The 206859-nt window shown below is 32.1% G+C and carries 173 protein-coding genes, 4 tRNA genes and 1 pseudogene (1 of these 178 cut by a window edge); 98 read left to right on the forward strand and 80 right to left on the reverse strand.

What is annotated here, in order from left to right:
• Positions 1-309 carry the start of a helicase HerA-like domain-containing protein gene (locus AAFP94_RS07340; RefSeq protein ID WP_316661893.1) on the reverse strand. Its footprint begins 1230 nt before the window's first position, so 309 of the gene's 1539 nt are visible here — the first part of the coding sequence; the start codon lies at positions 307-309; its stop codon lies off the left edge, out of view.
• Between the two features lie 105 nt (positions 310-414).
• Between AAFP94_RS07340 and AAFP94_RS07345 the strand changes: the two genes are divergently transcribed.
• Positions 415-1044 (forward strand): 7-carboxy-7-deazaguanine synthase QueE, encoded by a 630-nt coding sequence (locus AAFP94_RS07345; protein WP_316661894.1) that lies wholly within the window; start codon positions 415-417, stop codon positions 1042-1044.
• Positions 1045-1093: 49 nt separating this feature from the next.
• Here the strand turns inward: AAFP94_RS07345 and AAFP94_RS07350 are convergent, their stop codons facing one another.
• The gene (locus AAFP94_RS07350; protein WP_316661895.1) at positions 1094-1624 is read right to left on the reverse strand and encodes a DUF2911 domain-containing protein; all 531 of its coding nucleotides are present in this window, start codon (positions 1622-1624) and stop codon (positions 1094-1096) included.
• A gap of 235 nt (positions 1625-1859) precedes the next feature.
• Between AAFP94_RS07350 and asnB (AAFP94_RS07355) the strand changes: the two genes are divergently transcribed.
• Entirely contained in the window at positions 1860-3521 is a 1662-nt protein-coding gene (asnB, locus tag AAFP94_RS07355) for an asparagine synthase B (protein WP_316661896.1), read from the forward strand.
• Positions 3522-3572: 51 nt separating this feature from the next.
• On the opposite strand, the gene AAFP94_RS07360 is transcribed toward asnB (AAFP94_RS07355), so the two are convergent.
• The gene (locus tag AAFP94_RS07360; RefSeq protein ID WP_316661897.1) at positions 3573-4328 is read right to left on the reverse strand and encodes a hypothetical protein; all 756 of its coding nucleotides are present in this window, start codon (positions 4326-4328) and stop codon (positions 3573-3575) included.
• 149 nt (positions 4329-4477) lie between these two features.
• Between AAFP94_RS07360 and asnB (AAFP94_RS07365) the strand changes: the two are divergent.
• A pseudogene (gene asnB / locus AAFP94_RS07365) lies at positions 4478-4756 on the forward strand (asparagine synthase B); the annotation flags it as partial.
• A gap of 173 nt (positions 4757-4929) precedes the next feature.
• Here the strand turns inward: asnB (AAFP94_RS07365) and AAFP94_RS07370 are convergent.
• The 4 genes from AAFP94_RS07370 to AAFP94_RS07385 all read right to left on the reverse strand — a co-directional run bounded on the left by AAFP94_RS07370 (position 4930) and on the right by AAFP94_RS07385 (position 11122).
• Complete coding sequence (locus tag AAFP94_RS07370) at positions 4930-7128, reverse strand: T9SS type A sorting domain-containing protein (RefSeq protein ID WP_316661898.1); 2199 nt, start codon at positions 7126-7128, stop codon at positions 4930-4932.
• Between the two features lie 14 nt (positions 7129-7142).
• Positions 7143-8228 (reverse strand): right-handed parallel beta-helix repeat-containing protein, encoded by a 1086-nt coding sequence (locus tag AAFP94_RS07375; protein WP_316661899.1) that lies wholly within the window; start codon positions 8226-8228, stop codon positions 7143-7145.
• A 188-nt stretch (positions 8229-8416) separates the two neighbouring features.
• Complete coding sequence (locus AAFP94_RS07380; RefSeq protein WP_316661900.1) at positions 8417-9571, reverse strand: helix-turn-helix domain-containing protein; 1155 nt, start codon at positions 9569-9571, stop codon at positions 8417-8419.
• A gap of 93 nt (positions 9572-9664) precedes the next feature.
• Complete coding sequence (locus tag AAFP94_RS07385; RefSeq protein WP_316661901.1) at positions 9665-11122, reverse strand: SLC13 family permease; 1458 nt, start codon at positions 11120-11122, stop codon at positions 9665-9667.
• Positions 11123-11404: 282 nt separating this feature from the next.
• Here AAFP94_RS07385 and gyrB point away from each other — a divergent pair, with 282 nt between their 5' ends.
• The 5 genes from gyrB to secDF all read left to right on the forward strand — a co-directional run bounded on the left by gyrB (position 11405) and on the right by secDF (position 19497).
• A complete protein-coding gene (gene gyrB / locus AAFP94_RS07390) occupies positions 11405-13354 on the forward strand; it encodes a DNA topoisomerase (ATP-hydrolyzing) subunit B (RefSeq protein ID WP_316661902.1) in 1950 nt (649 codons plus the stop codon).
• A gap of 153 nt (positions 13355-13507) precedes the next feature.
• On the forward strand, positions 13508-14521 hold the full coding sequence (locus AAFP94_RS07395) for a DUF6588 family protein (protein WP_316661903.1): 1014 nt from the start codon (positions 13508-13510) through the stop codon (positions 14519-14521).
• 91 nt (positions 14522-14612) lie between these two features.
• Positions 14613-15539: a malate dehydrogenase gene (locus AAFP94_RS07400; RefSeq protein ID WP_316661904.1), complete on the forward strand. Its 927-nt coding sequence runs from the start codon at positions 14613-14615 to the stop codon at positions 15537-15539.
• Positions 15540-15694: 155 nt separating this feature from the next.
• On the forward strand, positions 15695-16318 hold the full coding sequence (locus tag AAFP94_RS07405) for a hypothetical protein (RefSeq protein ID WP_316661905.1): 624 nt from the start codon (positions 15695-15697) through the stop codon (positions 16316-16318).
• 200 nt (positions 16319-16518) lie between these two features.
• Positions 16519-19497 carry a protein translocase subunit SecDF gene (gene secDF / locus AAFP94_RS07410; protein ID WP_316661906.1) on the forward strand — a complete coding sequence of 993 codons (2979 nt, stop codon included), beginning with the start codon at positions 16519-16521 and terminating at the stop codon, positions 19495-19497.
• Between the two features lie 53 nt (positions 19498-19550).
• Here the strand turns inward: secDF and AAFP94_RS07415 are convergent, their stop codons facing one another.
• The 5 genes from AAFP94_RS07415 to folE all read right to left on the reverse strand — a co-directional run bounded on the left by AAFP94_RS07415 (position 19551) and on the right by folE (position 23580).
• A complete protein-coding gene (locus AAFP94_RS07415; protein WP_316661907.1) occupies positions 19551-20039 on the reverse strand; it encodes a DUF192 domain-containing protein in 489 nt (162 codons plus the stop codon).
• A gap of 6 nt (positions 20040-20045) precedes the next feature.
• Positions 20046-20975, reverse strand: a complete 930-nt coding sequence (gene lgt / locus AAFP94_RS07420; RefSeq protein ID WP_316661908.1) for a prolipoprotein diacylglyceryl transferase — start codon at positions 20973-20975, stop codon at positions 20046-20048.
• Between the two features lie 194 nt (positions 20976-21169).
• Positions 21170-21406, reverse strand: a complete 237-nt coding sequence (yidD, locus tag AAFP94_RS07425) for a membrane protein insertion efficiency factor YidD (protein WP_316661909.1) — start codon at positions 21404-21406, stop codon at positions 21170-21172.
• A gap of 3 nt (positions 21407-21409) precedes the next feature.
• Positions 21410-22891, reverse strand: coding sequence for a cysteine--tRNA ligase (cysS, locus tag AAFP94_RS07430; protein WP_316661910.1), 1482 nt, complete (start codon positions 22889-22891; stop codon positions 21410-21412).
• 11 nt (positions 22892-22902) lie between these two features.
• The gene (gene folE, locus AAFP94_RS07435) at positions 22903-23580 is read right to left on the reverse strand and encodes a GTP cyclohydrolase I FolE (RefSeq protein WP_316661911.1); all 678 of its coding nucleotides are present in this window, start codon (positions 23578-23580) and stop codon (positions 22903-22905) included.
• A 245-nt stretch (positions 23581-23825) separates the two neighbouring features.
• Between folE and AAFP94_RS07440 the strand changes: the two genes are divergently transcribed.
• Complete coding sequence (locus AAFP94_RS07440; RefSeq protein WP_316661912.1) at positions 23826-27443, forward strand: T9SS type B sorting domain-containing protein; 3618 nt, start codon at positions 23826-23828, stop codon at positions 27441-27443.
• A 42-nt stretch (positions 27444-27485) separates the two neighbouring features.
• Here AAFP94_RS07440 and AAFP94_RS07445 read toward each other — a convergent pair whose 3' ends face one another.
• Together AAFP94_RS07445 and AAFP94_RS07450 are read right to left on the reverse strand one after the other, a co-directional pair.
• On the reverse strand, positions 27486-28994 hold the full coding sequence (locus tag AAFP94_RS07445; RefSeq protein WP_316661913.1) for an OmpP1/FadL family transporter: 1509 nt from the start codon (positions 28992-28994) through the stop codon (positions 27486-27488).
• Between the two features lie 37 nt (positions 28995-29031).
• A complete protein-coding gene (locus tag AAFP94_RS07450; RefSeq protein ID WP_316661914.1) occupies positions 29032-30141 on the reverse strand; it encodes a hypothetical protein in 1110 nt (369 codons plus the stop codon).
• Positions 30142-30241: 100 nt separating this feature from the next.
• Between AAFP94_RS07450 and proS the strand changes: the two genes are divergently transcribed.
• The 3 genes from proS (at position 30242) to rpsT (ending at position 32213) form a co-directional block, all read left to right on the forward strand.
• Complete coding sequence (gene proS, locus AAFP94_RS07455) at positions 30242-31720, forward strand: proline--tRNA ligase (RefSeq protein WP_316661915.1); 1479 nt, start codon at positions 30242-30244, stop codon at positions 31718-31720.
• A gap of 142 nt (positions 31721-31862) precedes the next feature.
• Positions 31863-31934: transfer RNA gene (locus AAFP94_RS07460), tRNA-Glu, on the forward strand.
• A 27-nt stretch (positions 31935-31961) separates the two neighbouring features.
• Entirely contained in the window at positions 31962-32213 is a 252-nt protein-coding gene (rpsT, locus tag AAFP94_RS07465; RefSeq protein WP_316661916.1) for a 30S ribosomal protein S20, read from the forward strand.
• 67 nt (positions 32214-32280) lie between these two features.
• Here the strand turns inward: rpsT and rho are convergent, their stop codons facing one another.
• Positions 32281-33828: a transcription termination factor Rho gene (rho, locus tag AAFP94_RS07470; RefSeq protein ID WP_316661917.1), complete on the reverse strand. Its 1548-nt coding sequence runs from the start codon at positions 33826-33828 to the stop codon at positions 32281-32283.
• A 194-nt stretch (positions 33829-34022) separates the two neighbouring features.
• On the opposite strand from rho, the gene AAFP94_RS07475 reads away from it, so the two are divergent.
• Positions 34023-34433, forward strand: a complete 411-nt coding sequence (locus tag AAFP94_RS07475; protein WP_316661918.1) for a DUF4293 domain-containing protein — start codon at positions 34023-34025, stop codon at positions 34431-34433.
• 55 nt (positions 34434-34488) lie between these two features.
• On the opposite strand, the gene AAFP94_RS07480 is transcribed toward AAFP94_RS07475, so the two are convergent.
• Positions 34489-34983, reverse strand: a complete 495-nt coding sequence (locus AAFP94_RS07480) for a metallophosphoesterase family protein (RefSeq protein WP_316661919.1) — start codon at positions 34981-34983, stop codon at positions 34489-34491.
• Positions 34984-35057: 74 nt separating this feature from the next.
• On the opposite strand from AAFP94_RS07480, the gene truA reads away from it, so the two are divergent.
• Both truA and AAFP94_RS07490 read left to right on the forward strand, forming a co-directional pair.
• On the forward strand, positions 35058-35807 hold the full coding sequence (gene truA / locus AAFP94_RS07485) for a tRNA pseudouridine(38-40) synthase TruA (RefSeq protein ID WP_316661920.1): 750 nt from the start codon (positions 35058-35060) through the stop codon (positions 35805-35807).
• Positions 35800-37566: an ABC transporter ATP-binding protein gene (locus tag AAFP94_RS07490; protein ID WP_316661921.1), complete on the forward strand. Its 1767-nt coding sequence runs from the start codon at positions 35800-35802 to the stop codon at positions 37564-37566. The genes truA and AAFP94_RS07490 overlap by 8 nt, the downstream gene beginning before the upstream one ends.
• Here the strand turns inward: AAFP94_RS07490 and AAFP94_RS07495 are convergent.
• From AAFP94_RS07495 to folP, 5 genes are read right to left on the reverse strand one after another with little or no spacing between them, the layout of a single operon-like run.
• On the reverse strand, positions 37563-37808 hold the full coding sequence (locus AAFP94_RS07495; protein ID WP_316661922.1) for a hypothetical protein: 246 nt from the start codon (positions 37806-37808) through the stop codon (positions 37563-37565). The two genes, AAFP94_RS07490 and AAFP94_RS07495, sit on opposite strands and share 4 nt — an antisense overlap.
• Positions 37809-37847: 39 nt before the next feature.
• Complete coding sequence (locus AAFP94_RS07500; RefSeq protein WP_316662088.1) at positions 37848-38354, reverse strand: DUF3667 domain-containing protein; 507 nt, start codon at positions 38352-38354, stop codon at positions 37848-37850.
• Positions 38354-39139 carry a diadenylate cyclase gene (locus AAFP94_RS07505; protein ID WP_316661923.1) on the reverse strand — a complete coding sequence of 262 codons (786 nt, stop codon included), beginning with the start codon at positions 39137-39139 and terminating at the stop codon, positions 38354-38356. Before AAFP94_RS07505 ends, AAFP94_RS07500 begins: the two co-directional genes overlap by 1 nt.
• Positions 39140-39177: 38 nt before the next feature.
• Complete coding sequence (locus AAFP94_RS07510) at positions 39178-39798, reverse strand: hypothetical protein (protein WP_316661924.1); 621 nt, start codon at positions 39796-39798, stop codon at positions 39178-39180.
• Positions 39795-40613: a dihydropteroate synthase gene (gene folP / locus AAFP94_RS07515; protein WP_316661925.1), complete on the reverse strand. Its 819-nt coding sequence runs from the start codon at positions 40611-40613 to the stop codon at positions 39795-39797. Before folP ends, AAFP94_RS07510 begins: the two co-directional genes overlap by 4 nt.
• A 105-nt stretch (positions 40614-40718) precedes the next feature.
• Here folP and AAFP94_RS07520 point away from each other — a divergent pair, with 105 nt between their 5' ends.
• The 6 genes from AAFP94_RS07520 to AAFP94_RS07545 are packed head-to-tail and all read left to right on the forward strand — an operon-like array spanning position 40719 to position 45544.
• A complete protein-coding gene (locus tag AAFP94_RS07520) occupies positions 40719-41264 on the forward strand; it encodes a DUF1599 domain-containing protein (RefSeq protein WP_316661926.1) in 546 nt (181 codons plus the stop codon).
• 1 nt (position 41265) lies between these two features.
• The gene (locus tag AAFP94_RS07525) at positions 41266-42582 is read left to right on the forward strand and encodes a BT_3928 family protein (RefSeq protein WP_316661927.1); all 1317 of its coding nucleotides are present in this window, start codon (positions 41266-41268) and stop codon (positions 42580-42582) included.
• On the forward strand, positions 42579-43655 hold the full coding sequence (locus AAFP94_RS07530; protein ID WP_316662089.1) for an ABC transporter permease: 1077 nt from the start codon (positions 42579-42581) through the stop codon (positions 43653-43655). Before AAFP94_RS07525 ends, AAFP94_RS07530 begins: the two co-directional genes overlap by 4 nt.
• A 3-nt stretch (positions 43656-43658) precedes the next feature.
• Positions 43659-44408: a triose-phosphate isomerase gene (tpiA, locus tag AAFP94_RS07535; RefSeq protein ID WP_316661928.1), complete on the forward strand. Its 750-nt coding sequence runs from the start codon at positions 43659-43661 to the stop codon at positions 44406-44408.
• A 3-nt stretch (positions 44409-44411) separates the two neighbouring features.
• Positions 44412-45248 (forward strand): 50S ribosomal protein L11 methyltransferase, encoded by an 837-nt coding sequence (prmA, locus tag AAFP94_RS07540; RefSeq protein WP_316661929.1) that lies wholly within the window; start codon positions 44412-44414, stop codon positions 45246-45248.
• A gap of 20 nt (positions 45249-45268) precedes the next feature.
• Positions 45269-45544, forward strand: coding sequence for an ATP-dependent Clp protease adaptor ClpS (locus AAFP94_RS07545; RefSeq protein ID WP_316661930.1), 276 nt, complete (start codon positions 45269-45271; stop codon positions 45542-45544).
• A gap of 1 nt (position 45545) precedes the next feature.
• Here the strand turns inward: AAFP94_RS07545 and AAFP94_RS07550 are convergent, their stop codons facing one another.
• The 6 genes from AAFP94_RS07550 to AAFP94_RS07575 all read right to left on the reverse strand — a co-directional run bounded on the left by AAFP94_RS07550 (position 45546) and on the right by AAFP94_RS07575 (position 49768).
• Positions 45546-45812, reverse strand: a complete 267-nt coding sequence (locus tag AAFP94_RS07550) for a heavy-metal-associated domain-containing protein (RefSeq protein WP_316661931.1) — start codon at positions 45810-45812, stop codon at positions 45546-45548.
• Position 45813: 1 nt separating this feature from the next.
• The gene (locus AAFP94_RS07555) at positions 45814-47220 is read right to left on the reverse strand and encodes an MBL fold metallo-hydrolase (protein WP_316661932.1); all 1407 of its coding nucleotides are present in this window, start codon (positions 47218-47220) and stop codon (positions 45814-45816) included.
• An 81-nt stretch (positions 47221-47301) separates the two neighbouring features.
• Positions 47302-48099 carry a sulfite exporter TauE/SafE family protein gene (locus AAFP94_RS07560; RefSeq protein ID WP_316661933.1) on the reverse strand — a complete coding sequence of 266 codons (798 nt, stop codon included), beginning with the start codon at positions 48097-48099 and terminating at the stop codon, positions 47302-47304.
• Position 48100: 1 nt separating this feature from the next.
• Positions 48101-48514 carry a DUF6691 family protein gene (locus tag AAFP94_RS07565; protein WP_316661934.1) on the reverse strand — a complete coding sequence of 138 codons (414 nt, stop codon included), beginning with the start codon at positions 48512-48514 and terminating at the stop codon, positions 48101-48103.
• A 2-nt stretch (positions 48515-48516) separates the two neighbouring features.
• Positions 48517-49074 carry a YeeE/YedE family protein gene (locus AAFP94_RS07570; RefSeq protein ID WP_316661935.1) on the reverse strand — a complete coding sequence of 186 codons (558 nt, stop codon included), beginning with the start codon at positions 49072-49074 and terminating at the stop codon, positions 48517-48519.
• Positions 49075-49132: 58 nt separating this feature from the next.
• Entirely contained in the window at positions 49133-49768 is a 636-nt protein-coding gene (locus AAFP94_RS07575) for a Crp/Fnr family transcriptional regulator (protein ID WP_316661936.1), read from the reverse strand.
• Between the two features lie 85 nt (positions 49769-49853).
• Between AAFP94_RS07575 and AAFP94_RS07580 the strand changes: the two genes are divergently transcribed.
• Positions 49854-49927: transfer RNA gene (locus AAFP94_RS07580), tRNA-Arg, on the forward strand.
• A gap of 127 nt (positions 49928-50054) precedes the next feature.
• On the opposite strand, the gene AAFP94_RS07585 is transcribed toward AAFP94_RS07580, so the two are convergent.
• The 3 genes from AAFP94_RS07585 to AAFP94_RS07595 form a co-directional block, all read right to left on the reverse strand.
• Positions 50055-51470: a hypothetical protein gene (locus AAFP94_RS07585; RefSeq protein WP_316661937.1), complete on the reverse strand. Its 1416-nt coding sequence runs from the start codon at positions 51468-51470 to the stop codon at positions 50055-50057.
• A 233-nt stretch (positions 51471-51703) separates the two neighbouring features.
• Positions 51704-52417: a LytR/AlgR family response regulator transcription factor gene (locus AAFP94_RS07590; RefSeq protein WP_316661938.1), complete on the reverse strand. Its 714-nt coding sequence runs from the start codon at positions 52415-52417 to the stop codon at positions 51704-51706.
• A complete protein-coding gene (locus AAFP94_RS07595) occupies positions 52417-53493 on the reverse strand; it encodes a sensor histidine kinase (RefSeq protein ID WP_316661939.1) in 1077 nt (358 codons plus the stop codon). The genes AAFP94_RS07590 and AAFP94_RS07595 overlap by 1 nt, the downstream gene beginning before the upstream one ends.
• Positions 53494-53808: 315 nt before the next feature.
• Between AAFP94_RS07595 and AAFP94_RS07600 the strand changes: the two genes are divergently transcribed.
• The 27 genes from AAFP94_RS07600 (at position 53809) to AAFP94_RS07730 (ending at position 100988) form a co-directional block, all read left to right on the forward strand.
• Positions 53809-55647, forward strand: coding sequence for a sodium:solute symporter family protein (locus AAFP94_RS07600; protein ID WP_316661940.1), 1839 nt, complete (start codon positions 53809-53811; stop codon positions 55645-55647).
• 3 nt (positions 55648-55650) lie between these two features.
• A complete protein-coding gene (locus tag AAFP94_RS07605; protein WP_316661941.1) occupies positions 55651-56622 on the forward strand; it encodes a glycoside hydrolase family 130 protein in 972 nt (323 codons plus the stop codon).
• Positions 56623-56627: 5 nt separating this feature from the next.
• Positions 56628-57707 carry a carbohydrate-binding family 9-like protein gene (locus tag AAFP94_RS07610; protein WP_316661942.1) on the forward strand — a complete coding sequence of 360 codons (1080 nt, stop codon included), beginning with the start codon at positions 56628-56630 and terminating at the stop codon, positions 57705-57707.
• 45 nt (positions 57708-57752) lie between these two features.
• The gene (locus AAFP94_RS07615) at positions 57753-58739 is read left to right on the forward strand and encodes a N(4)-(beta-N-acetylglucosaminyl)-L-asparaginase (RefSeq protein ID WP_316661943.1); all 987 of its coding nucleotides are present in this window, start codon (positions 57753-57755) and stop codon (positions 58737-58739) included.
• The gene (locus AAFP94_RS07620; RefSeq protein WP_316661944.1) at positions 58740-61055 is read left to right on the forward strand and encodes a beta-N-acetylhexosaminidase; all 2316 of its coding nucleotides are present in this window, start codon (positions 58740-58742) and stop codon (positions 61053-61055) included.
• Between the two features lie 101 nt (positions 61056-61156).
• Positions 61157-63538, forward strand: coding sequence for a PSD1 and planctomycete cytochrome C domain-containing protein (locus AAFP94_RS07625; protein WP_316661945.1), 2382 nt, complete (start codon positions 61157-61159; stop codon positions 63536-63538).
• A 4-nt stretch (positions 63539-63542) separates the two neighbouring features.
• The gene (locus tag AAFP94_RS07630; RefSeq protein WP_316661946.1) at positions 63543-65000 is read left to right on the forward strand and encodes a DUF1501 domain-containing protein; all 1458 of its coding nucleotides are present in this window, start codon (positions 63543-63545) and stop codon (positions 64998-65000) included.
• A gap of 7 nt (positions 65001-65007) precedes the next feature.
• Complete coding sequence (locus tag AAFP94_RS07635) at positions 65008-66051, forward strand: NHL repeat-containing protein (protein WP_316661947.1); 1044 nt, start codon at positions 65008-65010, stop codon at positions 66049-66051.
• Positions 66052-66116: 65 nt separating this feature from the next.
• Positions 66117-66848, forward strand: coding sequence for a chitobiase/beta-hexosaminidase C-terminal domain-containing protein (locus tag AAFP94_RS07640; protein ID WP_316661948.1), 732 nt, complete (start codon positions 66117-66119; stop codon positions 66846-66848).
• On the forward strand, positions 66848-68980 hold the full coding sequence (locus AAFP94_RS07645; protein ID WP_316661949.1) for an FN3 associated domain-containing protein: 2133 nt from the start codon (positions 66848-66850) through the stop codon (positions 68978-68980). Before AAFP94_RS07640 ends, AAFP94_RS07645 begins: the two co-directional genes overlap by 1 nt.
• Complete coding sequence (locus AAFP94_RS07650; protein ID WP_316661950.1) at positions 68974-70314, forward strand: alpha-L-fucosidase; 1341 nt, start codon at positions 68974-68976, stop codon at positions 70312-70314. The genes AAFP94_RS07645 and AAFP94_RS07650 overlap by 7 nt, the downstream gene beginning before the upstream one ends.
• 19 nt (positions 70315-70333) lie before the next feature.
• Complete coding sequence (locus AAFP94_RS07655; RefSeq protein WP_316661951.1) at positions 70334-72664, forward strand: GH92 family glycosyl hydrolase; 2331 nt, start codon at positions 70334-70336, stop codon at positions 72662-72664.
• Positions 72654-74918, forward strand: coding sequence for a GH92 family glycosyl hydrolase (locus AAFP94_RS07660; protein WP_316661952.1), 2265 nt, complete (start codon positions 72654-72656; stop codon positions 74916-74918). The genes AAFP94_RS07655 and AAFP94_RS07660 overlap by 11 nt, the downstream gene beginning before the upstream one ends.
• Entirely contained in the window at positions 74915-76129 is a 1215-nt protein-coding gene (locus tag AAFP94_RS07665) for a PNGase F N-terminal domain-containing protein (protein WP_316661953.1), read from the forward strand. Before AAFP94_RS07660 ends, AAFP94_RS07665 begins: the two co-directional genes overlap by 4 nt.
• On the forward strand, positions 76119-78791 hold the full coding sequence (locus AAFP94_RS07670; RefSeq protein WP_316661954.1) for a glycoside hydrolase family 3 protein: 2673 nt from the start codon (positions 76119-76121) through the stop codon (positions 78789-78791). Before AAFP94_RS07665 ends, AAFP94_RS07670 begins: the two co-directional genes overlap by 11 nt.
• A 5-nt stretch (positions 78792-78796) precedes the next feature.
• The gene (locus tag AAFP94_RS07675; protein ID WP_316661955.1) at positions 78797-81010 is read left to right on the forward strand and encodes a DUF4838 domain-containing protein; all 2214 of its coding nucleotides are present in this window, start codon (positions 78797-78799) and stop codon (positions 81008-81010) included.
• Between the two features lie 256 nt (positions 81011-81266).
• A complete protein-coding gene (locus AAFP94_RS07680; protein WP_316661956.1) occupies positions 81267-84407 on the forward strand; it encodes a SusC/RagA family TonB-linked outer membrane protein in 3141 nt (1046 codons plus the stop codon).
• A 12-nt stretch (positions 84408-84419) separates the two neighbouring features.
• On the forward strand, positions 84420-86090 hold the full coding sequence (locus AAFP94_RS07685; RefSeq protein WP_316661957.1) for a SusD/RagB family nutrient-binding outer membrane lipoprotein: 1671 nt from the start codon (positions 84420-84422) through the stop codon (positions 86088-86090).
• 146 nt (positions 86091-86236) lie between these two features.
• Positions 86237-89563, forward strand: a complete 3327-nt coding sequence (locus AAFP94_RS07690; protein ID WP_316661958.1) for a VCBS repeat-containing protein — start codon at positions 86237-86239, stop codon at positions 89561-89563.
• A gap of 137 nt (positions 89564-89700) precedes the next feature.
• On the forward strand, positions 89701-91635 hold the full coding sequence (gene nagB / locus AAFP94_RS07695; protein WP_316661959.1) for a glucosamine-6-phosphate deaminase: 1935 nt from the start codon (positions 89701-89703) through the stop codon (positions 91633-91635).
• Positions 91636-91724: 89 nt separating this feature from the next.
• Positions 91725-92921: a glycoside hydrolase family 18 protein gene (locus AAFP94_RS07700; RefSeq protein WP_316661960.1), complete on the forward strand. Its 1197-nt coding sequence runs from the start codon at positions 91725-91727 to the stop codon at positions 92919-92921.
• Between the two features lie 31 nt (positions 92922-92952).
• Positions 92953-93597, forward strand: coding sequence for a copper homeostasis protein CutC (locus tag AAFP94_RS07705; protein ID WP_316661961.1), 645 nt, complete (start codon positions 92953-92955; stop codon positions 93595-93597).
• Positions 93598-93608: 11 nt separating this feature from the next.
• Entirely contained in the window at positions 93609-94673 is a 1065-nt protein-coding gene (locus AAFP94_RS07710) for a lactonase family protein (RefSeq protein ID WP_316661962.1), read from the forward strand.
• Positions 94674-94788: 115 nt separating this feature from the next.
• Complete coding sequence (locus tag AAFP94_RS07715) at positions 94789-96324, forward strand: beta-N-acetylhexosaminidase (protein WP_316661963.1); 1536 nt, start codon at positions 94789-94791, stop codon at positions 96322-96324.
• A gap of 155 nt (positions 96325-96479) precedes the next feature.
• Positions 96480-97964, forward strand: a complete 1485-nt coding sequence (locus tag AAFP94_RS07720) for a xylulokinase (RefSeq protein ID WP_316661964.1) — start codon at positions 96480-96482, stop codon at positions 97962-97964.
• A 10-nt stretch (positions 97965-97974) separates the two neighbouring features.
• Positions 97975-99300, forward strand: coding sequence for a xylose isomerase (gene xylA, locus AAFP94_RS07725; RefSeq protein ID WP_316661965.1), 1326 nt, complete (start codon positions 97975-97977; stop codon positions 99298-99300).
• A gap of 35 nt (positions 99301-99335) precedes the next feature.
• On the forward strand, positions 99336-100988 hold the full coding sequence (locus AAFP94_RS07730) for a sodium:solute symporter (RefSeq protein ID WP_316661966.1): 1653 nt from the start codon (positions 99336-99338) through the stop codon (positions 100986-100988).
• Between the two features lie 27 nt (positions 100989-101015).
• Here the strand turns inward: AAFP94_RS07730 and AAFP94_RS07735 are convergent, their stop codons facing one another.
• On the reverse strand, positions 101016-101168 hold the full coding sequence (locus tag AAFP94_RS07735; protein ID WP_316661967.1) for an SsrA-binding protein: 153 nt from the start codon (positions 101166-101168) through the stop codon (positions 101016-101018).
• 541 nt (positions 101169-101709) lie between these two features.
• Between AAFP94_RS07735 and AAFP94_RS07740 the strand changes: the two genes are divergently transcribed.
• Entirely contained in the window at positions 101710-103671 is a 1962-nt protein-coding gene (locus tag AAFP94_RS07740) for an endonuclease (RefSeq protein WP_316661968.1), read from the forward strand.
• A 55-nt stretch (positions 103672-103726) separates the two neighbouring features.
• Here the strand turns inward: AAFP94_RS07740 and AAFP94_RS07745 are convergent, their stop codons facing one another.
• Entirely contained in the window at positions 103727-105508 is a 1782-nt protein-coding gene (locus AAFP94_RS07745; RefSeq protein WP_316661969.1) for a M56 family metallopeptidase, read from the reverse strand.
• A 2-nt stretch (positions 105509-105510) separates the two neighbouring features.
• Entirely contained in the window at positions 105511-105870 is a 360-nt protein-coding gene (locus tag AAFP94_RS07750; RefSeq protein ID WP_316661970.1) for a BlaI/MecI/CopY family transcriptional regulator, read from the reverse strand.
• Between the two features lie 128 nt (positions 105871-105998).
• On the opposite strand from AAFP94_RS07750, the gene AAFP94_RS07755 reads away from it, so the two are divergent.
• Complete coding sequence (locus AAFP94_RS07755) at positions 105999-106949, forward strand: calcium/sodium antiporter (protein ID WP_316661971.1); 951 nt, start codon at positions 105999-106001, stop codon at positions 106947-106949.
• Between the two features lie 57 nt (positions 106950-107006).
• On the opposite strand, the gene AAFP94_RS07760 is transcribed toward AAFP94_RS07755, so the two are convergent.
• Positions 107007-107543 (reverse strand): thioesterase family protein, encoded by a 537-nt coding sequence (locus AAFP94_RS07760; RefSeq protein WP_316661972.1) that lies wholly within the window; start codon positions 107541-107543, stop codon positions 107007-107009.
• A 238-nt stretch (positions 107544-107781) separates the two neighbouring features.
• Positions 107782-108792 carry a glutamine synthetase beta-grasp domain-containing protein gene (locus AAFP94_RS07765; protein WP_316661973.1) on the reverse strand — a complete coding sequence of 337 codons (1011 nt, stop codon included), beginning with the start codon at positions 108790-108792 and terminating at the stop codon, positions 107782-107784.
• A 267-nt stretch (positions 108793-109059) separates the two neighbouring features.
• Between AAFP94_RS07765 and AAFP94_RS07770 the strand changes: the two genes are divergently transcribed.
• From AAFP94_RS07770 to pyrF, 6 genes are all read left to right on the forward strand, one after another.
• Complete coding sequence (locus AAFP94_RS07770) at positions 109060-111246, forward strand: glutamine synthetase III family protein (protein WP_316661974.1); 2187 nt, start codon at positions 109060-109062, stop codon at positions 111244-111246.
• Between the two features lie 175 nt (positions 111247-111421).
• A complete protein-coding gene (locus AAFP94_RS07775; protein ID WP_316661975.1) occupies positions 111422-111568 on the forward strand; it encodes a hypothetical protein in 147 nt (48 codons plus the stop codon).
• A gap of 156 nt (positions 111569-111724) precedes the next feature.
• Positions 111725-112903, forward strand: a complete 1179-nt coding sequence (locus AAFP94_RS07780; RefSeq protein ID WP_316661976.1) for an AIR synthase related protein — start codon at positions 111725-111727, stop codon at positions 112901-112903.
• 245 nt (positions 112904-113148) lie between these two features.
• The gene (locus AAFP94_RS07785; RefSeq protein WP_316661977.1) at positions 113149-115707 is read left to right on the forward strand and encodes an adenosylcobalamin-dependent ribonucleoside-diphosphate reductase; all 2559 of its coding nucleotides are present in this window, start codon (positions 113149-113151) and stop codon (positions 115705-115707) included.
• 406 nt (positions 115708-116113) lie between these two features.
• Complete coding sequence (prfA, locus tag AAFP94_RS07790) at positions 116114-117190, forward strand: peptide chain release factor 1 (RefSeq protein WP_316661978.1); 1077 nt, start codon at positions 116114-116116, stop codon at positions 117188-117190.
• Positions 117191-117223: 33 nt separating this feature from the next.
• Positions 117224-118039, forward strand: a complete 816-nt coding sequence (gene pyrF, locus AAFP94_RS07795) for an orotidine-5'-phosphate decarboxylase (RefSeq protein ID WP_316661979.1) — start codon at positions 117224-117226, stop codon at positions 118037-118039.
• A 204-nt stretch (positions 118040-118243) separates the two neighbouring features.
• Here the strand turns inward: pyrF and AAFP94_RS07800 are convergent, their stop codons facing one another.
• Positions 118244-118441: a Lacal_2735 family protein gene (locus tag AAFP94_RS07800; protein WP_316661980.1), complete on the reverse strand. Its 198-nt coding sequence runs from the start codon at positions 118439-118441 to the stop codon at positions 118244-118246.
• A 246-nt stretch (positions 118442-118687) separates the two neighbouring features.
• On the opposite strand from AAFP94_RS07800, the gene AAFP94_RS07805 reads away from it, so the two are divergent.
• A complete protein-coding gene (locus AAFP94_RS07805; RefSeq protein WP_316661981.1) occupies positions 118688-119188 on the forward strand; it encodes a hypothetical protein in 501 nt (166 codons plus the stop codon).
• On the opposite strand, the gene AAFP94_RS07810 is transcribed toward AAFP94_RS07805, so the two are convergent.
• Entirely contained in the window at positions 119185-120153 is a 969-nt protein-coding gene (locus AAFP94_RS07810; RefSeq protein WP_316661982.1) for a carbohydrate kinase family protein, read from the reverse strand. The two genes, AAFP94_RS07805 and AAFP94_RS07810, sit on opposite strands and share 4 nt — an antisense overlap.
• Positions 120153-120860: a DUF4197 domain-containing protein gene (locus AAFP94_RS07815; RefSeq protein ID WP_316661983.1), complete on the reverse strand. Its 708-nt coding sequence runs from the start codon at positions 120858-120860 to the stop codon at positions 120153-120155. Before AAFP94_RS07815 ends, AAFP94_RS07810 begins: the two co-directional genes overlap by 1 nt.
• Before the next feature lie 39 nt (positions 120861-120899).
• Between AAFP94_RS07815 and AAFP94_RS07820 the strand changes: the two genes are divergently transcribed.
• Positions 120900-121847, forward strand: a complete 948-nt coding sequence (locus tag AAFP94_RS07820; protein WP_316661984.1) for an MBL fold metallo-hydrolase — start codon at positions 120900-120902, stop codon at positions 121845-121847.
• On the opposite strand, the gene purU is transcribed toward AAFP94_RS07820, so the two are convergent.
• Positions 121842-122696 (reverse strand): formyltetrahydrofolate deformylase, encoded by an 855-nt coding sequence (gene purU, locus AAFP94_RS07825; protein ID WP_316662091.1) that lies wholly within the window; start codon positions 122694-122696, stop codon positions 121842-121844. The two genes, AAFP94_RS07820 and purU, sit on opposite strands and share 6 nt — an antisense overlap.
• A gap of 143 nt (positions 122697-122839) precedes the next feature.
• Between purU and AAFP94_RS07830 the strand changes: the two genes are divergently transcribed.
• Positions 122840-126250 (forward strand): methylmalonyl-CoA mutase family protein, encoded by a 3411-nt coding sequence (locus AAFP94_RS07830; protein ID WP_316661985.1) that lies wholly within the window; start codon positions 122840-122842, stop codon positions 126248-126250.
• Between the two features lie 23 nt (positions 126251-126273).
• Here the strand turns inward: AAFP94_RS07830 and AAFP94_RS07835 are convergent, their stop codons facing one another.
• A complete protein-coding gene (locus tag AAFP94_RS07835) occupies positions 126274-126669 on the reverse strand; it encodes a hypothetical protein (RefSeq protein ID WP_316661986.1) in 396 nt (131 codons plus the stop codon).
• Between the two features lie 113 nt (positions 126670-126782).
• Between AAFP94_RS07835 and AAFP94_RS07840 the strand changes: the two genes are divergently transcribed.
• Positions 126783-127226, forward strand: a complete 444-nt coding sequence (locus AAFP94_RS07840) for an Lrp/AsnC family transcriptional regulator (RefSeq protein ID WP_316661987.1) — start codon at positions 126783-126785, stop codon at positions 127224-127226.
• A gap of 3 nt (positions 127227-127229) precedes the next feature.
• Here AAFP94_RS07840 and AAFP94_RS07845 read toward each other — a convergent pair whose 3' ends face one another.
• Positions 127230-128441 (reverse strand): MDR family MFS transporter, encoded by a 1212-nt coding sequence (locus AAFP94_RS07845; RefSeq protein ID WP_316661988.1) that lies wholly within the window; start codon positions 128439-128441, stop codon positions 127230-127232.
• Positions 128442-128669: 228 nt separating this feature from the next.
• Between AAFP94_RS07845 and AAFP94_RS07850 the strand changes: the two genes are divergently transcribed.
• Positions 128670-129275 (forward strand): DUF1684 domain-containing protein, encoded by a 606-nt coding sequence (locus AAFP94_RS07850; protein WP_316661989.1) that lies wholly within the window; start codon positions 128670-128672, stop codon positions 129273-129275.
• Between the two features lie 107 nt (positions 129276-129382).
• On the opposite strand, the gene crcB is transcribed toward AAFP94_RS07850, so the two are convergent.
• Positions 129383-129748, reverse strand: a complete 366-nt coding sequence (crcB, locus tag AAFP94_RS07855) for a fluoride efflux transporter CrcB (protein WP_316661990.1) — start codon at positions 129746-129748, stop codon at positions 129383-129385.
• Positions 129749-130771 carry an SRPBCC family protein gene (locus AAFP94_RS07860; RefSeq protein ID WP_316661992.1) on the reverse strand — a complete coding sequence of 341 codons (1023 nt, stop codon included), beginning with the start codon at positions 130769-130771 and terminating at the stop codon, positions 129749-129751.
• Positions 130772-131098: 327 nt separating this feature from the next.
• Here AAFP94_RS07860 and AAFP94_RS07865 point away from each other — a divergent pair, with 327 nt between their 5' ends.
• Positions 131099-131485, forward strand: coding sequence for a nucleoside triphosphate pyrophosphohydrolase family protein (locus AAFP94_RS07865; protein WP_316661993.1), 387 nt, complete (start codon positions 131099-131101; stop codon positions 131483-131485).
• 47 nt (positions 131486-131532) lie between these two features.
• Here the strand turns inward: AAFP94_RS07865 and AAFP94_RS07870 are convergent, their stop codons facing one another.
• The gene (locus AAFP94_RS07870; RefSeq protein ID WP_316661995.1) at positions 131533-132597 is read right to left on the reverse strand and encodes a branched-chain amino acid aminotransferase; all 1065 of its coding nucleotides are present in this window, start codon (positions 132595-132597) and stop codon (positions 131533-131535) included.
• A 111-nt stretch (positions 132598-132708) separates the two neighbouring features.
• Between AAFP94_RS07870 and AAFP94_RS07875 the strand changes: the two genes are divergently transcribed.
• From AAFP94_RS07875 to AAFP94_RS07885, 3 genes are all read left to right on the forward strand, one after another.
• A complete protein-coding gene (locus AAFP94_RS07875) occupies positions 132709-133176 on the forward strand; it encodes a DUF4920 domain-containing protein (protein WP_316661998.1) in 468 nt (155 codons plus the stop codon).
• A gap of 1 nt (position 133177) precedes the next feature.
• On the forward strand, positions 133178-133852 hold the full coding sequence (mnmD, locus tag AAFP94_RS07880) for a tRNA (5-methylaminomethyl-2-thiouridine)(34)-methyltransferase MnmD (RefSeq protein ID WP_316662000.1): 675 nt from the start codon (positions 133178-133180) through the stop codon (positions 133850-133852).
• 98 nt (positions 133853-133950) lie between these two features.
• Positions 133951-134859: a TIGR01777 family oxidoreductase gene (locus AAFP94_RS07885; protein WP_316662002.1), complete on the forward strand. Its 909-nt coding sequence runs from the start codon at positions 133951-133953 to the stop codon at positions 134857-134859.
• 198 nt (positions 134860-135057) lie between these two features.
• Here the strand turns inward: AAFP94_RS07885 and AAFP94_RS07890 are convergent, their stop codons facing one another.
• A complete protein-coding gene (locus AAFP94_RS07890; RefSeq protein ID WP_316662004.1) occupies positions 135058-135732 on the reverse strand; it encodes a YceI family protein in 675 nt (224 codons plus the stop codon).
• Between the two features lie 155 nt (positions 135733-135887).
• Between AAFP94_RS07890 and AAFP94_RS07895 the strand changes: the two genes are divergently transcribed.
• The 6 genes from AAFP94_RS07895 to AAFP94_RS07920 all read left to right on the forward strand — a co-directional run bounded on the left by AAFP94_RS07895 (position 135888) and on the right by AAFP94_RS07920 (position 142100).
• The gene (locus tag AAFP94_RS07895) at positions 135888-136424 is read left to right on the forward strand and encodes a nucleotide exchange factor GrpE (RefSeq protein WP_316662005.1); all 537 of its coding nucleotides are present in this window, start codon (positions 135888-135890) and stop codon (positions 136422-136424) included.
• Between the two features lie 2 nt (positions 136425-136426).
• Positions 136427-137551: a molecular chaperone DnaJ gene (gene dnaJ / locus AAFP94_RS07900; protein ID WP_316662006.1), complete on the forward strand. Its 1125-nt coding sequence runs from the start codon at positions 136427-136429 to the stop codon at positions 137549-137551.
• 256 nt (positions 137552-137807) lie between these two features.
• The gene (locus tag AAFP94_RS07905) at positions 137808-138734 is read left to right on the forward strand and encodes an ABC transporter ATP-binding protein (RefSeq protein WP_316662007.1); all 927 of its coding nucleotides are present in this window, start codon (positions 137808-137810) and stop codon (positions 138732-138734) included.
• Between the two features lie 2 nt (positions 138735-138736).
• On the forward strand, positions 138737-140044 hold the full coding sequence (locus AAFP94_RS07910; RefSeq protein ID WP_316662008.1) for an ABC transporter permease: 1308 nt from the start codon (positions 138737-138739) through the stop codon (positions 140042-140044).
• 1 nt (position 140045) lies between these two features.
• Positions 140046-140933: a mechanosensitive ion channel family protein gene (locus AAFP94_RS07915; protein ID WP_316662010.1), complete on the forward strand. Its 888-nt coding sequence runs from the start codon at positions 140046-140048 to the stop codon at positions 140931-140933.
• Between the two features lie 3 nt (positions 140934-140936).
• Positions 140937-142100: a sigma-54-dependent transcriptional regulator gene (locus tag AAFP94_RS07920; protein ID WP_316662013.1), complete on the forward strand. Its 1164-nt coding sequence runs from the start codon at positions 140937-140939 to the stop codon at positions 142098-142100.
• Here the strand turns inward: AAFP94_RS07920 and AAFP94_RS07925 are convergent, their stop codons facing one another.
• On the reverse strand, positions 142101-143315 hold the full coding sequence (locus AAFP94_RS07925) for a hypothetical protein (protein ID WP_316662016.1): 1215 nt from the start codon (positions 143313-143315) through the stop codon (positions 142101-142103). It abuts the gene before it with no gap.
• A gap of 90 nt (positions 143316-143405) precedes the next feature.
• On the reverse strand, positions 143406-143810 hold the full coding sequence (locus AAFP94_RS07930) for a hypothetical protein (protein ID WP_316662017.1): 405 nt from the start codon (positions 143808-143810) through the stop codon (positions 143406-143408).
• 123 nt (positions 143811-143933) lie between these two features.
• Here AAFP94_RS07930 and AAFP94_RS07935 point away from each other — a divergent pair, with 123 nt between their 5' ends.
• The 4 genes from AAFP94_RS07935 (at position 143934) to AAFP94_RS07950 (ending at position 147263) form a co-directional block, all read left to right on the forward strand.
• Entirely contained in the window at positions 143934-144815 is an 882-nt protein-coding gene (locus tag AAFP94_RS07935; protein ID WP_316662019.1) for a PPK2 family polyphosphate kinase, read from the forward strand.
• A gap of 78 nt (positions 144816-144893) precedes the next feature.
• Complete coding sequence (locus tag AAFP94_RS07940) at positions 144894-146297, forward strand: M20/M25/M40 family metallo-hydrolase (protein WP_316662021.1); 1404 nt, start codon at positions 144894-144896, stop codon at positions 146295-146297.
• A 4-nt stretch (positions 146298-146301) separates the two neighbouring features.
• Positions 146302-146886 (forward strand): hypothetical protein, encoded by a 585-nt coding sequence (locus AAFP94_RS07945; RefSeq protein ID WP_316662023.1) that lies wholly within the window; start codon positions 146302-146304, stop codon positions 146884-146886.
• Positions 146886-147263 carry a VOC family protein gene (locus AAFP94_RS07950; RefSeq protein WP_316662025.1) on the forward strand — a complete coding sequence of 126 codons (378 nt, stop codon included), beginning with the start codon at positions 146886-146888 and terminating at the stop codon, positions 147261-147263. The genes AAFP94_RS07945 and AAFP94_RS07950 overlap by 1 nt, the downstream gene beginning before the upstream one ends.
• Positions 147264-147271: 8 nt before the next feature.
• Here AAFP94_RS07950 and AAFP94_RS07955 read toward each other — a convergent pair whose 3' ends face one another.
• The 4 genes from AAFP94_RS07955 to lysA all read right to left on the reverse strand — a co-directional run bounded on the left by AAFP94_RS07955 (position 147272) and on the right by lysA (position 151873).
• Positions 147272-148174 carry a hypothetical protein gene (locus tag AAFP94_RS07955; RefSeq protein ID WP_316662026.1) on the reverse strand — a complete coding sequence of 301 codons (903 nt, stop codon included), beginning with the start codon at positions 148172-148174 and terminating at the stop codon, positions 147272-147274.
• Positions 148175-148477: 303 nt separating this feature from the next.
• Positions 148478-149359 carry an ester cyclase gene (locus tag AAFP94_RS07960; RefSeq protein WP_316662028.1) on the reverse strand — a complete coding sequence of 294 codons (882 nt, stop codon included), beginning with the start codon at positions 149357-149359 and terminating at the stop codon, positions 148478-148480.
• 139 nt (positions 149360-149498) lie between these two features.
• Positions 149499-150584, reverse strand: a complete 1086-nt coding sequence (locus AAFP94_RS07965) for an SRPBCC family protein (protein ID WP_316662030.1) — start codon at positions 150582-150584, stop codon at positions 149499-149501.
• 83 nt (positions 150585-150667) lie between these two features.
• Complete coding sequence (gene lysA / locus AAFP94_RS07970; RefSeq protein ID WP_316662031.1) at positions 150668-151873, reverse strand: diaminopimelate decarboxylase; 1206 nt, start codon at positions 151871-151873, stop codon at positions 150668-150670.
• Between the two features lie 213 nt (positions 151874-152086).
• Here lysA and sucC point away from each other — a divergent pair, with 213 nt between their 5' ends.
• Together sucC and AAFP94_RS07980 are read left to right on the forward strand one after the other, a co-directional pair.
• Entirely contained in the window at positions 152087-153277 is a 1191-nt protein-coding gene (gene sucC, locus AAFP94_RS07975) for an ADP-forming succinate--CoA ligase subunit beta (RefSeq protein ID WP_316662032.1), read from the forward strand.
• A 184-nt stretch (positions 153278-153461) separates the two neighbouring features.
• Entirely contained in the window at positions 153462-153806 is a 345-nt protein-coding gene (locus tag AAFP94_RS07980) for a hypothetical protein (RefSeq protein WP_316662034.1), read from the forward strand.
• Between the two features lie 60 nt (positions 153807-153866).
• On the opposite strand, the gene AAFP94_RS07985 is transcribed toward AAFP94_RS07980, so the two are convergent.
• A complete protein-coding gene (locus tag AAFP94_RS07985; RefSeq protein WP_316662036.1) occupies positions 153867-154109 on the reverse strand; it encodes a DUF1456 family protein in 243 nt (80 codons plus the stop codon).
• A gap of 483 nt (positions 154110-154592) precedes the next feature.
• Between AAFP94_RS07985 and AAFP94_RS07990 the strand changes: the two genes are divergently transcribed.
• The gene (locus tag AAFP94_RS07990) at positions 154593-154994 is read left to right on the forward strand and encodes a TerB family tellurite resistance protein (protein WP_316662038.1); all 402 of its coding nucleotides are present in this window, start codon (positions 154593-154595) and stop codon (positions 154992-154994) included.
• On the opposite strand, the gene uvrB is transcribed toward AAFP94_RS07990, so the two are convergent.
• From uvrB to AAFP94_RS08025, 7 genes are all read right to left on the reverse strand, one after another.
• Positions 154991-156994, reverse strand: a complete 2004-nt coding sequence (uvrB, locus tag AAFP94_RS07995; RefSeq protein WP_316662040.1) for an excinuclease ABC subunit UvrB — start codon at positions 156992-156994, stop codon at positions 154991-154993. The two genes, AAFP94_RS07990 and uvrB, sit on opposite strands and share 4 nt — an antisense overlap.
• A 3-nt stretch (positions 156995-156997) precedes the next feature.
• On the reverse strand, positions 156998-159328 hold the full coding sequence (locus AAFP94_RS08000; protein ID WP_316662042.1) for a choice-of-anchor L domain-containing protein: 2331 nt from the start codon (positions 159326-159328) through the stop codon (positions 156998-157000).
• Positions 159329-159390: 62 nt separating this feature from the next.
• Positions 159391-164226: a choice-of-anchor L domain-containing protein gene (locus AAFP94_RS08005; RefSeq protein ID WP_316662043.1), complete on the reverse strand. Its 4836-nt coding sequence runs from the start codon at positions 164224-164226 to the stop codon at positions 159391-159393.
• 151 nt (positions 164227-164377) lie between these two features.
• Positions 164378-167110: a T9SS type B sorting domain-containing protein gene (locus AAFP94_RS08010; RefSeq protein WP_316662044.1), complete on the reverse strand. Its 2733-nt coding sequence runs from the start codon at positions 167108-167110 to the stop codon at positions 164378-164380.
• A 170-nt stretch (positions 167111-167280) separates the two neighbouring features.
• Positions 167281-170022, reverse strand: a complete 2742-nt coding sequence (locus AAFP94_RS08015) for a T9SS type B sorting domain-containing protein (RefSeq protein ID WP_316662045.1) — start codon at positions 170020-170022, stop codon at positions 167281-167283.
• Positions 170023-170052: 30 nt separating this feature from the next.
• The gene (locus AAFP94_RS08020; protein WP_316662046.1) at positions 170053-170877 is read right to left on the reverse strand and encodes an ABC transporter permease; all 825 of its coding nucleotides are present in this window, start codon (positions 170875-170877) and stop codon (positions 170053-170055) included.
• Between the two features lie 19 nt (positions 170878-170896).
• Positions 170897-171793 (reverse strand): ABC transporter ATP-binding protein, encoded by an 897-nt coding sequence (locus AAFP94_RS08025; RefSeq protein ID WP_316662047.1) that lies wholly within the window; start codon positions 171791-171793, stop codon positions 170897-170899.
• Between the two features lie 115 nt (positions 171794-171908).
• Between AAFP94_RS08025 and AAFP94_RS08030 the strand changes: the two genes are divergently transcribed.
• A complete protein-coding gene (locus AAFP94_RS08030) occupies positions 171909-172967 on the forward strand; it encodes a hypothetical protein (RefSeq protein WP_316662048.1) in 1059 nt (352 codons plus the stop codon).
• Between the two features lie 7 nt (positions 172968-172974).
• Here AAFP94_RS08030 and AAFP94_RS08035 read toward each other — a convergent pair whose 3' ends face one another.
• From AAFP94_RS08035 to AAFP94_RS08050, 4 genes are read right to left on the reverse strand one after another with little or no spacing between them, the layout of a single operon-like run.
• A complete protein-coding gene (locus AAFP94_RS08035; protein ID WP_316662049.1) occupies positions 172975-173490 on the reverse strand; it encodes an IS1096 element passenger TnpR family protein in 516 nt (171 codons plus the stop codon).
• Positions 173491-173529: 39 nt separating this feature from the next.
• Positions 173530-174546: a COX15/CtaA family protein gene (locus AAFP94_RS08040; protein WP_316662050.1), complete on the reverse strand. Its 1017-nt coding sequence runs from the start codon at positions 174544-174546 to the stop codon at positions 173530-173532.
• Positions 174533-175960 carry a CCA tRNA nucleotidyltransferase gene (locus AAFP94_RS08045; protein ID WP_316662051.1) on the reverse strand — a complete coding sequence of 476 codons (1428 nt, stop codon included), beginning with the start codon at positions 175958-175960 and terminating at the stop codon, positions 174533-174535. Before AAFP94_RS08045 ends, AAFP94_RS08040 begins: the two co-directional genes overlap by 14 nt.
• Before the next feature lie 48 nt (positions 175961-176008).
• Positions 176009-176569: an L-threonylcarbamoyladenylate synthase gene (locus tag AAFP94_RS08050; RefSeq protein WP_316662052.1), complete on the reverse strand. Its 561-nt coding sequence runs from the start codon at positions 176567-176569 to the stop codon at positions 176009-176011.
• Positions 176570-176624: 55 nt separating this feature from the next.
• On the opposite strand from AAFP94_RS08050, the gene AAFP94_RS08055 reads away from it, so the two are divergent.
• Positions 176625-177389 carry a lipopolysaccharide kinase InaA family protein gene (locus tag AAFP94_RS08055; RefSeq protein ID WP_316662053.1) on the forward strand — a complete coding sequence of 255 codons (765 nt, stop codon included), beginning with the start codon at positions 176625-176627 and terminating at the stop codon, positions 177387-177389.
• Here AAFP94_RS08055 and AAFP94_RS08060 read toward each other — a convergent pair.
• Positions 177363-178133 carry a glycosyltransferase family 2 protein gene (locus AAFP94_RS08060; protein WP_316662054.1) on the reverse strand — a complete coding sequence of 257 codons (771 nt, stop codon included), beginning with the start codon at positions 178131-178133 and terminating at the stop codon, positions 177363-177365. The two genes, AAFP94_RS08055 and AAFP94_RS08060, sit on opposite strands and share 27 nt — an antisense overlap.
• A gap of 53 nt (positions 178134-178186) precedes the next feature.
• Between AAFP94_RS08060 and AAFP94_RS08065 the strand changes: the two genes are divergently transcribed.
• Complete coding sequence (locus AAFP94_RS08065) at positions 178187-179005, forward strand: glycosyltransferase family 2 protein (protein ID WP_316662055.1); 819 nt, start codon at positions 178187-178189, stop codon at positions 179003-179005.
• On the opposite strand, the gene AAFP94_RS08070 is transcribed toward AAFP94_RS08065, so the two are convergent.
• Genes AAFP94_RS08070 through AAFP94_RS08080 form a run of 3 tightly spaced genes read right to left on the reverse strand, consistent with a single transcriptional unit; the run spans position 179006 to position 181550 of the window.
• Positions 179006-180085, reverse strand: a complete 1080-nt coding sequence (locus AAFP94_RS08070; RefSeq protein WP_316662057.1) for a CDP-glycerol glycerophosphotransferase — start codon at positions 180083-180085, stop codon at positions 179006-179008.
• Positions 180086-180092: 7 nt separating this feature from the next.
• Positions 180093-180722 (reverse strand): sulfotransferase family 2 domain-containing protein, encoded by a 630-nt coding sequence (locus AAFP94_RS08075; protein WP_316662058.1) that lies wholly within the window; start codon positions 180720-180722, stop codon positions 180093-180095.
• Between the two features lie 12 nt (positions 180723-180734).
• Positions 180735-181550 (reverse strand): 2,3,4,5-tetrahydropyridine-2,6-dicarboxylate N-succinyltransferase, encoded by an 816-nt coding sequence (locus tag AAFP94_RS08080; RefSeq protein WP_316662059.1) that lies wholly within the window; start codon positions 181548-181550, stop codon positions 180735-180737.
• Positions 181551-181660: 110 nt separating this feature from the next.
• Here AAFP94_RS08080 and ruvX point away from each other — a divergent pair, with 110 nt between their 5' ends.
• The 6 genes from ruvX (at position 181661) to AAFP94_RS08110 (ending at position 185395) form a co-directional block, all read left to right on the forward strand.
• Positions 181661-182083 carry a Holliday junction resolvase RuvX gene (gene ruvX, locus AAFP94_RS08085; protein WP_316662060.1) on the forward strand — a complete coding sequence of 141 codons (423 nt, stop codon included), beginning with the start codon at positions 181661-181663 and terminating at the stop codon, positions 182081-182083.
• Between the two features lie 126 nt (positions 182084-182209).
• Positions 182210-182809 carry a T9SS type A sorting domain-containing protein gene (locus tag AAFP94_RS08090; RefSeq protein WP_316662061.1) on the forward strand — a complete coding sequence of 200 codons (600 nt, stop codon included), beginning with the start codon at positions 182210-182212 and terminating at the stop codon, positions 182807-182809.
• Positions 182810-182925: 116 nt separating this feature from the next.
• The gene (def, locus tag AAFP94_RS08095; protein WP_316662062.1) at positions 182926-183516 is read left to right on the forward strand and encodes a peptide deformylase; all 591 of its coding nucleotides are present in this window, start codon (positions 182926-182928) and stop codon (positions 183514-183516) included.
• Positions 183517-183569: 53 nt separating this feature from the next.
• Positions 183570-183983: a DUF5606 family protein gene (locus tag AAFP94_RS08100; RefSeq protein WP_316662063.1), complete on the forward strand. Its 414-nt coding sequence runs from the start codon at positions 183570-183572 to the stop codon at positions 183981-183983.
• 112 nt (positions 183984-184095) lie between these two features.
• Complete coding sequence (locus AAFP94_RS08105) at positions 184096-184767, forward strand: Crp/Fnr family transcriptional regulator (RefSeq protein ID WP_316662065.1); 672 nt, start codon at positions 184096-184098, stop codon at positions 184765-184767.
• Between the two features lie 67 nt (positions 184768-184834).
• Positions 184835-185395 (forward strand): TlpA family protein disulfide reductase, encoded by a 561-nt coding sequence (locus AAFP94_RS08110; RefSeq protein ID WP_316662067.1) that lies wholly within the window; start codon positions 184835-184837, stop codon positions 185393-185395.
• 14 nt (positions 185396-185409) lie between these two features.
• On the opposite strand, the gene AAFP94_RS08115 is transcribed toward AAFP94_RS08110, so the two are convergent.
• Positions 185410-185495: transfer RNA gene (locus tag AAFP94_RS08115), tRNA-Leu, on the reverse strand.
• Between the two features lie 50 nt (positions 185496-185545).
• Positions 185546-185621: transfer RNA gene (locus tag AAFP94_RS08120), tRNA-Lys, on the reverse strand.
• A 129-nt stretch (positions 185622-185750) separates the two neighbouring features.
• Between AAFP94_RS08120 and AAFP94_RS08125 the strand changes: the two genes are divergently transcribed.
• Positions 185751-186272 carry a shikimate kinase gene (locus AAFP94_RS08125; protein WP_316662068.1) on the forward strand — a complete coding sequence of 174 codons (522 nt, stop codon included), beginning with the start codon at positions 185751-185753 and terminating at the stop codon, positions 186270-186272.
• Here the strand turns inward: AAFP94_RS08125 and AAFP94_RS08130 are convergent.
• Both AAFP94_RS08130 and AAFP94_RS08135 read right to left on the reverse strand, forming a co-directional pair.
• A complete protein-coding gene (locus AAFP94_RS08130) occupies positions 186264-186767 on the reverse strand; it encodes a phosphoribosyltransferase domain-containing protein (RefSeq protein ID WP_316662069.1) in 504 nt (167 codons plus the stop codon). The genes AAFP94_RS08125 and AAFP94_RS08130 overlap by 9 nt on opposite strands.
• Positions 186768-186820: 53 nt before the next feature.
• A complete protein-coding gene (locus AAFP94_RS08135) occupies positions 186821-187195 on the reverse strand; it encodes an RNA-binding S4 domain-containing protein (RefSeq protein ID WP_316662070.1) in 375 nt (124 codons plus the stop codon).
• Between the two features lie 81 nt (positions 187196-187276).
• On the opposite strand from AAFP94_RS08135, the gene AAFP94_RS08140 reads away from it, so the two are divergent.
• Positions 187277-188227 carry an FKBP-type peptidyl-prolyl cis-trans isomerase gene (locus AAFP94_RS08140; RefSeq protein ID WP_316662071.1) on the forward strand — a complete coding sequence of 317 codons (951 nt, stop codon included), beginning with the start codon at positions 187277-187279 and terminating at the stop codon, positions 188225-188227.
• 30 nt (positions 188228-188257) lie between these two features.
• Here the strand turns inward: AAFP94_RS08140 and AAFP94_RS08145 are convergent, their stop codons facing one another.
• The 3 genes from AAFP94_RS08145 to AAFP94_RS08155 are packed head-to-tail and all read right to left on the reverse strand — an operon-like array spanning position 188258 to position 190710.
• Positions 188258-188845, reverse strand: coding sequence for an outer membrane beta-barrel protein (locus tag AAFP94_RS08145; protein ID WP_316662072.1), 588 nt, complete (start codon positions 188843-188845; stop codon positions 188258-188260).
• A 49-nt stretch (positions 188846-188894) separates the two neighbouring features.
• Entirely contained in the window at positions 188895-189848 is a 954-nt protein-coding gene (locus tag AAFP94_RS08150; protein ID WP_316662073.1) for a transketolase family protein, read from the reverse strand.
• A gap of 16 nt (positions 189849-189864) precedes the next feature.
• Positions 189865-190710, reverse strand: a complete 846-nt coding sequence (locus AAFP94_RS08155; RefSeq protein WP_316662074.1) for a transketolase — start codon at positions 190708-190710, stop codon at positions 189865-189867.
• A 174-nt stretch (positions 190711-190884) separates the two neighbouring features.
• On the opposite strand from AAFP94_RS08155, the gene tgt reads away from it, so the two are divergent.
• From tgt to AAFP94_RS08195, 8 genes are all read left to right on the forward strand, one after another.
• Entirely contained in the window at positions 190885-192015 is a 1131-nt protein-coding gene (gene tgt / locus AAFP94_RS08160; protein ID WP_316662075.1) for a tRNA guanosine(34) transglycosylase Tgt, read from the forward strand.
• 2 nt (positions 192016-192017) lie between these two features.
• Complete coding sequence (locus AAFP94_RS08165; protein ID WP_316662076.1) at positions 192018-193094, forward strand: LptF/LptG family permease; 1077 nt, start codon at positions 192018-192020, stop codon at positions 193092-193094.
• Complete coding sequence (locus AAFP94_RS08170) at positions 193081-193992, forward strand: DMT family transporter (protein WP_316662077.1); 912 nt, start codon at positions 193081-193083, stop codon at positions 193990-193992. The genes AAFP94_RS08165 and AAFP94_RS08170 overlap by 14 nt, the downstream gene beginning before the upstream one ends.
• A 51-nt stretch (positions 193993-194043) precedes the next feature.
• Positions 194044-194997 carry an acetyl-CoA carboxylase carboxyltransferase subunit alpha gene (locus tag AAFP94_RS08175; RefSeq protein ID WP_316662078.1) on the forward strand — a complete coding sequence of 318 codons (954 nt, stop codon included), beginning with the start codon at positions 194044-194046 and terminating at the stop codon, positions 194995-194997.
• A gap of 168 nt (positions 194998-195165) precedes the next feature.
• Complete coding sequence (gene dnaB / locus AAFP94_RS08180) at positions 195166-196698, forward strand: replicative DNA helicase (RefSeq protein WP_316662079.1); 1533 nt, start codon at positions 195166-195168, stop codon at positions 196696-196698.
• Between the two features lie 21 nt (positions 196699-196719).
• On the forward strand, positions 196720-197739 hold the full coding sequence (locus AAFP94_RS08185; RefSeq protein ID WP_316662080.1) for an AI-2E family transporter: 1020 nt from the start codon (positions 196720-196722) through the stop codon (positions 197737-197739).
• A 140-nt stretch (positions 197740-197879) separates the two neighbouring features.
• The gene (locus AAFP94_RS08190) at positions 197880-199064 is read left to right on the forward strand and encodes an asparagine synthetase B (protein ID WP_409628382.1); all 1185 of its coding nucleotides are present in this window, start codon (positions 197880-197882) and stop codon (positions 199062-199064) included.
• Positions 199064-199486 carry a secondary thiamine-phosphate synthase enzyme YjbQ gene (locus AAFP94_RS08195; protein WP_316662082.1) on the forward strand — a complete coding sequence of 141 codons (423 nt, stop codon included), beginning with the start codon at positions 199064-199066 and terminating at the stop codon, positions 199484-199486. Before AAFP94_RS08190 ends, AAFP94_RS08195 begins: the two co-directional genes overlap by 1 nt.
• Here AAFP94_RS08195 and AAFP94_RS08200 read toward each other — a convergent pair whose 3' ends face one another.
• The 6 genes from AAFP94_RS08200 to thrS form a co-directional block, all read right to left on the reverse strand.
• On the reverse strand, positions 199487-199885 hold the full coding sequence (locus tag AAFP94_RS08200) for a hypothetical protein (protein ID WP_316662083.1): 399 nt from the start codon (positions 199883-199885) through the stop codon (positions 199487-199489).
• 57 nt (positions 199886-199942) lie between these two features.
• Positions 199943-203242: an amidohydrolase family protein gene (locus AAFP94_RS08205; RefSeq protein WP_316662084.1), complete on the reverse strand. Its 3300-nt coding sequence runs from the start codon at positions 203240-203242 to the stop codon at positions 199943-199945.
• 157 nt (positions 203243-203399) lie between these two features.
• A complete protein-coding gene (gene rplT / locus AAFP94_RS08210; protein WP_316662085.1) occupies positions 203400-203744 on the reverse strand; it encodes a 50S ribosomal protein L20 in 345 nt (114 codons plus the stop codon).
• 92 nt (positions 203745-203836) lie between these two features.
• Positions 203837-204034 (reverse strand): 50S ribosomal protein L35, encoded by a 198-nt coding sequence (gene rpmI / locus AAFP94_RS08215; protein ID WP_316662086.1) that lies wholly within the window; start codon positions 204032-204034, stop codon positions 203837-203839.
• Positions 204035-204095: 61 nt separating this feature from the next.
• Positions 204096-204605, reverse strand: coding sequence for a translation initiation factor IF-3 (gene infC / locus AAFP94_RS08220; protein WP_316662092.1), 510 nt, complete (start codon positions 204603-204605; stop codon positions 204096-204098).
• A gap of 67 nt (positions 204606-204672) precedes the next feature.
• The gene (gene thrS, locus AAFP94_RS08225) at positions 204673-206610 is read right to left on the reverse strand and encodes a threonine--tRNA ligase (RefSeq protein ID WP_316662087.1); all 1938 of its coding nucleotides are present in this window, start codon (positions 206608-206610) and stop codon (positions 204673-204675) included.
• Positions 206611-206859 lie beyond the last annotated feature (249 nt).

Below are 206859 nucleotides of genomic sequence, written 5' to 3' on the forward strand. Positions count from 1 at the left end.
ACGTTCATCTATTTTAGGATGTCCTGGACTTGGTTGAGCCAAACCACTTAAATCTCCTTTAATGTCCATTAAAATAACAGGAATACCTTTTTCGCTCAAATTTTCTGCCAGTACTTGAAGTGTTTTGGTTTTGCCAGTTCCTGTAGCACCTGCAATTAATCCATGCCTATTCATAGTTTTTAAAGGCACATTTACGTAAGCATTTTTTACTGTTATTCCATCCAACATGGCAGAGCCAAGAGTAATGAATTCTCCTTTGTTGGTATTTCCTTCTATGATATGATTGAAAAATTCTTCGTTTCTACTCATTCTCAATAAAATTTTTATAAAAATACTAATCTTGAAGTTAATCAGAGAGAAATCTTTTCAACATTTTAATAAGAAACTTCAAAGAGAGACTTATCTTTGCAGCCTATGAAACAAGAGCTTCAACAATTGGTAGATAGAGGTGAGTTTTTGCCTTTAATGGAAGAGTTTTACACGATACAAGGTGAAGGTTACTATAAAGGAACAGCTGCTTATTTTATTAGAATTGGTGGTTGCGATGTTGGTTGTCATTGGTGTGATGTAAAAGAAAGCTGGAATGCAGATCTTCATCCTCCAACCAAAATATCAAAAATAGTTGGAAATGCCGTAAAGTATAGTGATACAATTGTAGTGACGGGCGGAGAGCCTTTGACATGGGATATGACACTTCTAACATCACAATTAAAAGCAAATGGTTTAAAAGTGCACATTGAAACTTCAGGCGCTTATAAATTAACAGGCACTTGGGATTGGATTTGCTTATCTCCCAAAAAATTAAAATCGCCTACAAATGAGATTTATTTAAAGGCTGATGAACTTAAAATTATAGTGTATAATATGAACGATTTTAAATTTGCTGAAGAGCAAGCTTCAAAAGTTTCTGACAAGTGTATACTGTATTTGCAACCAGAATGGAGTAATCGTGATAAAATGATTCCTGAAATTGTAGATTATGTTATGAAAAACCCAAAATGGAAAGTATCATTACAAACACACAAATATTTGAATATCCCTTGAATAAAAAAGCCTTAAAGAATTAAGGCTTTTTTTATATTGTGATTACATTTTATTTTATTGGAACAGAAACCCGAACAGTTCCCCATCCTAAATGCATTGCACCATCTTTGTCAAAGGCAATTGAGAAAACTTCTAAACTTTTATTTCCTTCGGTCACAGTTCCAGTTGCTCTCGCTACATCATTATTTTTGTTATAACTATAAGCACCCCATACATCAACATCAGAATTAATTATAAAAGTCCATTCTTTTTCTCCAGGAATTGTAAAAAGTGAATACGTTCCTGCTTTTACTGGAGTACTACCAAAAGTTACATCTTTGTAGAAAGTAATTGATGTAGCTTCGTTTGCTCCAGTTCTCCATACTTTACCATGAGGCGTTAAAGATTCAACCATTCTTCCTTTAAGTTGAGGTCGGCTATAAATAACTTTCACCACTTTTTCAGTGACTCTGTTACTGGTTGGAAAAGAAGCCGCGTCCATAGGGCTTTTATCTAAATCCTTAAAATCTTGAGCATTCACATTAAATGTGATTAGAGCAAAACATAAAAAGGCTAAAGAGGTAAATGTTTGTTTTATCATAACTTGATTTTTTTTTTAAGATTTTAAATTTAACATCTTTTATTTAAAAAGATGTATCGAAAAAGTTAAATGATGTTAAAATTAAATTTCTTCATCATTTATTAAAATTATTAATTACAAATAAATATTAATAATATAAAATTAATTATAAATTGAAAGTAAATTTTAGATATATGTTTTAATAATAGAATCATATAGCAATATTTGCTTCACAAATTATAAATAAGAAAAGATTATGTGTGGAATTGTATGTGCATTCGACTTAAAACAAAAAACAGAAGATTTAAGACCACAAATATTAGAAATGTCCAAAACTATACGTCATCGTGGACCAGATTGGAGTGGTATTTTTGATAATGATAAGGCTATTTTGGCGCATGAACGTTTGGCTATTGTTGACCCAGCTTCAGGAAAACAACCTTTATTCTCTGAAGATAAAACATTAGTATTGGCTGCAAATGGCGAAATATATAACCATAGAGAATTAAGAAAACAGTTTCCAGATTATAATTTCCAAACGGAAAGTGACTGTGAAATTATATTAGCTCTCTATGAAGAGAAAGGAGTTGATTTTGTTGATGAAATGAATGGTATTTTCGGATTTGCCATTTATGATGTTGAAAAAGATGAATATTTTGTAGCTAGAGATCATATGGGTATAATCCCATTATACATTGGTTGGGATCAGAACGGAACATTCTATGTAGCTTCAGAGCTTAAAGCTTTAGAAGGCGTTTGTACAAAGATCGAATTGTTTCCTCCAGGACATTACTTAAGTAGTAAAGATGGTGAATTTGTAAAATGGTACAAAAGAGATTGGACAGAATATGAAGCAGTAAAAGAAAATGAAACTGGTATTCAAGAAATCAAAAAAGCTTTAGAGGCTGCAGTACACAGGCAATTAATGAGTGATGTGCCTTATGGCGTTTTACTTTCAGGAGGTTTAGATTCTTCAGTAACTTCAGCCATTGCGAAAAAATATGCCGAAAAGCGTATAGAAAGTGATGATACACAAGCAGCATGGTGGCCACAATTACATTCATTTTCAGTTGGACTTGAAGGTTCTCCAGATTTGGCTGCAGCACAAAAAGTTGCAGATCATATTGGGACAGTTCATCATGAAATAAAGTTTACAATTCAAGAAGGTCTTGATGCCATTCGTGATGTAATTTATAATCTTGAAACCTACGATATTACAACTATTAGAGCAAGTACGCCAATGTACTTAATGGCAAGAGTTATTAAGTCTATGGGAATAAAAATGGTACTGTCTGGAGAAGGAGCTGACGAAATATTTGGAGGTTATTTATATTTTCACAAGGCACCAAATGCACAAGAATTTCATGAAGAGACAGTTAGAAAATTAAGTAAGCTTCACATGTATGATTGTTTGAGAGCTAACAAAAGTTTAGCAGCTTGGGGCATTGAAGGTCGTGTACCATTTTTGGATAAAGAATTTATGGATGTAGCCATGAGAATCAATCCTCAAGATAAAATGATTAATGGTGAGCGTATGGAAAAATGGGTAGTTCGAAAAGCATTTGAGGACATGTTGCCAGAAAGTGTAGCTTGGCGACAAAAAGAACAGTTTAGTGACGGTGTTGGTTATAGTTGGATAGACACTTTAAAAGAAGTTGTAAACGAAGCAGTAACAGATGAGCAATTGGCAAATGCTAAATATAAGTTCCCGTTACAAACACCAACAAACAAAGAAGAGTTTTACTATCGCTCAATTTTTACTGAACATTTCCCAAGCGATGCAGCTGCTCTATGTGTTCCTCAAGAAGCTAGTGTAGCTTGTAGTACAAAAATAGCTTTAGAATGGGATGAGGCCTTTAAAAATATGAATGACCCAAGTGGTAGAGCAGTAGCCAATGTGCATAGTGATGCCTATTAAAAATAAAAAAGCCTGAATATTAATTCAGGCTTTTTAATTAAATAAGTTTTTCTATTCAACAGACATTATACGCTCGTATATGATGCGATAATTAAATCCGTCAGGTAAAAGTTCATTCATTTTAGATTTTGAAATAATATCTGCAAAAGGTCCAGCTTCTCCATCTGAAGAATAGTCTTGATATCTCAAGTAGTCCAAGGCATCTGAAAGTTTATTAAACCCATCATAAGTAAAAACAGAAAAACGGTTTTGATTACCACTAGGATAAACCACTGAAGCCATTCCCCAAGCAGTCATTCTATTACCATTTTTAATATTATTTTCATGAAATGGTTTCCATAGAGTTTTGTTTTCTTGTATAAAATCACCTACGCTGGTTGGCAATCCATAATTAACGATAGCATATTTGTAATCACCTGCAATATTATCTTCAAATTGAACAAAATAGTCGAAAGGGACTTCAGTAAATGACATGGTTTCAACATCTTGAGGTTTTACATCGCCTAGAGCATCCATATTGTCTCCCCAAAAATTCTGATCAAGTTGATCAAGACTGACATAGGAATTAACAAATACATAATTGGGAGCATCTGTTTTGGTTACCCCAACTTTTTTCCATAATGACCATCCAGCCAATTGGCCTTTATCAATAGCTGATTTAGCTACTTTGGACCAATATTTAGTTTCTCTTTCAACGAATTTAGCCTCTTGATCGGCTGGTACTTTGCGATATTGCAGATAAGCAATTTGCCCAAATGCTGTACTAGTAAAAACTAGTGTTAGTACAAATAATAAAATTTTTTTCATATGAATTGTGAATTAATTAGTTTCTATAAAGTTAAGCTTTATTGGGAAATAATCTTAAAAAAATTCACTAATTGATTTTGTAATTAATTAGAAATAAATAATCTGTAATTAATATTTACTACATGTAAATAAAAAAAATCCAAGAATGCGATACATTAAAAGAAGTTGTAAACGAAGCAGTAACAGATGAGTAATTGGCAAATGCCAAATATAAGTTCCCGTTAAAAACACCAACAAGCAAAGAAGAATTTTACTATCGCTCAATTTTTGCAGAGCACTTCCCGAGTGATACAGCAGCTCTATGTGTACCGCAAGAAGCAAGTGTAGCTTGTAGTACAAAAATAGCTTTAGAATGGGATGAGGCCTTTAAAAATATGAATGACCCAAGTGGTAGAGCAGTAGCCAATGTGCATAGTGATGCTTATTAAAAAAGAGCCATTCCAAAGAAAACAGTTCCAGAACTTGGAAATCATTAATTAAAACACTTGTAAAATAATTATGTTTTCCTGCTTTCAGAGAAATGGCAATTTGTGATAATTGGCCAATACATTTGAAGTATTGGCCGAATTAATTAAACTAGATATTTAGCATAAAGTGTTTTTTAAATTTTAACAATTCGTTTTATTAAAGATTGATTCTCTACCTTAAAGTTTAGAAAGTATAATCCAGTAGATAACTCACCAATATTTATGATATTGTGAGGTTCAATTATTTTTTTGACTTTCTTACCAGATAAGTCATAAATAGTAATTTCATCAATAATTAATTTAGTTGAAATATTCAAAATGTCATCCGTTGGAACTGGATAAAGTTTGATATTTTCAGTTGAAATTTTAAAATCTTCAATGCCAAGTGAAGAGTCTTCAACAGTAACCATTACAGTTACACTATGCATATTTCCCGAACCATCTGTAGCGGTAAGCTGTACTGGGTAAATACCCTCTGTAGTAAATGTATCAACATCTATACTTAAAGAAAATCCACAATTGTCTGACGAACCATTATCAACATCGTTGGCTGTAATGGTTACAGAAGGATTTCCGTCAAGGTCTACAGTTATGTCTTGTCCAATAGCTACTGGATCAATCATATCTTCAACAGTTACTGTTGCCGTATCATTGGCAGAATTACCACTTTGATCAGTTACTGTCAATGTTACAACATTAGCTCCCAAATTAGCACAAGTAAAGGATGTTATATCTAAACTTCTAATGTTGATTGTACAATTATCTGAAGACCCATTGTCAACATCATCTGCCACGATGGAAGCATTTCCAGAAGCATCTAATTGAACATTAATATTTTGAGTAATTACAGTAGGGTTAATATTATCCTGAATTGTAACTGTAGCTGTTGGCGCATCGGTACTATTGTTTCCACTTTGGTCAATAGCTGTCAGTGTAACAATATTTGCCCCAAGATCATTGCAATCAAAACTAGAAACATCTAAAGAAAAATTTGTAACAGAACAATTATCTGTTGAACCGTTGTCAATTTGAGCACCTGTTATCGTAGCTTCTCCATTCGTGTCAAGTTGTACAGTTATGTTTTTAGCTACAGCTACAGGATTTATTAGGTCAACAACCGTAATGTCCACATTTTGATTGCTTACTTTAGCTTCAGCGTCTGTTGCTGTAATAGTTACCGATTTAACACCTAAATCGGTACATGTATAATCAAATTGAGCTTGATTTAGAACTACTGAAACTAACTCACAATCATCATATGTGCCATTGTCTACATCTGCTAGAGTAATTGAAGCTTGACCACTTGCATCCAATTCGGCAGTGATGTTTGGAAATACTACAATGGTAGGAGGTTCATTATCAAAGATATCCAAATCGAAGCTATAATCATACAAAGACCAAGTACCATCTGAATTTTGCAATCTTATATAGAAGTCATGTAAGTCACATATTTCATTTGATGTTCCAAGATCTATTGTAAATTCATCTGGATTTCCTGTTGGCGTTATAGAACCTGCATATCCATTTCCAAAACCAGGATCAGTATCATAGAAATATTCGGCTCCTATGATGCTTGGTATTGTCAAATCTGCTGTATCTTCTACATAAAAAATACGCTTTTCGTATAAACTCCACACACCAAAATCGTCTAGAACCCTTATATACAAATTGTTGAAACCTACCGGTAAGTTCGTTGGAATATCAATGACTTGTGTAAGGTTGCCTGAATTAGGATCAATGGCAATATCGGTACCATTATCGAATCCTGGGTCGGTATTGAAAAAATATTCAGCTCTTGTGATTTCTGATGCAATAACTGTTGGAGTAAAATCAGTAACATAAAAAATGCGTTTTTCATAGATGCTCCAAACATCAAATTCATCTTTTGTACGAATATATAAGCTATTGAAACCTGTTAATGATCCTACTGGTATTACATAGGACTGTGTTAGATCTCCAGTGTTAGGGTCTATAGGTAGAGCTGTTCCGCCTCCAAAACCTGGGTCAGTATTAAAGAAATATTCGGCAGCCGTAATTTCGCCAGCTATTGTCTGTAACATAAAATCTGTCACATAGAATATTCGCTTTTCGTACATGGTCCATGTACCTGTATTATCCATGGTTCTGATATAAAGACTATTAAAGCCTGTTAGTGAACCAATATTAATGCTTGCTGTTTGTGTTAAATCACCCGAATTTGCGTTTGGTGTAATATCTGTACCATTATCAAAACCAGGATCAGTGTTAAAAAAGTATTCTATTTTATCAATAGATTGTCCAAACCCAAGAATAACAGAAAAACAGCATAACCATGTTATGAATAGTATTTTCATGATTTCTGTATTTTCTAGTTAGTTTTTGCTTCTATAGTAACACTTAAATTTCCGTTTTTAGCAATAGTTGGATCATGAGATAGTATTTTCACACTTGGGTAACCAGTAGGAAGTCCTAAATTGATAAAATTATAACCTTCATATAATCCTTCGCTACCAAATAAACCAGCACCATCTTGAAGAGTTAAATCGTCGTTGAGAGGATCGTAATTTGAACCGGTACCAGCTATGGATTGAGAATTTCCGGTGTCAACACTGGTAAAATTAGGATTAGTGTTTTCTTGAACATTACCATTTATTGTAATATATGTATCGGTTTCAAAAACATGCGACCCAGATCCGTAATTGTAGGTTACACAGTTATCTACCTGAACAATATTGGTGTTATTTGCATTTAAGATTATAGTTCTATCAGCTGCACTATTTGATACAAAAATACAGTTGGAGATGTTTAATTGCTGTGAATTATCGGTATCATAATTACTTAAAGTGAAGTTTCCATTAAAGCCTATTACATTGTAACTATAAAATACAGTATCAACTTCATAAAAAGTATTTGAACCACCCAAAAAAATGTTATTTGTTATGGTCACATTACTCATCACAGACCTTATTGTAAGATTATTTGTGAATATATTTCCTTTAATGGTAGTATTGGTAAAATCATGATTATTGTTTAAATCAAAAGAACCAATACTATTATCGTAAAAAGAAAGGCCATCAATTGTTGAACCACTTCCTACGGCACTAATACTATTTATTCTACAACCTTTTACAGTTGAGCCATCTGCTCCTCCTGTTACTCTTAAAGTACCAATTGTAGTTGTGTATCCTACATCAGCGTGTGAGCGTCCTATAATGGTTAGACTTTTACTTAAATCTATGTTGCCACCATAACTGGTTGGCGAATGTTGTACATATAAAATATCTCCATTCATTACGGAAACATCATTGATGGCAGCCTGTAAATCTGTGAAATCTGCCGAAACATTGGGGTTATTGTTTACAGTCCATGTGGTTTGCGCTGAAATCAAAGCAACAGAAAATAATAATGAACTAAAGATTAGGGCTCTTTTTGAAAATGACATAAAATTTTTCATGATACAAGTGTTTAAAAAGGTTAATTAAATTTTTATAACACAAGAGAAGAAAAGTGATGAAATAACTTGAAGCACTTTAAAATTATTATTCAAGCATTTTTTTTTCTCCCAATTTTTGTAAATGACAAAAATCTGGACTTATTTAAAACTTCTTAATATATTAATAATGAATTATGTAGGGCTTTGTGTTAAGCTACAGCTCTGTCTTTTTGGTATGCTAAAGGAGTCTTGCCTGTAGCCTTTTTGAAGACATTATAAAATGAAGATTTAGAATTAAACCCGGCTTCAAGACCTATAGAAACAATAGTGTATTTAGCAAAATCCGGGTTTTTTAAATATTGCTTTGCTTCTTCAATTCTAAATGAATTTAGATAATCAGGAAAGCTTGTATTTAACTCGTTGTGGATTATTCTTGATAAATAACTTGGACTTAAATTAAGATGTGAAGCTACACTATCAAGAGTTAAATTAGAATCTAAATATATCTTGTCATGCAACAACAGTTTTTCTAGTGCTTCAATATATTCATTGGTATGTTTAGAAGATGAATAACTAGAATTATTATTATTTTCCTCTTGAAAATTTGAACCTGTATCATTTAGGTATTTTCTTATTTTTTTTCGGTCAGTAACAATTCCATATTTGTAAATGCCTATATGTCCTAGCCAATATATAAGATAAGCTACACCTATCCAAAGTACGTAGAAGTTAGCTTCGCCTTGCTTTAAAAATATATTTTGAATAGTTAAATAAGCCCAAACAAAAGTGAAAAAGAATATAAAATATAGAGTATTTTTTAACCATTTTACATCTAGTCTAATAATTTTTTTATCAAAAACTTTACTTTGTTTTTCGTATTTATTGATTTTTATAAAGACAATACTTAATAACGCAATACTGTATAATACAGAAAATACCTCATTGGTAAGGACTACAAGCTTAAAACGTGGATTTACTGGACTAATCTCTATGTGGCCTAAAATTATTTTTAACCTATAAAACAAAGTAAGTGCTAAAAAAATAGTAAAAGGAACAAAAAGAAGTTTTTCAATAAACGTGATTTTTTTTGAAGGATATAAAAAAAAGATCACATAAAAATAGATAATTACAGGAATAATAGAAGCAAGTGGTAAAAAATAATATGCATACATTGTAAGCAATGGCATAACACCAATGTCTGGAAGAATGTACATTAAATTACCAATTGAATATACAAATATCAATGCTACCAAAAAGTATGTACTTTTTGCATGATATTTTTTATTAAATAATACAACTCCAGTAAAAATAAATCCCTGAATAATTCCCGCGATTATAAGAATGTTATAAACATTAAAATCCATTCATTTTAATCTTATTGTATAAAAATATGAGTTTTATTGTTATCACTAATCAAGATAAGGCTAAAATCTTAATTTATACCGAGCTATGTTTACCTAAATTGGGTTTATATATTTCAATATGATAAGAACTGTAGCAATAATTACTACAGGACCAATAATTCCCATTAAAAAACCACCGTATCTAAAGTCCTTTTGTTCAAGCTTGCCAGTACTGTAAGCAATGGCGTTAGGAGGAGTAGAAATTGGTAAAAATAATGCCGTGGAGGCACAAAGTCCAATGACAAGTGGTAAAATAATTGGGTTGTCATAAGTAAGAATTATTCCTATTGGAATCAATATGGTCGCAGTTGCCGTATTACTCATCACATTTGATAGGATAACAGTCAAAAAAGCAAAAAACAAGACTATTAAATAAAAGTTTAATTCATAACCACTTAATTTTTCAATATAATGTTGAGCTAATCCAGTCTCTTTAATTGCCATACCCAATGCCAAACCTCCTGCTACAAGCATTAAAGTATCCCAAGGTAAGCTTCTCACATCTTCTGCTTTAATGATCCCAGACATTGTAAGTAAAATAATAGGAAGAAGAGATACTACAGATGCAGGAATACCATGTAGCTTTTCGGTTAACCAAAGCAATAGAGTTAGTATTAATACAAAGAGAACAACGTTCTTTTTAATTTTATATAGCTTAAGATCTTCATCATTAATATTTTCAGAGGTTATTTTGCTGAAATCAACCTCAAAGCTTTTAATTTTTGGCACAAATTTCTTGATTAAAAAGAACCAAAGTAATAAAGTGAGTATAATTGAAACAGGAAAACCAACAACCATCCACTCAAGAAAACCAATATCATGACCTTGATTAATGAGAGCCTCAACTGCAATTGCATTTGGAGGAGAACCAATGAGAGTTCCCATGCCACCAATAGAAGCAGCTCCAGGAATACCAAGTAGAATTGCTTTGGTAAAAGGAGAATCGTCACCTAATTGGATTAAAAAAGGCAATACAGATGCAATCATCATTGCTGTTGTAGCAGTATTGGACATTAGCATCGAAAAAATAGCAGTTGTAAGCATAAGACCTAACAAAATAAACTTTGGAGTTGTGCCAAATTTTGAGATCGATATTTTAAATACAACTCTATCCAGTTCTGTTTTTTTCATACTTTCTGCCATAAAGAAACCACCTAGCATTAACCAGATAACACTGTTGGACCAAGAGTTCACATATTTCTGATAATATTGTGAAACATTTTCTGGATCAATATGAGAATAATAATTACTCATAGAAAAAACCAAAAATCCAAAAACTAAAAGTCCAACTGCAAAAGGAGGAATAGCTTCTGTCACCCATAATCCTATAGCAAGAAACAGTAAAAACAGGACATAAATTTGTGCTTGGTTTAATTCTGAATCGTATAGTAAATATGACAAGACAAAGGCCGCTATAATACTCAACAGAAAATAGATTATTTTACTTTGAATATCAACAATTCTTTGAATGTGTGACATCAATTTTAAAGAAACACCGCGTGAATCACTCATGATTTTTTAATTAAAAATGAAAGTCAAAATTAGGCACAAAAAAACTTTTAAAAACTAATAATTGTCATGTCTTCTAAATTAATTCCAAATAATAAATTAACATCTCTAAATTGTTGTTAAATTGTTAATAACTTGTAAGCTTAAAACAGGTTAAAATTAGCAATAAATAGTGGAGTTGTTTATCTTTGTATGTATTGTTAAACAATGCCGAAATCCGGCATTTTTTTATGATAAAAAAATAATAATCAAAGACAAAATTTAACATATAGATTTTAGGATAATATGAGTCAAGAAAAGGAAGAATTTAACAAACACAATTATTCTGCAGATAGCATTCAAGCACTTGAGGGTATGGAGCATGTGCGTATGCGACCATCGATGTATATAGGTGATGTTGGTACAAGAGGATTGCATCATTTGGTTTATGAAGTAGTAGATAACTCAATAGATGAAGCTCTCGCAGGACATTGTAATAATATAACGGTTACTATCAATGAAGATAATTCTATAACAACAGAAGATGATGGTCGTGGAATTCCTGTAGACATTCATAAAAAAGAAGGTGTTTCTGCTCTTGAAGTTGTTATGACGAAAATTGGAGCAGGTGGAAAATTTGATAAAGATTCTTATAAAGTTTCAGGAGGTTTACATGGTGTTGGTGTAAGTTGTGTTAATGCCTTATCAGAACACCTTAAAGCAACTGTTTATAGAAATGGTAAAATTTGGGAACAAGAATATGAGAGAGGAAAAGCATTATATCCTGTTAAGCCTGTTGGAGATACAGATAAACGTGGGACTATGGTCACGTTTAAACCAGACTCAACAATATTCACGCAAGTTTTAGAATATAATTACGATACGCTAGCCAGTAGGTTACGTGAATTGTCTTTTTTAAACAAAGGAATAACGATTCATTTAATAGATAAACGTACAAAAAAGGATAATGGTGAGTTTGAAGGAGAAACATTCCATTCAGATGAAGGTTTAAAAGAATTCATCAAGTTTTTAGATGGAAATAGAGAACCTTTAATGAAAGATGTTATAGCGTTTGAAGGTGAAAAAAATGGAATCCCTGTTGAGGTCGCTATGATTTATAATACTTCCTATGCTGAAAATTTACATTCTTATGTAAACAATATTAATACGCACGAAGGAGGTACTCATTTGTCTGGTTTTAGAAGAGGTTTAACAATGACCTTAAAGAAATATGCAGATAATTCTGGATTAACAGACAAACTAAAATTTGAAATAGCTGGAGATGATTTTAGAGAAGGATTAACGGCTATTATTTCAGTAAAAGTTCAAGAGCCACAATTCGAAGGACAAACTAAAACCAAATTAGGAAACAGAGAAGTTTCTGCGTCAGTAAGTCAAGCAGTTTCAGAAATGCTTACCGATTATTTGGAAGAACATCCAGATGATGCAAAGATTATTGTTCAGAAAGTTATTCTGGCAGCTCAAGCCAGACATGCTGCGCAGAAGGCGCGTGAAATGGTCCAACGTAAGACCGTAATGAGCATTGGTGGTTTGCCAGGTAAATTATCAGATTGTTCAGAACAAGATCCGGCTAAATGTGAAGTGTTTTTGGTTGAGGGAGATTCCGCAGGTGGAACAGCAAAACAAGGTCGCGATAGAGCTTTTCAGGCTATTTTACCATTAAGAGGTAAAATCTTAAATGTTGAAAAAGCAATGACCCATAAAGTGTTTGAAAATGAAGAAATAAAAAACATTTTTACAGCTTTAGGTGTGACAATTGGAACTGAAGAAGATAGTAAAGCTTTAAACTTATCCAAACTTCGGTATCATAAAGTAGTGATTATGTGTGATGCTGATATTGATGGTAGTCATATCGCCACTCTTATTTTAACCTTCTTCTTTAGGTACATGAAGGAACTTATTGAAAATGGTCACATCTATATTGCAACACCTCCATTATATTTAATTAAAAAAGGAGCAAAGAAACAATATGCATGGAGTGATAAAGAGCGCGATGAGATTGTTGCAGATTTTGGGGATGGTTCAAAAATACAACGTTACAAAGGTCTTGGTGAGATGAATGCTGAACAACTTTGGGATACAACCATGAATCCTGAATTTAGAACCATGCGTTTAGTACAGATAGATAATGGTGGAGAAGCAGATAGAATATTTTCAATGCTTATGGGAGATGAAGTACCGCCAAGAAGAGAGTTTATAGAGAAGAATGCAATTTATGCAAATATAGATGCTTAAATAATTCAAACGCTTATTTAGAATAGGGGTGCCAAAGGTATCCCTTTTTTATTTTCAATAAATTCGGGATATTCGGCTAAAAGCAATATTTTTTCGATGAAAGGCGTTGTTTTAAATGACTTTAATACTTTTACAAACCAAATCTAAAAATCCATGAAAAAATATATTGTTTTTTCCCTTTCAATTTTATTGACATTATCAATTAACTGTCAAGAAAATATTGACGAACTTTTAGCAGCTGGTGTAGAAGATGCTAAACAGTTTAGTACAGATTATTTGGCTCCAGCTACAGAAGGAACAATTTACAGCATAAACAACGGTTGGTTTAACAATGCTAAATCTCCACATAAATTTGGAGTTGAGATTTCTTTAATTGGAAATATTTCTTTTATACAAGATGAAAAGAAATCATTTGTTATGAATGTTGCAGATTATCAAAATATCAGATTTCCAGATGATGCTAGTTCAAAAAGTGTTGCTACAGCTTTAGGACATAATGATCCAGATGCTGTAGTAATGGTAACTTATGAAGATCCTGTTTTTGGAGATCAGGAAGTTGCATTAACATTACCTACAGGTATAGGTTCGGAGAATATCAACTTAATTCCATCGGCTTTTTTTCAAGCAAGTTTTTCTCCTTTTAAAGGAACACAAATTAAGGGACGATTTTTTCCAATTACAAAAGCAGAAGATGTAGAAATTGGCATGTATGGATTTGGTTTGCAGCAGGAATTTACATCATGGTTACCAGCAGATAAAGTCCTGCCTATATCAATTTCAGGACTTGTTGCTTATACACATTTGGATGGTAAGTATAGTTTTGAAGAAACAAGTGTTGTGCAGGGAGAAAATCAGAGGACAGATACAGATATAAATACAATACTTGCGCAGCTAATTGTAGCTACAAATTTAAAAATCATAAATTTTTATGGAGCATTGGGTTATTTAAGTGGAGAATCTAAAACGGATTTATTGGGAACATATATTGTAACAGATGGTGCTTTATTTTCAGAAGAGCTTATTGATCCATATTCTGTTGAACAAAAGGTTTCAGGTGTTAGGGCATCTTTAGGAGCTCATTTAAAACTTGGGTTTTTCGGCTTAAATTTAGATTATACCGTTGCAGAATTTAACAGTGCTTCATTAGGAATTAATTTTTCTATTTAAAAACAAGAATTCCTTACTAGTTACTTTATTTAGACTTTAATTATTTGTAATTTTGCCATCTCAAAAATTATACAATTAAAATTTTACAGATATGAAAGTTACAGTAGTTGGAGCAGGAGCAGTTGGCGCAAGTTGTGCAGAATATATAGCTATTAAAAACTTTGCTTCAGAAGTGGTTTTGCTAGATATTAAAGAAGGTTATGCAGAAGGCAAAGCCATGGATTTAATGCAATGTGCATCATTAAATGGATTTGATACAAAAATTACGGGTACAACAGGAGATTACAGTAAAACTACTAATAGTGATATTTGTGTAATTACTTCAGGAATCCCTAGAAAACCCGGAATGACCCGTGAAGAATTGATAGGAATTAATGCAGGCATTGTAAAAACTGTATCTTCAAGTTTAATAGAGTATTCTCCAAATACCGTGATGATTGTGGTTAGCAATCCTATGGATACTATGACCTATTTAGTCCATAAAACTACTGATCTTCCAAAAAATAAAATTATTGGAATGGGTGGAGCATTAGATTCTGCACGTTTTAAGTACCGTTTAGCAGAAGCTTTAGATGCCCCAATTAGTGATGTTGACGGAATGGTAATTGGTGGACACAGTGATACGGGAATGGTACCATTAACTGCCCATGCAACAAGAAATAGTATTAAAGTTTCAGAATTTCTTTCAAAGGAAAGATTAGAACAAGTAAAAGAAGATACTAAAGTTGGCGGAGCAACACTAACAAAACTTTTAGGTACAAGTGCATGGTATGCACCAGGAGCTGCTGTTTCCGGATTAGTACAAGCCATTGCTTGCGACCAAAAAAAAATGTTCCCATGTTCAACATTATTGGAAGGTGAATATGATTTAGATGATATTTGTATTGGTGTTCCTGTTATTCTTGGCAGAAACGGAATTGAAAGTATTGTTAACATTGAATTGAGTGCAGCTGAAAAAACTCACATGCAGCAAAGTGCAGAAGGTGTTAGAAAAACAAATGATTTGTTGACATTATAGTTTAACCGTAACTAGATAAAAATATAAAGAGCGTCCAATTGGTCGCTCTTTTTTTAACACAACTTTTTATTTTTTGCAATAATTCCTTGGTAAAAATACATCATTGATAAGAATTAAAACCAAACCTTATTTTTTTATATATTTGGCACATGAAAATGAAATGGCATTTTAGCATTTTAATTCTCTTTTTTACCTTTTTCGGTATTTTAAGTCAGAATGAAGTTTCTGTACCTAATCAAGAAATTGTTTTACAATTTAAAGGCGTTGAGGTAACTTCCCAAGAAGCCCAAAGTGCGATTGCAATTGTAAAAAAGCATTTGCAAGATATAGGAGCAGATAACATACATGTAAAAAAGAATGAAAATGGAAAGTTAAAAATTACTTACCATAGTGATGTTGATATTTCTTGTGTAAAAGAGTCTCTTTCTAAAGAAAAGAAAATATCATTTGATTATATTTTTGATAATGAAGATGATAATCATAAACATATTCCATCTGATGATAACTTGATTTGTTACAATTTTGATATCTATGAAATTCAAAATGGTGTTGATACAGATTTAGATCTCAATGGAATAGTTCTTAAGAAAAAAACTAATAATGATCGGTTTTTTGAACCTAATGTTTTTTTGTCATATGGCAGAATAGATGTTAGGAAGGAAAATAGAATCTTTAAAGTATCTTATGATTTATGGAGAAATATTGTAATTACAATAGAAAATCCATCATATAGCATTCCAGAAGTTAGAGCGGGACCTGTAGCGCTTGGGAATGCATAACTACAAATAAACTTCCTAAATAATAAATAAAACTCATTTCCTTTATGATGGAATTCAAAAATAGAATTTGAGTTTTTAAAGTAGCTTTCAAAAGTTATATAAAAGGCTACCAAATCATATTTAATATTAAAATAATTGTCAAATCTTGGGGTAAACTCTATATTTGCCCGTTTTAAAATTTGACCACTAAAATAAATAAAATGCAAAATAAAGGACTAGTAAAATTATTTGCGATATTGTTTGGCTTGGTAAGTATTTACCAATTATCGTTTACATTCAAGGCGAATAAAATAGAAAGAGATGCTGAAGCCTATGCAAATGGAGATACAGTAAAAGAACGTCAATATTTAGATTCTCTTGCAACATATAGAGTAGATGTTGATGGAAAACGAGAAAACATAAAAGTTTTTGATATAGGTATTGCTGACTTTACTTATAATGAAGTTAAGCAGAAGTCAATGAACCTTGGGTTAGACTTAAAAGGCGGTATAAATGTGATTTTACAAGTTTCTGTAAAAGACATTTTAAAAGGTTTAGCAAATCATACAACTGATCCACTTTTTAATAAAGCTTTGGACGATGCTTCAGAACTTCAAAAAAATAGCCAAAACACATATTTAGAAGATTTCTTTGTTGCTTTTGATGCCATTAAAGGTGATTCAAAATTAGCATCGCCAGACATATTTGCCAATCGTACTTTAAGTGATGAGATTACTTTCGATATGACAGATGATCAGGTAAAACCCATCATTGAAACAAAAATAGATGAATCAATAGTATCTGCTTTCGAAGTATTACGTAAGCGTATTGACGAGTTTGGAGTTACTTCTCCTAATATTCAGCGTTTAGGAAAATCTGGCAGAATTCTAGTAGAACTACCAGGTGTTAAAGATGTAGAACGCGCTTCAAGTTTGTTACAGAGTACTGCCCAATTAGAATTTTGGGATGCTTATAAAGGTGAAGAGTTTGTTCCATTTTTGGTTCAAGCAAATGAAGTTTTAAAAGATATTATTGAAGATAACACCAAACCGGAAGAAGTTGAAAGTGATGATCAAGAAACATCAACAGAAGATGCGACAATTGATGAGTTACTTGGTGAGGCAGAGACAGATTCAACTTCAGTTGCAGCCAATCCTTTCTTCGATTTAATCAAAGGCCAAGGATATCCTGGTGGTCCTGTGATTGCCCAGTTTGATATTAAAGACAAAGAAAAGGTAATTAATTACCTAAACATGCCTGAAGTGAGATCATTGCTTCCAGCCGAAAGACGTTATGTAAAGTTCTTATTCGGTAAGCCAGAAAAGGATAGTGAGATTGTTGAATTATACGCTTTAATTGGTAATAGAGAAAACACACCTCAATTGAGTGGAGCTGTGGTTACTGATGCAAGGCAATCTTATGGTCCAACAGGCAAGCCTACTGTATCAATGCAAATGAACGCGAAGGGAGCTAAAATTTGGGAGGAAATGACCGGAAAAGCATTTAGTCAAGGTAGTCAAATAGCTATTGTTTTAGATAACATTGTCTATTCTGCACCAGGTGTGACTACCGGACCTATTTCTGGTGGAAATTCTGAAATTTCTGGCCAATTTACTTTAAATGAAGCAACAGATTTAGCCAATGTGTTGAGAGCAGGGAAACTTCCAGCACATGCAGATATAATCCAAAGTGAAGTTGTTGGGCCATCATTAGGTCAAGAAGCTATTGATAGCGGTAAGATTTCGTTTACAATAGCATTGTTAGTTGTGCTAATATGGATGTTTTTATACTATGGTAAAGGAGGTCTATTGGCAGATATTGCTATGATATTCAATATTCTATTAATTTTTGGAGTACTATCAGGATTAGGTGCTGTATTGACTCTTCCAGGTATTGCCGGTATTGTACTTACAATTGGTATGTCTGTAGATGCAAACGTACTTATCTTTGAACGAATACGAGAGGAAATTGCAAAAGGAAAAGGGCAGAAAGAATCTATTCAAGATGGTTTTAGTAATGCACTATCTTCAATTTTAGATGCAAATATTACAACAGGTTTAACTGCCTTAATTCTATTCATTTTTGGTACTGGACCAATTAAAGGTTTTGCTACAACTTTATTAATAGGTATAGGTACGTCTTTATTCACAGCGATTTTCATTACTAGATTACTTGTGGATTGGTACGTGAATCGAGGTGGAAAATTAGAATTTTCAACAGCCTTAACTAAAAATCTTTTCAGAAATATTAGTATTAAATTTTTAAGTAAGCGTAAGGTGGCTTATATTTTTTCTGGAATTTTATTGGTTATTGGTTTAAGCTCATTGTTCACTAATGGATTGGATCAAGGTGTTGATTTTGTTGGAGGAAGAACATACCAAGTTCGCTTTGCTCAAGAAGTTAGCGCATCCGAAATAACTTCTACTTTAAGTGAAGTATTTGGTAGTGCTGATGCTAAAACTTTTGGTGCGGATAATCAATTAAAAATCACTACAAAGTTCAGAGTGAATGATACTGGATCTGAAGCAGATGAAGAGATTAGACAATCTTTATTCAATGCTTTACAGCCACATTTGGAAGGTGTCTCTTATAATGATTTTATCAGTGATAATGAACACAAAACAGTTGGGTTAATGAAATACTATAAAGTTAGTCCTACTATTGCTGATGATATTAAAAAAGCATCTTTTTGGGCCATTTTAGGTTCATTAATTGTTGTATTTTTGTATATTTTATTACGATTTAAAAGATGGCAATTTTCGTTAGGAGCTGTTGCCGCTGTTTTCCATGATGTATTAATTGTTCTAGGAATATTCTCATTAACTTATAAGTTTATGCCTTTCAACATGGAAATAGACCAAGCATTTATTGCAGCTATCCTTACCGTAATAGGTTACTCTTTAAATGATACGGTGGTTGTTTTTGATAGGATCAGGGAATTTTACAATGAACATACTAGTTGGGACTTTGATAGAACTGTAAATGTCTCATTAAGTAGTACTTTAAGTAGAACATTAAATACGTCCTTAACAACGTTAGTTGTATTGTTTGCTATCTTCATTTTTGGAGGTGATTCTATTAGAGGATTTATGTTTGCTCTTATCGTAGGTGTTATTGTAGGTACTTACTCATCATTATTTATTGCAACACCAATTATGTATGATACTGTAAGAAAGTTAGAAGAGAAAAAGAAGAAATAAGATACTCTGTAGACCAAATAAAAAAGCCTTCCTAAACAGGAAGGCTTTTTTATTTAATATGAAATAGAATCGCCAACTTTAATAGCCCATTCGTTAACCATACCTGCATTTAGTTCAAGAACATATTTTGCTGGATATCGAGAAGGTAAAGAAGCTTCGTTAAAAGGTTTTGAGTTTTCTTGAAAACTTACAATTTTATGATTACTGTTTATAAAAATAATATCTAAAGGAAATTGAGTGTTTTTCATGTAAAACGAACGTGGTAATTCATCAGGAAAAACAAAAAGCATTCCTTGGTCTTTTTTCATAGATGAACGATACATTAATCCTGTTTGAATTTCGTAATCAGAATCTGCAATTTCTATATCAACTTTAGCAATTATGGAATCTGTTTCAACATTATACAATGTAAGTGTTCCTTCTTTTTTAAAGAAAACTTCTACTTGTTTTATTTCTTTATTTTCACCTTTACAAGACGTAAAACCTAATGTAATACATCCAAAAATAAAAAGTGTAAATAGGTGTTTTGGTTTGAAATGCATGTTAAATTAAATAGAAGCAGATTTTGGTTTGTAAGCAAACATAAAATAGAGTCCAATTAATATAAAAGGAATACTTAACCATTGTCCTGTGTTAAAACCTAACCAATTGATGTATTCATCACCTTGAGGTTCTTTTACAAATTCTACAAAGAAACGAATTGTCCATAGTAGTACTAAAAATAAACCAAATAAATAGCCTAATTGATTTGCTTTTTTAGTTTTAGTATAAACATACCAAAGAATTAAAAAAACAAAAACATAACAGAAAGATTCATATAATTGAGCAGGATGCCTATAAGGTATAGCCTCCAATAAATTAGAAAATTGAGGATTACCAGTTACAGCACTATAAGCATCTTGAGGATTGTTAATTCCTGTAAGTTGCATAATTTCTCCTTTATAATATTCATCTTGAATAAATCGAACACCAAAAGCTGAATCGGTTACTTTACCTATAATTTCAGAATTAATAAAATTTCCAATTCTAATAAAAATAGCTCCACTTGCAACTGGAATAACAACACGGTCTAGTATCCACATTAACGATTTGTAGTTATATTTTTTTCTATACAAATACATGCCAATAATAATGCCTATAGCTGCACCGTGACTAGCAAGTCCTTGAAAACCCGTAAACTCAAAACCACCTTTAAATTTAAAAGGCAGAAAAATACTGAAAAAATCCTGTGATATTAATTCAGATTGATAAAACAAAACATGGCCTAACCTTGCACCAATCATGGTTGCCAAAACCGTGTAGATAAAAAGAGGATCTAAATATTCCAGCGAGACTTTTTCTCTTGTAAAAATACGTTTCATGATATTCCAACCTAGAAGAAAGGCAACAATCCACATAACACTGTAAAAATGGAGTTTAAAATTCCCAGCAATATCTATTCCTGTTATAGGATTCCAATCAAATTTTAATGAATGCATACGTTATTGTTTTTCAATTGTAAATATAGACAAATGAATAGGTATAAGAAAACAAACGAAAAAAAGAGAAGCTTATTTTTTAGAAACTTTATCTGGTACAGGATTATAACCACTTCGACCCCAAGGCGACAGAGCGTTAAGAAAATGTACAGTGTACATTATTAGAGAATGTGCGAGCTGACGCATTGGAATTTTTAGTTAGAGTTTTTGTCTGGTACTGGATCGTATCCGGAATCACCCCAAGGTTGACATTTTAATATTCGTTTTAAAGCTAATTTTCCACCTTGCCATAAGCCGTGTTTCTCTAACGCTTCTTTACTATAATTTGAGCAGGTTGGCTGGAACCTACAAGTTGCAGGTGTTAGTGGAGAAATCAATATTTGATACACCTTGATCAAAAAAAGAAAAGGTGCAATCAGTAACTTTTTCATAATTTAATTGGTCGTAAAAGATGTTCCATCTTTACCATCCTGAAGAAAAATACCAGCTTCAGCTAATTGGTCTCTAATTTTATCAGATAAAGCAAAATCTTTATTTGCTCTAGCTTCGTGACGCAACTGGATTAAAAGTTCAACAGCACCAGAAAGTTTATCAGTATCTGCACTTTCTTTTGACACGTTCTGAAGACCTAAAATATCAAAAACAAACGTATTGATAGTTTCTTTTAAAGTTGATAAATCTTCTTCTGTAATTGATGCGCTTCCATCTTTAATTTGATTGATATACTTTACGGCTTCAAACAAATTGGCAATTAATATAGGTGAATTAAAATCATCGTTCATGGCATCATAACATTTTTGTTTCCATTCAGAAACATTAAATGTTGATGTAGAAGATGGTTTGATATCATCTAATAAATTAATGGCATCTATCAATCTATAAAATCCCTTTTCACTCGCTAATAAACCATTATCCGTAAAGTCCAGAATACTTCTGTAATGTGCTTGTAACATGAAGAATCGAGCAACACTCGGCTCAAAAGCTTTTGAAATATTTTTGTTATTACCAGTAAAAATCTCTTCAGGCAAAATGTAATTTCCAGTAGATTTTGCCATTTTCTTACCATTCATAATCAACATATTGGCGTGCATCCAATAGTTTACTGGGCTTTTTCCTTTTGCTGCTTCGTTTTGCGCTATTTCACATTCATGATGAGGAAACTTCAAATCCATTCCACCACCATGAATATCAAATTGTTCACCAAGATATTTAGTGCTCATGGCTGTACACTCCAGATGCCAACCTGGGAAACCATCACTCCAAGGGGATGGCCAACGCATAATGTGTTGTGGTTCAGCTTTTTTCCAAAGTGCAAAATCTTGTGGATTTTTCTTATCACTCTGCCCATCTAATTCTCTTGTGTTGTGAATAAGATCTTCAAGATTGCGCTTACTTAAAATTCCGTACTGATGAGACTCATTATATTTATGCACATCGAAATATACAGAACCATTGATTTTATAAGCAAAACCATTGTCAATAATGTCTTTTATTAATTCAATTTGTTCAATGATGTGTCCTGTTGCTGTTGGCTCAATGCTTGGTGGTAGAAAATTAAACTTATTTAATATGTTATGAAAATCTACAGTGTAACGCTGTACAACTTCCATAGGTTCTATTTGTTCTAATCGAGCTTTTTTAGCAATACGATCTTCTCCTTCATCAGCATCATTTTCCAGATGTCCTGCATCAGTAATATTTCTTACAAACCTAACTTTAAAACCTAAATGTTTTAAGTAACGAAAAATCATATCAAAAGACATGAATGTTCTTACGTTGCCTAAATGTACATTGCTGTAAACCGTTGGTCCACAAACATACATACCAACGTGACTATCGTTAATAGGTTTGAAAGTTTCTTTTTGACCAGTAAGAGAGTTGTAAATTTTAATTTGCTGATGCTGAAAAAGGTGCATATTGTAATACCTTAAAATTTAGTATCTAATTTAATATAATCTAAAAATTCTCTTCGTGTTTCTTTATCTTTGAATTTTCCACCAAATTCTGATGTAACTGTACTACACTCAATATCTTTTATACCTCTGGAATTTACACAAAGATGCTTGGCATCTATCACGCATGCTACATCTTCTGTTTTTAAGACGTCTTGTAGTTCTTTAACTATTTGAATAGTAAGGCGTTCTTGCACTTGAGGTCTCTTTGCAAAATAATCTACAATACGATTCATTTTAGATAACCCAACCACAGTACCATTAGAAATATATGCTACATGAGCCTTTCCTACTATAGGCAGTAAATGATGTTCGCAAGTAGAATAAACAGAAATGTTTTTTTCAACTAACATTTCACCATACTTATATTTGTTCTCAAATGTTGATGCACTTGGTTTTTTGTCTGGGTTTAAACCGGCAAAAAGTTCTTTTACAAACATTTTTGCAACTCGCGTAGGTGTTCCATTTAAACTATCATCACTTAAATCAAGACCAAGCGTTTCCATAATATGGCGAACATCGTCTTTAATAATATCTATTTTTTCATCATTAGAAAGCTTAAAAGCATCTTTACGCATTGGTGTATTTGTAGAAGTACCAATGTGCTCATCTCCTAAAGACTCAAATTCTTCTAGCGTGTTTTCAATTTTCATCAATTAAAAAAATTATCTTAATTAGTTTGCAAAGATAAGTAATTCAGTTTTCTTTCGTTTTGAATTAACAAAGTATTAATTTATCGATAAATGATAGTTAAATAACTACTTTATTTGTCAAAAGCATTAATTTTACGTTCTTTTCGAAAAAATTATAGCTTACAATAGTTTCGACGAAAATGAGTTTAGACAATTTTGTGTAGAAATTGTAGTTAAAAAAGACGAGTGATTTAAGTTTAAAGCAGATGAATGCTCTCAAAAGGGTAATAACATTTTTTATATTTTACTTTTTAGTAAATCAGGTTACAATAGCGCAAAGCGGTGGTGCAGATTTGTGCAGTAATTCTGAACCTTTATGTGGTTCAAATGTTTTTTCTTATCCAAATTCTTCAGGAGGAAGTAATGCCGAAGCTGGTCCAGATTATGGTTGTCTTGGCTCCCAACCAAACCCTGCTTGGTTTTTTTTACAAATAGCTCAAGATGGGGATTTAGTTTTAACCATTGAGCAGAGTACTGTTTTGGGAGGTCCTCCAGATCTTGATGTTGATTTTATTATTTATGGTCCGTTTGCTGATACAAGTATAGCATGTTCTAGTGGACTCACATTAGCTAATACTGTTGATTGTAGTTATTCTCCAAACAATGTTGAAAATGTAAATATAATCAATGCTGCTGCGGGTGATTATTATCTGTTGTTAATTACAAATTACTCAAATCAACCAGGATTTATAACTGTAAATCAGTCTTCTGGAACTGGACAAACCAATTGTGGCATATTAGCTGATGAGGTTGGTTGTACTGGCGAGACTATAACTTTGGATGCTACAACCACAAATGCAACAAATTATATATGGTATGAAGATGATGGTTTTGGAAATTTTGTAGCTATTACTGGAGTTAATACGGCCACTTATGATGTAACTAGCACAAATTTCTATAGTGCCGAATCGTTTGATGCAGGAAACAATTTATTACAAACCTATAATTTTAATGTAGCGTTTTTTGAGACACCAGTTGTTAACCCTTCTATAAGCGATTATGAACTTTGTGATGATGATGGTATAATTCAGTTTGATTTTAACACGAAAAGTTCTGAAGTTTTAAACGGATTGGACCCAACTACTTTTGAAGTTACTTATTATGATAGCATGGCAGATGCCAATTCTGCATCGAGTCCACTTCCTTTAATTTATACCAACTCTTTGCCTTCAGAAACTATTTATGTAAGAGTCGAAAATATTTTAACCGATTTGATTGATTGTATTGATGTTGGCTCTTTTAATATCAATGTATATTTAGATCCAATAGCAAATCCCGTTTCAGATTTTGTTTCTTGCAGCGATACCAGTACAACCTTATTTGATTTATCTGTGAAAGAAAGTGAAGTGCTTGGGAGTCAATCTTCGACAGATTTTGATGTTAAATTTTATTTGTTTCAAGCAGATGCAGATGCCGGACTTTTAGGAACTGAAATAAATACGCCAATATCTAATGCATCTAGTCCTCAAACTGTTTATGTAAGAATTGAAAATGTGTTGAATACTGATTGTTATGATACAACTAGTTTTGATTTATTTGTAAATTTAAATCCCATTGTAATTCCTGTTGTGGATTTGTTTCAATGCGATGATGATAATGATGGCTTCACTTTATTTAACTTAACAGAAGCAAACGATTTAATTTCCAGTAATGCTTCAAACGAAATATTTACATATTATTTAACATTGGCAGAAGCACAAGGTGGTTTGGTTGCAGATCAAATTTCAAATTATTTGAATTATCCAAATCCAATGCCTTTGTCAGGTGTAATTTACGCAAGAATTGAAGCTGGTAATGGATGTTATAAGACTGCACAAATAAATTTAACTGTAAGTACTACTCAAATTCCAGGAGCATTTAATTTGCTATATAATTTTTGTGACGATTATCAAATTGACAATGACAACACCAACGGAATAGCCACTTTTGATTTTAGTGATGCCACAACGCAAATACTAGCACAATTTCCACCTGGACAAACATTAACGGTTTCGTATTATACAAATTTTACGGACGCACTGCAAGAGAGTAATGCAATAGCAGACATAAGCAATCATAGAAATGATGCTTCGCCTAATGTTCAAAATATTGTGGTTAGGGTCGATAGTGATGCACTTAATGCTTGTTTAGGTTTGGGTGAATATATCACTTTAACCGTTGACCCTGTGCCTCTAAATAATATTATTAGCGACTACATATTATGTGATGGTGGAGTTGGTCAAGCAAGTTTTGATTTAACAACAAAGGATTCTGAAGTTATTGGTGTAGAAACTCAAGATATTTTGATATCATACCATGAAACACCAAATGATGCTGAAAATAATATGAATGCAATTGTTTCGCCTTATACTAACCTTACAAACCCACAAACTATTTATGTAAGAGCACAATTTGATGATAATGGTAATGGAGTAGGTGATAATGGAGAGTGTGTAAGTACAGACATGACTTTTGAGTTGATTGTAAATCCAAATCCAGTGATTTTTCAACCAGAGGCCATACAAATTTGTAATGATCAACTTAATACAGTTTACGATTTAACGGTTAGAGAAGATCAAATTACTGGTGGAGATTCTTCAATTGTTTTAACATATTTTGAATCGCAATTAGATTTAGACAATAACAATCCAATTGTATCACCTTCAATGTATAATAATAATTTATTTAATAGAGATATTATTGTTTTGGCTACAGGATCAAATACCTGTACTTCAACTGTAACACTTTCATTAGAAACCATTTTATATGAAAATTTGAATTCAGTACCAGTGACAATTGAGGAGTGTGAAGTTGATAATGATGGTTATGATAATTTTGACCTGACAAGGAGAGAAACCGACATATTAAATGGATTAGACCCATTAAATTTCACTTTTGATTATTATGAAATTGAAGCTGATGCTATTGCTGGAAATTCAAATAGCATATCAAACCCTACAAGCTTTGTAAATACGCAGGCTTTAACCCAAATTATATATGCTAGGGTATCGCCAGTCACTAATCAATGTTTTGTAATTGTACCTATCACTTTAATCGTAAATCCAGTTCCAGAAATTGCAATTGAAGATCAATATGTAATATGTTTATCATTTCAAGGACAGCGAATTCCGCCAACGTTAGAAACATTTTTAACAAACCCACCAATTGATACTCAATTGAGTTCAACAGAGTTTTCATTTCAGTGGTATCTTGGTGATCCAATACCTGGTAATGAAATTGCCGGTGCTAACGATTCATTTTTCGATCCTACTTCAGCAGGATTATATTCAGTACTAGCTACAAATATTATCACAGGTTGCACAATACCTGCAACTACAGAGGTTATAGGATCATATCCTCCACAAAGTATAACTATAAATATTTCTTCTGAAGCATTTTCTGATGATGATATTATAGAGGTTTCGGTTTCTGGCAATGGCACTTATGAGTACAGTTTGGACCATGGATTATGGCAGCAATCTCCAAGATTTGAAAATGTCTCTGGTGGACAGCATACGGTATATGTAAGAGATTTATATAATTGTAATGAAATATTTGAAATACAAACTATTATTGATTATCCTAGATTTTTTACACCAAATGGAGATGCTTATAATAACAGTTGGAATATTTATGGGATTGAAAGTCAGCCTTTGGCGAAAATATACATTTATGACCGTTATGGTAAATTAATTAAACAATTAAGCCCTACAGGACCTGGTTGGGACGGAACTTTTAATGGTAATCCATTACCTTCAAGTGATTACTGGTTTACAGTAGAATATGAAGAACCTAATAATGGTTCAACGAGAATCTTTAAATCTCATTTTGCTCTAAAAAGATAAAATAATAAAAGGCTTGAATTAGAGTTTTCAAGCCTTTTAAAGTTAAATTTTAAAACTTAACGAGAGAATTACATTGGACCTTTTGGTATCAATATTTACAGAGTCTGTTAAGCCTTGATCAAATAATTGATAGTTCATATTTTGTTTTGACTGATCGTAAGTTAGATCGAGTTTCATTTTTCCAAAATTATATCCAATACCTAAAGAATATCCTGTTAAATCATCAATGGTATTGTCTTTGTAAGGAGATTCTTCAAAACGATATCCACCTCTAAAACTAAACCTCTGATAGTTATATTCTCCACCAATTTTGTATGTTGAAGCTGTTGTGAGTCTTTCACTTATTATATTGTTTTGAACCGCAAAATACGAATCTGATGCTGGCTTAAATTTTGTGTTTCCATAATCTTTTGTGGAATAGTCAAAACTTATTACCCCATGATTTTCAAACACGAAAGCCAAACTTCCAGTAATTTTCCCAGGTGTTTGTAATTTGTAAGATGGAAAAACATTAACAATTCTAGGGTCAATAATTTGAATAATATCATTACCAGATTCATTGCGTACTGTTGAAACATACTGTGATGTTTCTTCTTCAATGGTAAGCCACGTTGGAGAATCGTATGTTAGACCAACTCTGAAAAAATCATTAAGTTTTAATATTCCACCTAGCTGAAATGAAAAGCCCCAGCCATATGTTGACAAGAAATTATCAAAGCCAACCTCATTAACAAACGTTCCTACATTGGAGTTTCCTTCATAAAATCTTGTAGCTCTATCATAATTAAGTAAGTGTGAATTTAAGTTTAAACCCAAAAACAAATTTTCTTGATATTGTGTTGCGATATTAAATGAGACTTTACCATTATAGCCAGAAGCCGCATACAAATATTCTTGATCAAATTCGCCTGGAGCAATATTGCTGTAATATAAAGTGTTATCATCTGTCGGCATATCAGGTTCTAAAATGTAAGATTCATAACCCAGAAAAGCTTGCTGATTGCCAAATCCATAAATACTACCGATATCGGCATAGGCACTGGTAATTGATTCATCAGGAAAGGCAGATATTTCACTTAAAGGTAATCCTTGAGCATAGTATAAAAAATAACTGTCAATAGAATTAGAATTAGTTCCAAACGCAAACCAGTCGTTATTATAGTTTTGAAATTTATCATAACCTACACTTAAGGTTAATCTTTTCCAAGGTGAATCCCAACTGCTAAATACAAAAGTTACTCCTGCTTGTTGAAAATCTAAATTAGCATCTGAAGTGTTACTAAAACCATTAAAATATTGAATATCATTATCAGTATAAATACTAGCAAATGTAACAGAAGCTTCACTAGTTTTAAATAAAGCAGAACCTGCAGGGTTTAAACTAACAGAACTTTGATCTCCACCCACTGATCCAAAGGCACCACTCATGGCTCTAAATCGAGCTGTTCCTTGAATTTCATTTTGAGAGTATCTTAATGCATCATTAATGTTTTGTGCATTTATTATAGGCATACAAAGCACACCTATGAATAGTAAAATTAACTTTTTCATACTTTTATTAAATTAAAGAAATTTTCTAGATTATAATCTATCTTCTGCTTCTACTTGGGCTTGAAGATCTCACAGAACTACTACTTCTAGATACTCCAGAGCTTCTACTTGGAGTAGACCTAGATACATTTGAACTGCTCCTACTTCTGCTTGGAGTAGACCTAGATACATTTGAACTACTTCTACTTCTAGTTGATCTCGAAACATTCGAATTACTACTTGAAGGTCTGGACCTGTTAATTGAAGTAGAACGGACTTGTCTGGTACCATTATAACTTCTCGTTCTATTATTGCTTAATGAATTTCTATCAACAACATTAGCTCTTAAGTTAGATCCATTTGAAATAGAATTTCTTGAGTTATATAAAGAAGTTCTACTGCTTAATCTATTTCTAGTAATATTATTATTCACACTAGATCTTGAGATGTTTGTTCTAGTATTTGCTCGTGAGACATTAGATCTGGTGTTTGCTCTGGAAATACTATTTCTTCCGTAGCCATTATATGCAACAGCAGATCGTCTTCCATAATAATTACTACTACCTCTTCTTCCGTAGGTGTAATTCCCGTAATATCCACCTCTGTAATAAGGATATCCACCGTAATATGGAGGGCAATAATAAGATGGATAGCCCCACCAACCTGCATAATAACCACCATAATAAGGATAGTTCCAACCCCAACCATAGTTAGGATAACCCCAACCGAAACCCCAGCCCCAGTTGTAATAGCCATAACCATAAGCATACCAAGGTCTATACCAATTATAGCTAGGATAAACGTTTATAGAAATTTCACTACTATTTTGTCCCCAACCACCGTAACTTGCATATTCAACATTTAATGAATCATTTTCTACATTATAACTACCTTCATAGGAATCTACATCTGTAAATATTTCATCTCCACCAACACCAGTAGTTTCATATTCTAAAGATTTTTCTTTAAAATAATTCTGATAGTATGTACTATTACTAGTAACTTGAGGAGTTTCTTGGGCGTATTCAACACCAGTTTCATATCTTTGGTAACTACCTTGACCACTCTCACCAACATATTGATAAGAACCACATGATGTTAAACCAAACAACAATCCGAATAATGCCAAAAAAGGCATGTTTATTTTTGAGTAGTTAATAAATCGCATATCTCATTAATTTAATTGTTGAACATAACAAAAATAGTTAGTTTTGCTGAACTATTTTATTATTTAATAGAGTCACAATTTTTGTGCCAAAAACCTGTATATGAGCAAAAAACTTACAAGTAGAACCCAAGATTACTCAAAATGGTATAATGAACTTGTTGTAAAAGCAGACCTAGCAGAGAATTCGGCGGTAAGAGGTTGTATGGTTATTAAACCATATGGGTTTGCAATTTGGGAGAAAATGCAAGCTGAATTAGATAGAATGTTTAAAGAAACTGGACATCAAAATGCATATTTTCCTTTATTTATTCCAAAAAGTTTATTTGAAGCGGAAGAAAAAAATGCTGAAGGGTTTGCAAAAGAATGTGCTGTTGTAACTCATTACAGATTACAAAATGATCCTGACAAACCAGGAAAGTTAAGAGTAGATCCAGAAGCCAAATTAGAAGAAGAACTTGTAGTTAGACCTACAAGCGAAGCAATTATATGGAATACTTATAAAAATTGGATACAATCTTATAGAGATTTACCAATCCTTATTAATCAGTGGGCTAATGTAGTGCGCTGGGAAATGCGAACACGCTTGTTTTTAAGAACTGCCGAGTTTTTGTGGCAAGAAGGACATACAGCGCATGAAACCAAAGGTGAGGCTTTAGCGGAAGCAGAGTTGATGAACAATGTCTATGCTATCTTTGTTGAAAATTTTATGGCTATACCTGTTATAAAAGGTTTAAAAACAGAGAGTGAACGATTTGCTGGTGCAGATGAAACCTATTGTATTGAAGCTTTAATGCAGGACGGAAAGGCTTTACAAGCAGGAACATCACATTATTTGGGACAAAATTTTGCTAGAGCTTTTGACGTGAAGTACGTTAATAAAGAAGGAAAACAAGATTATGTCTGGGCAACATCTTGGGGAGTTTCAACTAGATTGATGGGAGCTTTAATTATGACTCATAGTGATGATAATGGTTTGGTATTACCTCCAAATTTGGCACCTAACCAAGTGGTTATCATACCTATTTATAAAAATGAAGAGCAACTTGAAGAAATAAGTAATGTTGCCAATGGTATAATGAAAGAGTTGAAATCTAAAAGTATTTCAGTCAAATATGACAGTAGAGATACTTTTAGACCTGGTGCAAAGTTTGCGCAACATGAATTACAGGGCGTGCCTTTAAGAATTGTTATTGGACCAAAAGATTTAGAAAATAATACGGTAGAATTAGCTAGAAGAGATACACTAACAAAATCGATTGTTGCTTTAGAAAATTTGGCTGAAACTATTGAGTCTTTGTTAAATCAAATACAAAAAGAAATGTTTCAAAAGGCATTGGATTTTAGAGATGCTCATATCACGAATGTTGAAACATTTGATGAATTTAAAGAAATTTTAGATACCAAGGGAGGATTTATTTCTGCACATTGGGATGGTACTTCTGAAACAGAAGATAGAATTAAAGAACAAACCAAAGCAACTATTAGATGTATTCCTTTAGATAATATTGAAGAAAGTGGTCTTTGTGTCTATTCTAAAAAACCTTCAAAACGAAGAGTATTATTTGCGAAGGCCTATTAATTGAAAAAATTTAGAAAAAAGATTATTTAGGAGTTGCAACATTTAAAAATAGTTGTATTTTTGCATCCGCAATGGAAACATTGTACGTTAATTGAAAAGTTTTGTAGTGTTTTAATTAAAATTACAAACTTGAATTATTAAAGGCCCGTTCGTCTATCGGCTAGGACGCCAGGTTTTCATCCTGGTAAGAGGGGTTCGATTCCCCTACGGGCTACAATTTTTTTAATAAAAGAACATATAAATGGCAAATCATAAGTCAGCGTTAAAAAGAATTAGAAGTAACGAAGCTAAACGCTTAAGAAACAGATATCAGCATAAAACCACACGTAATGCTATTAAGAAATTGCGTGAAGAAACTAAAAAGAAAGATGCTGAAGCTGCATTACCTTCTGTTATTTCTATGATTGATAAATTAGCAAAGAATAATATTATTCATGATAACAAAGCAGCTAATCTTAAGTCTGGTTTGGTAAAGCATGTAGCAGCTTTATAAAAAATTGTTATATATAAAAAAAGCTTCTCAATTTTGAGAAGCTTTTTTTGTTTGTATTTATAAGTAATTAACCATTCATAGAGATTAAAAACTCTTCATTATTTCTTGTTTGTTTAAAGCGTTCGTTAATAAACTCCATAGCTTCAACTGGGTTCATATCTGCAAGATACTTACGCATCACCCACATACGTTGTATAGTATTTTCATCTAATAACAAGTCATCACGACGAGTACTAGATGATGTAAGATCTATGGCTGGGAAAATTCTACGGTTAGATATCTTTCTATCCAATTGAAGTTCCATATTACCTGTTCCTTTAAATTCTTCAAAAATAACTTCATCCATTTTAGATCCAGTTTCAGTAAGGGCTGTTGCAATTATTGATAATGAACCACCATTTTCAATTTTTCTAGCAGCACCAAAAAAACGTTTTGGTTTATGCAATGCATTAGAATCTACACCACCACTTAATATTTTACCAGATGCTGGTTGCACTGTGTTATATGCTCTAGCTAAACGTGTAATGGAGTCTAACAGAATAACTACATCATGACCACATTCTACCAAACGTTTTGCTTTTTCTAAAACAATGTTTGCAATTTTTACATGCTCGTGGGCTTCTTTGTCAAATGTTGAAGCAACAACTTCTCCACGTACATTACGTTGCATGTCGGTAACCTCTTCAGGGCGTTCATCAATTAATAAAATAATTTGATAAACTTCTGGATGATTGGCAGCAATTGCGTTAGCCACATCTTTTAATAGCATCGTTTTCCCAGTTTTAGGCTGCGATACAATCATACCACGTTGTCCTTTTCCAATTGGAGAGAATAAATCAATAATACGTGTAGATATTGTACTTTGTCTTTCTGCCAGGTTAAATTTTTCTCTTGGGAATAATGGTGTTAAATGCTCAAATGACACTCTGTCTCTTACCACCTGCGGATCTAATCCGTTTATTTTATTGACTTTAATTAAAGGGAAGTATTTTTCACCTTCTTTGGGTGGTCTTACGTTTCCTAAAACCGTGTCACCTGTTTTTAACCCGAATAGACGAATTTGCGATTGAGACACATAAATATCGTCTGGTGATGATAAATAATTATAGTCTGAAGAACGTAAAAACCCATAACCATCTTGCATGAGATCTAATACCCCTTCACTTTCAATGATTGCGTCAAATTCATAGTCTGGTTCTCTGTAACGGTTGCGAGTATCTTTATTACCAGAATTACTACTATTATTGTTATTCTGGTTTTTATGATTGTTTTTATGATGCGTTTTTTCTTTTTTAGGAGCATTATTAGAAGCTTCGCTATCTTCTTTCTTTTCTACAACTTTTTCTACGGTAGGTTGTTTAGTAGCACCTTGAGTTGGTTTCTTATGTTGAGGCACTTTATTATCTTTTGGTTTTTCAGTACGCTCAATTCGTTGTCTTTGAGGTTTTTCATCCTTTTTGGTTTCAACTGCTTTTGGGTTAGCAGCCTGATGATCTAATATTTGATATACTAAATCTAGCTTTTTTAATGTGCGATACTTGGAAATGTTCAAGTCTTTTGCAATCTCTTGTAAATCTGAGAGTTTTTTTTCTTTTAATTGTGAAATTTCAAACATTGATGTTGAATTGAATATTTGTGTTAAATATTAAAATTGAATTTTTATGAAAAATTGATTTTAATCCGAAGAATGACAATTAGTAAATGTGGTTAATGCCAATTGTTATTGCAATTATACAACTTTATTTTAATCTTTTACGCATATTTTAAAAAAGAAACTATTATTTTTGCACTTCGATTTATTGAAATTTTATGATTCAACGAATTCAAACCATTTATCTTTTATTGTCTGCTGCAGTAGCCGGTGGATTGATATTTTTGTTTAGTCTTTGGACAAATAAAGATGGTTTTGAAGTTTTTGCAAAAGACAATTTATTGTATTTTGGAATGTTTTTAGGTTCTGCAGTATTGTCGTTAATTTCAATTTTTATGTACAAAAACAGGAAATCTCAATTTGTTTTGGGACGACTTAACATCATATTAAACTTTATTTTACTAGGATTATTTGTGTATCAATCTCTAAATTTATCTGGAGAAACTCAAGTTTCAGAGAAAGGTATTGGGATGTTCTTACCTATAATTTCTATCGTGTTATTGGCTTTGGCCAATAAGGCCATCAAAAAGGATGAAGATCTTGTAAAATCTGTAGATCGATTACGATAAACCTATCATCTTAGTAGTATTAGTGCGTGAAAACCCAGACTATGGTCTGGGTTTTTTATCTGTTATCAAACTCTATAACTTCTAAATCTTTTATATCATTCCTATCAATTACAAATCGAAGCATAGTTCTTTTTTTATGAAGTCCTCTTTTGCCTACAGCACCTGGATTCATGTGCAATAAATCAAGTTTTTTATCTGGTATTACTTTCAAAATATGAGAATGCCCACTAATGAATAGTTTTGGAGGATTTATATTAATTTCTTCCCTCACCCTAATATCATAGCGTTTAGGATAACCACCTATATGAGTCATCCAAACATCAACGCCTTCGCACTTAAACCTATTATGTTCAGGAAATTCTACTCTTGTTTTTGCATCATCAATATTGCCATAAACACCTCTTAAGGGTTTAAGATTCTTAATTGCATCTGTTACTTTTAAATCACCAATATCTCCAGCATGCCAAACCTCGTCGGCTTGAATTACATATTTTAGTATTTGATCATCTATATAACCATGAGTATCTGAAAGTAAAAGTATTTTAATCATTATAAAAAGTTAATGAATCCTGTAAAGTGATAAAACTATTTATCTTTGTAACTTCTAAACAAAAATAACACAAGTTGAGACATTTTTTAGAACTTTCTTACAACGGTAAGGCTTATTTTGGTTGGCAAAATCAACCTGATGCCATTTCTGTTCAAGAGGTTATAGAAAAAGCCCTTTCAACAATCTTGAAAGAATCAACAAGTATTGTTGGAGCAGGCAGGACAGACACAGGTGTGCACGCATTACAAATGTTTGCTCATTTTGATACAGAAAAAACATTAAACCAATCTGATTTAAAATATAAGTTAAACTCTTTTTTACCAAAAGATATTGCTATTCATGATATTTTTAAGGTTACTGAAAATACCCATGCACGTTTTGATGCTTTAAGCAGAGAATATTTGTATAAAATTTCTTTAAAAAAAAATGCGTTTACATTTAATAATTCATATTATTTAAAATCAACTTTGAATATTGATAAAATGAGAAAAGCATCAAAAATACTATTTGAATATAGAGATTTTCAATGCTTTTCAAAAAGTAATACAGATGTAAAAACGTATCATTGTAATATCATGAAAGCAGAGTGGATTGAAGAAAAGAATGAATTACATTTCATAATCAAAGCCGATAGGTTTTTAAGAAATATGGTTAGGGCTATTGTTGGAACCTTAATCAATATTGGATTAGGAAAAATTGAAGCAGAAGATTTACATAATATAATTAAATCTAAAAACCGGAGTGAAGCTGGTTTTTCAGTTCCTGCACATGCACTATATTTAACAAGAATTGAATACCCGGAACACATTAAAATAAATGAGTAGTAAAAAGGAAAATATTTTTGACGTCAATCTGTTTAAAAGGCTTTTTCAGTATATAAAACCATATAAATTGGTGTTTTATGGAATGCTGGTTGCGGTCATATTATTGGCAATTTTTACGACATCTATCCCTTATATTACAAAATATGTAATTGATAATAGCATTGCTGTTAAGGATCCTAATGGATTTTTATTTTATATCATTCTGATGTTTATTTTATTAGTCCTTCAAAGTACTTTTCAATTGGCTTTTATTTTTTACGCGGCATGGTTGGGTCAAAATTTGGTTAAGGATGTTCGAGTAAAATTATTTAACCATGTTCTTGGGTTTAAAATGAAGTATTTTGATAACTCATCGGTTGGAGTGTTAATAACAAGAACCGTAACTGATATGGAGCGAATTGCTGATATTTTTGGAGAAGGATTATTTATGATCTTCAGAGATTTACTCACTATGATTGTTGTTTCTGGTGTTATGTTATTTATGAATTTTAAGTTAAGCTTAATTGTATTTATAATGATGCCTTTATTGTTATATGCAACACGTATTTTTCAGAAGTATATGAAAAAAGCATTTGAGGAAGTACGTACTGAAGTATCAAATTTAAACTCCTTTGTTCAGGAACGTTTAACCGGTATGAAAATTCTTCAACTATTTACACGTGAAGATATAGAATATAAAAAGTTTAAAGAGATAAATGAAAGACATAAAAAGGGTTGGCTAAAAACCGTTTGGTATAATTCTATTTTCTTTCCAATCGCAGAATTGTCTTCGTCAATAACCATAGGTTTAATAGCCTGGTATGGAGGATTAAATGTTCTACTTAAAGGAACAATTTCTGAAGGAGACCTTTTTGCTTTCATTATGTTTATTCCAATGTTATTTAGACCATTACGCCAAATAGCAGATAAATTTAACACATTGCAAATGGGAATGGTTGCTGCAACCAGAGTGTTTAAAGTAATTGATACAACGTCTCATATTGATGATGTAGGAACTCTTGATGTATCTCATTTTAAAGGAGATATAAAGCTAGATGATGTTCACTTTAGTTATGTGGAAGGAGAAGAAGTTTTAAGAGGTATTTCTTTAGAGATTAAATCTGGAGAAACTGTAGCTATTGTAGGAGCAACAGGTGCAGGTAAAACGACTATTATTAACTTGTTGAATCGTTTTTATGAAATTAAAAAAGGGACTATAAGTATTGATGGTATAAATATAAAAGAAGTTAAACTAGCTTCCTTAAGAAAGCAAATTGCTGTTGTGTTACAAGATGTTTTTCTTTTTGCAGATACGATTTTGAATAACATCACATTAAATAATCCAAATATTACTGAAGAACAGGTTCATCTTGCGGCAAAAAACATAGGCATTCATGATTTTATTTTAAGCTTGCCAGACGGTTATCATTATAATGTTAAAGAGCGAGGTGTTATGTTGTCTTCTGGTCAACGTCAACTTATATCATTTTTAAGGGCTTATGTAACCAATCCTAGTATTTTAATTTTGGATGAAGCCACATCTTCTGTCGATTCGTACTCAGAACAACTTATACAAAATGCAACAGACACTATTACAAAAGATAGGACATCTATAATCATTGCTCATAGATTGGCAACTATAAAAAAAGCAGATACCATTATTGTTATGGATGCAGGACAGATTGTAGAACAAGGCACACATAAAGAATTGCTTAAAAAGCAAAACGGCTATTACAAAAACCTCTATGAAGTTCAGTTTTTAAAAGAGGAAGTTGCTTAAGTTCCTCGAGCAGCTTTCTGCGCTTCTATCATTTGTTCTAAATCGCCATTTAAAAACATAACTATTGCCATAACAACACTCAAAATAACAAAAGCAATTCCTAAAATAACCAAGAACAATAATGTTCTTAAAATGATATTACCAGTGCTTAATTCATATAGACGTTTTAAGCAGAAAGCAGAATATAATATCATTAATGGCATTAAAACTAAACCTGAAAAACCTTGTGGTATACTAAGCATTGCTGTTACAATAGTGATTACGGATGTAACAATTGAAATTTATGCTTGGATATATAAAAATATTACAAGCAATTCTGTATAGTTAAATTTTTTTAAGCCAATAAAAGTTAATAGTGCCATAAGGGCATAAATTGGCACATAAAACATCATTACAATTGAATAATACTCTTGAACAAAGCTTACGTTCCTTTTTTGTAATTCTTCCTGACCAGGAAAGTTAAAAATTGAAAAATCAAGGGTTTCAGGAAAAAACTTATTAATTATCAATAAATATATTCCACTTATAGAAAGAGCAAGTGCAAAATAACTAATGGGATTTACATATTTTTTTCTAACACCATTTATATAACTACCAATAACATCTTCAGGTTTAGTAAACAACTCAATGAAGGTTCTTAAAAGTTTATTATCGTAATTAAAAAAAGTTTCACTAATGTGCTCAAAAAAAATTTTAAATGTAAGCCTATTTCTAATAACTTTTGCACCACAATTATAGCAGAAATCGTAATTCTCTTTTAAATCTGTGAAGCAATTTTTACAGTGCATCACATCAAATCTTTTTTAATAATTTCGGTAAGCTCAACTGTGTTTTTAAATAAAATAAATTCACCATCTTTAAAATAAGAAATTTGCCCAGTTTCTTCACTAACTACTAAAGCCAATGCATCAGTTTTTTCTGTAATACCAATAGCAGCTCTGTGTCTTAACCCAAATCGTTGAGGTATGTTTTTTTCATTGTTTAAAGGAAGTACAACTCGGGTAGCTTTAACTACATTATTTGCAATAATAATAGCACCATCGTGCAGAGGACTGTTCTTAAAAAAAATGCTTTCTATTATTGGTTGCGTAACCTTTATGTTCATTTCATCACCAGTATTTGTTAAAAAATCCAAATTGTTGTGATGCTCAAAAACAATGAGCGCACCTGTTTTTGTAGTTGCCATTTTGTTACACGCCGATATAACAGCTTCAACATCTGTTTCATCAAAGGTATCGGTTTTTAAAAAATTAAATTGCTTAAAAAACTTTCGTCTTGTTCCAAAATTAGTAGAACCTACCATAAGTAAAAACTTTCTAATTTCAGGTTGAAAAACCACAATCAATGCTATAATACCAACTTTCATAAAACCACCAAAAATACTGGTGAGAAGCTCCATTTTAAGAAAATCTGTTAATCGCCATGCGAGGTAGATAAAAATAATGCCGATAAAGATTTTAATAGCAACAGTGCCTTTTACTAATTTGTATATATAATAGAGTAGAAGTGCTACAAGAATAACATCTATGATGTCTACAAGCTTAAATTCTAAAAGGTCTTTAAAAATGTCCAAGCTAAAAATTCGGTTTTGGTAAATTTAGGAAAATAAGATTAATAAATGAATTCTTGATTTGCTATTGTAATTTTTGGAGAATCTATACTTAATAATAGTGACTTAAATCTTATATATTCCTGAAAAGTTAATAAGGCATCAAAGGTTAAAATTAAATTGCCTTTTAAATTGTTGAATTGTTCTAGCTTAAGTGAACGGTCGTTAATAGAAATTTCATTTTCTGAAAAATTAATAACTATGCTATTTGAATATTCCTTAAGAAATGAATCACTCTTTTCTAAAGAATAAACTATATCAGTAAAATCAATGAAACCCAAAGTATTTCTACTGGTATCATTGCAAGTAAAATAGTTTCTGGCATTTTCGTTTTTATGCATTCCATCACCATGACGCTTTTCTTGCAGATATTGTAAATGAGGTAGAACCTGTTTTAAGGTTAATCGTTTGTCAACGTTTACTAACCAATTGGTTGTACTTATCAGGTTTTTTCTGTTGAAATCTGTACTATCGGGTTTTGTGATGTCATAAAAAATGTAAGCAGGAGAAACGTCTAAAACTTCAGTGATATTCGCATTTTGTATTTCAGGAAGTTGTACAACTTTTTCGTTTCCACAAGACCACAAAATCATCAAAGCGACAAACAAAAAAAAGTGTTTCATAACTTCTTGACTAATTTAATACATTCCATGGCTTCCTTTACATCGTGTACTCTTAATATAGAAGCTCCTTTCTGGAGAGCAACAGTATTTAAAACCGTTGTGCCATTAAGGGCTAGTTGTGCATCATTTTCTAGAGTTTTATAGATCATAGATTTTCTAGAAAGCCCAACAAGAATAGGTAATTCTAACATATTAAAAAGTTCAAGTTTACCTAACAGTTCATAATTTTGCTCTAACGTTTTTGCAAAGCCAAAACCAGGATCTACAATTAAATCGATGATACCAAGACTTCTTGCTTCAGCAATTTTTTCAGAAAAATAGAAGAGTATATCATGTGTTAAATTGTCATAATCTGTTAAATCTTTCATGGTTTGTGGCGTTCCTTTCATGTGCATCATAACGTATGGAACTTTCAATTCTGCAATAGTTTTAAACATGTTTTTATCTAAATTACCGGCAGAAATATCATTAATTAAAGCTGCTCCATTTTCAATACATTGTTTGGCAACATTACTTCTAAAAGTATCAATAGAAATAAGCGTTTCAGGATATTCTTTAAGAATTAAAGACAAAATAGGTAGAATACGATTCTGTTCTTCTTCTTCACTTATATGCTCTGCATTTGGTCTTGAACTGTAAGCGCCAACATCTATAAATGTAGCACCTTCTTCTAACATTTTTTCAACCTGATTTAAAATGTTCTTTTCAGTATTGAATTGTCCACCATCATAAAATGAATCTGGCGTTACATTCAATATTCCCATGACATGAGATGTCGATAAATCTATAAGTTTTCCTTTGCAGTTAATAGTCATTTACTTATTATATTCTTGCTTTGTTTAAGTATTGAAAACTTTAAACCTTAAACTTTGAACTTTAAAATTATTTATGCGAAATTTACGCAAAATTCATATTATTCAATGCAAGATACCTCCAAACAATTCGATGACGTTATAAATACATGCAGAAGTTTATTTATTAAGAAAATGAAAGACTATGGTAGTGCTTGGCGAATATTAAGACTACCATCCTTGACAGACCAGATTTTTATAAAAGCACAACGTATAAGAAGCTTGCAACAAAATGATGTAAGAAAAGTTGATGAAGACGAAGCCAGTGAGTTTATAGGGATTATTAATTATTGTATTATGGCACTTATTCAGTTAGAAAAAGGAGTTGTAGAGCAACCCGATTTAAGTACTGAAGATGCGATTGTTTTGTATGATAAAAAAGTGAAAATCGCAAAACAACTCATGGATGATAAGAACCATGATTATGGAGAAGCCTGGCGAGATATGAGAGTAAGTAGTTTAACAGATTTGATATTGCAAAAATTGCTTCGCGTTAAGCAAATAGAAGATAATAAAGGAAAAACCATTGTGAGTGAAGGCATAGATGCTAATTATCAGGACATGATAAATTATGCAGTTTTCGCAATGATTCATTTAAACGAAGAAAACAATTAAAATGAAATATATAGTTCACATAAGCAGAATTTTAGTAGGCGTTTTATTTATCATTTCTGGATTAATAAAGCTGAATGACCCTTTAGGGTTTTCATATAAATTGCAGGAATATTTTAGTGCAGATGTCTTAAATCTACCTTTTTTTGAACCTTATGCTTTAATGATTTCTGTTGTTGTAGTAGTTTTTGAAGTTTTATTAGGTGTCTTTTTGCTCATAGGTTATAAACGCAAATTTACGCTTTGGAGTTTACTAGCCATGATTATTTTCTTTACTTTTTTAACATTTTATTCAGCGTATTTTGATAAAGTAAAAGACTGTGGTTGTTTTGGTGATGCATTAAAATTAACGCCTTGGGAAAGCTTTACGAAGGATGTTATTTTACTGATTTTAATCCTAATTCTGTTTTTTGGCAAAAAATACATCAAACCAATATTCAGCAAATTATCAAACACCATTTTGGCATTGTTAAGTTTTATTTTCTGTCTTTGGTTCGGATATCATGTGTTGATGCATTTGCCTTCAAAAGATTTTAGAGCATACAAAATAGGCAACAATATTCAACAAGAAATGAGTGTTCCTGAAGATGCACCTAAACGAGTTGATGAATATACTTGGACGTTTAATGTAAACGGAGAAGAAAAAGAATTTATAACCAATGGTAGTTATCCAGATGTAGATGGTGAATATGTAAGTGTGGAAACCAAAGTGATTGATGAAGGTTATTCTCCAAAGATTTATGATTTTTCTATTGAAACAGAAACTGAAGATTTAACAGAGCAATTTTTAAGTGAAGAACATTTAATAATGATTGTAGCTTATAGCCTCGAACATGCTGAAAAGGATGGTTTGGTTAAATTGAAAAGCCTTTCAGATAAAGCCATAGAGAAAAATTACACAGTCATAGGTTTAACAGCTTCTGGAGAAGATATAAAACAGAAAATAAAGGCTGAATATAATCTGAATTTTGATTTTTATTTGTGTGATGAGAAGGCCTTGAAAACCATTGTTCGTTCCAATCCTGGAGTTTTGGAATTACAAAAAGGTACTGTTATGCAAAAAGTGCATTGGAATGATATTGAAGATTTAAAACTTCCTGAAGTCGAAAAGAAAGTTGTGACAAAAATTGAGGAGCCTTTAGATGTTGCATATTACATTAACGGGGAACTCTCTTCAAAAAATGAGGTTGAAGCATTGGATACTCTAAAAATTGAAAGTGTAAATGTGATAAAAGATTCTATTCAAATAAATGAATTAAATGCTAAAAATAATACATCATACACTGGAATTATTGATGTGACATTAAAACCTGAAAACTGATTAGCTACATTCTAAATAAAATATTTTATGCCTTACTTACATTATTTGGAGTAGTTACAGTTATTTTCTTTCTATTTAATGTACTTCCTGGAGATCCAGCCCAAATGATGCTAGGGCAAAATGAAGATAGTGAGCAGTTGGCTATTATCAAGAAAAAATATGGTTTCGATAAACCTATTCTTACGCAGTATGTTTACTATTTAAACGACTTGTCACCTATTTCTTTTCATTCCAAAGATCAAGAGAATTATACCTTTTTAAGTGAAGGAAAATATACGGCTTCCAATTTATTTAATATTGGACCAACACAAGTTGTTTTAAAACTACCTTATTTACGTGAATCCTTTACCAAACAAGGAAAACCAGTTACTCAAGTTTTATCTGAAACTCTGCCAAATACATTTGTTTTGGCAGTTGCTGCTATTACAATTGCCATACTAATTGGAATTATTTTTGGAATTATTTCGGCATTATACAAAGACACATTTTTAGATAAAGCAATTCAAATATTTAGTACGTTTGGTATGAGTATTCCATCATTTTTCAGTGCTATTTTATTTGCTTGGTTTTTTGGGTTTTTGTTGCATGAATACACCAATTTAGAAATGACAGGAAGTCTTTATGAACTTGATAATTTTGGTGAATCTATGTACATCAAATGGAAAAATTTAATTCTGCCTGCGGTAGTTTTGGGAATTAGACCTTTAGCTGTTATAATTCAATTAATGAGAAATTCACTTTTAGATGTATTGGGTGAAGATTATATTCGTACGGCAAGAGCAAAGGGTTTAACCGAATTTCAAATTATCAGAAAACATGCTTTAAAAAATGCCTTCAATCCAGTTGTAACAGCAATATCAGGTTGGTTCGCTTCTATGCTTGCTGGAGCGGTTTTTGTAGAATATATTTTTGGATGGAATGGTTTGGGAAAAGAAATAGTAAATGCTTTAAATACATTAGATTTGCCTGTAATAATGGGTTCTGTACTTGTTATTGCATTGTTATTTATATTAATCAACATTTTGGTAGACATGATTTATTCGTGGCTAGATCCAAAAGTAAAACTTCAATAAATTATGAGAAAAAACATTGTTGCTGGAAACTGGAAAATGAACAATGATTTACCACAAAGCGAAACCTTAATTGCTGATTTAAAAAAGCAAAAGCAAATATCAAAAGCCAAAGTTATGGTGGCACCAACATTTACCAATTTGTGGCATGCCTTTGAAGCATTACGACAGTTTGATATTGAAGTCATTGCTCAAAATATGCATTTTGCAGAAAATGGAGCTTACACTGGTGAAATTTCGGCAAGTATGCTTAAAAGTGTCGGTGTGAATACCGTTATTTTAGGTCATAGCGAACGTAGAGAATATTTTAATGAATCAGATGAATTATTGGCCAAAAAAGTTGATTCTGCATTAGCTAACGATATGAGTGTAATCTTCTGTTTTGGAGAAGAACTGGCTGATAGAAAATCAGGAAATCAAGAAAGCATAGTAGAGAGTCAAATCAAAAATGCATTATTTCATTTGGATGCATTAGCATTTAACAATATTGTTATGGCCTATGAACCAGTTTGGGCTATAGGTACTGGTGAGACAGCAAGCCCAGAACAAGCACAAGACATGCATGCATTTATAAGAAAAACTTTGGCTAATAAATACGGTAGTGATGTTGCCGATTCTGTTTCCATTCTTTATGGAGGTAGTGTAAAACCAAACAATGCTCAAGAGATTTTTTCAAAACCTGATGTAGATGGTGGATTAATTGGAGGCGCATCACTTAAAGCTGAAGACTTTTTTGCAATTGTGAATGCTTTTTAGTCATTGAAAAATCCAATTTACATAGCCTATTATTTTAAAGCCAATCCTTTACAACCAGCTGTTGAAATTTTAATTGCGGAATTGGGCTATGCAGGTTTTGAAAGTTTTGTTGAAACTGAAGAAGGTGTTACTGCTTATATTCAAAAAGACGATTGGAATCGTAGTATTTTAAATGACATTCAGATATTAAATTCAGATGAATTTCAAATCACTTATACTATTGAAGACATAGAGCAAACCAACTGGAATCAAGAGTGGGAGAAGAATTTCAGTCCAATAGTCGTAGATGGTATTTGTGCCGTTAGAGCTCCTTTTCATGAGAAATTTAATACCAAATATGAAATAATTATCGAGCCTAAAATGAGCTTCGGCACTGGTCATCATGAAACCACTCACATGATGATTCAACATATTTTAAAAAATGATTTCACAAATAAATCGGTTTTGGATATGGGCTGTGGCACTGGTATTTTGGCCATTCTTGCAGAAAAAAAAGGAGCAAAAAAAGTTGAAGCTATTGATGTTGATAATTGGTGCTATATTAATAGTTTAGAAAATGTAGAGAGAAATAATTGTAAAAAAATCACAGTTCAAGAAGGTGATGCTAGTTTGTTAAAAAATAAAAACTACGACATTATTATTGCCAACATTAACCGAAATATTTTGCTAAATGACTTGGAAACTTACACCAAATGTCTAAATAAAAATGGAAAATTGTTTTTAAGTGGGTTTTATAATTCAGATATTTCTGTCATTGAGGCTGAATGCAACAGGTATATGTTAAAATTGGACGAAAATTTTGAAAAAAATAACTGGGTTGCTTTAAAATTTTTAAATTAGTCTAGCTTAAAGAAATAAAGTTGAGTACAAAACACAAGAATTTAGAAGACCTACAGGTAAGAAGTAAGGAAAAGTCGCTTAACGAAATTGTCTTATATAATGATGATGTTAATACTTTTGATCATGTTATAGACACTCTTATTGCGGCTTGTGACCATACACCAGAACAAGCCGAACAATGCTCCTTGATAGTACATTATAAAGGACAATGTACTGTTAAAACTGGTGAGTACGAAGATTTAGAACCAAGATGTACTTTATTGCTCGATGCTGGTTTGAGTGCAGAAATTATTTAATCTAAGAAGTTCTTCCAATCGCACAACTTATATAAGACTTAATTTTTGTAGTCATTACATTTTTATCTCCAACTACTGGGTATCCTAAATTTGCTAATATCTTTTTAGTTTCAATAAGAGTGCTTTCATTGTCATAAATAAATGAAACAGTATTATTTTGATTGTTAACTTGAATATTTGATAAAGCATCAATACTCAATAACTTTTTGGTAATAGTATTAGCACAACCAATGCATTTTAGATTATGTATTTCTACTGTAGTTTTCATTTTATAAGGTTGTTGGACAAACATAATCTGTGACAGGAAGATTTGTGTTTTTAATAGCAGAAAAACCTCCTTCAACATTAATTAAACTGTTAAATCCACGAGCTTTCAAAATTGAGCCTGCAATAACCGAACGATAACCACTAGCACAGTACAGATAATACGTGTTGTTTTTATTAATAGCACTCATGTTATCATTAATAAAGTCTAAAGAAAAATGTTCAGCATTTACTAGATGTGAGCTTTTATACTCACCGTCTTTTCTTACGTCCAAAACATTTAAATTTTGTGATGTTGTTCTTTTTAAAAACTCTTCGATGTCTATAGATTCTAAAGTTTCAGTGTCTTTACCAGCTTTTTTCCAAGCTTCAATACCACCTTCTAGATAACCCAATGTATTATCATAACCAACTCGAGACAATCTGGTAACAGCTTCTTTACTTTTTCCTTTAGGGACAATTAAAAGTAAAGGTTGTTTTAAATCGGTAATCAATGCACCAACCCAAGGTGCAAAAGAACCGTTTAAACCAATAAATATTGAATTAGGTATATGTTCTTTTACAAAATCTTCTTGATTTCTCACATCAAGAACTAATGCTTCTTCATGGTTTGCTAAAGCTTCAAAATTTTCAGGATCTAAAGGATTGTTTCCTGTTTTTAAAACGGTTTCAAAAGTTTCATAGCCAGTTTTATTGAGCATGGCATTTTTTGCAAAATATTGAGGTGGAGGTGGTATACCATCAAGCACTTCTTTTACAAATTCTGCTTCAGTCATATTTTCTCTTAACGCATAATTGGTCTTTTTTTGTTCTCCAATGGTACCAACGGTTTCTTTACTTAAATTTTTACCACAAGCCGAACCTGCACCGTGAGCTGGGTATACAATAACATCGTCTGCCAAAGGCATTATTTTATCTCTCAAAGAATGATAGAGCATTGATGCTAAATCTTCTTTTGTTAAATCAGATTTTATAGCTAAATCTGGTCTTCCAACATCACCTAAAAACAAAGTATCACCAGAAAAAATGGCATAATCTTTACCATTTTCATCAATTAGTAAGTATGTAGTAGATTCTAATGTGTGACCCGGTGTGTGTAATGCTTTAATAGTAATATTTCCTAATTTGAATACTTCATTATCTTTCGCTGCGTGTATTTTGTAGTTGGTTTCGGCTCCAGGACCAAAGACTATAGTTGCACCAGTTTTTTTGGCTAAATCAATATGCCCAGAAACAAAATCTGCATGAAAATGTGTTTCAAAGACATATTTTATTTTGGCATTTTCAGAATTAGCTTTGTCAATATATGCTTGGGTTTCTCGCAAAGGATCCACAATTGCAACTTCACCATTAGACTCTATATAATAAGCTCCTTGAGCTAGACAACCGGTATATATTTGTTCAATTTTCATTTCTTTTTTATATAATATATTTAATTTTAATCAAAGATACAAAACCTTATTTTTTTGTTTGTGACCTTTGTTACACTGATATTAGAAAAGTTCTTTATATATGATATAGAATGCCATTACAAAAGTAAACCACCCGAACCCTTTTTTTAATCTTTTACCGCTAATGAATTTTGATATATAGATACCAATAAATATTCCCATAATTGATATAGCTGTAAAAATAATTAAGAATACCCAATCAATTTCTAAATTATGTAAATCGCCTAAAAATCCAATTAATGATTTCACTGCGATTATTAATAGAGAGGTGCCTATGGCTTTTTTCATTGGTAATTTAGCCAAAACAACCAAGGCAGGAATAATTAAAAATCCACCACCTGCACCTACTAAACCTGTAAGTATACCTACTATTATTCCTTCGACTGCAATAAGTGGATAGTTGTAAACAACAGTTTGGTTTTCTACTATTTTCGTTTTCCTTTTCACAATCATTGAAATTGAAGCTAACAACATGATAATAGCAAAAAAGACCATGATAAAGGTGTTTTTATTTACATCAAAACCACCAATTGTAAAAACTACTTCTGGAATTGCAGGAACAATAAAACGTCTTGTTAAATACACAGCTACGAACGCCGGAATAGAGAAAATAATTGCTGTTTTTGCATCGACAAGTTTCTTTTTAAAATTTTGAAAAGTTCCAAAAATGGATGTAATACCAACTACAAATAAAGAATAAGCCGTTGCTATTATAGGATTAAGACCTATTAGATAAACCAATACAGGAACAGTAAGGATGGAACCACCACCACCTATTAGTCCTAGAACTAAACCAACAATAAGTGCTCCAACATAACCTAAAACAGAATTGATTTCCATATTAATGAGGTAACTTATCTTTTAAAACACCATACATATAAGTCCCGAATAAGGCTGCTAGTATTACAATTAAAACAGAAAATTCACCTGTGCCAACCAAAATATACATTGGTCCAGGACAGGCTCCAGATAATGCCCAACCTAGTCCAAAAATAGATCCACCAATGATATATCGTAAAAATCCTTTTTCTTTTAATGGGACTCTCATTTGGGACCCTTCAATATTTTTGAGCTTCAATTGTTTGGTTAGAAGTAATAGAATAATTCCAGTTACTACTGCAGTGCCAATAATACCATACATGTGGAATGATTCAAACCTGAACATTTCATAAATACGATACCATGATACTGCTTCAGATTTTACTAAAACTATTCCGAAGAAAATTCCTATAGTAAAAAATTTTAAATATTTCATATCTAAAAAATTATTGGAAATATTAAATGTATCATAACCAAACCACCAACAAAGAATCCAATTACAGCTATAAGTGATGGTAATTGTAAGCTACTTAAACCTGTGATGGCATGCCCAGAAGTACAACCATTTGCATATCTAGTACCAAATCCAACTAAAAAACCACCAAATAATAGGATTAAAATTCCTTGAATACTAAAAACAGAATTCCAACTATAAATTTCTGGAGGCAATAAAGATTTACCAGCATTCTTAAAACCTAATTGATTAAGATTTTCTATTGTATCTGGGTTCAATTCAATATTGGTTGGTTCTGATAAGAAAAAATGGGCAATAAAACCACCAAGGACAGCACCTAAAACAACTAAAAGATTCCATTTATGTTCTCTCCAGTCAAAATCAAAAAAAGGAACATTTTTGCCAGCTCCTCCAGCAGCACATATTGTTTTTAGATTTGAAGACATGCCAAATGTTTTTCCGAAATAAACTAGTAAAAACATGATAATAGCAATAAGAGGCCCAGATACGTACCATGGCCAAGGTTGTAAAATAATTTCCATAATTAAATTTGATGCAAATGTATTAGTTGGTTTTTAATCATCATGTAATAAATGTTACTTAAAAAGTTAAAACTTCTATTTTGTTTCTTCCTATTAATATTTTATTATCATTTTCCAATTGTTTTAATAGTCTTGAAACCACTACTCTTGATGTATGTAAATCTTCAGAAATTTGTTGATGTGTAATACTTAAAGTTTTAGACGCATTAAGTTTTACTTGATCAGTGAGGTATTTTAATAGTCGTTCATCCATTTTTAAGAAGGCAAGTGCATCTATTGTTTCTATCATTTCATTAAATCTAATCTCATAACTCTGCAAAATAAAATTTCTCCAACTATCATTATATCTAAACCATTCTGTCATATATTCTATTGGAATCATAATTATGGTTGAGTTCTTATCTGCAACAGCTCTAATTTTACTTTTTGATTTTCGCATGCAACAAGTTAACGACATGGCGCAAGTATCGCCAGACTCCAAAACATATAATAAAAGGTCTTGACCATTATTATCTTCTCGCAAAACTTTAATATTGCCTTCAATTAAAAGAGGAATACTTTTAAGATCTTGACCAGTATCAATGATAATATCATCTTTATTAAAATGTTTTATTTTTCCAACATTTAAAATAGAATTTATGAGTTGCTCATCAAATATGTAACTAAACTTATTAAGAAATTGTTCTTTAATCATGGCTCAAAAATAAGGATTTCCAATTTTGGAATAAATTGTTTGGTCATTTTTTAATAAAAGCATTATATTTGCGTCCCATTTTAAGGGCCTCGTGGCGCAACTGAATAGCGCATCTGATTACGGCTCAGAAGGTTGCAGGTTTGAATCCTGCCGAGGTCACAAATGAAACGCAATTAATTAATATACAGTTAATTGCGTTTTTATTTTTTTTGTATTAAAACTTCTCTGTTGTCGTTTAAATTCTTTTTTTTACTTCAGTTATGAAGATTTACACGTTACATTTTGATTAGTCATTTTTGTTTGATTTATTGAAAATTGTATTTACTTTTTGGTCGAGAAGTGGGACTTCTAGTCCAATCATGAACTGCCAGCGATAGTATTTAAGGTCGGCTGGATTGGAAATATTTGGATTTATACCATCTATATTAAGTTTTGAAGGAATTAATAGTTCATTAGAACCTTGGGTATAAGTAACTCCAAAAATGATGTTAGCCCAATCTAAATTCCAATCTATACCAGTACTAAAATGATAAAAATCTACACCGCTATTAACATCCATAGCATTATCGGAAGACAAATCAAAAATATTCGTATTGGATTTATAAGCATTGAAATCGGTACTGAATCCAAAATAAGATTTAAAATTATCTGTCAAATAAATTTCTGCTCCAGTTCCAAAGTTTATAACACTATTGCGTTTTTCATCAAAAATAACATAGACTAAATCATCTTCATCAATATCAATACTGGGAATATCTATTCTACTATAGTTTTTAATTTTATTAACGAAATCTACATTGAAAAGTAATTGACCTTTGCCGATAGGGATGCCTGCTCCTAGTGAAATACTTAATGGCTCTTTTCGTTTGCTGTCAAGCGACTTAAAATAATATTCATGGTATTGATCGTAATCTGCTCCAACTCCAGCAATTATATCTCTATAATTAAACTCTCCTTTTTCATAAATTTCCAGATACGGTAATTGTATATTTAATCCTAAATCAAATTTGTTAAAATGGTAGTTTGCTCCAATTTTTGCAAAAATACCATAGGATGTTTGTTTGAATCGAATATAGTTCTCATAATAAGCAACTGTATTTTCTAAAGATTCTATGGTGTGATTTATTTTTGTACTAGATCTATATGTATAGATGCTACCAAAAGCAGATATACCTAAACTCATTTTGTCATTTACTTTATAAGCCCAAGTTATTCCCGACCAATCTTCATTGATTTTTGAAAACAGTTCTAAATTATTCTTATAGTTTGTGACATCAGGAAAGTCTTCCAAGATATCATTATTTATAAAGTTGCTTTTATAATTTAAGTTGACATTACTTCTATTTTTTGTTATGTATGAATATGCAAAACGAGTTCCAAGAAGGTTGAAAATCCCACCGGCCATGGTAGGAACACCATTAAAATCTGTATTTTCTAATTTTCCATTATCCTCATTGAAATTTAATAATTTGACAGAGGCTAATTCATATGCTTGAGCGTTAAAGGAAATTAATCCATTTTCAACTTCAGATAAACGTGCAGGATTGTAATAGGTTAGCCCTAAGTCATCAACACTACCAGTAACATTTCCAGAAAGTAAAATAGAACGATTACCATAACTATTAAACTTGTAATTACCTTGTTGAGTGAAGCCATAATACCCCAAAAAAATAAGCGCAACGAAAACCGATTTATTGTACATAAATATTGATTTGCCTATTTAGCATTAATTAAAAATAAAGATATGGAATACCTAGGTAAAGAACATTTAAGCACATTACTTATTTTGATTTTTTTACTTAAACGAATTGATATTATTTAATCAATGATTATAGAAAAGATTACATCACTTTAGATTAAATTTTTGATAAATTTTATCTTTTTCAACCCCGACTTTTTAAAAGCAATTGATTTGTTTTGAATAATAACAGACCTCTAAGGCAGATTATTGTTAAGCAAAATGCTTTTTGTTTCGTTTAAGTAACTTCTGCCAATAGTATATCTAATTCCCGCAATTTCAACACTATTTCCTTCTATAGCCTCAACTTTTTCAATTGATATGGTATAAGAACGATGAATTCTTATGAATTTTTCGGACGGTAAATTGTCGGTGAAACTTCCTAAAGTTTGATGTACAATATACTTGTTGCTAGTGGTATTTATTTTTATATAATCTTTTAGACTTTCTACAGTAAGAATCTCGTCGAGAAAAATTTTCTGCATTTTTTTTTTGTTAATGTTAACAAAAATATAAGCTCTTTCAGTAGCTTTCACAGTATCACTATTTTCGTACCCCTTAACTTTAAAGGCTTTATTAACGGCCATCACAAATCTGTAGAATGGAATTGGTTTGACTAGATAATCCAACACTTCTAATTCGTAACTCTCTACAGCAAACTCATGATGCGCAGTGGTTATAATTGTCAAAGGTTTTTTTGTTAAACTTTTCAGAAGATTAAGACCATCTAATAAAGGCATATTGATATCAAGAAAGAGTAAATCTACATCATTAGCTCTAATAAACTCAATACTTTTAATAGCATTATTAAAAGAATTCAATAATTCTAATCCTGGAGTCTCATCAATATAACTCTTGATAACATTGATTGCTAAAGGCTCATCATCTACTATAACACATTTCAAATTCATTAAACTTTAATTTTTAAATCAACAACATACTCAACATCATTATCATTAATTTCAAGTTTGTAATCTTCCTTATTATAGCCCAATTCAAGCCTTTTTTTCACATTTCCAATTCCAATTCCACCTTGTTTGTCGTTTAAAACATTATGGTTAATTTTTGTTGGAATAGGGTTAGAAACCCTAAAGTAAAGAAAATTTTCAACGATATTGAAATCAATTTTTATTTCTATTTCACCTACATTTTTGTTAGCGCCATGTTTAAAGGCATTTTCTATAAATGCTAATAATAGCATAGGAGCAATCTTCTTGCCTTCTATATCACCTGAAATGTTCAAATTAATGGTCAAAAGATTTCCGTATCTAATACGTTCTAAATCCAAATAGTTTTGAAGACAAATTATTTCTTTTTTCAAGCTTTGTCTTTTCTGCTTGGTTTCATAAAGAAGATAACGCATCAATTCAGACAATTTTAAAATTGTTTTAGGAGCTCTGTCTGATTTTTCTATTGTAAGTGAATATATGTTATTAAGGGTATTAAAAAAAAAATGAGGTGACACTTGCGATCTTAAAAAGCGTAGTTCAGTTTCAAGTTGTAACTTTTCTAAATCTATGAGTCTTTTATGCTCCTTAAGCCAATCTATAGTTACCTTAATTGCAGTAACAAATGTAATGACATACAATTCACCGAGCATGGTTTGAATTGCATAATTTAAAGTTAGTTCAGTAGTTTCTGGTCCTTCGGGCCATACATTAGTACTTAATAGATAATAAGTTAAATTGAATTTTACCAAAAGCATTACGAACAAAGACGCCAAAACTGCAAGCGCATAAATGATATACTTTCTGGTATAAACAAACTTTGGCATTAAATAATAAATATTGAAATAAGTCAAGGTCATATGAATACTAAATCCTAATAAAGTAGATTCAAATGCATAACGAAAATCATTGTAATAAATAGCCCATTTAAATGTTGTAAACAAAAAGTAAATTACCCAAAAGATAACATGGTGTCTTACAGTAATCTGGAATTTATTTTTCCCTTTTATTTTAAAATACTCCTTTAGTCCTTTAAGCATAATTATTAGTAGTCTTTTAAGGCGTTTAGCTTTTAAAGATAGTTATTGGTCTAAAAATATTCGTACAAAACTTAAAATTATAAATATTTATGACAATGTTAAGTTTCTGACACTTTTGTTTAAGTCTTTTTTTATTTTTTCAAAAGTGCTTAAGAGGTTATTGTTGAGCAAAAATAATACAATTAATATTACGATAATAGTCTTAAAGGGCTTTGTTGATATAAATTAATTCAGCATTTTTTTGCTTAAAAAGGAATATTAATAACACGTTGTGTTTTAATTATTAAAGTTAATATAGAATTCAAGATAGAAAGAATGAATTTAGCAACTATAGATATATTAATAATCGTTTTTTATATAATTATCACGGTTTTATTTGGTTTATATGTTTCTAAAAAAGCCTCAAAAAGTTTAACATCTTATTTTCTAGGCGGTAATGAAATACCATGGTATTATTTAGGCCTTTCAAATGCATCTGGCATGTTCGATATTTCAGGAACAATGTGGGCCGTTACTATAATGTTTGTATATGGTTTAAAAAGTGCTTGGTTACCTTGGTCTTGGCCCGTATGGAATCAGGTTTTTGTATTTGTTTTTTTGGCAGCATGGTTGAGAAGATCTAATGTAATGACAGGAGCGCAATGGATTACTTATCGCTTTGGTGAAGGTTTAGGTGCGCGTTTATCTCACATCATTGTTACTGTATTTGCAGTTATTAGCACACTAGGTTTTATTGCTTACTTTTTTGAAGGTATTGGCAAATTTGTAGTAATCTTTTTCCCATGGGATTTATCATTTCATATAGGAGCTTTTCAAGTTTTATCTGAACAATCTTATGCATTGATTATAATAGGAATAACAACTTTATATACTCTTAAAGGAGGTATGTATAGTGTAGTAGCAACTGAAGTTTTACAGTTTTTAATAATGACTGTTTCCTGTTTGGTTATTGGGTATATTGCCTTTACAAGTGTAACCTTTGCTCAAGTTGATGCCGCAGTGCCAGCAAATTGGAAAGATTTATTTTTTGGAATGCATTTAGATTTAGATTGGACTGGCTATATAGATAGTGTTAACCAAAAAATCGATGAAGATGGATTTTCTCTTTTTGGGTTCTTTTTTATGATGATGATATTTAAAGGCATTTTTGCTAGTCTAGCCGGACCTGTTCCTAGTTATGATATGCAAAGAGTTCTATCTACTAAGAATCCTGTTGATGCTTCCAAAATGAGTGCTTTGACCATTGTTGTTCTTTCAGTCCCAAGATATTTAATGATTGCTGGTTTTGCTGTATTGTGTCTTGTATATATGGGACCAGAATTACAAGGTTTGGGATCAGGATTTGATTTTGAAACGATACTTCCTGAAGCCATAAATCGGTTTGTCCCTATTGGTGTAAAAGGATTGCTACTAGCTGGTTTACTGGCTGCTTTTATGGGAACTTTTGCGGCTTTTATTAATTCAGCACCAGCATATTTAGTTAATGATATTTATAAAAAATATATAAATCCCAATGCTGCTAATAAAACATATATAAGATATAGCTATTTATCTTCAGTCTTTATTGTGGTTGTTGGATTAATTGGTGGTTTTTTTGCTTCATCAATTAACTCATTGACATTGTGGTTAACCTTTGGTTTATATGGAGGATATGCAGCGGCAAATGTTTTGAAATGGATTTGGTGGCGATTTAACTCCTATGGGTATTTTGGTGGTATGCTCGCTGGTCTTATTGCTTCGACATTACTTCCAAAAATTTTTGAGGACACATCTTCTATATTTTTGTTTCCTTATGTATTATTAATTTCTTTTATTGGCTGCGCTTTGGGAGTATATCTAGCCAAGCCAGATGATATGAAAGTGCTAAAACATTTTTATAGAACTACAAAACCTTGGGGCTTTTGGAAACCAGTTATATCAGAAATAAGGAAGGATGATCAAGCTTTTGTTCAAAATAAAACCTTTAAGTTGGATATGTTGAATTGTATTATTGGAATTGTTTGGCAAATGACTTTTGTTTTGGCACCAATGTATTTAATAATTAAAGAATATAATAGTTTGTATATTGTATTGGCCATTATGGTTATAACGTCTGTTATTTTAAAATTGACATGGTATAACAAACTGGCAGATAAAGAATCAAAGGTTGGTTAAATAATGAAAGTAAATTTTCCTTGGGAAGAAAGACCAATTAACTCTAGTGATGTTATTTGGAGGTATAGCGATAATCCAATTATCAGAAGGAATCAAATAGCTTCATCAAATAGCATATTTAATAGCGCTGTTGTTCCTTTTAAGGATGGTTATGCTGGTGTTTTTCGTTGCGACAATAAAGCAGTCCAGATGAATATCCATTCTGGTTTCAGTACAGATGGAATCAATTGGGAAATAAATCCAGAACCAATAGTTTTTAGTCCTCATGGCAATACAGAAGTTTTTGGAGATTACAAGTATGACCCTCGTGTCGTTTTTATTGAAGACCGTTACTGGATTACCTGGTGTGAAGGTCACAATGGCCCAACCATTGGAGTAGGATATACCTTTGATTTTAAAGAATTTTTTCAGAGTGAAAATGCTTTTTTACCCTTTAATAGAAATGGTGTACTCTTTCCTAAAAAAATACAAGGGAAATATGTAATGTTAAGTAGGCCTAGTGATAATGGCCATACAGCTTTTGGAGATATATATTTAAGTTATAGTCCTGATATGAAATATTGGGGAGAACACAAACACGTTATGTCACCTACATCTTTTAAAGATAGCGCATGGCAATGTACAAAAGTAGGAGCAGGGTCAGTTCCATTTTTAACACAAGAAGGATGGCTCATGTTTTATCATGGCGTTATTACAACTTGTAATGGTTTTAGATATGCTATGGGATCAGTAATTCTTGATAAAGAAAACCCACATATTGTTAGATACAGAACACAACCTTATTTGTTAACGCCTTCTACAACCTATGAGCAGATAGGAGATGTCGCTAATGTTATTTTTCCTTGTGCAAGCTTGTATGATGAAGAAAAAGATAGAGTATCCATATATTATGGTGCTGCAGATACGGTTGTTGCTTTGGCATTTGGAAGAATAAGTGAAATAATTAAGTATACAAAAGAAAATAGTTTGAAATAAATTATATGCAATTTAAAATTCGGTTTATATGTATTTTAATAGGTTGTTTTTCGACCATAAGTTGTGCGCAATCAAAAACTGAAATTGTACCTAAAACTTATATTGCCTATAAAGCTTTAGAAGAAATAAAAATAGATGGAGATGATTCCGATATATCTTGGAGCAAAGCTCAATGGTCTGAAGCTTTTATTGATATTGAAGGCGTTAAAAAACCAACATACAATACGCAAGTTAAAATGCTTTGGGATGAAACTTATTTTTATATTTTGGCAAAGTTAGAAGAACCACATGTATGGGCTAATTTAAAACAGAGAGACACTATTATTTTTTATGATAATGATTTTGAAATATTTATTGACCCTGATAGTGATACCTTTAATTACTACGAGTTAGAATTAAATGCTTTAAACACAGCTTGGGATCTTTTTGTCTCAAAACCTTACCGAGAAACAGATGGAGTAGTGCTAAATGATTGGGATATTAATGGTTTAAAATCAGCTATTAAAGTTGATGGTACACTGAACAACCCAAAAGACATTGATAAAGGCTGGATGATAGAACTGGCTTTACCATGGTCAGCCTATAAAACATCTTACTTTGAAGACAATATTCCGATAGATAAATTTTGGAGAGTGAATTATTCAAGAGTGAATTGGGAACATGATATTGTAGACGGAAAATATTCAAGAAAGAAGGATGGCAATGGAAAATCTTTACACGAATATAATTGGGTATGGTCACCACAAGGTGTTATTAATATGCACCTTCCTGAAAAATGGGGCTATGTATATTTTTCGTCTAATGTTGTAGGGACGACAGAGGATGTTTTTCAAATACCAAATGATGAAAAAATCAAATGGAAATTGTATCAACTTTATAGGATGCAAAAGCAATACTTTAATAAAAATAAAAAATGGGCAACTTCTATTGACGAGTTATTAGTTGACAACACTCTAATTGTAGACAATAATGCTCTCGAACCTATTTTAGAGAATCATAGTACAGGATGGAGCATAACTATTAACAGCCCATTTTCTGATAAGCAATTGATTATTGAACAAGATGGTAATTTCATAACTAAATAAATTGGAATTTATTAGAGTTTTAACAAACATGGAAAATTTAAACAGATGAAAAATACTTCAGTTATTTACTCATTGTTTTTTGGATTACTTGTTATAACTATTGGATGTAATAATAAAGAAAACTCTAATAATAATCATACAAGACAAATCACTAAACCTATTGTTATATCCACATGGAATCATGGATTACCTGCCAATACTGTAGCTTGGAAAATTTTAAAGAATGGAGGAAGAGCTTTAGATGCAGTTGAGCAAGGTGTAAGGACTGCTGAATCTAACCCTAATGTACAGACGGTTGGTTTTGGAGGATTTCCTGATAGAGAAGGAAAGGTAACCTTAGATGCCTGCATTATGGATGAAAATAATAATTGTGGATCAGTAGCTTTTTTACAGAATATTATGCATCCAATTTCTGTTGCTCGTAAGGTCATGGAAGAAACTTCCCATATAATGTTAGTTGGAGATGGAGCTTTGCAATTTGCGATTGAGCAGGGCTTTGAAGAAGAAGATTTACTTACGGAAAGATCTAAGAAGGCCTATGAAGAATGGTTGGTAAATTCAGACTACAAGCCTGTTATTAATATTGAGAATCACGATACAATAAGCATGTTGGCGTTAGATGAAAATGGGAATTTATCGGCCGCTTGTACTACAAGTGGTGCAGCTTGGAAAATGCACGGACGTGTTGGAGACTCTCCAATAATAGGAGCTGGATTATTTTTAGATAATGAAGTAGGAGCTGCAGCAGCTACAGGTTTAGGCGAAGCTGTTATAAGAACTTCTGGAAGTGCAATGGTTGTTGAACTTATGAGACATGGAAAAACACCTTATGCCGCCTGTAAAGAAGTGGTTGAAAGAATTTACGAATTGCATAAAAAATTGGGAGAACTGGAAAATTTACAGGTAGGATTCATTGCCTTGAACAAATACGGAGAGTATGGTTCTTATTGCTTACGTCCAGGATTCAATTATGCCATTCAAAGTAACAATATAGATAACGAATTAATCGATGCCGATTTTAAAATACAATAAATGAAACTAAATACTCTAATATTCGCATTTTTCCTTTTTGCATTTTCTTGTTCAAAACCTAAAATATATACAGAAAATGAAATTCAAATTATTCCAAAGCCTGCAAATATTGAAATTAAATCAGGCACATTTCAGCTTAAGGATAACACAAAATTTGTTGTTTCAAATAATGAACAAGCCGAAATAGTAAATGTATTTTTAGATTATTTGAAACAATCAACTGGCTGGAACACAGAGATTGTTGAGACTGTTCCGCAAAAAAACTATATACAATTTATTGAAGATGAAAATTATAATGACGAAGCATATAATTTATCAATCACAAGTAACTATATCATTATTACAGCAAAAGGAGAAGCAGGTTATCTATATGGGCTAGAATCTCTTCGCCAGTTGTTGCTACCAGAAGTGGAGAGTTCTAATGTTGTAACAGACGTAGATTGGGTTGTTCCTAATCTTGAAATTAAGGACGAACCTCGCTTTAAGTATCGTGGCTTAATGTTGGATTTGTCAAGGCATTTTTTTGGTAAGGATTATATCAAAAAAACTATAGATCGTCTGGCCATGCACAAAATGAATGTTTTGCACTTACATTTGGTAGACGATCAAGGTTGGCGTATAGAAATAAAAAAGTATCCAAAATTAACAGAGATTGGGTCGTGGAGAGTAGACCAAGAAGATAAGCATTGGAATGCTAGAGAATCAGTTTCATCAGACCAAAAAGGAACTTACGGAGGGTTTTTAACCCAGGAAGACTTAAAAGAAATTGTAAAATATGCACAATCTAAAAATGTGGATGTTATCCCTGAAATTGAAATGCCAGCACATGTAACCAGTGCTATTGCATCCTATCCACACTTATCCTGTTTTGGTAATCATGTTAGTGTCCCCTCTGGAGGCGTTTGGCCACTTACAGACATTTATTGTGCAGGTAAAGAAAGCACTTTTGAATTTTTGGAAAATGTCCTGTTGGAAGTTATGGATATCTTCCCATCAAAATATATTCATATAGGTGGTGATGAAGCAACTAAAACGAATTGGAAAAAATGTCCTCATTGTCAAAAAAGATTAAAAGAAGAAGACCTAAACAATGTTGAAGAATTACAGAGTTATTTCATAAAGCGTATGGAGAAGTTCATCAATTCTCATGGTAAGAAATTAATAGGATGGGATGAAATTTTAGAAGGAGGCCTTGCACCTGATGCAACGGTTATGAGCTGGCGTGGTGTAAAAGGTGGTATAGAAGCTGCAGAACAAGGCCATGATGTTATTATGACACCTGGAACGCATTGCTATTTTGACCATTATCAAGGGCCTCAAAATCATGAACCTCTTGCTATTGGCGGATTTACACCGTTAAGTAAAGTATATCAGTTTGATCCAGTTGTAGAAACCATGAATGAAGAAGAAGCCAGTCATGTTTTGGGCGGTCAAGCCAATTTATGGGCCGAATATATTCCTACAGAATCACATTCAGAATATATGATTTTTCCTAGGCTTGCTGCATTATCTGAAACACTTTGGAGTCCTAAAGAAACTCGAAATTGGGAAGATTTTTCAGAACGTATCCAAACTATGTTTAAGCGTTATAAGTTTTTAGGTATAAATTATGCCAAAAGTAGTTATATGGTAACAGTAAATACTGAAATTGATATTGAAAACCAAAACGTTAATTTAACACTTCAAAATGAGTATCCAAATGCAGATATTCGTTATGTGCTAGGTGATAAAGATTTAAATTTAGAAGCTCCAAAATATAGTAATCCTATTAACCTTAATGAAACAACCATAGTCAAAGCTTCGTTATTTAAAGACAATAAACCAATAGGAAATTCTTTGATTGATACTATTAAATTTCATAAAGCAGTTGCGAAAAAAGTAAAATATGTTACTTCTTATAGCGAGAGATATTCTGGTTCTGGTGAATTCAATATGACAAACACTTTGAGAGGTACTAAAAACTTTCATGACGGAAAATGGCAGGCTTGGCTTAATCGTGATATGGAATTAATTATCGATTTGGATTCACTACAAAAAATTCATCAGGTCAAAGTTGGTTCAATGGAAAATCAAGGGCCTTCTATTTTCTTTCCAACGGCTGTTATTGTTTCAATTTCAAATGATGATGAATCTTATCAAGAAGTTGGAAGAATTGATAGAGATTTTGCCCAGAATTCCGAAATTGAGTTAAAGGATTTTACAATAGATTTTTCTGAACAAGAAGTGAGATTTATTAAGGTAAAAGCTATTAACCTAAAGAATACTCCAAAAGGAGGTGGTTCTTGGTTATTTGTCGATGAAATTTTAATCGAATAATCTGTTTTACATTACAAATTATTAAGCTTTTGTGAAATGTTATTCGTCGAAAAATTTTCAGATTAAGATTTATTATATTTATCATTAATAAAATTCTTAAAATGTTAAAGATTAAGGACATAAAATCATTTAGGCTAGTCCTTTATTTTATAATACCTTTTGTATTGCTTCTTTGCATAAAGTATGTTTTTGCAAAATCTAATGAGAATTATCAATCAATCAATGAGAAATTTTCTGGAGTAGTGGTTTCAAAAACCGAAAATAAAGAAGAATTTCAACTTCCAGATTCGATAGATTATATATTTCATGTAAAGCCTATTCTTTCAGATAGATGCTACTCTTGTCACGGACCAGACGAGAATGTTCGAGAAGCTGGTTTGAGACTAGACACAAAAGAAGGTGCTTATGCAGCTATTGGAGAACACCTAGACAAATATGCTATAGTTCCTGGCAATACTCAATTAAGTCAATTGGTATTCAGAATAAATTCTGTGGACGATGAAAAAAGGATGCCACCAGTAACATCCAATTTAGTTCTTACAGAGTATGAAAAACAGTTATTGACAAAATGGGTAGAACAAGGTGCTGTTTGGAAAGATCATTGGGCTTTTGTGCCTCCTGTAAAAAAAGATTTACCTAGAATTTCCAATCCTGAATTAGCCAATAACGAAATAGATTATTTTATTGTAAAAAAATTAGAAGAAAACAATCTTAAATTATCAAGTCGTGCAAAGAAAGAAAAATTAATTAGGCGAGTATATTTTGATTTAATAGGATTACCACCTACTTTACAAGATATAGATGCATTTTTAAATGATTCTTCAAAGAATGCTTTTGAAAAGATTGTAGACCGATTATTAAATTCGCCTGCTTATGGCGAGCATATGGCTTCCAATTGGCTAGATGTTGCAAGATATGCCGACACTCATGGTTATCAAGATGATTTAGAACGTGTTATGTGGCCTTGGCGTGATTGGGTAATTAATGCCTTTAATAGAAATTTATCTTATGATGAATTTATAAAATGGCAACTTGCTGGTGATTTACTTCCAAACGCAACACTAGAACAAGTTTTAGCAACAGGTTTTAATCGAAATCATAAAATAACCCAAGAAGGTGGAGTTATTGATGAAGAATATCGTGTTGAATATGTTTTGGATAGAACCAATACAACGTCCAAAGCTTTATTGGGTTTAACAATGGAATGCGCCCAATGTCACGATCATAAATTCGATCCTATTTCTCAAAACGAATATTATAGTTTTTATAGTTTTTTCAATAAAGTAGATGAGAAAGGTAGAATAGAATATGATGAAATTCCAGAACCAAATATAACCATAACTCAAAAGGAAATTGAAGCCGCATTATCTTTTGTTCATTTACCAGATTCTATAGATCAGGTAAAATTAATGATCATGAAAGATAACGCCTTAGAAAGAAAATCTTTTGTACTAAAACGTGGAGCATATGACGCTCCAACAGAGGAGGTTGAACCAAGTACCCCAAGCATGATTTTACCTTATTCAGAAGAGTATCCTAAAAATAGATTAGGTCTTGCCGATTGGCTTTTTGATGACAATAATACACTTACATCTCGTGTAGCTGTAAATAGATTATGGCAACAAGTATTTGGTGTTGGTATTGTTTCCACGAGTTCAGACTTTGGAAATCAAGGAGCTTTACCAACACATCCGGAGCTATTAGATTGGTTGGCAGTTACCTATCGTGAAGAAGGATGGGATACCAAGAAAATGCTGAAGTTAATGGTCATGTCCAGCACATATCAGCAATCTTCCAAAGTAACCCCAGAGTTGTTAGAAATAGACCCAGAAAATAAATTTTTAGCAAGAAGTTCTAGAGAGAAGCTTACTGCGGAAATGATTAGGGATAATGCCTTGAAGGTTAGCGGATTGTTAGTTGATAAAATTGGAGGTCCGAGTGTGAAACCTTACCAGCCAGAAGGCCTTTGGGAAGAAACCACTTCAGGTCAAGGTCTTACAAAATATATTATGGATACGGGAGAAAATCTATATCGAAGAAGTTTATATACATTTTGGAAACGTACTGTTCCACCTCCTGCAATGATGACTTTTGATGCAGCGACAAGAGACTTTTGTTCAGTTAAACGTCAAAAAACTAGCACGCCTTTACAAGCACTAGTTATGTTGAATAATCCACAACTAATTGAGGCTGCAGAAATTTTAGCTCTTCATACTTTAAATGAAGAATCATTGACTGATGAGCAACGTATTGAAAAAATTTTTAGAAAAATAACATCGCGTAAGCCCAATGATTCCGAATTGAATAAATTGATGAACTTCATTCAGGAAAACTCTAATGAAGTTGATGAAAAAGCACTTGAAAGAATGAACAAAATACTGTCAAAAGAAAATACAGGGTATGAAACAGCAAATAGGTTGTATGCATTTTCTAAACTTACGACGTTAGTTTTCAATTTGGATGAAGCCATTGTAAAAGGATAAAACCATGGAAGAATTAACAAAACATTTTATCAATAATAATAGACGACAGTTTTTGCAAAAATTTGGTTTAGGTATTGGAGGTTTAGCTGTTGCATCAATGCTTGATCCATTTTCATCGTTAGCAGCATCACCAGAATCCTCTTTAGCAAATATTAAATTACCTCATTTCGCACCAAAAGCAAAACGTATTATTTATTTGTTTCAAAGTGGTGGACCATCTCAATTAGAATTGTTCGATTATAAACCTTTATTAAATAAAATGCGAGGTGACGACTTACCAGATTCTGTAAGAATGGGGCAACGACTTACTGGTATGACTTCAGGACAGGAAAGTTTTCCTTTGGTAGGCTCTAATTTTAAGTTTGATCAATATGGTCAATCTAGAACATGGGTAAGTAATTTAATGCCATATACGGCAAAAATTGTAGATGAGTTATGTTTTATAAAGTCCATGCATACAGAAGCCATTAATCATGATCCAGCTATAACATTTTTTCAAACAGGTTCACAACAAGCTGGAAGACCGAGTATGGGTTCATGGATGAGTTATGGTTTAGGAAGTTTAAATAATAACTTACCAACATTCACGGTATTATTGTCAAGAGGAACAGGCAGACCATTTTCGCAACCTCTTTATTCAAGACTTTGGGGCAACGGTTTTTTAAGTTCATTACATCAAGGTGTTCAATTTCGCGCAGGAAAAGATCCCGTGTTATATCTTAAAGACCCAGAAGGGATGTCGAGATTAGAGCGAAGAATGATGCTCGACTATATAAGTGAGTTAAATCAAAAACAAGAAGAAGAGTTTGGCGACCCTGAAATCAATACACGAATAGCCCAATATGAGATGGCTTATCGCATGCAGACTTCAGTTCCAGAAACAATGAATATTGAAGACGAACCAGAACACATTATTCAGATGTATGGTGCTGATTGTACGATTCCAGGCACTTATGCAGCAAATTGTTTATTAGCAAGACGTTTGGTAGAAAGAGATGTAAGGTTTGTACAACTATATCATATGGGATGGGATCAACATGAGAACTTACCTACGCAAATTGAAAAGCAGGCCAAAGATGTTGATCAAGGCACTGCTGCATTAATAATGGATTTAAAACAACGTGGTTTGTTGGAGGATACCCTAGTGATTTGGGGTGGCGAATTTGGAAGAACAAATTACAGTCAAGGTACTTTGACTGATGTAAATTATGGAAGAGATCATCATCCTAAATGTTTTACCATGTTTATGGCTGGTGGAGGTGTAAAACCGGGCTTTAGTTATGGTGAAACGGACGATTTTGGATATAACATTGTAAAAGATCCAGTTCATGTTCATGATTTACAGGCAACAATGATGCACTTAATGGGTATTGACCATACAAAGTTTACATTTAAACATCAAGGTAGAAGATTTAGACTAACCGATGTTTCCGGTCATGTAGTGAATGATTTATTAATATAGCTGTTTAATGAGTCGTAGAAAATTTTTAAAACAATCCTCTTGTTTAACTTTTGGGATTTTAACCTATCCAGCCTTCAGTAGTGCATTTTCATTTGATAGTATGAAAGATGTTGTTGTTGGACATAAATCTCATAAATATAAAGTTAATATGGACTGGGGAAATTTAAATCCTTTAAAAACACCTGTAAAGGATTGCCATGAAATTGTTCAGGATTCAAAAGGAAGAATAGTTCTATTAACCAATCATACTAAAAATAACATCATTATTTATGACAAGTCAGGTAAATTATTAGAAACTTGGGGTACTAATTATCCAGGTGCGCATGGTCTTACATTGCTTAAAGAAAATGGTGAAGATTTCTTATTGATTACAGATTATGAGAGGCACCAGATAATAAAAACAACCATAGATGGAAAGGTCATATTTGAGTTAAATTACCCTTCAGATACTGGAAAATATAACAATAAAGAAGAATTTAAACCAACAGAAACCACAGTTCTTGAGAATGGCGATTTTTATGTTGCCGATGGGTATGGTAACCAATATATTACGCACTACAATCATAAAGGCGAATTGTTAAATATATTTGGAGGTCGAGGTACTGAAAATGGACAATTCTTAAATGCTCATGGTATATGTTACGATAATCGCGATAAGAATAATCCGTGTTTATTGATTACTGCTCGAGAAATGAATATCTTAAAAAGATTTAGTCTTGACGGCACATATTTGTCCTCTATAAAAGTTCCAGGAGCCTTGATTTGTCGTCCGGTAATTCATAATAATGATATTTATTTTGCTGTTTTAAAATCAAAAAATTCGCCAAATAGTGATTCAGGGTTTTTATTAATTATGAACAAAAACAATGAGGTGGTGTCATGTCCTGGAGCAACTGCACCTTCGTATAATAATGATCAACTGGAAGAATTGTACCAAACCATTAGATTATTTAAACATCCACATGATGTATGTATTGATGAAGATGATAATGTTTATGTAGCACAATGGAATTCAGGACAAACATATCCTATAAAACTGGTTAGGGTATGAAGAAGAATTGTATGTTATTACTTGTTATCTTAATTTGTTTAAGTTGTAAAAAAAGTAATCAAAATATGTTTTTACAACAAGAAGATATTAGTCTTGTACAACCTAGAATAGAGGTTCCAAATACAATAATAGATTCTTTTGTTAGTCTTCATGTAAAATCTGGCATGGAAGGAATAGAAATCTATTTTACTTCAGATGGAAGTGAGCCAACAACTACATTCTTTAAATATGAAAAGCCATTAACAATATCTGAACCTGGAACCTATAAGTTTAAGTCATTTCACCCAGAATGGAAATCTAGTGAAACAACTTCAATAACATTTTTCAAGAAAGGGCATCAGCCAAAAAATATTTTATGGAATTCAAAACAAAATGAAAAATACAGTGGTCAAGGACCTTTGACTTTAATAAATCAAAAAAAAGCTGCTTTACCTTATAGTAATTTAGAATGGGTTGGATTTGATTCCATTGTAAATGCAGAAGTTTTTTTTAATGAAAAAACATTCATTAAAAGTGTTGATATAGGTTTTTTAAGTGATGTGCAGTCATGGATTTTCCCTCCAGCTAGTATTACGATAATACCAAATGGTTCAAGTAAATTAGAAGATAAGATTTCAGTTCAATTAACTGAATTGGAAGGACCAAGATTAACCGAAATGAAGAATTTAAACATAATAATAAATAAAGAAATAAACTCTCTACGTTTAGAAATAGCAAACATAGGGTCCATACCTGATTGGCATGATGGTGCTGGAAGTAAAGCATGGTTATTTATGGACGAGTGGATTTTTAATTAATGAACAATATTCTAAAAAAATATGGTGTTACAATTTTATTGCTTTTTGCATTATTAATTATAATAGTTGCAAAAATCGGTAATTTAGATAAAACTCCTAAAGTCGTATTAGTTTTAGGTAGATTTCATTTGTTATTATTGCATTTGCCTATTGGAGCTTTACTGATTACTTTCTTTTTAGATATTATTGGAAGAATAAAGAAAGATTATCCATCACAGATCATTAAATATGCACTTGGATTTACAGTTTTTTTTGCCATAATAACATGCATATTAGGATACTTCTTATCACTTCAAGGAGGTTATGGCGAACGTATTTTGAATATCCATTTTTGGACTGCCATGGTAACTGCACTATTAGCCAGCGCATTGTTTATTCTATCCCTAATGACTTCAAGAAAAGCGAAAAGAATGGTGCTTCCGTTTTTCATCATAACATTTATAAGTATTAGTGTTACAGGTCATTATGGAAGTATATTGACACATGGCGAAAACTTTCTGACAGAGTATGTAAGTATTTCAGAAAAATTAGAAACTGTCGAAGTTGTTGATAGTTTAAAACTATATGAAAATGTAATAGCAAGAATTTTGGATGACAAGTGTATTCAATGTCATAATGCTACTAAAACTAAAGGTAAATTATCCTTAATTTCAAAAGAGACCATATTAAAAGGAGGCGAAAGTGGAGAAGCTATAATTATTGGTAATGCCGAAGAGAGCCTTTTGTATAATCAATTATTATTACCAGAATCAGACAAAAAGCATATGCCTCCTAAAGGGAAGCCTCAATTAACAACAGATGAAAAATTACTCATCAAGCATTGGATAGATGGAGGAGCTGATTTTGAAGGTTATATAGGAAACCTTTCCAAGAACGATACACTAAAAAACATTTTAAAGAAATATTTAGTATTTGATAAAACACCAATTAAAAAAGCATCTGTATATGACATAGATCAAATCAAGGGTGCCGGTTTTATGGTTAAGGAAATGGGAGTTGGAGCACCAGAGTTAAGCATTAAATATAACCAAAAGGAAATTGAAAAAAGTGCAGTCAAAAAACTTTCTAATTTAAAAGATCAAATTGTAGAACTCGATTTAAGTAATACTAATTTATCTGATAACATGACCAGTACATTAAGAAAGCTTGAAAATTTAAAAATGTTAAGGTTAGATAACACTAAAATATCAGATAAAACGCTCCAGTACATTACTAATTTAGAGCATCTTGAAACACTTAATCTATTTAATACTTCTATCACTGACAATGGTCTGGAAACATTGTTGAAGTCTGTCAAACCAAAGCATATTTATTGTTGGAAATCTAATGTTGGTAAAGAAACATCGTTGAGATTGCAAAAAACATATAATATCGAAATCCATAATGGAATAAATAATGATTTTGTTGAAGAGACAAAATTAAAACTGCCTACTATTACACCAAATAATACGTTTTTTACTGATTCCATTACTTTAAATTTTACTTCTAACTTAAAAAATGCCGAATTGCGATATACTTTAAATGGAGAAATACCAGACTCAACCAGTGTTCTTTATTCTGAAGGAATTAAAATAACAGAAAACACCAATTTAAAGGTAAAGGCTTTTAAAAAAGGTTGGTTGCCAAGTGATGTATTAGAACGTGATTTTTTTAAAATAAAACATCAGGTCACAAACTATATAATAAAAAATAAGCCTGACCCAAGATATCCTAATGCTAATAAATTGTTTGATCTAGAGGAAGGCAGTACAGCATTTAGGGATGGAAAATGGACAGGTTATCTGGGTTATGATGTGGATACTACTATTGATTTAGGATCAGAAAAAGTGGTCAATAATATTTCAATTAACTGTTTGGAAAATGTTGGTAATTGGATATTATTTCCAACCAAAATGATTGTATACGCTTCGTTAAATAAGGAAGCTGAATTTGAAAAGGTAGGAGAACTGATATTAAATGAAAATCCAAAAAATAATACAGAATCTAGTATAAAAAGATTTACATTAAATATCAATAATACAGAAGCGCAATTTTTTAAAATAATAATTAAAAATCTAGGGGTTTTACCTACTTGGCATGAAGGTGCTGGCAATGCTTCATGGGTTTTTGTAGACGAAATATTTTTATGGTAACAAAAACAAATAACAAATTAATAATAGTATTACTTTTTTGCTTTTTCTTCAACAGTGTCCATTATGGTCAAAATCAAGAACTGTCTAAAGAAGAACGATTGGAATGGTTTCAAGATGCTAAACTAGGTATTTTTATTCATTGGGGTATATATGCCGTTAATGGTATTGACGAATCATGGTCTTTTTACAATGGTTATATTACATATCCGGATTACATGGAACAATTAGATGGGTTTACTGCAAAAAATTACAATCCTAAAGATTGGGCAAAACTAATTGCAGAGAGTGGCGCAAGATATACTGTTATTACTACAAAGCATCATGACGGTGTGGCACTTTGGAACAGTAAACATTCTGATTTAAATGTTATTGACAAAACTCCAGCAAAAAAAGATGTTATTACACCTTTTGTTGATGCTGCTCGTAAAGAAGGTTTAAAGGTTGGGTTATACTATTCTTTATTAGATTGGTCACATCCAGATTATCCCAATTTTTTGAGAAACAAAAAAAGATATGACCAAGATGATAAAAGATGGAACAATTTTACAAAATTTAATTTTGGTCAAATCAAAGAGCTTACAAAATATGATCCAGATTTGTATTGGTTTGATGGCGATTGGGAGCAGTCAGCCGAAAAATGGAAAGCCAAGGAAATGAGAGAATTGCTGTTAAAAGAAACGCCCAATACTATAATCAATTCTAGACTTCAAGGATATGGTGATTATGCAACGCCAGAACAAGGTGTTCCTATAACTAGACCCGATAGCAACTATTGGGAACTTTGCATGACCATGAATGATTCTTGGGGTTTTCAACATAACGATAAAAATTATAAATCTGTTAATCAGCTCATTCGTATTTTGGTAGACTGCATTAGTATGGGTGGAAATCTACTTTTAGATATAGGTCCTAAAGCGGATGGAACAATTCCACAAGAACAGATAGATATTTTAAAAGGAATTGGTAGATGGACAAACAAGCATAAAAGTGCAATCTACGGAACAAGAGCAGGTATACCATTCGGACATTTTAATGGGTATACGGCTTTATCAAAAGACAAAACCATTTTATATCTCTATGTGGATAATAAACCCAATGGACCATTACTAATTAAAGGTTTAAAAAACAAGGTTAATAGAGCTTGGGTAGTCGGCAATGGTACTAAATTGTCAACCAAAGTAATCAGCAAATTATACTGGAGTGATGTGCCAGGCTTACTGTATATAGATTTACCAGAGGTAGTACAAGACAAAGACGTTACAGTGATTGCTATTCAGTTGGATGGAGAAATAGATCTGTATCGGGAAAAAGGTCAGGTTATAGAAAGTAATTAATACGATTCAAAATATTATAATGAAGCAATATCTATTTATTACGATTTTAATGATATTAATATTATCATGTACTCAACCAATCAAAAAAGATAAAATAGAAAAAGAGGTACAACAATCCAATTTAACAGATTTTGTAAATCCTTTAATGGGCACAGATTCTAATTATAGTCTATCAAACGGGAATACTTATCCAGCCATAGCAACACCTTGGGCCATGAATTTTTGGACACCCATGACTTCAAAAATGGGAGATGGTTGGACCTATAAATATGATGCGAATAAAATAAGAGGAATAAAACAAACACACCAGCCTAGTCCATGGATAAATGATTATGCGGCTTTTTCTTTAATGGCTGTTACTGGCGAGTTAAAGTATCAGGAAGACGAGCGCGAATCATGGTTTTCTCATAAGGCAGAAACCGTAAAACCCTATCATTATTCGGTCTATTTGGCAGACTATGATGTAACTGCAGAGGTAACACCAACAGAAAGGGCATCGCAATTTCAATTTACCTTTCCAGAATCTAATGAATCCTATATTATATTGGATGCTTTTTTTAAAGGTTCTATGGTTAAAATTATACCTGAAGAACGGAAGATTATAGGTTATTGCAGAAATAATAGCGGAGGTGTACCAGACAACTTCCACAATTATTTTGTTGCAGAATTTGATAAAGATTTTGTAACAACTCATACTTGGAGTGATAATTGGCAATTAATAGAAAATTCAACCAATAATGAAGGAGAGCATGTAGGAGCGATAATTGGTTTTAAAACAAAAAAGGGTGAAGAAGTCCATGTAAAAGTTGCCTCATCATTTATCAGTCCAGAACAAGCACAGTTAAATTTGGATAGAGAAGTCGGTAATGACTCATTTACTGAAACTAAAGAAAAAGCAAAACAAGCTTGGGAAAAAGAGCTCAATAGAATTCAAATTGAAGACAATAATGTAGACCATATAAAAACATTTTATTCCTGCTTATACAGGGTTTTACTTTTCCCTAGAAAGTTCTATGAGATTGATAAAGAGAACCAGATTGTTCATTACAGCCCATATAACGGTAAGGTTTTACCTGGATATATGTTTACTGACAATGGGTTTTGGGATACGTTTAGAGCAGTGTTTCCATTTTTTAATTTAATGTACCCAGAATTGAACAAACAAATCATGCAGGGATTGGCCAATACATACAAAGAATCTGGTTGGTTGCCTGAATGGGCAAGTCCTGGTCATCGTGATTGTATGATTGGATCAAATTCAGCACCAATAATTGCTGATGCTTATTTAAAAGGGAATGTTAATGAAAGTGATGTTGATATTCTTTTTGAGGCCATAATAAAAAATGCCAATGTTGCCGATGGAAGGCCTGTAAATTCTGTAGGTAGAGCAGGTTTAGAATATTATAACACGCTAGGTTTTGTGCCATATAATGTTGACATAAATGAAAATGCTGCAAGAACTTTAGAATATGCCTATGCCGATTTTACGATTGGAAAAATGGCAGATAAGTTGGGTAAACAAGATGTTGCCGAAAAGTATTTGAAACAGTCCATGAATTATAAAAATCTTTTTGACCCTTACACAAACTTAATGCGTGGAAAAAATGAAGATGGAAGTTTTCAAACGCCATTCAATCCCTTAAAATGGGGTGATGCTTTTACAGAAGGCAACAGCTTACATTATACTTGGTCTGTTTTTCATGATGTGCAAGGATTAATTAATTTGATGAGCGGCAATAAACAGTTCATAGATAAGCTTGATGAGGTTTTTACTATGCCGCCAGAATTTGATGAATCTTATTACGGACATGTAATTCATGAGATAAGGGAAATGCAAATTGCCAATATGGGAAACTATGCTCATGGTAATCAACCCATTCAACACATGATTTATTTATATAGTTATGCTAGCGCACCATATAAGACTCAAAAAGCAATTAGAGAAGTACTTACAAAATTATATACTGCGACTCCAGATGGTTACTGCGGTGATGAAGATAATGGTCAAACTTCAGCTTGGTATGTATTTAGCTCTCTTGGTTTTTATCCTGTTACTCCTGGTGTAAACCAATACGTTATTGGTAGTCCACTGTTCAAAAAAGCAACACTTACTTTACAAAATGGAAATACTTTGGTTATAGAATCAAAAAACAATTCTGAAGAGAATTATTACATACAATCATTGACATTTAATGGGAAGCCATATCAAGACAGTTATTTAACTTTTGAAGAGATCCAACAAGGTGGAGTATTAGAATTTGTTATGGGAGATGCACCAAACAAAACTTGGGCAAGTAAACCAGAGAATGCTCCTTTTTCTTTAAGTAAACCATCTAACAATGTTCAATAAAACTATATCAGTTGGAATGAAAAAAGAAGCTAGTAAAATTGTAGGTGTACTATTAGTATTGGTTTTTGTTTGTGCAATTGGTAATACTCAAGAGCCAGCTGATTATGTGAACCCTTTTATTGGTACATCCAATTTTGGGGCTACTTTTCCTGGGCCGATTGCTCCAAGAGGAATGGCAAGTATTAGTCCGTTTAATGTTGCAGGACCTCAAAATTTACCTTTAGAAAAAGATAGTAGATGGTTATCTAACCCATATGTTCATGAAAATACATTTTTAACAGGTTTTAGCCATGTTAATTTGAGTGGTGTAGGCTGTCCAGACCTTGGAGTTATCTTACTGATGCCAACAACAGGCCAAGTAGAAACCGACCATTTAAAATATGGCACAACATATTCTAATGAAATTGCTAAAGCGGGTTATTACAGTAACAATTTAGACAAGTATAACATTAAGACAGAATTAACAGCTTCAATAAGAGTTGGTGTTAGTAAATTTTCTTTTCCAAAAGGACAGGCCAATATTTTGTTGAATCTTGGTTTGGGACTTACTAATGAGGAAGGAGCAATGGTAAAGGTTGTATCGCCGACAGAAATAGAAGGAATGCGCACCGTAGGTTCATTTTGTTATAATAATCCAGAGTCAGCATATCCCGTATATTTTGTTGCAAGATTTTCAAAAGCTGCTGAAAATTTTGGTGTTTGGAAAAGGCCTTCAAAATATGATGGCGTTGAAGCAGAGTGGATGACATATAACGGAAAAACGCGTTTGATGGAAAATGCTACCAGAATGGTTGTTGGTGCTAGCATCGGAACTTATTTTTCATACAAATTTGATCAACCTGAAACTGTGGAGGTAAAGATTGGTGTTTCGTACGTAAGTATTGAAAATGCACGTGAAAATTTAGAGAAGGAAACTGCAAATAAATCATTCAATACTATTTATGAAGAAACCTATAATAAATGGAATAACTTACTTTCTAAAATTCAGGTAGATGGAGGCAGCAATGATGATAAAATAATATTTTATACTGCTTTGTACCACACTTTAATCCATCCAAATACTCTTAATGATTTTAATGGCGAATATCCTGAAATTAAAACAGGTAAAATTGGCAAAACACAAGGAACAAGATATACCGTTTTTTCACTTTGGGACACGTATAGAAACCTTCATCAATTAATGTCATTGGTATATCCACAACAGCAATCAGATATGGTTAAAAGTATGTTGGACATGTATGATGAAAACGGATGGCTCCCAAAATGGGAACTCAATTCAACCGAGACTTTTACTATGGTTGGAGATCCTGCTAGTATTGTAATTACAGACACTTATCTAAAAGGAATTAGGGACTTCGATATTGTTAAGGCTTATAATGCTATGTTGAAAAGTGCTGACCAAATTGAAAACAACCCATTAAGGCCAGGACTTGAAGAGTATATCAATTTAGGATATTTAACAACAAATTTTGGCGGCTCTGTTTCTACTACAGAAGAATACAATGTTGCCGATTATTCCATTGCATTGTTAGCAAAATCACTTGGTAAAGATGATGACTATGTGCGATTCAAAAACCGCTCTATTTCCTACAGAAAATTATTTGATAAAAACTTAAATCTGTTGCGTCCAAGAAATCCTGATGGTAATTGGTACGAGCCATTTGTGCCAGAAGCTGGAGCCAATTTTACTAAAAATGTTGGTTTTATTGAGGGCAATGCGTGGCAATATGCATTTATGGTGCCTCACGATATTGAAGGTCTAATAAAAATTATGGGAGGAAAAGAACCTTTTACTAAACAATTACAAAAAGTTTTTGATACGGATCAATTCGATATGGCAAATGAACCTGACATTGCATATCCGTTCCTATTTAATTATATAGAAAGTGAAGAGTGGAGAAGTCAAAAAATAGTTAAAGAATTAGTTCAAAAATATTTTCAAAACAAGCCTGATGGTCTTCCGGGCAATGATGATACAGGTACTATGTCTGCATGGTTGGTCTATAGTATGATGGGTTTTTATCCTATTTCACCAGGCGAGCCCTTATACACCATCACTGTACCATTGTTTGATAGAGTTACCATTGCATTAGATTCTAAATATTATAAAAAAAAAGAACTGGTTATTGAAAGAGCAGGAAATCCAAACGGTACAATTGAAAAGATTTTATTAGATGAAAGACCTCATAAAAGTTTTTTTATTTCTCATGAAGAACTCGTCAATTCCAACACTGTTAAAATTATTTTAAAATGATAAAAAGAATTTTTAAACTTATTTTGAAGCAAATAAAAGATGTTTTTTTCTTTTTTCTGTTTGCGACATTTTGTTATACTGTGAATGCACAGAATGAGGTATTTTCTGAAGTATTTAAAAACCAGCTTATAAATTTTGGAGGTGAGATCGGCACAGACCCTGAAGCCAACCGTTTACAAAATGGACGTATAATTTATAAGAAAATAACGGTGCCAGAGTTTCCAAATGGTACAGATGTAACCTTAAAATTAACTGTTCGTTCCAATGGTGATCGTTGGGATAAATCTGGTTCTTGCTTTGTAGTGACAGACCATAATCAAATTTCTGTTATTAATGTGTCAAAAGGTGAAAAACAGTTTCCAGATGGGTCTTGTATTGAAGAAAAATTTAAAGGCGTAAAAGCTACAAAGAATTACAAACCAGCTTTAGAATTACTTCGGTTCATGACGCCTTTTGGTGTTGGCCATTACAGTAATGAAACAGGAAAGCATAGAAAACCTGTTTATATACCAAGTTGGGAAAAAGAAGTGGTTTGGGAAAAAGATATATCTAATTTAACAAAAGAAGTAACAGGAACTTTTTATGTAGGTGTTTGGATTGATACTTGGACTAAAGAAGGTTATAGCGTCGATTTAAGTTTCACATATTCCAATAGACCATTGAAGTCAGTAAATATATTGCCTTTAGTAAATACAATTCCTTATGTTGAAGGGCAAAGTTTGCCAGATTTTTTTGCCATTACCTCTTTAGAAAGCACATTTAAGTTTGATAATGATGTTAAAAATGTAAAGCTTTTTTATATAACTACTGGACATGGAGGCCATTCAGGAGGCGACGAGTTTATTAAAATTAGGAATAAAGTTTTTATTAATAACGAATTAAAACTAGATACCATTCCTTGGCGTGACGACTGTGCCTCATTCAGACGCTTTAATCCTACATCTGGTGTATGGTTAAAAAAGGATTCTGCATCTTATATAGATTTTGAAGCCCAAACCTATAAAATCAAAATGATCGAAGAACGTATAGCATCTTCAGACCTTTCAAGGTCGAATTGGTGTCCAGGATCATCAGTAGATCCATATATTGTTGATTTAGGAGATTTTACGTCAGGAGAGCATTCTATAAAAATTACTATTCCAGCAACATTAGCTTCTGAAGATAAATTTAATCATTGGTTGGTTTCAGCCTACTTAACCTATGAAAATTAATATGTTTATTAATATTAAAAAAGGGATATTTTTTTTAGTACAAATTGTTTTTATCAGTTCGATTTGCCATTCGCAAGACAATATATATCCTTATCAAGACAATTCTTTACGGATAGAAGAAAGGATTAGTGACTTACTTAATAGAATGACTTTAGAAGAAAAAGTTCGTCAAATGGATATGTATAAAGGCGAATTTTTTAAAGATGATGTAAACTTTTCCTCTCCTAAAGCAAAAGACAAAATTGGAAACCTTGGTGTTGGTGCTATTCATGATATTTATCCACCTTCAGCTAAAATGATCAACGATTTACAAAAATTTGTGATCGAAAATAACAGATGGGGAATTCCAGCACTTATCATGTGTGAAATGCTCCATGGCTATACAGGAGAAGGAGGTACTGCTTTCCCAATGAGCATTGGTCTAGGAGCAACTTGGGATACAGAATTAATGCATAAAGTAGGCCATGTTATAGGAACAGAAGCGCGAGCCCACGGAGTTCATTATGGATTAGGGCCTGTTCTTGGGGTAGGTCGTGAACCTCGTTGGGGAAGAGTGGCTGAAACCTTTAGCGAAGATGCTTATTTAGCTAGCGAAATTGGTTTAGCAATGATATCTGGAATACAAGGAGATACTTTGGCTTCAAACAGTGCCATTATTGCAGAGCCAAAACATTTTGCCGTTCATAGTTATCCACAAGGAGGCGGAAATTCATCTCCTGTAATTGTTGGTGAACGTACAGCTAGAGAAGATTTTCTACCAGTTTTTGAAAAAGCGTATCGAAAAGGAGGAGCTTTAGGTGCAATGTGTGCTTATTCTGAATTAGATGGTATTCCTTGTGCAGCAAACAAATGGTTGTTGACGGATGTTTTAAGAGATGAATGGGGATTTAAAGGTATTGTCATATCAGATTTGGGTGCTATAAAATATATTCAAACAGATCATTATGTTTCAGACTCTCCGAAAGAAAGTATTAGACAGGCAATTACAGCAGGAGTAGATATGCAATTTTATGACTTCTCTAATGAGTTCTGGCAACAAACCATCATAGAACTTGTAAATGAACAAAAATTGACGATGGAACACATAGACCGTGCTGTAGGTGGAATTTTAAGACTTAAAATGACATTAGGCTTGTTTGAAAATCCTTACACTCAACAAAAATTAATTGACGAAAGATTTCATTCCAAAGATCATCAAGAAATTGCTTTAGAAGCAGGCTACAAGTCCATATGTCTTCTAAAGAATGAAAATAACATTTTACCATTAGAGAAGAACATAAAAACTATAGCTGTAATTGGACCAAATGCTGATGCATCAAGATTAGGTGGCTATTCTGTAAGAAATAAAGTCGCAACAACCGTTTTGGAAGGTATTAAACAAGTTGTTAGAAATGGTACAAACGTACTTTATGATGAAGGAGTTCCTCTAATTGTTAAAGGGCAAATAATTCCTTCGTCATGTTTAATGACACCAGATAAGTTACAGCAAGGTTTAAAAGCTGAATACTTTAACAACATGAATTTAGAAGGCGAATCAGCTTTAGTTCGAACAGACGAGCAATTGGAATTCGATTGGCCTTGGTCTCCAGGTGAAGGTGTAAATGATGACCAGTTTTCCGTTCGCTGGACAGGCTATCTTAAACCTACTGAATCTTTTGATGGATGGCTAGGGTTGAGTTCAGATGATGGGATAAGAATGTGGGTTGATGATCAACTAGTAATTGATAATTGGAAAAAAGGAGCTACAAATATCATCACATTTCCTATGAATTTTGATGCAGAAAAATACTATAAAATTAGGATTGAAATGTGGGAAGGAGGTTGGGGAGCTCGTGCTCATTTACGTTGGAACTTGAAAAAGGTCGATATGCAGCCTGCTATAGACATTGCAAAAAAAGCTGATATAGCTGTTGTGGTTATTGGCGAATCCAATGAGTTGGTGGAAGAGAATAGGGATGTTGCCACTTTAGATTTGCACGGCATGCAATTAGAATTAGTTAAGAATATAAAAGCAACTGGAACACCTGTGATTTGTGTGTTATTAAATGGTCGTCCAATTTCAATAAATTGGATACAGGAAAATATTCCTGCAATTTTAGAAGCATGGTTTCCTGGTGAAGCTGGTGGAAAGGCAGTAGCCGATGTGCTTTTCGGTGATTACAATCCGGCTGGACGATTACCAATAACCTTTCCAAAATCGGTTGGGCAGTTACCAATTTATTATAACCAAAAACCTTCAGCGATACACAGATATGTAAAGGAAAGTGATAAACCTTTATACCCTTTTGGTTATGGTTTAAGTTATACAACTTTTAAATATTCCAACTTGCGATTAAGTACTAAAAACATCCAAACAGACGAATCGATATCTGTTCATGTTAATGTATCCAATATAGGAAATTTAGATGGAGATGAAGTTGTACAACTTTATATAAATGATGTGTATAGTAGTGTAACAACACCAAAAAAGACCTTAAAAGGATTCAAAAGAATTAGTATAAAAAAAGGAGAAACGAAGGAAGTATCTTTTATATTAACTCAAGATGAACTTGCAATATGGGATAGAAACATGAAACGAACGCTCGAACCTGGAGAGTTTGAGGTTATGATTGGAGGTAACTCTGTAGACTTAATAAAAACAAAATTTAATGTAATTGATTGAGTATTATGAAAGTTATAAACCACACAAATTATATCTGTAGTTTTTTTATTCTGTTGTTTTTTCATTCATGTCAAGACAAAGACATTACTTTAATTAATAATAAAGAAGTTAATTGTGAGATTGTATTTTTAGGAGAAGCATCTAAACACAACTATCAATCCGCTGAAATTCTTCAAAAGTATCTTCAAAAAATAGCCGACGTTAAAATAGAATTAACCGATGAGAGCTCCCAAAATAAAATAAAACATAAAATATATGTTGGTAATGTTTTAGATGAAGATTTACTTGAACATGACGTTCAAATTAAAACTGAAGATAAAAATATAATCATTGCTGGAGGTTCAGACAATGCTTTAAGAAATGCTGTTTATGAGTTTTTAGAACGTTATTTAAATTGTAAATGGTATGCGCCAGATGTAGAGAGCATTCCTAATTCAAAATCAATTGTTCTGCCTTTAAATATAGATTATAAATACAATCCGGAAATTAAAACAAGAACGGTGCATTCTAAATTGTTTTATAATAACCACAGCTTCGCAGACAAGCACAAAGTAACATACGAGGCTTTTCCATTTTATGTGCCACAGGGCAGAGTGCATACTTTTCACAGATTTATTCCAGAAGAACAATTTTATAAATCAAATCCAGAATATTTTGCACTTCGTGGAAACAAACGCTTACCAACACAATTATGTTTAACCAACAAAAAGGTGTTGGAGATTGTTAAAGATTCTGTCCAAAGCTTATTTAACCGTTATCCAGAATCAAAAGTTATATCTGTAAGCAGTAATGATAATACACAGTATTGCGAATGTGATAATTGTAAAAGAATTGATGAAGAAGAAGAAAGTCATGCAGGTACAATGATTCGATTTGTGAATGATGTAGCAAAACAATTTCCGGATAAAACCATTTCAACTTTAGCTTATCAGTATACTAGAAAGCCTTGTAAAACAAAACCTTTAAAAAATGTATTGATTACCTTATGTTCGATAGAATGTGACCGAAGCGCACCAATAACAGAAAAATGTACCGATTTCGCAGACGATATTAAAGGTTGGAGCGAGCTAACAGATAACATCAGAATATGGGACTATACGACACAATTTACCAATTTTTTAGCCCCATTTCCTAATTTACATACGTTGCAGCCCAACGTCCAGTTTTTTAGGGACCATAACACCAAGTGGGTATTTGAGCAACATAGCCACAACCCTAGTGAGTTGTTCGAATTGCGCTCATATATCATGGCAAAACTGTTGTGGAATCCGGATGATAATTTACATGAAATTATAACTGAATTTACAAATGGCTATTATGAAGAAGCAGGTGTTTATATTACAGAATATGTTGATATGATTCATGAACAAATCAAAAATCACCCCGATTTCTTTTTGTTTTTATATGGAGATCCTTCACAAGCTTTTAATGCCTACCTAAATCCAGAATTATTAAAGCAGTATATAGTTCTGTTTGATAAAGCCGAAATTGCTGTGGCCAACAAACCTGAAGTTTTAACACGTGTAAAAGAAGCACGACTAGGGGTCGATTATGCTGTTTTAGAAGCGTGTAGAAAACAAATTTCAGATGACTTTGTTCTAGACCAAAATTCAAGGTCTCATATAGCAAACTTTGTAAGCACTTGCAAAGCAGCGAACATAACTTTAATGAATGAAATGGGCTATTCAGTTGACGATTATGGAAAAGCGTATTTAAAAACGGTTGAGGTTGCCTTAAAACCAAACAAGGCATCAGGAAAATCGGTAACGCTTTTAACCAAACCAAAAAAATATGCCAACGAGAATCCTCAAGCCTTAACCGATGGTGCCTTGGGTGGAGCCAATTTTTACTCAAACTGGTTAGGTTTTGAAGGTAATCATTTGGAGGCTATTATCGATTTAGAAAATCCTCAAGATATTTCAACAATTTCTACAGCATTTCTTCAAGTCACTAATCATATTGTTTTCTTTCCTGAACAAGTTGCTTACTATGGCTCAATTGATGGTGAAAATTACACAAAGCTTGGAGAAGTCATCAATAAATATCCGTTAAACAAAAAAAGCAAAATAAACGATATTCAATATTTTGACTTGAGTACTGAAACGTCTCAATTCAGGTATATAAAAGTAAAAGCAGATAATCTAAAAAAAGCGCCGTATTGGCATCACGCGGCTGGCTTACCTTCATGGATTTTTGCAGATGAAATCATTATCGATTAATCAGCAAATCAGTATAATATATTTATCAATACTAAATTTAAGTGTATTATTTTGAATAATAGATAAATTTATATTAATTTTCTCTAATATAAATGTGCAATATAGTTTTTTGATAAATAGCTTTTACGAAAACGTTTTTGTAATCATGTTCTTTAGCTTTTCAGCATGGTCATTGGTCGAAAATTTTTCAATTAGCATCACATTATTATAACATTTACATTACAGCTTAAATTAAAATTAACTAAAACTAAAATTTATGATTCAAAAATTACTAAAACTGGTTTTTGTGTTCCTTTTGTCGAGTTCGACACTTTTGGCACAAGAAAAAACGGTTTCGGGAACAATTGTTGACCAAAACGGATTTGGTGTACCTGGAGCAAACGTTGTTTTAGAAGGAACTTCAATTGGAAGTTCTTCTGATTTTGACGGCAATTATTCCATAGAAATTCCAAATGACGGTACATTGGTTTTTTCAAGTTTAGGATTTGCAACACAATCTATTTCAACTACTGGTCAAACCACGATTAATGTAACATTGATTGAGAGTGCTGAAGCCTTAAGCGAAGTAGTTGTAACTGCTTTAGGTATTAGCCGAGAAAGAAAATCACTTGGATACGCTGTGTCTCAATTAGATGGAGATGACGTTTCTTTGGTTAAAGAGACTAACGTAGCAAGTTCTTTGGCAGGTAAAGTTGCCGGAGTTGTAGTGTCTAAATCTACATCTGGACCTGGTGGTGGTACTCGTGTTGTTATTAGAGGTAATGGGTCCATTACTGGTAACAACCAACCTTTGTATGTAGTGGATGGTATTCCTATTAATAATGAGGCAAGAGTAGATCAAGGAGCTGCAGAATTTAGTGTAGTAGATCTAGGAACAGGAATTTCAGATATCAATCCTGACGATATTGAATCTATGTCGGTTCTTAAAGGCCCTAATGCAGCGGCACTTTATGGATCCCGTGCAGCAAATGGTGTAATCCTTATTACAACCAAAAAGGGAGCTTTAAACAAAGGTTTAGGTATAAGCTATACAACAAGCGCAATGTTTGATTCTCCGTTGGTATTGCCAGAATACCAAAACGAATATGGTAGAGGTGGAGATGGTAATTTCCCTGTATTAAACGATCCTAATGCCACATTGTTTCAAAATGTAAACACTGTTAAAGGATACAATTCTTGGGGACCGCAATTTGATGGATCTTCTCAATTAGAGTATAATGGAGAAATGAGACCTTATTCCGCGCAACCAGATAACGTAAAGGATTTCTTTGAAACAGGATCTAGTTTTGTTAACACGATTGCAGTAAGTAATGGAACTGAAAACTCTTCAATATTTTTCTCTTGGACAAATTCAGACATTCAATCTATCTTGCCTAACTCTGGACTTAAAAGAAACAATTTTAATTTGCGTGGATTTACTAAATTATCTGATAAGATGTCGTTTGATGGAAAGGTTACGTATTTTCTACAAGATGCGAAAAATAGACCAACGCAAGGGACCGAAGGTATTGGAGCATATTTATATGGTATGCCAAGAAACATTAGTTTGTCGGATTTAAGGGTGTATCAAGACCTAACAAGCCCAATTCATAATCATCCAGGTGCTGATGAAATTTCACCTTATGATGTTATTGCGCCTAATGTTGGAAATCCTTATTGGTTGATGTATCAAAATATCCAAGAAGACAATAGGTCCAGAATTACTGGTTTTGCGAAATTAGATTATCAATTCAACGATTGGTTATCAGCTTTTATTAGAGTAGGTACAGATGCTGGTAGTCATGACACTAAAAATGTTATTCCTCAAGGATATCACTTTTTTAGAACAGGACGTATTAATTATAGCCAAGTAGATGGTGCCGAAACAAATTATGATTTTTTGGTAACTTATGATAAAGATTTGAGTGAAAAATTTGATTTAACGGCAAGTGTAGGAGGTAATATGAGACATAATACTTTTATAGAATCCGGTTCATCAGGTGAAGATTTTAAAATTCCTGGAAAATATTTTCTGGATAATACAGATGGCGACTTAATTACAGCTAGTCAAGGAGATGAAATTAAAAAGAAAGTACATTCATTATATGGTCAAGCATCAGTGTCATACAATGATATGGTGTATTTAGACTTAACTGGAAGAAATGACTGGTCTTCTGCTTTAGCAGAAGAAAACAGATCGTATTTCTACAGCTCACAAAGTTTGAGTGTGTTATTACATAACATATTTGATTTAGGGGAAAAATTAGATTTTCTTAAAGTAAGAGGTAGTACCGCCAATGTAGGTAACGATACAGGACCACAACAAATTGTAGGGCTATTTAATGTTGCTGGTGATGGATATTTAGGTAATATTCAAGTAGATAGACCGAGCATCAGATTTAGTGAAAGCCTAAAGCCTGAAGACATAAGATCTACAGAAGTTGGTTTTGAATTTAGAATGCTGAAAAGTAGATTGTATGGAGATTTTTCATATTATTCGATCACAACCAAAGACCTAATTTTTGATGTGCCAGTTGACCCTGGTACTGGTTATGAGTTTTTTAGAGATAATGTAGGTAAATTAACCAACAAAGGATATGAGATATTGCTAGGTGGTAAACCTATTCAAAATGATAATTTTAGTTGGGATGTGTCTGCTAATATCTCACATAATGATAATAAATTGGAGAGTTTGATTGACGGACAAGATAACTTTACGTTCAGTTCGAGTAATGGAGGTATTGTTGATGTTAGAGCTCAAGTTGGAGGTGGATATGGTGATATTTATACAACCACCTGGAAACGTAATGACGCTGGTCAATTATTACTTACTGAAGAAGGAAGACCACAAGCAACTTCAGAGCGTGAAAAATTCGGAAATTACCAACCAGATTATACTGGAGGTGTAACCAATACATTTAACTATAAAAATTGGACATTAAACTTTTTAGTAGATTTCAGAATTGGAGGAGAAGTATTCTCATATACCGATTCTCAATTGGATGCCGCAGGTGTTACAAAGAATTCTTTACAGTATAGAGAAGGTGGAGTTGTTGTGGAAGGTGTTTATGATGAAGGAACCACTAACCCTGGAGCGACTAACACTACTAATATTAGTGGACAAGATTACTGGGGAGCAGTTAGCGGGATAGGTTCAGAGTATGTTTACGACCAATCTAATGCGAGATTAAGGGAGTTGAGTTTAACGTACCGAGTACCTAAAGAAATATTGGATAAAACGTTCATTAGAAATGCATCGTTAAGCTTTACAGGAAGAAATTTATTTTTCTTATGGAAAAAAACTGATAACTTTGATCCAGAATCAAGCTATTCGACTAACAATTTTAGTCAAGGAGTTCTATTCTATGCTTTACCAACGACAAAGAGTCTTGGTTTAAGCTTAAATGTTAACTTTTAAAAAATTGATACTATGAAATATTTTAAATTTTTGATGTTAGTTTTACTTTCAGTAGTAGCTATATCATGTACAGACGACTTTGATGAGATCAATACCAGTGAAACTGGTTTTACTGCGGATGAGGTAAGTGCGAAGTTCTTTTTGACAAGTGCTCAAGTTAGATTATACGCACCAGATCGTTTTCCTTATTGGAGAGCACATCTAATCCATTCTGACAGATTTGCAGGACATTTTACTTTTGGACATAACGCCTCTTGGTGGTCTGATGGTTTAAGTTATTCCTATAATGGTGGTTATACAGATGCAACTTATAATTGGTTAGCTAATCACTTTGGGCAAATTAAAGGCTTTGCTGATTTAACAACAGTTGGCGGTGAATTTGAAAATCAATACATGTATGCCATGGCTCAAATTATGAAAGGCTTATACTTCCAAATGTATACAGATACTTTTGGGATGGTACCTTACAGTGAAGCTGGCATAGATGGTATTTTGACACCGGTTTATGATGCTCAAAAAGATATCTACAAAGGAATTATTGCTGAACTAGATGCGGCCATGGCGACCATTGGTGATGCTGAAAAAACTGGTGTTGGTGTTGACGATGCTGGTTCTAATGACATCTATTGTGGCGGAGATTTGCAACAATGGAAGCGTTTAGCAAATACCTTAAAATTAAGAATAGGTATGCGTGCTTTAGGATCTCCTGGTGACGACTTTGCAAGTGCTGCAATAAATTCAGCACTATCTGCACCACTTTTAGATGAATCTACTGGTAGTGTTGTGATGAAAAAAGATTTCGTCATTAGTGAATGGGCATCAGCATCTTATGGAGATATGTGGCATGACTTCGGTACAGGCGGTGCTGCTAATTGGACTATGGGTGCTACCTTAATAAATACGCTTAAGGATAGTAATGATCCAAGGCTAGCTGCTTACGCAATTCCAGCTAAAGGAGGATCGTTTGCATTTACAGATGATGATAGTGATCCAAATTTCCAACAAAGATTAGACTTTACGATTGCCGCACTTGATGCGTCTAGCGCAGATTATACAGTTACAGTTAATGATAATGTAACAACTCTAGATGTTCCTGCAGGACAGTATATTGGACAGCCAACCAGAACCAATGGAGATACGTATCCTTTTATGAGATACGATATGTTTAGCTTACCAAGTGGAGCAGTAACTCATAAAAGAGGAACACAAGTTGATGCTTATCCCGAAATTATTTTGACTAGCGCTGAATCCTATTTCTTACAGGCTGAAGCAGCGGTTCGTGGTATGGGATCTGGAGATGCTAATTCACTATTCCAATCTGGTATTAGAGAGGCCATGAAATTATGGAATGTTTCTGGAGATGACTATATAGCAAATGAAGATTTAGCGGATATTTCTGTAGGAACTATGGATGAAAAACTTGAGAAAATTGCTATACAAAGATGGCTTGTAAGTTATACTGATGGTTTTGAAGCTTGGGCAGTGGTTCGAGATACTGGTTATCCAGCTGAACTTGCTGCAGGTGTTTCTAATCCTACTATTTTTGAATTAGGAACATTAAATGGTGCTTATCCTCAAAGGTTGCGCTATGGAAGTAATGCACAAGCTAATCCGAATTATAGTGCTGCAATATCAGCTCAAGGACCTGATGAGCAAGCAACAAAACTTTGGTTTGCTCAATAAGATTTAGTAATAAACAATTGAATTGGTTTTTTCAAAAGAGGTTAGTTTTTATAGCTAACCTCTTTTATTTTAGAAGATACTCTTGTAATCTCTAAATAGAATTACAAAGAATATCAAAAATTATTAAATTAGTTAAAAAATTATCGGTGAAGACTTTAAATTATACTTTATATATTGCGTTAAGTATCGCTTTTCTTTTGATATTTTCCTGTAAAAAGAATGTTGAAGAATCATCATCATATTTATTTGATGTTGTAAGTAGTGACCATACCAATATTCATTTTAAAAATACGATACCAGTAAATAAACTTACAAATTCTTTTATTTATGAATATGTTTATAATGGTGGAGGTGTTGCAATAGGAGATATAAATAATGATGGTCTTGATGATATTTATTTTACTTCAAATCTTGAGGATAATCAATTGTATCTTAATTTGGGAAACCTTGAGTTTGACAATATTACCGAACTGTCTAATACAAAAGGAAAAAGAGGTTGGGCAACTGGAACCAACATGATAGATATTAATAATGATGGTCTTCTGGATATTTATGTGTGTAGGTCAGGACCTTATCCAAAACCAACGTATTTAGCTAACGAATTATTTCTTAACAAAGGGAACAATGCAGATGGTATTCCCGTATTTGAGGAATCGGCAGAACTTTTTGGTTTGGCAGATAGAAGTAACTCTATTCAGTCTGCTTTTATAGATTTTGATTTAGATGGTGATCTAGATATGTATTTGATGAATCATAACCCACAAACTTTTTCATTGACAAATAAAACAGATGCATTTTCACCTCTTGGAGATAAATTTTATGTAAATGAAGATGGGAAATATATAGATAAAACAGCAGAAGTAGGTATTTATTCTAATTCTGTTTCTTATGGATTAGGAGTCGGCATTTCAGATTTAAACCTAGATGGATGGCCAGATATTTACATATCCAATGATTATGATGAACCCGATTATATGTATATCAATCAAAAAGATGGGACTTTTAGTGAGGTGATTAAAAAAGCTACCAATCATATTGCCAATTTCTCTATGGGAAATGACATTGCAGATTTTGACAATGATGGTTATATGGATGTAATGACATTAGATATGGTTTCAGAAGATAATTATGGAATGAAAACCAGCATGGCGAGTATGAATCCAGAGAAGTTTAATAAAAATGTTGAAGCTGGCAAGCATTACCAATATATGTATAATGTGTTATTAAAACATAGTACTCATATAGATAGTTTGGGAATTCCATTTTATTCTGATATAGGTCAAATAGCTGGAATTTCAAATACAGATTGGAGTTGGGCACCTTTACTCGCAGATTTTGATAATGACGGGTTAAAAGATCTTTTTATTACTAACGGAATAAAAAAAGACTTTAGGAATAAGGATTACTATAACATGATGAAAAAATATAGAAGTGAAAACCCTGATGCACTATCTAACGAGAAAAAAATCACGTACCTTCTAGAAGAGATGCCATCAAGACCCCATAAAAATTATTTTTATAAAAACGATGGCGGATTAACGTTTAAGAATACTTCAGATATTTGGATGCAAGATCCATCAAAAACACTTTCTAATGGTGCTGCCTACGCAGATTTAGACAATGATGGAGATTTAGATTTAGTAATCAATAATGTTGATGAAGAAGCCTTAATCTTGAGAAACAATACGAATGAAACATCTAACCATATTAATTTTGAGTTTAGAGGACTACCAAAAAATTCAATGGGAATAGGTGTGAAAGCCATTATTTATGCAAATAATCAACAGCAGGTTTTTGAGAACTATTCTGTAAGAGGTTACCAGTCTTCTGTGCCACCTAAAATTTATGTTGGGTTAGGAGAGATCTCTAAAGTTGACTCTGTTCAAATTTATTGGCCAAATCATAAAGTACAGAAACTATCAAGCCCAGAAATTAATAAACTAATTACTATATATTATGCCGAAGATAAAGTCGTACAAGTTTCAAACACAGGAAAAGAAAATACTCTTTTCACTTTCTCAAAAGTATTATCAAATTTAAAGCATATAGAGAATGACTATGACGATTACAAAGAGCAAGTGCTTTTACCACATAAAATGTCTCAATTTGGACCAGCAATAGCAGTTGGAGACATTAATTCGGATGGGTTAGAAGACATTTATTTTGGACAGAGTACAGGATCTGTTTCATCAATATTTATTCAAAATTCAAATGGTGATTTTAAAGAAATTCAAACTTTTGAGGAAGATGCAATTTATGAAGATATTGATGCTGAATTTTTCGATTTCGATAAAGACGGTGATTTAGACCTTTATGTTGCTAGTGGCGGAAACGAATTTGAGCCAAATTCTCAAAATTACGCAGATAGATTATATGAAAATAAGAATGGAATATTAATAAAGCGTATGGATTTACTTCCAAGCGATTTACGCATTAGTAGTTCAAGAATTCGAATAGCAGATTATGACAATAATGGATATCCAGATTTATTTGTTGGAGGAAGACTTATACCACATGATTATCCAAATCCGGAAAGTAGTTACATATTGAAAAATAATAATGGACATTTTGAAGATGTAACTCAATTAAGTGCTCCAGGTCTTATTAACATTGGATTGGTTACAGATGCTACTTGGACTGATTTTGATAGTGATGGCGATTACGATCTTTGTCTTGTTGGAGAGTGGATGCAACCTACATTTTTTGAAAATGACAATAATATTCTAAATAAAGTAGAATTTGAAAACTTTGAAAAGTTGTCAGGATGGTATTATTCAATTAAGGCAATAGATATTGATAATGATGGTGATGAAGATTATATTGTGGGAAATTTAGGTGAAAATTATAAGTATAAAGCAAATAGTACAGAACCATTTGAAGTTTATTATCATGATTTCGATGACAACGGAAGAAGAGATATCGTACTTAGTTATTATAATTTCGGTGAATTATTTCCAGTAAGAGGTAAATCTTGTTCAACAGAACAAATTCCCGACATAAAGAAAATAATACCAACCTATGACCAATTTGGAAAATCTACCGTTGCAGATATTTATGGTGAAGAAAACCTTAAAGAGTCTTTACGTTTGTTAAGTTATAATTTTAAAAGTGGAATTTTGAAAAACAATGGGTCAGGAAATTTTGAATTTATTAATCTACCTGAAATTGCTCAAATATCTTCAGTAAATGATATACTTATTTATGATGTAGACCAAGATCAAGATTTGGACATTATTTTAGCAGGAAATTTATTTACTTCAGAGATTGAAACCCCAAGAAATGATGCAGGTTATGGAATGGTTTTGGTTAATGAAGGAAATTTTAATTTTAAGCCCATAAATGTTAATTATAGTGGTTTGTTTTTACCCAATGATGTCAAAAATTTGCGGTTAATCAATATAAAAAATAAACCTCATATTTTAGTTGGAAACAATAATGATGTCATACAAGTACTTAAACTTAATATTCAATAAGAAATAAGTAACAAAGTATTATTTGTTGTAACTTTTTATTTTTTCGAATTTTTATTTGCCCACGTTGGTTATTCGTCGAAATTCTTATAACATTAGTTAAAGAGAGCTTAATTTTGAGATTATAAAATTTTAATACAATGGTTACCAATATACAGTTTAAAAATTTAGATGATATTAGTTACAAAGAAGCAGGGATCTTTGAGAATACACGATTCGAAAAAATCCATAATATTGTATTTGATGACTCAAATTGTGGTTCTAAAATAGTAGCAAAAGAAATTGCAGATCTTATTAGAGAAAAACAATCTAAAAATAAAAAATGTGTTTTAGGTTTAGCTACAGGCTCATCACCTATAAGAGTTTATGACGAGCTAGTAAGAATGCACAAGGAAGAAGGATTGAGTTTTAAAAATGTTGTTACTTTTAATTTAGATGAATATTTTCCAATGTCTGAAGATAATGAGCAAAGCTATCATTATTTTATGCATGATCACTTATTCAATCATATAGATATTTTAAAAGAAAATATACATATCCCAAAAGGAGATATTGATTCGGATAAGATATTAGACTTTTGTATTGATTATGAAAAGAAAATTAAAGATTATGGTGGTTTAGATTTTCAATTATTGGGTATTGGTAGAACAGGGCATATCGGTTTTAACGAACCCGGTTCTCATAGCAAATCAAGAACAAGGTTAATTACATTGGACCATGTCACGAGAACAGATGCAGCATTTTCATTTTTAGGTTTGGATAACGTTCCCAAAAGAGCTATTACTATGGGAATAGGAACTATAAAGGAAGCCAAACGAATTGTTTTATTAGCTTGGGGAGAAAATAAAGCATCAACTATTAAAGAGACCATAGAAGGAGAAATTTCATCTCATGTCCCAGCAACTTATCTTCAAGGTCATAATAACACAACTTTTGTTCTAGATAAAGGTGCAGCTTCTTTACTTACTCAATATCATACACCGTGGTTAGTTGGCCCTTGTGATTGGAATGAAAACCTTACTCGACAGGCTATTGTATGGTTGTGTAAACTTACTTCGAAGTCTATTTTGAAATTGACTGATAAAGACTATAACGATAATGGCATGGAAAGCCTTTTGGCTCAAGAAGGCAGTGCTTATTATTTAAACATAAAGAACTTTAATATTCTCCAGAACACAATTACAGGTTGGCCTGGCGGTAAACCAAATGCAGATGATTCACGGAGACCGGAAAGAGCATTACCAGAACGAAAAAGAGTGATCATTTTTAGTCCACATCCTGATGATGATGTTATTTCAATGGGAGGAACTTTTGATAGATTGGTTGAGCAAGGACATGACGTTCATATCGCTTATCAAACATCAGGTAATATAGCGGTTTCAAATTATGAAGCTATGAAGTTCGCAGAGGTTGGTCTGGAATTAGATTCAAAAAATAAGTTGTTTAAGAGCATTGTGGATTTTGCTCATAACAATCTAACGTCTGAATTAAACACACCAGAACTATTAAAAATAAAAGGTATTATTCGCCAGAAAGAGTCTTTAGCAGCAACAAGATATATTGGTATCCCTGATGATCATGTACATTTTCTTAATTTACCTTTTTATGAGACCGGAAAAATCAAGAAAAACGTTTTAAGCCAACCAGATATTGATTTAATGGTTGATATCATTAGTCGTATTAAGCCTCATCAAATTTATGCGGCAGGTGATTTGGCGGATCCTCATGGAACGCATAGAGTTTGTTTAAATGCACTGTTTAAAGCACTTGAAGCAATCAAACACAAAGAATTTATGAAAGATTGTTGGGTTTGGCTTTATCGTGGAGCTTGGCATGAATGGGGAATACATGAAATAGACATGGCAGTCCCAATGAGTCCAGATCAAGTAGCTAGAAAGAGAAGAGCAATATTCTTCCATCAGTCCCAAAAAGATAATGTTATGTTTCAAGGAGATGATGCCAGAGAATTTTGGGTAAGAGCTGAAGAACGAAACAAGGAGACAGCAACAAAGTACAGAGCACTTGGCATGGCAGATTATGAAGCCATGGAAGCTTTTAAAAGACACTTCTATTAGGGTAAAAATTGAGCCATAATATTTTATTTTTCTTTATTAAGAAGATATAATTATTTTGAGAATTTTCAACTAATTCTAAACACTGAAATATGAAAAGTTTGAAATGTTTTGTTTTTTTCTATTTAATATTATTGATATCGTGTAATAAAAAAGAGAAAACTTTAGATAAAAAAGAACATTCAATTAGTGTTATGGCCTATTATGTGCCAAAACAGGATTACCCAATAAATCAACTTCCATTAAATAAATTAACACATATAATATTTTCTTTCAGCAAGGTTATTGACGGTGAGATGAAATTTAATAATCAAGAGAATGATTCATTACTTCATGAGGTTGTAAAACAACGAGAAAAACATCCTGATTTAAAAGTCATGATAGCTTGTGGCGGTTGGGGCGCTGATGGTTTTTCAGATATGGCTAGCACCGCAGATAACAGACAAAAGTTTGTAAAAAGTTCAATAGATTTTGTAAAGAAATATGATTTAGATGGTATTAATATAGATTGGGAGTACCCTACTATTCCAGCAGCAAATACAGGTGCTAGAGTTGAAGACAAACAGAATTTTACGCTGTTGATGAAAGAATTACGGCAAGAATTGAATACTTTGGAAAGAACTCAAACACTAACATTTGCATCAGCTGGTTGGGAGAGATATTATGACAATATTGAACTCAATGAAGTTATGCAAAATGTTGATTATATGAATATTATGACTTATGATCAGGTTGGAGGATCCTCACCATTTACAGGACATCATACACCTTTGGGACTGATTATGGAAGAAGATATTATTGATACACCATTATATGTTTATCTCCAAGAGAAAAAAGTTCAAATGGAGAATAGTGGTAGAAAATTTGAGCCAAGGTCAGCTGAAAGGATAATTGATTATTGCATTGATAAAGGCGTAAAACCTGAAAAAATAGTTATAGGAGCTGCTTTTTATGGCAGGGCATGGAAAGGTGTTCCTCCAGAAAACAATGGCCTTTATCAGCCTAATAAAGGTGCATATATTGGCTGGAGTTCTTATAGTCAAATACGTAAGGAATTTGAAACCAATAAAAACTATCAACGGAATTGGGATTCTATTGCTAAAGCTCCATACCTCTTTAGTGCCAATGATAGCATTTTCATATCCTATGATGATACTTTATCGGTAAAATTAAAAACAAAATATGCTATAAATAAAAATCTGGGAGGCATTATGTTTTGGCAATTGACTAATGATACAAAAGAGGAGAAAAGTCTGTTACAATCAATTTATGATGCTGCAAAAGAATAAGAATAATCAAATTTGATTTCATATCTGGTTAATGGAATATATCAAGGAAGCTTGTGTTGAAGGAATACAACAAGCTGTTAATGCAGAAAGGTTTGGTGCTCATAGAATTGAATTATGTAACCATTTAGAGGTTGATGGACTTACTCCAGAAATAAGTACTATTAAAGAGGTTAAAGAGCATTTAAGCATACCTATTAGGGTAATGATAAGACCTAGAAGTGGAGATTTTGTTTATACCAATGAGGAATTGAGGTTAATGAAAGAGCAAATCAAAGCATGTAAAACATTAAAAGTTGATGGAGTGGTTTTTGGTATTTTGAATTCCGATAACACCTTGAATATAGAAAAGATAAAAATTTTAACTCGATTAGCTTATCCATTAAAAGTTGTTATTCATAAGGCCATTGATTTGACGCCTAATGTATGTGAATCTTTGCAGGAACTAATGACTATAAAGGGTGTTAATACAGTACTGACATCTGGAGGACATAGTACCGCAGAGAAAGGGAAACACGTTTTAAAAAAAATGGTTGAATTATCAGAGAATAAATTAGAGGTGCTTCCAGCTGGAAAAATTGATAATCAAAATATAAATGAGTTACACAAATTTGTAGGTGCTAGAGCCTATCACGGAAAAAAAATAGTGGGAAGACTTGATTTAACCACTCAAATCTAAAATTATAAAATATGATTACAAATGCTAAAATTTTAATTTTCTTTATCGGTAGCTATACCCAAATGATATCACCTAATTTTGGCGGTAATGGAAAAGGTATATATTCAATGGCATTAAATACCGAAACAGGAGAAGTCAATATTCTTCATAGTACTCAAGCTACTAACCCTAGTTATATTGCTTTAAGCGATGACAATAATTTTCTTTATAGTATTACTGAAGTATCCCAAAAAGAAGAACCAGTTGTACAAGCTTTTAAAATAAATGAAGATTACTCCTTAAAACTCATCAATTCTGTGCCAATTGACGGAAGTTACCCATGTCATATTTTATATACTTCAAATGGTGTATTAGTATCTTGTTATGGTTCTGGAAATGTCCTCCAATTCCCAATATTGCCTTCTGGAGAGTTGTCAGAAAGTATTACTAATTATAAGCATTCGGGTTTTGGTGTAAATCCTGACAGACAAGAAATGCCACATGCACATCAAGCAGTTTTACACCCAAATGGCGTTGACGTCTTTGTGTCAGATTTGGGTATAGATATGCTTAAGGCTTATAAATTCTCGGGAGATAGTTTGGCAAAGAACGAAAATAACGATGTTAGTGTTTTAACAGGTGGTGGACCAAGACATATGGTTTTTAATGAGAAAGGTACGGTAGGGTATGTCTTAAATGAGTTGACAGGTGTTGTTTCAGTTATGGAAGAAGAAATGGGAAAATTTAATGTTGTAAATTCATATAATTCGTTGCCAACAAGTTATAGGAAGCAACCTGCATCTTCTGCCATAAGAATTCACCCAAACGGAAAATATTTATATGCTGCAAATCGAATTTTTGAAGCCATAACAATTTTTAAGATTGATGATGAAGAACTCAAACTAATTGATTACAATTTTACTGAAGGAGAAACTATACGAGAATTCAATATCTCGCCAGATGGTAATTGGCTTATCGCTGCTCACCAAAGTTCCAACGATTTGGTAGTTTACCATATTGGAAAAGATGGGAAATTAACTGAAAAATTTCGTACAAAAGAAGTTCAATCACCAGTTAGCATTGCTTTTAAAAAATGAGTAATGCTATAATTACTAATAATTAATAAGGATGAAATATTATAATCCTTATCTGTTACTGATATCAATTTTTGTTTTATTTAACGGATGCTCAACAATTAAAACAGAACAATCTATGCCTAATATATTACCTAAACCTCAATCTCAACAAATCATTAATAAATCGCTTGAATTATCTTCTCCAATAAAGTTATACGCTAATAATGAATTTGATTTAGCGGCAGATTTTTTAACTAGTTTTATCACTAGTGGAAGCGGCATGGAAGTGATGTTTGTGGATCAATTAAAGGATGCAACGATAATTTTGAAATATGATGAAGGAATTGAAAACCGAGAAGAATATGTTTTAGATATTAATGAAAATAGAATTAAAATATTATCTAAAACTAACAATGGTGCATTTTATGGCGTACAATCATTAAGACAAATGTTACCATTTTCTTTTGAAAGTGGAAATTATTCTGAAAAAAAAGTAGAACTTCCTTGTGTTGTGATTAATGATAAACCTCGATTTTCATATAGAGGTATGCATTTAGACGTTTCTAGACATTTTTTTAAAGTAGAAGAAGTGAAAAAATATATTGATCATTTAGCTATGTTGAAATTTAATACCTTTCATTGGCACCTTACCGATGATCAAGGTTGGCGAATTGAAATAAAAAAATATCCTAAACTAACTACAACAGGAGGATTCAGAGATGAAACTTTAATTGGGCATTATAGTCAAGAACCTGAACAATATGATGGCCAAAAGTATGGTGGATATTATACACAAGAGGAAATTAAGGATGTTGTGGCGTACGCAACAAAAAGATCAATCACTGTCATCCCAGAAATTGAGATGCCCGGACATTCATTAGCTGCTTTGTCCGCTTATCCAGAATATGGTTGTGTTGGTAACCAATACAAGAGTGCTACAAAATGGGGAATTTTTGATGATATTTATTGCAGTAAAGACTCTACGTTTACATTTTTAGAAGATATTCTAGACGAAGTGATTGCATTATTCCCAAGCACTTATATTCATATAGGCGGTGATGAAGCTCCAAAAAAGCGTTGGGAGAAATGTAATGAATGTCAATCAGTTATGAACAGAGAAGGAATAAAGAACGAGCACGAGTTACAAAGTTACTTCATTACAAAAATTGAAAAATACTTGAATGGTAAAGGTCGGCAAATTATTGGTTGGGATGAGATTTTAGAAGGTGGTCTTGCACCAAATGCTACAGTCATGTCATGGCGTGGAGATGAAGGTGCTATTCAAGCTGCAAAGCAACATCATAATGTTATTTTAACACCAAATTCGCATGTGTATTTTGATTATTATCAATCTGACGATAAGGATAATGAACCATTGGCAATCGGTGGGTACTTACCATTAGAGAAAGTTTATAATTTTAATCCAATTTCTAAAGAGCTTTCTATTGAGGAATCAAAGTATGTTTTAGGCGGGCAAGCCAATATTTGGACAGAATACATTCCCGATTTTAAACAAGTGGAATATATGTTTTTTCCTAGAGCTATAGCTTTGAGTGAGGTTTTATGGACATATGATAATCTTGAATATAAAGATTTCATTTATAGACTTTCTATTTTTGAAGATAGGTTAGATACTTTAAAAATTAATCATTTTACAAAATATAAAGACTAGTCTTCTTTTCGTGCAGACTCTTCAACGATACTAATCAATAACGACTTAAACAGTAGATAGATTAATCGGTTAAATAATTGTGTTTAATGATAATAGGCTTATTTTAGTTATTATATTTAATAATCTATATTATACTAAAGATTAATTGTCTTAATATGTTTTTTCTTGGTTACGATTTGGGAAGCTCATCTATTAAAGCTGCTATGGTAGAGGCCAAAACAGGGAAATCTATTGGTGTTGCACAGTATCCTGAAACAGAGATGTCTATACTATCTATTGAGACTGGTTGGGCAGAACAGGATCCAGAAATTTGGTGGACTTACATTGGTAAAGTAACTGAAAAGCTGCTTCGCAAAACTGGAATTTCTGTTGATAAGATTAAAGGTATCGGTATATCCTACCAAATGCATGGTTTGGTTATTGTAGATAAAAACCATAAAGTTTTAAGACCTTCAATTATCTGGTGTGATAGTCGTGCAGTAGAAATTGGTAATGCTGCATTTCAAGATATTGGAGAAGAGAAGTGTATATCTACCCTTTTAAATTCTCCAGGAAACTTTACGCTTTCAAAATTAAAGTGGGTTAAAGAAAACGAACCTGAATTATTTAATAAGGTTCATAGATTATTATTACCAGGAGATTTTATTGCGTTGAAGTTTACCGGAGAAGCAACTACAACCATTTCAGGGTTGTCTGAAGGTATTATGTGGGATTTTAAAGACAAAAAACCAGCCGATTGGCTATTTGACTATATGGGAATTAGTTATGACTTAATTCCTGAAATAGTGCCTACATTTTCAAATCAAGGAACTATAACAAAAATAGCAGCTAAACAAACAGGTTTGCCAGAAGGTATTCCCGTTTTGTACAGAGCAGGCGACCAGCCGAACAATGCACTATCCTTGAATGTTTTGAATCCGGGAGAAATTGCAACAACAGGAGGAACTTCTGGTGTTGTTTATGCGGTAACTGATAATAAAAACACAAAAGAAAGCTTAAGAATCAACAATTTTGCACATGTAAACTATTCTGTTGATAAGCCGAGAATTGGAAAACTGTTAAATATTAACGGAGCCGGTATTCAATATAGTTGGATGAAGCAACATATAGCTTCAGCTAATTCTTACAGAGACATGAACGAACTTGCATCTAATGTTCCTGTTGGATCAGATGGATTACGTATTATTCCTTTTGGTAATGGAGCTGAACGTATGCTGAATAATGCAAACAATGGTTCTGCAATTTTTAATCTTAATTTTAATAAGCATCAAAATCAACATCTATTTAGGGCAGCTTTAGAGGGCATTGCATTTGCTTTTGTTTATGGTATAGATATTTTAAAAAATGATGGTGTAAATGTTTCTGGAATGCGAGCAGGAAATGACAACCTATTTCGTTCAGAAATATTTTCAAAGACTATTGCAACCTTAATTCAATCAGAAATAAATATTATAGATACAACTGGAGCTATTGGAGCGGCCAGAGCAGCTGGGGTGAGTTGTGGAGATTTTACTACTTTAGAAGAAGTATTTTCAGACAACGAACAGGTATTATCATATCATCCAGTAAATGACCAACAAATTTATTTGGATGCTTATCATCTGTGGAAAAACGATTTAGAAACTAAATATAATAATTAATTATTCAAGAATGGCTTTAATTGGAAATAAAGAATATTTTAAAGGTATAGGAGAGATTAAGTTTGAAGGAAAAAAATCTGATAATCCTCTCGCCTTTAAGTACTATAATCCAGAACAAGTAGTTGCTGGAAGAAAAATGAAAGATTGGTTTAAGTTCTCTGTAGCTTACTGGCATACATTCTGTGGAGTAGGAGCTGACCCGTTTGGACCAGGAACTCAAAATTTTCCTTGGGATCAACCAATTGATGCCATAGATGCAGCAAAAGAAAAAGCAGATGCTGCTTTCGAGTTTATCACCAAAATGGGTTTTGATTATTACTGTTTTCATGATTTTGATTTGGTTCGTGAGGCTGCAACATTTTCAGAATCTGAAAAAAGATTGGCGATCATTGTTGATGTTTTAAAAGAAAAACAAGCAGCTACCGGAGTAAAATTACTTTGGGGAACGGCAAATTGTTTTTCAAATCCTCGCTACATGAATGGTGCTTCAACAAATCCAGATTTTAATGTTTTGGCTAGAGCAGGAGCTCAAATTAAACTGGCCTTGGATGCAACCATAGCACTAGATGGTGAAAACTATGTGTTTTGGGGCGGACGTGAAGGCTATATGAGTCTATTAAATACAGATATGAATCGTGAGTTAGATCATATGGGACGTTTCCTTGCTTTAGCAAGAGATTATGCTAGAAGCCAAGGGTTTAAAGGTAATTTCTTTATAGAGCCAAAACCTATGGAGCCTATGAAACATCAATATGATTTTGACTGTGCAACTGCTATTGGTTTCCTTCATAAATATAGATTACAAGACGATTTTAAAATGAATATTGAAGTTAATCATGCAACATTAGCTCAACACACTTTTCAACATGAAATTGAAGTTGCATCTGGTTATGGTATGCTAGGAAGCTTGGATGCCAATCGTGGTGATTACCAAAACGGTTGGGATACAGACCAGTTTCCAAATAACATTCAGGAAACTACAGAAGCTATGTTGTTGTTTATTAAGGCTGGTGGATTGCAAGGAGGAGGTATTAATTTTGACGCCAAGGTTAGAAGAAACTCCACTGACTTAAATGATGTTTTCCATGCTCATATTGGTGGAGCAGACACCTTTGCAAGAGCATTAATTACTGCGGACGCCATTATTTCAAATTCTCAATATGATGCTTTAAGAAAAAAGAGATATAGTTCCTTTGATAGTGGAAAAGGAAAAGATTTTGAAAATGGAAAATTAGATTTTAAAGACTTGTATAAAATAGCTAAAGAAAATGGAGAGTTAGATTTACAAAGTGGAAAACAAGAGTTATTTGAAAATATTATTAATCAATATATTTAATTGATTTAAAACTAACTAAAAATTCACTATAGCTTATGGAATCAGTATTGCAAACTCTAGACTGGTGGGTTTTGGGTTTATACTTTGCAGCATTAATTGGTGTTGCAGTATGGGTAGTTCTTCAAAAAAACAAAAATACCGAAGATTATTTTCTTGCCGGACGTAATGTTGGATGGTTTGTAATTGGGGCATCTATTTTCGCATCAAATATTGGATCCGAACATGTTGTAGGTCTCGCAGGAACTGGTTTTGAATCTGGCACACCGATGGCACATTACGAGCTTCATGCCTGGATTGTTTTGCTTTTAGGATGGCTATTCTTGCCATTTTATATAAGAAGTGGAGCATTTACTATGCCGGAGTTTTTGGAAAAACGATTTGATAGCCGTTCAAGATGGTTTTTATCTGTGTTCTCTTTGGTAGCTTATGTACTAACAAAAGTTTCCATAACTATTTATGCTGGTGGTATTGTGGTGTCTGAATTGCTTGGAATTCCGTTTTGGTATGGAGCTATAGGTATTGTGATTTTTACAGGAATTTATACCGTTATTGGAGGAATGAAAGCTGTAATATATACAGAAACCTTACAAACGGTAGTACTCATTTTAGGCTCACTTATTATTACATTTTTAGGCTTGCAAGAAGTAGGAGGTTGGGGACAATTACAAGAAACCGTAAGAGCCGCAAGTCAAGACCATTTTAATATGTGGAGACCAATGAGTGACCCAGATTTTCCTTGGACAGGATTATTGTTTGGAGGTACTATTGTTGGGATTTGGTATTGGTGTACAGATCAATATATTGTGCAGAGAACATTAGCGGCTAACAATATCAAGATTGGTAGAAGAGGAGCAATATTTGGAGCATATTTAAAATTGCTGCCAATACTTATTTTCTTAATTCCAGGAATTATTGCTTTTGCTTTAACTATTCAGAACCCTGAAGTTTTTAATGTAGAAAGAGCCGATAGGGCATTTCCTATGTTAGTAAAAACACTACTTCCTGTTGGGTTAAAAGGATTGGTGGCTGGTGGATTGATGGCTGCATTAATGAGCTCGTTAGCATCAGTGTTTAATTCGTGCTCTACAATTTTTACTATAGATATTTATAAAAAATTAAGACCAGAAAAAAGCGAGAAACAGCTTCTAAATATAGGCAAAGTGGCAACTGGAATTATTGTTGTACTCGGAATTATATGGATACCAATTATGCAGAAAATAGGTGGAGGAGTTATGTACCAATATTTACAGAATGTACAATCATATATTGCACCACCAGTAACTGCCGTTTTCCTTTTGGGTATTATATGGAAACGTGTAAATTCTAAAGCAGCTATAACAACTTTAATGGTAGGTCTGTTTTTGTTAATATTACGTTTAGGTTCCGAAATTTATTATCAACCACAAATTTCTTCTGGTGAAGAAGTTACGGGATGGTTATTTGCATTTGCAACTATAAATTTTGCGCACATGGCAATATTTATGTTTGTTTTCTCTGTAATGTTATGTGTTTCTGTGAGTTTAGCAACTACAGAACCTAACTATGAAACTATAAAAGGATTATCATTTGGAACACTTACAACCGAAGATAAAGCGGCTTCAAAATCTAGTTATGATAAGATTGACGTTGTACTTTCTGTGGTTTTAGTAATTCTGGTTATATTTATCTTGTCTTACTTTACGGGATAAATAAGTTGGTTTATTAAAATGAATATTTTAGTCTAAAGCATTTTTAGTCACGTACCATCTCCATCCAATAATGGCCATTTGTAGTTTATTGGCTTTAGAAAGATCCAATTGTTTTTTAGAGTAACTTGGTAAAACAGCTTTGTTGATTTTAGCTAAAATTTTGAATATTAACTTTTTCATATTGTAAAAATAGTAAAACTTATTCTAGAACTAAGTCTTACATTTTTATGTTCTATAAAGTAGATAGAATCAAGTCAATTAAAAATTTAGCAAAAGCAACCATAATGTATTAGTTTTTAAAGGTTAGACAATGTTCAGTTTTTGTTTTGTTTGAGCAATATATATTTTTTGATATTTATAGTCCAAATGTTTTATGTAAAAAGAATGCAATTGAATATAGATATGTAATATAAATTCATAATAATATTATAAATTGTAAGTATATTATCTTCAAATGAGTTTCAATATGTTATTAAATAAGTTAAAAAAGTTTTATATAGTAATATTTGTAGACTAATTTTGATGTTTTTTTATTGAATTTGATAAAAAAGATTACTATTTCGACGATTTTTCATTGATTTCATCTTTTTTTTTGTGAATTGCATGTTTTTTTGTTAAGAAGGCAGGTAGTAAAATTCTATATATTTTAAAGATTTTTGAAGTTCAATTTTTCTATAAAATTGAATGTATAAGTTGCTTATCTTTAAAAAAAAATCTTCCAATGAAATTTTATTCAGCATTAATCATTTTTTTAATATCACAGATTGCAATATCTCAAATAGTAATTAATGAGTTAGATTGCGACACTCCTAGTACAGACATCCTTGAGTTTATTGAACTAAAGTCTGATGTGCCCAATTATTCACTAGATGGATATATAGTTGTATTATTTAACGGTTCTGCATCTGGGGCCGATAGCAGCTATTTTTCTATTGATCTAACAGGATATTCTACAGATGTAAACGGATTGTTACTTATTGGAAGCAATAGTGTATCTCCTGTCCCTCAATTATTGATCTCTGCAGATATTATTCAAAATGGAGCAGATGCTGTAGCCATATATCTGGCAAGTTGGGAAGATTTTCCGGGTGGTACTTTAGCCACAACTACAAATTTAATAGATGCTCTAGTTTACGACACGAGTGATCCCGATGATGCTGCTTTAATGTCCCTTTTAGGTATTACAGAACAGATTAATGAGAATGAAAATGGAAACAAAGACAATGAATCTATACAAAGAAACAATGATGGAACATATACTGTAAAAGCACCAACACCAAGACAGCTTAATGATGGTAGTGGTGTTGTTTTAAATGGTGTTTTTATTTCTATTGATCAAACCCAATATGATGAAGGAGATGTGTTCGATATTACAATTACTACAGAACAAAATGTGACTGAACAACTCGATTTAGAAATCGTACTGGATAACGGAACCTTTGATGCTTCTGATTTTACTGGTAATACATTACTTTTAATACCGATTGGACAAAATTTGGTTTCGACTACAATTGCTTTAGTAGATGACAATGATGATGAAGGAGATGAAGTATTGAATATTATGCTTTTTGAGTTGCCCGAAGGTTATTTACAGTTAAATAATAATTTAAAAATAAGAGTTGTTGATGATGATTTTACAATAGCAGCATGGGGAATACCAACAAGCCCAACTTATGGTATGGTAACAAGTTCCCAACCGAATGGATATTATAACAGTTTGGATGGTTTAGCAGATACAGCGTTGCGTCAGGCACTACAAGATATTATTGCTAATCCGAGTGTTGTAAGAGCTCAAACTTATACCGATGTAATAGATATACTAAAACAAGCTGATCAAAATCCAGCCAATAGTAATGAGGTTTGGTTGGTTTATACAGAACAAGGTCGTCCAAAATTAGATTTTCAAACAGGTTCTAATAATACAGGGACTTGGAATAGAGAGCATACATATCCAAGGTCTCGAGGAGGTTTTGAAAGTATAGATTTGGATGATGTTGCAGATGGACCTGATGTATTCTGGGCAACCAAAGCAGATTCTTTAAGACATGGTAATTCAGATGCTCATGCTTTAAGAGCGGTTGATGGTCCAGAAAATAGTTCAAGAGGAAACCAAAATTATGGTCCTGCTGAATATGATGGACCTTCGGGAAATGTAGGAAGTTTTAAAGGTGATTTGGCTCGAAGCGTACTTTATATGACTGTACGCTACAATGGTATTGAAGTCGTAAATGGATATCCAACTGCAAGTCCTTCAGGCCAATTGGGAGATTTGGCTACCTTATTGGAGTGGCATAGAAGTGATCCTCCAGACGATTTTGAAATGAATCGTAATAATATAATTTATACATGGCAGTTTAATAGAAACCCATTTATAGATCAGCCCGATTTGGTTGAGTACATTTGGGGTAATAAGTTAGGTGAATTTTGGGATCAGTCATTAAGTGCAGAAGACGAAAGTATTATAAAAGTTAAGATATACCCGAACCCTACTAAAGGCGAAATTAACATTAGAGGTATAGAAGAGACTTCATTTATTAAAATTTACAATTCTCAAGGAGTAAAAGTTTTTGAAAACAAATATTTAGGAAATGTAAACATAAACTTAAATTTATCTAGTGGAGTATATTTAATGAATATAATTCAAGATCATAAATCAATTTTTAAGAAAGTTGTTATAGATTAAAAAAGGTGCTTAAACAAGCACCTTTTTATTCATGACATAACTCCAAATAATTATTCTATTTGGTAGTGATTAGAATAACACCATTTTTACCTTTATCTCCATATTTTTCTATGGCACTATTTCCTTTTAAAACTTCCATTTTTTCAATTTTATCAGAATCTAGTTCGTTCATGTCTTTCTCTGTGGCTTCATTATCGTCTATAATAATAAGTGGTTCTCCTTCTTCGGAATTCAAAAACAAAACTTTGTTTTTCCCTTTACCAATACTTTTCACTTTAAAAGAATTATCATCACCTACAACAAATACGTCTTCATCTTCCATAGTATCTTTAACAATGTTTCCATCTTTATCTTTTTTTAATATTATAATATCTTTATCGTCATCAAATTCTACATCTGTATCGCTATGGATGTGAATTACATTTTTGTCCGTAGCTACAGTATGTAATTTCTTTGAACTACCTACTTTTGCAACATGTACTTTAACATCTTCAGTTTCATCATCACTAAAATAAAATTCATTCTCACTTGCTACTTTATAATGATAATGACCATTCCCAATTGAAATATTATTTCCTTCTTTATCAAATGAAATTTTAATAGGCTTAATAGGCTCATCACCATTGATATTGTAGTTTGCATTGGATTCCTTGGATGAAACATCTATTTTTAAACCAGTAATTTCGCCAGAATCATTTCGCTTTACATTTTTGAATTTAACGGTTAAGCCTTCTTTTTTAAGTTGTTCTTTTACTTTATCAAAATCATTATCAGTAAAATCTTTTGTGATAATTACCATTTGATTATCCTTACTAATTTTTGCAATGTTTTGATTATTTTTTATAGAATTATTTTCAGAAGATGCTGTGTTGTTTTGTAGTGTCTCTACAGCAGCTACATGTGTATTTGCTCCTGCTTGAATAACCGGTGAAGCTTTTTCATAAATAACATCACTGGCAATAGACTCTAACGGTGGTACATCTTTTTCTATATAAACATTTTTTGTATTAAAGCTCATTAAAAACAAGCTTAAAAATGGTATAATTAACAGATATTTAAACTGCTTTGATTGTTTTGATTTTGATTTGTGTAACATAACTATTCGTTTTTTGATTAATGAATTATAGAAATTATTTGTTAGACCCAATTGATAAGTTGGAACACTCGATTTTAATAATAGGTATTGATACTTTTTTTTACAAGTAATATTGCTTTGTGCAAAATAATCTGCAATGAACTCTAAATTTTGTTGCATCTCTTTTTTGTAAAACCAAATAAAAGGATTAAACCAAAAGACAATTGCAGAAATTTGAGAAATTAATATATCCAAAGAATGATGTTGTCTAACGTGCACTTTTTCATGAATTAAAACTTGATTCAGCTCATCATCATTAAATTGATTTGGGTTGTAAACAATCCAGTTAAAAAATGAAAATGGAGTAATATCTTCATTTGTTTTCAGAAAAACGTATTTATCATTTTTCTCTAACAGTGTGGTTTTAAGTAATAATTTTCTTAATGAGAAAATCTGAATTAAAAAACGACCTAAAAAAAACGAGCCTCCTAAAATGTATATCCAAAAAACTAATTGGAGGATATCAAAAGTGTTTTCTGATTCAGATGTTATGGTGGCATTTTCAAAAACAATATTTTCTAAATTATTTATAGGAGCTTCTATATATATTGGTATAACTATAAAAGGAAATACAAATGCAATAATTAATCCTAATAACAGAAACCATCTATTTGATTGAAAAAAAGTTTCTTTTTGCAAGAAAACTTTATAGCAGATATAAAAAATAGCAATTATGGCACTGGCTTTAAGTAAATATTCCATAATTATTTTTTCTTTTCTATAAGTTCAATAATTTCTCTTAAGTCTTTTACACTTATCTTTTCTTCATTAGCAAAAAACGAAACGACATTCTTATAAGAGTTATTAAAATAACTTTCTATGGCAGAATTCATAAACTCCTGTCTGTAGACTTCTTTACTCACTATTGGGAAATACTGATGTGTTTTGCCATAAGCGGTGTATCCTACATAACCTTTCTCTTCCAAATTTCTAATAATGGTTGAAAGTGTGTTGTAATGTGGCTTATCAGTTTTAATTTCTGCTAGTACATCTTTTACAAAAGCTTTATTTAGCTTCCATAAGATATGCATGATTTCTTCTTCTTTATTTGTTAATTTTTGCATTTTTTAAAATTTGATATCAAATATATAACTAAATATATAGTTATCCAACTAAAAAAATAGTTATAAAACTAAATTTATAGTTTATTTAACATTTCAAACTAAATAGTATCTTCGCAAAAATTTGTTGGATGAGTGTCCTTTGGGTTATTTTAGGTTTTATTTTGTTAGTAGTTGGAGGAGAGTATTTAGTAAGGTCTTCTGTTGCACTATCATTTAAATTCAATATTTCTAAAATGGTAATCGGTATGACAGTTGTGTCTTTTGCTACATCTGTACCAGAATTACTCGTAAGCCTTCAAGCTGCACTATCCGGTTCACCTGCTATTGCAATAAATAACGTTGTTGGTTCTAACATTGCAAACATTGGTTTAGTATTGGGTATTACGGCTATGATAGGAGCTATTGCAGTAGATAAATCTTTTTACAAGATTAATTGGCCAGTAATGATGCTATTCTCCATTGTATTGTATTATTTTCTGAAAAACGATAATGTATTGTCTGCTATAGAAGGTGGTATTTTATTTGTAGGTCTTATTTTATTTTTAATTCTACTCATTAGAAATGCTAAAAAAGATGCTTACATTAAAGACATAGATGATGCACTTGCAGTAGTCTCAAACTTTAAAATATTTATATGGCTGCTTATTGGAGCGACAGCATTGTATTTTGGTAGTGATTGGTTGGTAAAAGGAGCTAGAGAGATTGCAGTTGCTATTGGTGTAAGTGAAGCAGTAATAGGAATATCTTTAATAGCCATCGGCACTAGTGTGCCAGAATTGGCGGCTTCTGTAATTGCAGCAGCAAAACAGGAAAAAGCTATTTCGCTTGGTAATTTATTAGGCTCAAATATTTTTAATATATCTTCTGTTTTAGGTTTAACAGCATTGATTAAGCCAATTCCAGTAACAGAAACTCAAATACTTACTAGCGATATTTTCTGGATGCTAGGTTTTGCAGCTGTTCTAATTCCGTTAATATTCTTACCAAAAATGATGGAATTCAGTAAATTAAAAGGTCTTGCATTGGTAATTGCTTATGGGATTTTCATGTTTTTAATTTTTACACAAGGAAAAATTTAAATTGCTTATTTAAGTAATGTTTTTAACGCTGATGTGCACAATTATATTTGTTTCAAATTATGACTTAGCATTTTTAATTATATCATAATCATTTTCAAAACTTTTTAGTATTTCGGAAAAAGATGTCAATTTATTTTTAGTTAAACCACAGTTAGCCATTATTTCATTAATGTTCTGTGCTTTTTTGTTTTTCCAAAATGTAATTTTTGTAAAACCTATTGCATAGATCTTGTTGTTTTGTTTGAAAATTTGACGATGGTAGATCCATTTTTCATCCCAACCTTCCAAAATTAGAGTAATGTCAAATTTAGTCCATCTTTTTAATGGCTTCTTATAAATAACTTTTTGAGAACCAATAACTCCAAACATTCCTTTTTTAACAGTATTTTCATAAAGACTTGAGCGAAACATAATTTCGTATCTAATTAAGTCCATATAATAAAAGTATTTGGAGTTTGCCATGTATCTAAAGGATTCACAATCCAAAATGCTAACTATTCTGGTTCTTTTAAGATTGGCATCAAGATTAACTTTTTTCCAAAATAACCTTGAACCAACAAATATGTAAATTAGATGTAACCAATAATATATCATTGTAAAATGTTTCGTATAGTTGATTAAGGGTAATTTTTTAAATCGTACACAATATGAAGATATGAACTTCAATTATTGTTTATTTCAGACCTATAACGAAGTTAGTAATTTATAAACAAAGTCAATCAATAAAAAAATGTAGTAGCATCGACAAAGTTTTTAACGAACATAGAGTATAAAAAAAGCCAGACAATAATCGGTCTGACTTTATTTATAAACAAAACATAAAATAATTTATCTAAACTATAGCAGATTTTACAGTTTTAATAATTCTACCAGCAATTTTATATGGATCTCCATTAGAAGCTGGTCTTCTGTCTTCTAACCAACCTTTCCAGCCTTTTTCAACAGTTATAATTGGGATTCTAATTGAAGCACCTCTATCTGATACACCATAAGAGAAATCAGATACGTGAGCTGTTTCATGTAACCCAGTCAAACGCTCATCATTAAACTCGCCGTATACTTCTATATGTTCATCTGTAACTGGTCTAAACGCTTCACATATTTTCTCATAAATTTCTCTAGAACCACAGGTTCTTAATATTGTATTAGAGAAATTTGCGTGCATACCGGAACCATTCCAATCACCTTTTACTGGTTTTGGGTGGTACTCAATATAGTAACCATATTTTTCAGTTAATCGATCTAATAAGTAACGTGCAACCCAAATTTCATCACCGGCTTTTTTTGCTCCTTTAGCAAATAATTGAAATTCCCATTGTCCTGGTGCAACTTCTTGGTTTATGCCTTCAAAATTTAATCCAGCAGCTATGCATAAATCAGCATGTTCTTCAACTAAATCTCTACCCCAAGTATAACGTCCTCCAACAGAACAGTAATATTTACCTTGTGGGCCTGGAAATCCACCACGTGGAAAACCTAAAGGTAAATCGGTTTTAGTATCCATTAAGAAATATTCTTGCTCAAAACCAAACCAGAAATCATCATTATCATCATCAATCTTTGCTCTAGCATTAGAAGGATGTGGTGTTCCATCAGCGCTTAAAACTTCAGACATCACTAAATAACCATTGCTTCTTGCAGGATCTGGATAAATAGCAACAGGTTTTAATAAGCAATCTGAAGAACTACCAGATGCTTGTTCAGTTGAACTACCATCAAATGACCAAATAGGACAATCTTCTAATTTACCGCTAAAGTCATCTTCAATTTTAGTTTTACTTCTCATGTTTTGAGTTGGTTCATGACCATCTAGCCATATATACTCTAATTTTGATTTTGCCATATTTTATAAAATTTAGTTAAAGCGCAAATATATATATTAAAATAAATACCTAATAAAGTTAAGGGTATAAATCTATATAATTTTATCCATTTTTATTAACACCCTATTTTTTTTAGGGTAAAAATGAAAATAATTTATTTTTTTAATTATATCTTGATTTTCTTTTAATAGCAAAAAAATCAGATTAATATAAAATTTATATATTTTAACACTATTTTTGTGAACCTTAATTTAATTCATTGTTTTTGATATTATAAAATTGTAAAAATGGCTAAAATTAGATTCCAAGCACTAGCTCAAGCTCTAAACAGGGAACCCGTGAATTTTGATGAAACTGTAAAGCGTTCAGAGCTTTTCGGACAGAATGTTTTTAATGAACAAAATATGCGTCAATTTTTAACAAATGAAGCTTATTTAGGAGTTGTAAGTGCGATAGAGCATGGTACCAAAATTGATCGTAAAATAGCCAATCAGGTTGCTTCTTCAATGAAACAATGGGCAATTTCTAAAGGTGTGACTCATTATACACATTGGTTTCAACCATTAACTGGAGCTACAGCAGAAAAGCATGATGCCTTTTTTGAACCCATTGGAGGAGGTTTGTCTATCGAAAAATTTGAAGGTAGCCAACTCACGCAACAAGAGCCTGATGCTTCTAGTTTTCCAAGTGGAGGCATAAGAAATACATTTGAAGCCAGAGGATATACGGCTTGGGATCCAACTTCGCCAGCTTTTATTTATGGAACTACCTTATGTATACCAACTATTTTTGTAGCATATACTGGTGAAGCACTAGATTATAAAACACCTTTATTGAGAGCCTTGCATGCAGTTGATGCAGCTGCCACAGATGTTTGTAAATATTTTGATAAGAATGTTAAAAAAGTAACTTCTTCATTGGGCTGGGAACAAGAATATTTTTTGATTGATAAAGCATTGGCTTCAAGTCGTCCAGATATCATGTTGACTGGAAGAACTCTATTAGGCCATTCATCGGCTAAAGGACAGCAGTTGGATGATCATTATTTTGGGTCAATCCCTACTAGAGCACTTAATTTCATGAGGGATTTGGAAACTGAATGTATGCTCTTAGGGATACCTGTTAAAACTAGACATAACGAAGTTGCTCCTAACCAATTTGAACTAGCTCCAATCTATGAAGAAGCAAATTTAGCAGTTGATCATAACTCATTATTAATGGACATTATGGGCAAAATAGCTTCAAGACATGGTTTTAAGGTTTTACTTCATGAAAAACCTTTTGCTGGGGTCAACGGTTCTGGCAAACACAATAATTGGTCGTTATCAACAGACACAGGTGTGAACTTATTAGGGCCTGGAAAAACACCCATGAGCAATCTACAGTTTTTAACATTTTTTATCAACACTATAAAAGCAGTTAATGAAAATGAAGAATTACTACGTGCTGTAATCGCATCTGCTAGTAATGATCATAGATTAGGTGCTAATGAAGCTCCTCCAGCAATCATTTCAATTTTTATTGGAAAACAATTGACGAAAGTACTTGAAGAATTGCAAGATGTCACAAAAGGGAAATTATCACCCGAAGAAAAAACAGACCTTAAATTAAATGTTGTTGGTAAAATCCCTGATGTTTTATTAGATAATACAGATAGAAACAGGACTTCACCATTTGCATTCACAGGTAACAAATTTGAGTTTAGAGCTGTAGGCTCTTCAGCAAACTGTGCTAACCCAATGACTGTTTTGAACACTATTGTAGCTAAACAACTTAAAGAATTTAAAATTGATGTCGATAAATTAATTGAAAAGAAAGAATTAAAGAAGGATGAAGCAGTTTTTAATGTTTTAAGAGAGTATATAAAAGCTTCAAAAAATATTCTTTTTGATGGTAATGGCTATAGTGAAGCTTGGGAAAAAGAAGCTCAAAAAAGAGGTTTGAGTAATAACAAAACTACGCCTGAAGCTTTGAAAGTGAGAATTTCAGATAAAACAATCGCTTTGTTTGAAGAAATGAAAGTTATGAATAAGGTTGAAGTTAATGCAAGATATGAGGTTGATGTTGAAGAATATATTATGCGTGTTCAGATTGAATCTAGAGTTTTAGGTGATATTGCCGGAAACCATGTGATACCAACAGCTGTAAAATACCAAAATACTTTAATTGAAAATGTTGCTGGATTGAAAGAAATTTTCGGCAACGAATTTGAAGAACATGCCAAAGAACAAATTATCCTAATCAAAAAAATATCAGAACACATTGAAGCTATTCATCTTAAAGTTCATAAAATGATTAACGCACGAAAAAAAGCTAATATAATTGACAATATAGAGGATAAAGCTGAAGCCTATTGTTTTAAGGTTAAACCTTTTTTAGAAGATATTAGATATCATTGCGATAAGCTTGAACTTATGATAGATGATGAGATTTGGCCATTGACAAAATATCGTGAATTACTATTTATAAGGTAAGGCCAAGTATTTTTTCTTCGATTATCCAAGTTTTTCTTCGATTAAAATAAGTTACTATTTCGTTATGTCGTTTTTAAAAGTTGTTTAACGAATTGTTAATAATTTTATTTGTGTAAAGAATTAAATAAGAAGAATGTTTTTTAATTTTACACTGCTATTAATCTATAATTTAATTATGAAACGGCTTATTATTAGTGTTCTCATGCTTATGATTGCAACACTTATATTCTCACAAGGCAATAAAAGCGAGAAAGAAAACAGCGATGTTAACCATGATTTGGTAAAAGTTGAAAAAGAACATAGTTCAAACGCTAAACTTTAATACCATTTATTTTTTCTTTTAAAATTGCTTAATTAATCCTCTTTCTTGATTATTTAATTATTCTGTTATTTTCTTTTGCATTTTTTATAAAATTTGAAATAAAACTTAAGTGTTAAAAATTAAACAATCCTTACTTTTGTGACTCAAAATGAATTCATGAGTCAAGAAGTTAGTAAAAGATATGCTCAAAGAGGTGTTTCTGCCTCGAAACAAGATGTCCATAATGCCATAAAAAAAATTGACAAAGGCTTATTTCCAAAAGCATTTTGTAAAATAGTCCCTGATTATCTTACCAATGATGATGACTACTGTTTAATTATGCATGCCGATGGTGCAGGCACAAAAAGTTCATTGGCATATATGTATTGGAAAGAAACAGGAGATATATCTGTTTGGAAAGGCATTGCTCAAGATGCCTTAATCATGAATATTGATGATTTACTTTGCGTTGGTGCCACAGACAATATCATGCTTTCTTCTACCATTGGAAGAAACAAAAATTTAATTCCTGGAGAAGTTATATCAGCTATTATTAATGGTACTGAAGAATTAATTTCAGAATTAAAGACCTATGGAGTAAACATTCATTCAACGGGTGGAGAAACGGCGGATGTAGGTGATTTGGTACGAACTATAATTGTTGACTCAACTGTAACATCCAGAATGAAACGCTCTAAAGTTATAGATAATGCTAACATTCAAGCTGGAGATGTAATAGTTGGGCTGTCATCTTTTGGGCAGGCTAGCTATGAAAAAGAATACAATGGCGGTATGGGGAGCAATGGATTAACATCTGCACGCCATGATGTGTTTTGTAAATATTTAGCTAAAAACTACCCAGAAAGCTTTGATGCTTCTGTACCCGAAGAATTAGTATATTCTGGTAATATGAAATTAACTGATAAAGTTGAAGATTCACCTATTGATGCTGGAAAATTAGTTTTGTCACCTACAAGAACGTATGCACCCATTATAAAGAAAATACTATCAAAATATGATTGTAAATCCATTCATGGAATGGTACATTGTTCTGGTGGAGCACAAACCAAAATACTTCACTTTATAGACAACCTCCATGTTGTAAAAAATAATTTGTTTCCAATACCACCATTGTTTAAATTAATACAGCAACAATCTAACACCGATTGGAAGGAGATGTATCAGGTATTCAATTGTGGCCATAGAATGGAAATGTATGTTTCTCCAGAGATAGCAAATGATATTATAACTATTTCTAAATCATTTAACGTAGATGCCCAAATTATCGGTAAAGTTGAAGAATCTGAAACAAAGAAACTTACAATAATAAGCGAATACGGAGAATTTAGTTATTAATTTTAAGTAAGTTTTTCCAAACTTATCTATAGTAAAAAAAATAATTTTTTATTCATAATTACTTTTAAATAAAAATACAAAATTTGTTAACTATTTTTTGTTGATAAATTTTAAATAATTGATTATCAATGGTATAAAATTATTTCTTGTAAACTTTATGATTTTTGTCATGTTTCAAGTTTAAAATTTTTACGTTATTTACAACTTCTAAAATAAGTGTAAAATTCTTAAATTAATCCAATAACATGCAAATACAAACCCAACCTATTGTAAAACCTAAAACTTACTCTCAAGAAGATGCTTTTGAAGCTTCTGTAAAATATTTTAATGGCGATGATTTAGCTGCTCGTGTTTGGATTAATAAATATGCCTTAAAAGATTCTCAAGGTAATTTATTCGAACTTACTCCTGACGATATGCACAGACGTATTGCAAAAGAAATTGCAAGAATCGAATCACGTTACCCAAACCCATTATCCGAAGATACTATTTTCGATTATATAAAAGAATTTAAATACATCGTGCCACAAGGAAGCCCTATGGCTGGCATTGGCAATCCGTATCAAATCGCTTCACTTTCCAACTGTTTTGTAATCGGAAACGAAGGTAATTCCGATTCCTATGGAGGTATTATGAAGATTGATCAAGAACAAGTGCAACTTATGAAACGTCGTGGAGGTGTTGGTCACGATTTGTCTCATATTCGTCCTAAAGGATCACCTGTAAAAAATTCTGCCTTAACATCAACAGGTATTGTACCTTTTATGGAACGTTATTCTAATTCAACAAGAGAGGTAGCTCAAGATGGTCGTCGTGGAGCGCTCATGTTGTCGGTTTCAATCAATCATCCAGATTCTGAAGATTTTATTGATGCTAAATTAGAGCAAGGTAAAGTAACAGGGGCCAATGTTTCGGTTAGAATTGATGATGAATTTATGAAGGCTGTTAAAGGAAATTCAACTTACACGCAGAAATATCCTATTTTCAGTCAAAACCCAAAGTTTTCTAAAAACATTGAAGCCAATAAGCTTTGGAAAAAAATTGTTCATAACGCATGGAAATCGGCAGAACCTGGAATTTTATTTTGGGATACCATCATCAACGAATCGGTTCCAGATTGTTATGCAGATAAAGGTTACAAAACAGTATCTACAAATCCGTGTGGTGAAATCCCTTTGTGTCCTTATGATTCTTGTAGACTGTTGGCAATAAATTTGTTTTCTTATGTAGAAAATCCATTTACAGAACAAGCTACATTTAATTTTGATTTGTTCAAAAAACACATTCCTATAGCACAACGCATCATGGATGATATTATCGATTTAGAGTTGGAAAAAATTGATGCTATCATTGCTAAAATAGATGCTGATCCAGAATTAGACGAAGTAAAAGCAACCGAAAGAAACTTATGGTTTAATATTAAAACCAAAGCATATGAAGGACGTAGAACTGGAATTGGTATTACTGCCGAAGGTGATATGCTGGCAGCTTTAGGGATTAAATACGGAAGTAAAAAAGGGAATGCGTTTTCCGTTGAAGTTCATAAAACTTTGGCAATTGAAGCATATAGGGCCTCGGTTTATTCGGCTAAAGAGCGAGGATCTTTTGCCATTTTTGATGCAGAACGTGAAAAAAACAATCCGTTTATCCAACGCTTAAAAGAAGCAGACGATAAGTTATATTACGAAATGTTGGAAAATGGACGAAGAAACATTGCCTTGTTAACGATTGCTCCAACAGGAACAACAAGTTTAATGACACAAACATCATCAGGAATTGAGCCTGTATTTTTGCCAGTTTACAAACGTAGAAGAAAAGTAAACCCAAACGATAAAAATGTTCGTGTAGATTTTGTAGACGAAGTTGGAGATTCTTGGGAAGAGTATGTGGTATTTCACCACAGATTCAAGCAATGGATGAAAGTAAATGGAATAGATACCAATAAAAATTATACTCAAAAAGAACTGGATAAGATTGTTAAGAAATCACCATACTATAAAGCAACTTCTAATGATGTGAATTGGATGAGTAAGGTAAGTATGCAAGGTGCTGTACAAAAATGGGTGGACCATTCCATTAGTGTCACTATCAATTTGCCTAACGATGCTACTGAAGAATTGGTAGGTAAATTGTATTTGGAAGCTTGGGAAGCAGGTTGTAAAGGCGTAACCGTTTATAGAGACGGTTCTCGTTCAGGTGTATTGATTTCAAATGAAGAAAAGTCTGAAGATGAGACTCAAGAAATGCTAACAGCGTTCCCTACCAAACGTCCACAAGTGTTAGAGGCAGATGTAGTTCGTTTTCAAAATAATAAAGAAAAATGGATAGCCTTTATTGGCTTGATTGATGGAAAACCTTACGAAGTCTTTACAGGTTTGGCAGATGATGAAGATGGTATTTTAATACCTCGTTGGGCAAATAATGGGTTGATTATTAAAAATAGGAACGAAGACGGAACCTCTCGTTACGATTTTCAATATAAAAACAAAAGGGGTTATAAAACTACTATTGAAGGCTTGTCTCATAAGTTCAATCCAGAATATTGGAACTATGCAAAACTTATTTCAAGTACGCTACGTCATGGCATGCCAATTGATAAAATTGTAGATTTAATCAATAGTTTACAGCTGGATAGCGAATCTATAAACACGTGGAAAAATGGTGTGGTAAGAGCACTGAAACGTTATGTTGCAGATGGAACACAAGCCAAAGGACAAACCTGTACCAACTGCAGCTCTACAAGCTTAATTTACCAAGAAGGCTGTTTAACATGTAAAGATTGTGGTTCTTCAAAATGTGGTTAAATTGTAAGGGGTTTTAAAGTATTTATGTAAAACATTTCAATACTAAAAAGAAAGGAATTGTTACCATACAATCAATTATAAATATGGTACCGAACAAACTGAAGTTAGAAACGCCTACAATCTTGTAAAATCCCAACCTTTTTCTAATTTGTCTCTCTTTCAAAATAAACCATAGAAGTCCAATTAAAAAGAGTTTAATTAAAATAGCATGATAAATGTTGCAATCATTTACAGCTACCAAAAAATTAACAACAAAAGACCATACAAGTAATGGCTTATAATATAGGATTATAGATCTTATTTGGCGTAGCATAATAAACTAATAACGTTCACATTTTTACAATTATTTTCATTCGACTATAAATTCATAAATTATCGTATTTTTGATGCACAATTTTTAAGGTAGATGTTAGAGAAATTACAAATAATAAAACAGCGTTTTGATGAGGTGAGTGATTTAATTATTCAACCAGATATTATCACAGATCAGAAGCGCTATGTTGCATTAAATAAAGAATATAAAGACTTAAAAATATTAGTAGATAAAGGCGAAGAATATAAGCAAGCTTTAAATCGTTTGACTGAAGCTGAAGAAATCGTAGCAGATGGAAGTGATGCTGAAATGTTAGAAATGGCAAAAATGCAGTATGATGAATCAAAGGAAAAAATCACGAAATTGGAAGATGAAATTCGTTTTCTTTTAATTCCGAAAGACCCAGAAGATTCAAAAAATGCAGTTGTTGAGCTGCGTGCAGGTACTGGTGGTGATGAAGCCAGTATTTTTGCTGGAGATTTGTTCAGAATGTATACTAAATATTGTGAAAGTAAAGGTTGGAAAGTTGATACTGTAGATTTTAGTGAAGGTACCAATGGCGGTTTTAAAGAAATTCAGTTTGAAGTTACTGGAGATGATGTTTACGGGACATTAAAATTTGAAGCTGGAGTACATCGTGTACAGCGTGTACCACAAACAGAAACGCAAGGCCGTGTACATACAAGTGCTGCAACAGTTATGGTGTTTCCAGAAGCCGAAGAATTTGATATAGAAATTGACCCAAAAGAAGTTAGAATAGATTATTTCTGTTCTTCTGGTCCTGGTGGGCAATCGGTAAACACGACGTATTCTGCTGTTCGATTAACACATATTCCTACGGGTTTAGTTGCACAATGCCAAGACCAAAAATCACAACATAAGAATAAAGAGAAAGCCTTTAAAGTGTTGCGCTCTCGCTTATATGATTTAGAGTTAGCTAAAAAACAGGAAGAAGATGCTGCAAAACGTGGTAGTATGGTTTCTTCAGGTGATAGAAGTGCGAAAATTAGAACATACAATTATCCACAAGGCCGAGTTACAGACCACAGAATTGGACTGACACTTTACGATTTATCTAATATTGTAAATGGCGATATTCAAAAAATTATTGACGAATTACAACTGGCCGAAAATACTGAAAAGTTAAAAGCCAGTGACGCAACAATTTAAATTTAGCCTCATTTGAGGCTTTTTTGTTAACTAATGACAACACTACAACTCACAGAACAAATCCTTAAAAAGAAATCCTTTCTCTGCATAGGTTTGGATGTCGATTTAGATAAGATTCCACAGCATCTTTTAAAAGATGAAGACCCAATATTCGCATTCAACAAAGCCATTATAGATACAACTCATCATTTATGTGTTGCCTATAAACCCAATATTGCATTTTATGAAGCTTACGGTATTAAAGGATGGAAGGCATTGCAAAAAACCATCAATTATATAAATGAAAATCATCCAGAAATTTTCACGATAGCAGATGCTAAAAGAGGGGATATTGGTAATACAAGTAAAATGTATGCAAAAGCATTTTTCGAGGATTTAAATTTTGACAGTATTACAGTAGCGCCTTACATGGGAAAGGATTCTGTTGAACCTTTTTTATCTTTTCAAGGAAAACATACTATACTTTTGACATTAACTTCAAATCCTGGAGCTTTAGATTTTCAAGTACAAAAGATAGATCAAAAAGCATTTTACCAACAAGTTTTAGAAATTTCAAAAACATGGTCTAATTCAGGAAACTTAATGTATGTTGTAGGTGCAACGCAAGCTGAATCTTTAAGTGAAATTAGAGAGATTGTACCAGATAGTTTTTTATTAATTCCGGGCGTAGGAGCTCAAGGAGGGAATTTAGAAGACGTTTGGAAATACGGAAAAAATTCAAACGTTGGCTTACTTGTTAATTCTTCTAGAGGAATTATTTATGCATCTTCTGATGAAAATTTTGCACAAGCAGCCAAGCTAAAAGCTAAAGAGCTTCAGCAACAAATGGAAGAAATGCTAAAAACGTAGATGTATTCATTTAGAATTATCTGATTTTTTGATTTCCTTACTTTGTGTTTCAACTTTTTCAAAATTCTTTTTTGTTGAAACTTTAGATGAGTTTGGTCTAATCGTTCCAACTTTACAAAAATGTGTGTTCATAGATGTTTTTATATACATTTACGAGCATTCTTGTGAATTTAGATGTATTGGAACGTTTAATGATTATTAAATTTAAGAAAGATTAACCTTAATTTCCCTATATAAATACTTCAATTTATTAAGCTCATCAAGAAGTTTTATGGCTTTATATTCTGAAATATCACTTAATTCCGAATCGGTTTGACGTAAATTATATGCTTGCTCAATAAGTTGTTTATATTCCTTATTAAGTTCCAGTTGGTGCAGTATTATGTCATCATTCTGATTCATTAATTTTAATAAAAAATGTAACAATTAAATATACATTAATTATTGGTAATTTAAAAGAACTGACCTCAAGATATTGAAAATCGGTTTGTTACATTTTTTTGACAAACTAAAATTACAATCTGTGAATAGCTTGTTTAAACAAACATTTCAAATATTTAAAAAATAGTGAATACTAATGTTATGTTAACATTGGTATAAGATTAACTATCATTTAATAATTTTAGGTATTAACAAAAATCATCAATTATGAAACTATTCTTTACACTTCTTTTTTCTTTTGCTACGTTTACTTTTTATTCTCAAAATAATACCTGTAATTGCTGTGATGCAAAACATGCTGAATTCGACTTTTGGATTGGTTCTTGGACTGTAACAGGACCAAATGGTAATGTGGTTGGGACTAATGTATTAGATAAAATTCAAGACAAATGTGTTTTACAGGAAAACTGGACAAGTACAAAAGGAAAACTTACAGGTACTAGTTATAGTTTTTATAATAGTTCGACAAAGCAATGGGAACAAATTTGGGTAGATAACCAAGGAGGTAGTTTGCATCTTAAAGGCAATAAAGTTGAAAATCAAATGATTCTAAAAACTGATGAAGAAAAAAATAAAGATGGACAACCTTTTTATCATAGAGTAACATGGACAGATAATGAAGACGGAACGGTAAGACAGTATTGGGAAACAATTACAAATGAAACAGAAATAACAGTTGCATTTGATGGTCTATACAAAAAAGACTAATAATGTTTTGCAATGATAGCTTCAGTTTCTTCTAGAGATCTAAAAACATCAAATCCTTTCCCCTGCGTTCTTAAAGCACCTAGAACATTGGCATATTGTGCAGCCTTTTTTGCATTGTTATAGGCAGTAAAACCATAAGCCAAACCTCCTGCAAAAGAGTCTCCGCAACCTGTAGTATCAATTACATTGGTTACTGGAACAGAGGTTACAAATTCCTTTGTTATTTCATTTGAGTTTTTAGAGTAAATCACACAACCACGAGAATCTAGAGTTACGAAAAGTGTTTTAACACCTTTATCAAGCACATATTCTGCAAACTCATCAAGATGCTCTGTTTGGTTTTCGTCGTATAATTCTTCAGAAGTATAATCATTATCAAACCAACTACAAATAGATTCTTCCAAATTCATTTTTAACACATCAATATATTTGAACCAATCATCTTTATCATTCCAATACTTTCTTAACCTTCTACCGTCATTTGTAACATAACTAGTCGGTCCGTGAGCATCAAAGATTATTTGTGCATCACTATTGTTTTTTATGTAGTGAAGAGTCTCCAGCTCAATTTCAAAATCGGTAATAGGAACAAAGACAAAACAATCTACATCTAAAAAAGGAGATACGTCTTTAGCCGTTATTGGACTCATATTAGCAATTTGTTTTTCAATCCTGTTGTTTTGATCTACAAATCGTAATTCTATAGCTGTACCTTGGTCTTTATAATTATATATACCATTTGTATTAATATTATTATAATTACTAAACAGTTCTAAAATAGCTTGATGGTCTTTTTTATGAATTTGTGTAATAGGAATAACTTCTCCAGTATTTTCAAGCAAGTTTGCCAAAGCAATAGTTGGATGCGTTACACATCCAAATTTAGTAATAGTTTCCCCTTTATACGTAATGATTGTATCATTAGGTATAGGACCAACAACTGCTATTTTATACTGTATTTTCATTAGTCTTGCAAAGCAAAAACCCTTCTTAATAAATCTGTGGTTCTTGACGATATTTTATTTCGTATCTCTTTCTCTTCAACTCCTATCATTGTATAAACTCCTTTTAAGGCTTCACCTGTCACATAATCTGTTAGATCTGGATTTACATTATTTGTAAAAGGAATACTATTATATTTTGTAATTAAATTATCCCAAACCTGATCAGCTCCAACCTTTTTAAATGAATCATTTATTACTGGATGAAATTTATCATATAAACTTGTTTGGGTTTTAGTTGAAAGATATTGGGTTGCGGCATTATCATCTCCTAACAGAATATTTTTTGCATTAGTAAATGTAATGTCTTTTACCGCGTTTACAAAAATAGGAGTAGCTTCTCCAACGGCATCTTCGGCTGCACGATTTAATACCTTCAGTCCTTCATCTGCTAAACTACTTAAACCTATATCTCGCAATGCTTTATCTACTTTTTGAAGCTCTTTAGGTAAAAGAATTTTTACCAACTCATTCTTAAAGAACCCATCCTTTTGTGTGAGTTTTGTGACTTGCTTATCAATTCCCGCGTTCAGCGCTTCTCTTAAGCCAGAAGCAATATCAGCATTAGAAATTCCAGTAGTGTCTCCAGGTAGCTGATTTACAACTTGTTGTAATTCTACGCAAGATATTAAACTTAACAATAAGAACAAGGACAAAAGCTTTCTATACATAAATTAGGTTTTATATCTTTAACAAAGATATATTTTACAATGAGATTAACTAAATTATCGTTTCTAATAATTTTTTGTTTTTGTTCAGGTTGCCAAACTAAACATTCAGAAAATAAAAAACAAAAGCCGTCACAATATATTACTGTTCTAGGTATTGCACAGGATGCAGGCTATCCTCAAATTAATTGTGAAAAAGAATGTTGTCAATTGTTTCATCAAGGTTTAGAAGACAAAAAAATGGTTTCTTGTCTGGGTTTGGTTGATTTGAATGATAAAAAAAAGTGGTTGTTTGATGCAACTCCAGATTTGAGTGAGCAATTAGAAGAGTTAAAAGCAAATCATTTAGATAATAACAAAATTATTGACGGTGTTTTTCTAACACATGCCCATATTGGTCATTATACTGGGCTGATGTATTTTGGTCATGAGGCCTTGGGGGCTAATAATATTGAAGTGTATGCTATGCCAAGAATGAAAGATTATTTAAGTAATAATGGCCCTTGGGGTCAATTAGTTTCATATAAAAATATAGTAATAAGACCACTTACAAATGATTCGACAATAAGTTTAAATAATAACCTAAAAGTTACACCTTTTCTTGTGCCTCATCGTGATGAATATTCAGAAACTGTTGGTTACAAAATTGAAGGAAAGAATAAATCGGCATTATTTATTCCTGACATCAATAAATGGCCTATTTGGAATAAAAACATTATTGAGGAGGTTAAAAAAGTAGATTATGCGTTTTTGGATGCTTCGTTTTTTAAAGATGGAGAATTAAAAAGAGATATGAGTAAAATACCACATCCTTTTACTTCTGAAACAACAACTTTGTTTGAAAATGAAACTATAGAAACAAAATCCAAAATTTATTTTATACATTTTAATCATACCAATCCAACCATTTTAGACAATCACAAATTAAAAGACAGCATTCAAAATTTAGGATTCAATTTTGCAAAAGAAGGTATGATTTTTCCTTTATGAAAAAATGACCGTTTTATTGTTATATACCATCACTTTACGATTAAGGTGAAGCTTAATAGCATTGGATAAAACAATTTTTTCTAAATCCCTGCCTTTAGCAATTAAATCATGAATAGAATGAGTATGTGAAACACTTGTAACATCTTGTTCAATAATTGGTCCAGCATCTAGCTCTTCGGTAACATAATGACTCGTTGCACCAATAATTTTCACACCTCTTTTATATGCAGAATGATATGGTTTTGCTCCAACAAATGCAGGTAGGAAAGAATGATGAATATTAATAATCTTATTAGGAAATTTATTAATTAGTTTATCCGAAACAATTTGCATATACCTTGCCAGAACTATAAAATTAACTTTATGTTCTTCTAATAGTTTAAGCTGTTTTTCTTCAGCTTCATTTTTTATGTCTTTTGTAACTGGAATATAGTAAAACGGAATATTAAAACTATTTGCAATTGGTTTTAAATCTTTATGATTGCTAATGATAAATGGAATTTCAACATTTAACTCTCCAGAATTATACCTTCCTAGAATATCGTATAAACAATGGTCATATTTAGATACAAAAAGAGCCATTTTTGCTTTTTCGATAGAAGTGTAAATACGCCATTTCATGTCAAAAGCAGAAGCAATAGTTTTATTGAATTCTGCTTTAAACGTCTCTAAATTAAAATCATTACCTGAAAACTCACTTTCTGTTCTCATGAAGAATATTTCCTGCTCTCTGTCTACATGCTGGTCAACATATACAATATTTCCATCTTGGTTATGAATAAAATTTGTGACATTAGCAATAATTCCTTTTTGGTCTTTACAACTAATAAGTAAGGTAATTGTATTAATCATCTGTCTTATTTTGAAGTAAAAATATGTTTTTTTTGATTGAATATTTTTTGAAGTAATTATTATTATAATATTAAAAGAAATAGCTTCGTTTCTTTGAATAATCCTTAAATTTGTTGCAGTAATAATCGTTTTTTTTATCAATGAAGCAAATTCAACCTTATAAGCCTAAAAACAAAGTTCGAATTGTTACGGCGGCATCACTTTTTGATGGTCACGATGCAGCTATTAACATTATGAGACGAATTATCCAATCAACAGGAGTAGAGGTTATTCATTTGGGTCATGATCGTAGTGTTGAAGAAGTTGTAAATACTGCAATCCAAGAAGATGTAAATGCCATTGCTTTGACATCTTATCAAGGTGGTCATAATGAATATTTTAAGTATATGTATGACTTGCTTCAGGAAAAAGGAGCAGGTCATATAAAGATTTTTGGCGGTGGTGGTGGAGTTATACTTCCTGAAGAAATTAAAGAACTTATGGCTTATGGTATTACCAGAATCTATTCTCCAGACGATGGTAGAGAAATGGGACTTCAAGGAATGATCAATGATTTGGTAAGAAAATCAGATTTTGCCATTGGAGATGTTATAAATGATGAAATTAAAGATTTAAAAAAACAGAACCCTAAAGCCATTGCTAGATTGATTTCGTCTGCCGAAAACTTTCCGGAAGTTGCTAAAAAAGCATTAAGCACAATTCATAAAGAGAATAAGAATTCTAAAATTCCAGTTCTAGGAATTACAGGAACTGGTGGTGCTGGAAAATCCAGTTTGGTTGATGAGTTGGTCAGACGATTTTTAATAGATTTTTCTGACAAAACGGTTGGTATTATTTCTGTAGACCCTTCAAAACGTAAAACAGGTGGAGCTCTTTTAGGTGATCGAATTCGTATGAATGCCATCAATTCTCCTAGAGTTTATATGCGTAGTTTGGCAACACGTCAATCTAATTTAGCATTGTCAAAGCATGTAAGTGAAGCAGTTCAGGTATTAAAAGCTGCAAGGTTTGATATTATTATTCTGGAAACGTCTGGAATTGGTCAATCTGATACCGAAATTATTGAACATAGCGATGTATCATTGTATGTTATGACTCCAGAATTTGGAGCTGCCACACAGTTAGAAAAAATCGATATGCTAGATTTTGCAGATTTAGTAGCTATAAATAAATTTGATAAACGTGGTTCACTTGATGCTTTACGTGATGTTAAAAAGCAATATATGCGTAATAACAATCTTTGGGATGTGCCACAAGATCAATTGCCTATATACGGTACCATTGCATCACAATTCAACGATCCAGGTATGAACATGCTTTACAAAGCTGTGATTGATAAGATTGTCGAGAAAACCAAAGTAAAACTAAAATCTAAATTCACCGTTTCAAATGAAATGAGTGAAAAGATTTTTGTTATTCCTCCAGCCAGAACACGCTATTTATCTGAAATTGCTGAAAATAATCGTTCTTATGATGAAAAAGTAAAACAACAAATTGAAGTTGCTCAAAAATTGTATGGGATTTTTAAAACCATAGAATCTGTTACAGATAATACTCCAGAATTAAATAAACACGGAATTGATTCTGATTCGATTAATTCAGAACCAAATAAAGATTTTATAAAATTACTCGTTGCAGAATTTGATCGTATAAGGCTAAATCTTGATCCACATAATTGGGAGCTAATTTTAGGATGGAAAGCCAAGGTTTCTAAATATAAGAATCCAGTTTATTCATTTAAAGTACGCAATAAAGAAATAAAAATTGAAACACATACAGAATCACTTTCTCACACTCAAATTCCTAAAATTGCATTGCCGAAGTATGAAGCATGGGGCGATTTATTACATTGGGTTTTACAAGAAAATGTGCCAGGAGAATTCCCTTATACATCAGGATTATATCCCTTTAAACGTATTGGTGAAGATCCTGCCAGAATGTTTGCAGGAGAAGGTGGACCAGAAAGAACAAATAGACGTTTTCACTATGTAAGTTTAGGAATGCCAGCAAAAAGATTGTCTACTGCTTTTGATAGTGTGACACTTTATGGGAATGATCCAGACCTAAGACCTGACATTTACGGAAAAATTGGCAATGCAGGTGTAAGTATTTGTTGTCTGGATGATGCTAAAAAATTGTATTCAGGTTTTAATCTTGTTGATGAAAAAACTTCTGTAAGTATGACCATTAATGGTCCAGCGCCAATGTTGTTGGGCTTTTTTATGAATGCAGCTATCGACCAACAATGCGAAATTTATATCAAAGAGAATGGTTTAGAAAAAGAAGTAGAAAGTAAGATATCCAAGATCTATAATAAAAAAGAAAGACCAAAATATAACGGTAAACTTCCTGAAGGCAATAATGGACTTGGGTTAATGCTATTGGGTGTTACTGGAGATAAAGTTTTGCCAAAATATGTATATCAGGACATAAAAGCTAGAACTATTTCTCAAGTACGAGGAACTGTTCAAGCGGATATCTTAAAAGAGGATCAAGCACAGAATACCTGTATTTTTTCAACAGAATTTGCCCTTCGTTTAATGGGAGATGTTCAGGAATATTTTATACAAAATAAGGTTCGTAATTTTTATTCGGTATCTATTTCTGGGTATCATATTGCTGAAGCTGGAGCCAATCCAATTTCGCAATTGGCATTTACACTTGCTAATGGGTTTACTTATGTAGAATATTATTTGGCAAGAGGCATGGATATCAATAAGTTTGGACCTAATTTGTCTTTCTTCTTTTCAAACGGGATTGACCCTGAATACGCTGTCATTGGTCGCGTGGCGAGAAAAATTTGGTCAAAAGCTATGAAATATAAGTATGGTGCTAATGAACGCTCACAAATGCTCAAATACCATATTCAAACTTCAGGTAGAAGTCTACATGCTCAAGAGATTGATTTTAATGACATTCGTACAACACTTCAGGCTTTGTATGCAATCTATGATAATTGTAATTCCTTACATACCAATGCATACGATGAAGCTATTACCACACCAACCGAAGAATCTGTACGCCGTGCAATGGCTATTCAACTCATCATTAACAAAGAGTTAGGTTTAGCGAAAAATGAAAATCCAATACAAGGCTCTTTCATCATTGAAGAATTAACAGACTTGGTAGAAGAAGCAGTTCTTTTAGAATTTGACAGAATTACTGAAAGAGGTGGAGTTTTGGGAGCTATGGAAACTATGTATCAACGTAGCAAAATACAGGAGGAAAGTTTGTATTATGAAACTTTAAAACATAACGGAGATTTTCCAATTATTGGTGTTAATACGTTTTTAAGTTCTAAAGGGTCACCAACAATTTTACCAGTAGAGGTTATTCGTGCAACTGAAAAAGAAAAACAATTGCAAATAAAAACACTTCAAAACCTACATAATACTTTTGATACTGATGAGTTGTTGAAAGGCCTTCAACAAAAAGCCATTAATAATGAAAATATTTTTGAAGTACTTATGGAAGTTTGTAAGGTGTGCTCCCTTGGGCAAATTACAAATGCATTGTTTGAAGTTGGCGGACAATACAGACGGAACATGTAATTTTTCTAACTTAAAAAAGCAAACTAAAATCGTAATGCCCAACTATGTTGAAGCTTTCTAAAAGCCTTTAGTTCTTTTCTCAAAATTCTAATATAATCTTTACCATTGCTGTTTGCGCGTTCTAACCGGCTACAATTCTTATATAACAGATATGTCAATCTTTTTATGGATAGAACATGTTTATACTTTTTATCTGTATAATGTTCTAATTCTGCTTTTAAAATTTCTGGTGCCAAAGAAACAGACTGCTGTACAATATCTCCAGAAAAATAAATATTTTCATCTTCTGAACCGTCAGGTTTTAATTCAGATAAATCATCACTAAAGTATTGAGATAAGTTTTGTGACAACGTAATTATCTCTATTGCCTTTTTGTAAATAGGCAATTCATAAAGATGTGATGGTATTGTAGGTAACATGTTCAAGCAATTTATTCAAAAATAGTGACAAGATTCCATAATAGGCAATAATTATTAATGTAAAATTGTATATTTACTTTATTTATTAATGAAAAAACATAATAATCTTTAATATGAAAATTGATTCGTTTAACTGGAAGATTTTAAGATGTTTACAACACAATGCAAGACAAACTAATGTCGAAATTGCAAAGCAGGTTGGTATGTCTTCTCCAGCTGTTGCAGAACGGATAAGAAAGATGGAAGATGCTGGAGTTATTGAAAGTTATAATACCAAAGTATCACCTTTTCAAGTGGGCTATCAACTTAAGGCAATTATTACTTTACGTGCCTTTATGGGCAAACTCAAGCCTTTTTTAGAGAAAGTAAAAACCTATGATGAAGTTTTAAATTGCTACCGAATAACTGGTGATGAAAACATTGTTATGATAGTTGTCTTAAAGAACCAAAAACATTTAGAGTTTTTTATTGATCAACTTATTACATACGGAGAAAGTAAAACACAAATTGTACTTTCTCAAGTCGTAAAAAATAATGCCGTAAAAGAAATAAACTAATATCTATTGTGTATCATTTCTAACTCTCATATATTGTTTGAGTATAAACAATAATAACATACATACAATTGCAAGCAAAGTAATTATGTACCATGTGTTTTCAAATCCGATTTTATCAACCATTTGTAAACCTGCATTGTGCCCAAATATATGAGCAACAGAAAAGGAAATGGTGTATAGAGCCATATACTCACCTTGATTACCGCGTTTTGCACGTTGCATAGCAAAAGCATTTGAAAACGGGAAGGCTATCATTTCGCCTAAAGTCATAAAGACCATTCCAAAAATGAGAATTCCTACCCAAGAAGTCATATTTAAAATAATAATACTTATACCGGTAAGTACAGCTCCAAAAAACATTAATCCAGATTTTGTATACCGTGTGTTTTCTAGCCATTTGATCAAAGGCATTTCAAAAACGAAAATTAAAAATCCATTTAAACCCATTAGCAAACCTATTTCCAATTCGGTGAGTTGATGCACATCTTTATAATACAATGGCATAGTGGAAAAGTATTGTAAGAATACAACACCAAACAATGCCATTGCTGCAAGGAAAATCCAAAAGGCTTTATCACTGTAGGCCGATTTCGGGTTTTCATTTTTTACATCATCTAAAGTTCTTGCAGTTTTCGGATTTAGAACTTGTAACAAAACAATACTTGCAACGATACAAGTTATACCATCAACCCAAAACAAACCACCATAACTGATAGTTGTAATAATAATACCACCTACGGCTGGTCCAGCCGAAAAACCAAGATTAATGGCTAGCCTAATAAGTGTTACAGAACGTGTTTTGTTTTCAGGCTTACTGTAAGCACTTAAAGCCACAAACATAGCTGGTCTAAACGTGTCAGCTACTACCATAACTACAAAAATACCTATGCAAAACGATACAAATGTTGTAAGATATTGCAGAGCAATAAATAAAATGCCTGTAGCAAGCAAACTAAACACCATGACTTTGTAATAACCAATTTTATCAGTCAGTTTTCCACCTAACCAAGAGCCAACTACAGAACCTAACCCAAAAGCACTCATTATCCAGCCAACATCATTTAAGCTAAAGTCAAGACTTTTTGTTAAATACAAAGACATAAATGGTAATACCATAGTGCCTGCTCTATTTATCAATGTAATAAGAGCAAGCCACCACACTTCTCTAGAGAGACCTCTAAAAGTATTGATGTAGTTGTTAAAAAGTGTTTTCATTAGTTGATTGATTAGTTTAAAAATAAAAAGTCCAACTTTACAGTTGGACTTTTATACATTGTAATATCTTATATTCATATCATCACAATATATCAAACGCCCAACCCTTACCAGAAGAGGTGTACTGTTTTCTACAAATTGTGACTAAATTTCGCATGGTTTATTTTTGTTGGTTCAAAACTATGTAAAATATTTGTAAGTTGTATTTTTGAAATGAAAAAATTAAATATGAAATCTTTTTTTGCCGTATTTATTATTGCATTTTTCTTTTTAGGTTGTACTCAAGATAAACAGCCAATTTTTGGCGAAACCGATTTTCAGCGTGAGATGAATGCTGAATTTAAGGATGCTACAACATCACCTTTAACAAAAAAGGATTTGAAACATTTTAAAGCATTGGAGTTTTTTCCTGTTGATTCTACTTTTATTGTAACAGCAAATTTTATTAGAACACCAGACGAAAAACCTTTTAAAATGAAAACCACTACAGACAGATTACCTGTTTATGTGAAATATGGTGAAGCCACATTTACGTTGAGAGGCGAAACATTTAAACTAAACATTTACCAAAACCAGGAATTAATTACCAAAGAAGGTTATGAAGATTATCTGTTTTTACCTTTTTTAGACCAAACTAATGGAATTGAAAGTTATGGAGGCGGACGCTATATAGATGCGAGAATACCTCAAGGAAACACTATAATTATTGATTTTAATAAAGCCTATAACCCTTATTGTGCTTATAATGATAAATATTCTTGCCCAATTGTACCAAGAGTAAATTATTTACCTATAAAGATAGAAGCTGGCGTCAAGGCTTTTAATGAGCATTGATTTTTTGAAGTTTCGTTTAAAATGTTAGGCTAATCATAGTTTTAATTGTTATTAGCCCTAGTTAAACGAAGTTCGGCTATTTTTTTAAGAAAGTCAAACACGTAAGCTTACTTTACTAAATACATTCCAAAAAACACAGCTAAAAATCCAATAACAAAACTTGCAATGGTATAAACAGCAAAACTTGTAAAGTCACCAGCTTTTAAAAACAGATGGTTTTCATAAGCAAAGGCAGAAAAGGTAGTAAAACCACCACAAAATCCTGTGGCTAAAAGTAGAGTGTAGTTTTCTGAAAGCGCATTATTTTTTGCCGCTAAACCTAATATAATACCAATAAGTAAACTACCTAAAATATTGGCAGCAAAGGTTCCATAAGGAATCCCTGATTCAGAACTGTTTAAATATTTACCAACTATATAACGCAAAACACTTCCAAATCCGCCACCAACAAAAACGAGTAAGATCTGCTTCATTTATTTTACTGCAATATATATTTGAGTGATCCAATCTGCTGGATTAGGTGCGCTCATCGGATCTGTCTGGTAAATTTCTATCATAGGACCACTTGCAGTAAATTCATAATGGGATTCTGTGATAAATTTCATAGTTTTTTCCCAAGCTTCCTTTAGGTTTATATAATCACCTTTAAGAGTTGTATTAATAGCTTTAAAAGGTTGCAGTTGTCCAGTAAGTATATCACTATCTGATGTTGTTATAACTTGATCGGAAGTTGGAATACAACTAGAAAATATAACGGCATCATTAGCTTCATCCCATTTATGATAGTAGATAAATGGCGCTCCAGCCATTGGTATGTTATTAGTGATGGCATACTGACTAACTTTAGGAAGTGTTTCTTTCATTTTAGATTCAAACTCACTTATCTTACTAGACGTAGTATTGTAGAGATAAAAACCTCCACTGTGAGTGGTCTCTCCATTAATGACAATGCTATAGATTTTCATACTTTCTATGGCAATACTATCTAATTTTTCAAGACCACGTTCAAAATCAGGACCTATATTTTTTTCCATACCACCGGTAAATGTTGAATACATTTTAAACATGAAGGGTAAATCTTTGCCCGATATATTCCAAGTCACTTTCGTTAAACCATTTTCAGAAGAATCAAAATTCCAAGATACTTCAGAAGGTGGAAAATCTTCAAACTGCATATGTTGTAAGATAGATTGGTTCTCAACGGCATCAATAGTTGTCATTGTACCTATACCATCTTCATCTTCCCAAGAATATGAGCCACCTACATCCTTTGTTTGTTCAGGATAGTTAATTCTAGTGTCTGGATTTTTTTCAATCCATGGCGACCATGCTTCCCATTTTTTAAAGTCGATAACATTCTCATAAATAACAGAAGCAGGAGCCTGTATGGATCTAGATCTTGTAACACTATATTCGTTAGGTTGTACTGCAATATAAATTGCAACTCCAATAATAGCAATTAGAAGCAGAAATAATAGGTATTTTAAAAATTTCATTTTAGAAGAATTAGTAGTCTTTCAAAGATAATCAATTTTAACCATCTCTAAAGTATTTACTTTTCGAGAAATAGCTAAAGATTACATTATAGAATGATAATTATTTAAAAATAAATTTAAGTAAAGCGATGAACAGAATAAATGAAATAAAAGCCATCAATACCCAAATACTGCCTTTATAATATCGCCTGTGAAGCTTAAAATCCTTCTTGTATGTGTAGGCAATGATGATTACAAAAGCAATAAAAAATAAAATCCCAAAAATCCATTGTCCTTTCGTAAACATATAATTATTTTTATACAAATTTAATTAAAAACCCAGAATAAATGAAAGATAAGATAGACGCTGTAAAACAATTTCATAATGCATTTAAAATAGGATACAAAGAAACACCGGAAGCTGATTTAGGAATTGAAAAAAACATGCTTCGCTATAAACTTATGCGAGAAGAAAATGAAGAATATCTTGAAGCTGCCAATAATAATGATCTTGTTGAAGTTGCCGATGCTTTAGGTGATATGCTTTATATTTTATGTGGTACCATTATAGAACATGGATTGCAATACAAAATAGAAGAGGTTTTTAATGAAATACAAAGAAGTAATATGAGCAAGTTGGCAGAAAATGGAGAGCCAATTTATCGTGAAGATGGAAAAGTTTTAAAAGGCCCAAATTATTTTAAACCAGATATTGCGAAGATTTTAAACAACTAAAAAGGAGCAACTTAAAAAGTTGCTCCTTTTATAAATTAAATTATGATTTAAACCTTATATCTCCAACCAAAAGGATCTTCTGCTTTATTGGTTTGAATATCTGTAATGCGCTTTTTCAAGTAGCTTGCATAGTTGTTTTCTAATTCGGGTAAGCTGAAATCTTTATCTTTATATCCAAATCCAGAAATAGGAGAAACAACAGCAGCTGTACCAGCTCCAAACATTTCCTTAAGACTTCCATTTTTTGCAGCCTCCACAACTTCATGAACCTTTATAGTTCTAACTTCAACTGGAATACCTTTGTCTTCTGCAATAGCAATAATACTTTTACGAGTTATTCCATCTAAAATTCTATCACTTGTTGGTGCCGTAATAAGCGTGTCATTTATTCTAATGAAAATATTCATTGCACCTGCTTCTTCAATATTTTCATGATTCACATCGTCTGTCCAAATAACTTGATTATAACCTTTCTCAATGGCTAATTGTGTTGGGTAAAACTGTCCAGCATAATTACCACCAGCTTTTGCATAACCAACTCCACCATTTGCAGAGCGTGAATATTTTTCTTCAATCAATACTTTTATTTTACCAGCAAAATAAGCTCCAGAAGGCGCACAAGCTATGATGAATTTGTACTCATCAGCTGGCGAAGCATGAAACCCTTTTCCAGACGCAAATACAAAAGGTCTTACATACAGAGAACTGCCTTCTTTCTTTGGAATCCAGTCTTTATCCACTTGTAATAAAGTTTTTAAACCTTCCATGAAATAAGCTTCGGGTAATTCTGGCATAGCCAAACGCTTTGAAGAAATATTTAAACGCTTAAAATTATCTACAGGTCTAAATAACCAAACATCATCATTGTTGTCTTTGTAAGCTTTCATGCCTTCAAAAACAGATTGGCCATAATGAAATATCTTTGCAGAAGGATCTAAAATTATAGGTTGGTAAGGCACCACTTTTGGTTCTTCCCATTTTCCGTTTTTAAAATTACATTCTAGCATATGGTCTGTATAAACCTTTCCAAATGCTAAATTGTCAAAATCTACATCATGTATTTTAGTAGCTTTAGATTTTATAACCTCTATGTCGTTAACTAAATGATTCATCCTATCGTCATTATAATGAAAGGCAAAATTACGCAATATTCATGGTATAAAAAACAGAAATTTTCCTTAAAAACTTTATATTTACCTATCAATCTTAATAATTTGTTTGTTGTGAAAAAAGTATTCTCGTTTATAATAGTTTTAGTAGTTATTTCTTCTTGTAGGGCACAAAATGATTCGTACGCTTCATTTGGTGAAAAGATAAGTGCAGACAATGCTGTAGATATAATTACAGCTTCAGAAAAATATCAATCAATGAAAACAGGAGATACTACAGATTATAAGTTGACAGCAACAGTAAATGAAGTTTGCCAAGCTAAAGGATGTTGGATGACGTTAAATTTGGAAGATGGCAATGAAATTATGGTCAAGTTTAAGGATTATGGTTTTTTTGTACCTAAAGATATAGCTGGTAAAGAAGTTGTTATACAAGGCAAAGCATTTGTAAATATAGTTCCAGTAAAAGAATTAAGACATTATGCTGAAGATGCTGGAAAATCTAAAGAGGAAATTGCGCAAATTACAAAACCTAAAAAAACATATTCATTTGAAGCCGAAGGTGTTCTACTAAAGCAATAACTTGAAACGCGAAATAATAACAACTTCAGACGGTTCTAAAACTATTTTTTTGCCAGAATGGAATGAGCATTATCATTCTAAACATGGAGCAATTCAGGAGGCCTATCATGTATTTATTAAACAAGGATTGTATCATTTTTGTCATTCTGAACCAAAAAAATCAGTATCGATTTTGGAAATAGGTTTTGGTACTGGTCTTAATGCCTTTATCACATTGCTTGAAGCAGAAAATCTAGGAATATACATTGATTATGTAGGAATTGAAGCATTTCCTGTAGAGGTAAATGAAATTCTACAACTTAATTATCCCACACAATTATCTGTAGAAGATAAGACAGATATCTTTAATAAAATTCACGATGTCTCTTGGGATGAAAATCATGTGATCACCCATAATTTTAAACTAAAAAAACAAAATAATGATTTTGTAAACATTAATTATTTTGAAAAATTTGATGTAATCTATTTTGACGCTTTTGGAGCAAGAGTTCAACCAGAATTATGGACAGAATCAGTTTTTGAAATTATGTACAAAGCATTATTAAAAAATGGTGTTTTGGTAACATATTCTGCGAAAGGAAGTGTAAGAAGAGCTATGCAAAAAGTTGGTTTTAAAGTAGAGAAATGCCCTGGGCCACCTGGTAAAAGAGAGATGCTAAAAGCTATGAAGTGCTAAGAAAACTTAAAGTTTGACGGGTTTTTGTTAAAGCTAGTATAATAATGATTAAAAATAGCATTTCAAGTGGTAACTTTATAAAAATTAATATTGTTTAGATGAGGGTTTTAATCACAGGTGCTACAGGACTTATTGGCAAAGAGATTGTTGACCTTTGTCATGCTCAAAATATTGATGTAAACTATCTTACTACAACTAAATCAAAACTTGAAAATAAAGAAAACTATAAAGGATTTTATTGGAATCCATATCTGGATGAAATTGATACAGAATGTTTTACAGATGTTAATGTAATTATTCATTTAGCTGGTGCTAATGTTGCTAAACGATGGACCAAAAGCTATAGGGATGAAATTATTAAAAGTAGAGTAGAAGTCACTCAATTTTTGTTTACTTCTCTTAAAAAACAAAATCATAATATCAATCAAATTATTTCTGCAAGTGCTATTGGTATTTATCCCGATTCTTTAACCAAATATTACGAAGAATCTAATACAGAATTTGACAGTTCATTTTTAAGCTATGTGGTACAAGAATGGGAGAATTCGGTAGATGTATTTTCAAACCTGAATTTGAATGTTGCTAAAATTAGGATAGGTTTGGTTTTATCAAATAATGGAGGAGCATTGCCGAAGGTTGTTCAACCTATCAAACTAGGTTTTGGGACTATTTTTGGAACAGGAGATCAATGGCAATCATGGATTCATATTGAAGATTTGGCACAGCTTTTTTTATTTATTTTGAAAAACAATTTAAATGGCGTTTATAACGGTGTTGCTCCAAATCCGGTCTCGCACAAAGAGTTTACAAAAACCATTGCGAAGATTTTGAATAGACCAATATGGTTGCCCAAAATCCCTAAAATTATGATGAAACTTATTTTAGGTGATATGCATTCCCTTTTATATGATAGTCAACGAGTAAGTTCAAAAAAAATCGAAAATTTAGGCTTTAATTTTGAATATCATCACTTACAAACGGCATTAGAAGATCTACTCAATAATTAGGTGATTAAAAATCGAAAATTTCAGGAATACTTTTTAAAGAAATTTCCTTCCCATTTCACTCATGTATTAATTGACCAAAAAATACAAGCAGTAATCTTGCTTAACGGTTTGAAGAAAAAAATACATCAAGATGAATGTGTAAGATTAAAAAAGCCGCTACATATGTAGTGGCTTTTTTAATCTTTAATTTTATAAGCATTATGCTTTTTTATAAGCAACAACATTAATTTTTAATTCTATTTCATCACTGATAAACTTATCACCAAGGTTATCAAATACAGTTTTAGAACCATAATTTACGCCCCATTTTGTTCTATCAATGGTAAAGGCGTCACTAGTAATAGTTAACTCATCACCTACATTAGCGACAGATACAGGAAACGTAATATTTTGTTTAACTCCTTTAAGAGTTAAATTACCTGAAAGCATTGTTTTACCACCTTCATCACTTACACCTGTTACTTCAAAGGCGCCTGTAGGAAATTGAGTTACATTAAAAAAGTCTCCTTCTTTACCTTCAACAGTACCTTTCAAATGGTTTTCAAGGTTGGTTTTCATTTTTCCTTCTTCTAAATCTAAACTAACAATAGAAGTCATATCAATCAAAAACGTGCCACTTTGTATATTGCCGCCATCTACTTGAAACACTCCAGTATCAATATTTACTGTTCCGTTATGAGTTCCTGTAGGCTTAAAACCTTTCCATTCAATTGTAGATTTTGTGACATCGGTTACATACTTTTGCGTAGTACTTTCATTTACTGCGGCTGCTTCGGCTTCACTTGTATTTGCTTCTTTCGCTTTGTCTTTACAATTTACCATGACAACAGCAACTGCTGCGATCATAAAAATATTTAATATTCTTTTTTTCATTTGTGTATATAATTTTTTTTGAAATCCAAAAGTAATCAAATAGTTGTATAGATAAAAGTTTAAAAACGCAAAAATATTTGTGACATTTTGACATTTTAATAATAATGGTAGTACTTTTGCTATGAAATTTTAGTATTGAAAAAAGACATACAATAATGAGTAAAAAAAACAGAAAGAAAGAAACTGTTGAGGAGCAAATAGATAATGCTCAAAACGAGACTGTTGCATTAGAAGAACAGTCTGTAGAAGAAAAACTTCAGGAAGAATTAAAAGGGGAAAAAGATAAGTTTTTACGTTTATTTGCTGAATTTGAAAATTATAAAAGACGTACCGCTAAAGAGCGTATAGAGCTTTTTAAAACTGCCAGCGAAGATGTTATGCTGTCTATGTTGCCAGTTCTGGATGATTTTGAACGTGCATTAAGTCACATTGATGAAGATAAAGAGGCAGAAGAACTTCGTAAAGGAGTCGTACTTATTTATCAGAAATTGTTGAAAACATTAGAGCAAAAAGGATTATCTGCAATTAAAATTTCTCAAGGAGATGTATTTAATGCAGACGAGCACGAAGCTGTAACTCAAATTCCTGCTCCAAGTAAGGATTTAAAAGGGAAAATTATTGACGTAATAGAAAAGGGTTATAAACTAGGGGATAAAGTCATAAGATTTCCTAAAGTAGTTATAGGACAATAAGTATGGCAAAAAGAGATTATTACGAAATATTAGGGATTTCAAAAAGCGCTAGTCCCGAAGAGATTAAAAAGGCATATCGAAAGATGGCCTTAAAATATCATCCTGACAAAAATCCTGATAATAAAGAAGCAGAGACTAAATTTAAGGAAGCAGCTGAAGCTTATGAAGTTTTGAGTAATGCTGATAAAAAAGCAAGATATGATCAGTTTGGACATCAGGCATTTGATGGTGCAGGCGGATTTGGTGGTGGAGGCATGAATATGGAAGACATATTTAGCCAGTTTGGAGATATTTTTGGTGGTGCTTTTGGTGGAGGAGGTTTTTCAGGTTTTGGCGGAGGTTTTGGTGGAGGCCAACGTAGAGTTAAAGGCAGTAACTTGAGAATTCGTGTTAAATTAACACTTGAAGAGATTGCCAACGGTGTCGAGAAGAAAGTCAAAGTAAGAAGAAAAGTAAAAGCCAAAGGAACTAGTTACAAGACATGTACTACTTGTAATGGTAGTGGTCAAGTTACACGAGTAACAAATACAATACTTGGTAGAATGCAGACTGCAACCACATGCTCTACTTGTGGTGGTGCTGGTCAGATAATTGATAGAAAACCAGCAGATGCTGATGCTAATGGGCAAGTTTATAAAGAAGAAACAATCTCTGTTAAAATTCCTGCTGGTGTAGTAGACGGAATGCAATTAAAGGTTTCAGGAAAAGGAAACGAGGCTCCAGGAAATGGTATTTCAGGCGATTTGTTAGTGGCTTTGGAGGAAGAAAAACACCCGAAGTTGCAAAGAGAAGGAGATAATCTACATTACGATTTATACATAAGTTATCCAGATGCTGTTTTAGGCACTTCAAAAGAAATTGATACAGTAACTGGAAAAGTGCGTATTAAAGTAGAATCAGGAGTGCAATCTGGGAAGATTTTGCGTTTAAGAGGAAAAGGTATTCCAAGTATAAATGGTTATGGCAAAGGAGATTTGCTAGTACATGTTAACGTTTGGACACCAAAGACATTGAATAAGGAGCAGAAGGAATTCTTTGCGAGTATGAAAGATGATGAGCATTTCCAACCGCAACCTCAAAGTAGTGATAAATCTTTCTTTGAAAAGGTAAAAGACATGTTTTCGTAAAATAAAATAGAATAAAAATTAATCTATTTTTATACTTTTTTTAAAGTGATATTTGTTAAAAAACACTATATTTGATTTATCGCTAATGAAAATTAGTGATAATTTTTCTTTTTCATAGCAATTTTTTCCCATCCTTAATTTTTTTAAGGGTGGGTTTTGTTTTTATATAAATTTCTTAAATATATGCTACTTCAATTCATGTTAGCTCTAATACATTTAATATCTTTACCAATCATTTGTTAACCAAATAAAAAGTATGAGTAACTTATTAGAAGCCACTTCAGTTTCTAAAAAATTTGGAGATTTTACTGCTTTAAACAATGTTTCTATTTCTGTTCCAAGAGGTAGTATTTTTGGTCTGTTAGGCCCAAATGGAGCAGGCAAAACCACACTTATTAGAATAATTAACCAAATAACTATGCCAGACACAGGTAGTGTTATGTTAGACGGTGAAATATTAAATCCTATCCATATTAAAGATATTGGATATTTGCCAGAAGAAAGAGGTTTATATAAATCTATGAAAGTTGGAGAGCAAGCATTGTATCTTGCACAACTAAAGGGGCTACATAAAACAGAAGCAAAAAAACGATTAAAATATTGGTTTGACCGTCTTGAAATAGGTGACTGGTGGAATAAGAAAATCCAAGAACTATCTAAAGGAATGGCACAAAAAATACAGTTTGTTGTAACCGTATTACATGAACCAAAGCTTTTAATTTTTGATGAACCTTTTTCAGGGTTCGATCCAATAAATGCCAACTTAATTAAAGATGAAATATTACGTTTAAAAAATAATGGAGCAACTGTGATTTTTTCGACTCACAGAATGGAATCTGTCGAAGAGCTTTGTGATCATATTGCATTGTTACACAAATCTAACAAAATCCTTGATGGCAATCTTCAGGATATTAAAAGGCAATATAAAACGAATACTTACGAAGTTGGAATTAAGGCTAAAGATAAAAGAGAACTTACCGAAATTATTGCAGAAAAGTTTCAAGTATCTCTTACCGATTTTAAATCATTGAACAACGAATTAAAACTTAATGTTAAGCTTACAGAGAAAGATACTCCAAACGATTTGCTGAAATTTTTATCTACAAAAGGTGAGGTATCTCATTTTGTAGAACTTATACCTACAGCAAATGATATTTTTATCCAAACCGTTAAGAATAATTAATCATGAATCATCTTTCACTTATAATAAAACGAGAGTATTTAACTAAAGTTAAGAATAAAGCATTCTTAATTATGACTGTTTTGAGTCCTCTCATCTTCATTGCTCTTATTGCTGTTGTAGCATATTTATCTCAATTAAATAATGATAAAGAAAGAACTATCTCTGTTTTAGACGAATCGGGATTAGTTATGGATGTATTTAAAAACACGGAAAACATGACCTATCATGTTTTGCAAAACATGTCATTGAATGATGCGAAAGCTTTAGTAAAGGAGAATAGTAATTATGGATTGCTGTACATATCAAGAGTAAATGACTTGGATTCAACCTCTAATAATGTTAAATTTTATTCAGAAGATTCACCTTCATTAACTATTATTACTGAATTAGAATCTAAAATTGAAAAAAAACTTACCGATATTAAACTTCAACACAAAGGTGTTGACCTCAAGAAAATAGAAGAGTCTAAAACTAATATTAGTATAGAACAGGAGAGTTTTAGTGGTGAAAAAACCTCAAAAGCAGGAAGCATCATGAAAATTGCTTTTGGAGGTATTGCAGGTTATTTGTTGTTTATGTTTATTATTATATATGGTAACATGATTATGCGTAGTGTTATAGAAGAAAAGACAAGCAGAATTGTAGAAGTAATCATTTCGTCTGTAAAGCCAATTCAGTTGATGTTAGGTAAGATTATTGGGACCTCTTTAGCAGGAATTACACAATTTATTATTTGGATCATTTTAGGAGGTGTTTTAATGGTTATTGTATCGGCAATTTTTGGCATAGATATGACTCAATCTCCTCAACAAGAAATGATACAACAAGCTATGATTAATGAAGGAGCTCAAGCCGAAATCCAATTATTATTCACGGAGTTTGTTAATATGCCAATTTCAAATTTAATAATAGCATTTATACTCTTTTTTATTGGTGGCTATTTAATGTACAGCTCGCTATATGCTGCAATAGGAGCTGCAGTAGATAACGAAACAGATACTCAACAATTCCTTTTACCAATTTTAATGCCGTTAATTTTAGCAGTTTACATTGGCATTTTTACAGTTATAGAAGATCCACATGGTACAGTTTCAACTGTATTTTCGTTTATTCCTTTAACCTCGCCAGTGGTTATGCTAATGCGAATACCTTTTGGTGTCCCTTTATGGCAGCAATTGGTATCATTATTGCTTTTATTTGGTACATTTATGTTCACCGTTTGGTTTGCAGCAAAAGTATATCGTGTAGGTATTTTAATGTATGGCAAAAAGCCAAGTTATAAAGAACTCATAAAATGGATAAAGTATTAAAATGCAACAAGAAGAATTAAAAAAAATAGAAGAAACAATAGTTGAAAGTTCGTTTTGGGAGAAAACAAAGGAAATACTCAATACTCATTACGATTTTTCTAGTGACATAAGCATTTCGGTTAAAGAAGTATTAATCGCGATTACAGTTATTTTTATTACCTCTTTAATTTTAAGGTTTATTTACAAGTTGATAACCAGAAGATTACCAGAAGATGACAAAACTAAATTCAATGTCGTTTATAGCTATTTTAAATGGTTTGTTTATTTAGTCATTCTACTTATTACACTAGATGCGGTTGGTGTTAATGTAACAGCAATATTTGCTGCCTCTGCAGCTTTACTTATAGGTATTGGTTTAGCATTGCAAACACTATTTCAGGATATCATTTCAGGAGTATTTATTTTAGTTGACCAAACAGTTCATGTAGGAGATATTATAGAAATTGAAGGAAAAATTGGTAGAGTAGAAGAAATTAAATTAAGAACAACCAGAGCAGTTACTATTGATAACAAAGTGTTAGTTATTCCAAATCATTTGTATTTAACAAATAGTTTATACAATTGGACACAAAATGGTACGACTACAAGAGAAAGTGTTGAGGTTGGTGTAGCTTATGGAAGTGATGTAGAGCTGGTAAAAACCTTATTATTGAAAGTTGCTTCAGATAATAAGAAGGTACTTAAAGAACCTGCACCTACTGTACTTTTTACTGCGTTTGCTGACAGTTCACTAAATTTTAAACTAGTTGTAACATTAGACGATAGCTTTCAGGCGCATATGCCAAAAAGCGAGTTAAGATTTGCAATTGATAAAGTTTTCAGGGAAAACAACATTAGTATTCCATTCCCACAAAGAGATATTCACATTATAGAACAAAAGAAATCCTAAAAAATGGCAAAAATATTGGTTATAGAAGATGAGGCTGCAATACGACGAGTATTAGTAAAAATACTTTCAGAAGAAAGTGATAAATATGAAGTTGATGAAGCAGAAGATGGTCTTATAGGAGTTGACAAAATTAAAAAAGATGATTTTGATTTGGTATTGTGTGATATCAAAATGCCAAAAATGGATGGTGTAGAAGTTTTAGAAGCTGTTAAAAAATTAAAACCAGAAATACCAATTGTAATGATCTCTGGCCATGGCGATTTGGATACTGCTGTAAACACCATGCGGCTTGGAGCGTTTGATTACATCTCAAAACCACCAGATTTAAATAGATTATTAAATACCGTTAGAAATGCTTTAGATAAAAAAGAACTTGTAGTTGAAAATACTTTACTTAAAAGAAAAGTAAGTAAGAACTATGAAATGATCGGTGAAAGCGAAGCTATTTCTAAAATAAAAAATATCATTGAGAAAGTAGCACATACTGATGCTAGAGTTTTGGTGACAGGTCCAAATGGAACGGGAAAAGAACTCGTTGCACATTGGTTGCACCAAAAGAGTGAAAGAGCCAAAGGTCCTATGATAGAAGTCAACTGTGCCGCAATTCCAAGCGAATTGATAGAAAGTGAATTATTTGGCCATGTTAAGGGAGCTTTTACAAGTGCCAATAAAGATAGAGCTGGTAAGTTTGAAGCTGCTAATGGAGGAACTATCTTTTTGGATGAAATAGGAGATATGAGTTTGTCTGCACAGGCAAAAGTTTTGAGAGCTTTACAGGAAAATAAAATTCAACGTGTTGGTAGCGATAAAGATATAAAAGTTAATGTAAGAGTTATAGCTGCTACCAATAAGAACCTTAAGAAGGAAATAGAAGATGGAAAATTCAGAGAAGATCTTTATCACAGACTTGCCGTAATTTTAATTGAAGTTCCTGCTCTAAATGAAAGACGAGATGACATTCCACTTTTAGTCAACTATTTTTGTAACAAAATAGCTTCAGAGCAAGGAACAACTGTAAAAACTTTTACTGAAAAAGCCATAAAATTATTACAAGAGTATGATTGGACAGGAAATATCAGGGAATTAAGAAATGTGGTAGAACGCTTGATTATTTTAGGAGGTAAGGAGGTTAACGAAGAAGATGTAAAACTCTTTGCCAGTAAATAGCTAAATGCCAAATTCAATACTAATTCCGGTTTGAATATCCGGATTATTATTCAAGGTTAAATCTTGTTGTAGATATAATGTAGTTGTAATCTTTCTTGTAAAAGAATACATCAACGTCCAATAATTATTGTTCCTAAATAAATGTGAAACTCCAGTAAACCAAGACTTTTCGGTGACACCATTCCGAATAGGTATGATATAATCATATTCATTTTTCTTGTTTAAGCTAGTTTGCATATAAAAATCTGCACCAAATGAATGTGTTGTTTTTCCTTTTGAAATAAAACTATATTCTATTATAGTTTCCAAATTTCCAATAAAATTGTTGTTGCCAAAATCAAGATTATTATCTTTTAAGTCAATTAATCCTTTACGAAGAACTCCTAAATTTACGCCTAAATTAAATGAACTTAAATTATTTATACGATAATTTTTGATTGCATTTACGGACAAACCAAAATCTATTGAAGTATTATATTGAGAAAGATTAATGCCCATGTGAGTACCAAAATTAATCTGAAATATATTGCTTTGACCAATAAAGTTTTCAGGATAAAAGTAGTAGCTGGTTTCTATGCCACCGAAAACAAAATCTCCTTTTTTTAGTTCTAAAGTATTTTCGTTTCTATCTTTATAAATAATACCAGCATTGTTCAAACCAAATAATTTTCGACCAAAAGGATCATCACCTCCTGCAATCTTTTCATGAAACCATTCTATAAATTCATCTCCAGTGAGAGCAGTAAATGGCAGTTTTCCATTAGATAGAATATATGTTCTAATTCCAATATTGAGTTCCTGATTTTTTGCTAGTGGTAAAGTAGTCTTTATTCTAAATCCTTTTATAACACCATCAAACTGTAGTTCATAGGTTTTTGCATCAAGGGATTCTTCATTAAAAGCAAATTCTCTTTTATGCCATGGAATACCTTTTGCTTTGTCTCTGTCCTCTTGGTTATTAGGAATATATACATCTATAGGTGCTGCCCAAACATTACCACTCTCTATTCCAATCATTAGTGCTAGGTTTTTTGAAGCACTAGTTTTAAAATTTCCTTGGAGTCTGGAAAAGAAAATTCCAAAAGGGTGAGTAGATAGGATACTAGGTTTTATTATTCCATTCTTTTGAAATACAAATGTTGTGTCGGAAACTTGAGAAAATGTTATGTTATAATTGATAAAAAAAATTAAGGTTAGTAAAAATTTGGTCTTCATTTACCCGTAATTACATAAAATTTTTGGATGTTAAGATAACAAAAAAGCTCACATTAATATTAATGAGAATTTTAACTTTAGTTTTTAACACTAATTATCTGCTGTTACTTTATTTTCAGTCGTAGCTTCTAATTCAGTACACAACTCAAATTCGTTTATCGCTTCTTTGGCCAGATCTCTAGCCCTTTTTACATAAAATCTACCGTCTTCATTAGTTACGGAACTTTCAACATTACTTAATAATTCTACTATGTCATAGCTATAATTATATGCTTTTTCGCATCCACAAGATTTTAATTTAGCTTTTGTTCTTATAAATGCTTCCAATGATCGGTTAGACCAATATTTTAAATGATCTAAATTGTTTGATGCATATGCAGTCTTTACATGAGAATATGCATAAACCACATCCGAATTGGCATCAGAGCAGTTTGTTTGACTATGAGATTGTAAATAAAAGGAAATAAGTAAGAAAAATAATGGCTTTATTTTCATAGTATTTGAGGTTTTATAACATTAAGTAGGTGTTCGAAAATAACAAAAAAAATGAAATAGACATATTTTTAATAGAGTTTATTGTTTTAGTATATTTATAACTTATTCTATTAAACACTATAAATGAGGCCAATTACACCCGATAATTTTATTGTCAAGAAGCAAATTTCATTAGCAAATCAAAAAACAACATACAATTTGGATGTTGATGAAAAAACAGTAAAAAAAGAACTAAAAACAGTAAGACAAAAGTTAGGGAAGATACAGGATACTATATATGCTCACGACAAATATTCTGTTTTAATATGTTTGCAGGGTATGGATACTTCTGGAAAGGATAGTCTCATTAGAGAAGTATTTAAAGATTTTAATGCTAGAGGAGTAGAGGTTCATAGTTTTAAGGTTCCCACAGATTTAGAATTAGGGCATGACTATCTTTGGAGACACTATATTGCTCTTCCAGCTAGAGGAAAATTTGGAGTTTTTAACAGAACACATTACGAAAATGTATTGGTAACTAGAGTTCATCCCGGCTATATATTAGGTGAAAATATTCCGAGTATTAATTCTTTGGAAGATATAAACGAAGATTTTTGGAATTCTCGCTTTCAACAAATTAATAACTTCGAAAAACATATTGATGAAAATGGAACTATTATTTTTAAATTTTTCTTGAACCTTTCAAAAAGTGAACAAAAGAATAGATTGTTAAGACGACTTAATAAACAGGAAAAAAATTGGAAGTTTTCGGCTGACGATTTGAAAGAGCGTAAACTTTGGGATAAATATCAAGACTGTTATGAAGATGCTATTAACAGAACTTCAAAACCACATGCACCTTGGTATATCATTCCAGCTGATGATAAAGCAACAGCACGTTACATAGTTGCAAAAATTCTTTTTGATACATTAAGTACATATGAAGATATAAAAGAACCAGAACTTGATGAAGAAACCAAAGCCAATATTCATTTATATAAAGAGCAATTAAATTCTGAAGAATAGACTCTGCGAAGCAATTTTATGATTTCTTTAAATGAATCTTAACTTAATAAACCTATTTTTAAACCTCAAAAAAAATCAATGAAATTAGTAAAATACCTATTACTTGTATTAGTATCCATTCAAGTAAATTCTCAATCCGATGCTGAAGTTTTAGAAAAAATTTATAAAGCGTCTTTGACTTATGGGAAAAGCTATGAATGGCTAGATTATTTGTCTAATCAAATTGGAAGTAGATTGTCAGGCTCGTTGGGAGCGGAAAAGGCTGTGGAATGGGGAAAAGCAGAATTGGATTCTTTAGGTTTGGATAAAGTTTGGTTACAACCAGTAATGGTTCCAAAATGGATAAGAGGAGCAAAAGAATATGCTTTTATTGAAACTAAATCAGGAAGAACAACAACAGTAAATATTTGTGCTTTAGGAGGTTCGGTTGCAACACCTGCATTAGGAATCAAAGCAAATATAGTCGAGGTACATGATTTTGAAGAATTAGCAGATTTGGGCGAAGATAATATTAAGGGCAAGATTGTTTTTTACAACAGACCAATGCAACCTGATATAATAAACACTTTTGAAGCTTATGGTGGCTGTGTAAATCAAAGATACAAAGGCGCAATAGAAGCATCAAAATATGGTGCTGTTGGTGTTATTGTTCGCTCCATGAATTTACGTTTAGACGATTTGCCACATACAGGAAGTATGACGTATGAGAATTTATCAGTTTCAAAAAGAATTCCTTCTGCAGCTATAAGTACTAATGATGCAGAAATGTTAAGTAGTATGTTGGCATTGGATAAAAATATTAAGTTCTATTTTAAGCAATCTTGTAAGCAATTGGCAGATGTACAATCTTACAACGTTATCGGCGAAATAAGAGGAAGTGAATTCCCTAATGAATATATTATAGTTGGTGGTCATTTAGATTCTTGGGATTTAGGAGATGGTTCACACGACGATGGTGCAGGCATAGTACAATCTATGGAAGTTTTAAGGTTAATGAAAGAATTAAATATAAACCCAAAAAGAAGTATTAGAGTAGTGATGTTTATGAACGAAGAAAACGGATTACGAGGCGCCACTAAATATGCCGAAGTAGCTAAAAGTAAAAATGAAAATCATGTCTTTGCCCTGGAAAGTGATGCAGGAGGCTTTACTCCGCGAGGCTTTAGTTTTGAATGTAGTGATGCTGTTTATAACAAAGTTCTGGCATGGAAACCTTTATTTGAACCCTATTTAATTCATCATTTTGTTAAAGGCGGAAGTGGAGCTGATGTAGGGCCTTTAAAATCTGACACCACTGTTTTGGCTGGATTGAGACCAGACACACAACGATACTTTGATCATCATCATGCAAGTAATGACACATTTGATGCTATTAACAAGCGTGAGTTAGAATTAGGAGCAGCTTCGATGACTTCTTTGATCTATCTATTTGATAAGTATGGAACCTCGTCAATATCAAATCAAGAACAAATAAAAAATTAATACCATGAATAAAGTCACACTTTTTCTTTCAATTTTAATATCTATAAATATGTACTCTCAAGCAAATTCAGAAGAACTACCATATTATCAAATTCCAGATAATCCAGAATCGTATACAGCAGGAGCAGTAGCTGCAAGAATGATTGATGGGCTTGGTTTTAGATATTATTGGACAACAGAAAATTTGAGAGATGAAGACCTAGCATACAGGCCTAATGATGATGCGCGTACTACTGCCGAAACAATAGATCATATTTATGGTCTGTCTAAAGTTATTGTAAATTCTACATTACAAAAGCCTAATATAAGAACTGATGAACCAGAAATGACATTTGCTGAAAAGCGAAAAAAAACATTGGAAAATATTAAAACAGCCGCAGATATTTTAAGGCAAAATAATGACCTATCTGAATATAAAATAGTTTTTCAAAGAGATGACCAAAGTTCTGAATATCCTTTCTGGAATAACATTAACGGTCCAATAGCTGATGCGCTTTGGCATTGCGGTCAAGTGGTGTTACTTCGTAGGTCTTCAGGTAACCCATTCAATTCTAAAGTAAGTGTATTTCAAGGTAAATTGAGAGAATAATGGGTAAAGGCTATTTACATCAAATTCATCCTGTTCTTCCAGTTATAGATGTTGTTGAAGCACTTAAATTTTATGTCAATAAATTGGATTTTAAAATAGCATTTGCAGACGATTCTAAAAATCCAAAGTATGCTGGCATTAGACTTGACGACATCGAAATTCATTTACAATGGCATGATGTTTCAGAATGGGAAACAGCTATAGATAGACCAATGCTACGCATAGTAACCCAAAATATAGAAGACCTGTTTAAGGAGTATAACACACAAGATGTTTTTCATGATCATACCAGTTTAAAAGATACAGATTGGGGAACTCGTGAATTTGCTTTTTACGATTTATATAAAAACGGATTAACGTTTTATCAAGATTTGTAATTACAATTTTATTCTTGTTCTAAAGGATGGTTAAGAAAGACCCGCACAATCTGATAGTTACTGCCTACTTTTCGTGTTACCAATAAGTTTTGGTTATTAGGAGACCAATTAGGCAATATATCTTCAGTAGTATTGAAAGTGATTCGTTTTTTACCAATACCATCATTTCTCATGGTGTATATTTCTGATATTTCATCTTTAATTACAGCAGCATAAGCAACATTTCTACCGTCAAAAGACCAGATAGGATGGAAGCTATGATCTTTAAAATAAGACAATCTTGACCTTTCTAGTGTTATGTAGTTATACAAGTAAATAACATCCGTTTCTCGCTCATTATTTTTGTTAGACGAATATAAAATATTATCGCCTCTTGGTGAATAATGTGGATACCTATTTACAAATGCATCATCGACTATTTTTCTTGGTTTTCTGCCTTTACTATGTGCTATATAAATATCAAAATCTTCAGAAGTATCCTCAAGATTAAAAATATACTCAACACCATTTGGTGCAAATTGTGCATGTGTTTTATTCCCATGAAGTGATAAAAGTATGACCGATGTTTTTCTGGTTTCTAAATCGTACATATAAATTTCACTTTGTCCTGTTCTATCAGATTCAAATAACACAATGTCTTTATAAGGATGCCACGTAGGTCTTCTGTCGTTTGAGTTGGTTTTAATTAATCTTTTTTGTCTATCGCCACCAATATTCATGGTATAAATTTGCCAGTGTCCATCACGATTGGATTCAAAGATTATTTTTGTTCCATCTTTGTTATAACTCGCATAACGATTGTCTCCTTCTTGTGTAAGCTGCGTTTCTTTATAACCAGAATTTTGAGAATAACTAGAATAAATGAATATTAGGAAAGTGCTTAAAGAACAGATGATTTTAAAACAATTCATTTTCAAAATTAACTATTTTATTTCTTTTTATAGAATGCTGAAAAATTTAATCATCTTTTTTGTGTTCGCCTTTATTTTTAAATTTTTTATAATTCATAACGAGTCTAACACCTAATCTTGCGAAAAGGATAATAGCAATTACCATAACAACATCTAAACCATTCATAGTGATGAATTGAGAAGATAAGATACGGAATTTGCACTATATTATTAGAAATAGTAAGACTAACTGCTACAACTTTTATCAGTTAGGAGGCTTAACTATTTAATAATTATGTAGTTATTAATCACAGTATAATTAAGTTACTTGTTATTTGCGTCATGTAATTGTTTGGTATCTACGTATTGTTGAAAACCAATTACCTTTCCATTATTAAGTGTCCAATGATGTGCCACTTGTGCATCTATGGTTGCTCCATTCTTTTTGAGTTTACCATTATATCTTAAAGTTGCAAGCACTTGATTATTGGACATGTCATGCAACTTAACATCAACAACCTCAAAATGTTCATAATCTGCACCTACTCGTGCAAAAACACCATTTAAAACAGCATCAGGACCAATGTAAGGATTACCATCTGCATAGGCATTGCCTTCTGCTTCAATCCATTCAACGTTTTCATCTAAAACGGCAAGAACAGCAGGAATATCTCCTGTATTGAAAGATTTATAGATACCATCTATAATCCCTACATTTTCTGGATTTGAAACAATACCTAGTTGTTGTAAAAAGACCATATTATCCATAAAATCTTGTTCTTGTGCAATTTTGCCATCTTTCATTTTAACAAGGGTTGTGCCTTCTACGTCAATAGACTTTCCTGCTCCAGGCATACCAAAAAAATCACCAGAATGGGTTCCTTTAAATGTCCAATGTTTTACCAGTTTATCACCTTGCCCAAAAATATCTACAATACTAAATTCAACTTCAGAGAATCCAGTTACAAAATTTGAATAGTAATCCTTAAAGGCTTCAATACCTACTATATTTTCTGGGCTAGAAATTAAAGTAATATTTTCGTCAAAGTTTTCACTATTGATGGCATCTAAATTCCCATTGTTAATGATCTCATCCCAAGTTTGAGAGTACATAACAATGTTATCTTGTAATTGTTTCTCCGAAGAATTGCATGCAGTTAGTATTACTAAAAGCGCAATAGATATAAGTTTAATTGTGTTTTTCATGAGTGGTTGTTTTTTAGTTTATAGATTAATTAATTTTGAATTGTTCAATAGATATTCTATGTTTTTTAAAATTATAAAAAGACTTGAGAGTTTTCGTTTATAAATATAGAAAATTAATAAGAATAATATTACACACTACTTATTTTAAATAACTTGCTAAAAGACGATGAAAATGATGTACACCTTTCTCTCTGGTTGGAGAAAACCGACCCGTATCATAATATCTGGATTGAACACCTTTATGAACACTTTCTACTACAAACTCATCTTCTCGTTCTACTTTGTCAAGCAAAGCACCAGCACCTTTATTTAGTTTTGATTCATTATGTACATAGGTTAGAAAAGATACTTTGGTTTTATTAATGCTTATTGGCTTTACAATGTTTATTGATAAACCCCAAGGATAAAAATTAAACATCATATTAGGAAAAATCCAGTAATAATAGGCTCCTATGTTTTTACCATAATCAACATGGTATTCTGGCAATTCAAAAACTTCTTCACCATCTTTTGCATAACCAATTTGGAGGTTGAAGTGCTCATAAATTTCAGTGGTATAATTACCATAATCTAGCACGCTATTTAAATCATCATGTACAAAAGGAATATGAAAGCCTTCTAAATAATTATCACAATATAAAGCCCAATGACAATTAATCAAATAATCTTTGCTTGAACTTTTGTTGAATTTAAACTGATGCAAAGGTAGAAACCCAATTCGCTCAATCATTTTATTTAATACATCATCAAAATCATAAGCAGGATTCAGTGCTACAAAAAGATATGGGCCTAAATTTCTAATCGGAAATTCATGAAGATCGTCACATGGTCGCGGAAAATTTTCGGCCATTTCAAACTCTGGCATAGACTTAAAAGAACCATCCAAGTTAAAACGTCTTCCATGATACATACAGGTCAATTGTTTTACTTTTCCAGGATTGGTTATTAGAATGTTTCCTCTATGTGTGCATACATTACTAAAACAATTAATGTTGTCTTCTTTATCTCTTACAAGTAAAAGCGGCTCAGTTATGTAATTTTCTAGTACTATAAACGGATGAACAGTTTCAGTAAAAGGAATTAAACCATCGTCTCCAATAAATTGCCAGGTTTTTACAAAAACATCTTCTTTAATGGCTTCAAAAACTTTTTCAGATCTATAAAAATTTGCCGGAAGTGTTTCAGCCACTTTTATATCTGCATTTATGTGGAATTTTTTTTTCAAAATTTATTTGATTTTAAAGTGGTTGAAAGCGTTTTACTAAATATATAAAAAAAGCGCAGAAATTTAAGTTTCTGCGCTTTTATTTAAAAAGTCAATTCTATCTGGTTTTTGATGATATCGTCAAAGGTCTCACGTTTTCTTATTAAATGTGCCTTATTGTTGTACCAAAGCACTTCAGCAGGTCTGTATCGAGAATTATAGTTTGATGCCATTGAAAAACAATAAGCTCCAGCATTTTTAAACGCCAAAATGTCTCCTTCACTTATTTCTGTGATTCTTCTATTGTTTGCAAAAGTATCTGTTTCACATATATATCCTACAACAGAGTAAAAGCGTTCCTTTCCTTTTGGATTGGAGATGTTTCTTATCTCATGTTGAGAGCCATAAAGCATAGGTCTTATTAGATGATTAAATCCAGAATCTACTTGTGCAAAAACGGTAGATGTTGTTTGTTTAACAGCATTTACTTGTACCAAAAATTCACCTGCTTCACTCACTAAAAATTTTCCAGGCTCAAATGCAAGAGTGAGTTCTCTGCCATATTCTTTACAAAATTCATTAAATCGTTTTGAAAGCTTTTCGCCAAATTCTTCAACATTGGTTTCTATATCACCTTTTTTATAAGGAACTTTAAAGCCAGAACCAAAATCAATAAATTCTAAATCTTTAAAATTTCTGGCGGTTTCAAACAAAATTTCACTCGCATATAAAAATACTTCAACATCCAAAATATCACTTCCCGTATGCATGTGAATTCCATTTATAGTCATGCCTGTGTTTTTTACAATGCGTAAAATGTGAGGTATTTGATGTATAGAAATTCCAAATTTACTATCTATATGCCCAACTGAAATATTGGTATTGCCGCCAGCCATAACATGAGGATTGATACGGATGCATACTGGAATTTCTGGATGTTTAGCACCAAATTGTTCTAGTATAACTAAATTATCTATATTGATTTGTGTACCTAAAGCAGCAACTTTTTCAATCTCTTCTATAGAGACACCATTAGGCGTATAAATGATTTTATCTGGTGTAAAACCAGCTTCTAAACCTAATTTCACTTCTTGAATTGAAACCGTATCGAGACAAGAGCCTAAAGTGCCTAACAATTTTAAGACAGAAATATTAGATAGCGCCTTGACTGCATAATTTATCTTAATCTTCTTTACCTTATTAAATGCAGATGTTAAGCGTTTATATTGAGAAACAATAGTTTCGGAGTTGTAAACATAAACTGGACTTCCAAAGTCCCTTGCAATTTTTAATAAGGCATTATTATTCATTTTTTGTATAAAATTAAATTGGCTGCTAAACTATAAAGTTTTTTCAAATGTATTGATATTTAAATCCTAAAAATCCGTGTTAAAAATTAAGATATTTATAATGAAATCAATCAGTTGTAAAAAATATTGGTTTAAAGCTTAATGATGTTTACTTTTGTGCATCTTAATTCTTCGAACCTTTAAAGAAGAAAATTAAACTTTTATTTAATAAAAATGAATTTACACGAGTATCAAGGAAAAGAAATCTTAAGTAGTTTTGGTGTAAGGATTCAACGTGGTATTGTTGCCCAAAATGCTAATGAAGCTGTTGCAGCAGCAAAACAATTAACATCAGAAACCGGAACGTCATGGCATGTTATAAAAGCTCAAATCCATGCAGGCGGAAGAGGTAAAGGAGGAGGCGTAAAGCTTGCTAAAAATTTAAATGAGGTTGAAACACTTGCTGGACAAATTATAGGAATGAATTTGATTACACCTCAAACTTCAGCAGAAGGTAAGAAGGTGCATCAAGTATTGGTAGCTGAGGATGTTTATTATCCTGGAGAAAGTGAACCTGAAGAGTATTATATGTCTGTTTTATTAAACCGTGCTAAAGGGCGTAATATGATTATGTATTCTACAGAAGGCGGAATGGATATTGAAAAAGTAGCTGAAGAAACACCACATTTAATTTTTACTGAAGAAATAGATCCTTCAGTAGGAATATTACCTTTTCAAACGAGAAGGATAGCATTTAATTTAGGTTTGTCTGGCATTGCATTTAAAGAGATGACCAAGTTTGTAAATGCTTTATACACTGCTTATGTAAAATCAGATTCTTCGTTGTTTGAAATTAATCCGGTTTTAAAAACCAGCGACAATAAAATTATGGCAGTAGATGCGAAAGTTACTATTGATGACAATGCGCTTTACAGACATAAGGAATATGTGAATTTAAGAGACTTACGTGAAGAAAATCCTATAGAAGTTGAAGCCAAAGAGGTTGGTCTTAATTATGTTGACCTTGACGGTAATGTTGGTTGTATGGTAAATGGTGCAGGTTTAGCTATGGCCACTATGGATCTTATAAAGCAAGCAGGTGGTGAACCAGCAAACTTTTTGGATGTTGGAGGTACAGCCGATGCAGCTCGAGTAGAAGCAGCTTTTAAAATTATTTTGAAAGACCCAAATGTAAAAGCCATTCTTATTAATATTTTTGGAGGTATTGTGCGTTGTGATAGAGTAGCTCAAGGTGTTATAGATGCTTATAAAAATATGGGAAGCATAAATGTCCCTATTATAGTTCGTCTGCAAGGGACAAATGCAGATATAGCAAAAGAGTTAATTGACAATTCAGGATTGGATGTTTTAAGCGCAACAGAATTCCAAGAAGCTGCAGATAAAGTACAATTAGTGCTTTCATAAGGAACTATCAGATTTAAAAATAAAAGATTCTAAATTTTTAGGATCTTTTTTTATGTTTTTAACATAAATAATGTTAAAAAAATAATTATTAGGTTAAAAAATAGTTAAATGATTATAAATAACGTAACAAATAATATTTTTTTGAGTCTATTTGTATATCATTAATCTTAAAAATCGAATAATTATGAAAACATTAAAATCTATGTTACTGATTGCAGTAATTACTTTAGGAAGCTTATTTTCAGCAAACGCAACGGAATCAGCTACAGCTATCGAATCAAAAGCTATAACTAGCGAAATTGGAGAACTATTAAAAAAGCCAAGTTTCACAGTTGAAAATGAAGTACAAGCTTATGTAAGACTTGTTTTAAACGAAAACAACGAAATGGTTGTGTTATTTGTAAACTCTGAAAATGAATTAATAAACAATTACATAAAGAGCAGATTGAATTACAAAAAGGTTTCAAAAAATTTTACAAACAAAGATCAGGAGTATATTGTACCTGTTAGAATAACCCCATCAAAATAAAAAAAGAATCTTCTTTTTTTGAATTAGTCAGAAAAACTCTCAATACGCATTGGGAGTTTTTTATTTTTTTGATTGCTGCTTTTCAGGTTTTGGTCCGCGAAGATGAATAACCAAACCGTTTAAAAAATTACGTAAAATTTGATCACCACATTCCATATATTTTGGATGATCTTCTTTTCTGAAGAAAGCCCCAAGTTCACTTTTTGAAATTCTAAAATCTACCAGTTTTAATATTTCTACAATTTCATCATCACGAAGCTTCAAAGCCACTCGTAGTTTTTTTAAGATGTCGTTATTTGTCATTTTATTTAATTAAATGTTCGTAAGATCTATATGATAATACCCATGAAATTTTGTTATGTTCTAAAGATTCTAAATACTGGTTATTCGTTATTCTACCTTGCTCCTTTACATTGTAAATTTACTATATTCTTTTACACTTTATAACTACATCATTAAGTTACTTGAAATGGTTTTTCTGGCGTTTTGTGATATTTTTGTAAATAAATCCATATTGTCAGTACTGTAATCGTCTATAAAATTTAGAAGAGATGATTTCAACTATATGATTATCAATTTATTAATATTAATATTTTAATGTTAGAATTAAAGGAAATATTGAACAAAAGGCAACTTTTTTCTTAAACTTAACAATCAACCAAAGATGAAGTAAAAAAAAATATCGATAAAATGTAGCTCATTATTCGACAAGATACATTATATCAACGACGATAAAATAGTGATTCTGCTTACCTTTACCATATAATTATTAATCCTCTCTCAAAAATGATAAACAGGGTCGAAAAGTTAAGTCTCCTTTCAGAGATGATATCCTTTGCCAAAGGAGAAGACAACTTAAAACAAATTGAGTATAATTTTTTATTGGGTGTAGCCAAGCAACTAGAAATATCTCGTGAAGATTTTGATTATTTGATTGAGCATCCTGTAACATATACACATTTAAAGTCTCACAGCGAAAGAATTGTGCAGTTTCATAGATTGGTTTTGCTAATGAATATTGACAATGAAAATACTCCTAAAGAAGTTATTAAATTGTATAACTTTGGATTGAGAATGGGATTAAGTCATGAATCTATTACCAAAGTACTTTATTTAATGGAAAGCTTTCCAAATAAAATAGTTCCACCAGATGTGTTGATAGATATATTCAAAACACAATACAATTAGACTTTTAATTTTTCTAATTTTTCTTTATAATTTTTAATTTCATCTCTCAATTTGGCAGCTATTATAAAATCTAAAGCTTTAGCTGCAAGTTCCATTTCTTTACGTTTGTCTCTAATTTTCTTTTCTAATTCAGATTTAGAAAGATATTCGCTTTCTGGTTCAGCTGCTTTCTGTGCTTCTAATTCATAGTAATAGCTACTTACTGAATTTTTTGATAATGCGTTATTTAAACTCTTATTTAAGGCTTGTGGTGTGATATTGTTTGCTGTATTGTAAGCTATTTGCTTTTCTCTTCTATAATTGGTCTCATCAATTGTTTTTTGCATACTGTTAGTAATTTTATCAGCATACATAATGGCTTTGCCATTTAAGTGTCTGGCAGCTCTTCCTACGGTTTGAGTTAAAGAACGTGCAGATCGTAAGAAGCCTTCTTTATCAGCATCTAAAATTGCAACCAATGACACTTCGGGTAAATCTAAACCTTCACGCAATAGATTCACACCAACCAAAACATCGAACAATCCTTTACGAAGATCTTGCATAATCTCAACGCGTTCCAATGTATCAACATCGCTGTGAATGTATCTACATCTCACTTGAATTCTTGTAAGATACTTTGTTAGTTCTTCTGCCATTCTTTTGGTAAGCGTTGTTACAAGTGTTCGTTCATCTTTTTCAACGCGTTGTTGAATTTCTTCAATTAAATCGTCTATTTGATTTAAACTTGGTCTGACTTCAATTTCTGGATCAAGCAAACCTGTTGGCCTGATGACTTGTTCAACATATATACCATCTGTTTTCTGAAGCTCATAATCGGCTGGAGTTGCACTCACATAAATTACTTGGTTTTGAAGCGCTTCAAATTCTTCAAATTTTAATGGTCTGTTATCCATAGCTGCAGGAAGTCTGAAACCGTATTCAACCAAGTTTTCTTTTCTGCTTCTATCTCCACCATACATGGCGTGGACTTGCGAAATGGTTACATGGCTCTCATCAACAACCATTAGAAAATCATCTGGGAAATAATCTAGTAAGCAAAATGGACGAGTTCCAGCTTCTCTACCATCAAGATAACGTGAGTAATTTTCAATACCAGAACAATAGCCTAATTCACGAATCATTTCTAGATCAAATTCTGTGCGCTCTTTTAAACGTTTTGCTTCGAGATGTTTACCTATTTCTTTAAAGTAATCATGTTGTTTGACCAAATCATCTTGAATGAGTTTTATAGCATTCTGTAAAATGTCTGGAGAAGTCACAAACATATTAGCCGGATAAATATTAAGTCTATCATACTTTTCTATAACTTCATTGGTTTGAATATTAAAAGCTTCAATGTCTTCAATTTCATCTCCAAAAAAATGAATGCGAAAAGCATTATCTGCATAACTAGGAAAAACATCAACGGTATCACCTTTTATTCTAAAGTTACCATGATTGAATTCACCTTCGGTTCTGGAATACAAACTTTGGACTAATTGATGTAATAATTTGGTTCTAGAAATAGTTTGATCTCTTTTTAAAGTAATCACATTTTTCTGAAATTCAACAGGATTACCTATACCATATAAACAAGAGACAGAAGCAACAACAATAATGTCTCTACGACCTGAAAGTAAGGAAGAAGTTGTACTCAATCTCATTTTTTCAATCTCTTCGTTTATAGATAAATCTTTTTCTATATAAACACCTGAAACAGGAATATAGGCTTCAGGTTGGTAGTAATCATAATAGGACACAAAATATTCTACCGCATTATTAGGAAAAAATTGCTTGAACTCCGAATATAACTGTGCAGCCAAAGTTTTGTTATGAGCTAATACTAGCGTTGGCCTTTCAACTGTTTGAATAACATTAGCAACTGTAAATGTTTTACCAGAACCAGTTACACCAAGTAAGGTTTGATATTTTTCTTCAGAATTAATACCATCAACCAGTTGTTGTATAGCTTCAGGTTGGTCACCCGTTGGTTTAAAGTCTGATTCTATTTTGAATTTCATCAATTATCTTTTTAAGGCAAAATGTCCACGATATTCTTTCCCATCTGGGAATAAGACCACATACCAATAATCATCTGTTGGTAATACATCTCCATTAAAAGTACCATTCCAGCCATCGCCGGACGACCTAATTTCTTTTAGCAATTTACCAAATCGATCATATATGTTTACAACAAGATTAGAATTAAATTGAGTATTTGCCCCAAGTGGTTGCCAAGTATCTTGATACGAATCTCCATTTGGTGTAAAAAATTTTGGGAAACCTAAAACCGATACCAATTGCTCAACAGTTCCACAACCATTTTTGTCTCTTACATAAACAGTATGGAAACCTGCGTTAACATTATTAAATGTGTTGGTATCTTGAAATAGGCCATGATCTAAAGAGTAATGATAGTTACCTTCTCCAGAAACACTTACTGTAATTGAATTATTTGGTGTCAATTCCTGTACAGAAACATTGGTAATCGTGGCCAAATTTGAACGGTTTACTGTAATATTTCTTGATTGAGAGCAACCACTGGAATATGTAGCAGTAACAGTATAAGTACCGACTTCATTAACATTAATTGAGGCAGTAGTTTCACTTAACAATGAATTATCTAAAAACCATTGGTATATATAATTTGAAGGAGAATCGTTTAAAATTCCTGCCTCAAGTGTAATTAAGTCAGGATAAGAATTTAAACAATAAATTATACTTTCATCTGGAAACAGTTCTGGTGTAAAAATCACATTCAATTCAACCGTTGTAATCGCATAGCATTGATTATTATCTAGAACTTTCACATAAATAGTTTGAATATATGGACTATTGTTAATGTAACTACCATCGATTGCATTGGTCTCATTAAATGCATCTTCTTCAGTTTCAAAGAAAAAAATACTAGCTGTTGGCGGAACGTTGGGTTGTACCTGCATTCTTAAATCATTCAAATCAAAAATTGAAAACCCATCATTTTCACCTTCGTCACAAACATTAAATGGTTGAATATTTAAGGTATTGTTTGAGATATCTAAAGTGGTTTCTACAACATCAAAACAACCATACTGGTTTTCTACTCTTGCAAAAACAACTTCTTGAGGTATCGAATTTTGATATGATGTACCATTTGCAATTGGATTTACATTTTGAACAGCGTCGTTTTGAGAATTAAAAAAGTTTGCAATATAATAATCAGGATAAGTATTAACGATTTCTTGTTCTGCAATAAATAGATTGTATGTTGTCAAGCCGTCCATATCTTCATCACATTCTATAAGTGTTATTGGATTAATGTTAATTGGTTGACTGTATTCAATAGTTATTTCTCCTGTGGCAATACAATTGTTTTGTAATGTAATTTCTACGCTATAAGTGCCTGGAGTATTAACAGGATACGTAGCATTTGTTTCACCAATTATCAAGATATTGTCTCTAAACCATTGGTAAGTATTATTTCCTGACATTGTTGCGTCTAATGTTAGTGTTTCGTTTGGACACAACGGATTGTTTGTAGAAAGTAATCTGCTGTTACCTAGATCCTTTCCTAAAGTAAAACTTCCTCCTTCTAAAAATACAGCAGAGTCATAACGATAATTTTGTTCATCTGCTATTACAAGTTTTACATGGTAGGTTTCATTTGGAATTACATTTGCAACTGCTGTTAGAACGGCTGTTTGACCATTAAAATTTATGGGGGCATTAGCACCGTTCCAACTTCCAAAATATTGTTCATTTTGAGCAGGACATCCATTTGGAATATCAGGGTGAACTGTTGTGACTTTAACCGCTTCAGGAGGTTGTGTATTAGGTACAACAGCTATGTTGGTATATTCCTGCTCATTTATATGTCTAATTAAAAATGCAAAAGAGTCTGAATATATACAGGTGTTAGGGTTGTTTTCCTGATATTCTTCTGAAGCAAAAATATATCTGAAATTAATTTGATCTGCAATAGTTGAAAATTCAAATTCTAAAACTGTTGCATTATGTGTATCAGTTTCATTTAAAATAGTTTCTAGATCATTATCTCCATTCCAATTTGGCGCATCGTCATCACTTAATGTAGTGTTTGGACCTTCTACATTTTGTAAGCGACCAGTACTTAAAACCACACCATTTTGAAAAGGGAATATAGTACCAGAAGCATCAAAATAACCATAGCTTTCATCCGTACCATTAAAATTTCCGCCTAAAACATTTGTAAAATTGGAATTGGGTACACAAGTGCTATTTAACAAAACTAGTTCTATGAGTTCTTGTGGAGTATATGTTTGGCTATCAACCGAAACATATTGAGAATAACAAAGCGATGATAATAAAAGTGATATAATTAAAAAGAATTGCTTCATTTATCTTTATTGGAAAGCAAAGATAAATAATATACTATTTTATTGACCGAAATTTGAATGTTTTAACGCTTCAAGGCAAAGTGTCCCTTGACGTCAAACTCTGATGTGCCTCTTTTTACTTGTGCCACAAACCAATAATCATCTGAAGGCATATATTTTCCATTAAACATTCCGTTCCAACCTTCAGAAGTATGGGTTAGCGTTTTAAGTAGTTTTCCATATCTGTCATAAATATAAACCATAGTTCCTGGCAATTGGTCTATACCCGCAATGTGCCAACTATCAAAATACCCATCATTATTTGGTGTCACAAATTTTGGTGCATCAATGACGACCACTTCTTGAGATACATCTCTACAACCAAATAAATCCCTTACAGTAACAATATGAGGGCCTAAAGAAACATTGTTAAATACATTTGAAGTTTGCTCTAAACCATTGTCAAGGATAAAAACGTAATCACCAATACCACTAACGCTGATAGTAATACTATTTGGATCTGCAAAATCAACAGTAGTTGTAAATTCAATATTAGCTTCTTCAGATTCTCTAGCAGAGAAAGATCTTGTAGCATTACAACCTAAAGCAGTATTTACGGTAACCCAATAATCTCCAACATCTTCTAAACCCAATGCTATTTCTGATGATGTTTCTCCAGTAGACCATAAATATGTATATCCAATATTGCCAGTGTCTGCACTTACAATTAGTGGCAAATCATTTCTACAAATAGCTACAACATCATTAATGTTTATAACAGGTAATGGATTAACAATAGTCATGAATTGAGTTGTATCGAAACAGCCTGTTGCATTGTTTACAATTCTTGCAAATATTATTTCTCCGTCAGAAGAAGAATGTGAATTGTTTAAACTATTTGTACCATTTTCTGCATTGTCAAATGAATCATAATAGGAAATAGTAAAATTACTTGGATCTTGACTTCCAATAATTTGTGAGTCTTGAACAGACAAATCAAAAGCTAAGAAACCATCATAATCATCATCACAGGCTATCAGGTCTTGAGGAGAATTTGCTATAGGATTTTGATTAATTTGTAATATAAAGGACGTTACTATTGGACATCCTGTTTGTGCATCAATTATTCTTGCATAAATTGTATGATTTGAAGCTGTATAGTTAAATGTAGAACCCAAAGGATTAGTATAGGTTTCAGCTTCGCTTTGAGAATTATGATAACTTATAATTACATCATTAACATTATTAACTAGTAGATTATTGATGTGAGATAAGTCATACGTATCAGTGTCATTATCGCATGTGTCAACGGTTCCAATATTGTTAACACTTGGTGGAACATTAACTATGAGATCCAAAGGGATTGCAGAATAACATTGTGTAACCGTATTAGTAACTTTAATATAAACAGTTTGAGGATTACTCAAATTAGAGTAATTGTTTGCATTGGCTATTGCATTTGCATTTAATTCCAGATCTGTCAAGCTTTCAAAATATTGAATTGTTAAATCATTCTGTCTTATATCTAAAATTTGGAAGTCAGCCATTGTTAAGTCAAAATTTACTATACTATCATAATCAATATCACATTGTTCAAAAGGTTCTGCAAGTGTTACACTAGGAGCAGGGATAATATTAATCCCAAATTCTTCAATGATTACACATGTGGAAGCACTATTTTCAATTCTAACATAAATCTGTTGTGGATTTTCTGTATTAGTAAACAGAAATGATTGCTGATTAATATTTTCTTCTGCATCCTGTAAGCTTACATGAAATGAAATATTTAAAGGATTTGCAATACCTTGGGAAATTTCGGCAACTTTCTCATTAAAATCAAATTCACTAATCCCATCGTTGCTAATATCATCACAAACCAGGTAGGATGTTGGCGGATTATATTCTGGATTTGCAGCCACTTGAATAGTAAATGAAGAGGTTCCATAACAATTAATGTCTGAAATATTTTCTACTCTTACATAAATAGTTTGTGGGCTAGATGTATTTTGATAAAATGAATTTTTGTCTATTTCATTTGTTGCATTATCAGCATCTATTTGAGTTTCATAGTATGATACAACTTTATCTGTTTGGCCATTTAAAATCTCTAAATCTTTGTCAACTAATAGAAAATCTGCAATTTGGTCATTGTCATCTTCACAAAGCTGAAAAGACGTAATGTTTGGAAAATTTGGAAGTGTATTAACCAGTATATCAAACGATACTATAGCATAGCACCCTGTCATAGTTGTCTCAACACGAGTGAAAATGGTTTGAGAATTTGCATTATAAGCTGTTGTGCCAGTAATGGAGTTTGTGTTGTTAATAGCATCATCATTATCTGTGAAAAAAGAAATATCTAAACCTGTTGAATCTGAAACTATTTCTGGAATTTTTGAATCTAGATTTATTACAGAAAATCCGTCTTGATCAGAATCGCAGATAATAATATTTGAAGGTTGACTCACCGTTGCTGTTGGTAATACATTAACTTCAAAAGAATTTACGGTAAAGCAACCAGTATCAACATTTTCTATTCTGGCAAATATAGTTTCAGGATTTGAAACATTCGTATAAAATTGTGGAAGTTGATTAACACCAGTTTCTGCATCAGCTTGTGTTGTAAAATATCTAACACCAAAATTAGGATTTCCCGAAGTCACGATTGGATCAAATGAATCCAAGTCAATTGAAGTAAACCCGTCTTCATCAGTATCACAATAATCAATAGGATTAACAGGATTAAAGAGCAGAACAGGATTTACATATAGTGTAATTTCAGATTCTTCTGTACAATTACCATCTCCTAAACTGATGTATAATGTTTGTGGACTTGTAGCCGTATATGGATTGGAAGCATCTATTTCATTAGTGCCATTGTTTAGGTCAGCTTGAGTTTCATAAAATGAAATATTCACATTTGGAATACCATTGGTTATTACATTAGCTATAGCAGTCAAACTAAAATCTTCTATGCCATCGTTGCCTTCATCGTCACATAAAGCAAAATTTTGAATTGCCGTAGCAGTCAACAGCATATTGGTGTGAACTTCTATAGGCATAATAGCTGGACAGCCATTATTATTATCTTCAACCCTAATATAAAGAACTTGCTCTTCAGGATCTATATTCTGATAATTATTTGCATTGGGAATTGCATTGCTGCCAGATTGCGCGTCGGCTAGATTTAAATGAAACGTTGTTGTAACATTAGACAATCCTTGTAAAATTCCTGAAATTACTGATGTAAGATCAAAAGTTGCGAAGCCGTCATAATCTTGGTCACAAGCATCAATATATACAGGATCTCGGTTAATTATTGGACTATCAATTATTGTTAGATCTAATGTAGTTGTTCTAGCACAACCTGTTTGTGTGTCTGTTACTCTTACAAAAAGTTGGTCATTTGGTGTATTAATATTATAATAAGGAGATAAAATTGAATTTACTCCATTGTCTGCATCTGCTTGTGTAAAATGATAAGTAACATTTAAATTACTTTGGCCAGATGTAATTTCATTATCTTTTGAAGTTAAGTCAAAACCAGTATAGCCGTCCGCCACTTCATCTTCACATATAACTAAAGTTGTTGGAGCTGTAACATTTGGAAGCGCATTTACCACTAAATCAAAGGTGGCATAAGCAAGACAACCTGTGTTTGTGTCTTCTATTCTAACAAAAATAGATTGTGGATTTGACGAATTTGAAATAGAACTATTTATACTATTTACATTATTTCTAGCATCACTATCTGAATAATGATATGAAAAGTTATAGCTTCCAGAAGGAACAGAAGCCATAACCTCTGCATCCATATTTGTTAAATCAAACTGTTCAATGCCGTCACTACCATTGTCACATAATTCATAATTAGAAATAGGATTGGCACTTTGTTCAGAATCTATAGTAACATTAACTTCATCATCAATAATACAATTAGAATTATTTAAAGGAAGAGTAATTTCCAATCTATAAGTACCACTTTGGCTGGCATTTATTGTTGGGTTTGTTTGTCCGCTTATTAATGAATTATTGAAATACCATTGATAACTCGCTTGTGGATTTTGTATGTCACCGTCTAAAGGGACAGAACCAGCACAAGTTGTTATATCTTCACCTAAATCAAGATTAGTAAAAGAACTTGCTTCAATAAACACAGCAGAATCTAAAGTATAATCAGATTTGTCTGCAATGATAAGTTTGATATGATATTGTACATAAGGTGTTGTATTATAATTTGCTGTCAATACTGTGGTTCTACCATTATAATTTGTGTCACCTAAATTATAACCATCAAAATATTGTTCATTTTCAGCAAGACATACTCCAAAGATTTCATCATGAATAGTATTAGAGCCAACTTCATCTGATGTTCCTGGGACTAACGCAATATTGTTATAAACTGTGCTGGCGGTTGGCCTAATTAAAAAAACAAAACCGTCAGCATATTGATCTTGACAAGGCCAAATGTTTGAATATTCTTCAGAAGCGAATATATAATTAAATTGAACTTGGCTTGATACGGATATAAAATCAAATTCAATTGAAGTAGCGTTTAGAGTATTGGTTATTCCTAGAGCAGTTTCTATATCTGGATCTGTTCCCCAACCAGCGGTACCTTCACTTAAGTCTGTTGTATTTAAACTGTTACCTCCTGAATTTGCATTACCTGTAGAAATAACAATACCACTTTCTAGAGGAAAGTTTGAACTTCCTCTGTTGAAACTTGCATAACTTGGATTTCCATTGCTAATACCATTAACAGTAGTAGAAATGTTTGAAATTTCAACACAACCATCAACCAAATAATCTTCAATTAATGTTTGTAAGGGTACAGAATTATCTACAGAAATTTGCTGGGAAAAAGCGAATTTACTTATAAAAAAAAGTATAAGTATATATGAATAAGTAGGTTTCATATCATGTAGGCCGTTCAGTTCACTGTTTTTACTTTGGGTAAATTGACAATGCAATCCTTATTAACAGGGAGAAAAATAGTGTAATTTTAGACAAAACGCAAAAAAAATCCGATAAAATGCACTTTTTGACTTTTATTAGTTTATAATTTGATTATCGTTTTAATGAAAAATGATTTTTGAAGATACGGCCATCTTGTAGTTCTACAGCAAACCAATAGTCGTTATTTGGGAGTAGTTCGCCATTAAACTTCCCGTCCCAACCTTTGCTAGTTGGGCTTAATTGCTTGACCAATTTGCCATAACGATTATATATGTAGATAATGGTATTTGGCTGAAAAATATCAGAAACACCATACACTTGCCAAGTATCATTAATACCATCGTTGTTTGGGGTGAAATATTTTGGGAAGCCAATGACTGAAACCAAATCTTGTATAATACCACAGTTGTTTTCAACATCTCTTATGTTTACCGTATATATTCCTGGTTTTACATTTTCAAAAATATTACTAGGTTGGTAGTTAGTGTATATGGTTCCATCACTGTTGAATAAAGCATAATCATATTGTCCTTCACCTGATGCTAATACAGTTATTATATTATTTTGAGAGGCGTCAATAACATTAATGGATTCTACGGAAGCAATATTAGCAGCTTCAACAATAATTCTTTTTTCTTTAAAGCATCCATTGGCGTTCCCAACATTAACCGTATAAATTCCGGGCTCGTTTATTTGAATTGCATATGATGTCTCATCGGTTGACCAATTGTAAGTATAATTATTTGCATCTATATTTAAAATATCTGGTTTAAGAGTAATGGTTTGAGGATAATTGTTTAAGCAATAATAGGTTATCAATTCGCTTTCTACTTCCGGTAACTTTTCAACAGTTAGTTTTAATTCGCTTATGCCATAACAATTATTAGCATTTTCAGCTCGAGAAAATATTGTATCTGAATATGGAGTTTTATTAACATAAGTTGCCTCAAGTTTGCTAGTTTCTAGCAAGGCATCTTCGTAGGTTTGATAATAAGATATATCTAATCCTGATGGTAAACCATCAATTAAAGAAGCAGTTGCATCATTTAAAACAAAACGAGAAATCCCATCTTCTACACCATCATCATCACATGCAATAAGTTCGGAATTTTGAGAGTTGGTTAAACTTACATCTAAAGTAATTTGTCCTAAACTAAAACAGCCAGTCAATTCATTTGTAACTCGCAAATAAAGTATTTCAGGATTGGAAATATTGCTATAGCTATTTGGGTTAATAGAATTCACATTATTTTCAGCATCTGAAGAATTTGTATAAAATTGTATATTCATATCCGTAACGTCGCTAACTATGTTTTTATAGGCTTGTTTTAAATTGAAAAGAGTAAGACCATCTTCTATACCATCTTGGTCACATTGTAACAACGTGATATTATTAATAATCGGATTTTCCTGAAAGGTTACAAATGCTTGTCCTTCAATAGCACACTCTCCATTATTTGGTTCTATGAATAATTGATAATGACCACTTTGTGTAATTATAAGATCAAAATCATTTTCTGGTAAGATATTCTGTTCAAAAGTCCACGTATATGTGGCGCCTGGTATATTTTCGCCCTTTAAAATATATCTGTCACCTTCACAGAGCACTAGGTTTGCTGTTTCAAATCCATTGCGAATAATGTCAATTGGAGTATTGATTGGTAATTGAACATATTGCGGCAATCCTTGAGCAGACAAATTAGGAGTTAAATTTATGCCGTTATGAACATAATTACAGGCTTCTCCTGGTTCGTTGGGATTATTAATAACTCCTAAATATGGTAATCCTATTGCATAAGCAGTACATAAAGCTCTATAAATTTTTCCATCAGGACCAAGTTGCAAAGCTCCTCGATAAAGTTGTCTTTCATCTATTTTGTATTCAGTACTTTCAATATCTGAAGCTGTAATATCATATTGAAAAAGAGCTGCAAAGTGATTTTCCGGATTATAATCATCGTTTTCTGTCCCCGATACTTTATAATCGTTATAAGTATTTACATATAAAAATTGACTATTTTGAGAAAACTCTACCCCATAGGGTCTATCATTTGAAGAATCAACAAACAACTGTTGCTGGTTAGTAACTATACCAGTAAATGAGTTAAAATTAAAGAGATATAGAGCATCTCTTTGTACACTTGCACTTACCATTTTTTTGCCATCAGGTGAAAACTTTAAATAGCCTCTGGCATCTGTAATTGGATTGTTAAAGGTAAATTGAGATTTTACAGATACTGGGTTCACACCAGCACTACTTACTTCAAATGCATGATAAGTGTCATAACTATCTACAACATCTCCATTCAAAGAAGCCATAGTTACTACCCAAATAGATTTTGTAATACAATCTTTGAAAACTGCACTTAATTTTTCAGTGCTGGAAGACAGAAGGTTTATATTTTTATTAGTGACAGCGCCTAAACCTCCATCTAAAGTCATATCAACAATAGAATAATTTAACCCAAAATTTGTGTTATTCAGGTTATTATCTACTGTAAAAACATAGTAGATAGTATCATCTTCTGGCTTCGGCACTATTATGGCTGATTGCGAGCTTGATGGGTCGCCAAGTAAACCAGAACCATTAAGCATAACATTGTGATTACTATTTCTTATAATTCTTCCGTCAGTATAGAACAATAAATTTCCATATTCATCCGAAAATGAAGTGCAACCTTCAAATGTATGCAATTGACCATCATCAATTGAGCCAGATGTATTAAGCGCAATATCAAATTTTATTCCAGCACCGTACCCAAAATACCAATTACTAGCTTCGTTTTGAGAGAAGAGGATTGTGTTTAACAACAGTATTGCTAAAAGGCAGTATATCTTTTTCATAGCAAGCGCAGAGATATACTATCAAATATACTACAAATATTAGTATTCAATAAATTTCTAATTATTATTCAGACCCTAAAATAAAGTATAAAAATTTAACCGTTCTTTTGACTATTGTCAACAATAATGACGAAGATGCATTTTGAATATTAAAATTGAGATTTTAAAACCTATCTTTTTAGTGAGAAATGATTTTTGAAGATACGACCGTCTTGTAATGTTACAGCAAACCAATAGTCATTATTTGGAAGTGGTTCTCCATTAAAATTCCCGTCCCAACCTTTGCTAGTTGGACTCAATTGCTTGACAAGTTTTCCATAACGGTCATAAATATATATTATAGTTTTTGGTTGAAAAATATCAGAAACACCATACACTTGCCAAGTATCATTAATACCATCGTTGTTTGGTGTAAAATATTTTGGAAATCCTATTATCGAGACCAAATCTTGGGTAATACCACAATTGTTTTCAACATCTCTTATGTTTACTGTATAAATCCCTGGTTTAATGTTTTCAAACGTATTACTTTCTTGATAATTGGCATATAAACTATTGTCACTATTATCTATTAGCGCATATTCATATTGTCCTTCACCAGAAACAAATACGCGTATAATGTTGTTTTTGGTTGCGTCTTCAATTCTGATGGATTCTACGGTAGCAATATTAGCAGCTTCAACAATAATTCTTTTTTCTTTAAAGCATCCATTGGCGTTTCCAACATTAACCGAATAAATTCCAGGTTCATTTATTTGAATTGCATAGCTTGTTTCACCTGTAGACCAATCGTATGTATAATTATTAACGTTTGCAGTTAATATATCTGGATCGAGTGTTATAGTTTGTGGAAAAAAATTCAAGCAATAATAATTTAAAGATTCTCTATCTACTTCTGGAAGTTTTTGCACTGTAAGTTTTAATTCGCTAATACCATAACAATTATTTGCATTTTCAACCCGAGCATAAATTGTTTCAGAATATGGTATTCTATTAGCATAAGTTGAACCCAATTTACTAGTTTCCAGTAATGCATTTTCATAAGTTTGATAATAAGATATATCTAATCCTGTGGGTAAACCATCAATTACAGAAATAGTTGCATCATTTAAAGTAAATCGATAAATACCATCCTCAATCCCATCATCATCACATGCAATAAGTTCGGTATTTTTAGAGTTAGTTAAACTTACGTCTAGAGTAACTTGGCCCAAACTAAAACAACCAGTTAAAGCATTTGTAACTCGTATATAAAGTATTTCAGGATTGGTAATGTTGCCATAGCTATTAGGATTAATAGAATTCATATTATTTTCAGCGTCTGAAGAATTTGCATAAAATTGTGTGATCATATTAGGGAGTCCACCTACTATATTTTCACCGGCTTGTTTTAAATTAAACAGAGTATGACCATCTTCTGTACCATCTTCGTCACATTGTAAAAAAGTGATATCATGAATGGTAGGATTTTCCTGAAACGCTACGAAAGCTTGCCCTTCAATTACACACTCTCCATTATTTGGCTCAATGAATAATTGATAATGTCCACTTTCGGTTATTTCTAAATCAAAATCATTTTCTGGTAAGATATTCTGATCCACAGTCCAAGTATATATTGCACCTGGAATTTCTTCACCAGTAAGAGTATAACTTTCACCTTCACAAAGAGCAAGGCTTGCAGTTTCAGATCCATTGCGAATGATGTCAATTTGCGTATTGAATAAGGACTGAATAAATGGAGGTAATCCTTGAGCCGATGAATTTGGTGCTAAATTTATACCATTATGAGAATAATTACATGCAATTCCTGCTTCATTAGGATTGTTTATAACTCCCAAATACGGCAAACCTTGTTCATAAGTTGCGCTTAAAGCTCTATATATTTTTCCATCAGGACCTAATTGCAAAGCTCCACGATAAAGTTGTCTTTCATCTATTTTATATTCTGAACTTTCAATATTTGGAGCTGTAACATCATATTGAAAAAGAGCAGCAAAGTGATTTTCTGGATTAAGAAAGTCATCACTATTTGGCCCTCCTTGTGATCTAAAATCATTATATGAGTTAACGTATAAGTACTGGCTATTTTGTGAAAATTCTACACCATATGGTCTGTCGTGAATAGAATTAACAAACAATTGCTGCTGGTTTGTAACCACGCCAGTAAATGAGTCGAAGTTATAAATATATAAAGCATCTCTTTGTACACTTGCGCTTACCATTTTTTTTCCATCTGGAGAGAGCTTCAAATAACCTCTGGCATCTGTAATTGGATCATTAAAAGTAAATTGAGATTTTACTGATACATGGTTTACACCAGCACTGCTTACCTCAAATGCATGATAAGTATCATAACTATCTACAGCATCTCCATTAAATGAGGCCATAGTTATTACCCAAATAGATTTTGTTATACAATCTTTTAAAACTGCACTTAATTTTTCAGTACAAAGAGGAAGTAAGTTAATATTTTTATCAGTAACGGCCCCTAAACCTCCATCTAAAGTCATATCAACAATAGAATAATTTAGCCCAAAATTTGTGTTGTTCAGGTTATTATCTACTGTAAAAACATAATAAACTGTATCGTCACCAGGTTTTGGTACTATTATAGCCGATTGAGAACTTGATGCATCACCAAGTAAACCTGTACCATTGACCATAACATTATGATTACGGTTTCGTACTACTCTTCCGTCAGTATAAAACAGTAAGTTTCCTAAAGCATCCGATATTGATGTACACCCTTCAAAGGTATGTAATTGACCGTCATCAACAGAGATAGCAGTATTTAGTGCAATATCAAATTTTATTCCTGCGCCGTACCCAAAATACCAATTACTAGCTTCGTTTTGAGAGAAGAGGTTTGTGTTTAACAACAGTATTGCTAAAAGGCAGTATATCTTTTTCATAGCAAGCGCAGAGATATACTACCAAATATACTACAAATCTCTGTTTTTTAATAATCTATAAGATAAAAAGACAAATAAAGCTGTCCATCCTAAAACAATCGTAATCTCATACCAATGCACAGCATAATCATAAGCTAATTCTGCTTTATCAGGGAACTTTGACATGATAACCCGTTGAAAAGGTTGATCAATAAGTTTATGCATAGATTTTAAAGGAAAGAAATTCTGAATTTTTTCAGCAATATCTGAATTAAATTGCCAAGTAATTAACCCAAAAACAATCCACTCAACAATGAATAGTATAAATAAGAATGCCAAAGCAAAAGCTGATCGTTTTATAAGCATTCCAAAAAATAAACATAAACTAAAAAAACCTATTAGTTTAATAAAATATGCCAACAAATATTCAGTGCCTGTAATTACAATACTGGCTTCCGTATAACTTGAATAATACATCCCAATAACTAGTGAAGCAAAACCAATCAATAAAGTAGCAACTAGAGAAAAGAAAACAATAGTGTAGAATTTTGATAGGATAAATTCTTTTTTACTTAAACCGTCAATAAGGTTTTGTTTAATTGTTTTGTTGCTATATTCATTACCAATCATACTAACAACAACTATAGCAAAGAAAAATTTAAATTGAGCTGCAAAAAATGTGGTAATATGCCAAATTATAGGAAAATTAAAAATACCTAGCTCACCTAATTCTAAAGTAAAAAAACCGAAGAAATTTATCTTAATTGATGATAGAACCAAAACTGTAAAAGGCAAAATAAAAGAGATGAAAATTAAAACCTTACTTGCTCTATTTTCAAGCAGTTTTTGTAATTCTAAATTTATAAGTCGTAACATTGAATTCTTTCTTGGATGATTAATTATTGTCAGTAAGTTTTAAAAATTGATCTTCGAGGCTTTCTTTTCGTTTTACCAAATGCGATAAAACAATACCGCTTTCAAATAATAACTTGTTAAATTCTGAAGCTTCTAACGGTTCATTTAAAAAAGCAGTGATTAATCCATTTTCCTCTTTGATGATTCCAAATGTGGAATCATTTTCAAGTTGCCTAATCAGTCTTTTGTTATCTTCACATTTCAATTCAAAAAAACCATGACTGGAAATCATTTCATCAACTCTTCCAGAATACAGTCGTTCACCTTTTCTTAAAACCACAACATGAGAACATACTTTTTCAACTTCATCCAATAGGTGGGAAGCCAATAAAATTGTAGTGCCTTCACTAGCAATTTTTTTTATAATTCCCCTTATTTGATGTATGCCTTGAGGATCAAGTCCATTGGTTGGTTCATCAAGAATTAAAATTTCTGGGTCATTAAGCAAAGCCGAAGCAATAGCTAAACGCTGTTTCATACCCAAAGAATAAGTTTTGAATTTGTGGTCTTTTCTATCTAGTAATCCAACTATATCAAGCTTTTCATCAATGTTTTTATAATCTACACCTTTAATTTTACATACCAATTTAAGGTTCTGATATGCTGTCATGTAGGGATAAAAATTAGGTCTCTCTATAATAGCACCAACTCTTTTTAAAGCATCATGAGTTGAAACTGTACCATCAAACCACTTAAAGTCACCAGCAGTTTTGTTTACTACATTTAACACAATACCCAAAGTTGTGGATTTACCACTTCCATTAGGTCCTAAAATGCCATAAACATTTCCTTTATTAATTGTAAAGGTTAAATCTTTTACAGCAGTTAAATAACCAAATTTTTTTGTAAGATTACTAATTGTTAAAATTGGCTCCAAGGCGAGTATATTTTTTGATGGTTATAATCGTAAGACGACAAACCTTTTAAGTTGTTACATTGGTTTACAATAACTTTGATAAATTATCTTACTTTTGAATTGTAGATATCACCATATGAAAGATTTAAAAATATCAAAAAAGAAACCTTCATTTCCAGTTAGCCATAAACTTAATGAGTATTTAAAGGAATACAAAAGAGACATAAAGATTCCTATTTTTTATGATGATTTGCTACGTTTTCAAGGTTCTGTTGTGGTGTATGATAAGAATGATGAAGATACACTTTGGATTCGTGTTTACTATAATGATTTTGAAAGAGAAAGCATAGATTTAAGCTTAAAAAAAGTCTATACCACTTTACATTCTGATGGTAATGAAAAGACAATCCCTTTTTTAAGTGTAGATGCTATTGATTATTGCACGTTTGGAAACTCAAAACCTTTTAGAGTTAAGATAAGGAACATTCTTAATGACAATTATACTTATTTTTATGTTAAGAAAGCAGATGCTTCGCGAATATATGGTTTAGAACTGGAGCATATGCTGTCACCATATAATCTTAACTTTCTGGTGTATAAAGACACTTTAATTGAAGAACATATTGCAGGAATTCCTGGCGATGAATTTATCAAGAATTTTTTACCAAAGTGTAACTCTTCAGAAAAATCTCAAATAGCAAAGGAATTTGTAAAATTCAACGAACGCTGTATGATTAGGTTACTTGGTGATATGCGTTCTTACAATTATGTGATTGTTCCTACCCATGATTTTGACCATGTAGTATATAAGATAAGAGCTATAGATTTTGATCAGCAAAGTTACGAGGGAAAATTTAATATTTACAGGCCACAGTTTTTTAAAGAAAATATCAAAATGGTAGAATTGGTATCTGAAAGGTTTGAAAAATTTTCTGTAGACCAATATAAAGTTGAAGAACGCTCTATTGTGGCCAAACGTCTAATTAGTTACCACGACAGAATGGGTGAACTATTGGATTGTATGGTAAATGATACCATTTCTATAAAAGACCACGTTGATCTATTAAAATCTGTAATTTATGATTACACGCTTGATTTAAAGTTTAAGCGTAGTAAAAATATGGGCGAAATTGTAAAGAATGCTTTGGATTTTGTGAAGCGTAATTATGAAACGGTAAACCCTAATTTACCTTAAAAAAAGCTCAATTCCAATGCTCATCAAAATCTAGATTATCATAGTCCTCAAGATCTAACCCATCTTCAAATTCTTCATCTTCATTAAAATCTTCAGCTTGAAAATCTTTTTCTGGAGCTGTATCTGGAACTTGTCCATGCACAAACATTAGATTTGGATAATCCACGCCTTCTACAGAATCTACAATTTCAGCAAGTTCTACGTAAAATGTCCACATATTAAAAAAATCGTAGACATAAATTAATTTGGTTTGCGCTTCATGTACAATGTCTTTAATAATAGTTTCGTTCATAAGTTTTACATTATTACTACTATCACTAACATCAAACAACGAGATCTCTTCTCCTTGATTCCAAGTATCATCACTAACATAAAATGAAGCCATCTCTGCTCCATCAAAACCAAAAGATTGATTTATGATGTTATGTAAATCTTCGAAAGTATTTGTTTCAAAAATTTCTAAATCTCTAAAAACATCATCGTCCGAATCGTTATCAAGGATGACCCTAAATCTATAAACCATATTCATTTATAATTTGACTACAAAGGTAGTTTTTTTACCTTATTTACTAAAGCGATGTAAAGTAAATGTCATAATACTTAAAAGTATAAATGCTCCAACTTGGTGAGCAATACCCAACCAAACAGGAACTTGTAAAATCAAGGTTAAAACTCCTAATAGAAATTGTAAACCAACCATAATGAGTAATAGATTAATTCCAAGATATTGAAAACTTGTTAGGTCCATTTTTCTGCCTTTACGCCAAACTATGAATATCATAATAACTACTACATAGGCCAGTATTCTATGAACAAACTGCACACCACTTTTACCCTCAATGAAGTTTTTGTATAACGGATTTTGTTCGATATAAACCGTTTCGTGCATAAACTTGCCTTCACTCATCATTGGCCAGTGGTTGTGTATAAAACCTGCATCAAGTCCAGCCACAAAAGCACCATAAATAATTTGAAGCAATACAATTACCAATGTTACTCTTAATAAATTTCTAAAACGGATATCTATAATTTTTTTGTTTGGAAAAATGATATCAAGAATCAACCAGAGCGTATAAGCAAACGTAATGAATGCAGTTGTAAGATGAGCTGCTAACCTGTAATGACTTACATCTGGTCTGTCAACCAATCCACTTTTAACCATGTACCAACCTAAAAAACCCTGAAAGGCTCCAAGCCCAAAAAGAATTAAAGATTTTTTAATGGTAGATCTTGAAAGTTGTTTTGTGATAATAAAATATAAAAACGGAATAAAGAATACCAATCCAATCAGTCTACCTATAAAGCGATGCAGCCATTCCCAAAAATAAATATCTTTAAAATCTTCAAGATTAAAATGATAGTTTAGTTTTTGATATTCGGGATATTGTTTGTAAAGTTCGAAAGCTTCTTGCCATTCAATATCATTCATTGGCGGTATTGTACCTGAAATTAACTTGTAATTTGAAATTGATAATCCAGAATGCGTTAACCTCGTTATTCCTCCAATGATGACCATGATAAAAATTAGTAGACATCCTGTTGCTAACCAAACTACAACTTTTTTGTTATCTTTTTTCATGCACTGTAAGTCCTAATAGTTTTCCTTCTTTAATCATTAAAGCATAAGCAGCTTCATATTCATTTGGAATATCACCGTCAAGAATGGCTTCTTTTATGGCTTCTTTTATTATCCCTATTTCTTTTGATGGTTTTAAATTAAAGACTGCCATGATTTCTTCACCAGAAACTGGAGGTTGAAAATTACGTATATGATCGCGTTCTTCTACTTCTATAATCTTCTGACGAACTATTTTAAAATTGTTGTGATACTTTTTAAACTTTTTAGGGTTTTTGGTTGTAATATCAGCTTCACACAGTGTCATAAGGTCATCTACAAAATCTCCTGCATCAAATACCAAACGTCTTACGGCAGAATCTGTCACTTCGTCTTGCGCCAGAACAATAGGTCTAGAACTCATGAGTACCAATTTTTGAACATATTTCATTTTGTCATTTAATGGCATTTTTAAACGCTTGAATAAATGAAATACCATTTTGGATCCTTCAAACTCATGCCCATGAAAGGTCCAACCTATTTTTTTATTAAATTTTTTGGTTGGAGCTTTTCCAATATCATGAAGCAACGCAGACCATCGTAGCCATAAGTTATCTGTATTTTTTGAGATATTATCTACAACCTCAAGTGTGTGATAAAAATTATCTTTATGTTTTTGCCCTTCAACTTCATCTATGCCTTTTAAACCTGTAAGTTCTGGTAAAATATAATCTAATAAACCAGTTTGTTCCAAAAGAAAAAATCCAATTGAAGGCTGTTTACTTTCAAGAATTTTATTGAGTTCCACAACGATCCGTTCTTTTGTTATTATTTTAATTCTATGTTTATTATCTGTAATAGCCTTTAGTGAATTCTTTTCAATTTGAAAATTTAGTTGAGTTGCAAAGCGAATTGCACGAAGCATTCTTAATGGATCATCACTATAAGTAATGTTTGGGTCTAAAGGTGTTTTTATGATTTTGTTGTCTAAATCTTTAACACCATCAAATGGGTCTAATAACTTTCCAAAATTTACTTCGGATAAGTTTAATGCTAGGGCATTAATCGTAAAATCACGACGATTTTGGTCATCTTGTAAAGTACCGTTTTCTACTACAGGATTTCTGCTATTTTCGTTGTACGATTCTTTGCGCGCTCCAACAAACTCTATTTCAATGTCTTCAAACCGAAGCATTGCTGTTCCATATGTTTTAAAAACTTGAACTTTTGGACAGTTAGGTAAATTTTTAGAAACTTGCTGTGCAAGTTTAATACCACTTCCAATGGCAACAATATCAATATCTTTATTTGATTCTCTTTTAAGAATAAAATCCCTAACAAATCCACCAATAACATAACTATCTATACCTAATTCTTTGGCAGATTGAGAAATTATCTTGAAGATGTTATGGGTTAAAGCTTGTTTGTAGTTTTTCATAAGAATTAAATTTCAAAATCATTTGTATAAACTCTGGATTTTGAAAATTTATTGACGTATTACTTGCACAGTGCCATCATTAGCTAATTTAATAATTGCTGATGGTTTTTTGCTTGATTTTACGTTGGGCAAATTTACTACATAATCGACACCTTTTAAAATCTCATCACTTATTTCTTTGAATGATTTTGGTGTTTGTTGACCGCTAATATTAGCAGATGTGGATACAATAGGTTTTTTAAACTTTTTTAATAAATGACTTGCAAAAGATTCACGAACTACTCTTAAAGCTAAACTATTATCTTCGGCAATTAAATTTTCTGCTACATGAAGAGGTCTATCATAAACAATAGTTGTTGGTTTGGTGGCATATTTTAAAATATCATAAGCAACTTCTGGAATTTCTTCTATGTATTGATTGAGCATTTTAAAATCGCTAACCAAACAAATCATTGATTTTGAATCTACACGTTGTTTCAGTTTGTAAATTTTTTGTATGGCTTCATAATTTGTGGCATCACAACCAATTCCCCAAACAGTATCTGTTGGATAAAGAATGATACCTCCTTGTTTTAATACTTGAAAAGCTTTTGTTACTTCAGCATGCATTACAATATTGTCTTAAGAGTAGCGGCAAAAATAAGAAAAGTTGTAATATTGCTTCATGAAAAGTGTTTTTAATAAGGAATTTAAAAATAACGAGAGAGAAATAAAAAGGTTTATCAAAAATTTTGACTTTGACGGACAGGTTTTTGGCAATCAGAAAAGAAATACAATTAAACTTTTCAATTTAAATGATAAGCAATTAAATGTTAAGTCGTTTAAAGTTCCTAACCTAATTAATCAAATCGTTTATCGTTTTTTTAGAAAAAGTAAAGCACATCGTTCATTTGAATATGCGACAAAGCTTCTTGAATTAGGAATTGGCACACCACAACCAATAGCATATTTTGAAAGCACTAGTTTTTTTCTATTTAAAAAGAGTTTTTATGTAAGCGAGCATTTGGATTGTGACTTAACTTATAGAGAGCTCATACATGATTTTAATTATCCAGATCATGAAACTATTTTAAGAGCATTTACTAGGTTTACCTATAAGCTGCATGAAAACGGAATTAATTTTCTAGATCATTCACCTGGGAATACATTAATTAAAAAAACCGAACAAGGTTACATATTCTTTTTAGTTGATTTGAATCGAATGACCTTCGGCCCTATGTCTTTTGATGAAAGAATGAAAAACTTTGCCAGATTGACCAAATATGAAAATATGGTAAAAATTATGAGCGATGAATATTCAAAAATTTCTGTAGAAAACTATACTGAAGTATTTAGTGCAATGTGGGAGCATGTTCTTAACTTCAGAAAGAAACATGAAGGGAAACAGCAACTTAAAAAGAACTTATTTTTTTGGAGAACTAGAAATTAATTTTTCTAATTTTTTAAATCTGTATTTAACTCCATAAGCATTTAGTTTACAGATTATATAACCGGCTTTTCCATCAAGAACCCCAAGCCTAAAAATGTAATTGTAAAGAAATTTGTAAGCTGGTTTAATGTAAAAATCGAAGAAAGTTGGCTTTTTGCCTTGTTCAAATAATTCTTGAGCTTTTAAAATAGCGTAATGCTCTGTTTTCTTTTTATAACTTTCGTAATCACTGTATGAATAGTGCAGCATAACATTAGATAATGTTTTTGATTTACCATTTACTTCTAACTTTTCATGTACTGTTTGGTCTAGATTGTATTGAGCAAAACCTTTTTTAAAGAGCCTGTAAATGAAGTCGGTTTGTAATCCGCTGAACTTGATTAATTTATCACCAAAGACAAATTTTCTTGGAAACTTAAATGCAACTTCTATAGAAGGATTACTTACTGTTTCTAAAATCTCCGAACGTAATTCTTTTGTTATCCTTTCATCGGCATCAATAAATAATATCCAAGGATATTGAGCTTGCTGAATGGCAAAGTTCCTTTGATCTGAAAAATTTTTAAAATTGCGTTGAACCACTTTCACATGATTGTACTTATTCAGTTTAGATATTGTTTTATCTGTGCTGAAAGAATCAACAACAATAAGCTCATCAACGAACGAGATATTTTCAATGACATCGTCAACTAGTTCTTCCTCGTTATAGGTAATTATTAATCCAGAAATTTTAGAATTCTCCAAAGTTGAAATGTTCGGCAATATATTGGTTGGTAAAAATAACTATTTTTACAGCAATGAACAGATATAAAGCATCAGTTATTATAAGCACTTATAACCAACCACTTTGGTTGCAAAAAGTATTGTGGAGTTACGAGGCACAGACTGAAACTAATTTTGAAGTGATTATTGCGGATGATGGGTCTACAGATGAAACTAAAAATCTTGTGGATGAGTTTAAAGCAAAATCTAAAATCTCAATAAAACATGTTTGGCAAGAAGACGATGGATTTAGAAAAACCAAGATTCTAAATAAGGCCATTTTGGAAACATCATCAGATTATCTCATTTTTACTGATGGTGATTGTATTGCTCGTAATGACTTTGTAGCAACACATTTAAAATTAAGTAGAGCAAATTGCTTTTTGTCAGGAGGATATTTTAAATTACCTAAACCTATTTCCGAAATAATCTCTAAAGATGATATTAAATCACAACGTTGCTTCAACTCTGATTGGTTGCTGAAAAAAGGTTTAACAAAAACATTTAAAATAAATAAATTAACTTCTTTTGGTTTTAAGGCTTGGGTTCTAAATACATTTACACCAACAAAAGCAACCTTTGATGGTATGAATGTATCAGGATGGAAGCAAGATGTTTTAGCTGTTAATGGTTTTGATGAAAGAATGGAATATGGTGGAGAAGACAGAGAACTTGGAGAACGATTAATGAATCATGGTATCAAGTTTATACAGGCAAGATATAGCGTTATTTGTTTGCACCTCCATCATGACAGGCCATATATAAATAAAGCTAAAATTGAAGAGAATAAGGAATTAAGAAAAAAAACAAAACACTCTAAAATTAAATATACGCAACACGGAATTTATAAATAATTACTTCTTTGTTTTTGTGTAGGCTTTATTGTAACTATTAAGAGTAAAGTATTTTAATTTTTTTCTGATTTTATATTTTCTAATTAAGTTAAGAGGTTTTGGATTGAGATAACTTTTATCCTTCTCTAAAAAATCTACTGTAGCATCGATAACCCTTTTGCTAGACTGACCATCGTTAAATGGATGAAGTTGGTCAACATATGTGTTTATATTGTTTAGCAAATCTGCTGGATAAGTGAGTGCTTTATCAAATGCAGCTTCAATCAATTTAGCATCTTTTACGTCCAACAAATAATCATGTGCAATAGTATGGTTGAACGTAACAACTGGTTTTAATTGCAGTAAAAACTCCTGTATTGCAGACGTAGTATCGGCAAACATAATGTCTGCTTTTTTGAACAGCGGAATTAAATCTGTAGTATTATAAAATGTAAAATATTCACCACTTAAAGACTTCCATTTGTTCACAATTTCAATTGGAATTTTAGGATGTAATACCATATTAAAATGATATTTTCCTGAAGTGGATAATCTTTTAATTTCTTGAAAGACAGAATCATTATGTGCCAAGCTTAATCGTTCTGTAAAAGTTGAAGCCACAAATATATTAGGGAGTTTATCGTTGGATTTTGATTCTAATGGAAATAAAGGATCTACTTTACTCCAACCAGTTTCAACTACTTCAAAGAATTTTTTCTTTTGTGCTAGCTGACTAAAAGGACCAGTTGTATTTGGACCTTGAGTGCAATACAAATCGAAGAAACCTCTAATGCCAAAGTGTTTAAATTTATTATTTCCTGTAGGACGTTTTTCTGCAAAAAAACCATGAAAAATCTGAACCTTAACAGCGTTAATAAAATCTGGGACATTATCTGTAGCAGTTAAGATAATATCTGGATTGTAATCAACAACATCTTCAATTTTATGAATAACATTATCTTTTGATTGTAATGCTTCTTTTCCATCAGGAGTATCGCTAAACCATTTAACATGGTATCCTCTGTTAAGAATTTCTTTTTCTAATGGATTACCAATTGGTAATGCATAACTATAGGAGATGTATATTAAAAAACGATACATTGAAAAGTTAATACTTATAATTGAAAGTTTGTATATCTTCCCAGAACCATTTGTCTACAATAGCTTTCGTTTCTGGGTCATAAAAATCATGGTAATTTGCTTTTCTGGTTGAATTAAGGTGAGGTAGGTTACTATCTATTCCTAAATAATCTGCAACTTCTTTAAACTCTTCATTCAAATTTTCAAAACGAATAATTTTATCAATTTTTATTTTATCTTCTTTATCCTTTAACCATTCTACTTGAGGTATATACATTTGTGGTCTTTTGCCAAAATAATAGGGGTCATTGTCTCCAAACACCTTCTTAACCCATTCTTTAAACTGCAATGGGTTTTCTTGCATTTTGGACTTATTGGTTTTGGTACGGAATTTATATTGAGAAACAACTCTATCCCAAGGATTTCTTATAACGGTAAACTTATATGTTTTGTCCCACTTTTTTTGACCAATATATTTTATAACATCCTTAGCGGTTAAATGTTTCCTAAAAGATTTTCCAATAATACTTATAACACTTGTACCTCCAGTTTTATTTATGTGAATAAAAACAAAGTCTTTGTTATTACCTTTCCTAACAGGTGAGTTGAAAAATAAACCTATATGATTTTTAATATTTTCTATGAATTGAATTTTCATATTTCTCAATAGTTAGACAGCAACGTCATATTCTCTTAAAGCATTATTGAGAGAGGTTTTTTTATCTGTACTTTCTTTTCTTTTGCCAATAATTAAAGCACAAGGAACATTGAATTTTCCAGCAGGAAATTCTTTGGTATAGCTACCAGGTATTACCACAGAACGTGCAGGGACAATACCTTTCATTTCTATTGGTTCGCCACCAGTTACATCTATAATTTTTGTTGATGCAGTCAGTACAACATTTGCTCCCAAAACTGCTTCTTTTTCAATCCTAACACCTTCAACCACAATACAGCGAGAACCAATAAAAGCATTATCTTCTATAATAACTGGTGCTGCTTGTAATGGCTCTAAAACACCACCAATACCAACACCACCTGAAAGATGAACGTTTTTCCCTATTTGAGCACAACTGCCTACAGTTGCCCAAGTATCTACCATTGTGCCTTCATCTACATAAGCACCAATATTTACATAACTTGGCATTAAGATTGTACCTGAAGATATATAAGCTCCATGGCGAGCGACAGCATGAGGTACAACTCGAATACCTCTTTCGGCATAGTTCTTTTTTAATGGAATTTTGTCATGATATTCAAAAATGCCAACTTCAAAAGTTTCCATTTTTTGTATAGGGAAATACAAAACCACAGCTTTTTTCACCCATTGGTTAACTTGCCAACCTCCATTTATAGGTTCAGCGACGCGTAGAGTTCCTTTGTCAAGTAAATCTATAACTTCTCTTATGCTGTTTATAGTATTGTTTTCTTTAAGAAGAGTCCTATTATCCCAAGCTTTTTCTATAATTTGTTGCAAATGATTCATTAATTCTAAATTTAGTTGCAAATATAATAGCATTGTTTATAAAAACATGAATACATCTCTTACAATATTGAATTAGTTGTTCTTATAGATTACTTTTGTAAAAAATAGTTATGGCTAGAGTTTTAGCATTAGATTATGGGCATAAGAGAACTGGTATTGCAATTACAGATGAGTTGCAACTCATAGCTTCTGGATTAACAACCATTTCAACAAAAGATATTTTTACATTCTTAAAGCAATATCTCAATGAAGAAAGAGTTGAATTGTTTGTAATAGGAAAGCCTAAACAGATGAACAATACCGATTCTGAAAGTGAAGCTTTAATTAAGCCATTCATTAAGACGCTTGAAAACGTTTTTCCTGAAATTCCAATTGTTAGAGTTGACGAGCGTTTTACTTCTAAAATAGCATTTCAAACTTTAATTGACAGTGGTTTGAAAAAGAATAAAAGACAGAACAAAGCACTTGTAGATGAGGTAAGTGCAACACTTATTCTGCAGAGTTATTTAAGCTCAAAATTAAATAAAAAATAATTTTTGCTTTTTATCGATAAAATTGTACTTTTAGTCTATTAAACGAGTTTAAAAATAGTTTTGTCTAAAATATTGATTCATATTATGTTAGGCACATATATTTGTCTCAACCTTAAATCTATTATTATGAAAAAAAACTACTATTTCTGTGTGTTATTGGTATTCTTATTTACCAATTTTATTTATGCTCAAGCTACTTGCCCTGAAAGTTTTGGAAATCAGGGAAGTCAAACGGTTATTCACTTTAAGATACAAGCTGGTACTTGTAATGATTATTCGCAAACTATATTAGTGACTCTAGATAGCTATAATCAGGTGTTTACTAAAACGAGTTGTAATGGTACAAATTTAAAGTATACATCTACTGGTTCCAATTTACCAAATAGCACTCTTACATTTAATGTTCGCTTTGTATCAAATGGACTTGATTGTCAATATGTAAATGGTGTGTTGGCTACGCTATCTGATAGAGATGCAGAATTAAACCAGCAAATTAATATTTACCCTAATCCTGTTAGCTCTTCAGACTTTACAGTTAAAATAGGTAAAAATATTACTGGAAGTCTTAATTTGTACAACTTGTCTGGTAAATTAGTTTCTAGAAACACAATTAATAATCTAAATTCTAAAGATATTAATGTTTCTAATTTAACTAATGGTGTATATATGCTAAACATCGTTACCGATGAAGCTTCGGTTACTAGAAAAGTAATTATTATGAAATAGAAATATTATTGTATAAAATTTAAACTCCTTTATTCATAAAGGAGTTTTTTTTTGCTATAAATTGACAGCAAATGTACATAGTATTGTATTTTTGCAATTAATTTTAAGTCTAAACTATGATTTTACCAATTGTCGCTTATGGTGATCCTGTCCTAAAACAAAAATGTAAAGAGATACCTAAAGACTATAAAAACCTTAAAGAGTTAATATCCAATATGTTTGAAACCATGTATGGAGCTCTTGGCGTTGGATTGGCAGCTCCACAAATAGGATTACCAATTAGGCTTTTTTTAGTGGATACAACTCCTTTTGCAGAGGATGAAAATCTTACCGAAGAAGAGCGCAATAAAATAAAAGATTTTAGAGAAACCTTTATCAATGCTAAAATATTGAAAGAAGAAGGAGATGAATGGTCATTCAATGAAGGATGTTTGAGTATACCAGATGTAAGAGAAGATGTTTTTAGAAAACCATCAATAACTATTGATTATTTAGATGAAAATTTTGAAAAGCAGGTAAAAACTTTTGATGGTTTAATAGCGCGAGTCATTCAACATGAATATGATCATATAGAAGGAATACTGTTTACAGACAAGCTTTCAAGCCTTAAAAAAAGATTGATAAAAGGGAAACTTACAAATATTTCAAAAGGGAAAATAAATATTGATTACAAAATGCGTTTCCCAGATTTAAAAAAGAAGCGTTAATATTTGCAAATTCTGGTTAAACCTCTCATATTTGAAACCCAAAAAAAGAATCTATGTCGTTAGATAAAATATTATCAATAGCTGGAAAGCCAGGATTGTATAAATTAATAGCACAAACACGTACAGGATTTATCGCGGAATCTCTTTTAGATAGTAAACGGTTATCGGTAAGCATTAATCATAATGTTAGTTTATTGAGTGAAATCTCTGTGTACTCATTAACAGAAGAAGTGCCTTTGCGAGACGTTCTTTTAAAAATTAAAGAAAAAGAAAAAGGTAACCCAACCAGTATTAGTCATAAAGATAGTAAGGATACTCTAGAAGAATATTTTTTTAATATTATGGCGGATTATGATGAAGATAGAGTTTACGCTAGTGATATTAAAAAAATCATTCAATGGTATAACATGTTACAAAAAAATAAAATGTTGGATTTTGAAAAGAAATCCAATGAAGAGGAAGAGTAAATTGATTCTCTATTAAAAAAATGCCTTCACTTTAAACGAAGGCATTTTTTATTTTTAAGTCTTGTAAGTAGTTACTGTAATTAACGACATAAAATAAGCTATTCAATAGAAAATGAAATCCATTTGGTTTTTTGAAGACACCAATTTGTTTAAATTACTTTGTCCGCACAAGTATGCAGCCTACAAAGCAGAGCATGTTTTTGATGCATACAAAAAAAAGGATTATATCTATTTTGAAGAAGATTCTGCAAACAAAGTATATCTTATAGAAAAAGGTAAGGTAAAAATTGGTTATTATACAGAAAATGGAGAAGAAGTTGTAAAAGCTATTTTGACACGTGGTGAACTTTTTGGAGAAAACGCTTTATTAGGTGAGCCAAAAAGAGATGAGTTTGCCCAATCTATAGAAAATAATACTTCTATTTGTCCCATTGGTGTACAAACTATGCATGAGCTTATGCGTAATAATCAATCATTTAGTTTTAAAGTCTATAAATTTATAGGATTTAAACTCAAGAAACTTGAACGACGCCTGCAATTACTTTTATTTAAAGATACCAGAACAAGATTAAAAGAGTTTTTAGATGAATTATGTACTGAATATGGATATAACTGTCCAAAAACTGGAGACCATGTTATAAAACATCCTTATACTCAAAAAGATATAGCATTATTAATCGGCACTTCAAGACCAACCCTCAATATTCTTTTAAATGAACTAAAGGAGGAAAATTACATCAACTTTAGCAGAAAAGAAATACGAATTCTTAAAAATGTAAGCTAAATTTAAATTGTATTTTTAAATAATCATTAGTTTTAGTTTTCGTAGTTGATTAATAATTTTTTAGCCTATGACTGTTTCAAAATCAAGAAGAAATAATATCATATTTTTGATTGTTATTGCTTTGTTAATAATACCACAAACTAGACAACCCATTCAAATTATGCTTCATAAAGGCTTGGCTTTATTTAGTCCTTCGGTTATTAATAAGAAGAATAGTGAAGTAATAAATAATTACGATTGGAAGTTAAAAGATTTAGACAATAATCAAGTTAATTTAAATGAATATAAAGGACAAGTCATTTTCTTAAATTTATGGGCGACCTGGTGTCCACCTTGTATTGCAGAAATGCCTTCTCTACAAGAATTGTATCATGATTATAATGACAAGATTGTGTTCTTGTTAGTAACAATTGAAGAAACAGATGTCATCAAGAAGTTTTTGGATAAAAACAATTACGATTTTGATATTCATCAACCCTTAAGCGAATCTCCAGAAATATTAAAAAGCCGCAGCATTCCAAGAACATTTCTAATTGATAAAGAAGGAAATATATTGATTAACAAATCAGGTGCAGCAAACTGGAATAGTGAAAGAGTAAGAGAAACTATAGATAATTTACTGAAATAATAAATTAATAATTGTGCGCACGAGAAGACTCGAACTTCCACGACCAAAAGCGGTCATTAGGCCCTCAACCTAACGCGTCTACCAATTCCGCCACGTGCGCTAAAAGGATTGTAAAAATAAAAAAAGTTAAGCAATTGAGCTTAACTTTTTTGGTGACCTGGCTGGGGCTCGAACCCAGGACCCTCTCCTTAAAAGGGAGATGCTCTACCAACTGAGCTACCAGGTCAGTAATTTTCTCTAACGAGGGTGCAAATATAAAACGATTAATTTATATTACAAATGTTTTTATTGGATAAATTGTTGTTTTTTTGCTAAACAAAATGAATGCTTTACTAATCAATTTTTTAAACATAGAATGGTCGTAATTTTATTAGGATATATGACTTCAGGAAAATCGACAATTGGAAAAGTTTTAGCTCAAAAACTAGATTATGTCTTTTTAGATCTTGACACATACATTGAAAAAAGAGAAGCAATGAATGTTGCTAATATCTTCAAGACCAAAGGAGAAATTTATTTTAGAAAACTTGAATCTATCTATTTACAAGAAATAATTAGTAGTTATCAGAATACAGTTTTAGCATTAGGAGGAGGAACTCCATGTTACGCAAACAATATGGAAGTTATTTTAAAGCTTAAAAAGGTGACATCTATTTACTTAAAAGTATCATTACATGAACTTGTTGATAGATTAGAAAAGGAGAAACACCAAAGACCTTTAGTTTCACACCTAAAAACAAAGAATGAAATCCTTGAGTTTGTGGGCAAACATTTGTTTGAAAGATCAAATTATTATAATCAAGCCAATTTAGTAATTGATACTGATGATAAGAGTGTAGATGAAATTATTGAAGATATCATTATACAATTATTCTAAAACAGCTTCAAATTTGTGGCCTTCTAAAACTACATTGATGTGTTCTTGCAGTGAAGTTGAAAGTGATATACCTTTAAAATCTGCCTTTACAGGATATTTTTTATGATTTCTATTTACTAAAATGGCTGTTTTAAACTGCTTTAATGGAACATCCAAAAAATGTTTCACGCCATAAATTAAAGTAGAACCAGAGTCAAGAACATCATCTATTAAAACAACAGATTTATTGGCATATTCACTAGAATCTAAAGAAGTAGTAATAGGGTTTCTAGGATTTTTCTTATCAATGATTACTTTACAAAGAATTGGATTTATAGGTGATATTTTACTTAAAATGGTTTTAAGTTTTTTTGCCATAATAAAACCATTGCTTTCTATTCCCGCCAAAACTACTTCGGTTTCATTTGCATTGTTTTCATAGATTTGATAGGCAATCCTTCTTATTTTATGGTGGATTTCTTGATGGTTTAGTATAATACTCTTTGTAGCAGACATATTGACTATATATTTATCAAATATAATGGAGAAAATTTATTATGTAAAGAAAATTAGTCTTCATTTTCATCATGGAAACCTTCAATGTCTCTTCTGTCTTTTTTAGTTGGTCTTCCAACACCTTTTTTTCTGTAATAGTCTTTCGAGTATTTTAATAATTCCTGTGCTTCAAATGCTTCTTTTGGTGTTGTATCTATCCTGTAAATATCTACCAGTTTGGCTGAAACCCTGTTATCAGGTATGTCATTTACAATAAGGTTATAGTTAATTTGATTCTTTCTAACTATTATCTTATCTCCTATATAAACCTCACGACTTGGTTTAACAACGACTTCCTCAATCCGAATTTGCCCTTTTTTACATGCCGTTGTTGCCAAACTTCTAGTTTTATAATACCTAACACACCACAAATACTTATCAATGCGCATACCATTTATGTAAAAACTACGTTAATCTTCTTGTGCAAAATTATATTTAAATTGTATCTTGCGACCTCAAAAATAAGCAATATGAAATTAGGAAAATTTACAATTATTTTTTTATGTTTTTTGAGCATTTTTTTATCTTGTAATAAAGACGATGATGGAAATACCCCTACATTTACTGAAAGAGACAGAACTGAACAACAAGTGGCAGATAAAGACTCTTTGACAGAGTATTTACAAAATCATTATTATAATTCTAGCGCATTTGTTTCCAATTCAGACCCAAGTTTGGGAGATCTTATAATTTCTGAATTGCCTGAAGATGGTATGTTGCCTGATCCAGATAATAATACATTGTTAATAGACGCTGTAGAAACTCATACTACAGTATTTGCAGACACAGATTATGAATATTATGTTTTAAGATTGAATCAAGGTGATGGTTTGGAATCTCCAAATTTTAGCGATGATGTTCGTATAAACTACCTAGGCAATTTATTGAATAATGAAATATTTGATAGTACTGTTAATCCTACAGATTTAGATTTGACGAATTTAATTCCAGGATGGAGAAAAGTAATGCCTCAATTTAATGTAGCTCTTTCTTTTGTTGAAAATGGTGATGGCACTGTAGATTACATGAATCACGGTTTGGGAGTGATGTTCTTACCTTCTGGATTGGCTTATTTTTCTGAACTTCGGCCTAGTATTCCTTCATATTCTTGCCTAATTTTCCAGTTTGAATTATACTCTACTTCAGTTAATGATCATGATAACGATTTAGTTCCTTCTTATTTAGAAGATTTGAATGGTGATGGCGAATTTAATATTGATATAGAAGAAGAAACAGATACTTCAGACGATGATACAGATGATGATAATATACCAGATTATGCAGACCCAGACGATGATGGAGATGGTGTTCTAACAAGGTATGAAGATATAGATGGTGATGGTGACCCTACTAACGACATAGGAATGAATGGTATACCAAAATATTTAGATAAAGAAGAAACGGAGTCTAACCAGGACTAAAAAAAGAGCCACTTTTAAGGTGGCTTTTTTTTATAATAATAAGGAAAGACTCAATATTAATTGTTCTGGTCTTGTATCCAATCTACTTACAGTATTTTCGCCTAAATTATTTCCTATAAAAGTAGCTTCATTTTTACTAAAACCTCTTTCATATTTAAGGTCAATTCCTATCTTTTTAATATTTAGGCCAATACCAAAATTAAAACCGACGGAAAAATCATTCTCTATATTATTAATGGAGATTCCATCAAAATCACTGTCTAAAATATATTGAAAAGACGGTCCAGCAAAAGCACTTAACGGACCAATAACTTTTATACCTACAACAGCCGGTAGATCTAATTTTTGCATTTTAAAATCACCATCTTCATAACCACTTTTGGTACTGGTAAAAACTAAAGAAGGCTTAAAGTAGACTCGGTTTCCAAGTTTTCCAAATACTCCCAAATGAAATCCTGCATTTTTATCAGGATGTTGAGCACTTGATTCTATTGACTGAAAGTAATTACCATTGCCATTATAATTAAGTCCTCCAATAAGACCAAATCCACTTTGAGATTGGCCATAGCTTACAGTTATGATTAAAAAGAATAAAGGAATAAAAATTAATCGTTTCATAAATTATCGTTTTTTGATTTATAATTTAAAAAACGTATTAATTATAAAATTATTTCCTTTTAATTACTTTTTCAACGGCGCTTACAACGGCATTACTGTTTAATCCATACTTATCCATAAGTTGTGCAGGTGTGCCAGATTCACCAAAAGTATCTTGTGTTGCTACAAATTCTTGAGGTGCTGGTTTATGAGTTGCAAGAACTCTGGCCACACTTTCACCTAAACCGCCAAGATAATTATGTTCTTCTGCTGTTACAATACAACCCGTTTTAGAAACCGAGTCTAAAATTGCTTTTTCATCTAATGGTTTTATAGTGTGAATATTTATAACTTCTGCAGAGATTCCTTTTTCGTATAATGCCTTTGATGCTTCCAAAGCTTCCCATACCAAATGTCCTGTGGCGACAATAGTAACATCTGTACCTTCTGTAAATTTGATAGCTTTTCCAATTTCAAATTTTTGATTAGCAGGTGTAAATATTGGAACAGAAGGTCTGCCAAATCTTAAATATACAGGACCTTTATGCTCTGCTATAGCTATAGTAGCCGCTTTGGTTTGATTGTAATCACAAGGATTTATTACTGTCATTCCTGGTAGCATTTTCATCAATCCAATATCTTCCAAAATTTGATGTGTAGCACCATCTTCGCCTAGAGTTAACCCTGCATGCGAAGCACAGATTTTTACGTTTTTCCCAGAATATGCAATCGATTGACGAATTTGATCATAAACTCTGCCTGTTGAAAAATTAGCAAAAGTTCCAGTAAAAGGTATCTTTCCACCAATGGTTAAACCAGCAGCAATACCCATCATATTAGCTTCAGCAATTCCAACTTGAAAGAAGCGTTCGGGATTTTCATCAATAAAGGTTTGAATTTTTAGTGATCCAACCAAATCTGCACAAAGGGCAACAACATTAGGATTAGTTCTTCCTAGTTCGGTCATTCCAGCACCAAAACCACTTCTAGTGTCTTTTTTTTCAGTATATGTGTATGTTTTCATTTTTTTGATTTCAGATTTAGTAATCTCCTAAAGTTTCAGGGTTTTGTGCCAATCCTACGGCTAGCTGTTCATCATTTGGTGCTTTGCCATGCCATGCATGTGTGTACATCATAAAATCTACACCATGACCCATTATGGTTTTTAATAAAACGCAAACAGGTTTTCCTTTACCAGTTTTGCTTTTAGCATCAGCCATTCCTTTTAATATGGATTCAATATTATTTCCTTCTTCAATTTCAATAACAATCCAATCAAAAGCCTCAAACTTTGCTTTAATGTTTCCCATGTAAAGAACATCGTCGGTAGCTCCATCAATTTGTTGACCATTTAAATCTACTGTTGCTATAAGATTATCAACCTTTTTAGCTGAAGCATACATAATAGCTTCCCAATTTTGCCCTTCCTGCAGTTCACCATCACCATGTAAACTATAAACTAAATGATTATCATCGTTTAATTTTTTAGCTTGTGCTGCTCCAATAGCGACTGACATACCTTGCCCTAAAGAACCTGATGCAATACGAACGCCTGGCAAACCTTCATGCGTAGTTGGATGACCTTGTAAACGAGAATTAATTAGCCTGAATGTACTTAATTCCTCAACGGGAAAATAATCAGATCTTGCCAATACGCTATAAAAAACGGGCGAAATATGACCGTTGGACAAGAAGAAAAGATCTTCACCTATTCCATCCATATCAAATCCTTCTTTGCGATCCATAATCTCATTGTACAATGCAACAAAAAATTCGGTACATCCTAAAGAACCTCCAGGATGACCAGAATTTACCTTATGAACCATGCGTAAAATATCTCTGCGAACCTGTGTTGCGAGATCCTCTAATTTAGTAATGTCTGCCATTCTTTTTGCGATTGAAATATTAAGGGTCAAAAATAAGTGTTTAAGATAGTTTGACAAAGCAATATTATCCTATTTTCGTGTTGAATTTGGTACTGTTAATAAGTTTATTTACTTAAATTATAATTGCAATGGTTTATTAGTTACTTATCTTTGCCAACTCACTATTTTTTCTCTATGAAATTTGATTTAAAAGGACAAGATCAGCAAACCAAAGCTAGGGCAGGAATATTAAAAACAGATCATGGTGTAATTGAAACACCAATTTTTATGCCTGTTGGAACTGTGGCTTCAGTTAAGGGTGTACATCAAAGAGAGCTTAAAAATGATATTAATCCGGACATTATTCTTGGTAATACTTACCATTTGTATTTAAGACCACAAACATCAATTCTTGAACAAGCAGGTGGTTTGCACAAATTTATGAATTGGGATCGAAATATTTTAACAGATTCTGGTGGATATCAAGTGTATTCTCTTTCGGCAAATAGAAAAATAAAAGAGGAAGGCGTGAAGTTTAAATCTCATATTGATGGAAGTTATCACACATTTACTCCAGAGAATGTTATGGAAATTCAACGAAGTATAGGTGCAGATATTATTATGGCATTTGATGAATGTACACCTTATCCTTGTGATTATCAATACGCTAAACGATCTATGCACATGACACATCGTTGGTTAGATAGATGTTTGCTACATCTTAACAAAGTGCCTTTTAAGTATGGTTATAGCCAATCTTTTTTCCCAATAGTACAAGGAAGTACTTATAAAGATCTTCGAATACAATCCGCAGAATATATTGCTAATGCCGATGCAGAAGGAAATGCAATTGGAGGCTTATCTGTTGGTGAGCCAGCAGAAGAAATGTATGAAATGACAGAAATTGTTTGTCGAATTTTGCCAGAAGACAAACCTCGATACTTAATGGGAGTTGGTACACCAATCAATATTCTTGAAAATATTGCGTTAGGTATTGATATGTTTGATTGTGTGATGCCAACCCGAAATGGTAGGAATGGCATGCTGTTTACTGCACATGGAACCATTAACATTAAAAACAAGAAATGGGAAGATGACTTTTCTGCAATTGATGACATGGGAATAACATTTGTAGATACAGAATATAGTAAAGGATATTTAAAGCATTTATTTTCGGTAAATGAAATGCTTGGAAGACAAATTGCAACAATTCATAATTTAGGGTTTTACTTATGGTTGGTAAGAGAAGCAAGAAAACATATATTAGCTGGAGATTTTTTAACATGGAAAACACAGATGGTTAAACAAATGGACAAACGTTTATAAGATTGAAAATTCTTGATTGGTACATATTAAAGAGGTATTTGTTTACATTTTTTATGATGTTGCTTCTGTTTATTCCAATAGGAATCACGGTAAGTTTAGCTGAAAAAATTGGTAAGATTTTAGAAAACGAAGCGCCTTTCAATGAGGTGGTTATGTACTATTTAGATTTTACCGTCTATTTTGCCCATTTACTATTTCCTCTATTTTTATTTCTTTCTGTTATTTGGTTTACTTCAAAATTGGCTAACAATACAGAAGTTATTGCTTTTTTAAGTTCTGGTGTTTCGTTTTCAAGATTTTTAAGACCTTATATGATTGGAGCTAGTCTTATAGCAATATTGGCTTTATTATTAGGGATGTACTTTGCCCCAATGGCCAGTAAAGGGTTTAATGAATTTGAATACGAATATTTCAAAAAAGGTAAAAAAGCAGTTCAGGATAGAAACGTTTACAGACAAATAAATGACAATGATTTTATATATGTAAGTAGTTTTAATTCGCAAAGAAAACAAGGACAAGATTTTACTTTAGAACACTTTGAAGGTAATAAGATGATTTATAAGATAAGTGCAAAAAACATAAGATATATTGAAGAAGATTCTACTTACAGACTTATTGACTATGTAAAAAGGCGTGTTGGAAAGATAAATGATACTATAGATGTTGGTAGAAGGAAAGATACCATTTTTTCATTTGATCTGGAAGACTTGACCCCAGTTGAATACATTGCTGAAACCTTGTCTTATAAGGAACTTTCTAACTTTATTGAGAAAGAAAAAAAACGAGGTTCTTCAAATATTGGTAGATATCAATTAGTACAATATCGTAAATGGAGTTTACCGGTTTCGGTGTTTATTTTAACAATCATTGCCGTTGCAGTTTCTTCTATAAAAAGGCGAGGAGGAATGGGTGTTAACTTGGCATTCGGAATTTGTATTGCTATGGTTTTTGTCTTTTTTGATAAAATATTTGGTGTTATGGCTACACAATCAGATTTTCCTCCGTTAATTGCCGTGTGGTTTCCTAATATCCTTTTTGGTATTTTAGCGGTTTACTTATTATATAATGCCAAACGTTAAACTAAAAAACCAACTACATCTTCATTTTTTAGTATTTATTGCAGGATTCACCGGTATTTTGGGTGAATTAATTTCAATAAAAGCTGTTCCTTTAGTTTGGATTAGAATGATAATTGCCTCTTTAATTTTATTTGTTTTTATAAAGTTCTCAAAGACCAATATTAGAATTCATCCCAAAAAAATATTAAAGTTAGCATTTGCGGGAATTATAATTGCGTTGCACTGGATTACATTCTTCGGATCAATTGATGCTTCAAATGTATCTATTGCGTTAACCATGTTTTCAACAGGTGCATTCTTTGCTTCTTTTATAGAACCAATAGTATACAAACGAAAAATTATATGGTACGAAATTTTGTTTGGTTTGTTAGTAGTTATTGGAGTCTTGATAATCACACAAAGCGAATTAAAATATCTTTATGGAATAGTATTGGGTATTTTTTCTGCATTTTTTGCTTCAATTTTCGCTGTCTTAAACGGAAAATTTTTAGAACAGCATTCACCAACGGCTATTTCATTTTATGAATTTATTAGTGGTGTATTGTTTATTACTATTTTTATGCTATTGGGTAATTTCAATTTTGAAAAGGAAGTATTTATTTTAACAACTGCAGATTTGCTTTATCTCTTTATATTAGGGTCTGTTTGTACGGCTTATGCATTTATTGCAGCAGTAAAGGTAATGAGACATATTAGTCCTTATACTGTGGTTCTTACTTATAATTTAGAACCAGTTTATGGTATTATTTTGGCATTATTACTGTTCCCAGAGAAAGAAAAAATGAGTGGTTCATTTTACTACGGAGCTACAATAATTATTTTAACAGTGCTCATAAACGGAATACTTAAAAACGCAAGAAAGTTAAAAAGAAGGCAATCTACATTAAATGAAGATTAAAGTTTTTATATTTGTAGACTAACTAAAACTAAAGATAAAAAACAAATTTCTATGGAATATTTAGAATTTGAACTCCCCATAAAAGAACTCGAAGAACAGCTACAAAAGTGCAAACTTATCGGAGATGAAAGTGAAGTTGATGTTACCGAAACCTGTAAGCAGATTGAAAAAAAATTAGAACAAACAAGAAAAGATATATACAAAAACCTTACTGCTTGGCAACGTGTACAGTTATCTCGTCATCCAAGTAGACCATATACATTGGATTATATTAGAGCTATTTGCGGCGACACTTTTTTTGAACTTCATGGAGATCGTAATTTCAAGGATGACAAAGCTATGATTGGTGGATTAGGCAAGATAGGTGATCAAAGTTATATGTTCATAGGTCAACAAAAAGGGTATAACACTAAAACTAGGCAGTATAGAAATTTCGGCATGGCCAATCCTGAAGGTTACCGTAAGGCGTTACGCCTAATGAAATCTGCCGAAAAATTTGGAATCCCAGTAGTAACTTTAATAGATACACCAGGTGCTTATCCTGGATTGGAAGCAGAAGAGCGAGGACAAGGTGAAGCTATTGCAAGGAATATTTTAGAAATGACACGATTAAGAACACCGATTATTACCGTTATTATTGGTGAAGGAGCATCAGGTGGAGCACTTGGTATTGGTGTAGGTGATATAGTTTTAATGATGGAAAACTCATGGTATTCAGTTATTTCTCCAGAAAACTGTTCATCAATTTTATGGCGCAGCTGGGAACAGAAAGAAATAGCAGCAGAAGCATTAAAACTGACGGCAAGTGATGCTACTAAACTAAAGGTTGTTGATGGGATTATAGAAGAGCCACTTGGTGGTGCGCATATAGATAGAGAGACTGCTTTTTTAGCTGTAAGGGATGCCATTTCTAATTCTTATGATAAGCTTAAAAACTTATCACCAAAAGAATTGGTAAAACTACGCATGGATAAATACTCTAAAATTGGTGTATTTAAAGGTTAATCCTTTAGAAATCAAATCATATAGAAATCTGATGTATTATGCTTCAGATTTTTTTATGCTTATTAACAATATTTCTATGTTATTAACAGTTAAATTGTTAACTCACGGTTAATAATCAAAAATTAGTTTGTCTTCTCATTCTAAAGCTTTTTAATTACTTTCGTCGTTATGAAACAACCTGACCCAATAAAAGGATACCAAGTAGATAAAAGCACACTAATAAACCTTGAAAGAGGAAAAATACCTCCACAAGCGATTGATTTAGAAGAAGTTGTGATTGGGGCTATGATGATTGATAAAAAGGGTGTCGATGAAGTAATTGATATTTTGTCTCCCGATGCGTTTTATAAAAAAGCACATCAACTAATTTTTGAAGCCATTTTTCAGTTGTTTAAAAATGGTGAACCTATAGACTTATTAACGGTTTCCAGTCAACTTAAGAAAAATGCAACTTTAGATTTGGTTGGAGGAGATTTTTACCTTATTTCATTAACACAAAAAGTGTCATCTTCTGCACATATTGAATTTCATGCGCGTATTATTTTGCAGAAATATATTCAACGTAGTTTGATTAAAATTTCAAGTGAAATTATTGAAGATTCTTATGACGAAACCAAAGATGTTTTCGATTTGTTGGATAATGCAGAATCAAAACTATATGATATTACACAAGGGAACATAAAAAAATCGAGTGAAACAGCACAAGATTTGGTGATTCAGGCGAAGAAGAAGATCGAGGAAATTTCTAATAAAGAAGGTTTAAGCGGTGTTCCATCAGGTTTTGATAAGCTGGATAAATTAACATCCGGTTGGCAAGAGAGTGATTTAATAATCATTGCGGCACGTCCCGGTATGGGAAAAACAGCACTTACTCTATCTATGGCAAGAAACATTGCTGTCAATCAGAATATTCCTGTGGCGTTTTTCTCTTTAGAGATGGCATCAGTTCAATTAATTACACGTTTAATTTCTAGTGAAACAGGTCTTTCTTCAGAAAAATTGAGAACAGGTCGACTTGAAAAACATGAATGGGAACAATTAAACGTCAAAGTAAAAGGTTTAGAAAAAGCACCTTTGTTTATTGATGATACACCTTCGTTGTCTATTTTCGATTTAAGAGCAAAAGCTCGCAGATTGGCATCACAGCACAAAATAAAATTAATTGTGATTGATTATTTGCAACTTATGACAGCCGGTGGAGGACAAAAAGGAGGTAATAGAGAACAAGAAATCTCTATGATTTCACGTAACCTAAAAGCATTGGCAAAGGAGTTGAATATTCCAGTTATTGCATTATCTCAACTATCCAGAGCTGTAGAAACTCGAGGTGGCAGCAAAAGACCTTTATTGAGTGATCTTCGTGAATCTGGAGCTATTGAACAGGATGCAGATATTGTATCATTTATCTATAGACCAGAATACTATAAAATTGATGAATGGGATGACGAAGAACGTTCACCAACAGAAGGTCAAGCAGAATTTATTGTAGCAAAACATAGAAATGGTGGCTTGGATAGCATTAGGTTGAAATTTATAGGTCATCTTGGTAAGTTTGATAATCTTGATGATTTTGATTCACCATTTGAATTCCACTCAAAAATGAATGCTGCAGCCAATGATGATACATTTAAGCCAACGAGTTTTCCAACACCAGATGATGCTTTTGGTACGCCCGAAGAGGATAATGACGTACCGTTTTAATTCTTATTTATATATACTACAATGAATGAAAGACGCACAACCAATGCACTGCTTTTAATTATAGTAATTCCGTTGGTGTTTTATCTCTTAAAAACTCTAGGGTTTATTTTTATTCCATTAATATTTTCTATGTTTATTGCGTTGCTGTTTTTGCCATTAATGCGTTGGTTTGGAAAAAAAAACGTACCTAGATGGGTTAGCATTGTTATAGTAATTTTCTTAATTGCTGGTGGTTTAAAAATTGGTGCAGAATTGGTGCAAATTTCCAGCAGAGAAATTTTAAGTTCTGAAACTGATTTCTTTCTCAAGGCTGAAGAAAAATTTAATGTTCTTCTAGTTGTTGCCCAAGAAACTTTTGGCTTTCAAATTGAGGATAAGAAAAGGGTTATTAAAGAATTAATTCAAACAGATAATATAAGTATTACTATCGATTTTATTAGAAGGACAGTGACCATGATTCTAATGACGGCATTTTTTGTAGTATTATGGCTTGCCGAATCAATAAATATTCAAAAAGTACTTAACAATACGATATTAAAACAAAAGCACACTTCTGTTAAGGCATTTGTTAAAATTGAAAAAGACCTAATAACCTTTATCAAAGTAAAGTTTTTAATTAGTTTGGCTACAGGAATTGGAACTGGTTTAGCCTGCTTATTTTTTGATGTGAGTTTTCCAATTTTTTGGGGACTATTTGCTTTTATTATAAATTTTGTTCAAATGGTTGGTTCTATAATTACAGTCGTATTGCTTTCAATATTTGCTTTTATTCAATTAGAACCTAGCAGTACATTGTTTTTCTTTATCATTACAATTACTAGCGTTCAAGTTTTATTTGGATCTATTTTAGAGCCAATATTTATGGGCAAATCATTTTCGTTAAATGTTATAACCGTTTTGGTAATGCTTATGCTTTGGGGTTTTATTTGGGGTGTTCCTGGTTTGATAATGTCTATTCCAATCACTGTTTTTTTAAAAATTATGTTAGAACAATTTCCAAACACAAGAGTTATTGCCAACTTATTGTCAGGTAAACATTGAATATATTTTTAGGTTAATTTTTTTTTAAAAGTATTTATAAGGTTTATATTTTAAGTATCTTTCGAATTATGAAAAAGATATGCCTCATAGCTTTCTTGTTTATTTCAACAAACACTTTTGCGTCATACATTTTGATTCCGATGGATGCCGAAAGCCAAAAAAATCATTTAAAGGCTTATGGGATTACGTATTGGGTGCTCGAAAAAGACTTAAAAGTGAAATGGTTACTCAATTATAGAGGTGGTTCGTTTTTATTGCCAGATGCTGAAGAGATACAAAGAGAATGTCAGATAAGAGGTGTTTCTTTTGAAGTGATTTCCAATGCAAAGGCTGAATCTATCCTTGAAGAAATAAGTAGTCCAAGTCAGAACATGGAAGCCGTGGTATTAGAAAAAGCACCAAAAATTGCTGTTTACACACCTAAAGGCAAGCAACCGTGGGATGATGCAGTAACTATGGTTTTAACCTATGCTGAAATTCCTTATGAAACCATTTATGATGAAGAAGTTTTGAATGATGGCTTACTTTTGTTTGATTGGCTACACTTACATCATGAAGATTTTACAGGGCAATATGGAAAATTCTATAGAGCCTACAGGACAGCGGCTTGGTATATGGCAGAAAAAAGGGAAGCTGAAGATTTAGCAACAAGATTAGGATATGATAAAGTGTCTCTTGAAAAGCTTGATGTTGCATTAAAAATTCGAGATTATGTAATTGGTGGCGGATTTATGTTTGCCATGTGTAGTGCAACAGATAGTTTTGATATTGCTTTGGCAGCAGAAGGTGTTGATATATGTGAGCCCATGTTTGATGGTGATGGAAGTGACCCAAACTATCAAAATAAAATTGATTATACTAAAACCTTTGCTTTTACAGATTTCACTTTAGAGCAAAGTCCGATGGTTTACGAGTTTTCTTCTATAGATATGACTCAAAAACGAAAAATTTTCAAAACAACAGATTATTTTACTTTGATGGATTTTTCTGCAAAATGGGATCCTATTCCTACTATGTTATGCCAGAATCATACGGCTTTGGTTAAAGGATTTATGGGACAAACAACAGCCTATACAAGAGACGAAATAAAATCTAATGTTTTGGTTATGGGCGAAAATAAAACCAATGGAGAAGCTAAATATATTCATGGGATTAAAGGAAAAGGTTTTTTTACATTTTACGGAGGTCATGATCCAGAAGATTATACTCATAGAGTAGGAGACCCTAAAACAGAACTTGATCTACATTCTACCTCTCCAGGTTACAGGTTAATTCTTAATAATGTATTATTTCCTGCAGCTAGGAAAAAGAAACAGAAAACCTAATGAAATTTATTCAGAAAGAAATTCAATTGAAGACAAGACCTAGAGGATTTCATTTGATTACAAGAGATATTCTGAATGGAATACCTGAAATTAATAAGATTAGCATTGGCCTGCTTCAAGTATTTATAAAGCACACTTCAGCTAGTTTAACCATAAACGAAAATGCAGACTCAACTGTAAGGCAGGATTTTGAAAGCCATATGAATGTGATGGTTCCTGAAAATCAATCGTACTACAAACATACTTTTGAAGGATCTGACGATATGCCAGCACATATCAAAACATCTTTGATGGGAACTTCAGTGCAAATCCCTATTTCAAATGGGAAATTGAACCTTGGTGTTTGGCAAGGTATTTATTTATGTGAGCACAGAGATCATGGTGGCTCAAGAAAAATTATAATTACTGCTTTTGGCGATTAATTATTTTTCGAATAACAATATAAATCCATCTGCACCGCTACCACCAGATTGCATGTTTTGGTCTATGGTTAATTGATTTTCGGTTTCAATCATACCTCCAATTTCATTATTTTCAACAATAAGATATTTTTTGCCGTTTGTTCTTAAAATTCTGTAGGAATGTGTTCCTGATTCAAATCCATTAGTAGAACCAGTTGTATTTTCTACTGTTAGTGCTGAACCTTCTTCATTGAATGTCCAAGCAATGATTCCTTTTTCAAAATTTTCATTAATTCCAGCAATACCACCGCTTATATTTACTAAAAACCAAGTTTCTGTTTTGGTATTTGCGTTGTCATTATTGCAACTTGAACTTAAGCACAATGCACACGTAACAAGTATTAGGAGAAGCTTTTTCATTATTTCAATTCTTAATTAGTTATTTAAAATAATTGCAAAAATCATGCTAATATTAATTTAATGACTGCCAAATTCACAGCTACATTTACCAATTAAAAAACTTTGAGTTTCTTCATGCCAAGGAAACGATTCGTTGTATTTGTTGTTTTCCCAATAGAATTTAGTTCTTTCTTTTGGTTCATTACCTATTTCGTTCATGGTTTCTGTATTGTATAATCGACCATTTACCATCGTATAAATAATACTATCTGTATTTCTTATATCATCAAGTGGATTTTTATCCATAACAATCAAATCTGCCATTTTCCCAACTTTTAAAGAACCAATATCTTTACCAGCTCCAATATAGTTTGCACCATTAATGGTTGCAGCTTGCAAAGCTTCCATGTTGGTCATACCACCTTGTTGAAGCATCCATAATTCCCAATGTGCACCAAGACCTTGTAATTGACCATGTGCTCCTAGATTTACTTTTACTCCTGCATCGGTTAATTCTTTACAGGTTTTTGAATATTGAATATAACCATTATCATATTCCTCTTGTGGAATTTTTAATCGATGTCTTGATCTAGAATCTATAATACCTCTAGGTGTATATTTTAAAAGTTTTTCGTTTTCCCAAACGTTGTCATGTTCATAAAAATAAAACTCACCATTAATGGCGCCATAACTAACAATTAAAGTAGGAGTATAGCCCGTATTGCTTGTTCCCCAAAGACTTTTAACGTCTTTATAGACTGTAGCAACTGGAATATTATGCTCAATGCCCGTATGCCCATCAATAATCATGGTCATGTTATGATAAAAAGTCGATCCGCCTTCTGGAACTACAAAAATACCTTCTTCTCTCGCGGCCTGAATAACTTGCTGGCGTTGGTCTCGTCTTGGTTGATTGTAACTTTTTACAGAATTTGCACCAAAAGCTTTAGTTCTTCTAATAGCTGATTTAGCATCATTTAGATTATTAATAACTGCTTTAAAATCTCCATCCGCACCATATAAAATGGCACCAGTTGAATAAAGTCTAGGCCCAACTATTTCGCCACTTTTTATAAGTTCTGAAAACGTAAAAATGGATTCTGTATTGGTAGCAGGATCATGAGACGTTGTAACTCCATAAGCTAGATTTGCATAGAATTGCCAATGTTTTTGATTAGTCAAACCATATCTATACCCTCCAAGATGTGCGTGCACATCCACAATACCAGGCATGATTGTTTTTCCATTTACATCATATATTTTCGCGCTTGATGGAATATTAACTTCTAAAGCATTCCCAAGAGCTTCAATTTTATTTTCACGAATTATAATGGTTCCATTTTCAATAACTTTATCACTGTCCATAGTAATAATGGTAGCTCCAGTAAATGCAATGGTACCTTTAGGTTTATCTGCTTCATATGTTAAACCAATTTTTAAACCTTCTTCAGTCATTGGTGGAATACTATCCGGACTATTTTTTAAAAATGTAAAACATTCAGAAAGTGAATTGTTGAAATATTCATCGCCTAATGTCCAATGAATTTTATCACTATTCTTTGACCAATGTAAATTGATGCCTGCATCTTTTGAAATTTGTGTAATAGGAACAAACTTTTTATCATCTTTTTTAATGTCTAAATCTACCGTATGTCCAGATCGAGGTAAAGGCGCTACATAAGCTTTATGCAGATTAGTGAATGCTATCCATTTATTATCTGGACTTACTACCATTCTATTAGCATATTTAGAGGTAACCAGTACTCTTTCATCTTTTCCATTAAGATCAACACTTTTTAATTCTTTGGTCAAGCTACCAAAGAAAGTTCCACCAATTTGATATATAATTCTGTTTTTTTCCAAATTAAATACAGGATATTCACCTTCTTTAATAATTAGTTTATGATTATCTCCATTAGAACTCATCGTATAAATCCCAGGATTTTTTGTAAACGAAAAACCCTGGTCACTATTTCCTGATTCTTTTTTATAAACAATATAGTTACCATCACTTGAAAAAGAAGGTGTTCTATAAATTCCTTTATCTTTATTTAGTTTTATAATTGAACCACCATTTACTTGTATTTTATTTATTTGTCCAAGGTTTTCGTCATTCCAACTTACATAAACAATATCTTTACCATTAGGAGAGAAGCTAGGTTCAAATTCTAAATCGGTTGAAGAGGTTAATCTTTTAGGAGTTCCATTAGGTAAGTTTTTAATATACAAATGACCAAGAGCGCTAAACACCAGCGATTTTCCATTGGGTGAAGTCACAGCATTTCTAATCATTTTTGCGTCGTAACTTTCTTGTGCTACTGGAATGTCGAACTCTAGGGCTTGGGCTATTTTTATAGAAGTCTCAACTCGAAAAGGAATATTTTTTACCTCTAGAGTATTAATGTTGATACGATTTATCTTACCGCCAGACCAAAATACAAGTTCTTTATTATTTGGCAGCCAACTAAAATTTGGATATACACCAAATAAGGCCCAAGTTTCTTGTTGATCTCTATCTAGTTTATCATAAATGGGCCATTCTTCACCAGTTTCCAAATCATGAATGTATAGAACAGATTTTGTTCTAACACGTTTTACAAAAGCCAATTTTTTACCATCTCTTGACACTTGTGGACGTGCTGCTCCGCCAGGACCACCTGTAATTTGTTCGATCTCGCCATTATCCATATTGTATCGATTGATAACATAAATTTGACTATTAGGATCTTTGTTATATAGAAACATATCACCAGGATAAACATCTTCACTGTAGTACAAATATTTTCCATCGGGAGAAATTGAAGGCTCGTTGACGTCTTGTTGGTCATTCTTTCTAGTTGTAAGTTGTATGCCAACACCTCCTGTAATATGATACATCCACATTTCGCCTGCTCCCATTGAACGTTCAGATGTAAAATGTTTTTTTGCAATGAGATAATTTTCGTCTGGAGTCCAAATAGCATTGTTAAGTAATCTGAATTTTTCTTTTGTTATTTGTTTGGCATTAGAGCCATCAATATTCATAACCCATATATTATCTCCACCACCTGCATCACTTGTGAAAGAAAGTTTTGTTCCATCAGGACTGAATCTTGGTTGAATTTCAAAAGGAAGGCCTTCTCTTAAAAGTGCGGCATTTCCGCCTTCTATTGGCATAATATAAATATCTCCTAATAAATCGAATGCAATTTTTGAACCATCTGGACTTACATCTAAATTTATCCATGTGCCCTCATCTGTAGTAAGCTTTAATTCTTTAAAATTCCAATTACCTTCTGGATTTGCAACATCCCATTTTTGTTCTTGTTCTTTAGTTTGGGCATGAACGGAAATAGAAAATAAAACAATAACTAATAAAAATGATTTTATATGATGCATAATAAATGGGTTAAAATATTGAAGCAGAAAGATACTTATAAAAACTCAATATTAAATTCATGAAGAGCATTCCTAAACTATTAAAACAAAAAAATCCGACTCTATGAAGAATCGGATTTTTTATAAGCGAAATATGTTTTACAATTAGGCGATTTGCCTATTTTACTTTTTCTACAATTGCTTTGAAAGCTTCTGGGTTATTCATTGCTAAATCTGCTAAAACCTTACGATTTAATTCAACATTATTAGCTTTTAATTTACCCATGAATTGAGAATAAGATAATCCGTGTTCTCTGGCACCAGCATTAATACGTGTAATCCATAAAGCGCGGAATGTTCTCTTTTTGTTTCTACGGTCTCTATACGAATATTGCATCGCTTTGTCAACCGCATTTTTTGCTACTGTCCAGACGTTTTTACGTCTTCCAAAGTAACCTTTTGCTTGCTTAAGAACCTTTTTTCTTCTGGCTCTTTTTGCAACTGAATTTACTGATCTTGGCATAATTTTAATTGTTTTTTGTAGTAGGCGATTCTTAAAAGAATTCTTCTATTGTGCCTAACTCCAGGGTTATTAATTGTTTTAACCAGAACGTATTACTTTAAACGTAATTGTTCTTTAATGCTGTTAACATCATGATCGTGAACCAATCCACTATGAGTTAACGCTAGCTTACGCTTTTTAGACTTCTTTGTTAAGATGTGACTTTTAAAAGCGTGCTTTCTCTTGATTTTGCCAGTGCCTGTAAGCTTAAAACGCTTTTTAGCACTTGACTTTGTTTTCATTTTAGGCATTTTCTTTTCCTAGTTTTAATTACTTCGCTTATTATCTTTACCTGACCATCAGGATTGTAATCTATTTTTTTGGAGCGATAAACATAGTCATACGTTTACCTTCTAATCTTGGCATTTGCTCCACTTTGCCAAATTCTTCAAGGTCTTGTGCTAATCGTAATAATAATATTTGACCTTGCTCTTTAAATATTATTGAACGTCCTTTAAAGAAAACAAAAGCTTTAAGTTTTGCACCTTCTTTTAAGAATTTTTCAGCATGCTTCTTTTTAAATTCGTAATCATGGTCATCTGTTTGAGGACCAAAACGAATTTCTTTTATAACAACTTTAGTTGCTTTAGCCTTTAAGGCTTTTTCGCGTTTCTTTTGTTCGTAAAGAAACTTTTTATAATCCATAACCTTGCAAACAGGAGGAGCAGCGTTTGGAGAAATTTCCACAAGGTCTAAACCTTGTTCGTCAGCAATCTCTAATGCTTTCTTTATAGGGTAAATACCTATTTCTACATTGTCACCGACTAGTCTTACTTCTTCAGCTTTAATTTTTGAGTTAATACGGTGCTGATCTTCTTTTATTACTCTAGAACCTCGAGATCTGTTTCTTCTTATTGCTATGGCTATATATTTTTAATTAAACTTAATTTTAAAATTTCTTTAATGTTTTATTTATTTCTGAATTAACAATTTTAGAAAATTCAACTATACTAATCATACCTAGGTCTTCACCTCCATGACGGCGCACAGTTATCTTTTCTTCATTTTCTTCGTTCTCGCCAATAATAATCATAAATGGAAACTTTTTCATTTCAGCTTCACGAATCTTTTTGCCAATAGTTTCGTTTCTATTATCAACGAGGGCGCGAATTTCGTTATTTTCTAGCAAAGTTAAAACTTTTTCAGCGTATTTTTCATATTTCTCACTAATTGATAGAATAATAGCTTGTTCTGGCATTAACCAAATCGGGAAATTTCCTGCTGTATGCTCAAGTAGAATTGCAATAAAACGTTCCATGCTACCAAAAGGAGCACGATGAATCATGACTGGTCTATGCAATTCATTATCACTTCCTTTATATGTTAAATTAAATCTTTCGGGTAAATTATAGTCTACCTGAATGGTTCCTAACTGCCACTGTCTTCCAAGAGCATCTTTGACCATAAAGTCTAGTTTTGGGCCATAAAAAGCGGCTTCCCCTTCTACAATTACATAATCTAACCCTTTGTCTTCGGCAGCATTAATGATGGCTTGTTCAGCTTTTTTCCAATTGCCAACATCACCAATATATTTGTCTGGATTTTCAGAGTCCCTTACAGATACTTGAGTAGAAAAGTTTTCGAACCCTAAAGAGCCAAAAACATAAAGTACTAGATCAATAACATTTTTAAACTCTTCGTCCAATTGTTCTGGTGTGCAGAATAAATGAGCATCATCTTGGGTAAAGCCTCTAACACGAGTTAAGCCATGAAGTTCTCCACTTTGTTCATATCTGTATACTGTGCCAAATTCTGCATATCGTTTTGGTAAATCGCGGTAAGACCATTGTGAGCTATTATAAATCTCACAGTGGTGTGGACAATTCATAGGTTTTAATAAAAATTCTTCACCTTCTTTAGGTGTATGTATAGGTTGAAAACTGTCTTCACCATATTTAGCATAATGACCAGAGGTAACGTATAATTCTTTTTGCCCGATGTGAGGTGAAATGACCATTTCATATCCTGCTTTTTTTTGCGCCTTTTTAAGAAAATCTTCTAAACGATCTCTTAAAGCTGCACCTTTAGGTAGCCACAGAGGTAACCCTTGACCTACTTTTTCTGAAAAAGTAAAAAGTTCTAATTCTTTGCCTAGTTTTCTATGGTCACGTTTTTTGGCTTCTTCAAGTAGTTGAAGATATTCTGTAAGATCTTTTTGTTTAGGAAATGAAATTCCGTAAACTCGTGTGAGTTGTTTATTGTTTTCATCACCTTTGTAATATGCCCCAGCAACACTTAATATTTTGACGGCTTTTACAATTCCTGTATTTGGTATATGACCACCACGACATAAATCTGTAAATTTGGAATGATCGCAAAATGTAATTGTACCATCCTCAAGATTTTCGATTAATTCTACCTTATATTCATTTTTATTTTGATAAAATGAAAGAGCTTCTTTTTTTGATACAGAACGCATTTTAAAATCGTACTTACCCCTTGCAATTTCAAGCATTTTATCTTCAATAGTTTTGAAGTCTTTTTCAGAGATCGTATCATCACCTAAGTCTACATCGTAATAAAAGCCATTTTCTATAGCAGGACCAACCCATAACTTTACATTAGGATAAAGTTCTTCAAGTGCTTCAGCCAAAATATGAGCAGAAGAATGCCAGAATGCTTTTTTACCTTCATTATTATTCCATGTATACAATGTAAGAGATCCATCTTTTGTAAGAGGAGTAGAAGTTTCAACGACAGAGTTATTAAAACTAGCCGAAATCACATTTCTTGCTAATCCTTCACTGATGTTTTTGGCAACATCTATTGGTGTTACATTTTTCTCAAACAATTTTATACTACCATCTGGTAATGTTATTTGTATCATTTTAAATTATTAAATTGAATTTGCAAAGATAATAGTATAAACATACACATACAATATATATATAAGTATAAATTTTAAACTCATATTTTATAGTTTATTTAGATTTGATATGTCTGGATTTAATATTTAGTTTCTAGTATAAATGTGATTTTAAATTACTTATAAAAATTAATTAAAAAAATAAAATTTTTATTGAAAAAGGATTGTAGAATTGCAAAAAGGGTTTTATATTTGCACCCGCTTTGGGGC

The organism is Gilvirhabdus luticola, from assembly GCF_040117515.1.
Taxonomy (GTDB): Bacteria; Bacteroidota; Bacteroidia; order Flavobacteriales; family Flavobacteriaceae; genus Gilvirhabdus; species Gilvirhabdus luticola.

What these genes read in the sequence shown, in the direction of transcription:
- AAFP94_RS07605 (WP_316661941.1), top strand. Translation starts at nt 55,651, where the DNA reads ATGAAAGTAAATTTTCCTTGGGAAGAAAGACCAATTAACTCTAGTGAT.
- AAFP94_RS07930 (WP_316662017.1), bottom strand. Translation starts at nt 143,810, where the DNA reads ATGAAAATAAAGCCATTATTTTTCTTACTTATTTCCTTTTATTTACAA.
- AAFP94_RS07945 (WP_316662023.1), top strand. Translation starts at nt 146,302, where the DNA reads ATGAATAAAGTCACACTTTTTCTTTCAATTTTAATATCTATAAATATG.
- AAFP94_RS07810 (WP_316661982.1), bottom strand. Translation starts at nt 120,153, where the DNA reads ATGAAAATACAGTATAAAATAGCAGTTGTTGGTCCTATACCTAATGAT.
- AAFP94_RS07870 (WP_316661995.1), bottom strand. Translation starts at nt 132,597, where the DNA reads ATGAATCATTTAGTTAACGACATAGAGGTTATAAAATCTAAAGCTACT.
- AAFP94_RS07985 (WP_316662036.1), bottom strand. Translation starts at nt 154,109, where the DNA reads ATGACAAATAACGACATCTTAAAAAAACTACGAGTGGCTTTGAAGCTT.
- AAFP94_RS07645 (WP_316661949.1), top strand. Translation starts at nt 66,848, where the DNA reads ATGAACAATATTCTAAAAAAATATGGTGTTACAATTTTATTGCTTTTT.
- AAFP94_RS08205 (WP_316662084.1), bottom strand. Translation starts at nt 203,242, where the DNA reads ATGCATCATATAAAATCATTTTTATTAGTTATTGTTTTATTTTCTATT.
- AAFP94_RS08075 (WP_316662058.1), bottom strand. Translation starts at nt 180,722, where the DNA reads ATGAAAATTCAATTCATAGAAAATATTAAAAATCATATAGGTTTATTT.
- dnaB (WP_316662079.1), top strand. Translation starts at nt 195,166, where the DNA reads ATGAAACAACCTGACCCAATAAAAGGATACCAAGTAGATAAAAGCACA.
- AAFP94_RS08080 (WP_316662059.1), bottom strand. Translation starts at nt 181,550, where the DNA reads ATGAATCATTTGCAACAAATTATAGAAAAAGCTTGGGATAATAGGACT.
- AAFP94_RS07710 (WP_316661962.1), top strand. Translation starts at nt 93,609, where the DNA reads ATGATTACAAATGCTAAAATTTTAATTTTCTTTATCGGTAGCTATACC.
- AAFP94_RS08185 (WP_316662080.1), top strand. Translation starts at nt 196,720, where the DNA reads ATGAATGAAAGACGCACAACCAATGCACTGCTTTTAATTATAGTAATT.
- AAFP94_RS07755 (WP_316661971.1), top strand. Translation starts at nt 105,999, where the DNA reads ATGAGTGTCCTTTGGGTTATTTTAGGTTTTATTTTGTTAGTAGTTGGA.
- AAFP94_RS08175 (WP_316662078.1), top strand. Translation starts at nt 194,044, where the DNA reads ATGGAATATTTAGAATTTGAACTCCCCATAAAAGAACTCGAAGAACAG.
- AAFP94_RS07650 (WP_316661950.1), top strand. Translation starts at nt 68,974, where the DNA reads ATGGTAACAAAAACAAATAACAAATTAATAATAGTATTACTTTTTTGC.
- AAFP94_RS07480 (WP_316661919.1), bottom strand. Translation starts at nt 34,983, where the DNA reads ATGATTAAAATACTTTTACTTTCAGATACTCATGGTTATATAGATGAT.
- crcB (WP_316661990.1), bottom strand. Translation starts at nt 129,748, where the DNA reads ATGAAGCAGATCTTACTCGTTTTTGTTGGTGGCGGATTTGGAAGTGTT.
- tpiA (WP_316661928.1), top strand. Translation starts at nt 43,659, where the DNA reads ATGAGAAAAAACATTGTTGCTGGAAACTGGAAAATGAACAATGATTTA.
- AAFP94_RS07500 (WP_316662088.1), bottom strand. Translation starts at nt 38,354, where the DNA reads ATGCACTGTAAAAATTGCTTCACAGATTTAAAAGAGAATTACGATTTC.
- proS (WP_316661915.1), top strand. Translation starts at nt 30,242, where the DNA reads ATGAGCAAAAAACTTACAAGTAGAACCCAAGATTACTCAAAATGGTAT.
- AAFP94_RS08055 (WP_316662053.1), top strand. Translation starts at nt 176,625, where the DNA reads ATGAAAAGTGTTTTTAATAAGGAATTTAAAAATAACGAGAGAGAAATA.
- AAFP94_RS08105 (WP_316662065.1), top strand. Translation starts at nt 184,096, where the DNA reads ATGAAATCCATTTGGTTTTTTGAAGACACCAATTTGTTTAAATTACTT.
- AAFP94_RS08035 (WP_316662049.1), bottom strand. Translation starts at nt 173,490, where the DNA reads ATGGTTTATAGATTTAGGGTCATCCTTGATAACGATTCGGACGATGAT.
- AAFP94_RS07850 (WP_316661989.1), top strand. Translation starts at nt 128,670, where the DNA reads ATGAAATCTTTTTTTGCCGTATTTATTATTGCATTTTTCTTTTTAGGT.
- AAFP94_RS07635 (WP_316661947.1), top strand. Translation starts at nt 65,008, where the DNA reads ATGAGTCGTAGAAAATTTTTAAAACAATCCTCTTGTTTAACTTTTGGG.
- AAFP94_RS07400 (WP_316661904.1), top strand. Translation starts at nt 14,613, where the DNA reads ATGAAAGTTACAGTAGTTGGAGCAGGAGCAGTTGGCGCAAGTTGTGCA.
- yidD (WP_316661909.1), bottom strand. Translation starts at nt 21,406, where the DNA reads ATGAAAAAGTTACTGATTGCACCTTTTCTTTTTTTGATCAAGGTGTAT.
- AAFP94_RS07835 (WP_316661986.1), bottom strand. Translation starts at nt 126,669, where the DNA reads ATGTTACCTACAATACCATCACATCTTTATGAATTGCCTATTTACAAA.
- AAFP94_RS08150 (WP_316662073.1), bottom strand. Translation starts at nt 189,848, where the DNA reads ATGAAAACATACACATATACTGAAAAAAAAGACACTAGAAGTGGTTTT.
- AAFP94_RS07935 (WP_316662019.1), top strand. Translation starts at nt 143,934, where the DNA reads ATGAGGCCAATTACACCCGATAATTTTATTGTCAAGAAGCAAATTTCA.
- AAFP94_RS07350 (WP_316661895.1), bottom strand. Translation starts at nt 1,624, where the DNA reads ATGATAAAACAAACATTTACCTCTTTAGCCTTTTTATGTTTTGCTCTA.
- AAFP94_RS07520 (WP_316661926.1), top strand. Translation starts at nt 40,719, where the DNA reads ATGCAAGATACCTCCAAACAATTCGATGACGTTATAAATACATGCAGA.
- AAFP94_RS07715 (WP_316661963.1), top strand. Translation starts at nt 94,789, where the DNA reads ATGCCTAATATATTACCTAAACCTCAATCTCAACAAATCATTAATAAA.
- AAFP94_RS07615 (WP_316661943.1), top strand. Translation starts at nt 57,753, where the DNA reads ATGAAAAATACTTCAGTTATTTACTCATTGTTTTTTGGATTACTTGTT.
- AAFP94_RS07490 (WP_316661921.1), top strand. Translation starts at nt 35,800, where the DNA reads ATGAGTAGTAAAAAGGAAAATATTTTTGACGTCAATCTGTTTAAAAGG.
- AAFP94_RS07735 (WP_316661967.1), bottom strand. Translation starts at nt 101,168, where the DNA reads ATGAAAAAGTTAATATTCAAAATTTTAGCTAAAATCAACAAAGCTGTT.
- AAFP94_RS08100 (WP_316662063.1), top strand. Translation starts at nt 183,570, where the DNA reads ATGTCGTTAGATAAAATATTATCAATAGCTGGAAAGCCAGGATTGTAT.
- AAFP94_RS07770 (WP_316661974.1), top strand. Translation starts at nt 109,060, where the DNA reads ATGGCTAAAATTAGATTCCAAGCACTAGCTCAAGCTCTAAACAGGGAA.
- AAFP94_RS07780 (WP_316661976.1), top strand. Translation starts at nt 111,725, where the DNA reads ATGAGTCAAGAAGTTAGTAAAAGATATGCTCAAAGAGGTGTTTCTGCC.
- AAFP94_RS07640 (WP_316661948.1), top strand. Translation starts at nt 66,117, where the DNA reads ATGTTTTTACAACAAGAAGATATTAGTCTTGTACAACCTAGAATAGAG.
- AAFP94_RS07660 (WP_316661952.1), top strand. Translation starts at nt 72,654, where the DNA reads ATGTTCAATAAAACTATATCAGTTGGAATGAAAAAAGAAGCTAGTAAA.
- AAFP94_RS07890 (WP_316662004.1), bottom strand. Translation starts at nt 135,732, where the DNA reads ATGAAAAAAAGAATATTAAATATTTTTATGATCGCAGCAGTTGCTGTT.
- AAFP94_RS07585 (WP_316661937.1), bottom strand. Translation starts at nt 51,470, where the DNA reads ATGTACAATAAATCGGTTTTCGTTGCGCTTATTTTTTTGGGGTATTAT.
- AAFP94_RS07865 (WP_316661993.1), top strand. Translation starts at nt 131,099, where the DNA reads ATGAAAGATAAGATAGACGCTGTAAAACAATTTCATAATGCATTTAAA.
- dnaJ (WP_316662006.1), top strand. Translation starts at nt 136,427, where the DNA reads ATGGCAAAAAGAGATTATTACGAAATATTAGGGATTTCAAAAAGCGCT.
- AAFP94_RS07625 (WP_316661945.1), top strand. Translation starts at nt 61,157, where the DNA reads ATGTTAAAGATTAAGGACATAAAATCATTTAGGCTAGTCCTTTATTTT.
- AAFP94_RS08040 (WP_316662050.1), bottom strand. Translation starts at nt 174,546, where the DNA reads ATGAAAAAAGATAACAAAAAAGTTGTAGTTTGGTTAGCAACAGGATGT.
- AAFP94_RS07905 (WP_316662007.1), top strand. Translation starts at nt 137,808, where the DNA reads ATGAGTAACTTATTAGAAGCCACTTCAGTTTCTAAAAAATTTGGAGAT.
- AAFP94_RS08020 (WP_316662046.1), bottom strand. Translation starts at nt 170,877, where the DNA reads ATGTTACGACTTATAAATTTAGAATTACAAAAACTGCTTGAAAATAGA.
- AAFP94_RS07415 (WP_316661907.1), bottom strand. Translation starts at nt 20,039, where the DNA reads ATGCATTTCAAACCAAAACACCTATTTACACTTTTTATTTTTGGATGT.
- rplT (WP_316662085.1), bottom strand. Translation starts at nt 203,744, where the DNA reads ATGCCAAGATCAGTAAATTCAGTTGCAAAAAGAGCCAGAAGAAAAAAG.
- AAFP94_RS08010 (WP_316662044.1), bottom strand. Translation starts at nt 167,110, where the DNA reads ATGAAAAAGATATACTGCCTTTTAGCAATACTGTTGTTAAACACAATC.
- AAFP94_RS08030 (WP_316662048.1), top strand. Translation starts at nt 171,909, where the DNA reads ATGAAAGATTTAAAAATATCAAAAAAGAAACCTTCATTTCCAGTTAGC.
- AAFP94_RS07655 (WP_316661951.1), top strand. Translation starts at nt 70,334, where the DNA reads ATGAAGCAATATCTATTTATTACGATTTTAATGATATTAATATTATCA.
- AAFP94_RS07375 (WP_316661899.1), bottom strand. Translation starts at nt 8,228, where the DNA reads ATGAAAAATTTTATGTCATTTTCAAAAAGAGCCCTAATCTTTAGTTCA.
- AAFP94_RS07820 (WP_316661984.1), top strand. Translation starts at nt 120,900, where the DNA reads ATGAGATTAACTAAATTATCGTTTCTAATAATTTTTTGTTTTTGTTCA.
- AAFP94_RS07730 (WP_316661966.1), top strand. Translation starts at nt 99,336, where the DNA reads ATGGAATCAGTATTGCAAACTCTAGACTGGTGGGTTTTGGGTTTATAC.
- AAFP94_RS08130 (WP_316662069.1), bottom strand. Translation starts at nt 186,767, where the DNA reads ATGTCTGCTACAAAGAGTATTATACTAAACCATCAAGAAATCCACCAT.
- AAFP94_RS08090 (WP_316662061.1), top strand. Translation starts at nt 182,210, where the DNA reads ATGAAAAAAAACTACTATTTCTGTGTGTTATTGGTATTCTTATTTACC.
- AAFP94_RS07510 (WP_316661924.1), bottom strand. Translation starts at nt 39,798, where the DNA reads ATGAAACACTTTTTTTTGTTTGTCGCTTTGATGATTTTGTGGTCTTGT.
- AAFP94_RS07860 (WP_316661992.1), bottom strand. Translation starts at nt 130,771, where the DNA reads ATGAAATTTTTAAAATACCTATTATTTCTGCTTCTAATTGCTATTATT.
- AAFP94_RS08145 (WP_316662072.1), bottom strand. Translation starts at nt 188,845, where the DNA reads ATGAAACGATTAATTTTTATTCCTTTATTCTTTTTAATCATAACTGTA.
- AAFP94_RS08070 (WP_316662057.1), bottom strand. Translation starts at nt 180,085, where the DNA reads ATGTATCGTTTTTTAATATACATCTCCTATAGTTATGCATTACCAATT.
- AAFP94_RS07845 (WP_316661988.1), bottom strand. Translation starts at nt 128,441, where the DNA reads ATGAAAACACTTTTTAACAACTACATCAATACTTTTAGAGGTCTCTCT.
- nagB (WP_316661959.1), top strand. Translation starts at nt 89,701, where the DNA reads ATGGTTACCAATATACAGTTTAAAAATTTAGATGATATTAGTTACAAA.
- AAFP94_RS07560 (WP_316661933.1), bottom strand. Translation starts at nt 48,099, where the DNA reads ATGGAAATCAATTCTGTTTTAGGTTATGTTGGAGCACTTATTGTTGGT.
- uvrB (WP_316662040.1), bottom strand. Translation starts at nt 156,994, where the DNA reads ATGAAATTCAAAATAGAATCAGACTTTAAACCAACGGGTGACCAACCT.
- AAFP94_RS07440 (WP_316661912.1), top strand. Translation starts at nt 23,826, where the DNA reads ATGAATGCTCTCAAAAGGGTAATAACATTTTTTATATTTTACTTTTTA.
- AAFP94_RS07805 (WP_316661981.1), top strand. Translation starts at nt 118,688, where the DNA reads ATGAAACTATTCTTTACACTTCTTTTTTCTTTTGCTACGTTTACTTTT.
- AAFP94_RS07915 (WP_316662010.1), top strand. Translation starts at nt 140,046, where the DNA reads ATGCAACAAGAAGAATTAAAAAAAATAGAAGAAACAATAGTTGAAAGT.
- AAFP94_RS07595 (WP_316661939.1), bottom strand. Translation starts at nt 53,493, where the DNA reads ATGCTTAAAGGACTAAAGGAGTATTTTAAAATAAAAGGGAAAAATAAA.
- AAFP94_RS07450 (WP_316661914.1), bottom strand. Translation starts at nt 30,141, where the DNA reads ATGCGATTTATTAACTACTCAAAAATAAACATGCCTTTTTTGGCATTA.
- AAFP94_RS07685 (WP_316661957.1), top strand. Translation starts at nt 84,420, where the DNA reads ATGAAATATTTTAAATTTTTGATGTTAGTTTTACTTTCAGTAGTAGCT.
- AAFP94_RS07990 (WP_316662038.1), top strand. Translation starts at nt 154,593, where the DNA reads ATGATAAACAGGGTCGAAAAGTTAAGTCTCCTTTCAGAGATGATATCC.
- AAFP94_RS07740 (WP_316661968.1), top strand. Translation starts at nt 101,710, where the DNA reads ATGAAATTTTATTCAGCATTAATCATTTTTTTAATATCACAGATTGCA.
- AAFP94_RS08045 (WP_316662051.1), bottom strand. Translation starts at nt 175,960, where the DNA reads ATGAAAAACTACAAACAAGCTTTAACCCATAACATCTTCAAGATAATT.
- AAFP94_RS07785 (WP_316661977.1), top strand. Translation starts at nt 113,149, where the DNA reads ATGCAAATACAAACCCAACCTATTGTAAAACCTAAAACTTACTCTCAA.
- AAFP94_RS07885 (WP_316662002.1), top strand. Translation starts at nt 133,951, where the DNA reads ATGAGGGTTTTAATCACAGGTGCTACAGGACTTATTGGCAAAGAGATT.
- AAFP94_RS07745 (WP_316661969.1), bottom strand. Translation starts at nt 105,508, where the DNA reads ATGGAATATTTACTTAAAGCCAGTGCCATAATTGCTATTTTTTATATC.
- AAFP94_RS07475 (WP_316661918.1), top strand. Translation starts at nt 34,023, where the DNA reads ATGATTCAACGAATTCAAACCATTTATCTTTTATTGTCTGCTGCAGTA.
- AAFP94_RS07445 (WP_316661913.1), bottom strand. Translation starts at nt 28,994, where the DNA reads ATGAAAAAGTTAATTTTACTATTCATAGGTGTGCTTTGTATGCCTATA.
- AAFP94_RS08005 (WP_316662043.1), bottom strand. Translation starts at nt 164,226, where the DNA reads ATGAAACCTACTTATTCATATATACTTATACTTTTTTTTATAAGTAAA.
- lysA (WP_316662031.1), bottom strand. Translation starts at nt 151,873, where the DNA reads ATGAATAATAATGCCTTATTAAAAATTGCAAGGGACTTTGGAAGTCCA.
- AAFP94_RS07830 (WP_316661985.1), top strand. Translation starts at nt 122,840, where the DNA reads ATGAAGCAAATTCAACCTTATAAGCCTAAAAACAAAGTTCGAATTGTT.
- AAFP94_RS08110 (WP_316662067.1), top strand. Translation starts at nt 184,835, where the DNA reads ATGACTGTTTCAAAATCAAGAAGAAATAATATCATATTTTTGATTGTT.
- AAFP94_RS07610 (WP_316661942.1), top strand. Translation starts at nt 56,628, where the DNA reads ATGCAATTTAAAATTCGGTTTATATGTATTTTAATAGGTTGTTTTTCG.
- AAFP94_RS07575 (WP_316661936.1), bottom strand. Translation starts at nt 49,768, where the DNA reads ATGATTAAAGAACAATTTCTTAATAAGTTTAGTTACATATTTGATGAG.
- AAFP94_RS08015 (WP_316662045.1), bottom strand. Translation starts at nt 170,022, where the DNA reads ATGAAAAAGATATACTGCCTTTTAGCAATACTGTTGTTAAACACAAAC.
- AAFP94_RS07960 (WP_316662028.1), bottom strand. Translation starts at nt 149,359, where the DNA reads ATGAAAAACACAATTAAACTTATATCTATTGCGCTTTTAGTAATACTA.
- AAFP94_RS07405 (WP_316661905.1), top strand. Translation starts at nt 15,695, where the DNA reads ATGAAATGGCATTTTAGCATTTTAATTCTCTTTTTTACCTTTTTCGGT.
- AAFP94_RS07765 (WP_316661973.1), bottom strand. Translation starts at nt 108,792, where the DNA reads ATGGCAAAATCAAAATTAGAGTATATATGGCTAGATGGTCATGAACCA.
- AAFP94_RS07925 (WP_316662016.1), bottom strand. Translation starts at nt 143,315, where the DNA reads ATGAAGACCAAATTTTTACTAACCTTAATTTTTTTTATCAATTATAAC.
- AAFP94_RS07395 (WP_316661903.1), top strand. Translation starts at nt 13,508, where the DNA reads ATGAAAAAATATATTGTTTTTTCCCTTTCAATTTTATTGACATTATCA.
- AAFP94_RS07570 (WP_316661935.1), bottom strand. Translation starts at nt 49,074, where the DNA reads ATGGAAATTATTTTACAACCTTGGCCATGGTACGTATCTGGGCCTCTT.
- AAFP94_RS08125 (WP_316662068.1), top strand. Translation starts at nt 185,751, where the DNA reads ATGGTCGTAATTTTATTAGGATATATGACTTCAGGAAAATCGACAATT.
- AAFP94_RS08200 (WP_316662083.1), bottom strand. Translation starts at nt 199,885, where the DNA reads ATGAAAAAGCTTCTCCTAATACTTGTTACGTGTGCATTGTGCTTAAGT.
- AAFP94_RS08155 (WP_316662074.1), bottom strand. Translation starts at nt 190,710, where the DNA reads ATGGCAGACATTACTAAATTAGAGGATCTCGCAACACAGGTTCGCAGA.
- rpmI (WP_316662086.1), bottom strand. Translation starts at nt 204,034, where the DNA reads ATGCCTAAAATGAAAACAAAGTCAAGTGCTAAAAAGCGTTTTAAGCTT.
- AAFP94_RS07665 (WP_316661953.1), top strand. Translation starts at nt 74,915, where the DNA reads ATGATAAAAAGAATTTTTAAACTTATTTTGAAGCAAATAAAAGATGTT.
- xylA (WP_316661965.1), top strand. Translation starts at nt 97,975, where the DNA reads ATGGCTTTAATTGGAAATAAAGAATATTTTAAAGGTATAGGAGAGATT.
- lgt (WP_316661908.1), bottom strand. Translation starts at nt 20,975, where the DNA reads ATGCATTCATTAAAATTTGATTGGAATCCTATAACAGGAATAGATATT.
- AAFP94_RS07980 (WP_316662034.1), top strand. Translation starts at nt 153,462, where the DNA reads ATGAAAACATTAAAATCTATGTTACTGATTGCAGTAATTACTTTAGGA.
- gyrB (WP_316661902.1), top strand. Translation starts at nt 11,405, where the DNA reads ATGAGTCAAGAAAAGGAAGAATTTAACAAACACAATTATTCTGCAGAT.
- AAFP94_RS07495 (WP_316661922.1), bottom strand. Translation starts at nt 37,808, where the DNA reads ATGCTTAGTATACCACAAGGTTTTTCAGGTTTAGTTTTAATGCCATTA.
- tgt (WP_316662075.1), top strand. Translation starts at nt 190,885, where the DNA reads ATGAAATTTGATTTAAAAGGACAAGATCAGCAAACCAAAGCTAGGGCA.
- AAFP94_RS07345 (WP_316661894.1), top strand. Translation starts at nt 415, where the DNA reads ATGAAACAAGAGCTTCAACAATTGGTAGATAGAGGTGAGTTTTTGCCT.
- AAFP94_RS08000 (WP_316662042.1), bottom strand. Translation starts at nt 159,328, where the DNA reads ATGAAGCAATTCTTTTTAATTATATCACTTTTATTATCATCGCTTTGT.
- AAFP94_RS07705 (WP_316661961.1), top strand. Translation starts at nt 92,953, where the DNA reads ATGGAATATATCAAGGAAGCTTGTGTTGAAGGAATACAACAAGCTGTT.
- secDF (WP_316661906.1), top strand. Translation starts at nt 16,519, where the DNA reads ATGCAAAATAAAGGACTAGTAAAATTATTTGCGATATTGTTTGGCTTG.
- AAFP94_RS07385 (WP_316661901.1), bottom strand. Translation starts at nt 11,122, where the DNA reads ATGAGTGATTCACGCGGTGTTTCTTTAAAATTGATGTCACACATTCAA.
- AAFP94_RS07720 (WP_316661964.1), top strand. Translation starts at nt 96,480, where the DNA reads ATGTTTTTTCTTGGTTACGATTTGGGAAGCTCATCTATTAAAGCTGCT.
- AAFP94_RS07750 (WP_316661970.1), bottom strand. Translation starts at nt 105,870, where the DNA reads ATGCAAAAATTAACAAATAAAGAAGAAGAAATCATGCATATCTTATGG.
- AAFP94_RS07550 (WP_316661931.1), bottom strand. Translation starts at nt 45,812, where the DNA reads ATGAAAACTACAGTAGAAATACATAATCTAAAATGCATTGGTTGTGCT.
- AAFP94_RS07840 (WP_316661987.1), top strand. Translation starts at nt 126,783, where the DNA reads ATGAAAATTGATTCGTTTAACTGGAAGATTTTAAGATGTTTACAACAC.
- AAFP94_RS07910 (WP_316662008.1), top strand. Translation starts at nt 138,737, where the DNA reads ATGAATCATCTTTCACTTATAATAAAACGAGAGTATTTAACTAAAGTT.
- AAFP94_RS07700 (WP_316661960.1), top strand. Translation starts at nt 91,725, where the DNA reads ATGAAAAGTTTGAAATGTTTTGTTTTTTTCTATTTAATATTATTGATA.
- folE (WP_316661911.1), bottom strand. Translation starts at nt 23,580, where the DNA reads ATGAAAATTGAAAACACGCTAGAAGAATTTGAGTCTTTAGGAGATGAG.
- AAFP94_RS07680 (WP_316661956.1), top strand. Translation starts at nt 81,267, where the DNA reads ATGATTCAAAAATTACTAAAACTGGTTTTTGTGTTCCTTTTGTCGAGT.
- AAFP94_RS07940 (WP_316662021.1), top strand. Translation starts at nt 144,894, where the DNA reads ATGAAATTAGTAAAATACCTATTACTTGTATTAGTATCCATTCAAGTA.
- cysS (WP_316661910.1), bottom strand. Translation starts at nt 22,891, where the DNA reads ATGCACCTTTTTCAGCATCAGCAAATTAAAATTTACAACTCTCTTACT.
- AAFP94_RS07620 (WP_316661944.1), top strand. Translation starts at nt 58,740, where the DNA reads ATGAAACTAAATACTCTAATATTCGCATTTTTCCTTTTTGCATTTTCT.
- rpsT (WP_316661916.1), top strand. Translation starts at nt 31,962, where the DNA reads ATGGCAAATCATAAGTCAGCGTTAAAAAGAATTAGAAGTAACGAAGCT.
- folP (WP_316661925.1), bottom strand. Translation starts at nt 40,613, where the DNA reads ATGACTATTAACTGCAAAGGAAAACTTATAGATTTATCGACATCTCAT.
- AAFP94_RS07360 (WP_316661897.1), bottom strand. Translation starts at nt 4,328, where the DNA reads ATGAAAAAAATTTTATTATTTGTACTAACACTAGTTTTTACTAGTACA.
- AAFP94_RS07955 (WP_316662026.1), bottom strand. Translation starts at nt 148,174, where the DNA reads ATGAATTGTTTTAAAATCATCTGTTCTTTAAGCACTTTCCTAATATTC.
- ruvX (WP_316662060.1), top strand. Translation starts at nt 181,661, where the DNA reads ATGGCTAGAGTTTTAGCATTAGATTATGGGCATAAGAGAACTGGTATT.
- AAFP94_RS08140 (WP_316662071.1), top strand. Translation starts at nt 187,277, where the DNA reads ATGAAATTAGGAAAATTTACAATTATTTTTTTATGTTTTTTGAGCATT.
- AAFP94_RS08170 (WP_316662077.1), top strand. Translation starts at nt 193,081, where the DNA reads ATGCCAAACGTTAAACTAAAAAACCAACTACATCTTCATTTTTTAGTA.
- AAFP94_RS07380 (WP_316661900.1), bottom strand. Translation starts at nt 9,571, where the DNA reads ATGGATTTTAATGTTTATAACATTCTTATAATCGCGGGAATTATTCAG.
- AAFP94_RS07670 (WP_316661954.1), top strand. Translation starts at nt 76,119, where the DNA reads ATGAAAATTAATATGTTTATTAATATTAAAAAAGGGATATTTTTTTTA.
- AAFP94_RS07815 (WP_316661983.1), bottom strand. Translation starts at nt 120,860, where the DNA reads ATGTATAGAAAGCTTTTGTCCTTGTTCTTATTGTTAAGTTTAATATCT.
- AAFP94_RS07600 (WP_316661940.1), top strand. Translation starts at nt 53,809, where the DNA reads ATGAATTTAGCAACTATAGATATATTAATAATCGTTTTTTATATAATT.
- def (WP_316662062.1), top strand. Translation starts at nt 182,926, where the DNA reads ATGATTTTACCAATTGTCGCTTATGGTGATCCTGTCCTAAAACAAAAA.
- AAFP94_RS07565 (WP_316661934.1), bottom strand. Translation starts at nt 48,514, where the DNA reads ATGAAATATTTAAAATTTTTTACTATAGGAATTTTCTTCGGAATAGTT.
- AAFP94_RS08135 (WP_316662070.1), bottom strand. Translation starts at nt 187,195, where the DNA reads ATGCGCATTGATAAGTATTTGTGGTGTGTTAGGTATTATAAAACTAGA.
- AAFP94_RS07555 (WP_316661932.1), bottom strand. Translation starts at nt 47,220, where the DNA reads ATGAAAATTGAACAAATATATACCGGTTGTCTAGCTCAAGGAGCTTAT.
- rho (WP_316661917.1), bottom strand. Translation starts at nt 33,828, where the DNA reads ATGTTTGAAATTTCACAATTAAAAGAAAAAAAACTCTCAGATTTACAA.
- sucC (WP_316662032.1), top strand. Translation starts at nt 152,087, where the DNA reads ATGAATTTACACGAGTATCAAGGAAAAGAAATCTTAAGTAGTTTTGGT.
- AAFP94_RS07675 (WP_316661955.1), top strand. Translation starts at nt 78,797, where the DNA reads ATGAAAGTTATAAACCACACAAATTATATCTGTAGTTTTTTTATTCTG.
- pyrF (WP_316661979.1), top strand. Translation starts at nt 117,224, where the DNA reads ATGACAACACTACAACTCACAGAACAAATCCTTAAAAAGAAATCCTTT.
- AAFP94_RS08195 (WP_316662082.1), top strand. Translation starts at nt 199,064, where the DNA reads ATGAAATTTATTCAGAAAGAAATTCAATTGAAGACAAGACCTAGAGGA.
- asnB (WP_316661896.1), top strand. Translation starts at nt 1,860, where the DNA reads ATGTGTGGAATTGTATGTGCATTCGACTTAAAACAAAAAACAGAAGAT.
- AAFP94_RS07630 (WP_316661946.1), top strand. Translation starts at nt 63,543, where the DNA reads ATGGAAGAATTAACAAAACATTTTATCAATAATAATAGACGACAGTTT.
- AAFP94_RS08050 (WP_316662052.1), bottom strand. Translation starts at nt 176,569, where the DNA reads ATGCATGCTGAAGTAACAAAAGCTTTTCAAGTATTAAAACAAGGAGGT.
- thrS (WP_316662087.1), bottom strand. Translation starts at nt 206,610, where the DNA reads ATGATACAAATAACATTACCAGATGGTAGTATAAAATTGTTTGAGAAA.
- AAFP94_RS07590 (WP_316661938.1), bottom strand. Translation starts at nt 52,417, where the DNA reads ATGAATTTGAAATGTGTTATAGTAGATGATGAGCCTTTAGCAATCAAT.
- AAFP94_RS07760 (WP_316661972.1), bottom strand. Translation starts at nt 107,543, where the DNA reads ATGATATATTATTGGTTACATCTAATTTACATATTTGTTGGTTCAAGG.
- AAFP94_RS07775 (WP_316661975.1), top strand. Translation starts at nt 111,422, where the DNA reads ATGAAACGGCTTATTATTAGTGTTCTCATGCTTATGATTGCAACACTT.
- AAFP94_RS07950 (WP_316662025.1), top strand. Translation starts at nt 146,886, where the DNA reads ATGGGTAAAGGCTATTTACATCAAATTCATCCTGTTCTTCCAGTTATA.
- AAFP94_RS07525 (WP_316661927.1), top strand. Translation starts at nt 41,266, where the DNA reads ATGAAATATATAGTTCACATAAGCAGAATTTTAGTAGGCGTTTTATTT.
- AAFP94_RS07800 (WP_316661980.1), bottom strand. Translation starts at nt 118,441, where the DNA reads ATGAATCAGAATGATGACATAATACTGCACCAACTGGAACTTAATAAG.
- AAFP94_RS07895 (WP_316662005.1), top strand. Translation starts at nt 135,888, where the DNA reads ATGAGTAAAAAAAACAGAAAGAAAGAAACTGTTGAGGAGCAAATAGAT.
- AAFP94_RS07920 (WP_316662013.1), top strand. Translation starts at nt 140,937, where the DNA reads ATGGCAAAAATATTGGTTATAGAAGATGAGGCTGCAATACGACGAGTA.
- prfA (WP_316661978.1), top strand. Translation starts at nt 116,114, where the DNA reads ATGTTAGAGAAATTACAAATAATAAAACAGCGTTTTGATGAGGTGAGT.
- AAFP94_RS07370 (WP_316661898.1), bottom strand. Translation starts at nt 7,128, where the DNA reads ATGAAAATACTATTCATAACATGGTTATGCTGTTTTTCTGTTATTCTT.
- AAFP94_RS08065 (WP_316662055.1), top strand. Translation starts at nt 178,187, where the DNA reads ATGAACAGATATAAAGCATCAGTTATTATAAGCACTTATAACCAACCA.
- AAFP94_RS08190 (WP_409628382.1), top strand. Translation starts at nt 197,880, where the DNA reads ATGGATGCCGAAAGCCAAAAAAATCATTTAAAGGCTTATGGGATTACG.